This is a genomic window from Paenibacillus sp. FSL R5-0517 (assembly GCF_037974355.1).
Lineage (GTDB): Bacteria > Bacillota > Bacilli > Paenibacillales > Paenibacillaceae > Paenibacillus.
Window position 1 is genome coordinate 4,152,207 of record NZ_CP150235.1, and the last position, 230,686, is coordinate 4,382,892.

The following is a 230,686-nucleotide window of genomic DNA, read 5'->3' on the forward strand; positions in this document are numbered from 1 at the left end:
TTCCTGCATGACCTGCGTCATACTCTTGATGTTGGGCATTTCCTCGTTCAAAGCTGCATTGACAAAGTGAAGTGCCATAAAACCGGCTTCGTCCTCGGGCAGAATTACGCCAAACTGATCACAGATCATGTTGAGCGCTTCCATTCCTACTTCGTATTCCTCTTTGTATAACTGCTTCGTCTCCCAGATCAACCCGTTGCGTATAGGCAGATTCTTGCGATACCGCTCAATGGCAAAGTGAATATGGTCTGTGAGGTGCAAGTAAATGCTCTCATTCAGTTTCTTGCCAAGTTTTAATTTGGCATAAGCGATGATTTCCTCAGACACTTTCATGTATTCCAAAGGAATGCTTGAGATTAATGCCTTGAAGTTTTCCTGAATATCTTCATTCTGTAAAGTAAATATCTTATCGATATGCTGCTCGGAAACCATATCACCCGCCCGCTTCTGATAAGCAATCCCCCGGCCAATGATAATAACTTCCTGTTGTTCGTCATTCATGGCAACTACAGCATTATTGTTCAGCACCTTCTCGATTTTCACTTTATCACTCCAATATACAGAAAAAGACAAACCAGTCCCTTTTCTCAAGGTAAACGGCTTTGCCTGATTCAACAGTTACAACCCGATATGTTGTACGCGCTTCCCTCATAATATTACAAAGTTCTACACAGTGCAACAAAAAGATAATATCTTATTAAAATGACTCCCGATCTAGGTAAATATACTCACAAGCGTAAGCAAAACAAGAATCATTTTACAATAATTTACGATTTATTGTTTTTGCTTTCTTTCTCCAGTTCCGCTTCAATTCTTCGATTAATGATATCCATCTGTTCTGAATCCAAACGATCGACTTGCTTGTATTCTTTATTCATCTCGTACTCCTGCGCCTCGCCTTTGTTCATTAACCCCAGATGATTCTTGATGTCTCGGATATCATCACGCATATGCATCGTCTGGCGATATTGGTCCACAACAAGTGCAAAAATAATGCCACCTGCCACTATTGGACCTAATGGGAACAAGTAACATAAAACAAGTCCTATGAGCAAAAATATAACAAAATACATGTGTAATGCCCCTCTCTATAAACTATCTTTTCTGCTAAGGTAGCTGGGTCTCAGCTTACAAATTGAATCGTGTCTAAATAAGCTTTGCCACTTTTCACTTGGATATTAGCTTTATCATTTCATCCAAAATAAGCTTTTCTTCATACAGGCCATCTAATATCTGATCTCTGATCCTAAATAAAACATCCCGGTCCTTGGTTATGTTATATCTTAAAGACAAGTTTTTTATAATTTCGAATCTTCTTAGGATGTCTTTGTAACTTTCTGAGACATGTTCATATTTTAGTTCGTTTACATGGATTAAGTAATTAATTCGACTCAACATTAGTTTCTTGTGCTCCAAGAATAAATGAAACGCTCTTTTGTCTAGTAGTTTGTTTTCATCCTTTATCATTTTATCTACTGAAAATAATATTGCATTTTGACCAAACAGAGTTTTTTCTTTGAAAGAAACATCCAGTGTAATAACTGAATTGAGATAATTTTCAATGGACAATATAATTTGGGGAAGATTTAAAGTATATTCCTCCTCCTCTTTCTTACTTAATAAGTGAATGTTGAGAAAAAAATGATTACTTACTTCGATTGCGTTATGTCCCTGTGCAATTTCTTCAAATGTACATTCAGTCTGTACATATTTCCCATCAGATAAATTGTCGGCTATCAAAAACTTCTTACTTTCTGAATTGAACCCATAAATAAAGATCTCATGTACATGAGACCATTTTAGATAGGCCTTAGAAGCAGATATGAAATATCGATCAACATACAAGTAAACATAATGACCCAATTTTATTGAGTCCACTATGAAATCTACTATTGAATCCCACTTACTTTCGATAACGAAACGAGGAACTATATGATGATTTAACCAAGGACAATTATCCAATAATAAATGATGGTTATCAAAAAAAAACGTATCCCAATCATACACATATCGAATTTGAATAAAATTATTATAAAACCAGGGGAAGCACTTTTTATTGTTAGATATAATAGATGAAATACTACCATAAACATTAAATGTGTTGATAATAGTATCTTGAATGGGTAATTCAATTTTCACCATCATAACGTCTCTCCCTAGACATTGTTGTTAAACCTTAAGCATTCTTTTAAGCCAGATTATAAAGCAAAAGTTCACATGTTAATATATAAGAACGGGTAAACACTCCCGATCATTTGCATTGAATTTAGTGTGCCTTTCCACGCGACCCTCTCCGGCAAAAATAGCCAGAATACTAATTTTCATTTCCAAAAAAGTAGAAATCTAATGAAATATCGCTATTTTTACAATTTTGAATACCTATGACTATTTAAATATTTGAATTTTTAACAAATATATACTAAAATACAAATAAACAAGCAATAATCTCCCATAATTAAGGTACATGAGTAAAAAATTTATCTAGTGAAGGGAGCACCATTGATGAAAACATTGCCTCTTTGTGATCCTCTCATTTCAAACTATCCTCAACATGCCTTTTATCTTTCCATTATTTCTGACCTTCAGGAGTGCCAACCTTGGATTTACTCGAACTATATGAATCTATTTCTATCCGATTGGAAAAATGACGAGATTTTCCTGGACTTCTACGTACAGACACCGGAACATCACTTTAATCCCTGGTTCAAAGACTCACAGCGACTGCACCGCGATCTAATCCTGGGGTCTATTCCCGATTTCATCTCGTTTATTAAGGATCAGATCGATTCCGGGTATTACGTATGGACTCACGTGGATGAATATTATATTCCTGATACGCCTTCGTTTCGCAATTATCGTTTTGCACATGCGGTTATGATCTATGGATATGATGACACCGCGCGGGAGTTCCAGCTTGCTGGATTCTTCAAGTATCGGATTTATTCTCGAACAACCGTCTCTTATGATGATCTGAAGACGGCGTTCGAGCACTGTGATATCTATGATGATTATCTTAACTTCACCCATCTGTTAAAGATTAACCCGGAGTACCACAATGGCAAAATTTATGAGTTTTCTCTCTCCTACTTTGCCGAGTGTATGGAAAACTACTATACCTCTCGTAATGAAACGGAAAACTTCAAGAGCTTTTATACGCCAGCGCTTTATTCGGATCGAACCTTCGGTCTGGATATCTATCATAAACTAATCATGTTTTTTGAAATGATGCTTTCCAAGCAGCGAACCATTGATACACGTTTGTTGTATACGTTGAAAGAACACAAAAAATTTATGAATCTCAAAATTAAATATATAGAACAGGAAGGCCACTATGTTTTTCCCGTAAAGTTTAAAGATAACTATATTCGAGTTGAACAAGAAGCAACGATTATCCTGAATCAGTTTTTAAAATACGGCATGACCCAACGTGAGGATCATATCATCAGCTTGATGGGCAGATTAGGTGCTCTCTACCAACTGGAGAAAGAATCACTTGAGCTGTTATTAAATGATTTCAACAGTCGGGGTATTCGCAGTGGCAAACCGATATTAAGCCAAAGCTGACGGCCCACTTTGGTTCAAACTCTGGAGAAGGTCCGTTTGTTGTCCTTCTCCATTCAAGTCCTGTAGACTGACCATATCCCGGTACAATCCCTCTCGATTCAACAGTTGATCATGCGTCCCTGATTCAACCATCTCCCCTTTATGCATGACAAAAATCAGATCCGCATTTTGAATCGTTGATAGACGATGAGCAATAACGATGGTTGTTTTCCCTTTACGGTAACAGTCAATAGCTTGCTGCAGGCGTCTTTCTGTTGTCAAGTCCAGCGCCGAGGTTGCTTCATCCAATATCAGAATGTCTCTGTTTTGAATTAAGGCTCTGGCGATGGCAAGACGCTGACGCTGGCCTCCAGACAAGGTGATCCCCCGATCACCAATAAAAGTATCGTATCCCTCCGGCAGACTCACGATATAATCATTGATTTGTGCTGCCTCGCAAGCGGATCTCATCAAATTGGCAGACTGCTCATCTTCTGTTCCCATTAAAAGATTGTTTTGAATGGTATCCGGAAAAAGATAAGGTTCCTGAAATACAATGCCTATACGCTCTGTCCAGTCTGAACGGTACAATTGGTTGAGCGGCTTACCATTCACCAGTATACAACCGGCATCCGGATCGAAATAACGGATGAGGAGTTGGGCAATGGTTGACTTTCCGGAACCGCTGGTACCAACAATGGCAATTTTAAGTCCCATAGGAATGTCGAAGGTCAGATTATTCAATATAACATTTCGCCCTGGCTCGTAGCTAAAGTCAACATGGTTAAAAGATATGCTTTGCAACGGCAAAGGTACAGGAGAGTTGCCTTCCTCCATTTGCTCCCCTTCCATCACGTTGAGCAGTCTTTCCACGCTGGCACCGCCTGCGGACCAGTCCATGAATGAATTGAACAAATCCTGTAAGTATTGGATAAACTGGAATCCAAGCTGGAAAAGCACAACGAACATGCCAATGGATAGTTCGCCTTGTAGGACGAGCAAACCTCCATATCCAAGAATGAGCACTCTTACTCCCCAATTCAGGGGTTCGCTAGTGATCATTTTGAGATTCACTTGTTTGCCTTCCTGCATTACTTTCTCATAATACGTATTGTACAGCTTGTCATATCTCTCTTTCTCCCAGTCCAGCCTGTGATAAGCCAGCACTTCTCGGGTGGACGAGATCCCTTGCTCAATATGAACGAGCACATCGGATTTCGCCTTCTGAACATGGCCGGCTGCCTTCTTCAGTTTAACTGCGAAGAATCTGCCAAGAATCACGTATGCCGTACCCAGTACAAAACAGGCAATCAGCATGACTGGACTGACCATGCCAATCATGACAGCTACAAACAGAACAACAAATAGCTGCTGAATACCGCGAGGAATCTGATTTCCGATCATATCGGCAACCTTGTCCAGATCCTGGGTAATGTAATGCACATATGTGGCTATGCGTTCTTTTTGCAATTGACGTATTGGAATTCTGTATACATAGGACATAAAATCATCGGCCATATGGGATTGAATAACGGATTGATTTCGATGCATCATGTGCGGAGCATAGGTAAACAGCACGGCATAAAGAAGGAAAGCCAGCACAAAAAGACAGACGATCTCTGGCACAAGCTCATATTGGCCTTGTAATAAAATATTGTCAATGAGACGCTGCTGGAGGCCGATGATACTCAGGAAAGACAATGACTCCAGGGACATCAGAATGATGGAGATGAGCAGCAATGAGGGACGCGACATGATATATTTTTTCAGAAAGTGAATATGCTGTTTCAGCGACATGCTCACCCCTCCTCTCCCGAATTCAGCTGATAATACGCTCCCTGTCTTCTCATCAATTCCTCGTGGCTTCCCATTTCCCGAATTTGTCCATGTTCGAGTACAACAATTACATCATAATCCTTAATGGTAGATAACCGATGAGCAACGGCAATGGTCGTCCGGCCTAGCAGGAGACGTTCCAGGGCTTGCTGTACTTCTTGTTCAATCGCTGTATCAAGCGCGGACGTTGCCTCATCAAGCAATAGAATAGAAGGTTTCTTGATAAACATACGTGCAATGGATATACGCTGCTTTTGACCTCCGGACAAGTTAACGCCTCTTTCCCCAAGCAGCGTGTCATATCCATCCGGCTGAGCAGAGATGAAATCATGAGCATATGCGGCCTTGGCCGCCTGGATCATGTCTTCCTCTGTCGCATCCGGATGACCAAAAAGAATATTATTGCGAATGGTATCGCCAAAAAGATACGTTTCCTGAGACACATATCCTATACTTTCTCGTAATTGTGCAAATGAAAGTTTTCGTATAGGTACTCCGTCCAACAGAATTTCGCCCTGCTGTGGATCATAAAAACGAACCAGAAGCTGAAGCAGGGTAGATTTTCCGTGTCCACTCGGACCTACGATGGCCACTCGTTGACTGGTCTTAATCACCAGATTAAAATCCGCGAGCACTTCCGGACCCTTGTTGTATTGATATGTGACGTGTTCGAACCGAATCTCTCCTCTGATTTCCTTCAAGCAGATAGGTGCGGCCTCTTCGACAACCTGAGGTTCTGTTTGCATGAAGCGATGGATTTTGGAAGCTTGATGCATCAGAACTTTCTGCTCCGTAATAACCGTAATGACCAGAGTTACCGTTTGCATGACCTGAAAATAGTAAAGCAAATATGCAGACATCTCTCCTACGCTCAACGCCTGTTCCTTGACCAAGTGAATGCCGTACAGGATGACTGCCACCCCACCGACGTAATAGGATAATCGGCGTATCGTTCCCCTCCAAAAAGCCATCCATAACATGCGAACCCTTCCATCCAAAAAAGGCTGCATGTGTCCCTTGAACCGTTTCCAATCCCAGTCCTCGGCTCCGTGAGCACGCATTTCGGTCAGAGCTGACACACTCTCGTATACTTTTTGATTATAGGCTATGCGCTGTTCCGTATTCTGCTTGGCCAAGATGGTAGCCTTTCTTTCGATGGATGGTCCAACCAGATAATAGAGAAGCAGGCACGGCACCATGATCAGTGTTAAAGGAATGCTAATAGCACACATCACTGTGACAGATACAATAGAGACTACAATGTTTTGAATCGTATGCGGAAGAAGAAACCGATAGAAGTCCTGCAGAATACTCACTTCCGTGTTCATAAACGACAAGCTTTCACCAACAGGGCGTTGTTGAAAATAAGAATACCCCAGCTTCCTCATATGACTAAAAATATCGTATTGCAGATCTCGTGCCGCCTTCTCCTGAATGGACCTCTGCAACAGATTTTGCCATGCCATCAGACCAAACATCAGAAACATGCCGGCAACCAACAGTATAATGAGCCATCGGAATCGGATCACGTCTGCGGATGGAACGATGATATCGATGAAGTACTGAACACCCTTGGGAATGGAAACCTGAATGAACGTGACTCCAATACCGCAACATACCAGCAGCCAAAACATGCCATAATATTTTTGCACATAAGAAAGGACCCATCGATAAGTTTTAAATAGTGAGTCTTGGGGAGGTACCGATTGTTTAGATTGTATTGCTGCTGAGACATTATCCTTCATATGTCACCCTCAAACTTTGCGCCCTTTCAAGGCAGCAACCTGTGATCTATTAAATTCAGCTTTCCGTTCGCCAGTAACAGCCGATCATTGTGATACATCAGACTTGCAGAACGCAAATCCCGAAAAGCCCTTTCCAAGGGAAGCTGGTCATTAGCGGTATATCCGTAGGATAGTCCTGCAATGTCTATCATTTGATCCGTTGCCTGAAAAAGAGTCTCTGATGCCAAAATTTTAAGATTATTGATGTGAATATTGAACCGCGGTGCTTCAAGCAGCTTCAAATTCCCCTGATTGGAATGATCTTCATACTGTTGGATCATCTCGTTCAGGTATATGTTAACTGTGTCCAACTGCAGTCGAATCCTTGCAAGCCTTGCATAGAACAACTCGGACTGCAAATTGAAGCGGGAACGATTTTGCGGATTACGGATGAGTTGTATTAACCCTTCGTATACTCCTTTAGCGGCTCCAAGCCAACAGGCAGACCATAAAATATGTCCCATGGGAATCATCGTCTGTACAGCTAACGGTTTGAAGTCTATCGCTGCACCGATCAGCTGTTCTTCTTCAATTGAGCCACGAATGTGTATGCCCACACTACCGGTCCCTCTCATCCCCATGGCATGCCAATCGGAGACACTCTCCAGTTCCAGTTGATGTCGTTCGGCAAAAACCAGTTGAACGTCACTGTCGGGACTTTCATCAGAAGGTTTCATTGTGATGAGAAACCAATCAGCGTACTCACCGCCGGTTACGACTGGAGCATCTCGGTCAATATAGAGCGAGCTTCCATTGGTAACCATCGGACTTTGGGACGAGAGCAAGTGCCCCCCTTTTTCTTTTTCAGTTGTGACTGAGGCGATTAAGGGCTGTTCCTCCTGCAGTCTGGACAGAAGATGATCTGAAAAATCATTCTGTTCTTGACGGATTAATACCTCCACCTGCTGTATGTGCATGGCCCATATCATTCCCGTGGATAAGCACCCGCTTGCCAAAAGTTCTGCCATAGAGGACAAGGAACGGAGTGAAGGCCGTTCACCGCCTGACCGGCTAGGGATTGATGCTGACATCAGGCTTGCAGACTTCAAGTCAGCTATATTTTCTTTGGGGAAGGACCCATCCCGGTCGAGGTCACCGGCCCTTTCAGCAAATCGCTTTGCCGCCATTCTTACCTCGGACAATGTGTCCGTGACTTCGGATACTTCATACGAATATCGCATATCAAAATCCCTTTCACTCAAATGGATTTGGTCAGAAATGCTTCATCTTTTCCCTGGAACGATTGGATTGCTCTTCTGAAGTTTGAACGGTCGATTCGTATCAAATAAACGTTCCTCAAAGGAATTCTGCCAACGGATAGCAATATCTTCACTGTTGTACCGATACACCTGATCGAGGAATTCCCGATCTTCAATATTCAGCTTGTCCAGGAATCCTTCCGGTCCGGCCTCGCCATAAAGGATCTGCGTATAATGCAGGGCATAGAATACTTCCTTTTGGAAATTCAAATCCTGAGCCCGCTGCAGTACCTTATCCCAATCCACATTCACTTGAGGGCTGTCCAGGAATCGGTGAATGTCCATGAATTTATAGAGCAGGATATCCTTGTAGGCCATAACATCCAACTCACTTGTTGCTTCGCGGGTAAGATGGATAAGCATGAATAACAGCAGATCTTCCCACTCCAAAGTGCGAACAGGATGTCCTGCAACATCAATAATCTGGCTTCTCTCCAGCATTTGCTGCACTGCCGTATCTGTTCGGCGGCTGGTCATGAGATCAAGCGAAAATTGCAAATCCAGCGCATGATATTCGAGAAACGGACTATTTTCGATATATTTGATCAAAGGGATGACTTCATGGGACACCATCGATCGGATCATAATTTCCCTGCGAGGTAGCGGGGTAACCGAATTCGTTTTATAGTTAATCATCCCCTGCACGTATCCCATTTCCTTCATAATCGCTATCGCTTCATCAATTTGGCTTGAATGTATAAGCATATCATTATCTTTGAAATCCCGGCTTCCTAGATCCCCATAGGCGACTTGGGAAAGTACGATCCCTTTCAGCAAACTGTATTGAATACTTCGCTTGTCCAGCTCATGGCAAATATCAAGGGTGAATCTGCACTGTTGTTCGCCCCGCATTTTTTGCATATGATACATTTGCTTGACCGAACTAACGAATTTGCCGTAGACTGCCTTCTCCGTGCCTTTCACCAAAAAGTAACGCTCGATATTCTGCCATGCGGTTCCCATCACACCATGGGTATGCAGCATGCCGAATACTCGGCTCCAGTCCATGTGAGCAGCCATTAATTGACGAAAATCTTCAACCTCCGCATTCCGAAGAGCAGGTTTTGAACACAATAAAACCAATCTTTCTTCATCGGTTAGGGTAGAATCTGATGACATGGCAAACAGCTCCTTTCGCCTTGGAAGAGAATTACTTCTGCCCGACAATAAAAATATTGTTTCCACGCGATACAAGTTCTTCTACGTCAAGATACTGGGATTCAATCTCCAAAATGCTCTCGAACACAGCCGGATCAGACAAAATCTCGCTTAGGGTTTGGGTGTTACCCTCAATCTGTGTCTCTAGAAATCCAGGATAAATGAAGGCAGGGAAGCCTTTAAGATTTAATACCTTCAGCCCGCATTCAAGGTAATATTCTTGAAGCTGCTTGGGAGTAAACATATAAATATCGGGCATTTCTAGCGTGAAGCGCCCTTTGCCGCCCGTTAACTTCCGTGCCTCTTCAATTCTGCCTAGGGAAATATTAAAATACAGGGCATGGTACAGATTAGGTGTAAACGATACCAAGTATCCCTTGGGTTTAAGCAACTTTACGACTTCATGCAGCATTTTAAGCGGCTCTTCCACAAATCCCAATACGTTATGAAAGTTAAAGCAGACATCCACGGATGCCGGCTGTACGCCTTCAATAGCATGAAGGTCACCTTGCCGGATCGTCCATCTGTCCTGAAGATCATTCGCTTCGCGTTTGGCCTTCGCTTGTCTCAGCATGTCTTCCGACAGATCATACGTATATCCGGTGCTCTCCGGGTATTCTAGAAGGACTTTAAGCGACCAGCGACCAGTCCCTCCACCCGCGTCAAAAAACGTGAACCCGGCGGGTAATCGATCCAAGACCTCTTTTTTGAAAACGTTCCATAACAGCTGGTCGGAGAGCTGCCAATATGCCTGTTCCTCTACCAAGTCGTACTTGTCCGCTTTATTTTTGAAATACGCAATGGTGTCGTGTGTTGTTTTGCTCATCTTAAATCCCCCTTCTCCAATGGTTGAAATGATTTATTCTCTTCCGATTGCAGATACAACTGGATACCCACAGAATCAATCCAGCTGAAGGCTTCCAAATCCTGCTCTGCCATTTGCCTTAATTCTTTGACAGGTATCCAACGTCCGTCACGAGCCTGATCGCCAGACTGCAAGGCTATGCCTTCAGCTTCGCAGCGAAAATACACACCCATTGAATCGATAGGTCCCTCCAGTGTCTGGTAGACAGCAAAAGGTTGAATTCCCTCCAGTAAACCTGTGCCTGTCCTTACCTGCAAATACGTATCCTTACCTGCAATGCGAGTCAGTTCAAGGCCTGTTTCTTCCCTGACCTCCCGTTTCAGTCCATCGATCATGGACTCATACTCTTCGAGTTGCCCTCCAGGCAATTCCCATGCTTTGGGTTGATTGGGCTTGTCCCGAATCTGTAAATAAAGTTGAAGCTCACCGTTCACCACTCTTTCGATCATAGCGCGTACGTTAACGTACATGTTGCCCCTCCCCAGATAGGAATTCGCCCATCACGTCATCCAGCTTCAACTGCAGATTGAATTGGAGATGATAAGCCTTGTACTGCCTCGTAATTTTACGTGTATACCCCAGCAATCGTTTGGCAATGTCGCCACCTAGTCCGCCGCTGGAGAATGAGAAGATATGAGTGAGATACTGTGTTTCAAAAATTCGTTCCTGCAGAGATTGTACGAACGGTTGTCTGCTGGCCGGTATGACAGTATTAACAGCATCCTTCCCCAACAGAACAAACGCACCGACCGTCCAGAATCCAGGCTGTCCAATAAGACCAGATCGGGAAATATACGGCGTGGCATATACTCTCAATTCATCCTCGACAAACATCAGCAACGCCGTGTCATCAGTAATGACGGAGTACCCTGAATCGATTGCTTTCTGGGCAATCGTCGATTTACCGGCTCCGCTTGTTCCTAGGAAAATAATCGCTTTTCCGTCTTGACCTACAACACATACCGAGTGCAAGAGAAATGCGTTCATGTCCATCAATTTGGGAAAAAGAGAAATCCGTTGAGAGAATTCCCATGACCGATCTTCATATTCGTCATACCCCGTCCGCTGAACGAAATGCAGTCTGCTGTTCCAAGCAGAATCCCAGTCGATGTTATAATTGAACTGAAGGCTGGAACGAATTTCTACCCGGTCTTCGCCCCAAATTACTTCGTCTCGTTCCGGGTTGTTAATCCAAGGGCTTGTGTCCCAAGCTTCGATCCTGCAGTGATGATCCATCTTTTCCGGCTGATCATCTATCAAGACGTGTGAGTACCATTGTCTGGTTCGTTCCTCAAGCGCATGAAGACGAGATGCAAAATCTACCTGCACATGAAAGGGACCGTAACGATAAATATACAGAAGAGTTCCTCCTTCCTTAATCTCTTCGGATCTTTCCGGTAGCGGTTCTCGGAAGGGTTTGCACAATTTCCACCCTTTTAGGTACCTTGTAAGCGGATAACTTGGAACGGCAAAAACGCAAAATGTCTGTAGCTTCAACAAGTGTATCCGACTTGCGAGGAATGATGTAAGCCACCAGTGCTTCGCCGAGCCAGGGGTCGGCCTCTCCTTTGACAATGGCTTGCTCCAGTGGAAAGTGCTCCATGATCAGTCGCTCAATTTCCTCAGGATGTACTTGTTTTCCTCCTGTTTTGATCAACAGTTTGGTTCTTCCCAGTAGCCACAAATTATTTTGTTCGTCCAAGTAACCTCGATCTCCTGTACGAAGCCATCCGTTTTGCAGAACTTTATCCGTCTCTGCTGCATTGAGGTAATATCCCTTCATGATGCTGGGACTGTGAATCCATATATCACCAGGTTCATGAACGCCTAAGCGATTCCCTTCTTCATCTCTTATGGAGATTTCAACCCCGCGTATGGCTTGCCCTACATTAGATGGTTCGTATACTCCCGAAATGATCCTGGTTGTAATACGCGGACCAGCCTCCGTTTGGCCGTACGTTTGCACCATTTTCACATGGGAAGGCAGTTTCTTGCGAACAGATTCCAGTATGTTAGGCGTGACTTGTCCTCCCCCAAAGCAGATATAACGCAGATGGGGCAGCGCTTTATAATCGGATTTCAGCAGGCTCAACGCTTGCAGCATGGTGGGTACTGCAGTAACTACGGTAATGTCTTGCTCTTGCATCGTTTTCATGAATGAAGACGGTAGAAATAGACCAGTCATAATGACCAATTCTCCACCCAGGTACAGGTGGCTCAAGAACTGGGAGGTATTGCAATAGCCAAAAGGCATAGGAAGGGTAATCAACACGGTATCTTTCTCCGTCAGTGACAGAGATTCGCAATGAGCCTTCACATTGGTAATTAAGCTATGGTGAGTGTGCTGCACGATTTTGGGATTCCCGGTTGTTCCCGACGTTTGCAGCATTAAGGCAACCTCGTCTGCAAGACGAGGCCTGTATATGGGCTTGGTCTCCTCATCCGGTGCCTGCCAATCTTCCTGGCTCAGGACGGACAAGTTCTGAATACGTAGCTTGGATTTCATCTCGTGAGTAGTGATACAGAGAGCAGCGTCTACCGTGCGGCACGCCAGCCTGATTTCTGCCTCGGAACTGCCGGAATAGAGCGGCATGATTACCGCTCCCAGTAAGGTAACCGCGAAGTAAGCATGGATATAGGCAGGAGAGTTGGGCAAGCAGATCACCACCACTTCGCCTTCCCTAACACGGTCCTCAATCTTTAACTGCAAGGCCGCGGTTGTGGACAAAAGTTGCTTATACGTGCACTTCTCCTCGCCGAATGTTACGGCAATCCGATCCGGACTCCGTTCTGCCTGATGTAACAGTATTTCCCCGATACACCGAGGTTCCATATCCTTCATCCACTCGCCTCCTTCGCGTATATTTTGTCTAGCCCCTGCTGTCCATTTGAAAGATTTGCCCGCTGACGTTGGCAACGTGTTCGGACAACAGGTAGAGAATAAAATTCGCTGTCTCCTCCGGTGTGGAAATGCGGGACAAAAGACTCTCATCGAGAGCCTTTTGATATTTTCCAGCATGATGCCGGTTCAGATTGGTTCGCATAAATCCGGGACAGATTGCATTAACGGCAATGCCGAATGAACCCAACTCACGTGCCATTGATTTGGTCAGAGCATTAAGTCCGGCCTTGGAAGCTGCATAATTACTTTGCTGTGCGCTTCCTACAATACCGCGGTAAGAGGACACGTGAATGATTTTCCCCCTGCCTCGTTCCTTCATCACCTTGCTGACCTTCTGAGAGACGAGAAATGCGCCATCCAGGTTAACCTGCATAACATCGCGCCATTGAGCATAACTCATCTCCTCTAAAGACGCATCGTTGATAATTCCGGCATTATATATCAGCCCATCCACCCATTCCAGTCGATCCATCAGTACTTGCAATGATTCATCCAGTAGTTCCGTATTCGTGACATCCAGATGACCGACATGCAGACGATCCTGTATACCCATATGATAATCATTACTATGAATAGGGGTTTGGTTATAGGTGGCAGCAACAATCGCCCCTTCTTGCAGCATTTTTTCAAGAAGACACCCTCCAAGCGTTCCCGAACCCCCAACAAGAAGCAATCGAAGTCCTTGAAGAGAAATGTGCACGAATATTCATCCTTTACGCTGTCTTGGTATCAACGAAGGCCGTTAACACTTCAACATTCTCAAATAGTTGCGGTGTAAGTTCATCATCCTCAATCGTGATTTGAAACTCATCCTCCATCTTGATGATCAACTGAAGAATCATGATGGAGTCCAGTTGCAGATCAGAAACCAGATTTTCTTTTCCCGAAAAGACATAATTCTCTTCAATTCGATCCTCAAGCTCTTCTTTTACGAGCCTGCACACCGTTTCATAATGCGACATATGCTCACCCTCAGATATAGAATGATTTGGTAATATTGCTGACATCATGTATTCGCCTGGCGATAAGGAATAAAATAATCGAACTTGGGACCATCCATACTCAGTCTGTCCTGATGAACAATCGTCAGGTTAACATCGTCAGGCAGTTTGTGCAGCAGTTCTTGCTGCAATAGAAACTCGGATGCTTCCTGAAATCCCTTGCCAGGCACAAGGTAAAACATAAATTGCTTTTCCTGCACCTGCATTACACGAAATTGTCGAACGGCATCCGGGAAATTCCGGTTGACCTTGGTTACAGCATAATGAAACAGAATCGGATTGGCGATCCAATCACCTGATCGAATATATTGGGTTGCCCGCCCACCGGTCACTTCGATAACGGGATATCGCGATCCGCAATCACATTTCTGTTCAGACAGCCTGCCAATATCTCCCGTGTCATACCGGATCAAAGGCCAGATTCGATTGGTCAAGTCAGTAATCACTACGTTTCCATAGCCATCTTTGTCCGAATTCGCAATTTCCACATACAATTGATCACTAGATAAGTGCAGATTACCGCTTCTGCAGCTCATGCCAATACACCAAAATTCGCGGGAACCATAATGGTTATAAACAATGGGACCAAAGGCCTCTTCAATCGTCTTACGCTGATAGTCAAATAACATCTCTCCGTTAATTTCGATATATTTAAACGGAAGTTTGCTCCGATCCAGCTTTCGCTCCAGCAGATGATTCGCGAATAGATAGAGTGCGGTAGATACGGACAGCATCCACTGCGGACGATACTTCAGCAACGCTTCATAATAGTCATCCAGTCGTTCCGGGGACAGATCAAGCATGGAGAGATACATGACCTCATGGTAGATGGATATGGGATCCGTTGACAGATCATCTTCATTGAAGGCATAAAACATGGCATACGGATCTTTAGGTCCAATACCTCCATTAGTGTTTCGAAGGCCCCATAAGAGGCGTGCTTTTTTCCATTTTTCTTCAACTGATTTATAACATTTGAGCGGTTGTCCCGTGGAACCACTGGTATATTCGACATAGAGTTTGGCCTCATTGTCCGTCAGCAGCGATTCTTCTCTGCCGGTCAGCTCAGATTTCTCCAATATGGGTATCTGCTCAAAACGGGCTTGGCTCCAGCCGGCATCGGTAACGCCTTGTAACCTTTGTTTGTAGAATGAAGACTTTGCTGTTGCGTGTTCGATTAAACCTAGTAGCTTGTCCTGAACATGGTCCCACTTGGTTATCATCAATGGTTTCCCACCTTATGGTTTCAAAGTCACATTGGTTCTTGGGAACTGAACGGCACTCCATATATATGGCATCTCCAGCAAACCATGGATCAATCGCTCCCATCCGACGCCAAAACCCGATGTCTCCCTGTAGTTATCGAGCGTTCTGGACTGGAGATAACATGCGTAATCTTCTTCAGGCAGGTTAAACACTTCTGCTTTTTCTTTCAATTGCTCAAGGGTACCCACACGCTGACCGCTCCCGATCGTTTCCCGATACCCTGGCCAGATATAATCCGTGTTGTTTGCAACACGTCTGTCCCGGCCCTTCATTTCGGCGTGGTAGAACGGTACTTCAAGCAAAGGAAACTCACTAATTGCCAGGAATCCGCCATAAATCTCGGTGAGTCGGACTTCTTCCCAAGAACCGAAGTGTTCAAGTGTGAATTTGTTGTAGATTTCATCTTTTGTATCTTCGTAAAGTGCGGCTAAAGCTTCTTCAAAAGTTAATTCCGTTATTTTTTGACTGCGACTGACTTCGTCAAGTTGATTCAGACGATCCTGGGAAAGGAACACACTCAGATCCGCTTCATTATGTTTGAGCAAATCCTGAATGACTCTAAACAACAATTGACGGATTATCTCCTTATTTGCTACTTGATCAACCGCGCCTTCATATTCGATATGGTGAAACTCGGATAGATGGGATGCATCCACATTTTCCTTGCGGAATGAGTTATACACGGAGTATACATGATCTACCTGGTGCTGGAGCACCGACAATTCCAGATAAATTTGTGAGGACTCTGATAAAAATGCCTTGTTCGGCAGATCAAACCACTCCAAAGAAATAGGGCATACATCCGTTGTATAACTGATGGCCTCGCGACCGTATACGGCACCTGGGGAAGAAATCATTCGAGTAGTCAAGGGCAGCAGTGTAAACAGGGCATTCATTTCTCCAAAAAACAGATTGCTTGACATATTGATCTGATGATTAATTCTGGCGATAGCGCCCCAATACTTCTGTTCGCTGAAGCTCTTGACCCGATTTTCAGCTTCTGCCAGCGTGTATTGCCCTGCAAGTACGTTATCCAAGGCATCGTATATGTTGTTCCCGCGATATCCCAACTTCTTGTCTTTTTTTGTAAAATAAGGTCCTAACATAAGCTCATCTCTCCTCATATGGATATTATTTTGGGTTAAAATCAAACCTGGCCGGCGATATACTTTTCCCGTTCGTTCTTGCTTCTTACCTTGCGTAACAACTCCGATGGAGACAGGGGGTGAGATTCATCCCATAGGACAGAATTAATCATCAGTTGCTGAACCGTGGGGTGCATCTGATCCAGATATGCCTTTTCCTTCATCTCCGGATAGGAAGTATGTCCTCCATACGCTTCCTCTTTACCTTGAACGCTGTAATGCAACGTTCTCCTGTAGTCATGAGACGTACATGCTCCGCGATGAAGTGTATGCGCATTCATAAATAGAACGTCTCCGGGTTGACATGTGATTCGAACCTCGTTAGGTAACGGATTAGCCCCGTTATTGTTCACTTCCCATCTCTCCTGATCGGAAAGTGCACGTCGGTGCGAACCGGGAATCGCGATAAAACAAGAGTCTGGGTACAAGGGAATATTGAACTGCACATGGTTGGGAATACCTTCTGGGTGATATAACTCGTTATCCCCGTAATCCCGGTGCCAACGCAATCGATAATTGATCTTCTCCGGCGACCACAGCGCATGGGCTCCCCAAAATCGCAATTCTTCGCCCAATATCTCTTGAAGTACTTCCATCAGACGTTCGTTCCCAAAAACGTCTCCGAAGGCGGGCTCGTACAAGTCCAATTTGAAAATATTATTTACACCCCAAGTGTCGTAATCAGGCTCCTGTTTCAAGGTGTAACGCGTCGTATACCGGAGTGGTTCCTGCTTCACCTTGGTGATCAATTTTTCCATCGCAATCTTTAGCTGATTCACCTCATCCGATACAAAAATTCCTGTAACGACAGCATAACCATCATCTAGAAAACGCGATTTCAGACCCATGATCAAGCAACTCCTTTCTTGCTATTGGTGTTATGGAACCGCGAACCATTCCTTGTCCATCCGTTCCTTCCAGCGCTCTCGAATGGCCTTATATTGTTCCTCAGCAAGGTTCCCTTTGCTTGCCAATGCATAATTGTCCCGCCAACGATCTGGTTTCGTCGTGCCAATCATGACTGTGTGCACACCGGGAATCGACAGCGCAAACCTCAGTGCCAGTTCTGTCGTAAGCAAAGGATCCTCTTGAAAGGAATACCCCAGCTTGAGCAAACGCTCCTCATAGGTTACTTTTGCTGGCTTGACCATAGATTCCGGCGTCTTGCCCATTCTTTTCCACATAGCAAGCTGGCGTTCATAACGTTTCTTATGCTCCACTGAATTAACCCAAGCGGCGTTGGCAATCGGACGCTTCACAATGACCCCAAGCTGCTGCTGCTGTGCTAAGGGAATGATTTCGTCTAAGGCGATTTGATCAGCAATATTAACGGTCACCTGCAACGTATCAAAACATTGCATCTTGATCGCATATTTCGCTTGTTCCCCGTCCCCGCTGTAACCCAAATATCTCGCTTTTCCCGCTGCCTGAATCTTTTTTAGCGTCTGAATGACTTCACCACGTTGTAAAATCTCTTCAGAGCAGCCATGCAGTTGCAAAACATCAATATAATCTGTGCCCAATCGCTTAAGGCTCCGGTCTACACTCAGTTCCAGCCAGTCAGGGTCCCAATCGTGATACTTGTCCTCGTCCGAGTGGCCGCATTTGGTGAATAGATAGAATTCTGCACGCCTTCCCGAAACGGCCTGACCAATTCGTTCCTCGCTATTCGGGTAACACTCAGCAGTATCAATAGCATTAAGTCCATGATCCAGTGCAAGATTCAGTAGGTGGTTCACTGTTTCCTGGCTGGTTTGTTCATAACCGATCTGGGAGCTGCCGAACCCCATGACGCCTACATGCATATCTGTCTTTCCCAGCGTTCTCTTTTCCATGTCCAACCTCCCTCCCCTTGTGGGTTCAGTAATTTTCACTCAAATACGCTCGAGAGTTCTTCACGACATTCCGAATGTTATCGATGTGCATACTCGCCGAGGAAACAGGCCAATCCCCTCGAATGAGACCAAGACTTGCCAGCCTGATGCACGTTGTGCCCATTAACAGCGGAAGTACCGTAATTTCTTCGGCCAGCAGGGAATGATGTTCTTGATAGCCTTCAAGAAATTGCTGGAACGGCTGAGGTCCCAATTCATGAATGGCTTCAAAACGCGAGCTGCCGTACCGGTAAGTTATGCCGGAAAAAGTAAGCAATCCTTCAGCCAGATCCACAAGGGAATCGGATAAGCATGCATTGTCAAAATCAATCAGCGCCGACACCGAACCGTCGGATGAGAAAATGAAATTCATCGGATTCAAGTCTCCGTGCGCAATCGATGTCACCGCTTCTGCTCTGTCAGCATGCTGAACAGACCACTCGTCTACCAGTTTCTTGCAAACCTGGACAAAACGTTGCACATGCTCCTGATCCTCTTTGCTCATTTCATTGCGTTTCTGCATGTACTTTTTAAGCAAAAGAACAAGTACATCCTTTGTAGAAACATAAGGAGATTGCTCAGGCAACCTCAGTCTCTGTAGTGGATATGCGGACGCAGCCTTAGTCCGAAATTCACCCAATACCGCCCCGGCAGCACGTATCTGTTGAGGCTGGGCATTATACATCGAGCCGTTTGGTATATACGATTGTAGGTACAATGTACTTTGATTACCTGCATGTACAATCAGCTCCCTGGATGTAGTTAACTGAACGGCAGGGACACGAACCCCTTTCAGAGCCAGCTCATGCTGGAGCTTAATTATGCTCACGGCGTGCTCAATGGATCGGATATACCAAGGAATTTCTTTCAAAAAGTAGAGGTTTCCCTCCCGGTCTTCAACAAGGGCTTTTCTGGATGTCTCCGAAACCCGGTTGATCGGAACGACAGTACCATTCATATTGAGATACGGGTACGTTGTGTATTCCATGATGCCGTACTGCTCTAACGCTTGCGATAGCATATCTTCCGGGATAAGTCCTCTGCTCAGCTCTAACGGTTTTAGCAACGGCATCCTCCCCTTTACCAAAGTAAGACCCTTAATGTACACTCCATGTGTTGAACTTTTGTGTGAGTAAAATAACTAGTTGACGTCCAAGTCCGGCCATTCGCACACTAACAGGATGTTCCGGATTCGCAAGTACAAATGGAATGCCAGCGTTCCCCTTTGCACTAAGTTCAGGTATTATAGGAAACGTGTCGAGCACTTGCAGACCATTCGGAACAGCTAACATGCCTTGGGTATCCCCCGAAAAGATTGCAGTGGAATGCCCGCAGCATTCGCATTGGAATTGAGACATATTTTCGACGATACCAAGCAGCGGAACCTCCATCCGTCGCATCAAGTCGATCCCTTTCTGAGTATCTGCAAAACTTACCGTCTGAGGCGTTGTAATCAGAAGACATCGTCCTTTCAACAGACGAAGCAGCTGATGGTGAATCTCGGAAGTCCCTGGAGGCATATCGACGATTAATACATCTACATCCCAGCGGGCTTTTATGAGTAACTGATCCAGTGCACCTTCCAAATATTTGCCTGAAAGAGATCTGCTGAGGCCGTTGTTTTCAATCAGTCCAGAGGAAGAGATGCGGATGCCTGCGTAGGTTCCCGGGTGGATTCCCAGTCCTTCTGCTACCATAGACTCTTCTTCAACTCCGGATACCATGGTAGGTATACTCGGCCCTTCAAAATCTGCATCAAACAATCCTACTCTTAACCCTGGTAATGAATAGGCCAAATTTACAGCGAAAGTGGATTTTCCGACTCCACCCTTTCCGCTATAGATGAAAAGTACGTCCATGGCATCCTCCCTCGCCCCTAATAGAAAAGCTAAGCATTTTGCTTCAACGTATGGATCATGTTCACAATGTTGCTCATGGAAGCAAACGTATCATTAATCATGTACTCGTCGGGAATAGTCATTTCAAACTTCTCTTCCAGTTCTAGCAGCAAATCGATCGCTTTCATAGAATCGAGACCTGCACTTTTCAGATCGTCCGTCATCTCCAGATCCCGATGAATTTTCTGCTTTACCAGCGCCGTGACTTCATGTTCAATGTATTCCATGCTCATAAATAGTCCTCCCTTCATGCATTTCATTCACATGCGTTCTTCGTGTTAGAGCAAGCTGTGAAACATGCTTCACGTTACCGTCATCCACGACCAATTCAACGGGAATTTCCCTGCTCAAAAATCCCAATAAACTGGCCGTAATCCCATAAGCCCCAACATTCGGAATGTAGACCTGCTCTTCCAATTGTAAGGAAGGCATAGCTGCTTTTTTGTTGAAAAAATCAAGAGGGGTGCACAGCGGTCCTACAATGTGGGTCGACTCCGGATGAGGGTCGGTCTTCTCTGTGACGGGCTTGATGTCATACTGAACACGTGGAATGCGTCCGAGCCCCGCCATCCCGCCCAGATGGTGAATGCCGCTGTCCAGAACGATAAAGCGGCTGCCCTTACTTTCCTTGATATCCACAACCGAGCTAACGAGAACACCGCATGCGGCCGAAAGATATCGTCCGGACTCATATGCTATAGCAGGCTCTCCCATTCTCCATCCCGGCATATGCTCATCGAGAGCAGTCTCCAATTGGACCTTGATTTCACTAAAATCCGGAGGGGGGCCTGACACAGCATAAGGATGTCCAAATCCCCCTCCTAAATCCACGAATTGGAGTGGGATTCCAGTCTCCTTGGATATTCTAGCAATCACCTGAATGGAAGAGAGAAAAGATTCCGCAAGTCTCTCTGCATTCGCAGTATTGGTGCCATTGAAAATATGAAAACCGGCAATACGAATTTCGTCGCATTCCTGCATTTCCTTCAGCTCTCGCAAAAGCTTCTGCTCATCCGTTCCAAACTGAGAGGGTGTGCCCGTCATGGCCAGTCCAGCATCAGCCAAGCCCTGATCGGGATTGATTCGCATAATGACTTGAATTGGAGGTGTACCAGAAGACACTACAGACCTTAATCTTTCCAGCTCTTTCATTGATTCGACCGAGAACCATTGTACTCCCTGTGCAACAGCCACCTTCAATTCCGATTCGCTCTTTCCAGGACCCGTGTACAATACATCCCGGGGCAATCCTCCAGCTTCTAACACGGAATTCAGCTCACCTAGCGATGAAACTTCAGCCCTGCACCCCAAATCTAACAACTGCTTAACGATTGCCGGGTGAGGATTGGCCTTCAGAGAGTAATACAACATCGAAGGCTCGGGTAATGCATCTCTCAACCTGTGGCAGGATTGGCGAAGAATATTCAAGTCGTATATATATAACGGACTGCCGTATTTCGACCGCAACTCTCCATAGTCCAAACGCTTCACTCCTTTTCCAGGTCTGTTTTCAGCTTGTTTTTATCAATTTTACCGTTCGAAGTTAAAGGTAACTGGTCTGTAACATAGATGTGTGCTGGCATCTTGTAATCTTCCAGCCGCATTCGTAATTCGTCGAGAAGGCTATCCGCAGTCCGTGTAGAACTCACCGCAAGAATAGGCACAGCAGTGTCTCCGGTCAGTATCAGCGCGGCTTGTTCGACGCCATCGATGTCGACTGCTGCCAGTTCGATCTCCGTAGGACTTACACGAAAGCCGTTTTGCTTGTACATATCATCCTTGCGAGCGTAGAAATACAAGAAACCTTCATCGTCCATCCAGAAGTAGTCCCCTGTGTGCAAGCTCCGCTCAGGAGAAGCCATATTTCGAAAAACGTGCTGTGTTCGTTGCGGATCATTCCAGTAACCCATCATGACATGAGGACCATGCACAACCAATTCGCCAACCTTATTTGGTGGCAGTTGCAATCCTCTCTCATCGATTATGGTGCAACTTGTACCCGGAAGAGATGTTCCGACAGAACCCGGTTTATCAGCGAGAAATTCCGGCTGAAGGATGGAGACCCGTTTACACTCCGTCAGTCCGTACATCAGATGTAGCCGGGCATTCGGGAAAAATGTTTTGAATTCGTTTACATAAGTTTGAGGAAGTGCAGCTCCTGTATTGGTAATAAAACGAATCTCCGGTAATTGCGTCATCTGTCTGCGCATAAGTTTGATCAGCGCTTCTCCCATGCTAGGTACAATTGGTAACCCGGTAATCCCCCATTCCCTTATTTTATGAATGAGCGCCGGGCCCACATCAGATCGCTGACCCAAGGCTATCGTTGCATTTTGATTAAATGCTAAAAAAACCTGATACATCCCGTAATCAAAAGACAATGGAAGAAAATTGCCGATTACGTCGTCTGCTTCTATTTTCAGGCAAGACTGAATGCTCTCCAGTACAAATAGCATGCTAGAGTGGTGTGACACCACGGCCTTCGGCCGGCCTGTACTTCCCGATGTATACAACAGGCAGGCAACTTCATTACCTGAGCGATCTTCGTAATCGGGGTCACTTAATCTGCTATGCTCCACTGCATTTGTGGTCACGTCATTTTCTGATATGACCTTAATCCCTATATAGGATGACATCGCCAACTTTTCAACAAAAGCATCGGTCGTCAGCAGATAGGAAGCTTGCGAATCTTTAACAATGTAGTCCAACTGATACCTTGTTGTACTCTCATGCAAGAGGATATAAGTTGCTCCAAGCCTGGAGGCAGCAAAAATGGATGAGACGAGAAATTTGCCATGAGGCAAAAGCAGTATGATTCGCTCGCCAGTTTTTACACCGCAGGTTTGCAAATAAGTGGATATACGATCCCTCTCCTGAGTTAGTTGACTATAAGTAAAATGGCCTTCGTCTGTGATCAAAGCTGTTTTATGCGGATATCGTTGTTCTGAATGATCTAACAACTCACATAATCGTTTCAATTCAGACCCTCATTCCATGAATTCGCAGTGTTTATTTTGCACGATTTCTGTGATACATTCATCGCATAAATTGTCGTTAACATGTTGTTTGATGAATATAATTCAATTATAGAGCCTTGAACATAAGTCGCTGTCCATATTTTCCCCAGCTATTTCTTACGCAGAAGATACCATACCTGAGATTCTCCACTCTATCTGCTCCACTGTAGCAAAACATTCATACAACAGGTCCTCGTCGCGGAAAACAATCTCAAACTCCTCTTCTAGTGAAACAATTAGTGAAATATATTTTATTGAGTTAAACCCGAGATTCTCTAATCGCTCATCCAGAGGAATGTCCAAGTGATATCCAAGTATATTGTGAATAATCTGAATGATTTTTCCTTCAATCATCGAGTTAGATACTTGTTCCATCACTGATTCCCTCCCCTGTCTTATTGCACAGATGTTTACGATATTCACTTGGAGAGCGCCCGTAATATTTTTTATAGTACCCGGAGAACTGTGAACTAGAGATATAACCGACAGACTTCGTAATTTCATTGATCGTCAGATCGGTATGCTTAAGCAGTTCGCGTCCTTTTTGTACTCTAATTTTCTGAAGAGATTTAATGGGTGAACAACCGAACACTTTCTTGTATGTGTTACTTAAATAGACCGGATTACAGCTGATTCGTGCGGCCATGTCTTCAAGGGTAAGCGGCTCCGAATATTGACTTCGTATCATGCGATGAACGATAATTAATCGGTTGTCAATCTTACCTTTCAAATTATCGGTGCTCTGGTTCATCACCCGGTACATATTGAAAAATCGTGTGAATTCAAGGGATAGTTGTTTGCTGTACTCAGGTTTGAAAGTGCTCTGTCCGAACATCTCTAAAACGCGTTTTACAAACAACTTGACTCCGTCGTCTTGTCTGGATAATACCATTGGAAAACCAAAGCGCATTTTAGTCATGTTTTCCAAGGTCAGAACGCTGATTACGACAGGTACTGACAATCGGTTTAACAGGATGAGATCGTTGCCCACCAACAAGTCCCTGGAGGAAATATAGTACGAGGTGTCACGATACCTCGTTTCAAAAGACTGTTCGGTAAACGCTACCAAAATTCTATTTGGCTCCGTACATACTGTTTCAGAATAGCCGGGAGCCATGATCATTTTGGGCATCATACTGTACAAATTCCATGTCATCAAAAGTCGCCCCCATTTGAAGAAATTGGAATGTTTTATTAAATTTTAGTTGATTCCTAGACTTAAATCAACAATATTATACATAAATGTGAAATTGATCATAATCTGTAGAAATAAATAAGTGAGGTTGTCGAGGTAGGTTTACTACTAAAATATGCAAAAAAATTATGTAGGTAGACTCTAACTTTTGGACGTAAAGGTGACTGGCTAGCAATCTTTGGTCAAAATCTTCTTAAGGACGTTCCCATGGAATTCATACATATTACCACAAACAGCAACAGTGGATCCAATACGAACCAATTCATTCATTCCATCTGATAGAGCGCTCTCAATTAGTATGAGTCTGATTCCATAGAATTGTTCTAAATAAAGGTACCCATACACTAAACACTGCTTTTATACGTGTTCAGTGTATGGGTACCCGATTACAATGCTTGATGGCTTGAAAACTCTTTTCTTAGATGGCATGGATTTATTTTAACTTAACGTCCTATCAGGACCCATCCCCACTTCATCCGGCGCAATCCCATCGCGCAGATCCATGAGATCAGGAGAGCAACAACATAAGATAGGATGATACCCACGCTGAAGTGCCGAGCCAGGTCATCTGAGAATTCACGTCTCCAGAAGAGCAGTACGAGGGGATGCATTAAAAACACACCGAACGCAACTGTACCCAAGGAATCCAGAACATGCGTAGCTTTACGAACTTCAGTATGTTTTCCTGCGCCCAACCGTTCACTAAAGATCAGCAGGAGCAAGCAGGCTGACAACGTAAACAGATTGCGGAACAGGAACAACACGGTATAGGTTACCACCGGGTATGCAGGAAAAGCGGTTTTGATATAAGCATTACCATATATAAAAATGGCACCTCCGCTCAATAACGCAACTATAAGTGCATAACGGTGAGTATACAGTTTCTTCAATGCCCACTCAAAGTTGAGCCCAACCCATGCGCCAAAACCAATTACAATCAAATAACTGGGTAACAAACTTCCTGTTCGCTCGAAGTGAAACTGCAAATGCAGTGCATAGAAGATTGCTTGGCCCATAATAAAGAATAATGGCAAATACCGAGTAAAAAGAAGATGGCGTGTTAGCGACAGAAGCAATGGAAAAACGATATAGAATTGAAGAATAATCAGAAAAAAGTACAGATGGGTATGAGCGGTTCCCATCACTAATTGTTTGGCAAATTGCACACCATGGGTCAAAGGTTCTTTACCCGCAAGCAACTGTTTAACGGTAAAATAGATAAAGGACCATACCACATAGGGTACACATACATAGAATAAACGCTTTTTGTAAAAGGTGAGCATCCAACCCTTCTCATTCACCTTGGAGCTGTAGTTGTAGAACAGAACCAGGGAGGACAAGAACAGGAACGCTGGAACGGCAAATTGCAGGAACGTGTTCCAGAAGTAATACACATCATGATCTAACGTGTGCTTCGGGTAATGCGCAACTGCTGTTGAAGTCGCATGGATGGCTACCACTGCCATGATGGCCAATGCACGATAGAGATCCAGATACTCAATACGCCGGGGCCGATTAACCGGTTGATTCATAAAATAACCTCACTTGTGCCTGATATGGGATGATAGTTTCCGGCTGCAATCCAGATTCTATGCTTCATTTTAATCAGCACGCGAGGGTATTACAATCATAATCTATATTATTTTCGTTAAATTTCACCATCATTCTTCATTATTCGACATTCTCTATCCAGAATCGTTCAACAACATTGCCATTAGACTCCACATAGTTTTCATCCTGAATGCCACCATTTCGAAGAATAACTCTTCTGGATGGCTCATTATTTGCATCACATACGACCAATACTTTGGTGATTCCAAGCTCTCTCGTTTTCTCCAAAGAGAGCCTGAGAATTTCGGAACCATAGCCACTTTGCCGCTCTCCAGGACGAATGCCATATCCAATATGTCCTCCACTGTTGAACAATTTGTCGTTAAGCTCATGCCTTATATTTACAGCACCCACGATTTGTTGACTCTCGGTGAGTAGCCAGTATGTACTGTCTTTGACCCAACCTTCGGGAATATCGATACCTTGTTCATTGCGCTGCAAAAACGCCAACATCTCATCAAAAGCAGAAGGATCTTTGGAAATGACCCACGGTACCATCAACTCTCCACTTCTCACCCAGTCTTCATAAAATTCCAAATATGCATCCTTATACGCTCGCGATGGTTTAATTAATCTAACATGTTCTTTCCCCACAGTCATTACACCCTCCCAACAGATATTGAAACTGCCATGCTGCCGCTTCCAGGACACAACATTCTTGCTCTTCCATCAGACAAGTTCGAAAAAGGACCTGCGTGTGAGCAGATCCTTTTCAAAAGTACATCTTACCGTTTATTCTATTATTATACGGACTCTGTCAATGTAACATCCTGAACATCTCGGTCCTTCTTCATATCCGTGTCCTTGTAATTGAATTGGTAACTTCCTGATCCAAGTGTAACTTCAATATCGTCTCCAATACTTCGAATATCCTGAACTTCATTTACCTGATCCAACGGTTTCCCTTGCTCCAGAACGATCTGTGCACCTGCTCCAGGAAGACGTACCGTACCTCTCGTATTGACAGGAATGTGCACGCGTATCTCCATTTCTCCCTCCGCCAGCCGATGCCAACTTGAAGCAACTTGACCATACATCGTCTCCAAGCTCGCTTCCACCCAATCCAGTCCAGGTCCGGGTTGCGGCTCAATATGCACCATTCGGAATCCTGGCTGATGTTCATCGGACTTGATTCCGGCAACATAACGATACATCCATTCCCCAATCGCACCATACGCATAGTGGTTAAATGAGTTCATATCAGCACTCCAGAGACTGCCATCCTCTTTGATCCCATCCCAATGTTCCCAGACTGTCGTTGCGCCTTGAGTCACCTGATATAGCCAGGACGGATAATCCTCTTGAAAAAGTAATGTATAAGCCAGATCGTGAAGACTTGCATCACTCAGTACCGGATTTAGGTAAGGTGTACCCACAAAGCCTGTAGTAAGATGATTGCCCGCCTCTTTCACAAGTTTTGCCAATTGATCGACAGCGCGAGTTCGTGCAGTCGCGTCCAGCAGGTCAAATTGCAGCGCAAGAACATGCGCTGTTTGCGTTGGAACAGCAATTTTGCCGGCTGGAGTGACGAATTCTTTGTTAAACGCAAGAACAATGTTGGTATGCAACGTTCTATAATATTCAGCATCATCTGTCTTACCAAGTACCTCTGCCGCTTTTTGAGTTAACGAAACCGAATAGGCATAGAATGCAGTTGCTACATAGTCCGTGTCCGTTGCGCCAACATAACTATCCGGCTTGGAATCCAGTCCCAGCCAATCGCCAAAGTGGAATCCCGTGTTCCACAGATATGGGTTATCGCCCTGCCCGTGAATGTACTCGATCCACCGCTTCATACTCTCATATTGTTCAGCCAGTAATCTGGCATCCCCATACATCTCATAGATGGTCCAAGGACAGATGACTGCTGCATCACCCCAAGCGGCGGAGGAATGACTGGTGTCTCCCCATCCTTCCGACGTGGAACTTCTCAGATCCGGAACGAAGAATGGAATACCTCCATCTTCTCCCTGATCCGCTTCCAGATCCCGCAACCACTTGGTGAAAAAGGGCGCCGTATTCATGAGGTAGGAGGACGTGCGGACAAACATCTGTGCATCACCGGTCCACCCGAGCCGTTCATCCCTCTGTGGGCAGTCTGTCGGCACATCAAGGAAATTCCCCTTTTGCCCCCACAATATATTGTGATGCAGTTGGTTCACCAGGGGACTGGAGCACGAGAACTGACCTGTTTGCTCCATATTTGAGTGCAGCACTATGCCAGTGAAATTATCGAGATGAATGTGTTCAGAAAAGCCAACCAGCTTCACATATCGGAACCCCTGGAACGTAAAATGCGGTTCAAATGTTTCTACTTCATCCCCCTTGGATGTATAGCGAATACACTGCTTGGCAGCTCGAAGATTATCGGTGTAGAAGTTGCCCTCATGATCCAATATCTCAGCATGGTGCAGCTCAACCGTCTGACCGACCTCACCTTGAATGCTAAATCTCACCCATCCCACCATATTCTGCCCCATGTCTATTACACGATCTCCCTGTGGAGTTGTTAAGAAGGCGATTGGCTGTATTTGTTCGACTTGGGTAACGGGTACATTCTCCTGCGCAACGATGATATCCTTGGGATGTTCCAATATGTTCACAGGTGACCAATTCACTTCAGATGTATCCGACCAATCAGACTCCAATCGCGCATCATACGTCTCCCCCATATAGATGTCCGACATGCGAATGGCACTTGGAGCAGTCGTCCACTCACCATTGGATACAATACATTCCTCTGATCCATCTGCGTATTTCATATGCAGTTCCAGCAGCAATGCGGACGTTGAACCAAATATCTCCCGTTCTTTGTTCCAGCCAAGATATCCCCGATACCAGCCATCTCCAAGATATGCACCCAATATATTCTGTCCATTTTGAAGCAAGTGGGTAACATCATAGGTTTGATATTGTAATCGCTTACGATAAGAAGTCCAGCCAGGTGTAAAATAATCTTCTCCTACTCTTGAGTTGTTGATGTACAACTCGTATAATCCAAGTGCTGTGACATATATTCTGGCAGACGTAACAGGTTGTTTCACATTAAACTGCTTGCGCATACGCGGGCATGACGTATCTCCATCATCTGATGCTTGAGCTGTGATCCATTCTGCTTGCCACTTGTTATGACGATCCATAAGTCCCATCTCGAAATAAGCCGTTTCGGACCAACCCGAATCACTTCCTGTATCATCCCATGCCCGAACCCGGTAATAGTATCGTGTTTGCGGAGAAGGCTGAAAATGTTTTAGTTCCACATGTATGGATTGATCACTGCTTATCTCGCCAGAATCCCATGTAATCCCTTCAAAATCTTTCGTTAGGGAGAGTTGTACCTGGTAAGCGGATTGCATACAGTTCCGCCGATCAGACTGCAACTGCCAACTTAATCTCGGTGATTTTACATCGAGGCCTATCGGGTTGACTCTATATTCACAGCGAAGGTGACTAACGTTGAACATTAGCAGATCGTCCTTTCCATCTTGGCTTCCCATTCGGGGTTACGATATAATTATATCGATCCTGCTGTCGTAAATACCCGGTGATCCGGACTATTTCATCCGGTGATTCAGCCATCTATGCGAGGAGGTTGCCTGTGGATTCATCTGTACAACTTATGAAAAGCGAATACTTTCTGCATAATCATCTGCAACTTTTTGTCAATCGTTGCTCTGAAGATTTTATGCTCCCTTTTCACGCACATGATTTTATTGAGTATAGCTATGTTGCTGAAGGAAAGGGCTTTCATCATATCGGTGAAGATGTCATTCCCGTGAAGAAAGGCATGCTGTTTGTCATTCCTGTTGGCGTTCCTCATGTCTTTCGTCCTGCGAGTACAAACGTGACCGAGCATCCGCTAATTATCTATAATTGTCTGTTTAATGCTGAGTTGATCAACACGCTGACAGCCATCATTCAGGAGAAAGAAATCATTCAACATCTGATGGACTTGGCACAAAATCAGGTTCCTTATATATCCATTGTGGATCGCAACGATCAGATGGAAGAACTAATGGTGAAGCTGTATCGTGAATCCTCCGTTCCTGGAATCGGCTCGTCTACCATGTTATACACCTTGGTAAGCCAGTTGGTATTGATGACCTACAGACAACTGTATCAAAAGGATCAGGATGAAGAGAATCATTCCACTGGCTTTGATTACATCCTTCACTATATCAAGGAACACGTAAGCAATCGTATTCGGATGTCTGATCTGGTACGCATATCAGGCTGGAGCGAAAAGCAGATTGGGCGAATGTTTCTGCGGCATACCGGACAGTCCTTTAGCGGCCACCTGCAACATCTACGCATACAAAAAAGCTGCGAAATTCTAAAGAATTCACAGCACAAAGTCAGCCTGATTGCCGAGCTGGTCGGATATCGGGATATGGATTCATTCTATGCCGCATTCAAAAAAATAACAGGCGAAACACCTCTCGCCTATCGCAAAAAATCCAGAGCACTTCACTCTGGACGATAAGATTAACTACCTTTTAGACACCAACAACCTGTAACATTTCATCTATGTATGCCTTGGCTTCTTTCCATGAAGACATCAACGGAAAGTTGTATCGCTCACGCTCCTGTATATTCCACGGATGCGGGATACAGATAACCTTTTTGCCATCCTCATGCGCGGGAATCAGATTATGTGCTCCATCATCAATGAGCAGATCGAATCCGAGCAAGTTTTTTCGTTTGCATGTAATAAACTGTTCAGCGGTTATAAAAGGCATGTGCTGCTGAAGCCAGTTCCACTTCTCAACCACTGTTTTTGGCTCTGCTGCTGTCACGACAATGACATCATAGGCATCGTTCAGCTTGCGCATCTCATCTACAACATATTCGTCGTATAATTCCAATTCCTCGAACAGACCCGGCCGACCATAAAATACATCGTGCGTGCTCTCTGGATGACGCAAATGGGACGTATCCCAATGAATCATATCCTCATACCGCAACGGATGGGTCGGGAAGTTAAGGTTGTTGTGATATATAGCCCGCTTGACCAGATGACATATCGTGTCATCCATATCTACAGCAATAATAGGCTTCTTCATGGTTATCCCTCCCCCAATACGATCACAGTATACCATCCAGTATGTTATGAAGTCATCCCTTTTACCTTGAAGTGCCATTAGCGTGGATGAAAATCCTGCGAGATGATATTAAAAAGGCACCCCGATGGCGTAACACTAGCTATGCCTGGGGTGCCTTTTTAGATTAATTTATTCCAAGTTTTCGCCATTGGAGGCAATGACCTTTTGGTACCAACCAAAGCTCTTTTTCTTATACCGATTCAATGTGCCTTGTCCGTTGTCGTCCTGATCCACGTAGATCACGCCATAACGCTTGGACATTTCCGAAGTGGATGCGCTGATGATATCAATCGCTCCCCAGTTGGTATAGCCCATGAGGTCCACACCATCCATAATGGCTTCTTTCATTTGTGTAATGTGTTTTCTCAGATAATCAATCCGGTAATCATCGTTAATGGAACCATCTGCTTCAACGGTATCTTTCGCGCCAAGTCCATTCTCCACCACAAATAATGGCAATTGGTAACGATCATACAACTCTTTCAATGCTACACGCAGACCAATCGGATCCAACTGCCAGCCCCACTCCGTACGCTCCAGATTAGGGTTCTTAATCGTGCTGTACAGGTTGCCTCCAGTCACTCCATATTCTTCTGGATTTACTGCGGACACCAAGGATGTGTAATAACTGAATGAGATGAAGTCAACTGTGTGCTCACGCAGGATCTGCTCATCCCCCGGTTCCATGGCAATGGTAATCCCGTTCTCTGCCCAGTACCGAGCCATGAATGTTGGGTAACTACCACGAACTTGTACATCCGTATGCAGCAGGTTCAGCTGGTTATCGATCTGTGCTTGCAGCACATCCTCTGGCTTCGATGTCGCCGGGTAGTGAATCATGCGTGCAAGCATACATCCGATCTGGAAGTTCGGGTTAATCTGACGTGCTTTTTCCGTTACCAGGCTGCTGGCTACAAATTGATGATGAAGTGCCTGATAGGAAGCCTGCATCGTGTTCTCCACCCGGTCTTCAATAATACCTCCGCCTGTGAACGGTTCAATAATGGTCGTGTTAATCTCATTAAACGTCAACCAGTATTTTACCTTATCCTTATACCGATTCATCACGGTTTCTGCATATCTTACAAAATGTCCAATCACTTCGCGGCCTGCCCAGCCGTTATATTTCAGTACAAGTGCCATCGGCATCTCATAGTGCGAGAGTGTTACGAGAGGTTCGATATCGTATTTACGGAGTTCATCGAACACTTCGTCATAGAAGCGCAGTCCCTCTTCATTTGGCTCGGCATCATAACCATTCGGGAAAATGCGCGGCCAGTTGATGGACAGACGAAATGTTTTGAAGCCCAGCTCAGCGAACAGCGCAATATCCTCTTTGAAACGGTGGTAGAAATCAATCCCATAACGCTTCGGATAACCTTCCGCACTGTGATGTGCCATTGCTTTCTCAACCGTTGCACTCGTAACATGCATCAGTTCTCTAAGGTTCGTGTAGTCCTTTTTCTCAAAATAAGGAACCATGTCGGCCGTCGACCATCCTTTGCCGCCAGCGTCGAATCCACCTTCAGCCTGATTGGCGGCAATAGCGCCGCCCCACAGAAATCCTTCCGGAAACCCTTGTCGATGAATCATCCGTATCTCTCCTTCTTTTTTTGAATTTGTCTATTAGTCTTAAGACGGTTTAGATTTCAGCTTTCAAGACGTCTTCACCCATCGTGATATCGCCCAATTTCACCGGTAGAACCTGCTTGTAATCTGCCGTATTGGTAACCACCATAGCGGTTGTAATGTCGTATTCTTTGGCAATCTCGGCCAGTTCAAATGTGAGTAACTTGTCTCCGGCTTGTACACGTGCTCCTGTAGCCACATGTGCATCGAAGTACTGTCCACGCAGCTTCACCGTGTTGATTCCGACATGAATCAGCAATTCCATTCCGTTATCACTGCGGACAACGATCGCATGTTTCGTTTTGAACACATTCATGATCGTACCCGTCACTGGAGATAGCAATTCGCCCACCGTAGGAACAAATGCCACACCTTTACCCATCAATTCATCACCGAATGTTGGATCATTGACTTCTTTGAGCGGAATGGATTTACCTGTCATTGGTGCAACGGCTACCGCATTACTCGTTGGTGTTGGAGCGCCCATGTCGTCCACGTTCACACTTGCCGCATCGCTCGAAGGTGTTGTCGTTGCCGCAGAAGAAGCGCCTGGTGAGAATTGAGCCAATGCCTCAGCGTCTCCTTCTTCTTCCTTAATACCGAATATCGTAGACATAATCGTACCTACAACAAATGCAAGAATCATACCGCCAAAGGAATACCAGAACGTTTGACCGATCAGGGAAGGAAGTCCTGGGAGACCACCGTTACCTGCAAGTACGTATGCTTTGGCGCCAAAAGCAAGGGCGAAGCCGCCACCAACTGCGCTACCAATCATCGCTGCGGCAAATGGTTTTTTATACTTCATGTTAACCCCGTACATAGCCGGCTCCGTTACACCCATGAGTGCCGTGAAGCTCGTTGATAATGCCACGGTTTTGAGTTTTTTATCTTTTGCCCGGAAGAATACACCAAGAGTTGCACCAGCCTGACCCATATTGGAGATAAAGGTCAATGGCAAGAATTTATCGAAGCCCAGTGTAGCGATATTACTCAAGATGATCGGCACAAGTGCATAGTGCATTCCTGTCATAATAATGAGCGCCATTGCGCCGCCCAGTACGATACCTGCAATCAATCCGCCTTCATTCAGCAGCCAGTTGATGCCGCCAGACAATCCGCTACCTACAAATGTACCCAATGGACCGATTGCAATCAGTGTCACCGGAACCATCACAAGCAAGGTAATCAAAGGCACAAGCAATAGCTTGAGTGCAGCAGGGATAACACGGTCAACCCATTTCTCAACATAGGACATCAACCATACAGCGAGTAAAATTGGAATAACCGATGAAGCATAACTTACAGCCGTAACCGGAATTCCCAAGAATCCAACCGATTCACCGCTAGATAGCAATGCTGTCATGTCTGGGTACATTAATGCCGTACCTAGTGCAATGGCAACAAACGGATTACTGCCGAATTTGCGAGCCGCGCTGACTGCAATCAGTAAGGGCAGGTAGTGGAATACGCCGTCACCAATGGCTGAGAGAATACGGTACGTATCTGTTCCAGCGGACATCCAACCTATGGACACGAATAGTGCCAGTAACCCTTTGAGCATACCTGCCGCTGTAATCGCTGGAAGCATCGGGGCAAAGACACCTGCGATCGTTTCAAAAATTTTCAGCACGACATTTTGTTTTTTATCCGACTTAGGCTCTTTATTTTCCGTACTTTGTTGGATTGCAGGATGTTCCTTCACCATGGCGTCGAATACTTTCGACACATCATTACCGATAATGACCTGAAATTGATCACCAGAAATATTCGTACCCATGACTTTATCCAGTTTATTGAGTGAACCGTTATCGACTTTGTCGTTGTCTTTCAGATCAAAACGCAAACGTGTAACACAGTGATACACTGAATTGATATTTTTAGTTCCCCCAACGGCTTTGATGATTTCCTGCGCCGCTTCTTGATGTTTCATGATGTCTTCCTCCTCATTTTTCCAATAAAAAATACCCGAACGAATATAGCGCAAAAATGTGGCGCCATCTCATTCGGGTATTGCCTGATTGAACAGTAACAAGCCCATGGGATATCCAGTTGTAATTTCATTCTATTGCGTGGACTTTAAGCATCCCGCTTGGTTTTCATCAGACGTTCCAGATGGAGCGTGAGATATAACTGCTCCGAGTGAGTCATGTCATACTGATAATTCTTATGGATAAAAGTCTCGATCTTGCCAATACATTTGAAAGTCTCCGGATAGTTTTTCCGAACCACTTCATATAAATACTCCTCGGCATCATCATGTGAAGAATGGGTAATGACACGCTGACAAAAATATTTCAAATGGGTGATGAAGCGGAAATAATTGACGCTATCTTCATCCAATTCGATATTGAAGTGATATTTGATGATATTCATAATCTCCTGCAATAGCTGCATGAGATGAGTAACATCGTTCATGGAATCATTCACTTCCGCATTGATGAAATGCAAGGCAATATTGCAGATCTCGTCTTTGGGGAATTCAATATCCAGTCTTTCCTTCAGCAAGGTCAATGCTTCTCTGGCCACATCATACTCCGCCTTATAGAAGTGCTGAACTTCCCAAGAAAGTGGATTACGAGTGATCATTCCTTTTTCCAAGCGTTGAACAGCAAAGTGAATGTGATCCGACAGCGAGACATAGATCCCATCACTGATGGTTTTGTTCAATTGTGTTCGTGCCAGTGTCACAATATCATCTGTTGCCTGCAAAATCTCAATCGGCACTTCAGCTACGATGGATTTAAATTTCTCATAGATCGATGTATCCTGAAGACGGAATACCTTCTCAATCCGCTCTTCATCAATCTCATCGCCAGCTTTGAACTTGAATCCGATACCCCGGCCGAGGATCAGTAGTTCCTGATTTTTGTCATCCACGGTACTGACAATATTGTTATTAAATATCTGTTTAATAATCATTCTGGACCCACCTGGTTTTTTTTGAGGAATAAAAAAGGGCAAAACCAAAACAGAAATAATAAAATCATTTCCATAGTGGTTTTGCCCGCATTACCGGTAACAAGCCTCGGATCTAATTTATCATAAGCTGAAAACGGTGTCAATAGGAAACCGATGTTTGCGTTTATATGGTTAGGCAACATTTTACTTTTATGGTACATTGAAAGATATGTGCGTACTGACATTTAATAATATGACCTAAACTTAACAGGAGGATTCATTTTGAAAAAAATCGTTTCATTGACCGCATTTGTCGCTACCATGTCACTATTGTTGTCTGCCCCACTCACCTTGGCCGCAAATTCCAATAACCTCTCATTGATAGAGAGTCAAGAGTCTGCTGAGCACCTAGGTTCGGAGACAAAAAAACTTTTAAGTGAAGAACTAGTTAAACTCGTGGGAAAACAGAACATTCAATTCACCACAATAGATACATCATTTGATCCGTGGGTCATTAACGGAACTATTGATGGAAACGGGTTCGCCTATTTCACACAAACATACGATCCCGATACTAATCGTGTCGCGTCCACCCATATCATGTATGATAACGCTGATCTGGATAAAGTCATGGATAATGCGCTGCTCCTGAAGCTTGATGCCTTCCTAAAAACATTTGAAGATGAAGATATCTTCATTAAGAGTGGTTTCTGGCGTTTCAAAGCCAATGATCCAGAACATGGACATTTACTCCAAAACTACTGGGTCATCTTTGGACCTAGTCAACAACTTTACATCGATGTGGACAAAGGTAATCAAATGTCGGCAATTCTGCAATATAAAATCGATGATTCCTATGCCTGGATGACAAACATAGCACGAAATTCACTCAAAACACTTGGAATTCCCTCAGTAAAAGCTTTTGATTACACCTTATTTACCGTAGAAGGAAAAGATATGTTATGGCAGTATCGGGATGACGACAATCTAAATTATGTACATATCGGCAGCAAGACCGGAAAAGTATGGAAAGTCACTAACGAACTAGGTATTAATTGGAAAAATGATACTGATTTCAAAAAGTCTTTCGCCAAGCCCAAGCTCAGCAAAAACAAAGCACTATCCCTCGCTGCACCTACAGTCAGATCTATATTTGGTATTAAGCTAAACGGTTATTCCGTTCGTATCCAAAACAACGAATACACCTTCACGAAAAAAGGAGCCACAACGCTTATCGGTAAAATCAATACAAAAGGCGCATTTTATTCGTTTGAAGCCCTTCCTGACAACGGGGTAAGAAACTAAACTTACATAATAAAAAAACAGGCGGCTTGAACTCCGATTTCCGAGAGATCAAACCGTCTTATATTAGTAAAAACGCCTTAAATAATCAGCGCGCCCATCTAATTTCGCATAAGAAATACTCCGCTTTATCATGACAGTGATCTGAGCTTGTCATCATAAAGCGGAGCCGGTATCATCAATCTACGGTTGACGTGTTTATAAGCTATCCCTTTTCTCAACGGGCCTTCATCATTACTGGAACGTCACATGAATCTGCACAATCTCCGAACGACTGCTTGTACGAATTGGAGGTCCCCAGAAGCCAAATCCGGAGGTTACAATAGAATGCATAGAACCCTTTTGCAGATAACCCCAATCATTCTCGTAAATCGCTTGTGTGATGAACTGAGCCGGCGCAATCTGTCCACGGTGGGTGTGACCGGATACCACAAGGTCTACATTGTTCTGTTCCGCTATATCCAGATCATACGGCTGATGATCCATCATAAGTACCGGCTGGCTCAAGTCCGTATCTTGCATTAATGTGGCTACTTCTGCACGATCCTTCTCTGTCCGGTCTTTCCGCCCAATGAGGGTGATCTTGTCGTCCAGGACAATCTTGTCATCGTACAAAACTTGCATATTGCTCTTCTCCAGCGCAGCGATCAACTCTTCAATTGGACCATCAAACTTGTCGTGATTCCCGAGAGAAGCATAGACACCATATGGAGCCTGAATTTCACTGATAATATCAGCAATTCCGCTATTCAGATACATATCCAGATTGTCATCAATAATATCTCCCGGATATAGCACTAGGTCCGGCTTCAGTGCATTAATCTCCTCCACCATGCGTTTGGCATGTGCAGGGCCAGACAGTAATCCAAAGTGCATATCGGCAGCCATGACAATGTTAAGCTTGTCCACACCTTCTACTTTTTTATCAATCTGGATATTATACGTTCTCACTACCGGGCTGTAAGCATTGAAAATTCCATAACCCATTGTGGACACTAACAGCACCAGTGTAACGACACCCGCCCATTTCTGTGTGTGATGTCTAGGAATACGGGTTAATCTCAGCAACCACATCGTAAGATGAACGACGGGCAGGATCAGCAATAACAACGAAAAGATCGCCAGCCAGTAAGAACCGATAATACTGAGAAACGAAATACTTCCAAACACACGTGCCAAAATGAAGGAAACAGCAAGGAATACAAGCGCTATAATATAAAACCATCGAAATCTGGCGGACACTACTGGTTTCATCCAACTCCAACCGCTCCAGCCTATGTAGAACACTAATAATCCATATACGACCAAAAACAATATACCCGCTAATACAAACATGCCCGGTCTAACCTCCACGTCAATAAGTTGTATGCTGAATTTTCATCACGGATGTAGTTCCGTCTGAACAAGTATAACGTAGTTGACGGGCCAGATCATCTGTTTGCCCAACCCAGATTCGTACATTTTATTACAATTTGATGATATTCAAATTCGAACCATTAACGTGAAAAAGCACCCTTGCAGGTGCCATGAAGTTGAATTCATGACCGACTGCAAGAATGCTATATGTTTGAAACGAATATTACTCGGTGGTGTCCATCCATTGGAAGTGGAATGAACCTTCTTTGTCCACACGTTTGAACGTGTGAGCACCGAAGTAGTCACGTTGTGCTTGCAGCAAGTTTGCTGGCAAACGCTCTGTACGGTAGCTGTCGTAGTAAGAAAGAGCGCTGGAGAAGCCTGGTACCGGAATACCTTGTTTTACAGCAGCTGCTATAACTTCACGCCATGCACCTTGATAAGACTCAACGATGTTTTGGAAATATGGATCAAGCAGCAGGTTTTTCAGAGCTGCATCTTTGTCATATGCTTCTTTGATGTTTTGCAGGAATTGTGAACGGATGATACATCCGCCACGGAAGATCATGGCAATGTTGCCGTATTTCAGATCCCAGCCATACTCGTCGGAAGCTGCGCGCATTTGTGCAAATCCTTGTGCATAGGATACGATTTTACTTGCAAACAATGCTTTACGAACGTTCTCGATGAACGCTTTTTTATCGCCAGAGAATGCTTCAGTTGCTGGTCCACTGAGGATTTTGCTTGCTGCTACACGCTCGTCTTTCATCGCAGACAGGAAACGGGAGAATACGGATTCTGTGATCATGGACAATGGGACGCCGAGATCCAGCGCGCTTTGGCTCGTCCATTTACCAGTTCCTTTTTGTCCAGCAGCGTCAAGAATAACGTCAACCATCGGTTTGCCGGTTTCTGGATCGTATTTGGAGAAGATGTCTGCCGTGATTTCGATCAGGTAGCTGTCCAGCTCCCCTTGATTCCACTCCGTGAAGATCTCATGCAACTCTTCAACGGAAACGTTCAATACGGATTTGAGCAGGTGGTACGCTTCACCAATCAGCTGCATATCTCCGTACTCGATACCATTATGCACCATTTTTACATAGTGTCCGGCACCATCTGGTCCGATATATGTGCTACAAGCATCATCGCCCACTTTGGCGGAGATTGCTGTAAGGATCGGTTCTACCAATTGATAAGCACTTTCCTGACCGCCTGGCATGATTGCCGGGCCTTTCAGTGCGCCTTCTTCACCACCGGATACACCTGCTCCGATGAAGCGGAAACCTTTTTCTTCAAGCTCTTTACTGCGACGTTGTGTATCAGGGAAGTAAGCATTACCTCCATCAATAATAATGTCGCCTTGATCCAGATGAGGAAGCAGTTGTTCAATCGTTGCATCTGTTGCTTTACCTGCTTGTACCATAATCAAAATTTTACGCGGAGACTCCAGGGATTCCACGAATTCTTCAATAGTGAACGCACCAGTCAGGTTTTTACCTTCTGCTTCTTTCAGAAGATCATGGGTTTTCTCAGGGGAACGGTTAAATACCGATACCGAGAACCCTTTACTTTCAATATTCAAAGCCAGGTTTTTACCCATTACTGCCAATCCAATAACACCGATCTGTTGTTTACTCATTATGTCCTCCCAATGCTCCATGATTTATATAATTCTATTGTAAGTTGAAACGAATAAATGTTCAGTGATTATTGTACTGTTTTTTTCCAGTCCGCTGCAAATTTGTCCATACCTTGATCTGTAAGTGGGTGTTTGGAGATTTGTTCAATAACGGAGAATGGAACAGTCGCGATATGTGCTCCCGCCATTGCTACACGTGTAACATGATCCGGATGTCTTACGGAAGCCGCAATAATCTGTGCATCCAGGTTATGTGTACGGAACAATTCAGCAATTTTGGTAACCAATTGTACGCCATCCTCAGAGATATCATCAAGACGTCCCAGGAATGGAGATACATATGTCGCACCAGCACGAGCAGCCAGAAGCGCCTGGTTCACAGTGAAGATCAACGTTACGTTGGTTTTCACGCCTTTTTTGGTCAAGTAACGGCAAGCTTCAAGTCCTGCAAGTGTCATTGGCAATTTGATCGTAATATTTTTGTCGCTGTTGTTAATTTTGATCAATTCGTTTGCTTGTGCAATCATATCTTCAGCAGTAAGGGCATCTGGTGTCACTTCCGCAGATACGGACTCCACTTCAGGTACCAAACGCAAGATTTCTTCAATACGATCTTCGAATTTCACGCCTTCTTTGGCTACCAAAGATGGGTTTGTTGTTACACCAGACAATACACCGATTTTGTATGCTTTTTGGATGTCTTCCACGTTAGCTGTATCGATAAAAAATTTCATGATTTAATTACCTCCAGATATATTTTTTATTATGGTTTAGAGATTCGCATTAACCGCCAAGGGCATGCTATTTGTAACTACAGACTCCTGATCCGCCGGCTCATCAAACCACCAGTGGTGACCATCTTCTTCAAGCATAGCATCTGATTCAGCTGGTCCATAGCTTCCTGCAGGATACAGGTGAAGTGGCAGCAGATTTTCCTGGAATGCATCCAGAATGGGTTGCACCCATGCCCATGACAATTCTACTTCATCCCAGTGGGCAAAGAAAGTTGGATCTCCCAGCAAAGCATCACGAATCAGATTCTCGTAAGCTTCCGCAAGGTCACCTTTATCCGGAGAAAGATCGATATGAACCGGTTTGAATTCACCTTTATTCTCTGGATCACTTGCATTCAGTTGCAATGTCATGCTCTGATCTGGACTCATCTCAATGACGAGCAGGTTTGGCTTGGAGCCTTTGTTTTTCAGCACATTCGTCTGTCCTGAAGGTTCTTTGAATTCAATGACGATACGTGTTGATTTCTCCTTCATTCTTTTACCCGTACGAATGTAAAACGGAACACCGCGCCAGAAGAAATCATCGATTTGCAATTTGGCAGCAATGAATGTGTCATTCATCGTATTCTCCGCTACACCCGGTTCAGCAGCATAAGCATTGACTGGTTGGCCTTGAATGTTGCCTTCTGCATACTGCCCACGAATGATGCTTGCGCCCACGGTTTGCTTTTGTAACGGCTGGATCGATTCCATGATGTGCTTTTTCTTCAATCCAACTTTTTCGGAAGAACTGTTGTATGGAAGCTGAATCGCCATCATCATAAGCAATTGCAGCATATGATTCTGGAACATGTCTCGCACTGCACCTACATGATCATAATAGGATGCACGTTCTTCGACACCTACAGTCTCATTAGCCGTAATTTGCACATTGGAGATGTAACGGTTGTTCCATAACGCCTTCATGATTGGGTTACTCTGATGTAACGTCTCCAGGCGCTGTACCATCGGTTTGCCCAAATAGTGGTCAATCCGATAAATCTCTTCCTCCGTGAACGATTCGCTTAATTTGCGATTGAGGTCTCGGGCCGACGGCAGATCGTGACCAAATGGTTTCTCAATGACGAGACGCTTCCAGCCCTCTGTGGAACCCAGCCCACTTTGTTGAATGTTCTCGGCAATCGGTTCGAAGAATTCCGGACCAACCGAGAGATAAAACAAGCGATTGGACGGAATGCCAAGTTCAGCTTCTCTTTGTTCAACTAATCCCAACAGCTTTATATAATCTTCCTTATGGCTTATATTCAATACACTGTAGCGAAAAGCTTTCACAAATGACTTCACAACTTCAGGATCAGCCTGGCGTCTGGAAAATTCATTTAATGATTTTTCCACTTGTGCCTGAAAGAATTCATCAGACCACTCTCTACGCCCCAGACCAATCAATGAGAAGGTTTCAGGAAGCTTCTGCTCAAGATATAAGTTATATAAGGCAGGATATATTTTTCTTTTGGCTAAATCGCCAGTAGCACCAAATAAAACAATGGTAGTTGGTTCCATCTCACCGTTCTCCTTCCAAGTAACTCTGGTTTCTTTGTTGTAGTTACACTATAATACGTTTTATAGCCATACAAGTAATTAATATATTTCACAGGAGCTATAGACAACATCTATGACAACAAATTATGAACTATATAAAGTCTTTTATTGGGCGGCCAAAACGGGAAGTTTGACACAGGCTGCGAAAGCACTGTATATCACTCAACCCAGCGTCAGTCATGCCATCAAGCAATTGGAAGAGAGCTTTGGTCTTACCCTGTTTTATCGGAACTCCAAGGGTGTAGCCTTGACACAGGAAGGTGCCAGTCTGTACTCCTATATTGAACAATCCCAGATTCTGATCTCGCTTGCGGAAGAAAAAATGGCCGCCCTGAAGAATCTGGACAATGGTGAACTCCGGATTGGTGGCAGTGACTCCCTGTTCAAGCATTACATGCTGGCGTATCTGGAGGAATTCCACACCCTGTATCCTAACATCAAGCTACATCTGAGTCATGGAACCACGCCGGAAGTCATTACTTTTCTCAAAGAAGGCAAGATCGATCTCGGTGTTGTTCGGATGCCCATTGTTGATCCGCAGCTCGAAGTCAGAGAAAGCATTCAATTGAAAGACTGTTTTGTAGCCGGAGAACGCTATGCTCAGCTGAAGGGTAAAGTCATGACACTTGAGATGCTCCTAGAGCATCAACTGATCCTCTTCTCCCGGAACAGCCGGGTTCGGATGGCTATAACCGAGTTGTTTAACAGCTATAATTACACGTTGAAGCCTGAGATTGAGGTCGGTAGCGTTGATCTGTTGATTGAGTTTGCGCGTCGAGGACTGGGTATTTCCTATGTGACACGAGAATTCATCTCTAAAGAGCTGGAGGAAGGCTCCCTCTTCGAGATTCAGCTTGATGTTCCACTCCCCCCTTCCCATGTGGGGATTATGACCAAGCGCAATATGCCAATTTCTTTGGCTGCCAACCGGTTTATGGATCTCATTTTCAAATCCTGAGTAGCTACAATGTCAAAAGGTACAACCAAGAGCCCCACCATCGCGTTATGGATGATGAGGCTCTTTGACCTGCGTAATGTTTAGTTTATCTAACGATTAGTGACTGACCAGATAGGACGCGTCCAATATAAGGGCAACCTTACCATTTCCAAGGATCGTTGCGCCAGAAAGATGGTTCATCGCGCCCAGATACGTACCAAGTGTCTTAATAACGACTTCCTGATTTCCTATGATCTCATCTACTGCGTAAGCTGCAATTTTATCGACAGAGCGCACAATCACCAGAGGAATGGTTTTGGATTTGCGTTCCGTTCGTGGATAGTTCAATTTATCACACAGGCGGTGAAAGGGTACAATGCGTCCATGGTTCAGGATCGCTTGTTGCCCCTGGATCATCTGAATATCTTCAGGTGAAATCCGAACAATCTCGGACACGTTGTACATCGGCACGATCAGAACACGCCCCGATACTTTGACTAACAGACCTTTAATAATCGCCAAAGTGAGCGGTAGACGAATCGTAAACGTAGTACCAACACCAACCTCCGTATCAATATCAATGATGCCGTTCAGTCGCCCGATCTGGCTGCGCACAATGTCCATTCCAACCCCGCGACCTGATACTTCACTAACAGAAGAAGCTGTGGAGAAACCGGGCTCAAATATGAGATGTACAGCCTCCTGTGTTGATAGGCGTGCAGCTTGTTCCTCACTAATAATGCCTTTGCTCAAGGCGGAAGCCTTGATCTTATCCCCATCAATACCTTTGCCGTCATCCGAATACCGGATGACAACATGATTCTCTTCATGGAATGATGTTAAGGTAATACGTCCCTTGGACGGCTTGCCCGACTCTCCACGAACCTCTGCGCTTTCAATACCATGATCTGCACTATTGCGAATGAGATGGATCAGTGGGTCACTCAATTCTTCAATAATCATCCGGTCAAGCTCAGTCTCTCCACCTTGAATAACCAATTCCAGATCTTTACCCAGCTTCTGCGAAAGGTCCCGAACCAACCTCGGGAAGCGACTGAACAGTTGATCAATGGGTAACATCCGGGTCTTCATTACACCGTCTTGGAGCTCCTTGATAACGCTGCCCATATGATCGGATACACCACTAATACTCTGAATCAGTGAAGAAGACTCCTTACGCGCACCCGACGCACTCAGATCTGCAAGGGATGTCTGATCAATTAACAGTTCACCGACCAAATTCATCAAATGGTCCAGACGTTCAACACTCACACGAACTGTAGGTTGAGCAGCTTTCGCTTTCTCTTCCGGGCCAGATGTAGCCACGGTAGGCAAGCTTGGTTTTGTCTGCTCTGGTTCATTCATTAATTCAGGTTGTGCAGAAGCCGCTGCAACCTCATTGGATTCCAGCATATATGGATGAATCTCCAGCGTATGAATATCCGAGTCTGTAGACAATTCTGTCTCAAGCTGCTGAGAGTCCTTCGAAGTTGCCGTGATGATGATGAACTGACTGTAATGATCATCTTCATTCTGCGCGCCCGGCTGGATCTCCATGAGAGAAGTTGTAACAACCGTCCCACATATGTCTTCAATGCGTTGGCGCAAAATATGATATCTGGCCGCCTTCATCATACACTTATGCTCAAGCAAAATGTGAATGGATAACAGGTGCTTTCCTGACTCAACAGCAACCTGTGCAACATTTGCCTCCGCTGGTTGCAATTGAGGTGCTGCAAGTTTCCCAACTACTGCCGGGGTTTGAATTAGATCCTTAATTTCTCGTACGACCGTTCGAAAGTCTGCATAGGCTTCACCACGGATATACTGATCACGAAGCACCTTCATGGCGTCTAAAGAGCGGAATAACGTATCAATTAACTCGGAAGTCATCTCGGGTTTTTTCTCCCGAACCCATTCAAGGGCATACTCCACCTCATGAGTGAGGTCGCTTAATTCACGAAAATCCATTGTCGATGCCGATCCCTTGATGGTATGCGCTGCCCGGAACAGCGTTTGAACCAGTTCAACAGAAGGCGAAAGCTCCAACGCCAGCAAAGACTGATCCATCCGTTCCAGTTGATCATTCAGTTCTTCGATAAAGATGTCACGGTAGGCAGACAAATCCATCATTCGTATATACCTCCCTAACCGCCCAATATTTCGTCCAGTTTCAAAATGCCCACAAGCTTGTCTTCCTGTTGACCCACGCCATGGAAAAAGTCTTCACGGTTACGACCGTAACCCCCGGTTGGTGGATGTATTTCCGAATATGTGGTTACCTTGTTCACTCGATCCACAATCAGGCCAATATATTCATCCTGATACCGAACTACGATAATTCGTGTTGTTCTAGTATCCGGTTCATCCGTCATACCCAGCAGGTTGCGCAGACTCATCACACATACAACCTTGCCCCGCAGATTAACTACCCCTTTAATCTCCGGACGGCTAAATGGGATATCTGTAATGCTTAGCATTTTAATAATCTCGTGAATCTCTTCGATTCGAATGGCGCAAGTCTCTGAACCTACAGACAGCTCAATATATTGTTCTTTCTGAAGTGAAGACATCGATTCACCCTCAATTCAATTTGTTTTAATGGGTTTTGAAAGCAGCCGCAGATTTCGCCAGCTCTTCCGCCAGTTGTGCCAAAGACTGACAGGTTGCCGCAGTCTCTTCTGATGCAGCCGCGGATTCTTCACTGGAAGCCGAGATGGCTTCAACAGAACTCATTACTTCTGCCGCTTGCGCCGCCTCTTCCTCACATGCAGCTGCAATTTCGTTTACTTTCTGGGAGGAGTTATTGACCATATCAATGATCTGATCAAACGCCTGTCCAGTCATGGAAGACTGCTCAACACTGGCTGCTACTGCCTGCACACTCTGTCTCGTATTTTCCTGCATCGCTTTGATAATGGCTGTAATTTCTTTCGTCGCCTCGCCGCTTCGTTCTGCAAGCTTCCGGACTTCATCTGCTACTACGGCGAATCCTCGTCCTTGTTCTCCCGCACGTGCCGCTTCAATTGCTGCATTCAGCGCAAGCAGGTTGGTCTGCTCAGCAATATCGTCAATCACTTCAATGATGTCGCCAATCTTACGGGAATCATCTTCAAGCTTGGTCATTTTCGTATTAACAGCTTGCATGCCTTCCAGAGAAGTCTGTACAACAAGCCCACCTTCACGGGCAGTCTTCACAGTATCATTGGACAATTCAGCAGCTTCTTCCGCACTAGCAGCAACAGAGTTAATGGCAAGTGAGAGCTCCTTGAACAATTCGGAGATGTTTCCTGCCTCGCTGGATTGGCTTGTGCTGGTACTTGCTATTTCCTGTGTGCTGGCTGAGATCTGTTCCGAAGAAGCAGCAACACTTTGGGAGTTCAACACGATATTGTTGATTAACTCTTTCAGGTTGTCGACCATACGATTCAGTGCTGCTGCCAGTTGACCCACTTCATCTTTACTAGAGATGTCTGACTTAAGTGCCAGATTTCCCCCGGCGACTTCCTTAGCCAGAACCAACATGGACATGAGTGGTTTTGAAATCGAGCGAGAGATCATGTAACCAATGAGGATACTGAAGAGTACAGACAGAATCACAAGAATAATGGTTACTGCAAAAGAAGTTGTATAGGCTTCTTCGGACTTCGTGTTTGCCTGCTCTGCCAGGGTTACATTAAGGTTTACCAAATCAGAGAGTGTTTTTACCACCTCATCACCCGGAGGTTTCAATGTTGATTTGAGGAATGTAATGAAAGCTGCATCATCATTAGATAACGCCATAGTGACGCCTTGATCAAATAGTTTCATATAACTGTCATACTGGGTATCTAACTTACGAAGCAATTCCGTTTCTTCCGGGGTAGTAGCAAGAGGACGATACGTAGCAATTCGCTCCTCCATGGATTGACGAATTGTAGCCATATTTTCCGTAACTCTGGTCTGTTCTGCTGCTACAGTTTCAAAATTCAAATCTCGCACGTTAACTCGCAATCTCTGATAATCAACCTGAGCTGAGGACAGTTCTCTAACCGAAATCAGATTATTGTTATACATCTCTTGCATTCGTTCATTCGTACTTCTCAATGTTACTACCGAGTAGACGCCAAGTGACGCGAGGATTATCGACACAATTAAAAATGCCGAGATAATCTTTGTTGCTGTTTTCAAGTTTCCAAACCACTTCATGTAATCTCCTCCTAGGCATCGTAGTGTCCAGTTATGTATATAACGCTTGGCAAACCCTTCTCTTGGTCGCGCTCCAGACAACTTACGATTTATTTCGACATAAATATAATAAAACTGAATAGAAGATTTTTATTTATATGAATTTGCGTTATTATGAATTTTTATTTCAGATATAAAGAATCTACTTTTTTATGAGTTATATACTTTTTACCTATATAATTGTTTTTCAAAATTACATATCTACGCATAACAAAACAATTAGCATCAACTTGCATATACATCTACATACAAATTTTCATGTAATATGGTATTCTTAAATTTACATAAGAAACTATATAGTTCTTACGTCTAACACATTCATATTTCTTGTAAAAAAATATATGTATCAAAACATTCCAATTCCAAATTACAAGACTTAAGTCTATTAAATACTCACATATAATGAGTCCAATTTCCCACAAAAAAAACCAAACCCGAGTCAACAAAGTTTGGTTTGAAGCAAAAAAACACACCTTAATTTAACATATACCCCATTTAAAACTAATTTTCATGTGTTATATAATTGTTCCAGTTCCACTAAGCGGTCTTTAATCCTATACGGAATAATACCAAACAGGTTATCCCACGTCATGAACATCTCCGGTCTTAATATATATTCTTCAAACTCCATGGTAGGAACGAACGCTTTGGTCTTTAGATAACGCTCCACCTGAGCATCGATCTGTTCATTCGTTTCAAAATAACCTTGAAACAACTCATTCACAAGCAGCCCATCACATCCAGCATCTGAACCCGCTGCACTATACAGGTTAGGCAATAACTCAAATACAACCGGAAGCGGTGAGAAAGCATGTTTGCCGGGCTGCGAGTACAGACATACATGATGCTCAACCATATTAACCCGTTCCTTCAATAATCCGCGCAGAACCTTACCATGAAAACTCGCTTCACAGTCTACTACCTCTCCGTTATGACCCACATATATCCATACATGCTCCATTTCGTACAGATGTCCAATCTCATAATCCCACCAAATTGCATATTCAATCACGTATTGAACGACCTCGCTTGGAAACACAATTTCCCTGCTGAACGATGGTGAAGGCCCGGATTGAAGCAACACAGAAATACCAACAAAATCAGGATAAAAGGGCTCTGCTCTGTCAAACATCAAAATAGGTGCATAACTCATTGCAGTTTCAAGTGTTTCCATCTCTGACATGTTCATTAAGGAGTCCTCCGTTTTCATTGGATATTCATACTATACTAACAGAGAACGCAAGGCACTGACTCAGCTATTTTGAATTTTTTTCTAATATAATGCTACCCCCCTCCATGGACTTCATACGATAATGATTACATCGGCACATCAAAAAGCCTGCAACTGTTATTCCCCAGTTACAGGCTCTGTACTTATATAATGATAAATAAGGAATTTTGAATTAAGACTCCTGCTTATCGGATGGTGACACTGGCGTCTTGGAAGGTGAAGTCGATTGATCAGAAACCTCCGTATCACATCCTATTGGAGGGCCCAGAATGGCATCATTTTTAATGGACGCAACGGCTCTGGCATACGCCTCTTCATCCAAGCAGTACGCGCGGTGAGCCACCTCCGGTGGTGTAGCTGCCAAGAAATCCGCTCCAAACACAATATCAGGGGTTGGTTGATCAAAGATCGTTAATACATATACATCATCTGTCTCAGCGACAAACCAGTGAAACCAACCTTTCGGAAATACCACAACTTGACCTGGTTTCAGGCGATATGTCAATCGTTCACGCGTAAACGGATTGAAGACTGACGCTGTAATTTCACCGCTGATAACTACAACCATCTCCGTGACATTGGTGTGCCAGTGTGGCTGTACAATAATTCCTTTGCTTAAGTACACGTTGAAGAAACCATTGGCAATGGTCGGCAGCTGTTCTCCAAACAACTGGGTTACATAGTTGCGTGAATCCCTCTGATAATTGACAACCGCATTGGAATCGGCAGCTAGTGGAGCATTTGGGGCTTGCAAAATCGGATTCATCATACGATCATTTCACCTCCTTGAGCATACATCTCATTGTTGTACTGTATGCCGGAGATTAGGAAGATAATACCGTTGACTTGTTATACATTCTTTTCATCCGAAACTGCAGGTTTCATGAATCATGTCTTAAAGAGTTATACTTGGCCCGGGAATCTGCCTCCAGCTGCGATGCCTTGGGGTGATATGCGATCAATCTGCTTCATCTCATCATCCGTAAGCGAAACTTCTAACGCGCCTAAGTTTTCGTGAACTCTTTCCAGGTTGCGAGTCCCCGGGATCGGAACGATATGCTCTCCCTTTCCAAGTAACCAGGCCAGAGCAAGTTGAGAAACGGTGCATCCTTTTTGCTTAGCCATCTCTTGGATCAATCCAACAACCTCCAGATTTTTCTGAAAGTTCTCACCTTGGAAACGCGGATAGTGACGACGATAATCATCTTCCGCCAAATCGTCTATAGATCGGATCTGACCAGTCAGGAAGCCACGTCCCAATGGGCTATATGGAACCAAGCCGATGTTCAATTCATGCAGGACAGGCATAATCTCATCCTCAAGTTCCCGACTCCACAATGAATATTCCGTCTGCAACGCTGTAATCGGATGAACAGCATGTGCACGCCGAATGACCTCTACTGGCGCCTCGGACAAACCAATATATCGAATCTTGCCCTGTTGAACCAGATCGGCAAGTGTGCCTACCGTCTCTTCAATGGGGGTGTTCGGATCAGGACGATGTTGATAATATAGATCAATATAATCCATTCCCAGGTTGTAGAGACTCGCATCTACTGACTTTTTGATGTAGGCCGGATCTCCCTTGGGGCCCTGCGTGTGCGTAATACCGAATTTGGTGGCAACAACAACGTCGGATCTTCGACCTTGAAGCGCACGACCAAGCAGTTTTTCATTTCCTCCAAATCGCTGTTTTTCATACTCTCCGTACAGATCCGCCGTATCAAACATGGTGACTCCTGCATCCAGTGCACCCTGAATGGTATGTACCGATTCGTCATTATCTGGCATCATCATCACACCCAGGCCGAGCCCAGATATACGTAATTTGTCTTTACCTAACGTTCTTGTCTTGAGCATGAGGCTTCCTCTTTTCATCTTAAAATAGAAACGATAAATAGCTACGAGTGAGCTTAAGTTCATTCTATTTTAAAACCGAGACACCAACCACACTCCGTGTATGCTAGTAAAGAAATTACTAGTCTAGTCAACCTTCTACATAAGAACAGGGACGTAAATACAACAATGAATGCCTGATTGGCTGTTCAGATTATTCATGGAAAAGATATCGTACGCATGCACAACACCATCTGCCCGTTCCGTCGTTTCAAGCAGAACACGATTGACTTGTTTTAATTCGACTTGGTGCAGGTTCCAGATCGTTCGGAAGTCCACACTTTCTTCACTCAGTTGTTTCACGATGCTGCCAAATCCGGGGTCACTCGGATACTTATCATAATACGTACGAAAGACAGCTACCGAGTGCCGTGCGAATTCATCCCAATTGTGCATGCGCTCCTTCAGCGTTTCATCCAAGAATAAAATCCGCATCAATAGACGCTCATTCATATTCATCGACGAGAACTTAAAGAGGTTCGTATCCGCTGCTTCATTCCAAGCAAGCACCTCAGAGCGTTCATTGGTAATAAAGGAAGGATGAGTCAACTGACTAATAATACTCTGCCAACCTGGGTCCAGTTGTGAATACGATGCAAGGAATTCATGTTCCGCATTCGGGTCCCATAAGTCAAACAGATGAATCTTCTCTTCCGGGGTTAACCGGAGCGCGTTCGCTATGCTTTGTATTACTTCTCGTGAAGCTGCCAACTCCCTACCTTGTTCAAGCCACGTGTAGTACGTTGCGCTGACACCAGCCAATACCGCTACTTCTTCCCGCCTTAGTCCCGGTGTTCTTCGCTGTCCATAAGATCCTGACAATCCAACTTGTTCCGGTTGAATGCGGCTTCTACGTGATTTCAAAAACTCACCCAGTTTTTTGCTACGGCTCATACCTGCATCCATAGACATCGTTCCTTTTTATAAAAGTATTCAGGCCTATTCGACTCTATCCAAAAATGGTAGTCTCTGAATGACTTGGATATAATCCATTTATTGTTAGTTCTTCAGAATACCTGATTTACAAGTAGCTTAGCATCAAATGGTGCAGAACGAAAATACAAGCAGTGTTTGAAGGAAATTAGTCAATTAAGTCAACTAGAGCAGATGCAGCAGAATTAGGAACTGCGTCAAGATGATTCGGTAGAAGTTAATGACGAGGAATTATATGAGGTATTTGACGTTTGAAAGATTTCTAGGGATTTCACCATTAAACCGTTGTTTACGCAAAAAGGGCCCTGTTATCAAAAGTGCAGGACCCTTTTTTTGTATGAATACAATTTCTTTCACGATATGTCCGCCGGCCTCAAGTGTCATAACTAACCAGATAATGATGAAGTTCCGTGTTATAACACCCGATACTGTGCTCAATTAATCTGCCTTCTCCGTCGAAGGAGTTACGAAGGCGCTTTAGCACATGCGTTCCCAGGGAGATCTTCAGTAGTTGGCATACTTCAGGAGTTGCCGGCTCTACAAAGAAACGGTCTTTGAAGTTCTCCAGCAAAATGTCGTTCTCCTCCAGTGATTCATAGAGCGATTGGATGTCTCCATTGATTTCCTCCTTGCCTCCGCCGGGCAATGCAGCTGCTGCCAAGAAGTGTATCAGATGAATATAAGGTTGTCCGTTAAGAATGTAGAGTCTTTCAATCCGCTGACAATATGGCCCGTAGAGATCATACTCCTCCGTACCAGTATCATTGGTCAGTAACCGGGAATTCAGAACTTTCTTTTCCAGCTTATGACCCTCTTCTACGAGCAGTTCCGTAAACCGTTTGCCCTTTGAGAGCTTCTGATGAGAGGTATTGCGCATTACAATTGTACCGACTCCACTTTTCTTCTGCACATAGCCTTCCTGGGACAGCTCTTGGACCGCACCGCGGACTGTCATTTTACTGACCCCGAATTCCTTCTCCAGCTGTGGTTCGGAGGGAATGATGCTTCCGAGAGGATATACGCCATGTAGAATCCGATCTTTGAGAATTTTTTGGATTTGCTGATATAAAGGACCTTGCTTGCGCTTTAGGGACACTCACTGTTCACTACCTTTCAACATCTGAGGTACGGTCCGACAGCGCTCGGAGTACTTCATTCTCGGTAAAAAGCGCTGTATCACCTTGTGTGGTATGGGCCAGCATCGCTGCCGCCACCGCCATATTAACCGTATGTTCCTGTGGATATCGCTGCAATTCCCCATGGATGATGGCGCTGGCAAACACATCGCCGGCACCAATCCGGTCGTATACCGGGAACGTCAGCTTGCGGGAAAATACGAACGTACCTTGATGATAGATATATCCTGTCAAGGAATGCGTATGGTCCGCGTTGATCTCACGGTGGGTTCCTGCTACCGTTCCGATTCCGAAGCGCTGTGCAACTTCAGGAATCGCTTGCTTCATCCGTGTCATTCTATCATATTCTTCGGTACCGATGCCAAGAATGCCCTTCGCATCCATCTCATTCATCAGCACCAGATCTGCCAGCCCTAGCATTTCTTCATAATGCGGGCGGGCCTTGACATAGCCATCCGGCCCCCATAACGCAGGACGGTAATTACAATCAAAGACAACCTTGCCTCCAGCATTCTTCACTTCCTCCGCAAGCTGTTTCATCTGCTTGCGCACGCCATCATTCATAGCCAGCGTAATGCCACATAAATGAAGCACGTCGATCCGGGACGCAAGATCTCTCATATCATAATTGGCCGCACCCGCAGTATTGAAACTGCTGCCCAGCCGGTCTGTGTAAGTGACTCTGCCTGGGCGGGCTCCAAAGCCATTCTCCAGAAAATACATCCCAAGGTGTTTACCGCCCTGTCTAATAAGAGAGGTATCCACCCCAAGCTTGCGCAGATAAGCGATAGCCGCTTCGCCCACCGGAGTTTCCGGCAAAGTCGTAATAAGAGCACCGTTATGGCCGTATCTGGCTAGTGCTGCGGTTACATTCACCCCGCTGCCGGAAAAAGAATACTCCAGCCTGCTGCTCTGGACCAGCGTTTCGTATCCCGGAACCTGCAGCCGCATCATCACTTCGCCAAAAGCAGCAACCCTATGCATACTGGTCCACCAGCGATTTCATTATTTCGAGCAATCTGCGGACATCCTGTACGTTGGTATTCCCGGTCTGTGACTCAATAATTGAAGAATACACATGTGGTATAACTTGAGGTACACCCGCCTGTAGTGCAATCTCTAGAATGGGTCCAAAGTTGTCCAGATCAATTCCACCTGTGGGCTCCAGAGCAAAACTCGCTTCCCCACAAGCCTTGGCAACCGCACGGTACTCCTCCTCCAGCTTCAATCCCTGCATCGGATAATATTTGAGCGCGTTCCCTCCCATGTCACGAACCAGTGCAATGGCGGCATGAACTGGAACAATGGCCTGCGGAGTGGTTACTGAACTAACGGGGCCAGTCGATATATTCACATAGCCTGGTTGCCCGCACGGAGATACCAGGCAGTTAATCCAACTATCTTTAGGTCCCAGATTGGCACGGGTTGCCCCCACTGCCGGGAATACCTGATTGATATGGCTTCCCGGATAGCTCGCGGCAATCTCCGCCACAACTGCAGCCTGACGACTGTCTCCAGCTCCGAGTCCGATGGATACTGCATCTTGAATCGCTTGACCATATTCAGTCATGGCCACTACAGCTTCCTCCGACGTAGCATAGTTTTTGGAGAGCACACCAACAAGTACATAACCTTCCGCAGCCTCGTACACATCTCTAGCGTTCCCGATACTTCCTGCCAGTACATTTATTGCGGCTCTATTCTTATACAGACACTGCTGAATATGACTCATTCTGGTTTGCCTCCCACGATTTCATGTATTCTGCTGACGATGACCTGCAAATCATCCCCTTGCAGCGACCTTGGATCAATATCGAAATAACCCTGCTTGACGCCATAGTCTCGGGTATATACCGCAATAACACCTTCACGCAGCTGGTCATTCACTTTCTTTGCATCCACCCCAGCAAGAGAGGAATCAATCTGAACACGCCCTCGGAAAATCGATCTGCCGGCTTCATCCTGCACAATGCGGACCGAAACACCAGGAAGTTCACCAAGTGGCTGAAGAGCCTCCAGCTTCTGTTTCTCTCGTTCACTATGGTCCGCTTTGTCCTGGTATTCCTCCAAAGCTTGAAGTAACCCAAAGATGGTCTCTTTGCCAACCTTCATACTGCGGCCGATCCCGTGAAGTTGTACCTGTAACCACTCCATATATTTCTTTTTGCCGGCGACAATACCGGAAGTAGGGCCTTCAATAGCTTTTGACCCACTATAAATGGCCAGATCCGAAAATTGGACATATTTGCGCAGATCCTCTTCCGCTGCCGCATCCACAATCAGCGGCACCCCTCTACGCTGTGCCACCTCCCAGGCCTCTTCCACTGAAATCATGTTTTTCTGCACAGTGTGATGAGATTTAACATAAAGAATGGCTGCCGTGTTTTCACCGATCGCCTGATCGATATGCTCCTTGCGGCCTTCATTCGCATATCCAACTTCCACTACCCGGCCACCTCCAAGGAATACCATGGTTTCTACTGGCGCTCCATATTGCACATTATGGCCCTTTAGCATAATAATTTCATTTTTCAATACCGGCTCCTGATGCAAACGAAGGCTGATACGCGGATTTCCGGCGGTCACAATGGCCGCTACCGAAAGCGCAATACCGCTGGATGCAGAGTTCACCACAACTGCGCTTTCCGAGCCAAGAAACTGTGTAATATATTCTCCGGATTTGTTCACAAGATCGGCCATTTCCACGTACCGCTGTCCGCCCTGTTTCATCGCATCCATGACTGAATCCGTTGGTGCAGAAACGCCAAGGATGCTCATTCTTCCACTGGCATTAATAACACGCTTCAATCCATATTTAGCCTGTAGTGAGTGACCCATTAGCAAAGACTCCTTTAACCTCAATATAGTGTTGTGTGACCCGGACATCTCCTTCCGAGTCCTCAAGCTGCTTTTCGCCTGCTTCCAGGGAAAACAAAGTCAGGTTTGCCTGCTGTCCAACCCTGATCTTCCCGAGCTCCGGCTTACCGAGCCACTCCGCTGGACTTCTTGTAACCGCGCGAATGACCTCTTCCAGACTGTAGCCGAGGTACAGAAATTTTGTCAGTACATTCGACATACTGTATACCGGACCATTCATACGGTTGCCTCGGTAAATGTCCGTACTGATTGTATTCAGCGTAATGCCTGCAGCCTTGGCCTGTTCTGCAATTCGGAAGGAGAAGCTCGCTGTACCATGTCCCACATCCAGATGAACTCCCCGAGCAGCCGCGTCCAGTAATTCTTGCAGCGGTGTGCCGTCCGGATGAAACAGATTGTTGGACTTGCCGTTAAGGTAATGGGTGATTACATCGCCAGACTGTAATAACTCCAGCACATCCGAGATCGCGGGCGGAGCAGAACCGATGTGAACCATGAGCGGAAGTTTTGTTTCTTCCGAGAGTGTGCGTGCGAGCTTGAGCGGTTGTATCCCGCTGTCTTTGACGACACTTTCGCTGATGCGGGCTTTCAGACCAACAATGAAATCAGGATAAGCCGCTACCGCCTTCAAGACCTTGGCCCGGTCAATCCATTCCAGCTGTGACAGTTCATCCGTCCGTTCGAGTCCGATCCTTGAAATATTCAACAGAGCAAATACTTGTGTAACAGCCTGTAGTCTTGCGGTATAAAAAGCTCCTATTCGGTCTGCACCGCAGCTTCCGGCATCTACAAGCGTTGTTACCCCCTGCTTCACACCAATTTCGTCGATATTATCGCCATAGGGGTCAAGATCCTGGACGGCATGCACATGCAGATCAATCCACCCACTGGACGCATATAACCCTGAACAATCCAACACATTTTCTCCTTCAGCTTGGCCTGGCGGTGTTATGGCGGTGATGATCCCGTCCTGAATGGTGATATCCACGATCCGCCCGTCAACAAGCTGCAAATTGCGCAGCACATTCTCTGTGCCCACTCATCCCATCTCCTTTTTCAACCACGGTATACAGGCAAATTCCAAAAAAATGATTCATGACATGAGATCTGTATTTCCAAATCGTTAAAATAAGCCTGATGAGCTACTTCATTTCAAAGATTATAATGTTATAATGTTTATACTAGCACAAGTGTAATCCAGAAGAGAACAGCGATTTTCAATTCAAAATCCGAATATTTTAACACTGGAGGGACTGCTTCATGGCAAATTCCGCATTCAAGCCATCCTTGCTCGACAGATTCAGGCTCAGCTGGAATCATTTCAAATCAAGGCTTCTGCTGAAATATGCCTTTTCTTACATTCTCATATTTCTTATCCCTCTGACAGGTGTAACTATTTTTGTGTATGAAAACGCCGTCAAAGGATTACGTGTTGAGATTGAACAATCAAATGTCAATCAACTTAACCAGGTGAAGAGCACTATAGATAACCGGATGAATGAACTTCAGGAAATAGCGGGGAGAATCGCCTATGACAAACACCTGACCCCTTATATGGTAAAGCACCCCTATTACAGCTTGGAGGCGATTCAAGCGCTGGCCAATTACAAAGCTAGCAGCAGCATTGCAGAGGATCTGCTTCTCTATTTCCATAATGATTCCCACATCTATTCGCACCGCGGTTTGGCTAATCTTGATGTCACCTTTGCTAGCCTTTATCAGTTCGAACATTGGAATCTGCAAGAATTGCGGCAGGACTTAAATGAAACTAGACAGCCGCTGGTCCGTCCCGCTGAGAACGTGAAGGTTAATTCCCGAATGGAGCCGATGCTCGTCATGCTTGTGCCTGTTAAACCGAATGACCCCTTTCCATATGGGACCGTTGTATATTTAATGAAAGAATCCAACCTTACCGGGGTCATGGATTCGATTTTGAGTGATTTTTCAGGAAGCAGCTATATATTCAGTCCCTCCGGACAGGTGTTGACCGCGAACAGCCATGGCATCAGCCTTCCACAGAACGAAATTGAGAACTTAGCTACACTTGCGCCTGGTATCCATAATTTGAAGATGGACGGAGAACAATACTCCGTTGTTTCTGTTCAATCGGAAGAAAATGGCTGGACCTATGTAACCACCATGCCAAGCTTCCAATTCTTCAGCCGTGTCGCCCATGTCCAGACTCTGATCCTGATCGTCTTCTGCATTACTGTCATTACCGGTATAGCTGCTGCGCTGTTGCTAGCCAAACGGCAGTACCATCCAATCAGAGATTTGATGGACAAGATGAGAGGCAACGGCGATGATGCTTCCAAGCTCCACAATGAATGGGAATGGATACGACAGACCCTACACAATTACAGTGCGAAAATTGATTTTCAGGAGCCCTTCGTCCGTAATCAGTGCATGCTGCTGTTACTCAAGCACGGCAAGCCGGATGATCCTGAGATCGAACAAATGATTCTGAACGCCGGATTCCGGCATCCTCAGGGACAAGGCCACTATTTCTCGGCTATATTGTCTTGGGATGATACTTTGCTTGGCGACAAGTGCTGGCAGGAACGCCTTCTGTTGCAGGATATACTTAGCAATGTATGTCTACCAGGCACCGGTGCTCAGATCTTCGGCGTTGAATTCTCGGTCAAAGAGCAGTTTGCTCTGATAATTTCACTTCCCGGTGATATGGAGAAGCCGATTCAAAACCAATTGGAAGAGGTAATTGAAGCCATTCAATTGGTAATCCGCGAGCATTCGCAGCTATCTCTGAGTATCGGTGTCGGCACGGCATACGAGGACTTGGCCCGTCTTAACCAATCCTTCATTGAAGCTGCTACAGCTCTGGAGCACCGGATCATCCAACACAGCGGTCAGGTAACTTATTTCGAACAGCTTGCAGAGCTGAACCCTTCTGCTTCCGAGAGCTTCTGGATTCCACGCAAATCCATGCTGAAACTGGAGCAGAGCCTTAAGCAGGGCAACGAATCAGTAACCGTGCAACTGATTACCGAAACCATTCATATGATCAAAAATGAGCCATTACAGGTTCACCTGCTGCGCTGCATCTGTTTCGATCTGCTAAACGCTTTTCTACGCACCGCCTCCGAGCTTGGTATGAACGAGGTGTTCGCCAATATGTCAGAATTGACTGCCTTTGAAACACTCGAAGAGCTGGAGAGTCGTTTGCTCTGTCTGGCTGCTGACATTTGCGCGCAGGTGGAGCTGAATACAAAGACAAGCGAGTCAACATTAATGGATGATATTCTGGTTTACGTGGATCAACAGTTTGCAGACTACACACTCAGCCTAGAGCATGTGGCACTTAAGTTTGCCATTTCAACTTCATATTTAAGCCGGAGCTTCAAAGAGAAGACCGGCCGCAATTTCTCACAATATATCTGGCAGCGGCGTGTAGATGAAGTCATGCGGCTCCTGGAGAACACTAGCGCACCCCTCAAAGAAATTATCGAACAGGTCGGTTACATGGATGCGCCAAATTTCATCCGCAAGTTCAAAAAAGAAATCGGTTTGACACCAGGTCAGTATCGCAAGGAACATGCCCTGAGAGCAGCCACTATTAAAGGACCTGTTTAAGTTAGTGGAGCTTCCGCCTTTTCTGCACTACATTTTTATATTAAAAGATACGCTTCATCTAAGGTTTATTTTGCTTAGCTACTGCCCTTCCTGGAGGATGTGCTCTACCAGTTCGTCCAGCGGAACTGTTGCAAGAGCAATCGCCGTATCTGTTACCCCATAATAGATATAGAGCAGTCCATCTTTGACCACATTTCCAGTCGGAAAGATGACATTTGGGATCTGGAACCCAAATTTCTCATAATACATCTCTGGCTCCATAATAAAATGATGCGTTCGGGCAATGATTTTCTCCGGTTGCTCCAAATCCAGCAGCATGGCTCCCACACGGTAGACAATGTCCTCATCGACGCCATGATAGAGCACCAGCCAGCCCTTGTCCGTACGAATCGGAGGCGTTGAGCCGCCAATCTTCCTTGATTCCCAGGAGAAGTTCTGGGCGGTAGCAAGCAGCTTGGGCTCTTCCCAGTTCACGAGATCCTCGGAGTAGGTAATCCACATGGCCGCCTTATCCGTACCGTAGGCTTCTCCTACATACTCCTCAGGACGGCGCAACAGTACGAATTTGCCACCTATTTTCTCAGGGAACAGAATGTTGTCCCGGTCATTAATATCAAGAGGTGTCGTGTCCGCCACATACTCCCAATCCAGCAGATTATCTGATTTCAATATGGAGGACCGGGTTAGCCAATGTCCCGCCTCGTCCCCCCACCCGTCCGGATATTCCGGAATAGAGCGAAGGGGGACACCTGCCCCGGTAGGGTAATAACTCATGGCACAGGGACGAAGGGCGTAGTTTAGATAGAAGGTTCCGTCGATTTTGACAATCCGCGGATCCTGCACACTACCATAAGGGAATCCCAGCATGTCTGGCGTCACAATGGGCTCATCCTTCACGTGCGTAAAGTTCACCCCGTCTTCACTCTCTAGCAGACCCAAATAATTTTTGCATGGAGTTAGGGAACCCGCTGTACGCTCAATCATATAAAATTTGCCGTTATCGATGATAACCGCCGGGTTGAAAACCGTAACCTTACGCCATTCATAATCGCCCGGCACAACAATGGGATTATTCGGATGCCTCGTAATTTGCATGTCTATTCCTCCTGCATCTGCATGAATGTTCAGGGACGCGTTTTCGCATGGACCTGATTAGTTGGATTTCCAACGATCATAGGCAGCCTGATTGATTTCAACCATACGCTCTCCGCCCATTTTCTTGACTGTCGCCACATAACTGTCCCAGCCCGTAAGAGGCTCCGCTCCAGTGATGAATTTCGCCTCCATCTGATTCACATATGTCTTCAAATCAGAATTCAGGCCACTGATTTCGGTCTGCTCTTCCACGGTAAGGAACAGGGTCGGAAACGGAATCCGTGCGCCTTTATCGAGAAGCTTCTGCTTGGTCTCCTCTTCGACCCATAGGTCAAAGTCTGTCTTCAGCCCCTTATTAATATCATCCATGGACAGGGTTGGAGCGGGAATGCCGTAGTTAGGTGTCAGAGTTGCCCGATAATCTTCCATTTCCTTACCATCCGGTACTGGCAAGTAACGTTTGACCCGATTCTCTTTGTCTGTGTACTCCCAGAGAGTGCCCTCTGGACCTTTATTAAAGAACATGGCACCTTCATAGGAATAAAGATAATCCACCCAGCGCATAGAGGCTTCAGGCGCAGGATTACTCTGCGTAATAGCAAAGGCACCGCTTGTAATCCCCCTGTTCTTTGCAATCGCTGGGGCAGCAACTGATTCACTGTGGACAGGTGCAAACATGGGATCTGCCGTCGAAGGCTCTCCACCTTTGCTCATGTAGGCATGCCAGTCCGAAAAGAGGGCGATTTGATTGTTCTGTGCTTTGGCCTTTTTTTGCTCCGCTGTTTGTGAGAAGCTCTCATGATCCAGCAGGTCTTCAGACCACAGTCGGTTCATATAGGTCAAATATTCCTTGTAGCCTTCTTCAAGCGGTGTGTAATGCACCTTGTCCGCATCATCCACGTAAATTTCTTCTTCATAAATGCCGAAGGCACCCAGCAGCCATGTACGGATATCGCGGAGGTTCGCAGCGGGTGTAGTCACCGAGGAGATCGGAATTTCATCAGCTATGCCATTACCGTTGGGATCTTCCTCTTTCACACGTTTCAGATAGGTATACAGCTCCTCTGTCGTTTCGGGGAGTTTATCGATATTCAGCGCCTTGAGGAAGTCTCCGTTATACCACATCGGATTGCGGTACCAGTGCTGGCTAAGTTCTACTACTGGCAAGGAATAGATATGCCCGTCCGGTGCAGTTATCGATTTGCGGACATCCGGATTCTCCTCCAACAGCGCCTTGAAATTCGGAGCATACTCTTCAATCAGATCCTCCAGTGGAATGAGGATACCCTGCTCTCCGTAATTCATCTGCTCTGCAGTTGTCAAACCGGCAGCATAGAGGATATTCGGGTAATCTCCACTGGCGAGCACCAGATTTTTCTTCGTTTCGAAGCTATCCTTCGGTGCGTTCTTGTATTCCAGTTTAATACCGGTCTTCTCTTGCATCTGCTGAAGCACAGCCATGTTCTCCCAGTTCTGAATCCCTACATCTGGCGCCATAAGCGACAAAGTAACGGGTTCATTAACAATCGGGAAACCTTCATTGTTCACAGCGACTTTTCCGAGATTGTTGTTCGCTTCACCTTCGTTTGAACTGCTGCAGCCTGCCAGTAATGTAATAACTAAAGCCGAAGATAACAGAAGCTTCCATGACTTACGTGTGGTTGGCATTTATAATTCCTCCCTTGATTTCATCACAGTTTAGCTGTTTAACCTTTAACAGAGCCTATCATGACCCCTTGGACAAAGTAACGCTGCAGGAACGGATAAATTGCCACGATGGGCAGTGTGGAGACAACAATGACTCCATATTTAATCAGGGATGCCGTTTCTGCCTTATTATTCATGGCGGTCGCCACCTCGCCGTTGATGGAAGAGCCCGTCGTTTCCGCTGTCATTTCCTGAAGAACAAGGATCTGACGCAGAACCATCTGCAGCGGATACTTCGCTTCATCATTTAGATAGATCAGAGACGGGAAGTAGCTGTTCCAGTGGCTAACCCCATAGAACAAGGCCATAACGGCTACAATCGGTGCTGACAGCGGTAGAACAATGCGAATGAACAGCTTTAGATTCGTACAGCCGTCAATATGCGCTGCTTCCTGAAGTTCTTTCGGAATGGTCGTCTGGAAAAAGGTACGGGCTACGACGATATTCCAGACCGAAGCGGCCACTGGCAGGACCAATGCCCACATGCTGTTCATGAGTCCAAGATTCTTGACCAGCAGATACGTCGGCACGATTCCGCCGCTGAAGAACATCGTGAATAGAATGAGGCCCATGAACAATTGGCGCCCGACAAAATCAGATCTGCTGAGCGCATACGAGGCCGGAAGAGTGACGGCGAGATTGAGCAGAGTGCCCACCACTGTGTAGATAATGGTGTTCCAGTAACCACTCCATATCTTTGGGTTCTCAAACACAAGCTTGTATCCGTCCAGTGTTACATTTTTCGGAAACAACCACATCGCTCCCGAATTGACGTCCTGCGGCGAACTGATTGAAGCGCTGAGAATATAGATGAGCGGATAGAGAACAACCAACATTGCCAGACCCAGATAAATATAAGTGCTGATCAGGAAAAGCTTGTCCCCCCGAGATTCTTTCATCGCAGTAACCAAAGACTTCAACTCCTTTCTACCAGAGGCTGTTCTCACTGGTGCGTTTGGCGATCTGGTTGACCGTAACAAGCAAAATAACGTTGACAACCGAATTGAACAATCCGACAGCCGTTGAGAAGCTATACTGAGCGTTCACCAATCCGGCGCGATATACATAGGTGGAAATTACATCGGATGCTTCCATATTGAGTGAATTCTGCAGCAGCAGAATCTTCTCGAAACCAAGACCCAGTATATTACCCATATTCAAGATCAGCATGATCGTAATCGTGGGTAATATCGTCGGCAGATTGATATGCAGCACCCGTTTCATTCGGCTGGCTCCATCCATAATGGCTGCTTCATGAAGCTGGGGATCTACACCTGACAAGGCTGCGAGATAAATAATGGTTCCCCACCCGGTGCTCTGCCAGACGCCGGAGAATACATATACCGTCTTAAACCATGCGGGATCAGTCAGAAACTGTGCTGGTTCAAGACCAATGAATTCGATGAACCGGACAATCATTCCGCTTGAGGGTGATAAAAAGGTAATGATCATACCTGCCATGACAACTACAGAAATGAAATGGGGTGCATAGGTGACCGTCTGGACCGATTTCTTGAACGGGCCGTTGCGGACTTCATTGAAGGCCAGCGCCAATATGATCGGCAACGGAAATCCGATGGCAAGTTCATAGAAGCTGATACTGAATGTGTTCCAGAGCAGATCCCAGAAAAAATAAGAATTGAAGAACCGTTCAAAATGGTCAAAACCAACCCATTCGCTGCCTGTAATTCCTTTTGAAGGTACGAAATTCTTAAAAGCAATCTGAATGCCGTACATCGGGCCATAATGAAAAATAAGGAAATACAACAAAGCGGGAAGCATGAACAGATAAAGCTCCCAGTTTTTCCAAATTCTCTTGCCAAGGGAGTTCTTCTTCAATGAAGGATTTACGGATACTACTGTGTGACTCTCCTTCACTCTCTCACTCCTTTCTATGTCTTTCATTACCTACGGTTATGTTGCTGCTTTGCATTCTTGCTGACTCTCTTTTGGTAACGCTTACAATCCGAAGTATAGTGAAACGAAGATGACACGGTAAATATGTAGGTTCTGCATTGTCACGATAGGCTGTGTAAAACCGCGCTACTGCGGTACTTTTCGTTTAGACTTGATGTGGATGGTTGCAGATGGAGCAAGGCTGTAAATATGTGAGTTACGAACCTCCTCCTCGTTGCAAAAGAAACATATTGTGATCACCGAGCAAGAATTCAAACGTTTGTTATGAGTAGCTGATCATACTTTGATAAAAAAAGCTGTTGCGGAGGACGTTACGTCACAATCTACAATGAAAAAAATGTGATAAAGGAGTTTTCATTATGTCTCAGACCCGTGCAAAGGAACATTACAAAATACTGTTGATCGCATTACTAACGCAATCAGCTTTTCTATTTATTGGATTTATTTTTATTGGTTTATTTAAGTGGGGAGAAATGTTGCCATTTATAGCTTCCTTATTCATGCCGAACAAGATTAGTTTATTATCCGTAATCATCATTGGTCTTATTGCCAGTTTTTTTATTACTACGATTGTCCTAATTACATTTATCAGAACAAGAACAGAACTCCCTAAAACCGAAGGGTCAGATATGATTAAAAAAATAATGATCCAACCAAGTGGTATAGCTTTAACAGCGATAGGTGGTATATTTGAAGAATTCTTTTTTAGAGGGGTCCTGATCGGATTATTTATTGGATACTCTTTGTTCGTGGATTGGCTCGTCATTCTAATAAGCACTTTTCTATTCTGGATAATACACGTTCCTCAATATAGAGGAGCTACGGGTGTCCTTATCGTTGTGTTTGTAAATGGTTTGATTTTTGCACTGCTCTTTTATTTTACCGGGTCGTTAATTCCCCCAATTCTTGCACATGTCATTTATAATATTTCTATTGGAATTATTCTGGCACGAAAATACAAGAACTGATTATTTGAAAAGAGGGACGTTAGATGCAATTAACAGTGAGTAAATTTGCAAAGCTGGCGGGCACGACAGTTCGTACGTTAAGACATTATCGACAACTTGGCATATTGGTTCCCTCACAAAAGAACGAAAATGATCATCATGTATATATAAATGAGGATTTTAAAAGGCTGCATGAAATTCAATTGTTGCAAAGTCTAGGACTTTCATTAAACGAGATTAAAGCCGGTTTGGATAATCCGCAATATTCTTTTGATGAAATAATTAAAGTTCAAGAACAATCGCTTAAACATAGGAGAAAAGCTATTGATTGTTCTTTAGCATTAATTAAACGAATAAAACGGTTAAAGGAAAAAGATCAATTCAATGAATTAAACTCAGAATTGCTCATGCTACTTATGAACTCAATGCGTGTTGAGGAGGACCAAAAAAAGCTGCTTCAAAAGTATGTTTCTGCGGATATTATTGAAAAGGTGTTCCCAGAGGATATCTCTAAGCAAACTTACTTGGATGAACAATTATTCAATTTGGTATTGCTTGTCCATCGAGCTACCCTACACGATCTTAAACCAGATCATCCTTCCATACAGCAACAGTTGAAGGATATCATTACAAATACCCAATTAAATCAACTGATTCTCCATGACGAAGAAAAGAACGAAGAACTTTATATAAACGTAAAACCCTATGAGTCGTTGATCCCTAAGCATACCATGGATTTTTTGACAGAGGCATTTGAGGTATTAAATACGAAGAAAAATTCTTCTCTATAGGATCTTGATAACGACCAATACAACTCTAAGTCATTGCATCATTCATGAGAGAAACCACTCCTTTCACCCAGCCTAAACATCTCGAGTTTACCGGAAGGCTCTTGGCGGTTCTCGCTACGGATAGGAGGTTTGGAACTAAGAAACGGTTCGACAAACGCAAACGGAACGAAGCAGAAAACACTCTGCTTCGTTCCGTTCAAACAATCGGTATGGCAAGTTTTCCTCCCCTTCATTGAATAGAAAACACTTCTTTTTTCAACAATTCTTCTGGCGTCTGCCCTATCACATCACTGTGAAAATAATCGCGTATAGCACCGTCTTGAAGATAGTTAGCGATCGACACCATAATCATCCCTTGATCCAGTGCCAGATAAGCTTTTGCGAGTTCTCCCGTTTCAACATTGACTGAGTCATAGAACCCATACTTGCCAAACATTTTGAATTTTTTTAAAGCTTTAATATTCTTTCGAACAGCTTCAGGGGCATAATCGAGGGCAAGGAATGTTGCGTGTGCTGTAACCGTTGCTCCATCTTTATAACCTGAGGTCCCTAACGGCGTTGCTGCAAACTCACTGTAACCTGTCGGCGTTGCAGAAGGTGAAAAGCCCCATGCGGCATACCCTTTTTCTTTGGCATATTCGATCTGCAATTCAACATGACGCTGGTTGTTCAATCCCAAAGCTTGAGTACCTAGGTCTTTTTCCTTTATAACCATACCGGGCATAAGAGCTTCAAACATACTGCCTCCCCAGCTTGGCACGAACTTTTTATCCTTGTATACATAACTTCCTTCAAACACATCCACTCCATCGTACTTAACGGATTTGCCTTGAGGAATCTGAGCTTGCCAATCCCATTCTTGAGGTAATGTGCGATACATCTTCCACCAATGCTCTTGGGGAACATCACCTTTCCCAATGGCAATATAGCTGCCTACACGTGGTTCCGTGTAAAACATTCCATAATGGTGATCCGTCAGTGCACCTTTAGCCACATCATAGCCTCCGCGGAATTGACCGACTTCAGGATCATATAACGGAGTATAATTCATATTTTCGACCAACTCGCTTGTTGCCCCATGAAGTTCTTCATAAGCTTGCCCAACAACAATTAAACCAGCGGATAACCAGCCATTATCGACTTGGGATATAAATTGTCCCCAATCTTTCTTCACTGTACCGTCATCTGTGTTATACCAGTTATAAAATAGGCCGTTCCACTTTTCTAACTTTTCTAGGGAATTGATAGTCGTTTGCAGGCGATGTACTGCTTCTTTCTTCGAAATGATACCCAATTGTTGCGCTGAAACGGTGCTCATCATATACATGGCGATGTTCGTGGGCGAGGTACGTTTAGCTTCTTCTGTCCCTTTTTCAGTGAGCCGAACTTCATCGTAAGTCAAGCCAGTGTTCTGATCCGTATAATCCTCAAAATACGAATAGGTTTTATATGCAATCGCTTTCAATTCTGCTCGAAATCCAATTAAATTGCTTGATTCACCTGCTGAGGCCATCGGAGTTAAAGCTAGATTAGCGAACAGACAAAAAGTTAAAATGAAGCTGAATAGTTTTACTTTTTTCATGATGTTCTCCCTTCAAATGAATTCGAAACGTTTCGTGTATATGTTATCATAAATTTCCCATTTCCGTAAACAAGAAAATAAAACGCTTACAAATTCTACATATATTATGGATCAACGATAGATATTAACTCGAAACGTTTCATTATTGATGCAACACGAGAGTAGTACACGCAGGATAATATGACGTATTAGTCCATATGAAGGTCTGTTATATTCTAAATTGAAAAGAAAAAAGCCTGACTCCATAGGAATCAGGCCTGATCCTTTCTCGTACCCATTCTGAACCGTCCTATGTTGCTACAACCGTTGTTCCACAATACTCGCAGTCCGTTGATTGCTTGGGAAGCACTTTTACCTTCGCCCCACACCCCGAGCAACTTACTGAAATAGGCCTTTGTGGCTCTTCTACTTTTTCTTCGACCTTCTCTTCAGCGTTTTGCTTATCTGAAAAATTAATCTCTGTATAGTTAATGGTATTATGACTACTGTAACTCACGGTGTTGCTATTGTAGCTTGAATACGTATGCGGATTTGCATTCTCGCGATCAAGATGACCGCCATAATCTCCCCCATAAAACTTTCGTTCAGGGACATGCTTTTTCTTCACACGTTTTTTCCTAAGCAATTTAATACCCCAATATAAAAATAAAAATTCAACGATAATAACTCCAGCCATAGCAATGAGATTTTTAGTACCTCTGAAATTATTTGCATTAAACATGGCGATCGGGATCGCAATGGCATATAACATGAAAAAGAGTCCAAATAACTTCCTTAACAACACCATTCCTCCTATGCAGTTTACGAGATCCTCATCGTTGTTCCGCAATACTCACAATCCGCAGACGAAGTAGGATATACCCTTACCTTGGCCCCACACCCTGAACAATTCACGGCTACAGTTTCTTGAGGGGCCTCGTCATATCTCACACGATGCTGATCTTCCTGATCTTGCTTATCATTAGAATCGTAATGATCGTAATGCTGGTATGGATCAGTCTTAGACTGAGATTTAGGTCGACCACACATTTTTATGCCCGTAACAAGTACGATAACCCCAGGGATAAAAAGAATAATCGTACTGATAATGGCCGTTTCTGTTCCTTCGGATATTAATATTAAAGATAACAGGATCGTCACGGACGAAAGGATAATGAATAAAATGCCAAAAAATTTCTTCACCGCGTTTCCTCCTGCAATTTATGATTTACTTATCAAGATCTGTTGATTGCGTTCTTTCAGCCGGAACCTTAATTGGGATAGTTGCGAAGCAATACGTTCACTATTTACCAATTCCCCTGCTTCGTACTGATTTGCAAGTTCACTGTTCATCAATTCAATGTCCATCAAGATCTGGCGGTCATTTTTCTCAAGGGAATCCGGTGTGATCGGGTCACTATACTTCACCAGTTCAATTAATGATTGAACGGTTTTCCGCTCCTCTTCCACAGTTAGAACGGTATGTTGCATCATGGTGTGAAGCAATTGCTGTAACGCTTTTTCGATTAAATGTAAATCTTCGATTTTAGTATGTTCATTTGCTTCATGACTTCGCAGACTGTGAATGTAGATCATAATGATTCCACATAAAATAGTTGCGATCGCAAACGTTACTGTATGCAACAATACAAACCAGCGAAGCGCATGATCTGCTGAACCTGTCAACAACGTATAGATCATCACACAAATCAAATAACTAACCAACACTACACCTAACGCTGTGTAACCTGGAACAAACCGTTTAAACCGATCCATATTTTGCATGATGAACCGTGCGTAGATCCAAATAGCCGTAATGGCTACATAAGAAGCCACGAGGTTCATCCAAAAAGATAACGATAGTAGCGCATGATTAAACAAAGTAAAAGAAACGATTGTCGATACGAGCATGCATATTAAATAGATGACATCCAAAATCAGGAGATTGCTGCGTTTTACCATCACTATGCCTGTCCTCCTTCTTGCAGATTGTTTCCGCAATCAAGACAGAACTTCTGGCCGGGTTTTACTTCATGTTGGCACCGACTGCATTTCAAGCTTAAACTTGTGCCACAGTTGCCACAGAATTTGGTATGACCGGAATTCATGTGGTTACAGTTCGGGCATGGGCTAGGCATCGGTTGATGACATTGAATACATTCCAATGCGTCCTCAGCATTATCCGCTCCACAGGATGGACACGCATGGTATTTGTCACCACAGTTAGGACAGAATTTGGTTCCCTTTGGCAAAGCATGTCCACAATTATTACAATCTGTTGTTACTGCGGATTTTTCGGCTAATGAATTGCCGCATTTGCTGCAAAAAGAGCTGTTCTCCTGGTTCGGATGATTACACTGTTTACATATGCTTACCGCAGGCGTCTCCTTAGTCAACATCACTTTAGACATCTGGGACATCTCGCTACTGAAAGAACCACCCAGTCCAACCCCCATACCCATACCAAGTCCTGCGCCCATGATGTCTGACTGCATGCTTCCTTCATTTTTGGCTGCACCTTCCAGCGTATCAAACGAACGTTCTTGCTGATATGTGTACCCAATAATATCCATCTCAGCTTTGCGCGCCAACGCTTCTCTTAATCGAATAACGGAAGGATCTTCTTCGGGCAGATTGACGTTGTGAATATACAGGTTGATCAGCTCAATACCAAACTCTTCGAAAGTAGAAGCTATTGTGTCTGCGAAATGCCTTGAAATCTCGGCGATATAGGCATTGATCTCCAAAACACTAACTTTTCTATGTATTAGATAGGATGACAACATCGAGTTAATATTCATGATAATTAGCCCGCGGAAGTAATTAATCATATTAGCTTGGTTAAACTCAGGCAGTGTGCCCACAAGCTTGACCAAAAACTTTCGTGAATCCGAAATTTTAATTCCCATTTGTCCAAATGTTCTTACGGGAACTATAATATTATACTTGGGATCCTGGATATGAATCGGATTCGCTGTTCCCCATTTAACGTCTAATGCGCTAACCTGATTGACATACCAGACTTCTGCTGCAAAAGGTGACTTTCCTCCAAACGGAAGGTTAACGAGTCGGTTCAAGATCGGGATATTCGCAGTACTCAGCGTATGCCTTCCTGGTCCAAACATGTCAAGCGCTCTTCCATCCTTAAAAAGAATTGCTTGTTGAGATTGATTCACAATCAACTGGGTCCATGTTCCCAACTCAGTCTCGGGATGTTTCCAAGCAAACACATCAGGTGAGCCATCATACTTAATTACGTCAATAATCGCCATGTTCAATTCCTCAATTCAGTATTAGATTACTATAATTTGATAAAAACACTCTTGCTAAAACACTGATTCTACACTATTTCCTATATTAAAAAGCTATAATGATCTTTCATTAACTTGTTTTCATGTTTAGGCATTGATATTTTACCATTTCTAACCTTATTACGCACTAGCATAGTTCATTTTTCATACGAAAATTTTCCTATATTAACATGTTCATAATAGTAAAGAACCTCTCCCATTATGATCATAGGAAAGAGGTTCATGGAATTCTCGTGTATACTCCATCTAATTCAGGATATCCTCTATAGCTGTATCTGGATTTAACATGAACTCTTCAAAGGTAGCTATCGTTCCATGTTCTTGATGTTCAATATCCGCATATCCCATCATTTTTTTGCTCGGATTCCAGACAATCAGGATATGTGAGTATTGATCGATATCCGAGGAAATACGCAGTAGCTTCTGTCTGCCCATTTTCATCTCTACGGTATCGATCAGATGAAAGAATTCTATATATCGGATGCCTGATTCACTATCTGGCAAGTCTATTCTTCGGGGTCCACTAGTTAGAAAATCAATAAGTTGCTGGGGAAGTTTATAAGACTTTAATGCATGCAATTTGTTGCTCATATCATGAAATTCTTGAGGTTCATGCCCCTTTAGGTATTCAGCCATTTCTTCATTTTTCTGACTCACTGCGATCGTGTACGCTCGCTCTCCATCCTTCTCCTGAATGGTCACATCTGCTCCCTGGTCCACCAGATATCGAACCATCTTCATGTTATTAAGTCTTGCAGCTACCGTGAGAGGTGTCGCCTTATACGGGTATACCATATCCGGTTCATTGTAATTGACATCCACTCCTTGATCCAGCAAGTACTGAATTGTCTTCATATCGTGATCAGCTACCGCTTTCCGCAACGTTTTGCCTCCATATTTACGAATATCCAACCCCAGTTCATTCAGCACGGTTATATTCTTTTTGTTACCATAGTAGGCTTCATCATATGCACTGGATTTGACCCGATTAAGTCCATTTAACTTGGCACCTTGCTGGTACAGGTATCGCACCATTTCTTCTCCACAATATCTAACTGCCTTCAGGATCGCCGAATTATTTTTGACATTCAGATTAACTCCATGCTCGACCAACAACTTAACCACTTCCAGCTGATTGCAGATTAAGGCAAGGTCGAGTGGCGTTAATGCTATGTATTTGCTGAGTGTGATCTCTTCTTCAAGACCCATGCCCTGTTTAATGAATTGTTCTACAGCATCGGTGTCTCCATCATATATTGCCCTGGCATGATCAGGAAGCGTTTCGAACGATCCTTGATTTCCGATTTTGAACAAGAAAGATTCCCCCTATCACTTTTTACTAACTTCTTCTATATAATCACTTGTTGTGAAAAATCAAAAATATTAGCTTGAGTATCCACTCTCGATCATAATCAACGTCCCAATTTTGAAACCACTCGCAAAAGCCTCTTTTGAATGCATTAAGTGAACTTGATCCATCATTTCAAACAATATCTCCAACTGTTTAAAGTCATCCTCCGAAATTTTTCTCTGGAATTTTCCAATATAAGTTGAAATTTCCTTATTAATAGATCGATACTCCGCATCTTTAGGAACAATATTCTCTTCAGGTCTCAGATTACCGTAATACAACTCTTCTATTATATTTCCCACATCACAGCCCCCTTTCTCTTATAAATGTCTTGTGCTCTTCTCATGACAATTATATAAGATTGACAGACAATACTGGGGTTTTATGCAGTATTCGCATGTGATTCTTATCGCCTTCAACGAAAATCGTATTTTACATGCTTGCTTTGAAATAATAATGGAGTGCTTGTTGAGCCCTACCTCAGGAGTATGCTAAGATAATGGACACCTATTTCTACAAAATTCAAAATTCTATTACAAATCAACCGTACAGAAAGGACACTATGAATCCTTCATTACTGTCATCCAAGTTACAACAGATCATTCCACCGCTGGATCTGCGAAGCTGCCTCGTCAGTGTACGCGGTGAGCTTATGTACGAACACTACCGCAACCAAGAGGCTGCGACCGATATTGCAAAAATCAATTCCTGTACCAAGAGTGTGGTATCCGCACTCATCTGTATAGCGATGGATAAAGGCTTGTTGCCAGAGGCATCAGCCCCAATCTCTACCTTTTTCCCACAGTTGACATCCGATCCTGACCCGCGTAAGCCAGCAATCACACTGGAACAACTACTCACCATGACAGCTGGATTCAACTGGGATGAGTTCGGCGGGCAGAATTCATTTCCTCGCATGACCCGCACCGATCATTGGGTGGATTTTGCGTTGGAACAACGGTTAAGTCATGTACCGGGTACACATATGGAGTACAACTCAGGAGTATCACAGATCCTATCCGCTATTCTGTTGCAAAATGCAGGTATGAACGTTGCCGCGTTCGCAGAACGTTATCTTTTTGAGCCGCTGGGAATTAAGGATTATGAATGGGAAAGCGACCCCCAAGGTGTACACACCGGCGGATTCGGTCTTAAGATGTTACCCGTAGATCTGCTGAAATTTGGTCAGCTTTTTCTACAGCAAGGAATGTGGGAAGGGGAGTCTCTCATTTCTAGTCATCTCGTTACCCGTTCAACGCAGCCATTCATTACAGTCAGCCCACCTAATTACGGCAGTTATGCTTGGCATTGGTGGGTCGATGTCTATCCGAATGAAAGGTCTGTTGCCGAAGATATTGCTGCTGAGAACGACAGACCCAACCTCCATTATTATTACGCGCGAGGATTTGGTGGTCAGTATGTATATATTGTCCCTGAGCTGGAACTTGTTACGGTGTTAACCAATGACAAACGAAAGAAAGAGAAACCTCCGCTGGATGTTTTCCCTCGTTTAATCGCTCCTGAACTATGGAAAATGCTATAAATGCAGGCCGCTCTTGTATGTTGTTCGACCCATGGTCAGACCAATGAACCCCCAACCTATGAAGGCTTAACCAGCCCATAGGCTGAGGGTTTATTCGTCATACGAATGCCTCTTCGATGACAACCGTGATTGGATACGGACCAGACTCTTGATTCGAGAGCACAACCAGTTGTAGATCATAGTCTGGATACACGGAAGACATGAACGACACCCCTGGATCAAACCCCATGACATGAAATTTGAAAATCCCTTCCCCCTTGCGGTCAATCCAGATCCCCTGCCCATAATACACTTCATCCTCTTGATGAGCATGTGGAGTTAATAACTGCCGTGTTGTGTCAGCATTCAACAATTGGTGACCCAGCAAAGCATCCCAAAATCGAACCATATCCGGCGCTGTAACATAGGCTCCACCATCTGATCCACCTTTGACAGGAATGGAGAACATATTGGTGTTCCAGGAGCCATCTTCATGATCGATATACCCTAAAGCCGTGTTACGCGGAAGCTGATCTGTTACGAAATAACCGGAGTCCTTCATGCCACACGGTTTGAAAATGTGCTCTTCCACATAATCTGTAAACGACAGTCCTGAGTGTTGTTCCACAATAAGCCCCAGCACAATGAAACCCGCATTGTTGTAGTGAAAACATTCACCCGGAGCAGACTTCATCGGCAACTGCTGAAACATGGGCAGAAAGTCACTTAATCGCCGCATCGCGTAGACGGGTGTCTCTTTCCACAATTCCGAAAAGTCTTCCATCACTTCTTCATCAAAATAATCTGGAATACCCGACGTATGTGTTAACAATTGATGAATGGTAATTCCTTCGTCCCACTGCGGAAATTCCACATTCAACACATCCGTAAGCTTGGAATCAACAGATAACTTACCCGCTTCAATGAGCTGGCATATACTCACTGCCGTGAAGATCTTACATCCTGATGCAATACCGAACCGTGTATCCACCTGATTGGCAAGCTCTTCACTGCGATTCGCATAACCACGTTTCATATTCAAAAGGGTTTTCCCGCCTTGCTGGAGTAACACAACACCCGAAAAATTCACGCGTTCCATGACTTCTTCTATTTTCGTTGTCAGCTCTAATACATTCAACATTTTGTTATTCACCTACTTGTCTATGTATTCATTACATTCTCATTCTTAATTCTTCGTTATATCATCCTGCATACCTGCCAAATTTCCATAAAAAAGAAGAGTTACTCCCTTATAAAAGGAAATACCCCTTCTTCATACAAGGTAAGACTAAGTTGAACAAAGTATGCTTAAATGCTGTTCAATCACTTGTTCTACTCGTTTTACTGAAAGTCTATCTGGCTGCATTAGCATATGAATAGCGAGTCCATCCACAAGAGCATATAACTTCTCTATCTCCATCTCGACATCCAGATCAGGCGCTGTCATGCCTTGTTCCTCCAACTCCTGTATCACCCATTGAACCGATCGATACATCCCCTGATGCATCTCATCACTTAACTTTTTTAATTCGGGGTACACCAATAATTTGGCTGTAAACGAAAACCAGACCTCCATTTCCATCATTCTATCTTCGTCCAACGGGAGAAATTGCAAGAGCAGATTCTTCATATCCTGCAGTACAGATCCGCTCATCTGTAACGCCTCCACCCTTTTCTGTACCCTTTCTGCAAAAAGATTCATGCAAAAGGTGAACAATTCGGCCTGTGTGGCAAAATAATGACGCATGGAACCTACAGATAGTCCCGCTTCCTTTGCTATATTGCGAACTGTAGCATGCTCCAGTCCATGCTCTTGAATGACCCGGATTGCTGCATCAGCAACGACTTTCCTTTGAGCTTCATGATCTACGATTTTTGGCATGACAACATTATACACCAGACTTCTATTTTAGTAATACACTGTGCTATAATATATTTTAATACATTGTACTAAATAAAAACAGCTGTAGGAGAGGAATTTATAAGATCATGCTTACAACTATTCCGAGCAAAAAACGAAAGAGATTCAGAATTTTCACTATCATGGTGAAGCTACTCTGCACAGTGCTACTACTAATTGGTGCAGCATTCCTCTATGAGTGGTTTGCTTCGTCGCAGGCCAAAAAAGATTTTCCACCTCCGGGTACGTTAGTTCAAGTCGGCGGTTACCAACTGCACATTCATAAACAAGGCAATGGCTCGCCGACCATACTTATGGAGGCTGGAAGTGGTGAGACGAGTTTGTCGTGGAGAGACATTCCTGCGGCACTCGCCCAACATGCAACGGTGGTCACGTATGATCGTGCAGGATATGCCTGGAGTGAATCTGCCCCTACAGAACGTACAGGTGCGAATATCGTCAAAGAGTTACATGCAGCTCTCGAGAAGGAGAATATCCAGGGACCTTACATTATGGTAGGTCATTCCCTTGGTGGTATGTATGCCAGACTCTTTGCACAGACCTATACAAGTGAGGTTCAGAGCCTTGTCCTCATTGATGCGAGACCTGAGGATGATGAACAGAATACCAAGGCTTTGTTGGAACAGGCTCAGTTTCAGGGAAACCCGTCTGCCTCCTTCCTATCCTTACTAAAGTTATCAGGCTCTTTCAGAATATTTCCAGGCTTTTTGCTGGATGGTCTGGTTGCCAAGCAAGATCGAGATACTTTTGTTAATGTGATTGCCACCCCCTCCTATTTTCACGCCAAAGAAGATGAAGCCCTCCACGCTCATTCAACAGAAGATGCCATTCGTGGCCAAAATCTTGGATCAATGCCTGTACGTATCATTGCACGCGGACGTCCTCAAGACTATGCTCAAGCAGGGATTTCGGTTGAAATGGGGCAGAAGCTCGAATCCATGTGGCAATCGGGGCAGCGTAACATGTTGAATATATCGAAGGATAGTCAGCTCATCGTGGCCACCCGCAGTGGTCATATGGTTATCCACGATGAACCCGAACTAGTTGTGAAAACAATCCTAACGTTAATCTCTGGTAAGTAAAAAGTAAGGTGATTTTTCTCGGCAGATCCAGGGCTCGTTATAACGTTAAAGGGCTGTTCCAAAAGCCATATGTATGACTTGGAACAGCCCTTTCAACAATATATATTCAGCTTAGTTATATTTTGCTGCATGCCTCAAGGCAACATAATTTAGCGCAACGCTTGCAGGTCAACCTCAGGACTTCCTGCATTACTCTTCATATCACGGAGAGACCTCGTATTAATCAGATAATATAGTGTGGCATAGATTGTGATGATAAACGTGCCAAAGAACAGGCAAAATGCAAGAGACGGGCGGCTTACACTTTCGTGCATCAGCTCAATCAGCGTCTGGCGATTCGTCAGTGCATCCCAGCTATTCAGTCGATATACACGTCCAAGCAATACTCCATAACTTCCCAAAGCACAGCCTGCGAGTACAAAGATCCAAGATGCCCAGCGTCCGATTCGGTGATAGATCACTTCCTGAAGCTGATACATGGACAAGAAGCCAAGCAGGAGCCCCGTCCAGACAAACATTAAAACAACACTCAAGTCGTACCAATAGGTGTAGTCCACTCCATTTCCACCATAATACCGGGAACTTCTCGCTGTCAGATGAACCAAATCCGTAACAATGTAAGAAGAGTTGGGGAAAAATAATAACCACAGCAGCCCACTTGCGACTGCAAGCCATGCGGCACCTTTCCATTTCACATCAGATAGCAGATAGGATGCATAGGAGAACACAAAAGGAATCCAGCCCAAAAACAGATTCCAGATCAGGAAGCGGAAATAACGCTGATCCAGCCAATCTGCGGCTACATAGTACAAGCCCAGCGTTACGGCTGTGACCATACAAAGGAAAATAAATATGCGAATATAGTTCAGTTTTCTCAATGATTCTGACCTCACTTGATAAGATTTCATTTCATTGCCGAAAAGCGATGAATTCTTCCTTATTCTTTTCAACACGTAAATTCAATCCACAGTTATCCTACTACACCCCAATCGGTCTCCTTCAACTTAATCTCGATCAAACCTGTTCCTATTTGTGCTTACGCTTTTATCCATACGTATTACATAATTTCACTACTCTCCAAGCATACTAGAATCATACCATTTACCAAAGGAGAATCAAATTACCAATGAATCCAAATTCGATGAACCCTCAAAATGCAATGCAGCACAGCTTGAATACAAATCCAAATATCAGCCCTAACATGAATCATGGCGGTCATGAGATGTTCGATGTACACGAGATCCTGTCCTCCACCATTAACGTGCTGGATCAATATATGATCTTCCGTTCATTCGTGCAAAGCCAGGAACTGATTGGCATTCTGGACCGGCAGTATAACTTCATTTTATCCCAGTACAATCTGACAGCAGAGTGTTTTGCATCCGGACAGAAGCCTCATCAAGAGACGGCAACCTACATGATCCCCAACATCGTACCGCCAGTATATGGCCTTAAGCCATCAGCACCGAAAAAGCCAAACCAGAGCCTGGCTGATGTAAAGGATGCCGGGATTAGCGGTCATATGCTTGGACTCATTAAATCACATGCGAGTTTGCTCGGCATGTCCTGCAGCGAGATCACGAACGGAACGGTTCGCCGTGTCATCGCTTCACAGATCCAGCATTTTATCGAAATGGCTTATGAAATTTTCATGTTCCAGAATAAAAACGCCTATTATCAAGTGCCTCAACTCACTGCAAGTGATACACAACAGATGCTTCAGGCATATATCCCAGCAACCGGAGCACCTCAGATGCCTAACAGCAGTAAACCACTTCATTAAGTTAGAACATAAAGTCTGAAGACCCAGAACAGTCTCTTCAACCCATTTGGGTTTTAGGGGCTGTTTTTTGCTTATTTACAATCATTTTCCTACTGAGGACTCTTGATTCGGTTACCAGAAACTGGTTTAATCAATGACAAACCCGTACTTAGTCAACTTACGGATCATACATATAGAATACGGTGAAATGCCGTTATACGAGAATTCAAATGGCTTTTTCTTATTTATAGGGAGGTATACGAATGAGATGGAAGCAACCTGCTAAACTTGGTTTACTGGCTATGGCTCTCGGCTGTACTGCCATCGGCTCAACACTTGTGACCTCAACAACACTGGCTGCACCCGTTTCCGCTTCCAAAGCGGTGTATCATCAATTCCAAACGTATCGAACGGAAGCAGCGAAATCCACAGCAAGTGTGGCTAAAGCACGTAAATACCTGATGAATCATATCGACAAAGTCGGTCCTTGGCAGGCAACATTAATGACGCTGCAACTGGAGAATATGCAGAATATGAAGCTGGCGGATATGGATCACCAAATGTATACGGAACAGTTTCAACAAGCCCTATCTCAAGCCCATGAACAACTTGGTTACGAACAGAAGCTTACATATAGTCGTCTGCTGCAAGAAATTAAAGATCCGACAGTGAGGAAGGTTCTGCAAGAAGCATCTGATCTCGGATTCAAACTGGAAACCAGTGAAGGCTTGTATTACCCTATCATCAATTATGAGATCTACCAAAAGTTCAAACCGTTTGTTAAGGCTGATATCGCTGCATACATCGACATTATGGCTACCGAATCCAATCAAATGACGACTGCAGATGCTGGCATTATCATCTCTTGGAATGAATTAATTCAGCGTATATTGGAGAAAGAGGCCTTTCTGAACAACTTCCCGAATTCCAATCGCACCTCAACAGTGAAGCAGTGGTTATTTGTAGAATATCTGTTTTACGGAAGTGACAACACGCCTGTATATGATTGGTACACGGATGAAGAAATCCGCACCATGGACCCTGAGGTGAAAAAAGCTTACGAGAAAGCTTTGGCTAAGCGGGAGCCCAATACGGAGAGTGTTCTTCTCGATACCATGGAAAAGATTTTGCAGGTTCTGAATCAGAACAATGATGAGCTTACACCTGAAGTCCGAGCAATCATTGAACCTGTTCAACAACAATTTGCCCTTGATTAACCCGGATCGAGAAAAGCCAAATACAAATGCAGAAAAGCGGCACACCTTCTGAACGAGGTTGCCGCCTTTTTGCATTACATACCACACCTTACGTTTGGATCAAAGAGTTGAAGTGTCAATTGATGTAAGTTTGTTCGGATTAACGACGAGATAAATGCCCTCAATCCGCTCTCCTGAAGGGTCCAACCCCAAACAGAGCACCTCGGACAATTGTCCTTCTTTCATCAATGCAAGTTGAAGTTCACCATTCATCCACATCGGTACCCATTCTCTTTCACGCAATCGCGTAAGGACCCGCCGTGAGGTCAGAAGGGCAAGCACGCCTTTGTGAACGCTCATCGTTCTCATCACAGTATGCACAACGCCACCACCATCTGCTGTAAATACAGGCTGATCTGCCAGTAACTCGAGCATCGCAGCGACATCATAACGAAGGAAAGCCGTTGTAAAACGGCTGATTAATTCGCCCTTCGCTATCATATCGGCATCACTCTGCTCGATTGGTGGAAGTTTTTCAGGCAAGTTCCGTCTGGCGCGGCTAAAGATTTGACGGCAGTTACTCTCCGTTTTTCCCAGCCAATCCGCTATTTCAGAATAGTCATACCGGAAAGCTTCACGAAGTACAAAAACAGCCCGTTCAACAGGCGAGAGCCGCTCCAACATGACCAGATAGGCATAGGAAATCATCTCTTTCTTCTGCATCATTTCCTCAGGTATGTTTCCCGCCTTACTGTCTGCTATCGGTTCCGGAAGCCACTCTCCAACATAATTCTCCCTCTGGTTGCGGGCAGAATTGAGCAGGTTCAAACTTCGGTTCACCACGAGTCTGGCGATATAAGACTTCGGATTACGAATATCTTGATTAGCATTGCTCTGAATCCCCGCAAAACAATCTTGAACCATATCTTCAGCTTCTACCACACTGCCGAGCATGCGATAAGCGATTGAAAATGCATAATTTTTATACCGTATATACAGCTCACCAACATCCAGAGAAGACACTTCTGGTTCATTGGCGTGGAGATTGGAATTCATAAGAATGGCCTCCTCTGGCATGGTGCATGTATTTTAGTTAAAACAGCCCGGATACATCCCTGTTGTAATCGCAATCCGGTTCCAGTTGTTAATTGTGTTAATGGCCAGGATCAGATCCACCAGTTCGGCTTCACTGAAATGTTCACGAACCTTATTATACAACGCTAGGGGTACACCATGTTCCGAGATACGGGTCACTGCCTCAGCCAGCTCCAGCATAACACGTTCTTGATCCGTGAAGAAAGACACTTCACGCCACACACTCAGCAATAGAATATGATCCGCATAATCACCCAGTTTCATCAGATCTTTGGCATGCATATCTAGACAAAAGGCACAGCCATTGATCTGGGACACACGGATTTTTAACAACTCATACAATACTTTATTTTCGAATTGCCCGGATATATACTGCTCCATCGCCATCATCGCTTTAAAAGCGCCTGGACTCACTGCTCTGTAGTTGGTTCTTAAATTCATTTCATTCGCCTCCATCATTTGGTTTACATACTGTAGACAAACGATGGCCGGGATCTGTGACATACTTACGAAAATCTTTTTATTCCCACAAGCCTACAGATAACATATGATGTAAAGTAAACTCGAAAATTTCCGTGTTCATGTACGGTTTTTGCTGTACCGTTTGTGATTTCAACCAAAAATAGGTTGGATATATTGATACTTTGACTATAAGAGTAGTAACATACGGCTAATAAAGTTAACTTTTCTAACATAATAAAGAGAAATGTTTATTCATATTGGTAAGGAGTGTTTTTACTATGATAACTTCCAACGCAAACCCTAATACGTCCGAATTGCCTAGAGGTTGTACATTCACCGCTGAAGACTGGCATGTATTATCACAATATTGGTATCCGGTAGCACAAGCTAACGAAGTAACAGACAAACCACTTGCTGCTCAATTACTCGATGTGAAGCTGGTTCTCTATCGTAGTAATGATCAGGTTGTCGTAGCCAAGGATCTTTGTTTCCACCGCGGGGCCCCACTTAGCAAAGGCTGGGTAGAAAATGGTGAGATTGTCTGCCCTTATCACGGCTTCCGTTATAATTGTGAGGGTAAATGTACCGCAGTACCTGCACACCCAAGCTCCAAGATCTCGCCTAAGCTCAAACTTATTGTGTATCCCGCAGTTGAACGTTATGGTTTAATCTGGACCACTTTGGCGGGAACGGAAGAACAGATCCCCTCCTTCCCTGGATGGAATGATCCGGAATATATCAATATTTTGCCACCCAACTTTGATATTGCCGGTTCTTCTGGGCGACAAATGGAGGGATTCCTCGATGTATCCCATTTTGCCTATGTGCATACGGAAACGTTTGGTGACAAAAACAACACAGAAGTCCCTCAATACAAAGTGAAACGTGAAGGTAATGAGTTACTGGCCGAGTATTGGAGTACGGTGAGCAACTATGGCAAAGGGCAAGATCTTGTTGCTCCAGAAGGTTTCCAATGGTTGCGTGAGTTTCGGGTATTCCCGCCTTTTGCGGCTTCGCTGACGGTACATTTCCCAGGAGACGACAAGCTGAATATTCTGAATTGTGCTTCGCCGATCTCTGCTCGGTATACCCGTCTATTCTGTCCAATCACACGCAATTTTGACAAAGACGCTCCTATTGAAGACACAATCAAGTTTAATTTGCAGGTATTCGAAGAAGATCGCGAGATGGTCGAGTCACAGAAACCGGAGGATCTGCCCCTTGATCTGCATGCCGAGGCCCACATTCCCGCTGACCGTACTTCAATTGCTTATCGGCAATTATTAACGGAAATTGGTTTGGGACGAAATTACACATCGTAAGTAGATGTCTCAGATTCTTTAGATTTCTGGGCACGCTTTTAATCCTTGATTAAGACGCTACGATTCGTTAGCGCCTCATGCTTAGCTCTAAACACGGCTTTCCGCAAGTATGAAGACACCCTTTTTCAAGACAAAGAAACGTTCGCCAAGGAACGCTTCTTTGTCTATACCTTATTTAACTGAAGTACCTATGTGTACTATATAAACTTTGCTTAATAAACCGTCATCTTCCCTCTTGATTATTGGTATTCACAGGAAGCTCTCTATAATACGGACAACCCGGTTCGTGGATGATACGTGGATCGACCCAAGTACCCCAGTATGGAAGACGGTTTACGTAAGGTTGCATATTGGGCTGAGTATTTGGCGGCATGTTTGGTTGCATGTTGGGCTGTGCATTGGGTTGTGTGTTTGGTTGCATGTTGGGCTGAGCATTGGGCTGCATGTTTGGTTGTACATTAGGCATTACGTACGGCTGATGATTCACATTCGGAGCACTGTTAGAGATAGGGGCAGTGGACGTCATACAATCTGCCGGCGGGCCAATAATCACTGTTTTTTGAATGGGGGCCAGCGCTTCTTGAACTTTTTTCTCGTCCAGACAGTACGTATAAGCCAGAAGTTTGGCAGGTGTAAGTCGCAAGATGTCTGAACCAAATATCGCTTCAGGCACGGGTGCATCGAAGATCGCCAGTAAATGCGTATGATCTGCAGTAGCCACTTCATAATGCCACCAGCCTTGAGGTACATTCGCCACTTGCCCCGGAGTAATTGGGAAATGAAGCAACTCATTGGTGAACGGATTGATGAGGGACACAACGGCAGAACCGCTGATGCAATATACCAGTTCGGTCGCATTCTGATGAATATGTGGTTCAACCACATTGCCTGTGTTAAGGAAAATATCCAGTAAGGAAGTATTGCCCAGTGTGTTTAACTGGTTGATGGAGAGAGAGTTAATATAGTTGTCCTCATCCTTCTTGAATAACGGATTGTTGCTTAAATCGTAAGTAAATTGGGTGGTTGGTAAAGTATAATCCATGGTTGAGGTTGCCAAAATAAAACGCCTGCCCTTCGCTCTCGGTTTAGGTCATAACCTATATATCAGCTTATGCCCAGTGCCCAGAGACGTGAGCCCATTTCTGCCAAGTTTTTATCGCATAACAAATATCCCTGACTCAGATACACGGAGCAGGGATATTTGGCTATTATAATTCTTCTTTGTCGGAGATGTCCTCCCAACTGATCCCTAATGGAGTACTGTCCAGATTTACACTCTGAAGCCAGGTCATTCGCTTGACTATCTCCGGCATTCCTTCGATTAAACTATTCGTTATACTCAGATACCGCAGTTTCTTCAACTGCTCCAGCTCGGGTGGGATTTCACGAATGCCAGAGTAACTTATATCCAGACTCACAAGTTCACTCAATTCGCCAATCTCGGCTGGAATATGTTTCAGACCCAGATCCGACTTCTCCTTTGGCTTCCACCCGGTAGGAACATGATAAGAACTACCGCAATAAATTCTAAGCTCTCGAAGTTGTTTCAATTTTCCAATGTCTTGGTGAATGCCTTCCAAATCCGCTGTCATGATCTCCAATTCTTCCAATGATGTCAGTTCAAAAAGGGCTGGAGGAAGCGTATATACATCCTGCTCAAAAATCGTCAAACGTTTCAAATGCGTCAATTCCCGAATTCGTTCCGGAATCTCTTTCAAGAAATGTGAACTAATATTCAGCACATCAGCCTGATGCATGATGGCATCGTCCAACAGTCGATGAATATCACTCTGACGATCTAACTCGAAGAACAAGCCTGGAATACGCTCCATTAGCTCAATTGCTTCTTCTTGTGTAATGTGCATGCCATACATATGCTCATGAGCAACCGTGTAGAAGTAATCGCTCCCATCCTCTTTCAGAAAACAAAGATCATCCGGCAATGACGGATATAACCAGTCATGAAAGCGATGGGCTTCCTTCCTTAAGGACCTGCCCGGAATCAGGCGTGCACCGATATATGTAATAGATGCCCTCTGAGTACATCGCGCCGCTTAGCATCATCATTTCTTCCATCGTACTCTTTTCAATCAGATACGGCTCAAGTCTTTGTAACACTTTGGCAACCCTCTCAGGTGTATCTCCCTCAACATACTTTCGGTCAACCAGCATAAAACGATCTGTCTTCTCGATCAATTCGTCAATCAACAGTTCATAGGCAGTTCCACTTGGATCGGTGTGAAAAGCTACAACTACCATAGGTTCCTCCTCATGACTCTATATTGATTAATCTTCAATCTTCTGTATCACCTGCAACCATTGTGGCATAGGCTGATATCATCAATCCAGTTATTGGAGGCTTGTTACATGGCATACGGCCCTGGTTCAGTATCATCCCCGCAACCTGCGGGTTATCCTTACCCTTATTATCCACCACCACCGGCACCCTACCCTTACCCTTATCCCTATCCATACCCGCCCGTCGTTCCTGTTCCACTGCCATTTCCGATTGGTGGTCCTTGGTGGCATGGTGGCTATCCCGGCGGTGGTTACCCCGGTGGACACCCTGGTCATTTCCCAGGAGGTGGCTATCCCGGCGGACCTCACGGCGGTCCAGGTGGTCCAGGTGGACACGGAGGACCTCCAGGCGGAGGATTTCACGGACATCGTTTCTTTCAGTGGTAAACATGTGATTCATTCAAAGTCCAGGTTCAGATCAGATGAGAAGCTGCTTCAGCAGCTTCTTTATTCATCTAGAGCTATCCTCTAATCGTTTAGACTTAATATGTGATCTCATCCCTCACCTTCAGATTTCGGTTCGACATGCTGAGGAGATCTGTGAAGGTAGGGGTTAGATAATAGACAAAATCAGGATCATGCACGTACATAATAATCTGCCCATACGTCCCCTCTTCCGTTGGATCGAAATCGAGCATCAGATATAATGAACCTCCTGCGATCGTTGCAAATGGAATCCATGGTTTATGGAACAGGTATGGCTTGATCTCCGGGTCCAACTGACTGATCTCTTCCGCAGAATAATACTCTTCCAGCCTCTCATCCACTTCACAGAAATATTGTTTGGTCTCTCGAATCTCTTCCAATGACATCAGATAAAATGGCGTACAATGCCCAGCCTCAGCATCACCCGGGTACAGCACATGCAACCCGTAGCCACTGCCATCTTTGCCTTTGTAAAAAGCACGAAAATCAGCAGGCAATCTAATTCCATACTCCTTTTCGAACAAATCGAGACTTTCTTCGTATGCCCCATCCCGATGCTGATACTCTTCAAACAATTGGCGAATCTCTTGATCCTGTATTTTTTCATCAAGCAATCGATTCAGCTCGTCCATAAGTACGTTTAATGTTACATTCGACTCCGGTTTCACTAGGCCTCCCCTTTCTTAGCTACGCCATTCCCTTCTTGCACATATTGATGATATTCCCAGAATGCTTCTTCCTCTCCACCACCCTCGATCAGGATCATGACTGCGTAAGATAACAAATTAAGCCATTGTTCCATCAACACTACCTGCTCGTCCGAGATGAGATTGTTTCTGCGGAGCATGCCCTCGGGTTCAACAGCCCAGGCCCGTGCCATGTGAGTAATTCCCCATAGACAACCATGACTTCCCGATCCAGTGTAGGCCGCGCAAGTTCTGGTGCCAGAACCCGTAATATCTCCATCAATTCATGAAAATTCTCCTCAATCAAATGTCCGCGAAAGGGACGCAGACTGCCAGTAAAACCGTTCTGCATCTTGGGATGACTCAGATCATCATAGGAAAAAGCATGACATTTTAATAACATTACAGCCTCTTCACGTTCCATACATTCACCCCTAACCAGCTCATCATGCTACCTCACCAGCGCAGAGGTTCTTCTCCACGCCACAATACATACCGCTCTAACTCACGTAGTGTACCTGTGCCGATCCCATACTCGTCCATCTCGTTGGAATGAAGATTGAGCACATGCAACATGCCACCATAGGTACCTACTGCCAACTTGGACTGCTCAGGGGATACAGCCAGAGAATAGATCGTACTGCCCACAAAATGACGCCATACTTCCTCACCCTCGCCATTCACACAGTACAGGTAACCATATGCATCTCCAAGCACCATGCCCGCCTCTATTTCCACTGCCGCATACACACGTGCATTCTCATCCATGACTGGCCAGTCTTCCTTCGTTTCGTTACCTGGTATATCTTCCAGCGGAACCTGTATCGTGACCCCATTATAGAAATGACATGCGTTAAACCACACGCTCTGCTTAGCACTCATGAATGCGGCATAATGAGGGTAACTCGATTCCGGATAGAGGGAGTAAGTTTTGTTCACCTGACGGTCCATCACCATATGATTGCTCCCTTGGCTACCATAGGCAATCCATCGGCCATCCCGAGATACCGCTGCATGTCCCATATCTATCTGTGTATCCTCTAACTCATACTCTTCGATCTCTGCCAGATCGGGATGAAGCAAGGTCACCTCAGCTTGTGTGACCAGATATATCCCATATCGTGATTGTATGAGTAGTGCTCTGCCTGCATCCATAGGGATAAGTCCCTCAAGTGTCCGTTCGGGATGCTCACAGTCCGCAAGCGATTCGATCCGAGGAAAGGAAGACTGTATCCGGGCTTGAATATCCTCCCAACGATATGTTGCCAACTCCTGTCCTTCCAACCTGCGATCAGGCTGACGGATGACGCGAATCCCATCCGGTCCTGCAAGCGCATAGTCCAATCCGTCTGATGAACACCCTGCAAAAGTATACGAAGGAATCAACTGCCATCCGTGCTGATCCATCGTATAGACCTGACCCTTCTCCGTGAAGATACCCGTATTACATACACACGTTTCCTCATTCAGATAACCTACAACTTTGACCGCTTGCATGGAAGACTGAAAGGCCTCGCTCAATGGCCATGTTGCTGCGGGCAGCTCACGTCGGAGCACCTCCAAGTCACCGTGGAGATTGGCTTGTCTCACCATATGGAGCACTTTAGTACTCATTCCGCTTCTGGAGTCTCCCTCCAGCTCGGCTTCGTCTGGTTGCTCTCCCTCCATGCTTCTCCGTACAAATGCATTGACATCCCTTGCATAACGCTTGCCTTCATTGCGCCATTGTTCCGCGATGTCTTCCTTTAACCAACTCATCTGTTCCCCTCCACCCTAACCTATTCATATGCCGTGCAATGATGTGCTTGCAAAAACAGACTGATATCGTTATCTGTGGCCTCTTCAGTCCCGCTTTTTTCTTCATAAAATAAGGCAACTTCTCTCCCCGTTGCATAGTTAAAACGTACATATCCGCCCATTGACGCCATAAACAGCTTGCACATGTATTCATTCTCCAACACAGCGTCCCACTCGTATTCCGTTTTACACTTCTCCGCCAGAGCCATCATTGAAATTCCCTGTTCCAGACCTGTAAAGTGGTAAAACGTATGTTTCCGCAGCTCATTCCACGGTTCATAGTATCGAGGCGTTATCGGTGTATCCTGATGGTAATACCCACAATAGATCCGATCCAGCGTTTTGCCAAATTCAGTCTCCGAGCATGTCCATAAGGTGATATTCTCATCATGACGCGGTAGCCATAACAGCCCCTCAACTTCCGGATGAACAGCAAGGAAATCTCCATCTACAGAACTGCCGATGGTAATGCACTGCTCAAGTTGATGCTGACTTATAGGCGATTCATCCGTATGTATCCAAAAATCATATTCAACAAAAGGCTTCAACACTTCCGGGTCCGGTCTTTGCACATTCATCCAGCCCGTGTATGTGCCTTCCCCGTATTGTTCAATCCAGTTACAGTATGACAAAGGTAGTGAGATGGCATGCTGTTGTTCAAAGTGATCCAGTTCCTCTGCTGGAACCGGCTTAAGTGCACGGGATACGATATACATTGTTTTGGCATCTCCCATCTCAATTTGGTTCATTCGTTACAGATCTAAGCCAGTTCTTCCTGTATAATGTCAGTCCATACCCCTTTACGATTCAGAATACGAATAGCAAAGGCATCATATCCATCACGTTTGACCTGATCAAAATGCATGCGCTCTCCCGTAATCAGTTCATATGCACCATTTTCATCTACATCTTCGCCGAACTCTTCATCCCAAGGCACATTGTAGTAGGCCGTCAATTCCACCTCAAAGATGTCCTCTCCTTCAACATCCAGATAAGGGCGAAGAGGTCTGTCACGTAGTGTTTCTTCCGAATAGTTCTCACATAACATGGCATCATATCCGTGCTTAGCGGCATCAATGAGCAGGTAACGTTCACCTGTGACGGTATGCTCCGCATATACAAGAAGCGGTGTCGAATCATGCCAGGTAATCAGATCATCTTCCGTCAAGTCACCATAATAAAAAATATGGAATTTATCATGACCATCACTCGTTAGAAGCTTGCCTTTCCACTCCACTTCCTCGGACTTAACGTCCTCTTCTTTTCTTGTCAAACCTTCCAGATAAACAGGTCCGTGTTGTACACCATACTCATTCATCATCTCGCCTCCGATTTGTTCATTCGAATAGTAACTACTTTGTGCTCCTCATCCACCGTCAGTTTCACATCGATGTTTAACTTGTCACGGAATAGCGCCGTAATATTGATATAAGGATCGCGAGCAGCTTCGCTGCCACTCCCACTGGTACGGCTCATTCCCTGATGAATTATGGACTTCACCAATTCGTTATCCGCTTTGCCAGTATTATCGTAGGTATAGACGATCTGCCCATCCTGATCATACAGATTTAAGACCGTTGAGAAGTCATTGGCATTCTCGTACTTTCTCTCGGTCTGCACGTAGTTATGGTCCGTATGTTCATAGTTCACAGTACCATCCAGATATGGATTGTCCCCACCGGGCTTCACTTCATACTCCCGATAGGCCAGATTAAACAGGTATTGGATATGACTCATATCAATCCGGTAATAAAACTGACGGTTATCCTCTTGTTTATCCATCGCTGCAAAACTGTTAATCAGCGGCCAGGCTGCATAGGACTTGCCATTCACATCAACCGCGAGAGCATAGTCAGATAAAACTGTCTGTTTTTGAAATACACCATAAGTCTGTAAAATAAAATAAGCCGGAATCATCAACATACCCAGAATGATTGCAAAAATAGTTAATTTCAATCGTAGTTTCATGTTTTACTCTCCCTTGCAGCGTTAACGCTTCATCTTCGCTTTCAGTCTCATCCAGTCTTGTGCTGAAGCTTCGACAGTGTACGAACAACCACATCCCTGTTCTTCGCATCCTTAATATAAGCTGGGATACTGTGTGAAGCTGTTTTTAAAGGCATATTTCCAGGTTTTTCACGCAGATCTGCGGAAATATATGCGATGAGATAATTTAAGTGCTCCCGATTCACTGCCCATATTATTTTTCCTCTGAACTCATCCAGGAAGTATAACTCCAACCCGAATACAGGATCTTTCCCTGCACGAATCTCGGAAAAACACCTGCCGTACATCGGCTTCGCATGTAATTCAACCTGATTAACAGAACCACAATGTGGACATTCCACATGCGATGATCGGTGGGACGTCTTCTTCTCGTCTGTGACCTCCACGTTAAACCAACGTTCACATACAGCGCAATTCCCCTTGGCTCTATATTGATACACTGGTTCTTCAAGAGCTTGAGCGTAGCATTCAAAACACTTCCATCCCAGTTGATTGTTCCGTTGTTCTATAGATGCGTGCCCACCGCATTGGGGACATTTCACATCAACCTGCTCGCCCCGACGAAGTACCGCATAGAAACTGTACTTATACGCACCTTCATCTTCGAAACGTTTCATTCCGTATCCACCCTTCCTTCTGTAACTAAGATATACACAGCCTGAAAATACGTAACATTTACCAATCCATCTCTCTAAAATTATATGTAACTCCGTTCCTCAGCACAAGAATGGAAGCCAGATTGTTGAAAATGGCTCTAATAAGACATACCCAAGTGTGTGCCCCGTCACACCAGCTCCTGCCTCAATAACGTAATCTATAACTAAATAAATACTGGATTGAAAGTATACCTGCTTTTTATATTGTGAAAAAAATCACTTAGAAAAGGTTGTGCACCTATGTTTTCCTTCATAAATGTATATAAATGGTCACTCCTATTCGCCATATTCACTGCAACTCTCTCTCACTGTAGTTCCACCGATACGATTAAACCTGTTCACAACGATGAAGTGTCCTCCTCTGCGGCCAGTCAACCCCCGGTGGACCCAATCATCCGCAGAGAAGGAACTACGGTATATATTGAAATGACGGCTCAGGTTACAGACATCGAAATCTCCGAGGGTGTGATCTACAACGCCTGGACATTTAATGGTACTGTTCCGGGACCCGTCCTGCGAGTGACCGAGGGGGATACCTTGGTGTTCACACTAAAAAATAAAGATTCCAGCTTGCCTCACTCCATGGATTTTCACGCGGTACATGCCGCTCCCAGCAGCAAATTTATAGATGTTATGCCAGGTGAGAAAGGAACGTTCACCTATCCAACCTCCTCGCCCGGTGTATTCATGTATCACTGTGGAACCAAACCAGTGCTGGCCCATATTGCGAACGGCATGTATGGCATGATTATTGTGGAGCCAAAGGCTGGATACCCTTCCGATCACTTTGTTGATCGTGAGTATACCCTGGTTCAAAGTGAATGGTATAAAGAGCATGATTACGAAGCTTTTTTGAACGAAGAACCTGAATATGTCGTATTTAACGGCAATGATTATGGATTGACCAAGCACCCCCTGCTAGCCAAAGTTGGCGATACCGTGCGAATCTATGTCAGCAATGCCGGGCCCAATGAAGTCTCATCCTTCCACGTTGTAGGTACAATTATGGACCGTGTATATACCGATGGGAATCCACGCAATATCCAGTATGGAATACAGACGGTTATGCTTCCTGCAAGTGGTGGAGCTGTCGTGGAGTTTACCGTGACCGAAGAAGGCGATTATGCGATCGTAACCCACCAGTTCAATCATGTAGCCAAAGGAGCTGCTGCTGTTCTGCGTGTGACCAAGGATGGTAAAGATCATGGTGGATTCGCCATGTCTCACTAAAGACATAACAATAGGTAATGGCTGTACCCATCCTGAACATTTCGAGGTGATTATATGATGATCTGTGCGCACGAAGCGAAGGATACCTGTTTCTCCAAAGTATCTCTGTTCCAGCATCTGGATGAATCCGAAGCTGCATTGCTGAGCTCCCTTCTGCATACCCGCCGATATAACAAAGGTGAGATGGTTGTCCAGGAGGGCGAACGCTCAGATACGCTTTATGTGATTCATCAGGGATGTGTAAAGTTATCCAAATATAATGAAAATGGCAAAGAACATATTATCCGGTTTCTGTTTCCTGGAGATTTCTTCGGACAAGATTCCCTGTTACACCAAAAACCACATGCCGCGAACGCCGAAGTTCTGGAGCCTTCAGCCATCTGCTCCATCGGCAAGCATGATTTTGACCGGTTACTTGAACATGATCCAAAGCTTGTTTATCATTTCCTGCTTGCCATTTCCAACCTTCTGCGTGAAACCGATGAATGGAACTGCTCGCTTAGTGCCATGACAACGGAACAGAAGATTGCCAATCTGCTTCTGTTCTTCCACAACCGAAATCATGCAAGGCATGAGATCCGTTTGCCTGTCTTCAAAAAAGACATGGCTCTATTGCTTGGTATCACACCAGAGACGCTTAGTCGTAAACTCGCCATGATGCAAGCGCAGGGGCTTCTTCAGGTTACAGGGAACTGTATTCTTATTCTTCAATTGAAACAGCTCAGGGAAAGAATTGAACCGCCAGCGTTAAGCCAATGAACGTGGTAAGCAAGCTTGCAGGTGCGAGCAGTCTGTTTATGCCAAAAAGAGTATCCGTACAGAAGGGCTTCTGTTTGGATACTCTTTCGTATGGTCCAGTTATTCAGATATCCAACAACAGCGACACAAGCAGTCCCATGGATGCAATCAATCCCACTACTGGCCCGCCCTCTTCAAAGGCTTCCGGCATCATTGTTGAGCAGATCATGGCAATAATTCCGCCACCTGCAAATGCACCAATCGCTGCACCCATCTCTTTGGGAAGCTGCTCCAGAAACAGATAGCCCCCCAGTGCCGCAAGAGCAGAGATCAACAGGACACTCAGCCACATCAGCATGATTTTACCTCGACTGTACTTGCCCTGTAGCCCAACCGTACTGGACAGACCTTCAGGGATGTTGCTGACAAAGATCGATACCACCAGGACTACACTGACACCGTTGCCAGCTAGCAAGCTGGCTCCAAGCATGATGGATTCCGGGATCGCATCCATTACCGTTCCTGCAAAGATTCCAAGGCCGCTTTGATTGGAGTCTCCCGACTTTGCCGAACGTTTACGCCCTGCCCCTCCCTTTGCAGAGACGAGCAGGTCAAACAGCGTATACACAACAGCCCCCGCTGTAAATCCAATGGCTGTGGGTATAATACCTCCATCATTCAGCGCATCTCCGAGAAGTTCAAAGGTTGCAGCACCAATTAATGTTCCTGTTCCAAATGCCATGATCCAGCCAATGATTCGTTTGGGAATCTTCACAAACAATGCTGCGAGTGCGCCAATGACTACCGCTGAGGCAGAGATGCCGCCCCACATGAATGCAGTCCACATCCGGGTCGACCCCTCTCTTGTTCAATCATATTCTAGCTTCTATCATTCCATTAACCCTGGTTGAACAATCAAAAACAGTGATGTGGCTTTACGGTGATCTATATCACCTGATGTGTTTAAAAATCACGCTATGATAAAATGATGTCGTAGTTCAGAAATATGAGCACAGAGAGGAGAGATTCTCATGAGTAGGGTAAACAAAGATAACACAGCGGAGTTTCTGCAACAGTTCCCCATCTTCCAGGATCTTAGCCCCGAGGAATTAAAGCAAGTCGAAGACATCGCCATTTCCAGAAGCATTCAGAAGAAATCGGTTATTTTCAGCGAAGGAAGCGAAAAAGAAGCTGTTTTTTTCATACGTACCGGCATTGTAAAGGCCTACAAAACCGATGAGAACGGGCATGAACAGATCGTCTCTTTCCTCAAAACAGGAGATATGTTCCCACACACCGGTTTTTTTAACGCGCACCCCTACCCGGCTACTGCGGAAGCAATTACCCCTACCGAGCTACTTGCCATACCTGTGCGGCTTTTCGAACGATTAATGTTGAGTACACCCTCCATTGCGATCAAAATTATGCGTGTGCTCGGTGATAAAATACGAGAATTGCAGGATAAGTTACAGGTGCTCTCTGGTCAGGATGTGCGCAATCGTGTGCTTTCCTTCCTTCTCATGCTCGCAGAGCAGCACGGACACAAACATGAAGAACATATTGTCATCAATCTGCCCATGACCCATCAGGAGTTTGCCAATTCCATTGGTACAACCAGGGAAACAGCAAATCGGCTTTTGAACCAGCTTACAAAAGAGAATCTGCTCGAAGTAGATCGCAACCGGATTATCATTCATGATTTGCAAGCTTTGAAGCAGCAAAGGGATACTTGATCTCCCTGCACCCAGGCTACTTTATTTTTGGCCCACACTCTAACAATAAAACTGTGTTTACACAAAACGACCTTAGCGCCCGTAACCCACGTTAAGGTCTCTTTGTGTATGCAGAATTCAGTCATATTAAGGCGAGACAATGACATTACAAATATGTGAGCAGGCTCACACAGATCCCTCTTCACATTTCCTATAATCAAATTGCAACACCACACTAACCCTAATTGGAGGAATGACACATGAACACATACACAGCAACTATTAATGCCACGGAGTATGCACCGCATTTGAAACATAAAGTGATTTTCGAAACGTTTGATCAGTTGCGACCACAGGAATCCATGCTGCTCATTAACGATCACGATCCAAAGCCACTTCGATTCCAGTTCCAGTCCACACATCCGGATGGTTTCAACTGGGAATATATTGAGCAGGGCCCTACAACCTTCCAGGTCAAAATCAGCAAACTATAGATTGGAGCTAAACTGCGATGGCGCACGTTGAAATCATTGATGATACTACACTTCGCATCACGCTACGGCTGGAAGATGCCATAACCATGGTGCAGATGGCACAGCGTGAACAGGCCGAATATGCGCAAGAGATTATTACCATTTACGAAAAAATGCCAGTGTTCGAATATACTCATTTCTGTTTTTACGCCTATGACAGTGCAAGACTATTTGAACAGATGCTCGGCATGGACCCCAAATCTTATCTGTCCTTCTCCCTCGATGCGCCGGATTCATTCTTCTATGCACTGTACGGTGGGATGGCCGGCCTGTATGAATCATCTCTACAGTTAGTACAGCAGACGGCTGGAACTGGAGCTGGAGCAGGATTGGATGTGAACGCACATGTATCCATCTGATGTTCATGTTGTTGAATTGGATGTGCGTCCTCATCTGAGTAACAAGCTGGAGCCGTTTCAGCTGATTATGGACACGGTCAAAGGCCTTCAGCGTGACGATGTGTTTGTACTACACGCTCCATTCAAGCCAACACCTCTGCTCGGTATTCTCAAGCTGAAAGGATACTCCAGCACATCGGAACGAAAGGCTTCAGATCACTGGGTCACCACGTTTGTGCACAAAAAAAATAAAACCGGTGCAAAGGCAATTTCTGCAATGGTTTTATCTGGATCAGAAGTTAATTTAGAACCTGATTCAGATGAAGAATCAGCTTCATGCCATGGACATCCAGAGGAGCAACCTGCTGCATTTAAAAACCTTGAATCTCTACAGGCTCCCACCATTATACTGGACAATCGCGGATTGGAACCGCCACAACCCATGGTGAGAACACTCGCAGCTCTGGATCGTTGCAAGTCTGGGGAAGTCGTGCTGATCCACAATGACCGTGTACCTGTATTCCTGATTGAAGAGTTGAATAATCTCGGTTGCACCTACACGGTTGAAGATCAAACCGATGGCACAGCCAAAGTGAGAATTGAAAAAGGGTAAGGAGGCGAAAGCCATGTCCAGGTTGCCGTTTCTTTTTATCATCACGGGCATCTTTGGATTTGTAATGTATCATGCCTTCTCCCTGCTCTCGCTGACAGGCTGGCTTGGTGATGAACTCAGAGGACCCGAAGGCTGGTTTCATGCTCATTTGTTTGTGCTTGGATGGGCAACGATGCTGGCTATGGGTGCGATATATCAGTTGATACATGTTATTTTGCAATCCAATATCTATAGTCTGTTTCTCGGTTATTGTCATTATTTCTTGTTCAGTATCGGTATCGTGGGCATGTTATATGGCTTCATTCATGCTGATGTCATCTGGATTGCCGGTTCTGCTGCACTCGCGCTCTCTGGCATTCTGTTGTTCGGATGGAATATGGCTATTACCCTCTTCCGGGCTTCACAATGGAATCCGGTAACGATCAGCGCAGCTTGTTCCTGTCTTTATCTGGTTCTTACCGGGTTGTCCGGTATGCTGATGGGTCTGAATTTTGCCTTTGGTGATTGGATTGGGTTGCATGAACGCTTGTTCGGCGCACACATCTGGATGGGTACACTCGGCTGGTTTGGCATGTTAATTACCGGTTTCAGTTACAAAATGCTGCCCATGTTCTACCTGTCCCACAATTATTCCATTCGATTACAGAAAGTGGTTCTGGTTCTGTGGAACGCAGCTGTAATCGCAGGCGTTGTTGCATTTCTCACTGGGCTCAAGGGAGGTTGGCTCTGGTTCGCGCTACTTCTCCTTACTGCAGCCTTACTCATCTATGTGTATCACTTGGAGCAAATTCAGGAGAAACGACACAAAAGCAACCCAGGTCCAGGCATTCGCTGGTCTGTGTATGTAAGCCGTGCATTTGCCGCATATGCTGTCGCCCTACTGATCTATTCCGCACAAGGGACTGAACTGCTGCTCCATCCACGTGTTGTTCTGTTGTCTGGATGGATATATCTCGGGGGCTGGGTGTCTCTCACCATACTTGGCTATGCCTCCAAAATCGTGCCTTTTCTGTGGTGGACCCACAAATATGGCAAGCAGGCAGGCAGACCCGGAACACCGCTGATGGCAGGTATGCTGAGTGAACGGTATGTCAATTGGGGTATGCTCGCCATGGTGGCTGGAAGCCTGCTGCTTGTTAGTGGAATTCTGATTAATCTGGCGGAGGTCATGATGGTTGGTGGAACGATTTTGTCTCTTGTCTCCATCGTTTATATCGCAAATATTGCTTTGGTATTCAGACGTTAAAATTATGAAATCGATCGGAGCGTGGAAAAGGTGGAACAAACGACGCATTTACTCGAATGTCTCAAGGAAGTGTATGACCCTGAATTAGGTGTCAATATCGTTGACTTGGGTCTGGTGTATGAAGTAAGAGAAGAACCTGAACGAGTACATGTGCGGATGACACTGACTACACCAGGTTGTCCGCTGCACGATACCATCGTTGGTGCGGTGAAGTGGGTTTTGCAGGAAAATACGGGCAAGACTGATATTGATGTTCAAGTCGTGTGGGAGCCACAGTGGTCTCCACAGCGGATGTCGAATGAAGCCAAGGAAATGCTAGGATACTTCTAGGCCGAATGACGATAGACCGGATGAATGAACAAGTTGCTGACGGAATATGAAAAAGCATACCTGATATCTGATGTTCTCTCAGACCCAGGTATGCTTTTTGTTTTGTGAAGGATTGACTTGCACTGGATCGTCTCCTACGAAATGGCCTTGTCGGACACATGCAGTGATTTTTGGATAAAAAAATAAATAAGGAAACTCCAGAATAGAGTTCCCCCTTATATTCGTGGCGATCAGTGAATCATTGTATCTATTCCTTGATAATAACTCTTAGATGTCCTTTGCATACGATGCTGCTGGTACTTTATTTAACACCACGAACAAACGAACTTCCTGTTCTCCTGTATTACGGAATGCGAACTCTACCTCGCCGCCGCAATGGATTACATCCTCTTGATTCACCACTTGTTCTTCACCATCCAGAATAAGTGTGCCTGTGCCTTCGACCACCAGCAGAATAACGTCTGTGCCCGGATGTTGATGGACGGGAAGCTCTTGTCCTGGCAGAAAATGAAGGACAAAGGTCACTCCCCCACCCTGTTGGAATAATACCCGTTTCGTAAAACGATCCTCGCTGAATGTTTTGACTTCTTGCAATGACGTAATACTCATGATTAATCTTCCTCCTCGATAATATAATCTGTGAATACATTCATCTTATCGCAAGAAAGCCCGCATTTCCTTGATCTGAATCAAGGAATGCAGGCAATGAACAGATTATGGTCGGTCCTTACGACCCTTTGTTTTTAAGATGGTTACACCATCATTTTGCGCAGAGAAGCGATATATCTCGAACGTATAACGATGAAATAAAACGTCTGTGCAAGTACAAAGGCACCAAATACAGTCAACACCGGCATCGTATAATTGGTAATACCGAATTCAGTAAGAAATGGCTTAACCACGACCAACGTTTCAATGATAGCTACCCCGATCGGTAAAAAGAACAGAATAGCAATCTGAACGGTGGATGATCGTTTCATCTCCTGGAAACTGAGACCCATTTTCGAAAGAGAATGCACCATCTTTCCATCCGCTTCAAGATCGGTATGCAGTCTGAAATACAGAAAGCTTGCTGAAGAGATGGAGAAGATCAATCCGATAAATATGCCCAAGAAGGTAAATAGTGCTGTCCCCTGTCTGAATCTTTCAAAATCACCGTACCGTGTACTCAGATATCCGGAGTAATTCTCATCCGAAGCATTATCGCTTCGAATGGTATCTGCGGACGAAAGTAACTGATCGCTAACCATGGCTTCCGAGGAGTGCCGGTCAGGTACTGCATGACCCCAGGCAGGAATCTGATACAGAACTTTGCCAGATAACCTATTTTCATGGACCTGTTGTGTAATCTCTTCAAACTTCTCATCCGGGAGGACAACTACACCTGTTGAATAGATTAAGGTTGCAAACCTTGGCTCCACATCTGTAGCTGTAACTCTTGCTTGCATTGGGCCAGCTTCTAGATTCAAGGTCAATGTGTCTCCTTCCGAAAAATTGTGAAACCTGTTGCGATCGATCTGAGCCTGATCCTTCTCATTCCGGGAATCTACGAACAATGCTGAATTTGAATCCAATTGGAATGTCTCTTTTCCTAGAATTGTATTGAATCGGTTGTAGTGACTAAGTGGCATAACCGAGACAGCACTCTGATCCGCATCCGACCAGAAGTACTCTAGATACATTTGCTGATAATCCAAGCCTGCGGCTTCAAGTGCTGAATTAATAGCGCTCATATCCATTTGATCCGTAGGTGTGTACACATTGTACTGGATTGCAAAATCGTTATTGGTAAATTGCTCCCGGTTCTCTTGATCCAGTGACAAAATCACAACTGCACTCATCGAAGCAATCGCAATGACCACGGTCACCATAAAGAGCATGCGAGCATTATCCTTCATTTTGTAACTCATCTCTGAGATCCATAACAGACGAGTACCGTGCCATACCGTTTTACGATTACGCTTTAATACCCGTATAATGAGCACGGAAAGTTGTGAGTAGAAAAAATACGTCCCCGCGATGCCTGTTACTGCTGCGAGTAAGATCGTACCGCCGCTCAATTTACTGCGGAGTACTACAAATCCGATTGTAAGTAATGTCAGGCCCAGAAGTGAGAAAAACCACGAAGCTTTGGGTTCTTTTTTAGGTTTGTTGGTGCCTGTCAAAAGCTCTAACGTCCGTTTGTTTCCGATAAATATCAATGTGAAAAGTGAAATGCAGAAAAATAATAACAGAAATGCCCCGATCGTAATCAGAATCGCTTTCACCGGAAAATAGAAGGGCAGATCATCCATCCCGATAAAACGAGTGGTTAACATCAGGAACAGCTTCGACAACAACATGCCTCCGCCGATACCCGCAATAATGGAAAGACAGCCGATCAACATATTTTCCAATATAATTAATTTCCGAATCTGTCCAGGCTCCGCACCAAGTATGGTTAGAATGCCAAACTCCTTGTTCCGTGATTTGAGAAAAGCACTGATGGAATACATGACAAAGAAAAATGCAAACACATATACAATGATCGAAGCCACCTGCATCCCCATAGCAGTTGTGTCACCCATCGGCAACTCTGTCACATACGGATGATAGATGAACACTGCATAAGCGAAGAAAATCATGACCATAAACACACTGCTTAGAAAAAAAGCAATATACGCTCGCCCATTGCGGCGAATGTTATTAAACGCGAACTGAGGAAAGCTCATGTGAATTCCCTCCCCAGAAGGATAACGTATCAATGATCCGCTGGAAGAACGTCTGCCGATTATCTCCGCGGTGTACCTCCGCTGCCAGTTTCCCGTCCTTGATGAATACGATTCGATTGCAATAACTTGCTGCAAGGGGATCGTGTGTCACAAGCATAATGGTCGTTTTCTCCTGCTGATTAATCTGTTCAAGCGACTCCATGACAGCCTGAGATGAAGTGGAATCCAATGCGCCCGTAGGTTCATCCGCCAATACAATTGAAGGCATATTGATCATGGATCTCGCAATGGCTGTGCGCTGTCGCTGACCGCCCGAGATTTCGTACACCCGTTTATCCAGAATATGATCAATCCCAAGCTTGGTTGTAATGCGTTGTAGTCTACTCTCCATCTCCTTCAGTTTGACCTTGTCCAGTGTCAATGGAAGTACAATATTCTCGGCAACCGTCAGCGTGTCCAACAGATTGAAATCCTGAAAGACAAACCCGAGTTCCCGCCGCCGGAACATGGCAAGTTCTTTCTTTTTCATATCAAACGGGTTCATGCCATTAATCAGCACCTTGCCTGAGCTGGGTTCATCAATGGTAGAGACCATGTTTAACAATGTGGTTTTGCCACTGCCGGACGGGCCCATAATGCCCACAAACTCACCTTGCTTGATTGTCAGATGAATATCACTAAGGGCTTGAGTCTGCACTTTGCCCTGATATACTTTGCTTAGTGCTGATACTTGTAACATTTCCATGTGTATTCCCCTCCGAATTTATTACTCTTTATATGTTAATCCTATTCTTATCCTAACTGACCTTCCGTAACGGTGCTATCGAATTACCTTAAACTTTCCTTACAGTACGTTTAAGGTTCTGTTCCCCTGCCTCCATAACTTTTGGTATCTATAAAAAAAAACACCTCACCCACGGCTGTGGGCAAAGCGCTCTTTACTGCGGAACTTTCGTATGAACCCAGCTGAATCTAACCAATGTTCCCTTATTCAGCTCTGAAAACAACTCTACCCGGTTATCCAGGCGTGCACTAATCTCACGAACCAGATATAATCCCATTCCCGTAGATTCATGGTATTGCCTGCCCCGTTCACCTGTAAAATAGGGATTGAACACACGATGAATATCCTCGGACGAGATGCCGATTCCCTCATCCTGAATATCCAGGATGGTACGTTCTTCCTGCTGGTAGCCGGTAATGATCACTTTTTTGCCTGATTTGCTATCGGAATAGTTCACCGCATTGGTCAGGATCTGGGTGAACATGAACCGCAGCCACTTGGAATCACTATAGATCTTAAGATCTTCCTCCATGCGGATATCCGGCTTAATACCTCTGCGTATAAACAAACGTCGGTTCTCTGCAATGCTGCTCCGAAGTACCTCTTGCAGAGATAGCAGCTCCACACGAAAATCTCCTTCGAACTGTTCAAGCCGGGATGAATGTAAGACCATTTCAAGTCCTTTACGCATTTTATCCAGCTCATCCTGAATGCTGCCAGCTGTCTCATCTTCCACGTCTTCCAAGGTCAGTTGGATAATAGACAACGGTGTCTTCATCTGATGAACCCAGCGATTCATAAATACCACCTGCTGTTCCTTGCTAGTACGTAACTGACCAATCTCGTTCTGCCGATTACGCTCCAGTTCGTGTAACAATTCCTGGATAGCCTCAGCTACAACCGAATTTCCAAGGGTCTGAAAAGACTCGTTTACCCATTTACGTGGTTGTTGAAGTAGATGATAATACGCTCGTAGCTGGAAGTAACGTACGACCAGATAGACCAGTAACACAACGGTACTAATCAGCATGCCATAGAGGATAATTTTCATCGGACGATCTTCACCAGAGAGCCAATATACACACGGAACAAGCAGCATCTGCAGCACATAAAATCCAACTAACATCTGGTGGTCTTTCAGAAAAAGTTTCATTTCCCTTGTCCTTGTGCAGAAGCGCCCAGATCCAACACGCGATAACCCGCTCCGCGAACCGTCTCCAAAATCTCTTCTGCTCCCAGTTCCTTCAACTTCCGACGTACACGTGTAATATAGACATTCAACGTATTATCATCAATAAAATGCTGATCTTCCCACATCTGTTCTAGCAATTTTTCCCGGCTGACCACTCGACCTGCCTTCACCATCAGCGCTTGCACCAGTATCGCTTCCTTCTGAGTCAGTTCTGTTGAGCGTTCATCATATTCCAATACGAATCGCTCAGGATAGAGAATCATGGGACCGTTATTCACTTTCACTTCCTGCTGCACAGCAGCGTAAGAACCATAGGCTCTGCGCAGCTGACTGCGGACTTTGGCAAGCACAACTTCATATTGAAAAGGTTTTGTAATATAATCATCCGCTCCATGTTCCAATGCCATAATCTGATCCATGCCGCTATCCCGAGCAGATATGAATAAAATGGGACATATGGAATGTGTACGTATCTGTCTGCACCAATAGTAGCCATCAAATTGAGGCAAGTTCACATCCATCAGCACAAGATCCGGTTCCATCATCACGAACTCATCCAATACATGACGAAAATCACCGGTGACCTGTACCTGGAATCCATTTCGGTTCAGATAAGCCGCCAGCAATCCTGCAAGCTTGGCATCATCTTCAACCAACAATATCGATTGCATCGTTAACCCTCTTCCCGTTTCCTGACGTCAATGTATCACACCTAGTTACCCATTTTAGTTGGAAACGGCTTGGAAATAAAGGGTCAGACTACGAGACGCCCCCTTCTCTCTGCCAAACCAATGATAGCCTCCACCCCTGAGTTGAACTCAAGAAAGTCCTGCTCAACCCCATCGCTGAAAATAACTCCGTCCTCCGGCATCTGGGATACAATGTGCAATGGTTGCTTCGAATGGATCTGTCCAAACACCAGGTTGGCCGCAGTCGTTCGGCTTGGAAAAGGTTCACGTACTGAGAAATACAAGTACGGCGCATCCCAGTTAAAATGATTCAGCTCCTGCCTGCTTCCATGAATGGATGAGGATGCTACAGCAACCTCATCTTCCGAATTCATGTTCTGCCACGCCGCCGATCCTACAATTCCAGTGGCCCCGGCCAGCACACTTTTGAACCAACCTGTCGATCCCATGCCTGTGGATACAATGATACCGCTGGAGGATTGTTGTTCTACGGATGTACCCAAACGCACTTCATAACGTGCCGATACATGTGTCTTCCGACCAATGAACAGATCGTTGACACCATATAGATACTGTCCATCATTGAGTTCCACTTTGGCGAGAGTGACTTCTTTCAAAGTCCGTTGCTTTCGAATGACATCAGGAACAATGAAGCTTAGATCCTCCACAGTAAAAGGTAATAACACCCCGTCCCACCGCATCGGGTCCGGGTTCACGCCAATGAGCGGCTGCTCGGTTACGTATTTGAGGGTATTGGCTACAAGCCCATCCTGTCCAACCACAACCACGATATCCTGCTCTCCAAAAATAAAGTTCGGCACATGTTCCCGATCAATGGTCTGTACACGACCCAATTGCCCCAGTTGCTGCTGCGCCTGCTGCACAGATAACCGATAACGACGGTCTTCCTCCATATAATCACTGAAGTCGGCTCCCAGACGTTCGATATAAAACTGAGCTTGCTGCACCGTGTTATATCGAACCACCAACTCTTCCAGTCGGGTCCGACGCTTAACTAGAATGAGCTTGTGCTCGCTCATTCGATCTTCCGGCGCAGCCTGATGACGTACTGATTTCCCTGCTTGCTCTGTCTGCTCTCTTCTTCCTAATCTCATCGCCCTCTACCTCCCTGATCTCTGCCCGGCGCGGGAGACATCAACCCCTGCAACAGATCCGGCGAGATATTAAGCTGTCCGATCTTGCCTGCATTTTCAGCCAGCTCCTGGAATGCAAGTGCAATCAGCTTATCGGAATTCATGCCCATGTTTGCCATCGCTTGCAGTACATTTGGTTGTACATTTTGCAATGAGTTCATCACGGCAGCAATCTCATACGCTTTGGCATCTGCCTCGGCATTGTGATTGGCAATGGTCAATTCAATCAGTTGCTGCTTACGTTCCTCCATCGCTGTATTGAACTGAAGCTGCTCCTGCTCCATCTCGTTTTGTTTCTGTTTCACCGAGCGTTCTGCATGCAGTTGGGTCTCACGAATTTGCTGTTTCTTTGTCTCCACGGCAATTTCGGTGTTCAGTTCGTTCTCCTTCACTCGGCGTTCCTGTTCAATTGATGCATTGCGACGCACATACAGCGCTTCATCAGCCTGACGCAAAATCTCTTCCCGCGCTTGTGCTTCCAATGCACGCATCGTCTCTTTATTGGGCAAAATGGCCAGGATGGATAGACTCATCAGCTCAACGCCCAGTTTCTCCAACTCTTCACTCTGCACAACTTCACGTTTCATGCTGCTTGCCAGCCGTTCACTGGATTGAATGGCCTCCTTCAACGGCATTTTCTCCAGATATTTCTTAGTTAGTACTTTCGCTGTGGTGATTACCCGTTGATCCAGTTTGCCGGGGTCGTCGGAAATATACCGATTCTTGCGCAAATTGTACGTGTAATTCAGGCTCTGTGTTATTTTCAAATAATCTACAATGCGATAGCTCAGTTGTCCCTGCACTGTAACGGTCTGATAGTCCGCCGTAATCTCTTCGAACATGAATGGTACATCCACCGAGGACACGGGCAGCACCACTACCGATGTGGTCGGCTCATAATAATAGAAAGACAATCCCACACCTTGACGTTGTACCTTGCCATTTTTCACTTTCATTACATATTCACTGGGTTGGAACTTCGCAAATCGGAATCCAAACATGGCTCATTCCTCATTTCTTAATATTGTCGTTTTGATATTATCGAAATGATAACAAATGAATTTGATATTGTCAATACGACATTAACAAATGATTCATATGCCTATGTAGAGAAATGGATGAAGTCTGAACCTCTTCTTTCCACAAAACAAAGAGACCGAATCCGTTGATTCGATCTCCTTACCTGCTTTGTTATTTTCTAATACAGTCGTTCCATCAATCTGGCTACTGCAACAGCCCCTTGTGCACGGTTCGCCGTTTCTTTCGGAGCAAACGTGCCATCAGGCATGCCATTCAGCAGTCCAAGTTGTTGCATCGAGGCTACAGCCTCTTTGGCGTATGGCGCGATCTCATCGTTGTCTGCAAATACCATATTTCCTTGTACAGAATGGGTCGCATTCTCACGCTGCACAACCTGAAGAGCTCTATTCAGCATAACGGCCATATCTTCTCGTGAAATGCGTTCGTTGGCCCCGAAGCTTCCATCCGCTCGGCCTTGAATAATGTTCATTTCAATGCCAAGTCGTACTGAATCCGCATACCACTGCTCTTCCTTCACATCCGCTGGGAGCGAAATGGATGCATCGGACTGGCGTGCATCACCAATGCCTTTAATAATCATTTGCAAAAATTGTGCTCTGGTCAGTTCACCTTGTGGGGCAAAACGAGTTGCGCTCATCCCCATAATAATTCCTTTACCGTAGAGGTTCCGCACTTCTTGGAGAGCCCAATTGTAATTTTGCAAATCATGTAGTGGCACGTCAACTTCTGCTATGACAAAACTGCCGGATTCCAGCGGTTTGAACGCCATCGTCTTCGTTTTGTCATCGTACATGGAGTACGTAACAGGTGTCATCTCCCCAGTTGGAGATATAGAATGTACGATCATAACCACATCATTCAGCTTAGGCTGCTCTACACTGGATAGAGCAACTTCAATCGCTCTGTTTGTCCATGATATTGGCTTATTGTTCATTAATAAATTCACATCAACAATCGTATGATGACCGATTGCTGCTTTTTGAGATGTGGATAATGCATCTGTTGATCCTTTTGCCACTACAATGTCGAACGTTCCCGCAGTCTCCGCAATGGTTAGCGGCAGTGATTTTAGAGGAACACGAACGGTAGTGTGTCCTACGACTACATCCAGAGATTTTACTTCCTCGGAACGAACCCATGCTGCCAATTGACTTGCAGCCAATTGGAATGTAACTGTGTTGGCTGTATTAGGAACATCTGCAATCAACTTCAATGTACGATTTCCTGCATCCGTGGACTGCAGTGCCTGAGTTAATTGGGATGCATCCGGACGAATCGAATACTTGTCATCCCCGGTTGCTGTTCCTTTTATTGTTATTGAACCCTTCTCTGGTGCAGTGCCCGATCCAACGGGTGGGGTTACAACCGGATTACCCGTCGAAGGAGCTGTGCCCGGGTTGGAAGGTTGTGAAGGTACACTTGGTTGGGATGGCTGACCAGGGCCAGGTGTGCTATCTTGACGCACAAGCTTACTCACAGCATCTTGTAACGACCGATCCGCATTGCTTACATCTTGCGTTGAAGATTCAACATCCAGCATGAACGCCTTCGCTTCAGAAAGCGCCTTACTGAATACATTCCAGCTTGAAGTCGTGTAATCCGTTTGTTTTAATTTCTCAGCGTTATCTACAGTAACTTGCAGTGCAGATTTGTCCGCCGGGAACGTACCGTAGGCTTCAAATTCCATGAATCCTACCCATGTAGGACCTGCTGTAATCGTTACGCGAATATAACGTCCCTCCGTGCCTTCTGGAAGAACATGGCTAGGTGCGGTCGATACAACCACATCATTTGTGGTGTCCACTACTTTCACAAAATTTTGGTTATCATTGGACACTTCAATCTTGTATTTGATGCCGCCACTCCACATCGACATCTCGATCTTGCGAAGGTTAGCAACCTGTCCCAAATCCACTTGCCACCAGCGATCAATACTATTATCTGTTCCCCATGAAGTGTTCGGATTGTTGTCAATCGCACCTTCAGGTGAGTTGGCTTGATTGCCTCCTGTCCCTGCACTGCTTGAAGCCGTTGCCGTTTTGCCCGTTGTGAGAGCCTCCAGAGAGACCAGATTAGTAAAGGCCTGTTTCAACGTACTCAGTGCTGAATTCACTTCAGACTGGACAACAGCTTGGTTATCTCGGACCTGAATCGCCGCCTTCAAAGATTGTTGCAATACAGACCAGCTCCGACGTGTATATGAGGATTCATTCTGCTGCTGCATTTGTTGAATGTACTGGTGCAGTTGCGTTTTGTCGACATTGGATAGACCTTGAATGGCATCATGCAAACGTTTAACCGCTGTATTTGCATCCGTCTGTGTTGCTCTTGAATCATTCAAGACCTGATCAGCGCCTTCCAGTGCTTTGGTCAATACCGCCCAAGTGGCCGCAGACCAGTCAGCCTGCTGATACGTACGCCCTTCCGCTAGTTTGGCTCGAAGCTCGTCAAGCTGCGGGGTGATAACCTGCATTTGCTGCATCACATGTTCTAATGCTGTTGTTGCTGCATCTGTATCCGCTTGAGACACTCCACCTGGCGTGTATGCCTGTTCGTATATTGCATTCGCTGAGGTGATTGCCGGAGCCAGAGTACCCCAGCTTTCAGGAATAAAATCAGTCTCGACTAATGATTCGGCTCGTGCAAGCGCCGCAGCCAGTTGTTGGCGGTCTGCCGGCAGAAGATTTAATCCGCGTTTGTACACATCAAGGGACCATAATGCTCTGCCTTCATACGAATGGCCGCCGTTAGCCGGAAATTCATCGTAGTCAAACATCGCTTGGTTCTCCCATGCATTCCCTTCAGATGCAATCCAGCCTACACCGGCCGGAATCCATGCTGGCTCCCAGTAGAAGAAACCTGCACCATGATTATTCGGCACATTTGCAATCATGTCCATAATGCCGGCGATGGCATCATATTGACCTTGAACGGTTGCGGGGAAGTCTGCTCCCCCTACATGAAGCGCTTCGTCCGACCCGATGATGTTTCCATGCGCGTCCCCGTTTTTGTAGGAAAACGGATACGATGTCTCGGCGATAATCACGTCTTTTTGGAACTTGTTAGACACTTCATTCATGGTCTTCTGCACATCGGCAAATGTCCCATGCCAGAATGGATAATAGGAAAGTCCGATGATATCGTACTTGAGTTCGCGTTTCTCCAGCTCGCTGAAATACCAGTCGAACATATCCGCCTTGCCGCCTTCAGCCAGATGGATCATGATCTTCACCTTATCCGCGTTATTGGTGATCTCTCCTTCTACTGCACGTACAGCATCAATTCCACTTTTCAGCAATGCAACATTTTGCTCGAAATCCACGTCGCTGCTCAAGCCGTTCAGAACACCACTGTTGATCTCATTACCGATCTGCACCATATCTGGCATGGCGCCCTTTGCTTTCATCTCTCCCACAACTTCAACCGTATAATCGTATACGGCTTGCTTCAACTCTTCGTGGGAAAGACCTTCCCAAGCTTTGGGACGAAGCTGCTGACCCGGGTGCGCCCACTCATCCGAATAGTGGAAGTCCAACAGGATTTTCATACCTTTTTCCTTCACCCGCGTAGCCAAACGAATGACATCTTCCTTATCGTTGTAGCCCCCTGATTTCTGCGGATCATTCCACAGACGAAGACGCACGTAATTAACACCGCGATCCTTGAAAATATCGAGCAAATCACGCTCTGTTCCGTTGCTGTCAACGTATTTGCCACCTTTGTCCTCAATGGCAGTCAACGTGGAAATATCGACACCTCTAACATAGTCTTCACGATATCCCTCAACGATCACCTTAGCTTTAAGCTGAGGCTCTGGAGGCGCACCATATACAGTCCCTGTTACCGTAAAATCGCCTGCAGAGGCGTACTCCATAGGGTCGATATGGTCCCAAGTCACAGGTACCATCCCCGATTTTCCATTCTGGAACTGTGCTTTTACCTCGTTGGGCAGAATTGGCGCACTTCTGGTCACCGTTCTCACTTCGATCTCATCATATCCTTTAATATTGGCCGGTTCAGTGCCATCTGCTTCTCCCCACACCTTGAACTCCAATATTTCCGGCCAGACTCCCTCACCCTTGTAAAAAGATATATTCAGTCTGATGTATCGTACATCATTCTGCTGAAAGGTCAGATCGGCGATCTGTTTGGGATCGGCATTTTCACTTTGATCAGCAACGTTGGTCCATGCTTGCTGGTCAGCAGATGTTTCTACCATATATTTCACAACCGTGTTTTCTCTCCACGTGATTTCCGCTCCGGACAGATTGTAGTCTTCACCCAGATCAATCATGACCCACTGAGGTTGTTCTGTTGTCACTCCAGCCGTAGCTGCCCAATGCGTGTCACTTTTACCATCAACCAAATGGTCTTTCTTGCTTCCCCACTCCAAATATTCTGTGCTTACCGTAACTGCCTTGTTAAGTGCCACGTTCACTTTTGCATCTTCCGCAGCCGCTGGACGAACCATCAGTCCCAGATCACAGAACAGCATCAGTAAGACCAGACAACCACTTATGTACCTTTTATTCACTCTTGATCTCCCCCTTTTTGTGTTTGATTGTGCATGGATCAATGAATGTGATCAATCCTCCTCATTGTAAGCGCTTAATAGTGGTGGGTAACACGGCATTTTCCAAAGGAAACAGCAGTTATTTTAACAATATGATCGCGGATAAGTTACATTTGATCTATGTGTGGTTGTCATAATAGTGAAAAAATCAACAAAGAAGTTTATGTTTCAATACAAATTTTTCGTTATTTTAATCTTAATTATAAAGCAAAAAAACCATTATCTTGTAATAGATAACAGTCAGTTTACCTACTCTATTTTCTTCATTAAAATTATTTTGTCTTCTGCTCTTTTATAGAAACCACATAAAATATTGTCAAAATTAAAACTAGTAAATTCACTCGGTCCATTGAACATAAGCATCTTGAAGTTGGTACACAGGAACATACAGTCCACCTGACTCGATCCAATGAGGAACCGTATTATCCTAAAATATAGAACGTTTAAATCTCTTTAAATCTTTCTACATAATAAGTCTATCCAGAATCTACGCCACATCTGAACCACACGGGACTACCATCGTTAATCCACGAGGAATCACTTCAATATCCATTAGCCCAGTAGTATGCATTTCACCATCAATCCCAACTTTTGCTATGTCATCACCAAATTGAGTAATTCTTAAACGCTTTGTCTTAAAATACAACACATCTGAACGGCCAAGATGATTTCCATTTTTAATATCTAACAGAAGTTGCAAGGTATTGAACCATGATTTTTTTTGAATGACAAGCACATGAAGGTGACCGTCATCCATTTTAGCACCCGGAACGATGCCCTCAATTCCGCCAATAATCGCTGATTTTGAAACCAGATAGAGTAGTGCATCATGTTCTTGTTCTGTATGGTCACATTCAATCTTAATATGTGTTCCCGATAATATTTGGGGGAGTTTAGGTAGAGCAGACAAATAATAAGCCTTATCTCCTATCACGTTTTTCAGGGTCTGATTGGTTGTATAGCTAATGGAATTCATTGCACCACCTGCCACAACGTAATGAAAATATTCTTCTCCAGCCAACCCGATATCAATCTTCTTGGTCGCTCCTTTTTCTAGCATTCTCGTGAATCCTTCATAGGATCGTGGTAATTTCAACGCGTTTCCAAAATCATTAACTGTACCTGTCGGCAGGTATGCTAAGGGTATATCTAGACCCAGATTTTTAATCGTGTTTATTGCATAATGCAGGGTTCCATCTCCTCCCGCAACAACTAAAGAATCACATTCTTCAAAAAATGAAGCTCCTAAATTATGATTTTCTTTACTTGTGTAAAAGATATCACGATCATTTAAAGCGTATCTCTTCTTCATATACTCTATAACTGAAGCCTTTGTTTTATATGCTTTATGCTGCCCAGAAACGGGATTTACAATCATTTTTGGTTTCATCACTGGAATGCTCCCTCTCCATGAATTACTTCAATTTATGATTTAATTTTATATTCATTACGAACGGTCAACATCGTACATAAGGGCGGATCTGATCCAGCCCTTTCGGGTATCTGTGGATAGGAGGAGCATGAAGAATGACAAAGTTGGTCTCTCTTTGCTTTTCTTTGAGCTTCCACTCTGTTTCGTTTGCTTAACCACCAAGTTTTGTATAAAAATCTATCGTTAGTGTGAAATTTCATTTTTCTATTTCTTCAATTTTTATATGTAGTAAACAACAGTAAATAAATTTACTTCTTCGGATTTTTTCATTTTGATCTGAGCAAATGATGCAGAGTTCCCTAAAGGGCAGAAATGATCTGCCTCTTCGAACGATGTTACAATTTTTTTTCAATTGTAATATATGTGTAAGCTAATCATTTTAATTTGGTAGTTGGCATAGCGAAGCATGAAAGTAACTTAAGAATTGAGAGGAGAATAATGATGAAGAATACTACGATGAGAATGTTGACGGCGAGTTTGACAGCTTTGACCATTATGACCGTTGCTGTAGGTTGTGGAAATAATACAGATCCAACCCCTGCCCAAGTTGAGGAGAATGTGAGTTCAGACGAATCTGCGGTCAGTATTTCTGATTCCTATGACAATACTGAAGAACTTGCGGCTAAATTCCCAATTATTAACTCAACACCAATTGAGTCTGAGATGGAAAAGAATATACAAAATAGACTCCTAAATGGTTTTGAAAACTGGAATAGAGGATATGAGGCATGGGAAACCTGGGGGGACATTCTTTATACAGAGGGCTCTCTCTATAACGTCCACGGCGTGAAACTCACATTGAAGGAATATCAGGCTGCTATGGATGCACAGCTAAAGTCTACCGATATTCAGATGGGTAACTTCAACAATATGATCATTAACGATGATTGGGCAGCAATTCGATATGACATCTCGTCGACTGCCCGAGGCAGCCAGCAATCTTCCGATGGAAGTGTAATGGAGTTTGTCCATTTCAAAGATTATGGTAATCCGCTCGGAACTCGAGTTGTTGAAGGCTGGGCCGGTACAAAGGGAGCAGATTTTGACGCATTGACCCATTTTCAAACGGATGAAGCGAAGGCGGCACAACAAGCTGCATTAGATGAGATCGTTAACACCAAGATCCCCAACACTACAGATCTCGAAACCAAATATCCTGTTACTTATCCGACAACGGTTGATACCGATATGGGTAAAAAAATTCAAAGCGCCATTTATAGCGATTTTGATAGATGGAACCAAGGTTTTGATGCTTGGAGTGACTGGGCCGATACGTATTATAGTAGCGATCTGAAATATCACACTAATGCAGAGACTATGACTCTCGATGAGTACAAGGATTCCGTCAAGAATTATGCCGCAGCGACCGAGGTCAAACGTATTCGTTTTGATAATATGCTTATCAGCGGTGACTGGGCAGCCATTCACTATAGAATAACGAATGAGGACACGAAGACAGGGGAAAAGACTGCTGGGGACGTCATGCAGTTTTTACACTTTGCCGAAGAGAATAACAGCCTAAAAGTTGTTGAAACCTGGACGAAGTGACTCAGGTGGTTATGAGAGCACTAAACACAGACGAGGAGTATCCAGCAATGGGTGCTCCTATATGTATTTAAGAATGTAGCTGTGATCATCAGCTTACTTGTTTAATCCGATAATGATATGCGTTTATAGAAATACCTAAAGTAAATACATAGGATAAAATGTACATCCACATGATTAACACAATTACATTGGCAAAATCCCCGTATAAATCACTGTATTGGTTATTAAAATGATTAAGGTAATATGAGTAAGCAAATGTTGAAATCACCCATACAATGCTAGTAAAAAGTGCTCCGATATTGGAGTACTTTCCAGGGATTCGATATCTAGGTGTTACCATATACACAATTTTAATCGTGAGAAACAAAAACAGTAAAACGACAGGCCACCTCAAAATAGTGATCAACAGCTTTGTTATTTCATTCATGTCATGAAGTAAATCGAAATGCAAAATAATACTACTATAGCTATACACCAACAAGGTAAATATGATTATAATCACCAACATGATCGTCAGCAGAAGTGCTTTTAATCGACGAAGAAAATAGTTTCGATGTTTAAAACCAAATAAAGTGTCCGAACAGACAAGCACTGCATGCATTCCGTTAGAAGCCAAAATAAATGCAAAGACCATCCAGACGCCACTATGAAGCGTGAGCCCTTTCTCAGTATAAGGAACCAGCATTTCAAATACAGACGTTGGAAGTATTCCTTTTAACGATTCTAGAATATCAATGATCGGAAATTTCAAATAGGATGATGTGTAACTAATCAGAATTAAAATTGGAATTAGGGATAACACGAAAAAAAGTGTAAGATGCCCCGGGAGTAAACGCAACTCAGGGACGACGATCTGCTTGACTTTATTCCAGTATGGAGCGCATTTTTCTTGAATATGTATGTAGGTTTCTTTAATTGCAAATCATCTCCTTTATATACGATTATCATATATCAATATCCCAAGACTTGCATCAACGATAAAATAGGCGCTTTAAAATAAATACCTATAGCAAAATAGGTCATTGTCCAAAGCAGCGCACTTGTATAGGTAAAAAGAGCAAATTTCTTGAAATGAATCTCACTCATTCCAATCAGCAAAGGCATGACATAGCGCACCACCGGGATAAACATTCCAATGAACATTGCTTGATTACCCTTTCTCCTCAACAAAGACTCCGCCTTTAAAAAATAGCGATTGTTTAACCATCTTTTTTTAAATTTATGGCTAAAAAACCTTCCCATGATATAGGAAGTTGTGATTGCAGTCAATAAGCCTGTTAAAATGGCGCTGTACGTCGCCCAATAAATGACTACTCCCTTATGGCTTAAAATGGATCCAGATAAAATAATGACTTCATTAGGTATGGGAATCCCAAAAGGACCCAGTGAAAAAGCCAAGAAGAAAAATACATATCCGTATTGATTAACAAGTTCTAATAAAGTATCACTAATCATTATCGTGTAATACCTTCAATACGAATGTGGATCTGATCTGGAGAAATACCCGTCATATGATTCACCGCTTCAAATATGCTGGACTGTAATTCACGGCTGACATAGTGGATTTTCACTCCGTAAGTGACAACAATTCTAAGCTCAATAATTAACTTTGAGTTCGAGAAGGTAACCGATACTCCCTTATGCATTTTTTTTCCACTCACGTGTTTAATTAGGCTGTCTACGGCTCCTGTTGACAACAATATTATTCGAGATTCTAATCTTGCAACTCCTGAAACAATTGTTGTAATCGCCTGCTCCAAAACATTTATCTTCCCTATATCTGTCTGTATAATCAATTGTAATGTCTCCTTTAAAACAGTGTTGTATTGGTATACATTCATTTTATCTTGAATAAGAAATTAACGTAATGTACCTTGGGGCAAAGAGGTATTGTACTTTTGGGCACATGCTCTTCATATCTGAGGAGCAAACACAAAGGCAAAGGGAGACATCGATACTGATGTCTCCCTTTGCCTTTGTCCTGTATCATAAAATAGTTGTTTGCAATCACCCATTTTAACTCTCATTTCTCCTGATTGCTGTAGTCATCAGGTAACTGTAATAAGTAGCTATTCGAGAGGTCAAGTAAACGCTGGGCGGCCAAGAATTGAGATGCAGTAGATCCACCTTCAACGATCCTATTATTGCTTAGTTCATAATGTACTCCATCGGCATATTGATTACCTGGCATATATAATATTTTATCATTAATAAATGAACCATCAGGTAGAAAGTGTCTTAACGGAATCAAATTACGCTCTTGATTGAACAGATCTTCACCTAAAACCAGTTGATCTCCCAGAGGAATTCCCAACAGATTGGCTACCGTTGGTAGAATATCAATTTGTCCACCTATCGTATTAATTACAGGAGGAAGCTGCCCTGAAGGCGAATGCACAATGAAGGGGATGTTCATCATATCTGTGTATCCATAGTTATGACCTAACAAGGAGTTCATCAGTTCTTTTTCTTCTCCTGTAAGACCAGTCATTGGTATCCCCTGGTGATCTCCATAAAATACGACCACACTGTTATTCCATAGTCCAGACTCTATCAGCTCATCAAGAAACTGACCCAGCGCAACATCTGCATAATTTTGAGCCTGAATATAGTCACCAATCAATGTATCCTGGAAACGCTCAGGAAGCTTCATTTTAGCCTTTTCTTCAGGCAAGTGATAGGGATGATGTGCACTCATGGATATGACCATGGCATAGAAAGGTTGATCCTGCTTATCCAACATGGACAATTCAGCAGATGTTTTGGCGTACAAAACTTCATCCGATGCACCAAAAGCAATAGGATCATCTTCTCCGAAAAAAAATTGATCATAATAACGTTCAAAACCAATGGCACGATATAATCGATTACGATTCCAGAAATCCACACTATTGGTGTGGAACGTCGCTGTATCATAACCATTTTCCTTCAGTAAGTGCGGTAGACTTGGAAGCTGTTTATCCATATATTTGGATGAGGTTGCTGGTTCATCCTTAGGTACGTAAAAGGAGGTGTTTACGACGAACTCGGCATCCGAGGTTGTCCCCTGTCCAGCATTCGTATAGAAATAAGGGAAGTACGTATTATTCTTAATCAACTGATTTAGATGAGGTGTAATCTCTTGCCCATCCATTTTGAGGTCGATCAAAAAGTTTTGAAAGGATTCCATCTGTACGAGTATTAAATTCATTCCTTTATTAATTCCATGAAACTTTGGTTCGTCTTGAAGTGGAGGAATTCCCTTGGTTTCATTAATTGCTTCTTGGGAGATATCATCAGGAGCTATAAGCACGTCCTTCTCCATACGATCGGCAACAACCTTATATACTTCATAATTAAGAATCCCCATACTCTTCGCTTTATTGATCTCATTCAGACTAGCATGAACCGGCCAGATATTGAATACACATAAAACGATAGATGCGCTAATCGTACAAGTTAACACCTTATGACTCATACGTGAAGCACGATCCTTCCAGATTGAACCATACTTAGGTAAGATAATTAGAACTAGAAATAAGGCAATATCAACAAACAAAAATAAATAATAGGGTGTAAGTAGAGATAATGCGCTCTCTCCGACATGAGTAACCTTTTTGGCTTGTTTAAGTGAATGATATGTAGCGATAACACCGTAATATTTATAGTACATGATGACTGCAAAATATATTAAAGTCATGCAGAAATTTAAAAGCACATAGTATAAGATCTTCCTCTTGGCTGCAAACCATTCAATTAGGCTGAACACCAGGATAAAAAAAGGAAGCTCTGTTTGAACGATAGTCCAATTCGTTCCATCATGAAATACAACGGACCATGCGACTATACTTTTCAACAGGAGAATAAAACTAAACAAACACAAATTTTCATAGGATCGATGTTGTAAGCTAATGTCCGCGCCTTCATTTCGTTTGTACATACCATTCATCCTCTAAAATTATTAAAAAGGAGAAGGAGCAGCACCTCCCTCCCCTACAACGTAATCAATCTTTTAGAATAGAAAAACGAGATTAACCTCTCGACAAAACATTGGATGGCAGGTTTCATCATGAAACCTGCCATCTTTGATTTACACCTCTGCTCTATTTATAGGCTCTGGAAATAGATCATGCTGATTCGCACGTTTCTGATGACGTTCTTCAACGATTTCCATTACCTTTTCCCCCTCAACATCCAAGTTCGGAAGAAGACGATCTAACCATTTCGGCAAGTACCAAGCCGATTTACCCATAAGCATCATCACACCCGGGACAATAAATAGACGAACAATAAAGGCATCAAACAATACACCAAAGAGTAGGGCAAAACTCATAACCTTAATACTTGGATCATTTGTCATCATAAACCCTGCAAATACGGATATCATGATCAACCCAGCAGTTGTAACTACGCCCCCACTATGCTTAATTCCTGCGAGTACAGATTGTTTGGCATCACCATGCTTTTTGAAGTCCTCACGCATACGACTAACCAAAAACACTTCATAGTCCATAGCCAGTCCAAACAGGATTCCCACAACCATTATTGGTAAGAAGTTAAGCACAAGTGATTGTCCACTGAAACCAAAGAGATTTTGGAAATGTCCATCCTGAACAACGTAGGTAATAAATCCCATCGTAGCTCCGAGTGAGAGAACAAAACCGAGTACTGCTTTAATTGGAACCAAGATGGAGCGAAACACCATGACTAGCAGGATAAAGGCCAAACTAACGATTATGATACAGAACTTAGGTAAGGCTTCGTTCAGTTTTTGAGAGATATCAATATTAATTGCCGTACTGCCCGTTATTTGTAGTTCCACATGGTTCTGACGTTCAATCTCAGGAATATGACTGCGAATTGTTTTTACCAGTTCCACCGTTTCCACATCAGCGTGCCCCGTAGCTGGAATAATGTTAATCAAAGATACCTTTCCGGATGCGCCTGTAACCGGATCGGCAACCACCCCAATGTTCGGATAGGTTTTAAGTTGTTCCACTGTTTTTGCCACATTAGCCTCAGCTTCAGCACTTCCATCCGTTTTGACAAGAATCATCAGAGGATTGTGGTATCCTACGCCATATGCTTCAGATAACAAATCGTATGCTCGTCGTTCCGTCATACTGGTTGATTTTAATCCATCATCCATAGTCCCTGTTTCCATGTGTAGAAAGGGTACCGATATCGTGGAGAGAAGAACTAATCCTAGAATCACTGTGATCCAAGGTCGTCCTGTAACCAATCTACCCCATAGATTTCCTCGGGACTGATTTAATTTCTTAGAATCCTTTATCGGCTTAACTTTGATCTTTCCGCCCATTACGTCAAGAACGGCCGGCACTGTAATTACTGCAATTAGTACAGCTACAAAAATACAAAGTGCAGCAGCTACTCCCATGGCTGTGAGAAAAGGAATTCCAACAACTGCCATACCTGCAAGTCCAATAATTACGGTTACTCCTGCAAAAACAACTGCACTACCTGCTGTACCATTAGCTATAGCAATAGCCTCTCTTTTCTCAAAACCTTTTGCACGTTCTTGACGATATCTTGAAATAATAAATAGTGCATAATCAATACCCACTGCAAGTCCAATCATACTTGCCAATGACAATGCAAAGGAAGGTGTATCCAGGAAATTAGATCCCAGAATGATTAGCATTACACCCGTTCCAAGACCAATGACTGCGGTTAGAATCGGAATGATTCCAGTTAGGACAGATCCGAAAGCAATGGAAAGTATAACTAACGCAATTAGAATACCAATGCCTTCTGTAGCTCCACCAATCTCCATCTTTACATAACCTGAGCCCGTGAGCTCAGCTTGCAGTCCGGCATTCCGTAAATCATCTGCAGCATGAATTACATATTCTTTAGACGTCTCACTAACATCACCATCAGCCTTGTTATAAGAGACTGTCGCATAAGCGATCGTGCCATCGGTGTTCATTGATTCATTATCATATGGGCCAGACACTTCAGTTACAGCAGGATCTTTGGATATGCTCTGAAGTTGTTTTTCAATCAGTTGTTTCACCTTTTCAGATGATAATGTTTCGTTTGCGGGCGCCTTGAGCACCAGCTGAATTGCTTTACTACTATCTATCATTGAAGGAAACTCCTGATACATCTGTCCCATCGTTTCAATTGATTCTAACCCGGGTATCGTAGTTTCTTCAGTAAGCTTTGGCCCCATCCCCATTGCTACCATTGAGGTAATTAACATCACCATTATTGTTCCGATGATTACCTTAATACGGTTCTTGGCAGACCAAAATCCCAGTCTGTATAACATTTTTGCCATGTCACTATCGTCTCCTCTGCTCTATCTCTTAAATATAATCTTATTTTATAATTAGTTTGGATTAGCAACATCGTCCCAATGGGCATTCAATTCTGCCCTTTGGGGAAAGATGTAACACGCTCATATTTTCTTTTGTGGATACCATCTACATCATATGCAATAAATGTAACTAGATAGATGACAACGTAAAAAGCATGCAGGTAGGTACCCTGCATGCTTTTTACGTTGATTAACATTTATAGTTTCAGAATACCTCGATCCAGCGCAGTTGCTACTGCCTGTGATCGAGAATCTACCCCCAGTTTATTGTATATATTCGTTAGATGAGCTTTGACTGTTCGTTCTCCAATATTCATATCGAATGCGATTTCTTTGCTTTTATAGCCTTTAGCCACGCATTGCAAAATGTAGCTTTCTTTATCGCTCAACAGTTTGACATCTTCCTTGACCTCTTGTTGCGATTTTAATTTAGCGGCCATCACTCGCTCTAGCATCTCCTCAGATAAAAGCATTTCCCCTCGCATCGCAGAATCAATGCTTCTGAACAAGCTTTCTCTGCTTGTGTCTTTTAACAAATATCCTTTGGCTCCCAAAGCCAACCCGTTAATCATCATTTCATCCTCATTATACGTAGTCAGGATAATAATAGGGATCGTAAGACCTTTTTTCTTAAATTCCTTCATCGTTTCAAGTCCACTCAGAACAGGCATATTCAGATCCATTAAAATGATGTCTGGCTGAAGCTTCTCAACGTTCTCAAGGGCATCCTGGCCATTTACGGCTTCCCCTACGACTTGATATTTTTCGCTAGTCTCTAATATGAGCTTCAGTCCTTCACGCACTACAAAATGATCGTCCACCAACATAATTTTATAAGGGCTCATGCTGACCTCCTTCATGAATTGTCATTGACATCGTTATAGTTGTACCTTCTAGGCTGCTCTCGATCTCAATCTGTCCACCAATCAATCTTGCTCGCTCATGGATCCCAAGTAACCCATAGTGACCTGGTTCCTTTCCGATCGCATCCGGATTGAATCCTTTTCCATTATCTGATATTTCAATCTGAAGTTGATTGTTCGAGACGATAACACTGACTTTTACTACATTTGCTTTGGCATGGCGTGCAACATTCGTCAACACTTCTCTGATGATATGCAGACTATGTTCCATCACAACTCTGGATAGTAGCTGATTCAGTTGTACATGGCAGTCTACCTGAATGCCCGTGGAATGTCTGAAGTGTCTCACCTCATCTTCAATCGCTTCCTTAAAATCGATATCAGGTGCTGATTTAGTTCTAAGGTCATCTATTGCCCTACGTGCTTCAGCCAGTGTTCTACGTGCTTGCTGCATGGATTGAATTATAATGTTATGAGCCTTCTCTGTATTCCCCTGCATCATGTGTGCATTAGAAGCTTCTAATTGCATAATTAGACCCGCGACTCCTTGAGCAAGAGTATCATGTAAGTCCCTAGCCATTCGCTGCCGTTCATTGGACAATGTAAGTTCTTCGACTTTTTGATGAGCCACTTGCAATTCATTCAAAAACTTTTGCAATCTGACTCGTTCATGTACTTGACGAAAAAATAGGATTCCATAAGCGATTACGATAATTAACATCATCACAAACATTGGAATAAATACTATCAGTTCCTTGGTATCTCCCACGGTTAAGGCAGAATCAAAAAATATAATAACACTGATTAAAGCTATAAATATCACCCTGCTAATTCGAAAAGAAAAACCTAAACTTTGAGCAATGAGTACGGGGAGCAACCCAACTAACACTGCCTGATAACTTCCGGGGAAAAGGATAGCGCACAAGTAAATTAAAATCCCTTGTATTCCGAAATAAAACCAAAAATGTCTTTGGTTAACCCGATAAGAAAACCAATGCAACGCGGCGTGGAGAATAAATAGTCCCGTGAATACCAAACTGCTAATCACTCTAGGATCATCCAGAAACTGAAGCGTAACAGATCCTGCGTATACAAAGATTAACCAGATCAAGATGGGCTTTCTTGTTTCAAATAGTTCATGTATAGTCTCAAGTTTATTCTTATTAGTAACAACCATATAAGTTCACCTCAGTTCCAATATGTACAATGATTTTTGAAAATTTTTCAATAAAAGCTTATATTCCCTTTTTTGGGTATATGGTTAACGACTTATCCGATACTTATGCTAAAGATTTGTAAAAGCGCGAAAGAGAGTTAATTCAGTTATTACCTCATCTTAATGTTATCTACCCCTCCTTTGCATCGTACAAATGGGTATGTCTGATTGCCCTTTTGGGCAAAAATGCTCACTCGTATCTCACTAAATACAGTGAAGCACTCCAGATATTAGAGAACTTCACATACATTAGCTGACCTCTAGATGAATTCCCGTAACCCCTTCTGTTTTTTTGGCCTGATTCACAATAATCGGCCGCTTCTTGTTGTCATTATACACTAACGTTTCTACGTTAGTTTAATGTGCACTGGTCCAATGTCCCACAAAACTATACTTAGATGAGTGTTAGGTTCGTCATCAATAAAATCCAAATCTCGTAGTTTCACAGCATCTTAAATTTTCATTCATATGACAACCATATGACAACGCACACTATAAGAATCCACGATTTGTAAGAAACAAAAAAAATCTGTCCGTGCACCGGAATGCGGATGCAGAACAGATTTTTAGGTATATGATCGTTGCTATACTTATTTGGAGAGTTTTAATTCAAGCTGTACCTGAATATCATTTTCTGTCGAAAGCACAACCGAGTGCGGATTTTCCATTCCGAAATCTTCGAAGGTTACCATCGATGTCGCTGACAACAAAACTTCGTTATTCTCATAAGCCGCTTTTGCATCAAAAGTGACTTCTTTTTCAATACCTCTAACGGTTAAAGTACCCTTCATCTTGATATCAACCGTTTGACCGACAGGCCATTCTGCAGGTACCCCTTCAAATGAAGTCGCTGTAAATGTTGCTTGCGGATATGTAGCAATGTCGAAGAAATCCGCTTGCTTCACGTGACCATCACGCTGTCCATTCCCGGAATCAATTCCATCCATCTCGATCTGTCCTTCTGCTTTCATCTGAGCAGCATCGTCTACATTAATAGTCCAATTGCCTGTTACCTGCTCGTCCACAAAGTTAACGGTCTCCTGCGAAGTAGTTACAGAGAAGTATACTTTGGAACCTTCACTAATGCTCCAGTCTCCGTTCAATTGCTCTGCTCCCGCAGTTTCATTGGCTATAGCCGTTCCTGTGCTGTCTACCGTAGTTGTGGAAGTCGCTGTGCTCGCAGGAATCACCTGCTCAATCTCCACGTTGTTCCCCAAATAGCTATTGCTGAGATAGTATCCACCGCCACCGATTACGACAACAGCCGCTACACCTGTTATGAGCCATGCTTTTGCTTTCTTGTTCATCTCTATTTCCTCCAGTGCATCATTGTTTAAGTTGGTTGTTGAATGGATCATATCAATTGAATGTGTCAGGAAGAAGTCAAGAAAAGACAAGGCCCATATTTTTTTCGAATCCGTAATACAGGATTGGCTTTACGCTCTGGCTCATGTAAAATCAGTACAAGTTTATGAAATGAAAGGAGAACGCTTTTCTTGAAATCCATACTTATCGTCGAGGATGAACAAGCTATTGCACGAGTACTGGCTGCTTATCTGAGAAAAGCAGAATTCGAAGTTCATCATGCAGCAGATGGACCGACTGCACTTACCTTTTTTGATACCGTAACGCCTTCCCTTGTATTACTTGATGTGATGCTGCCAGGAATGGATGGATGGGATCTGCTGCGGATTATTCGTGAAAAAAGTGCTTGTCCCGTGATCATGCTAACCGCACTGGATGACATTTCAGATCGTCTCAACGGATTGAATGCCGGTGCTGACGATTATATGAGCAAACCTTTTGTACCGGAAGAAGTGGTCGCCAGAGTTAATGCGGTGTTGCGCCGTAATCCACATTGGACCTCAGGCGGCGAAGAGAAACGTTCCTTTGGAAATCTCGTCATTGATCTTGCTGCCAAGCAGGTGCTGCTGAACGGTGCAGAAGTTGCACTCACACCTCGTGACCTCTCATTACTGTTCTTCCTGTCCGATTATCCGAATCGTACGTTTACCAGGGATCACCTTATTGAACAGGTATGGGGGATGGACTATGATGGCAGTGACCGTGCTGTGGATCTATCGATTAAACGACTGCGTCAAGCCCTCTCCCACTGGTCGCCAGAGACAGGAGAAATTCGGACGTTGCGAGGAATGGGGTATCAATTTTGGATAGCCAACTGAAACAGAAGAAACCGAAACGAACGATATCCATTCTTTCACACTGGACACTGCGATATTTTCTGATTTTATGTATTGGTTTCACAATTATTGTGGCTGGGGCACTCTACTGGATTCGAACAACTTCCATTGAGAAAAGCCTCAAAACTGCAGAACTGCTGGGTCTGGAGATCGCAGATCATGTGACCAGTGAAAATAATATACTACGGGTTCCACCCGATCTGGACAGACTGGTAACCAAGCGAGAGAAACTATTTAATACAGATCATTATTTTTGTGTGATGATCTTGGACAACAACAATCAATTGATTTTTTCCCAGCCTAAAATGGAGCAAAAAGATGTACAATATCGACTATCAGACGACTATCTTGAACCGCGAAACAACAAATATGCAGGTGTAACGGTCAACATATCCGAGGGCGATCAAACCTTGGGTAAAGTGTGGGTCATGCAGTCCAAACAATCCATTACATTTGGTCCAGAGACCATATGGCTCGTGGCTCTAATCCTCGGAGGACTAATCCTCTGCGGATGGTTCACAATCTATCTCCTGTCCAATAAGTTATCCAGACCTATTCGTCAGGTAGCCTATGCAGCTGAACAGATTCGAGGTGGCAATTATGATGTGAGTCTTGACTTGAATACACGAGAGCGTGAGATCAATGAACTTGTTAATTCATTCCGCGATATGGCCTCTCGTCTCCAACAACTTGAAGAATGGCGCACACTTTCGCTGGCAGGGGTAAGTCATGAACTCAAGACACCGGTAACTTCCATCAAGGGGCTCGTAATGGCAGTACGTGACGATGTTGTGAGTCCACAGGAAGGAAAAGAATTTTTGGATATCGCTTTGAAGGAATCTGAACGCATGGAGCGTATGGTCGCAGATTTGCTGGATTATAACGCCATGGCAGCAGGAAGTGTTACGGTTCGCAAGGAACGGACGGATCTGAAGCTGTTGGTCGGTGAGATCATCTATCAGTGGAAGATTGCGTATGAGGATAAAATGCCAGAGGTTCAGCTGCACACCCCTCCAGTCAACTTCTTTACCATGGGGGATGCTCTCCGCATTCAGCAGATCATTGTTAATTTGCTCAATAATGCACTTCATGCCACAGCTCCTGAACAAAAGGCTGTCTTCCATATTTATCTACGCGCAGAAGAACAGATGTTATACGTTGATGTCAAGGACAACGGCACAGGCATCGCGTCTGAAGACCAACCCAAGATCTTCGAACGCTTCTATCGTGGAGAACTCAAGAAACGTCGTAACCGCGGCCTGGGTCTAGGCTTAACATATAGCCGGCTACTCGCTCAGGAACAAGGCGGTGAACTGACACTTCTCTCCAGTAGTCCGGAAGGCAGCACGTTCAGATTGAGCCTGCCACGCTGGACTGCAAGTCAAGAAGCCGTGAATACGGAAAAAGCATACGGAGCAGCCGTTAAAGTGTAACGCAACATGCTAACACTAACATGACAAATAGCCCAGGAATTCCATTCAGGAGACTGGGCTATTCCAGCGTTTTTCAGTCAACACTCTAATACACGTGGCCTATATTCATCGTACGCATCCGAGATCAGTTGCTTATGAAGTAAACTGCTGGCTATGATCGCTTTCCGCTTTGCTTTCAAAACGATCTGCTCTATATCCGCATAACTGCACCCTGCCAGGCGTTCACATATGTAATCTTCCAGCCGGGTCTCCTGTTCAAATGTCCCAACCAACTTGCTGATATACAATCTGCGACTTGAATCATCAGGCATACCATAGGTCATCTTCGTATCAAAACGCCGCCATATGGCATGATCCAGTTGGGTTTCCAGATTCGTTGCAGCCACCAGAATACTGTCCCCATCGAATTCGTCCAGACACTGCAACAACGTATTGACGACACGAGCCATCTCTTTTACTTCATCATTACTCTCACGCGTGCGACCTATGGCATCAAATTCATCTAGAAATAACACACAGGGATTCAATCGTGCATATTCGAATAACTTGCGAACATTACTGCCCGTCTCCCCAAGATGGCTATGAATAATTGCATCTAATCTCACGAGTACCAGTGGCAAATCAAGCCGTTCTGCCAGATGTGATGCCGTTAATGTTTTTCCTGTACCAGGTGGCCCGAACATGACCATTTTATTGGGGATGGACACATCATGCTCTCTGAATTTCTCTTTCATGCCCAGAATGGTGATGAATTCATTAATGATACGCTCATTTTCAGCGGAAAATACAATATGCTGGGCTTTGCGCCTACACTCTTTGGGTGTGTAAAAAGCAGCCATATCGATCCCTTTTGCTCGTGGAATCCGGTTCATATGGTTCATTTTGCTCATGTAACAAATGCTCCTTCATTTATAGTTTCAGTCCGTGATTCAAGTTATATAAGTTGAACTAATAAATATTTACACTGACCACTTCGATGACAGAACAACCTTCCGATCGCTGTTATCCCCAGATTTTTTGATTATTTCCCTAGAGGGGAAATCCGTGGATAAAGGCGAAGTATATGCTTCCGATGTAGCTTTTTTTCAAAAAGCTTTTAGCTCCGCTTCTTCAGGTTCTTTCTGTCCTCTCCCTTTTCATGTAAATGCTTAGTTCAATTTATATAGAATCCTCCAGATTATTTAATCGTAATTATTACCATTAAACAATAACATACTAATGCCTTTTTGCAAATCTAACCAAAGCACGTCCACTATTCTGCCACAGAAGGTAGTCATTGGTTGCAAGCTTCAATAAAATTTGCTATTCTAAATATGCATCGTTGGGTATAACGCAAAAAAGCCCTCCAATTTTCGTGAGAGCAAAAATTTTCCATATTCGCAAGCGGCAACTTGCTACATCTGGATTCTTTATACCAACGAATGTAATCCAATTAAAGTGAGGTTAACAATCATGGCAAAAGACGTATTGTGTGAAGTTAATTCCTGTCGTCACTGGGCTCAAGAGAACAAATGTAATGCTTCTTCAATCTACATCGTAAGCCACAGTTCCAAAGAAGCAAGTCAGTCTGCTGAAACAGACTGTAAGACTTTTGAAGTAAAATAAGTAATCTCTTGTAATTCCCTAAAGGAGCCCTTACCGGTTCCTTTTTTCTTTGTCTATTGTAACAAGAATGATAATTATTATCAAGCCCTAATCTGTAAAAATCCTTCTCACCTCTTAAATGCACATTGGACAGATCACCTACGTACACTACGTAAGAAGTCAATCTGCCCATGAACGATTAGAACCAAGAGGTGAATAACAATGCCTGTTAAAAGTGGCACACAGTATCGTGAACGAATTGATGCACAATCCGTCCCTTGCTGGTACAAAGGTAACCTTATTACTGGAAAACGCTCTGAACATGTAGCATTTGCTGGTTTAATGGAGACTCAGATGTACATGTATGATCTGCAATCTGACCCTAAATTTACGGAAACGATGACGTATGCCTCTCCGGCCGATGGAAAACCTGTGGGCATATCCTTCCTTCCCCCAACCAGTGCCGACGACCTCCGCAAACGACGGGAAGGGATGAATATCTGGGCAAATGTCCATCATGGCTTTCTTGGACGCTCACCCGATTACATGAATACAGCCATCATGTCCTTTTACACAGGTGCCGATCTTCTGAACGAATTGTCTCCCCAATATGCAGAAAATCTCAAGAATTATTATGCCTACTGCCGTGATCATGATATTACGCTATCTCATGCCTTCATTCAGCCTTATGCCAGCAAAATGTCAGGGCAATTGGATGCCACTGAGGATGCTATTGCCGCAAAAGTCGTAGATCGTACCGAAGAAGGTCTCATTATTAGCGGAGCATTTATGATGGCTACACAAGCGGCCACTTCGGATGAGATTTTTGTCTATCCGTCACCTTCTCCTGCCCCATTTGATGACGAAAATCCATTTGCTTTCTCTTTTGCTGTCCCCAATGATCTTCCAGGAATCAGTCTGGTATGCAGGGATACCTATGCAGCCGAATCTCACACCAACTATCCACTGAGTTCCAGATATGAAGAAATGGACAATATCGTTATCTTTGACCGGGTACTCGTTCCACATGAACGAATATTTTTTGCAGGAAGTGAGGAGATGTCCTCACGTCTCTTCAGTGGTAGTAACTTTCATATTCACGCAGGTCATCAGGTATTGTGTCGTTATATTGCCAAGACGGAATTTGTCCTCGGTACAATTCAGCTTCTCACGGATACTCTCGATCTGAATACGGAAGCACATGTTATTGAGAAAACTGCACGTCTGTTCGCAGGTCTTGAATCATTAAAAGCATTGGCTTTGGCTGCGGAGGCAGGTGCGATACCAGATGGAAGAGGATTTGTATTACCTGCACCCAAACCATTGATGGCAGCCAATCTTCTTTTCCCGAAACTTTATCCTGAGATGATTGAAACTCTGCAACTTTTGGGTTCGAGTGGGGTAATTATGATCCCTCAGGAAGAAGAGTTTCAATCCGATATCGCCCCTTCATTGAATATCTATCTGAAAGGGAACGATATGGCTTCTTATGAACGCAACGCTCTGTTCCGTCTGATCTGGGAACTTGGGGCTGGATCATTCGGAGGCAGACAGACTCAATTCGAACGATTCTTTTTTGGCAATGTCCTTACCGTATCCAATCGATTATACTCCGTATATAACAAAGATCAGACAAATCGTAAGCTCGTTCGTGATTTTCTAACCAATACCAGCAAATAAGAGAACCAAAGATTCATTTTATACCAGATGGTCATAGACCGTCATCAGTTCAGAGGCCGGTCTGCTTGCATCGACATCCCGCAATCCAGGCTGGTCTCCGTAACCGATATGGAATACACCTAACACCTTCTCTGCACTTGTCAAACCCATCAGATTCATAAATACAGGATGTTGTTGATAATCATTGATCTTCCAGACAGCATTCAACCCCTGTTCCGCAGCCAGAATACTGAAACGTTTGCTCCAGGCTTTAGCCGCCAGAAGATTATCCTCACGGGCATTCACAGGCGCTACCACAACCAGATGGGTAGGGATCGCTTCCGTGTACTGATATGTAGCCCAATCGCCGTAACGATCAGCCAGATGGGGTGGATAGCTCTGTCTGACCGCTTCCAAATATAGCTGTCGCCCTTCGCCTGCAAACAACATAAACCTCCAAGGTTCTGAACTCATCACATATAATGAAGGATCTGCTTCATCAAGCAACTTTCGTATAACCGATTGGGGTACTGGCAACGGACTGAATTCACAAGTTCCTGCACGTCTCTTGCTACTGCTTATATCTTGACTTAGACCAGTAGACATGGCAACTTTCCCTCCTCTATCTGCATGATATATCGTTATCCTTCAACCGCCTTCACATCAACCATGTTTTCTTCGGTTCAACGGCTTCCGTTCTCCAGCGATCTACCTCTTCGTGTATGCGCACTTTATCACGCGTTGTAAACTGTTCTGACTCCACCACTTCTGCTTGCGGCATGCTATCACGTATCAAGTGAATGTAGTCCATGGAACGAATCAGAGACTGGCGTCCAGGGATGTACCTAATTTTGCGTCCTTCCAACAAGCAGTGTATCTCGATCATCCCCGGTAATTTTCCGAAAGCTTCCCAGCAGAATGCACTGACCATATGCTGAAACGCCTCAACTACGTTCGGATCATGGACAACCATATATTTCTGAATAAGCAGCGAATCCCATCCTTCTGGTTGCCAGGCCGCCTGAAATATCATCGACAAATGCATGGATAATGAAGGTAACTCCGTTCTCCACTGTTCAAATAGAATGGCTGGATGCTTCAGATCATCGTTCATTGCAATGGCGAGTGACAATTCATCCGTGATCTTGCTCTTCACATCCCAGTAATGGAGTACCGATTCGAAACCATCTGTCTTTCTGGGCCACCACTTCTCAAGTAAATACTGTACGGGTACTTCTTTGCGAACATCGGGGTCCAAGCTATAAAAGGCATTAACCGCATGGCTCACCGCATATTGTACACGGTGCCTCCATTGCAGTGGAGGACGCTGCTCAGACACGGGTTCAGGGCGGATGAACCGGTCTGGGCTGCGCAGCATTTCTTCCAATCTGTAATCTTCAAGCAAGCGGACAGGAAGGTCATTCCTTCCGACCGGCATCGCCGCCTGAATATTATGTCTTAACATGATCTTTAGGACACCTGTAATCCGGCAGCAGCAAAGCGTTTGCCAAAGTCACGGCATGAATCCTTCTCCTGCTCAAGCGGACTGTATTCTATTTTTAACATCTCTGGAGAAACCTCCGCCCCACGCTCTTGCAGCTTGGCAGCAGCGAGATCAACTGCACCACAGAACTGCTCATACGAGGTATCACCACTTCCGAACACCGCGGCTCTCTTCCCGCTCAAGTCAAGCTCATCTAGCTCTTCATAGAAATCCAGGAATTCATCTGGCAACTCCCCGTCTCCCCAAGTGTAGACGCCAATCATGAATCCGTCATAGTCCAATACATCGGATGCATTACAATCCGTTACGGATTTCAGATCTGCCTCGTGTCCTCCCTGTGTAATTCCTTCCACAATCAGTTCTGCAATTTCTTCTGTATTTCCCGTCATGCTCGCATAAGCCACTAACAATTTAGCCATCTATTTTTCCCTCACTTTAATTGGATCATGTTAATATTCTCTCCGAAGAAAGAATGAATTTGAATTAACAAAATCATATGTGATAATGATTATCATTGTCAAATTAAATTTTGATTATCTCTGTTTTTCAATATATGGCGCACATTGGATTTCAACACAGCTAAACATCCTTCACCCTTTTAAGGTCCGATGTCATACCTTCCTCCAATGATCCCGTCCCCCAACTGGCGTACAAGCCCTTTTTTGTTGTACAATAGTATCCAAATGACTTTTGAAGGATGGATAAATCATTATGTACGTAGCTAAGAATTGGAAGGACTATGAAGTAATCGATACAGGAGGCGGCGAGAAACTGGAGCGTTGGGGAGATGTGATTTTACGCAGACCCGATCCACAGATTATTTGGCCCCTTGAGCAAGAAACCAATGAATGGCGTCAAGTGCATGGTCACTATCATCGCAGCTCTTCCGGTGGCGGTAACTGGGATATGAAAAAGCCCATTCCCGAGCGCTGGACGATCGGATACGAAAACCTGAAATTCCACATTAAACCTACCAGCTTCAAGCATACTGGCCTGTTCCCTGAACAAGCTGCCAACTGGAGCTGGATGATGGATAAAATCTCCAATGCAGGACGCCCTATTTCTGTCTTGAACCTGTTTGCCTATACAGGCGGTGCAACGGTAGCCGCAGCTTACGCAGGCGCTTCTGTCGTGCATGTGGATGCAGCTAAAGGCATGGTTCAATGGGCCAAGGAAAATGTTCAATTATCCGGACTGGCTGATCGCCCTGTTCGTTTTATTACAGATGATGTATTCAAATTCGTACAACGGGAGCAACGGCGTGGAAATCGTTATGACGCCATTATCATGGACCCTCCTTCTTATGGCCGTGGTCCGAATGGAGAGACATGGAAACTGGAAGAGAACCTTTATCCATTCTTGAAATCATGTATGACAATCCTGTCGGATAATCCATTATTCATGCTGGTTAACTCCTACACCACGGGTATCTCCTCCACGGTTCTGCGTAACATGTTAACCATGACAATGTCTGCTCAGTACGGTGGTGACATTACTGCAGGTGAAATCGGGCTGCCGATCACACGCAGTGGTCTTGATCTGCCTTGTGGTATTCTGGGCCGTTGGGAGTCCTAATCATGTCAGAACATCGGCATGATCATGATGCAATTCCGATTCTGTTTGAAGACAACCATCTATTAGGCATTACGAAGCCGGTCAATGTACCTACTCAGGAAGATGCATCAGGTGATCCGGATTTGCTTACATTGCTGAAACAGGATCTGAAAGAACGATATAACAAACCTGGCAATGTCTATCTCGGGTTGGTACACCGACTTGATCGTCCTGTTGGAGGGGCAATGATCTTTGCCAAGACATCCAAGGCAGCTTCGAGATTGTCCGAGACAGTGCGGGGACGTCATTTCCGTAAAATATATGCGGCAGTTGTACATGGCAAGCTGCCTGCACAACAGGGAACGTTAAAACATACGCTCCTGAAGGATGCACGCACGAATACTGTTACGGTTGTACCTAAGGGTACAGCTGGTGGTAAGGATGCCGTTCTCGATTACCGCGTTATTGGGGAGACAGACCTTTACAGCCTCGTCCATATCGAACTGCACACCGGCAGATCTCATCAGATTCGGGTGCAAATGAAAGAAGTCGGCTGCCCTCTGTACGGGGATCAGAAGTACGGTGCAAGCGTGAATAAACCCGGGCAACAGATTGCGCTATGGTCTGTGATTGCAGCCTTCCCCCATCCAGTTACCAAGGAAGAAGTTATTCTGCAATCCTTGCCTGCAAGAGAATTTCCTTGGGCGGAATGGCCTGCTGCAGTGTACCAAAAAGCTTTTGAACAACCTCTATAAGTACACAGGATCAGGTTAGATCTGTCCATACAACGTGTCGTTCAGATTCTGTATCTGACGACACGTTTTTTAATATTTCCAGCTATAAGTCTAAGATACAGAGAGGAGACATTTTGATGACCCCGTTTACCAAACAAGTCATTGCGATTATTGCGGCGATTCCAGAAGGTAAAGTGATGACTTACGGTCAGATTGCAGCCCATGCCGGTAGTCCAAGAGCCGCGAGACAAGTCGTACGAATCCTCCACTCGATGAGCCGCAAGGAACGTCTGCCCTGGCACCGTGTCGTCAACGCAAAAGGCGAAATCTCCATACCGGATGAACACTCGCGCATGATGCAGGAAACAGAACTGATTAGCGAAGGTGTGGAGTTCCAACTAAACGGAACCATTAATCTCAAACGGTTCGGACATGAGCCCGATCCTGTATTTCTTATCGATCCAACGATCCAGCCCGAATAAGATTCCTCTCTCCATATTTCAGCACACCAAAAAAGAGAACTCAGGCAGTTAGGGGCTACCCCTTTTCAACTGCTAGAGTTCTCTTTTTTTAGCTTTTATCTGATATTTGTTATGCGGTAGCCGTCGCTTTTTCCTGTTCTACAGTAACAGGTTCAACAGCTGGTTTCGTTTTACGAATAAAGAACGCCATAATTAAAGCAACCACGGTCATTCCGGTAGCCACGATGAATGCATAGTTAACACCATATATTGTTGCATCTGCTGTAGCAGCTATCATCGCTGTCTTATCAGTAGGATCAACCTGACCCGCAGCCACTGCATCGGCCAGATGTGTTTTGAGCTTGCTGCTCATGATGGTAACGAGAATGGCTGTACCGATCGCTCCGGCAACCGTACGCAATGTGTTGGACATCGCTGTACCATGCGCGTTCAGACGTTGAGGCAGTTGATTCAGACCTGCTGTCTGGATCGGCATCATCAGCATCGACATACCGAACATACGAGCCGTGTAGATAAACATCATGTAACCGTAAGTCGTGTCGATGGCCAGACGACTCAGTCCAAATGTTGTAATTGCCGTAATGGCAAGACCTGCAACTGAAAGCCAGCGAGCGCCTACCTTATCAAATATGCGACCCGTGATCGGAGACATGATCCCCATCAATATCGCACCAGGCATCATCAGAAGTCCTGATTCAATCGGTGAGAAACCACGAATGTTTTGCAGGAAAATTGGAAGCAGGATCATACCTGCAAACATCGCCATCGTCACAAGCATATTGATGATTGTCGTTAAAGAATACATATTGTACTTGAAAATACGGAATTCAAGGAGCGGATGATCTGTTGTCAATTGACGAATAACGAACAGAATCAGGGAAATCGCACCTACCACGAGACATCCAATGACAATTGCACTGCCCCATCCATCAGTACCCGCATCACTAAATCCGTAAAGCAAACTACCAAAACCAAGTGTAGATAAAATAACGCCTGGATAATCCAGTTTAGGTCTGGACTGGCGTGTTACGTTTTTGACAAAAGCAATACCAATTGCCGTTGCAATAATAGAGAATGGCAAGATGATGTAGAACAATAATCTCCAAGAATAGTGCTCAACTACATAACCTGAAAGTGTAGGCCCAATCGCAGGAGCCAGAATCATCGCGATCCCCATGGTTCCCATGGCCTGACCACGTTTCTCAATCGGGAAGATGGTCAGGAATACAACGGTCATCAGAGGCATCAGGATACCTGCACCCGCAGCCTGAATGACACGACCCACCATCAGAATCGTAAAGGTTGGACTAAGACCACAGACTAACGTCCCTATGGTAAAGAGAGTCATGGCTGTAATGAAAATTTGACGAGTTGAAAATTTCGCAATCAGATATGCCGTAACCGGAATCAGTACACCGTTGACGAGCATGTAACCCGTGGTTAACCATTGGGCTTTGTTTGCATTGATCGCGAGGTCTTCCATAATTTTAGGAAGAGCTACGTTCATCAGGGTTTGGTTCAGGAATGCCACGAAGGCACCAATTAACAATGCCGCTACAATCGGGCCTTTCTTGATGTTGTCCATCGCGGAGGATGGAGCTGCAGCAGTAGTCGTGCTCATATGTTGTTCATCTCTCTTCCTTGTAACTTTTCAATCATTTGACTATGAATTCTAAGTAGGTGCTCAAGGTCTTCCTTCGATATATCCAGAATGGGTGACACTCTCTCCATCCACAGATGGTGGGTTTCCTGTTGGGCCTGCTCCCCTTTATCCGTGATCTGAAGTTTAACGGATCGGCGGTCAGCATCAGAACGTGTCCGAACGATATACTCGCCCTTGACGAGCCGCTCCACAACAGCACTCATGGAACTGCTGCCCATATGGCATAGCTCAGCTACTTCGTTGATGCCGATGGAAGGACGCTCCCTCAGGATGGATAACACCATAAACTGAATCGAAGTCAACTCGATCTCCTTGTTTTCATTCCAGAATGCTCGAAAAAGCATTTGATTCACTTGGCGGAACGAATTGATAATATAGAATACTTCATACGTATCAGTCATTGTTTCACCCTTTTACTTATGGAATATAATATTTCGTACACGAAATATCAGGGGAACAATTATTTATTATAACAAAAATATTTACATAGTCAACTCTTTACATATGAAATCACAAAAATAATATTGGGGCATACTAAACTATGTGATTTCCTTGCCCCTTCCTCAACTAACCTGGACACAATGTGTATCATATGTAATTTGTAAATAAAATAACCATAGGGTTCCTGCGTGAAACGAGCAGGTACTCCTATGGTTACTCAGAAGAATCAGCATTGTATTATACCGAAGTGGATAATGCAGGCTCTTTCGTTTTAGGTGTTGTCATTTTGCCTAACAGATATACCAGCAATTGTTGATTGTGCATCGATATGTTACTGAGAACAGAGTTCATGAATTCATTGCGGATGGTAATCCCCCGCTCTGTTTCCATTCTTCCTTTATCGGAAAGAGAAACCCAGACAATGCGTCGATCCTGATTATCCCGATTCCTGCGAATCAGATCATTCTTTTCCATCCGATCGAGCAGCATGGTTACGGCAGCTGGCGTAGTCGCCAGATAAGGAATCAGATCCGAAGGTTTCATCTTCTGATGATCCTCAAGCACCTCCAGGACAGCTAGCTGAGCCTCCGTCAATGAGGGGGCCAGCTCTTGATCCATATGCAGTTTATAATCTTTGGTTAGTCTGGACCAGCACTTGGCAAAATCGGAATTATACATCTTGCATCGCTCCTCTCTGCAACCGGTTATCACTTCACCTGCTTAAGTTTTCGCCCTCCAAAGCCGCATTCCTGCTGCCTTTTTTCATTTTCCTAGCGATCGACCGTAATCGACGAAGGTTGTTAAACTTCGCATGGATGTGCTCTTCTAATCCGCCTTCGAACAACAAAAAAAGACTCTTCGCATGACAGGATTAGCTGCGCTGCGAAAAGTCTTTTATGCTTACTCTTTATCAAGTTGATGCTGGCTGATTCTCATTGAAGTCCCTCAGAAGTTCAACGATCTCGTCCTGTTTATCCACAGGAACGAGCAGTTTGCCAATATGTTTGCGTTCCGTAATCGGAACACCTTCCGAAGAGATCGGATGCACGTGGCCTTCCTTGGTCATGACAGTGATGTTGCGTTGCTCTTTGCAATAAAAAGCGCCAACAATACGACTGCCATTCGGTTTCACGCGTTTGCCTTCCTTGAACTCGAATGTGGCAAGTCCCTTGCCTCCACGACTCTGCACAGCATAATCCAGCAGTAATGAACGTTTACCATATCCCAAATCGGACAACACGGCAACTTCACCTTCATCTCCTGCAACCCATAGGGCGGATACAACTTCATCTGTATCTCTCAACTGAATGCCACGAACACCACCGGATACACGTCCCATTGGATTGACCTCATCCTCACGGAAACGAATCGCCATGGCTTCTTTTGTAATCAACATAATATCTTGGTCACCCGTACTCAGATGTACAGATAACACTTCATCGTCCTTACCCACTTTACAAGCTGCAACTGCGCCGGAACGTTTGGTAACGTAATCCTTCAGTTCCGTCCGCTTCACCTGTCCTCTTCGTGTAACGAAGACCAGACTGTGATTCGGCTCTTCAAAGGATTTTACAGCAAGCACACTTGCAATACGGTCGTCTTTCGCAAGAGGAATGACGTTCACAATGGCTGTGCCCGGGTCTTTCCACTTGAACTCAGGTACCTGATGAACAGGTAACAGGAAATACTGACCTTTCCTCGTAAAGACAAGCAGATTCTCAAGCGTATTTACTTCCAGAACCTGAGCGATATAATCGCCGTCTTTTACACCACTTCCGCTCCGTTCACCACCAGAACGTGTAAAGGACTGCATGCCTGTACGTTTCACGTATCCTTCTTTGGATAACGTAACAAATACATCTTCTGCATTCACAAGTACTTCGAGATTAACCTTGAGTTCTTCCACTTCACCCTGGATCGCAGAACGACGGTCTATACCGTATTTCTCACGAATCTCCATCAATTCCTTGCGGATGACTCCGATAAGCTTGCGGTCACTATCCAGAATGGATCGTAATTGCGCAATCTTTTTCATCAGATCACCGAGTTCCTTCTCGAGAGAATTAATCTCCAGATTCGTCAAACGATACAATTGCAAAGTAAGGATGGAATCCGCTTGACGTTCCGTGAATCCAAACATCCACATCAGGTTATTTTGAGCATCCTGCCGATTCTTGGACGCTTTGATTGCTGCAATGACCTCGTCAAGGATGTTAAGAGCTTTAACCAAGCCCTCCAGCACATGTGCACGGTCTTCCGCTTTCTCCAGCTCAAACCGGGTACGGAATGTGACTACTTCCCGCTGATGGGCAATGTAAGCCTCCAGAATTGATTTCAATCCCATTTGCTGTGGTGCTTTATTCACAATCGCAACCATATTGAAGTTATAAGTGACCTGAAGGTCGGTTTTCTTCAGCAAATAAGCCAAAATACCTTGTGCGTCAGCTTCTTTTTTCAGCTCAACCACGATCCGCAGCCCTTCACGTCCGCTCTCATCACGCACTTCGGCAATACCTTCGACCTTTTTCTCAAGTCTAATGTTCTCCATCGCTGTAACCAGACGCGACTTCACGACTTGATAAGGAATTTCGGTAATGACGATTTGCTGTTTGCCACCGCGCATGTTTTCAATCTCGGTTTTGGAGCGGATATAGATCCGTCCCTTACCTGTGCGATAAGCATCCAGAATGCCGTCACCGCCCATAATCAATCCGCCTGTTGGAAAGTCTGGACCCTTCATGAACATCATAATTTCGTCCAGCTCAATTGACGGTTTCTCCATCACAGCGATCGAAGCATCAATGACTTCACGCAAATTGTGTGGAGGAATCTCCGTTGCAAACCCTGAGGAGATACCGCTGACACCATTAACCAGCAAGTTCGGATAACGGGATGGCAATACAACCGGTTCTTTGGCCGTATTATCAAAATTATCCTTAAACAGAACCGTCCGTTTCTCGATATCGCGAAGCATCTCCATCGCGATGGGCGACAAACGGGCCTCCGTATACCGCATCGCCGCTGCCGGGTCATCATCCTGTGATCCCCAGTTACCATGACCGTCCACGAGCATATGGCCCATTTTCCATGGTTGAGCCATCCGCACCATGCCCTCATAGATGGAGGAGTCACCATGTGGATGATAATTACCCATTACGTCCCCAACGGTTTTGGCAGACTTGCGGTAAGTCTTGTCAGGCGTATTACCTGAATCGTACATGGCGTACAGAATACGCCGTTGTACTGGCTTCAATCCATCCCGGACGTCCGGAATGGCTCGATCTTGAATAATATATTTGGAGTAGCGACCGAAACGGTCCCCTACGACCTCTTCGAGAAAGGCCGGCATAAATTGTTCTGATGGACTCATTCCAAGCACCTTCTATTCTTCGTACTCTGTAAAGTCGACGTTCTCTACAATCCAGCGTTTCCGCGGATCAACCTTATCACCCATGAGCGTAGATACACGACGTTCTGCTTTTGCTGCATCAACAATCTGTACCTTCAGCATCGCACGAGTTTCCGGATTCATTGTTGTCTCCCACAGTTGATCCGGATTCATCTCACCAAGACCTTTATATCGTTGAAGCTCAACATTATTACCGAATTCCTTCATATAATTCGCCAGTTCTTCATCCGTCCATGCATATCGAACACTCGCGAGCTTACCAGACTTACGAGTAAGTTTGTACAATGGCGGCTGAGCAATATATACTTTGCCTGCATCAATTAAAGGCTTCATATAACGATAAAAGAAGGTCAGCAATAGCACTTGAATATGTGCGCCGTCCGTATCCGCATCTGTCATAATGATAATTTTGGAATAATTGCTGTCTTCAACTGCAAATTCGGTTCCTATGCCCGCCCCGATCGCCGCGGTTATGGCGCGGTACTCTTCATTTTTGAGAATGTCCGCCAGCTTCGATTTTTCCGGATTGAGCGGTTTTCCCTTGAGGGGCAGAATCGCCTGAATCTTCGAGTCGCGTCCCTGTTTGGCAGAACCACCCGCGGAATCACCTTCGACAATAAACAACTCATTTCGGGTAAAATCCTTGGATTGCGCCGGCGTTAACTTGCCGTTCAGGTTGGAACTTTCACTGCGTTTCTTGCCTGTACGCATATCATCACGTGCTTTGCGAGCTGCTTCTCTGGCTCTGGAGGCTTGAACCGCTTTGCGAATTAACGTTTGCGCTACCTGCGGGTTTTCTTCCAGGAACCGCTGAATATTCTCGGACACGACCGAATCCACAGCACTCCGCGCAGTTGCGCTCCCAAGCTGATCCTTCGTCTGACCTACGAACTCAACCTCTGACATTTTGACACTGATGACGGCCATCATGCCTTCACGCAGATCATTACCTTCGAGGTTTTTATCTTTTTCCTTGATCATGCTGGTACGCCGTGCGTAATCATTCATTACACGGGTATACGCAGCCCTGAATCCGGTCTCATGAGTACCGCCACCCCGAGTAGGGATCGAGTTCACGAACGAAGCCAGTGTCTCTGTATAACCCGCGTTATACTGAATTGCCACTTCGACTTCAATGTCATCCTTCTCCGCATAGAAGTGAATAACATCATGCAGCACATCTTTATTTTCGTTAAGAAAAGCAACAAACTGGCTTGCTCCGCCTTCATACATGTATTCATCCTGATTGCCCGAACGTTCGTCCTTGAGCACAATTTTCAAACCTGAATTCAGAAAAGCAATCTCCTGAAGGCGTTCTGCCAATGTATCATAATTAAATTGAATGCCATTCTGGAACACCCGAATATCCGGTTTGAATGTCACTTTCGTACCTGTCCGATTGGTATTGCCCAACACTTCGAGACCGGAGACCGGTTCACCGACATGTTCAATCCCTTTTTTGTCCTTCCAATACTCGAATCGCTGACGATGAATCTTGCCATCACGGAAAATCTCGACTTCAAGCCACTCGGACAATGCGTTTGTAACTGACGCACCTACACCGTGCAAACCGCCTGATTTTTTGTATCCTGATCCACCGAACTTTCCGCCTGCGTGCAAAATCGTAAACACGACCTGGGGAGTAGGAATCCCTGTTTTATGTATACCTGTCGGAATTCCCCTTCCGTTATCCTGAACCGTAATAGAACCGTCCTTATGCAGCGTGATATCGATTTTGGAGCAGAATTTGGCGAGATGTTCGTCGACAGCGTTGTCGACAATTTCCCATACCAAATGATGTAAACCCGAAGTGCTGGTGCTGCCGATGTACATCCCCGGCCGTTTCCGTACTGCTACCAACCCTTCAAGTACTTGAATGTCGTCCGCGTCGTAGCCTGAAGACCCCTGTCCTCCGCCTGTCGAACCTGCCGACATATCGATTTGCTCGACCATTCATGCTCCCCCTTCTTAACTTGCAACTAAAAAAATGCTTAAAATGCAAACAGATGTTTTCTTATCCTTGTCCATTTTAATTCAAGATATCCCGTTTCGTAAAGACAAGGAATGACACAATGAGTGAAGCAACGCCCCAAACACTAAGCACAATAAGAGAAAAACCTAAATTCATACCCTCGATTGGCGGTAATCCACCTGACAAATAATCAGGAAGTTCGAGGTTAACCATGAACAGATATTTCGCTGTTTGCCAAGATGCAGCCATACTTGTCAAGATAGTTCCTGCAATCAGAGCGGCCATCATAATAACGATACTCGCAGCTGTACTTCGCACAAGTACGGATACCATAAATGCTAGCATAGCCACGATTACACTCACAAACCAGATCAGTCCTGCCTGCATAAGCATATACAGCCACTGGTCTACAGCATGCACTGCCGACATATCTACATCGGTTCCCACAACTTTGAATCCTGTAAAGATTGGCATGTTGAAGCCTTTGTACCCAAAGACCGCACCCGATATGACGTAACATATAATGTAGGCTGATACCACGATGATCGAAACAAACATAATCAGAGTAATTAATTTACTCAGAAGCACTTTCCAGCGCCTAACCGGACGCGTTAAAAGCATTTTAATCGTACCTGTGGTACGTTCACCTGAAACAAGATCTGAAGCAATGGCCATGATTAACAGTGGAATAAACAATCCTACTGCATTGTTCATGAACTCCCGTGTAAAGGTAACACCACCCGGTTCTTTGGGATTGATGTCATTTTCGAGATAATACTGCATCTGCTGGATATACACGGTTCTATATTTCTTGTACTCTTCTGGCACGCGATCGCTCCCGAGCGAGTTTTGATTGTCTGTAATGGCCTGTTGCAGTTCAAGCCGCCAATCGCCTCCGAATTTGTCACGATTATTCTCCGCAGATTTCATCTGGGCATACGTAAACATCGGTACCAGGATCGCAAGTACAATAAATATAATATAAAGCCGTTTTTTCTTCACCATCTTAATCGTTTCATTGCGAATCAGCGGCATGATATTACTCAATGGATTCACCTTCTGTCATTTTTAAGAATAGTTGTTCGAGCGTAGGCTGAATCCGCTGTACCCCTTCAACCTGTACACCAGCTTGAACCATCTGCTGTACCATATCAGGAATTCGATCTTCATGCATCTCGGCAACCACAGCGTTGGGACCAAGACCCGCAACAATCGTATCATCCATTACATCCGCAGGTCGACTTACCAGAGCAATGCCTGCATCCATTAACATTTTTTGACCTTGCTCCAGTGGGGATACATGCCATATCGCCAACTTGGAATGATCTTCAATCAGTTCGCTTACGCCTCCAACGGCAAGCACACGTCCCGCACTGATAATTGCGACTCTGTCACAGAGAAGCTGGATCTCACTTAACAAGTGACTGCTGACAAATACAGCCATGCCTTCACTCGCAAGTTGTTTAATAAAGACACGAAGTTCCTTAATTCCTTTTGGATCAAGACCATTCGTCGGTTCATCCAGAATGAGCAGACGAGGCCGCCCAAGTAACGCTTGTGCAATACCGAGCCGCTGACGCATACCAAGCGAGTAGGTTCTGACTTTATCATGAATACGCTGATCCAATCGTACAATATCCACAACTTCCTGGATACGATCATTGTCCACTCCCGGTTGCATGCGAGCAAAATGTTCCAGGTTCTCCCATCCGGTCAGATAGGTATATACCTCAGGATTTTCAACAATGGAGCCTACATACTTCAAAGCGCGCTCAGGGTCCCGATTCACATCATACCCACAGACTTTAATTTTCCCTTCTGTCGGTTTGATCAGGTCCACGAGCATCCGTATTGTTGTTGTTTTCCCAGCACCGTTAGGACCGAGAAATCCAAAGATTTCACCGGGTTTCACGTCAAATGTAACGTCTTTAATGATCCACTTGCGCCCAATCCGCTTCTTCAGATGCTGTACAGACAGGACGGAATCATACTGCTGCTCTGCCATTTATTTTCCGCTCCCTTCTGTCGGTGTATCCGCCTGAAATTCCTGTGCAATCCGAACTGCAATTTGCTCATAACCTTGGCCGTTTGGATGAAAATGATCTGACGAGAGATACTCCCCCAGATGATTTTCAAATAAATCGAATGTAGGGACAAGTGTCATCTTATCCTCATTGTTTAAAATAGCCAGTGCAGCATCGTTCCAAGCGGCAACAACCGCATTCCCTGGCTTCTCCAATTCTTTCACATCACCAAATGGATTGTACAACCCTATGTACGCAATCTGTGCATCGGGATTGATTTCTTTGACTTTCTTCAAAATCTCTTGAAGGCGTTTTGACGTTTCCGGTAAAGCCGCTGCCAGCTGCTCTGCTGTTGGCGGATCTTCCCCCTGTAGAACTTGCCCTCCCTGGAACAGATCATTCGCGCCAATGGATAGCAAAATAAAATTGGACTGCTGTAGGACGTAACGCACCCCTTGCTCATCGAGTTTTTCCAATAAAGCATCCGTTCTCAACCCGTTTACACCCAGATTATTTAGAACCTGAACATCATATCCTTTATCTTTAAGCAAGTTCCCTGCACGTCTCACAAAACCAAGTCCCTCATCATCCCCCGTACCTCTTGCCAAGGAATCACCGATGACGGCCATCCGAATCTTGCCATCTTCCACTACGGCCGGTTCACCTTCCTTATCCTTAGATGGAGCAGTTGCCTCCTGGCCTGTAGTTAACGCTGAATCTCCCTCGGGGAAAATCACGTCTTTTATAGCGTATCCAAATCCAAATAACAACAGCAAGGTTGCCAAGATGGATACTGTACTGACGGTTCTCCAGATCCATGGTGCTGAATCAAGGCTTTTTTTCTTTTTCATCATCACATCTCCGCTCATGTACACCAGTCTGGGTGCTTAATAATTTATAATGACTTTACATCAAGGCGTGTCTGAAAATCCGCCTGCTTCGGAGTTTTCAAGACACGCCTTGATGATGCTATTCCTAAATAACATAAATGTTCTGTCGTTAATTTGCAAATTTTGCCGCTACATTCGCAGAATTCATTTTCTATATGTCATTTAACGGAAAAAAGGTTATGCCATACACAGATTTCAACTGTGCTGGCATAACCTTTTCATATACAAATTTTTATTTACTTCATTATAATTACTTATTTACCGATAAACTCTTGAGCCCAGTATCCGTTGTAGAACCCTACACCGATATGTGTAAAGTTTTTGCTCAGAATATTGGCACGGTGTCCTGCACTATTCATCCAGGCTGTTACAACTTCCTGAGGTGTTTTTTGTCCTTTGGCAATGTTTTCACCTGCATAGCTGTAAGTTACTCCGAATTGTTTCATCATATCAAACGGAGAACCATACGTCGGTGACTGGTGATCAAAATAGTTATTGTTGCTCATATCTTTTACTTTAGCTACAGCTACTTTGTCCAGAAGAGCATCTGAAGTCAGTGCGCTCAGACCTGCTTTGGCACGCTCAGCGTTCACAAGCTTTACAACTTGCGTAGCAAAGTCGGATTGTGTGCTTTCGCTGCCATTATTACTTGTATTGTTACCGGTATTACCTGTGTTTGAAGAATCTTTAGCTGGCGTGGTTGCCGGTTTTTCTTCTTGTGTTGGTTGTGCTGGTTTAGCCGGTTGCTCAGGCTTAGTTGTCGGCTGAGTTGGCTTTGTAGTCGGCTCAGCAGGTTTGGTCGTTTGATCAGGCTGCGTAGCAGGCTTCTCTACAATTTGTCCCTCGGATACAGTGTATCCGTTTTGTTTGAGCCACTGTTCGATATATGCTTTCAGGCTGTCTGTACTTGTAATTTTATACGTTGTGGTAGTCTTATATGTTGAATCTGCAGCAGACGCGGAAGCAGGGAGCATTACACCTACGGCCAGTACGGCTGTCAGACTACTCGTTACGACAGTTTTCATCCATTTCTTTTTCAAATTCATTCATCTCCTTAAAATTAGTTATTACAACTTTGTAATTAATACTCTAGCAGTATATCAATTCAACAAGAGATTGTGAACCTATAAAATATGGAAAAGTAACTTTTTTGTCATTTTTTAGCCATAAAAAAAAGACATTCAGACTAACAAAGCTAGTCGAATGTCGCTTCACCATTTATTTATCAGTCACTACATCAGAACATGCAGATCAGGATATCATGAGAATTTAATGTTGTAGGAAAGACCTTTTTATACTATAGAAGAACCTTACTGAACCGATAGCCTCTCTTCTGGAAACCAATGTGCTCATAAAAAGAGTACGTTGTTGAAGTCACTTCACGGTTCGCACCCGTGACAAACAGTTGTTTACCACCTTGCTGTCTGCCCCAATCTTCGGCACGAGCCATCAGACGACGGCCAATACCACCACCACGATGTTCTTGACCTACAATCAGGGAAGTAATTTGTGCGGCAGGTTCTGGATAGGCATGACTTTGCACACATTGCAAGCCAATCACACCAATAATTTGTTCATCCACTTCGGCAACAAGCATGCATGCGTTTGGATTAGTTTCCAAACATTCAATGCGTTCTTTCATGACATTAGCTGTTGTCGGATAGCTGACCTCTCGCATCAATCCTGTTACCGCTTCAGCATCTCGCAGTTCACACTCTCGGATCATCAGTACAGGGGCCTCAACATTATTGGACATGATTTACCTCCACTTTCAGCATATTAGCGGCTTGCACCGCTGTTTTACGAGCTTCTTCCACATCTTGGCCAGCACTTAGCGCTACAGCCATTCGGCGTCCTACCTTCGTCTCAGGTTTGCCAAATACACGAATCTGAGTACGAGGAAGAGCCAGTGCTTCTTCAATCCCGCCTACAGTAAAGTCAGATGTTTCATCATTAGCTTTCAGCGTTGCTGAAGCTCCCGGTGTCAACAGATGTACACCTGTGACCGGAAAACCAAGAATTGCACGTACATGCAGCGCAAACTCGGAACTGTCTTGCGTCACCATTGTAACCATACCTGTGTCGTGCGGACGAGGAGATACCTCGCTGAACACAACACCATCCGATGTTAGGAACAATTCCACTCCAAACAGTCCATAGCCGCCAAGTTCATCCGTAACGGATTTGGCAATATGACAAGCCTGTTTCCATTGCTCAGGCGTCATTGCATGAGGCTGCCACGATTCGACATAATCCCCATCCTTTTGAATATGGCCAATCGGAGGACAAAATACGGTGCCTGATACAGACCTGACGGTAAGTAATGTAATCTCACTATCAAATTGCACAAAGCTCTCCACGATGACACGAACGGATTTGCCACGAGCTCCCGAAAGAGCAATGTTCCAGCAATCCTCCACATCCCCCGGTGTACGGCATACACTCTGCCCTTTGCCGGAAGAACTCATCAATGGTTTAATGACACAAGGTGTGCCAAGCTCACGTACGGCTTCCTGAAGTTGTTCCAGGTTGTCCGCAAAAAGGTAATCAGCTGTCGGAAGTTTCAATTGTTCGGCTGCAAGACGACGGATGCCTTCGCGATCCATCGTTAGACGTGCAGCACGGGCAGTAGGTACTACACAAAATCCCTCTTCCTCAAGCTCCAGTAAAGCTTCTGTTGCAATAGCTTCAATCTCAGGTACGATGTAATGAGGTTTTTCTTTACGGATCAATTGTTTCAAAGCTTCGGCATCCAGCATGTCGATGCAATAAGACCGGTGCGCGACCTGCATTGCAGGTGCGTTCTCATAACGATCAACAGCGATCGTCTCTACTCCCAGTCGTTGGGCCTCAATAACGACCTCTTTTCCCAATTCTCCACTGCCTAATAGCAGCATTTTTTTGGCTTGAGCCGTAAAAGGAGCACCCCACATGTTCTTTCCAATCCTCCCAAAGAGAAATCTTCTATATATCTGTCTCTCTATTTTCGGGGTTTTGGTTAAAGATTGCAAGAGTGCTCCCTATTTTTCTTGTGAATTTTACAAGATTTTTTGTGTTTTTTCGATCAAATTTTACAATTACCGCTCACAGATTCGATACTCTTTCCATTCCTCCCAGAATTAAGGAAAAGTTAAAAGGGAAGATTTTAATATTTCAGAGAATCGGGGTGCACAAACAAATCCCAAATTTAAAATCTTGGGATTTGTCGATTTTTTTCTCTGAAAATTTCATTATGTGAGGAAACGTAAGCCATCTTGGGTGCGTCTGGAGTCATGTATTGCTTCGCACTATTGACTGCAACAATCGCATCATTAAAGGCTCCGGCAATGAGTCTGACTTTGCTCTCGTGGGTCGAACAGTCCCCTGCTGCAAAAACACCTGGAAGACTCGTCTGTGCATGGTGGCTCATTCGAACCATTCCATCGTCCATCTTCAGCCCACAACTGGCCAGATCACTTAGATTGCTTTTATATCCGTGACTAACAACGACTTCATCCACTTCCAACACGACATTGGCCTGACTTTCCATATGCGTAATCACAACCTGCTGGATTCGCTTACCATTATTATGAAGCTGCGTGATGCTGTATGGTGTTCTCACATCCGTTATATTGTTCATCTCACTGACATTTCGTTCCATTGCACGGAACTCATTATTCCGGTGAATTACAACTACACTGCGAGCAAGTTGAGCAAGTTCAATTGCCCAGTCTACTGCACTGTTGCCTCCACCCGAAATGAGTACACGCTTCCCGGAAAAATGTTCTGGATTTTGCACGGTGTAATGAAGATTCTCTTGCTCATATTCAATCGGCTCCTGAAGCTCCAGCTTCTGAATCTCTGCGATACCACGGCCTACTGCAACAATGATCGTACGAGTATAATGTATCTCTCCTCCAGTGGTATACATCCTCCATATTCCGTTATCCATTCGAGTGAACCTTTCGACTTTACAATTCAATTCTACCGTCGGGTTAAACGTATTGGCCTGCTGAACAAGCCACTCGATCAACTTCGAACATTTCATAGGCGGCAGACCGCCTACATCCCAAATTGTTTTTTCAGAATAGGTGTGCAGAAAACCACCAAGCTGGTCTTTACCTTCAATGATCTTTACTTTCATATCACGCATCCCTGCATAAAAAGCCGCATACATGCCGGCAGGTCCGCCTCCAATGATGGTTACATCGTAGATATCTTCTTCATTCATCTTGAACACACCCTGTTAATTTAGTTATGAATTAGAGAGATTCTGGTAACATACCGTTTGCCTTATTTATTTTTTTCTTCAAAAGCAGTTACAATATCATCAATGACATATTCGTCGGCAAGCGGGGACATTCCCAGATTGAACCATTCCTTGCCACCCACCATGTAAACATGGTTCTGCTTGACTGCTTTCAGATTTTTCCATAACGATGACGATAACATATCTTCAAATTTCTTTTTAATTTCCGGATTAGTCTCATCATCCAGCTGAACGATCAGATGGTCTGCGTCGTATTCAGGCAGTACTTCCAAGGATACGGACATGGCCGTTTGATCTTTCGGGAAATTAGGAAGTGGTTTCATTCCCAATCGCTTGTGGACAAAGTTTCCTCGGTCAAGATTCTCTCCATGCAGTACAATTTCTTTTTCCATCACTCTAATGTAGAGAACAGTCTCTTCACCGATCAGCTTATGCAATTTGTCAGCAGCTATCTTCTCCTTAGCGACCAAATCCTGAATAACCTTTTCTGCCTGCTCTTCTTTATCCAGAATTTTGGCCATATCCCGCAGTTCATCACGCCAATCATCACGCTGTGGTAAAAGTACGGTAGGTGCAATCAGCGTAAGCTGATCATAGTCCTTTTTGGACCACCAGTCAGGAGCGATAATTAAATCCGGAGCTGCCTCCATGAGGGCTTCAAAATTAGGTGTTCTTCCGATTCCCATTTTCATCGTGTTTGCGAACGGTTCCTGTAAGTAAGAAGGAAACTGCTCATGATAGTTCTGTACAGCAATGGGTACAATCCCAAGTGAATATAAAAATTCTGGATATACCACAGACAGACCCACTATTTTTTGTGGGTTTATCGGGATTTCAATCTCTCCCATTTCCGTGTTCACTTTCTTCACCTGACTTGCTTCTGCTGCTGAAGAATTGGCGGTACCCGCTTCTTGTCCTTCAATCGTGGACGCTTCTTTACCTGCTGCCCCGCAAGCCGAAATAACGAGCATTAACATCATTGCACATATGACGGTTAACCATCTGAATCTCATTCTGTATGTACCCCCTATAGGTCATTAATATATGACAATGTCTAATCAATAATAATTATCATTATCACTACGATATAGGAGTAGTATAATCAAATATGTTCAGGCATGATATTGACTATTCAGACTTTTTGCCATGGACGATCTTGCCATAACTTTAATATTTCATCCAACATAAGCTCGTGGGTAAACGCCGTGTAGTCCAACAGGACGCTCGACAAAAGGACATCTATTACGCCATTTTGTATCGCTAACAGCTCAAGCCACTCTTCAGACTTACGCACAACAGACCATGTCAGCCTGGATGTCTCATCATCACCCACAATCAGTAATATTCTTTCAATGTTAAGAACAGACAACTCCTTAATGCTCACTGTTCCCCGTTCCCAATAAGTTTCAATTCCTTCGGGACCATCCATTTGCATATCAATGTAAAAAACGGAAGCAATGCTCCTTGGGCCTAACACTTGCAACTCTTCGCCATAAAATTTGAGTACAACTAGCTTGTCTTTTCGTATGGAATCCGCAAGCTGATTCTTTATGACCGTTACTTTCTCCTCATATCTTTGAAGCCATACCCCTGCAATATCAGACCTGTCCAAAAAACTTGCAACAACTCTCAAATGCTCTCTCCAATCCCCTTTTTCCCACGGGAGGTCACACACAGGAGCAATGGATTGAAGCTGACTTTGCAAAACCTCAGACTCCGTCCCAATCGTAATAATATAGTCAGGCTTAACTAATCGAAGCTGTTCCAGCCAGGTGGTCTCACTCTCAGCAAGTGGCATAACTTTGTCCGTTTCATATTTACGTCTATAATAATATGTCCATGGATGACTTGCCGGCGCGGCACATGGAATGATCTGCAATGCAAGCAATATACCAATGCTCAGGGAATGAACCGCTGCAATTTTTTGTTTGCTATTACGTATAAACGCTGCCGGTGGAACGCCGGAGATTTGCTTGAATTTACGCCGGAAATACGTCTCATCCTGGTACCCCACGTACGATGCCACATCCTTGAGTCGATAACTGTGATCATTTCTCATTAAGATCTGGGCTTGTTTCATTCGATATAGCGTTAAATAGTCGACTGGACTGTAGCCATACCTTTTCTTGAATAAACGCATGAAGTGTCGAGGGCTCATTCGTGCCACATTTGCTAATTCCTCAATAGTTAATCTTTTCGAATAATTCTGCTCCATGTAGGATTTAACATGTTCAATCGGTGAAGCCAGATCCGTCTTTTCGGCACAGGCCACGTCGTAAAACAGGGTATACAACAGTTCCTGAAAACGAATCTGACCATAGTACCTTTGCAAGCCATCCTTCTTCATTGTGTGGTGGTAAATCATCTGACAGATCACGCCAACGGCAATGGGAGAAGATGAGCTGACCTCGCCATTCACTTCATTACGTAAAAGTTGCTTCATCATATCAAGGGCTGTCCCACCCTCCTGCTCCAGTGCGTACATGACATCAAAACTCATGTGATACACGCCTCGTTCATCCAACGAATGCACATTTGCCTCAATCAACTGCCCTGGAAAACCTATGTACAGTCCGCCTGCTTTCAATTCAATGAAAGTCCCATCTATCTTTAACCAACCTTGGCCACTCGCTACAAATAATAACATGTAAGTTTCAATAAAGTGTTTCCTCAGAAGCCACTCCGTCGCAGGATCAGTCGTATAATTCACCTGAATGAGCCTAAAATTCATATGATCCAGGTGATCAAAATGTTTTGAATCTATTTCGTTGTTGTCCATCTGCATTGATCTCCCTCCAGACTTAAACGATTATGCTGATTTGATTCTTTAAAACATAACATACCACACGAACTAAAGATAAAAAAAATACTCCGGCTATCCTCTAACCTGTCTTCAATAAATAAAATGCACTTATTATTGAGGATCAGGCTAAAGAACGCCAGAGTATTATACGTTCATATGCGCTCAGACACTTTAAAGGCGTCTGAAAGTCTTATTACAAAAATCTGTATTGAGCTTCTATTAATCCATTATAGACGCCTTGTTTTTGGATAAGCTGCTCATGGTTGCCCTCTTCTTTAATTTCACCATGATCCAGGACAATAATGTTATCTGCATTCCGGATGGTGGAGAGACGGTGAGCGACCATAAAGGACGTTCTTCCCTGCAACAATACCTTCAGTGCTTCCTGGATTTTAAGCTCTGTCTCGGTATCAATGCTGGCAGTAGCTTCATCCAGAATCAATATGCGAGGATCGGCAAGCAGCGCACGGGCAAAGGATAACAATTGCCGTTGTCCCATGGATAATACGTTTCCTCGTTCTTCCACTTCGGTATCATATCCGCCAGGCAGCTTCATAATGAACTCATGCGCATTGACTGCTTTGGCGGCCTCTTCCACTTCTTCATTCGTTGCATCCAATCGTCCAAATCGAATATTGTCACGAATCGTACCCGAGAAGATGAAGGTATCCTGCAAGACAATACTGATCTGGCTGCGCAAACTCTCTACCGTTACATCCCGCACATCCTGTCCGTCAATGGTGAGACGTCCACCGGATATATCATAGAAACGACTGATCAGGTTGATGATCGTACTTTTACCTGAACCGGTATGACCAACGAGTGCAATTGATTGTCCCGCAGCCGCCGAGAAGCTGATTCCTTTCAGCGCCTGTCTGCCCTTCTCGTATTCGAACACCACGTTTTCGAATGCGATATCTCCTTTAATAGAAGGAAGTGGCTTGGCACCTGGTTTATCCGCAATACTTGGTTTTTCATCCATGAATTCGAAGATACGCTCCGATGATGCCATCGCAACCAATAGCTGATTGTACATCTGTCCCAGACGGTTGATTGGATCCCAGAAGTTGCCGACATAGTTGGCAAAAGCGACAAGTAATCCTACGGTCAACTGACCATCCTGAATCAGATAGGCACCAAACCAGAAGAGGATTAATGTCCCGAATCCGCCGGTAATCTCGATCAGTGGTCCGAAGCCCTGGTTCATCGCTGATGCTTTATCCCATGACTTTTTGCTGGACAGGTTCATGTTGTCAAAGTATTTCATGTTCTCTTTTTCCTGTGTATAAGCCTGAGTCACTCGAATCCCCTGAATGGATTCATTCAAGTGGGAGTTAATACGAGAGTTCTTCATTCGCACATCCTGCCAGGCACGACGAATCAGCACCCGCAGTTTGGTCGAGATGATAAACATGATTGGCACCGTAATAATCACGGCAAGACCCAGTTTCCAGTTAATCAACAGCAAGATCACAATGATGCCGAGCAGCTGCACGCAGTCGATCATGACGTTAACTGCACCGTTCGTGAACAGATCCTGCAGGGAGTTAATATCATTCGTCACACGCACCAGTACGGAACCTGCCGGTCTTTTGTCAAAAAAGTTAAAGGACAGCTTCTGGATATGCTTGAACAGATCCGAGCGAAGATCATAAATAACGCGCTGTCCAATAATGTTCGTCAATTTGATCCGGTACGTATTGGCAGCCCACTGAATGAGATACAACACGAATATGGAGCCTGCGATCAGATAAAGCATCGTCATACTTGGCAGCCCTGTGGCCGGTGCGATGGCCCGGTCAATCGCCAGACTGATCAGAAAAGGTACGGATAATTTCGTAATGGTACCGAGAATCATCATTAGAATAACGAGTGGCAACAGTTGTTTCGCATAAGGTTTCATGTATGCAAATAAACGTCCGAATTCTTTCCAGTTAAACGGTTTTTCAATAATTTCATCATCCTGATACACAAATCGTTCATTCAGTTTCTTCTCGGAGGCCCCTTTGGCCTCGCGCCTGTCTGCTATCGTCTCGGCACTCATGAATTCACCTGCTCCCCAGCCTCCCGCTTACCGCGGGCAATATAATCTGCGTATTGAATTTTATAAACATCCTGGTATGGTCCAGGTACTTCAATAAGTTCGGTATGTTTGCCACGTTGTACCACGCGACCTTCATCCAGCACCAGAATCTCATCTGCATGTCGTAGTGAAGATATCCGGTGTGCAATAATAAATGTAGTTCTGCCGCGCATGACTTCCTGGAAACCGGATTGAATCTCATGTTCCGTCTCCATATCCACGGCGCTGGTTGCATCATCGAGTACCAGGATTTTCGGATTTTTCAGCAAAGCCCTTGCGATCGCAATCCGCTGTTTCTGTCCACCCGATAATCCCATGCCGCGTTCACCAACCACCGTGTCATATCCGTCCGGGAACTCCATAATGAAGTCATGAGCCTTGGCCAGCTTGGCTGCACGGATAATCTCATCCATGGTGACATTCTTAAGTCCGTAGGAAATATTATTGCGAATGCTGGATGAGAACAGGAATGTTTCCTGGAAAACAGAAGCGATCTGACTCCGCAAACTGCGAATGCCTATATCTTTGATGTTTTTGCCATCCAGCTTGATCGTACCCGAGTTGACGTTATATGCACGCATCAGAAGCTGAATGATCGTCGATTTACCTGACCCTGTGCCCCCGAGGAAACCGATTACAGAACCGGGTGCAGCATCAAAATTAATATCGGTTACCGCTGGCATTTTGTTGCCGTAGGCAAAGGTAACGGAATCAAATGTCACATGACCATTCACCTGGTCTGCTTCCACAATGACCGGATCTTGCGTTTCTTCCACATCCACTGGCGTATTAAGCAGTTCGAGCACCCGTTCACCTGAAGCTTTCGATTGCGTATAGTTGTTGATATGGAACCCCAGATTCCACATTGGACCGATTATGTACCAGATCAAACTGAAAAAGGCAACGAGTTCACCAAGTGTCAGCGTATTCTGTATAACCATTCTTCCACCGATTACCAGCAACAGCACGATGCTCACCGAAGCAAGAATCTCCATGATCGGAAAATAGTGACTCCACAATGTTGCGGCATGAATCTGATTCGTCTTGTAACGCTCATTGCGTGTGGAGAACTTCTCCACTTCATAAGGCTCACGTGCAAAGGATTTTACCGTACGCACGCCAGTAATATTCTCCTGTACCGCTGTCGTCAGTGAACTGAGCGCCAGCCGCATCTCCTGAAACGCAGGGTGAATTTTGGATTCGAATCTCAGCGCAACGAAGGCAAGTAATGGGATGCATATGAGCGTGAACAGTGTAAGCTGCCAACTCATGGTCATCATCATGATTGCGCCGAATACGACCATCAATACCATGTTGAGAATCTGGGCGAAACCAAATCCGATAAAGTTACGGATGGCTTCCAAATCTCCCGTGAGGCGGGACATCAGATCACCTGTCTTGGCCGTATCATAATAACGGAAGGATAAAAATTGAAGCTTTTCATAACATGCGTTACGAAGTCTGTACGCCAGGAAGTTACCCAAGCGTCCTCCAAAAAAGCCATGTAAAAACTGCATTCCTGCTTTTAAAATCACTACACCTAACACAGTCAAGGCAATTATGGGAACGTCTTCAAAAGTGCGCGGAACAATAACATCATCAATCAGTATCCTCAGCATGTACGGATACACTAACCCAAGTGCGGTCGCTAAGGCGAGGAACAAGATTGATACAAATAAATACGTTCGCTTTTCCCAAAAAAAGATTTGCAGTTGCCTAAGAACATCCATGTTTCTCCTCCTCTTATGTCGTTCAAAAATACTATGAACATTTATGAAGTTTATCACCGTACCCCATTCGCGGCAAAGCGAATAACAGACCATATTCTGCCTGCTTTCAGCTTATTGACGCATTAATGAAGGTAAATACCCACCTTTCAATCAAATGTTTGAATATTCTCTTTATTTCAGGTTGTTCGTACCAAAAAAAGGCTCCCTATATGCCTTTTCGGCAGGGGCCTTTTTAGGTTGATTTTCGCAACATTTTCAATGTGTTGCTGTATCATTCATTTTGTTTTACAAAGACTTCCAGAGAATACGCGTTATGCCGCGATTTTAACGGTGTTCAATCTGTTCCAGTTGGTTGGACAAGCTGGTCCATTGCTCCGCCGGAATTCCGCTCTCCAGTGTATCTTGAATTCCGCTCACCGCCTCGTCCAGACGTTCTTCCAACTGACGGGATTGGTGTTGCAATGATTGACATAGCTGGTTGTCATAAAACTGAATCAGTTTGTCTTGCGCAGCAGGAAGAACTTCAATGATCATCTGTTTGAGGACCGGATCAAGTGCTTCCTGTAACCGCTGACGCCCATCCCCTTCGAAGAACTGTTTCGGATTGCGGAAATAATTCAAATAGCTTTTCCATCCAGACGGTTCTTCCAGACGGACTTCTTCAAGCACAGGTGTACTCCAGCGTTCGGTCAGTGGCAGTGACACATCCACCCCACCTGATAACTGTCTGACGTCACCTATACAATCCGTAACTTGCTTCATCAGCCAAGTCTGACCTGCCTGTTCAAGTCTGAGGGTGGTCGCGAGCAGTTCCTGCTCCAGTTCTATCGCAATCATGCGCAACAGTTCACGTCCACAGGCTGCAAAAGCCGCCTTCAGATTGCCCCGATCCTCCCGAAGTACGGATGGATGGAATGCTTCTGCCATGAATAGGCCAAGACGGTAGGCAAGTCGCTGCCTCACATGGAAGAGCAGTTCTGCTGTTTCCTGTGACAGTTCTTCGGTCATGGATCGTGCTGCAAGTTGCTGGATGCGCTGGCGTGATTGTCCCTGGATCGTCTCCAGTTCATTCCGCCGCTGCTGCAAAGCTTCCTCTCCCTGAGCCGCATCCTCCGCGCGTTTCTTCAGCCGCTGAATGACACGTGCCATCTCTTCGGAAGCTCCGCCTACGGCAAGATCGGCTAATTCTCTGCCTGCAAATTGGTTGAACTCTTCCTCAAAACGAATAAATCCGGATTGCTCAAGCAGCTTTGAATCACCTGCCATCTTGCCTTCCATCGCCAATATGCTGGATACGGGGAAGAGTCGTGGTGCCCGAATTCCATTACTGCGCAATTGGGTGCTCACATGATCGAGAACCTGCTCCAGTTCTTCCTCGGAGGAAGACAAGTCACTAGCATTCACAACAAAGAACATCTGATCCATAGCAGAACTATCCTTAACACGTCCCAACTGATTCAGGAACTGCCGATCTCCTTGTGAGAAAGCATGGTTGTAATACGTCACAAAAATGAGTGCATCCGCATTTTTCATATAATTGAAGGTTACACCCGTATGACGAGCATTCACGGAGTCCGCTCCTGGTGTGTCTACCAATACAATGCCTTGTTCAGTCACATCGCAACTGTAGTACAGATCAATACTGTCTACAAAACAGGACTTCTTCTCGTTTGCGACAAAATTACGGTAACCCTCCAGATCCACCAGTACATCCTGGCCCAACTGGTCCGCTGTTTCTTCCCAGCCGGCTGCTGCCGCCTGCAAAAAGCTGTAATGCGGGCGCCCCGCCGGATGCACATCCTGTGGCGAGAGGGAACGTACTCGCTTCTGCCACTCGGTTCCAGGCTCACCCAGTCCAAGCAAACGGAAGGAATAGGCGAGGTCTTCCTGGAAGGCGTCCCGGGTCTTCATGCGGACCCGGGCTGTTCCATGCTCCGCGCCTCCGGCAGGAGCCATGATCCGGTTAATCGCCGCTGTTGTTGGATGCGGCGAGACGGGTAGTACAGCTTCGCCCAGCAACGCGTTGGCGAAGGAGGATTTGCCGGCGCTGAACGCTCCGAACAGCGCGAGTGTGAACGTGCCGCCCGCAAGCGAAGCCGCGCGTGCACGCAGATCCCGTACCGCCGACCCCATGGCGGGGTACGGCTCTACCAGCGCAGCAGCGGCTTCAAGCCGTGCAGCTGCTGCGTCCAGGCGTCGGCGGCGTTCAGCGCCAGCCGCTGCCGTTGGCCCTGGCACTGCCGCCGCGACTGCGCGCTGCGCTGGCGGTGCCTCTGGCGTCTGTGGCTGCGCAGCCACAGACGCTGACGTGCCCGCATGCGGACCGGGAGCTTCGCCCGGTCCAGGCACCGCGGGCACGTGCGGGCCCTTCACCTCCGGCAATAGCCCGGAGGGGAGGGGGCCCGCATCAGGCAGCAGGCTGCGCAGCCCTGCTGCCTCTGCGGCGGCGCTGCGCTGGAGCGCCGTGTAGCGCGCCGCCGCCGCGGATTGCGCCAGCAGCGCTGCGCGGCTGGCGTCCAGCGCCTGGAGCGCGGCTTCGCCTCGCGCGCCCAGCGCTTCAAGCATGCGGTCGGCCAGCATCATGGCCGACCTGCGATAGCGGGCCTCAATCTCGCCCCGCACATCTTTACTGAATTGAATCACATACTCGGGAGATACCTCTGCACTGGCACTGCGTTTCATCTCCAATAGTGCTTCATCCACAGCAGGAAGCTCCGTATTGAGCGCCTGCTCCCACTCCGCTCCCCATATCTGATGGGATTCACCCAGCTGCCTAAGCATCGTACGAATATGTACTTCCACTTGTCCGGAAGTCTGATCCTGTAATAAACGCACCAGTTCAGAAACACGGCGTTGTTTCTCCTGCTCGGTTTTGCCGCCTGAGAACAATAAGCCTACCCTGAAACCCGGTTTGCGGCTCTCCAAATAGGCAGCAGCCGACGCGCGAATATCCGCAGGAGTAAGATTTGCATTCGCCAGAAGAGGCTCAAGCTCTGCCCGGAATTTCTCACGCACTCGCGAAGGCCCGGTACGAATGTCTTCTGCTTGTTGATCGAGAAGCTCCAGCTCCCGTTCCAAGCGTTCAATTCCTTCCTTACCACCGATCTCATCCAGCAGAGATTGTTCTTCATCCTCACGTTTCTCCGCTTCTCTCGTCAGGTGCTGCTCCGTTACATGACTGGCCGAACTTGCCAAACTGTGCGTAATTAACGCTTCCTTTTCTTGCATCATGTGTCCAATGAGTTCCGGCAGCATATCCCACTGGTTATAGCGATGCTCCTTGTCGCGGAGGGAAGTAAACAACAGTCCGTCATATCTAACTTCCCAGGCTGCAAATATAGCTTCGACCCCTTCGGTATATTGTTCAAAAGAAAGCTCACGTTCCCGATGCTTGTCGATCTGGTTCACGATCAAAAACAAGGGTTTGCCCCAATCCGACAAACTTTTGGCAAATGAAAGGTTCGTCTCGGACTGGACATGATTATAGTCCATGACATAGAAGACCACATCCGCCAGATGGAGCGCGGAATGGGTCGCAAGACTGTGCCCACGATCTGTAGAGTCCACACCGGGTGTATCCAGCAGAACAGCATCATCTTTCAGCAAGGGAATATCATCCCATACCTCAATGGAGCTGTACGCTCCCCCATTTTTGCAATACGCCTCCAGTTCCTCTGGAGAAACTTCAAGTGTTCCTGCTCCATTGTCAGCGCTTACGTTTGGCGTAGTATAAATCAGCGCTCTCGGCTTACCATTACGTATGGATACCACATTCGCACTTGTTGGCACGGGACTTGAAGGCAGCACCCGCTTACCGCACAAACTGTTGATGAGACTCGATTTGCCTGCAGAGAAATGACCACAGAACGCAATCGTCAGATGTTTCGTTTCCGCCTTGCTGATTAAATCCGTTAAAGCCTGTACAGCCGTATGGTCCCCTGTCTGCTCCATCGCTTCACGCAGCGGAAGCAGAGGTTTGGCCATTTCTTTTGGGTAATCTGTTCTGGACATGACTGGCCTTCCCCCTGGCTCCTCTAATTTGACATCCGTTTCGATGTCTATCTCTTTTACAACATTTATTTTAACATTATCAAGTTTGAATTTGAACGATTGAATGGAATATACCTGAACTATCCTATATATACAAATGCAAATATAAGAAAAACGTTGATCAACGTATTTTCACAGAAGACAGAACGTGTTTAGTGATTGCTATTCTTGCAATTACCGAATTGTTCAGGTGCGCTGTGAACATATAAATCTATAAAAAAATAAAACCGAACAAGTCGGTTTTATCTGTCAGACGTTCTATACTCAGTATTTAGCATACTGCTAACTCTTTAATACAACAGAACCCAATTGTGTAATCACTACTTAGGAAACTGCGTTCTCCATGGAAGGAAGCAAGATTTCAAATACTTGTCCATGCTGAAGAATTGTAATGTCTCTGCCTTTGTCTCTCATAACCACAACTTCTGGTTTAACGGACATACGCTCCAGGTAATGTTCAGGCACGTCGCCAGAATGGCTTACTGTGATGCCTTCTACTTCTTTTTCTTCATTCTCCGCCATTTCCTGTTCAACGATTTGTTCAAAAATATCGGAGAAGGCCTCAAAATTGTCAGTGTACACGGAAATGCATTTCATGATTATTCATCCTTTTCTGCTCATTAATTTATTTTTCGTTTTCGGGTGGTGACACGTTCCTTATCTTTCCTGATTTGGGACGTTTTCATACGTTTTTTCCCTTCCCTGCATATGTCCAGCAATGGACAGATATGACACGCAGGGTTCTGTGCCTTGCAATGGTAGCGTCCAAAAAATATAAACCGGTGGTGAGTTAGTGTCCACTCATCCCGGGGTACGCGCTTCATTAGTTTCTTTTCGACTTCAAGTACGGAGTCATCCCAACCTGCAAGTGCCAACCGCTTGGATACACGTTCAACATGAGTATCTACCGCAATTGCCGGTACTCCAAACGCATTGGAAACAACTACATTCGCGGTTTTCCGCCCGACACCTGGTAGCGTCACAAGCTGATCATGTTCCTGCGGTACATCACCGCCATACTGCTCTATTAAAATTCGGCACATGTTCTGAATATGCTTGGCCTTGTTCCGATACAAACCGATTCGCCGAATATCCTGTTCCAACTCTTCGAGAGGAACCGCCAGATAATCTGCTGGGCTTTTGTACTTCTGGAACAAATCTGCGGTTACCTTGTTCACCGTTTCATCGGTGCACTGGGCAGACAAAAGGACAGCTACCGTCAATTCAAATGCATTGCTGTGATTTAATTCGCAATGTGCATCAGGAAACATTGCTTCCATCGTTTCGAGTATATGCCTAACCGTCGCTGCATTCATGAAGAGCTACCTCCCACAAAATGACTCCACTCTGCGGAGCCTTACTTCGAAGCTTCATCCGAATACTTTGCGGGGACCTCAAAAAGCTTGCAAAAAAAACGTCTTGATGCGGGAAAGATCCCGTATCAAGACGGTCATTCTTTTGATCCTCGAAAAGAAACGATTACTGTTTTTGTATCTCCAGAATCACATTGTTCAGGAGATACAATACAATATTATCATTATCTCTGAGAGATTGCACGCTTAAAGTATTGTCACCCTGGTGAACAAATACACTTGATCCGAGTGCAAAACGATAGTTTGTGTCTGCTGTCGTTTCCCGTTTAACCAAAATCTGGTTACCCACGCCATCATAAGACCAGAATTGTTTGCTCATGACAGTTAGTACTCTGAAGCGTGTTGAATTATCCGTATCTTTTGTCATTTCAACACGATCACCGACCGTAAGACTAGTCAGCGAAGTTAACGTAGAGCCAGATTTTACGACTTTAACCGAACCGCTAACAGGCACGGTTTCAGTCTGGCCGTTAAACTGCTTGAGTGTTACGGATGAAGCATCCACTGCTGTAACTTCAGCCAGCGTACGCTTCACGACTTGAACCGCTTTTGGCGTAACTCCTTCAAATGTTACATTAATCAGGTTGCCTGCTGTCAGCTGTGAAGGCGTGATCGTCTGACCACTCTCTCCTGTCAGTACCGCTTGATCCACGTAGAACTGACTTGTCAACATATCTGATTTTACTCGAATACGACTATTTGCTTCCAAGGCAACCACTTCGAATTGAGCCACAGTGTTCAGTGCAATCTTCTGCACTACATCCTGATTTGCTCCAAGTGTTATGGTAACTTTGTCACCAATCTTCAGATCTCCCAGACTTGCGCCGGATTTATTATACATCTCGACTGTAGGAACCGTAGAATAAGGCACTGTAATCGTCTGATTACCGGACAACAAACTGATTTTCTTGCCAGAAGTATCAATGTTGCTAATTGTACCTTCATACTTGTAAATTACTTTAACGGACAATGCACGTGTTCCCACATATGTCAGATCCAATTTTCGACCATCGTTTAAGAGTGACTCCAGACCAGCCAGTGTAGGTTTGGTCGTATTATAATCCAGCTTTGTTTTCTCATCCAATGTAAATACAAACGGTTTTTTGTTGTTGTCCAGCACGGTAAGTACCTTTGTTTTACTATTGTAAGACACAACTGTTACCCCGTTCATAGGTTCCATTTGGCGTCCAATGACCTGAATACGCGTTACCTGGTCATCAGCGTTTAATGTCAGCTCCACCTGATCCCCGTTCGTAGCATCCGTGATGAGATCATTCAGCGTTGCATCCTGAATGCCATTGATAATGACTTCCGGCTTTTCAGTCAGCAGTTTCGCCTCCAGTGAACCTCCTTCACGTTTGAACGTTAACGTGGATTGGTTACCACCGATCTCAACCAGTGTTCCGCGCACAGATTGCTCCACACCTTGAGTTAATACGATCGTTTGCAGAACACTGTCCTTAACGGTGTATTTTACAGCACTGCCGGCTTTCAGATCAGCCACTGACAGGATACGGTTCTGATATGTGATAAGCAGATTGTCATTGTAAGCAAACTGCTCGGTAGCACCCGCTGCATTGACAAGTTTAATGGTTTTGCCAGAAGTAGATACTTCAGCAACTACGCCATTGTCACTCTTGTTCACAATGCCGGATTTCACACGGATTGCGACTGTTTTTTTGTCAGCCGAGAACGTCTCACGCTGTACTTCGATGACACTATCTGCCGTAATATCGGACAGTCTGATTGCATTACCATTCTGATCGATGAATGCCGTTGCTTCATCATAACTGTACGTTTCGTAATTCTCGCCCACAAAAATACCAATCTTATTGCCAGACAATGAACGTGCAAATGTACCTTCAACGCTTTCCACCTGTGGTGTAGCATCAACGACTTCCACATAGGAAGCCCCGCCAGCCGAACCCACAACCATAACTTTCGTGTATAGTTTCACATCTGTGGATGAAGCACGCGTCTCACTGTCTTTCGTAAAGTAAGGCGTACTGCTGTTCACTGCGAAGTTAACGGCTTTGCCGTCCACAACCAGCGTGATCTGCCCATCTTTCAATCCAGTCACATAACCCGTGGAAGTGTTCGGATACTTCGTATCCGTTAACGATTCGCCACGACTGAAGAAGGTAGCAAGTTGAGCACGGGTTACGGAACCAGTTGGATTGAATTTGTTGCCTTCCACACCTTTGGCCAGATCCAGGCTAACAGCCAGATTGACATAACCTTTACCACTTTCAGAGATATCTGCATTATCAGCAAATCCGGTAGATTGATTGTTTTGTGCCTTTGCTTCCGCATCCTTGTCCAATGAGCGGATTAACAATTTCGTAATCCATTCCCGTGAAGCCGGCTTTTGCCCCCATGATGTCTTGGATACATCCACAGTTGATTCTTCCGTCTTGTCAATCAGTCCCAGTTGAAGTGCCAGCGCGACATATGGCTTGAAATAATTTCCCACTTCCATGTTTGTCGGTAATGCCGCAGCCGTGTCGGTACTCAACTGGCCCTCTTGATTCATAAAACGGATTGCCATTGTTACAGCTTCTTGCTGTGTTACCGCGTCTCCTGGACGGAACAGGCCGTTGTTACCGAGAAGAATGCCTTGATATGCCAGTTTGTACACATGTTTCTCAGCCCAGTATCCGACCTTGATGTCACTGAACAAACCAGTTGGTGCAGCCGTATTCGTTATTGCAGCTGTCTGACCCTGCCCCGTTTCTGTTGATTCTGCTGCCATGGCAGCTCCGCCGACGCTAAGGGCCATCATGCCTGCAAGCACGGCTGATACTACTTTTTTAGAGTGTGATGGATTGTTATATTTAAAAGTCACCTATGATTCCCCTCTCTCATGTAAAACGATCCATATTCCGTGGATTCACGGTACAACAACTGCTGTACAACCTATTCGGATCTTGTCATTGGATGTTCAAGATCCACATGGCCCATCAGACTCTCAGTCTGCTGACCATCCACCAGTAAATCAAGTGATTTTACTTCATCAAACTGAAAGAACGTTTGTTTCAGAGCATCCATCGCAAAGACTTCTCCGCCTGCTCCAAGACGTGCCGTATCTGGCATATGAATATCCAGGGTAAGAGCTCCATCCTTGAACTGAACAGATTTCAATTCAATTTCTTTAGACCACAGTGGAACAAGTTTATTGTCTTTGCTCTGTTGCAGTGATTCAAAGGCAGCCTTATATTTGGCATCATCCGATGCGTATGAAATCTCTGCCGAAGCTTTGTGCAACTCCAGTTCTTCTTCATCCGTATAGAATACAGTGATCGTTTTCTTTTCATTACTTTCGGAAGTTGTTGGCGTGTCCGTAGACGTTTCGCTTGGCGGAGTAGTTGTAGTCGTTCCCTCCGAACTGCCTTCCGTGGATTCTGTTGGTGTTGTGTTCTCTTCTGGTTCAGCAGTTACCGGTTCGGTAATTGTTTCGCCTTCAACCTCGGTCACATTGTTTTCCGTTCCCGCGCCTTGCGTCTGATTCGGAGCAGCTGTTGGCTTGCTTCCACATCCAGCAGCAACTGCCATAACCGTTACCAGCAAGGCTGCAATCCATATTTTCTTGTTCATTCTAACTCCGCCTCCTCAACATAAGGGCTTGTCCCTTACTTAATTCCCAGATACTCCTTGATTCCTGCAACAATCCCTTTGGCAACACTGTTCTGGAAACTTTCCGTGAAGAGGGCTGCTTCGTCGCTCTTATTGCTAAGGAATCCACCTTCCAGCAGAACTGCTGGCATTGTCGTTTCACGGGTAACATGGAGACTTGCCGTTTTCACTCCGCGATCTTTCAGTCCGGAAGACTGTAAGAGATACTTGTGCATCACTGTAGCAAGTGCTTTGCTGTTGGAGCGTGTATAGAATGTCTCTACACCGTTCGCAGCAGCAGGGCCACTGTTAGCATGAATGGAGATGAAGATGTCCGCTTTTATGTCTTGTGCAATCTTCACACGTTCTTTTAATGCCAAAAATGTATCATCGCTGCGCGTTAACACAACGTCAATTTTGGATTCTTTTTTCAACAAGGCTTCCACTTTCAGAGCCATTGCCAGATTGAAGTCTTTTTCACGTTTCCCCGTTACACCAATTGCCCCTGGATCCTGATCTCCGTGACCTGCATCGATAACGACAACTTTTTTGCCATTATTCCCAACGGGAGGAGCAGGTGTACCACTTTGATTGTCGAGATTAATCATGATCAGTCCGGAATCATTTTGCACACTGTACCCTTTCGAACTGGACAGATCGATCACAAAACGAACTGTGGATGGACTGTTGCTGTATAACGAGTAACGAATCTTAGACACATCCGGATAGCCGCTAACGACGAGTTGTCCATTCTGGTTGCTGTCTAGAGCCTGTCCTTCACTGAATGAATCAGCAAATGCGGTATTCGGCAAGTCTATAACGATTCGATCTGGTCCTGTCATCGTGAAGACGTTCGGCTTCGTACTCCCGCTTGTTGCTATCATGAGGCGGTTGTCGCTGAAGCTGATGCCGTTCACCAGTACAAGACCTTCCTGATCCGATCCTCCGCCTTCATTGCCAGAGTTCGGAGGTGTGGTTGTCCCGTTTCCGGAACCTGAATTCTGGGTAACTAATGTTACCGTCTTCGTGGTATTGTTCCAACCCACCTTAAGACCCATTTCCTCACCGATAAATCGGAGAGGTACGAGCGTAGTACCATTTTTAACGAGTGGCGGGGCATCCAGGTTTACGTTACTGCCGTTCACCGTTGCCGTCTTCTGTCCAACAATCATCTGCATGGCAGTGTTGTCTTTGCTGATAGTCACCGTTTGCGTTTGCTGCTTCCACTCCACGCTATATCCAAGATTTTCGGACACAACCCGGATCGGAACCATCACCTTGCTGTTGATAATTTCCGCTTTTGCATCCGATGGCTGTACGATTTCTTTTCCGTCTAGGATAATTTTCGTGTCTGTTGCTGCGTGACTATAGCCCGGGAATACGAGCCCAAAGACAAATAACAGTACCAAAAAACCGAACTTCTTCATCCTTCACCCCTACCATTCTCATATTTTTTTGCCGCATGTTGTCATTTTCCAACTCCGACTGACCGTTTGGGCATTACCAGACACCTATTAGACGCCCCTCGCTCTCAAAAGTTGCGAATATATTCCAACATAACAGAAAAAAAACGTTGTCAGATCAAGCTTTTTTTACATTTTAATGTCTTATTTTTTCCTTATTTATCAAATATACATCTCTAAACAACGTACTAGCCTAACCTGCATAATTACGCACAATTCATTTTAGAGTCCCAAAAATTCAACAATTCCGTCCACAATCGCCTGAGCACATTTCTCCTGGTATTCTTCTGTGAGCATGACTGCTTCATCTGAAGAATTACTTAAAAAACCTAATTCAAGCAACACAGCAGGCATGGTTGTTTCACGGGTCACATGTAGACTAGCCGTTTTAACCCCACGATCCTTGAGTCCGGTTACCGGCAACACATATTTGTGAAGAGTATCAGCCAAAGTCTTGCTTTCTTTGCGACTATATAGCGTTTCAATCCCGTTTGGCACGGGTGTGGTGAATTTGTTTCCATGAATGGACACAAAAACATCTGCCTGATTCAATTCAGCAATATCCACTCGCTGTTTGAGTGAAAGCTCTGTGTCATCCTGGCGTGTAATGACCGTTTGGATATTTGAGTACTTTTGAAGAATAGCCTGTACCTTCAGCCCTACAGCCAGATTGAAATCCTTCTCATAAGCTCCAGACAAACTTACTGCACCGGATTGACGACCACCATGTCCGGGATCAATGACCACAATGGTTTTGCCATCATTCGTAGGTAATGCCGGTTGGCTTGTGGGTTCTCCACTTGTAGCTGTCAGGTCAACAAGCAAGACATTGTTATCTCCAATAGACCATTTGGCAGTAGCCGACTGACTCAGATCCAGAACGACACGCACGGTGGAAGGCGATTTACTAAACATGGCATACCGGACTTTGGAAACGAATGATGAATCCGTAACGAGAAACTGTCCACTGCCATCCGCGTTAGAGGCTTGTCCCTGAATGAATTCCTGAGAAAATGTGGCTGAAGGCAGATCAACTATAATACGGTCTGGCCCGCCTATACTGGATACTTTGGGACTGATATTCCCGTTTGTTGCTACAATCAACCGATCTCCGCTGAAGGTGATCCCTTGAAGCTCTGTCAGACCATCCGGGACAGGAGCCTCGACGGGGTCACTGTCACCTTCCGTTCCGACTACGGGAGGAATACTAAATAGGCTTACTGTCTTGGTTCCATTGTCCCAACCAACACGCAGACCCATGCCTTCCCCGACAAAGCGTAACGGAACAAGCGTCGTTCCCTGTTTGATCAGTGGAGGCGAATCCAGATTCACCACGTTTCCATTCACTGTAGCTGCATCTTTGCCAGCCGTCATTTGAATTGTGCTGTTTCCTTTTTGAACCTGGACTGACTGAGTTGCCTTCTCCCACTTCACCTTATAACCCAGATTCTCCGATACAATTCGAATCGGAACCATGACCGTCTTTCCGATATTTTCGGCGGGTGCTCCCGTCTGCTGGTTAATGGTTACACCGTCGAGTACAATCGAGGGAGTGGTGTCTGCATGGGCCATGACTGGAAATAAACATAGGAACAGAAGAAAAACGACTGCTGCGGACCATTTTTTCATACCTCATCCACCATTCTTTTTGTCTTTTGAACATCCGACCTGATTCTCTGCACAGCATAACATCAATGAGTCTATGTAACCTTCCATAATCTACTAATCAGTTTATCAGATATTGTCCCTTCATCCGGTTACAACGTTGTCATATTCAGTCGGAAATAAGATAAAAAAAGCAGCTCACATTCAAAAACATCCTCTCTTTTACATGAATGTACATCGATTCCGTATCAATGATGTCATATATTGATGATATTACATGTTGAAGTATTCAATCGAGAAAGATCGGGAGTTCTATGTATAGATGATTCATTAAGATATTTTAGCTTCTGAAATTATAAAAAAAGCTTCTGTCTCATCCATAGGAAACAAGGTTCCTTTGGCGAGACAGAAGCTTTCTGCTGTACGCTAATCTAGCGATTAACCGAATAGTTTAGCCGCATGGCGTTGCTCATACGCAGCGATTTCGTCATCATGTTGAAGAGTGAGACCAATATCGTCCAGTCCTTGCAAAAGGAATTGACGACGATGCTCATCCAGATCAAAATCGATATGCAGTCCGTATGCATCGGTAATCGTTTTGTTTTCCAGATTTACATTCATCTCATAGCCTTCATGTGTCGCTGTACGTTGGAACAAGTCTTCCACTTGCTCTTCTGACAACTTGATTGGCAAGATCCCGTTCTTAAAGCAGTTATTATAGAAGATATCTGCAAAAGATGGAGCGATGACACAACGGAATCCATAGTCCATAATTGCCCATGGCGCATGCTCACGGGAAGATCCACAGCCAAAGTTGGCACGTGAGATCAGGATGGATGCTCCTTCATAACGAGGTTTGTTCATTTCGAAGGAGGCATTATTGTTACCCTCTTCATCAAAACGCCATTCGTAGAACAAAAATTGTCCAAATCCCGTACGTTCAATCCGTTTCAGGAACTGTTTCGGAATGATTGCGTCTGTATCTACATTGACCCGGTCTACCGGTGCAACAATGCCTTGTAATGTTTTGAATTCTTCCATATTAAACGTTCTCCCTTCTGTCTGTTATAGATTAGATCGCTGCTTCCGTTTTGAAATTCCAATCCCGTACGTCCACAAAGTGACCCTTAACCGCTGCTGCTGCTGCCATTGCTGGAGATACCAGATGTGTACGTCCTCCGCGTCCTTGACGTCCTTCAAAGTTACGGTTGGACGTTGAAGCACAACGTTGTCCTGGCTTCAATACATCCGGGTTCATCGCCAGACACATGCTGCATCCCGCATCACGCCATTCAAATCCGGCTTCCGTAAAGATTTTATCCAAACCTTCTTGTTCTGCTTGGATTTTAACTCGTCCTGAACCTGGTACAACAATTGCTGTAACCTGACTGGATACCGTGTGACCTTTAGCCACTTTTGCAGCTGCACGCAGATCTTCGATCCGACCATTGGTGCAAGAACCGATAAATACATAATCAATTGGAATCTCGGCAATTGGTGTTCCCGGCTCAAGTCCCATATATTCAAGCGCTTTTTCAGCCGCTTTGCGTTCGTTTTCTGTAGGCAATTCAGCCGGAACAGGAACTTTCGAAGAAATGTCGGTTCCCATGCCAGGGCTTGTTCCCCAAGTTACTTGCGGAATCAATGTCTCCACATCGATTTCAACCACATGGTCAAACTCTGCACCTTCATCGGTTACAAGCTGTTTCCAGCCTGCTACAGCCTCATCGAACTTCGCACCCGCTGGTACGTATTCACGTCCACGCAGATATTCAAATGTTGTTTCATCCGGAGCGATCAATCCTGCTCTTGCTCCACCTTCGATGGACATGTTGCAGACCGTCATACGCTCTTCCATGCTCAATTCACGGATGGATTCACCCGTGTACTCAATAACATAACCTGTTGCAAAGTCTGTACCGTATTTGGCAATGACTGCAAGGATCATATCCTTCGCGGTTACACCCGGGTTACGTTTGCCGACAAAACGAACTTCCATCGTTTTGGCTTTCGCTTGTTGCAAACATTGCGTTGCCATAACGTGCTCAACTTCACTTGTTCCGATTCCGAATGCCAGTGCGCCAAAAGCACCGTGTGTGGACGTATGACTGTCACCACATACAATCGTTTTACCTGGGTGAGTCAGACCAAGTTCAGGTCCCATAACGTGCACAACGCCTTGATCAACCGTGTCCAGATCATACAACTTCACGCCGAAATCACGACAGTTTTGCGAAAGGGTATCAATTTGTTGTTTGGAGATTGGATCTGTAATGTTGAAGCGGTCTTTGGTTGGAACGTTGTGGTCCATTGTTGCAAATGTCAGCTCAGGGCGACGAACTTTACGTCCACTCAGACGAAGTCCTTCAAATGCCTGCGGAGAAGTTACTTCGTGCACCAGATGCAGATCGATATACAGAATGCTCGGTTTGCCTTCTTCTTGATGAATTACGTGATTTTCCCAAATTTTCTCAAACATCGTTTTTTTACTCATCATTTTCACCTCATCATAAGTTCGGTCCTTGGAAGAGCCTCTGTTTTCCTTTAAAAAGTGAAGCTCTTGAATGACATAAATATATCACCCCGTCCTTCATTGTTCCAAGATATAATATCTATAGATGTAATAGGTTTAACCTATAATAAAAGAAAGGCAAATAAACCACTGCTCATCGCAGAGGTTTAAATTGATAACAATTATCATTATCATGTAAGTCTTATAGTACGTTCCCGCTTCGTCGCTGTCAATGTTTTTATACAAAATAAAGAAGCCACCTCTTAATAATTGAGTTTACCGGTAGTTCCGGTAATAAGAATGATTTCTTTATCTGTAGTGATATAATGGTGGCATAACGAAAGGAATGACCAATGACGATGGAATTCAGACAACTTCAATATACGCTGCAAATTGCGGCCGAACGCAATTTCTCCAGGGCAGCAGAAAAACTGCATATTGCTCAACCTTCATTAAGCCAGCAATTATCCAAATTGGAAAAAGAATTGGGCGTACTGCTGTTTCAGCGTAATACGAGTACAGTAGAGTTAACCCATGCCGGTGTTACGTTTGTGGAGCAAGCCCAAAAGATCGTAGATGCCATGGAGTTATTACGTCAGGAAATGTCAGACATCTCCCAGCTTCGCAAAGGTAAAGTCGTTGTGGGCAGCATGCCGATCACTGGCTCACACCTGCTCCCACACGTGCTTCCTGCATTCCAACAAGCGTACCCCGAGATTGAAGTCACCTTGTTGGAAGACTCCGGACTTACGCTTGAGAAATTGACAGCAAGCGGCAAAGCTGATCTTAGCCTCTTATCTCTTCCTTTACAAGAACCAAGCTTGTCTTATGTAACTATTGGCGAAGAACGGATTGATCTGGCGGTTCCCCCGAATCACCCTCTGGCACGCAGGGCAGATCCGGATAATCCGCTTCCTGTGCGCATTGAAGAGCTTCGGGATGAGCCATTTGTTGTATTGAAAAAAGGACAGGGTTTCCGCAAACTTACATTTGATCTCTGTGAGCAGGCTGGTTTTGATCCCCAGGTTGTGTTCGAGAGCACAAATATTGAAACCGTTCAGTCACTGGTCGCCACAGGGATGGGGATTACACTGGTTCCACGCTTTATTGCCCGTGCGCCGCGCAGTGAATTCGTACCCGTGTATGTGCCGCTTGCTGAGCCAACTCCCAGCAGAACACTTGTTGTGGCTTACCGGCAAGGCAGAGTACTGTCGAAGGCAGCCGAAGCATTCATCCATACGTTTCAACAAACGGTGGCCGAATTGTCCAAGGGAGACTAAGGAATTTCTCCTAGGGGTATGGGGACATATAACACAGATCAAAACAAAGGCTTGACCCTAATGGGCCAAGCCTTTGTCATATACTCGTTTCCCGCATAAGCAGGATAGAGTTCTTACAACGCAATCACAGTAACTGGTTAGAGTACAATGTTGCTTGTTAAGTTGTTTAGCTTTCATGCTAATTTATAATGTTAATGTAGAAACGTACATAAGAAAACTTCATGTGTGACGGTTTATTTTCGCAAATTACGATCGCTTGTCAGCCTGTTTTGCTGATTCATTACACGGCCTTCGTCCTGAACAGTTGAATCAGGCGGTGATAGCCCTCCTGCTCCATTCTCTAAGAATGCCCTTAAGTGATCTTCCCTTGTGTTATCCTGTTCCAGTCTCCTGAGCGTATCTTTCACATGGTTGTCCATTGATTGATCATCTCCTTGGTAACGGGATAGTTATCATTACCCGCACGCTGGAAGAATAATCACTTTTTCTGCAGAATTTATTTCATTTTTTTTATTTATCACCAAAATAAACGCCAGGTCGACGGTCTTCAAACACGGGAATACGTCCGCGAACCTCATCTACCAGGGAAGGGCGAATGATTCCGGTCACGATCTCTTCCCCTTCGCCACCTTCAGCCACAATCTCACCCCATGGATCAATGATGAGGGAATGTCCGAAAAACTCGGTGTCCCCCCCTTTTCCCACACGGTTACAGGCGATCACATACATCTGATTCTCAATCGCTCTTGCCGTAAGCAATGTACGCCAGTGATGCAGACGAGGATTCGGCCATTCGGCCGGTACAATCAAAGCCTTGGCACCATTTAAAGCAAGGGTGCGGGCGAGTTCCGGAAACCGGATGTCGTAACAGATCGAAGCACCCGCTGTAAGACCATTTTGTAATTCAAAAATTTCAGGTTCCGCACCAGGCTGTAAAAATTTCTCCTCGTCCATCAGGCGGAACAGATGTAATTTATCGTATCGCGTTACCTGTGTTCCTTCACGATCATACGCGTACATTGTATTGTATATTTGACCATCCCGTTTCTCGGCAATGGAACCGCCAACGATGGAAATTTGATGTTTTTGAGCAAAAGCAGACAGCCACTCCCGTGATTTCTGTCCTTCCGGGTCAGCGAGTTCATGAATTTGCGTCAACGCGTATCCGGTATTCCACATTTCAGGCAGCACAGCCAGCCCCAGATCCGGATATTGTTCTACCGCACGTTCAAGCAACGACTGCATATGTTTATGATTAGCCTCAGGGTCTCCGAGCTGAATATCCCCCTGAATCAGAGCTACACGCATTTCTCCCTGTTGTTGTTCTGTCATGACAAGCACTCCTCTGAACCGTAATACCTGCTATCATAGCTTGATCCTCTTGAAGACTGCAAGCCTGTTTTTGTTATGAACTTGCACACAATAACTCAGGCAGCAGGGTCAACAATCGATCGCTTGTGAGCGCATCACCCATGTTCCAGATCGACTCCTCCACAGTATACACCCGTCTATTCTGCACAGCCGGAAGGGCTTGCCAACTGGAACTTTTCATCAGCATCTCGGTAGCCTTTCTTGCCACGACTTCCTCAGGCAGCATAACAAATACATGATCCCCCGCATACTGTCGTACCGCTTCTGCTGAAATTTCCTTATAGGCCCTGCCTGCCGCAAGTGCTTCCTTAACTTTGGTAACCGGCCTGAACCCCATTGGATGGTATAACAATGGCGCCAGCCCGATATTGCCCATAACAAATAATCGTGCACCTCGATGGAATGTAAATACGGATGCTGTTTCCCCTTCTTCAATCGCTGTATGGATCTTCGCCCACATCTGCTCAGTACGCTCCGCATAGGAGGTTAGCCACTGTTCAGCCTGAGGTTGTTTGCCAAACCAGTTGCCTAAACCGCGCATTCGCTCGTCCAACATGGCATGTGAATTGTAAGCGAGTGTTGGTGCAATGTGGGAAAGTTGTTCATACTGCTGTTCATTGTTACTATCAAAAATTATCAGATCCGGCTTCATGACAACAGCTGCTTCCACTTTAACCGGAGCAACCGCGTCATAAGTCTGATCTCCCAGCACCGGAATACCCAGCATCAGCAGATCTCCCGCGGAATCTCCGTAATACATAATTCGCTCCGGATTTACAGGAATATTCACTTCATGACCCATCCAGTCCTGTACCAACGTCTGCTGCTGAATAGATCTGTCATATTGACGAGGAGATAATCCAGTCATTTGGCGAAAACGCCTGCTGAAATAATACTCATCCTTAAACCCCACGCGGCTTGCGATATCCCGAAGAGGCTCATCCGATTTGCGGAGCCATTCCTTGGCATGTTTAATGCGTACGTGGTTTACATAATCAAGTGGCTTGTGACCTGTAAGTTGTCTGAATAGAATCGTGTACTGCACAGGTCTGATCTCTGCAAGACGGGCCAGTTTCTGTACAGTGATTTCTTCAGTATAATGGTCGTCCACATACTGAATTGTACTGCGTAGCCTTGCTTCCATACTCTGCTCCTTCTTTGGAGAAGTGTACCGGGTAATAATTATCTCCATCCATTTTTGGAACTGTGCATTCAGATGACTGTACTCGGCGTCTGTTTTATAGTTCCGAATGACATACATCTGTTCCAACAGCCCACTTAACGGAGCATATGGATAGCCATTCAATTGGTTTCTGTGTGCAAATACAGGGCGGGTATAGAGCTCTGGATCGCTCGTCAACACATGAATAATATCAAAGCTCATCACGATATATTTCAATTCCGAATCCTTGCGATGTTCAATCTGGTAGCCTTCTCCCGGAGAAAGTGGATAAACAAATCCCGTAGTAAACGGATACTGTTCATCTCCAATATATAACCGTCCCTCTCCTTCTTCACAGATCAGGAACGCATGTTTCTCGCAATCAACTTCTAGCATCACCTGTTCAGGTGGCTCAATTCGTCGTACCAGATGATCCAGCCGAAACATGAATGCTGAAAAGAACAACGCTCCCCCATCGGCATCCAGAGCCTGCATGTCGGTTCACCTCGTCTTTCTAAAATGAGAATGATTATCAATCGTTCTGTATGGTCTGATTATAAGCGAGTGATGGTTAATAATCCAGCTATGACTTTAATCAGCAAAAAAGAGCGCTCAACGAAAAGTTGAAGGCTCCTTTTACTTTTTAATCAACATACTTAAAGGTATTACTGGTGCCTTACTGGCTCATCACCAATTATTGGATCATCTGTTTAGGCAGCTCTTGTAACAGCCACTCCCTGGAAAGGGCATCACTTGAAGCTTTTACGATATCAAAACGATATACTTTTCCTTCCTTCACCGCAGGCAGGTTCTTCCAGATTGAACTATCCAGCAATTCCTTGGTGGATTGCTTGGCATCATCGGTCACAGGGTCCAGAATAAATATCCGATCACCGGCAATTTCAGATAATTTTTCGGTCGAAATCTCTACGAATCCCATGTCTTGATCCAATACTTTCTGAATTTCCGCGGTTGGCTTCAGTCCGTCCTTACCATATAACAACTGTGGCAATCCTGCACCTGCCATGACAAACAGACGATTCCCGGGATACATGGTGAATACCGAAGCCGTCTCCCCTTCTTTCAAGCCGTTCTCATGCAGTTGCTTCCACATCGCATCTGTTGCTTGTTGATGCTTCGTAATCCAATCCTCCGCTTCTTGCTTCTTGTTCAACAAGTCGCCAAGGATACGCAACCGATCTTCTATTGACCCGAATGAGTCAAAAGTAACCGTGGGTGCAACTTTCGCAATCTGATCATATTGCGCCTCATCACTGTTGGAGAAGATGATCAAATCGGGATTCAAGGCTAACGCCTTTTCCACACTAATCGGAAATCCTACATCTTCTGCCTGAGCAACCTGATCATCGTATACGGTTCCCTCCTGATGCAGTATGCCTACTGGTACAACACCTAGCGCGAGCAGGTCCCCGGTAACTTCTCCATGATAGATGACTCGCTTCGGATTTACAGGAACCTCAACCTCATGGCCAGTCCAATCTTTGAATACCCGGGTCTCACCCTCATTCGTTGTCTCTTCCGTTGCAGTTTGTTCCTGATTGGTTGCCTTTCCTTCAGCCTGAGTTTCTGTGGCTGCTTTGGAATCCTCTGCGCCAGCAGCAGGTGTTGCAGCCTGATTTCCACAAGCCAGCATCAACACGGATAACCACGTAATCGTAAATAATACTGCCGTATTTCGTATGCCCTTTTTCATTGCTGTTTCTCCCCCTGTATCATGTGCATAGTGCAATATAATTTAATGATATTGATTATCATTATCAGATATTATCATAAAACATGGCTCCTCTCAGCTCAATGGACAAAACGAAATGAGCACTTTCAATTTTGTACAATCTCCCGCTCTTGGCACCTATGTACTGCATAATCAAGTGTATTTCCCTCTATACAGCTCGGGATTGGCGTGATAAATTAATGAGAACTATTTGCCATTTTTAATAACCGGAGTGATGAAGCTAATGACCCATTCAGAACATATAACTGCTCGTTCAGCATTTACGATACCGACTTCTGATGTAATGACACAGCTGCCAACGCAATTTTTTGCTACCCTTGTTCAAAATGTAAATCGTGAAATCGCAAGTGGACATGATGTGATTAATCTGGGTCAGGGGAACCCGGATACACCTACACCGCCCCATATTGTGAAATCACTGCAAGAGTCGGCTGACAATCCCCTCTACCACAAATACTCCCCTTTTAGAGGGTACTCTTTCCTGAAGGAAGCGGTCGCCAAACGTTATAAGGAAGATTACAATGTTGATCTGGACCCCGAGACTGAAGTAGCCATTCTGTTCGGAGGCAAAACAGGACTGGTTCAGTTACCTCAGGTTCTGCTTAACCCCGGTGACACTGTTCTCGTTCCCGATCCAGGCTATCCGGACTACTGGTCTGGTGTTGCACTCGCGAAAGCACACATGTCCTTTATGCCTTTGCTCGAGTCCAATGCATTCCTGCCGGATTATGAAGCAGTTACAGCCGAAGATCGGGAGAAGGCCAAGCTGATGTTCCTTAACTATCCCAACAATCCAACATCGGCAACGGCTCCACTGTCGTTCTACGAAGATACGGTTGAATTCGCCATTCAAAATCAAATCGTCGTTGCAAGCGACTTTGCTTACGGTGCGATTGGATTTGACGGACATCGTCCAGTAAGTTTCTTACAAGCCCCTGGTGCCAAAGAAGTGGGCATTGAGTTCTATACGTTATCCAAAACGTACAATATGGCTGGATGGCGCGTTGGATTCGCGCTGGGTAATGCGGAGATTGTCTCTAAAATCAATCTGCTTCAGGATCATATCTATGTCAGTCTTTTCGGTGGGATACAAGCTGCGGCAACAGAAGCACTTACTGGATCTCAGGAATGTGTCACTTCGCTGGTCTCATGTTACGAATCCCGTCGTAATGTCTTCTATGACGCTCTTTCTTCGATTGGCTGGCAAGCTTCGAAACCGGCAGGTTCATTCTTCAGCTGGTTACCTGTACCTGCAGGTTATACCTCTGCTTCATTTGCAGACTTGTTACTGCGGGAAGCCAAGGTGGCAGTCGCCCCAGGTGTCGGTTTTGGTTCACATGGTGAAGGCTATGTCCGCGCAGGACTGCTCAGTGATGAAAACCGATTACGCGAAGCTGTGGAACGGATTGGCAAGCTGAACTTATTCAAGTAATTTACAGGACGATAACCCCTTTGCATATGCCAAGTTTCCATGGTATGTTATAAGAAATATTGAACGAAACGTGATGACGGGACCAGTAAGAGAATATCAGTCGTGCCCAGAGAGTAAATTCCACCCTGCTGAAAGAATTTACCGCGGCTCTTCTCTGAAACCTACCCCTGAGCGGCCTGTTACGTACAGGACAGTGCCTTCTGTTACAGGGCATGAAGCCGGATGATTTAATCATCAATAAAGGTGGTACCGCGGAAGTAACGAACTTTCGTCCTTTTTAACTAAAGGGCGGGAGTTTTTTTTGTACCCGCTTAAGCCTCACACAAAATCACTTATTAATCATGTTTAAGGAAGTGAAATCATGACTTCACGTATTGTAGTTAAGATTGGAAGCAGCTCGCTTACCACGGAAGAAGGCGGTCTGGATCGCAGTTCGATCACCTTTTTTGCCGGAGAAATTGCAGCCTTGGCTGACCAGGGTCATGAGGTGCTCTTGGTTACCTCTGGAGCAGTGGCGGCAGGTTTCCGGGAGATTGGTTACCCTCAGCGGCCCAAACTGCTGCATGAGAAACAAGCTGCAGCAGCCGTTGGGCAAGCATTGCTGATGCAGGCATATCAACAGGCTTTTGCAGCGCACCGCGTTACTACGGCACAAATTCTGTTAACCCGCACAGACTTTCACAGTCGTAAACGTATGGGTAATGCGGGAATGACCGTAGAAGAGCTGCTCAAACAGCGAGTGATTCCGATATTCAATGAAAATGATACGGTATCCGTAGACGAATTGAAGTTTGGTGATAACGATCTATTGTCCGCGTTGGTGGCGAACCTGGTAAAAGCACAACATCTGATCATTCTAACGGATACCAACGGGCTGTACACCGCCGATCCACGTAAAGATCCATCAGCCATTCGTTACGACCGCATCCCTGAAATAACGGCTGAGATTTATGCGTTTGCCGGCGGTTCAGGATCATCGGTTGGTACAGGCGGAATGCGATCCAAAGTTGATGCAGCCAAGGTAGCAACCCGTGGTGGTGTCCCTGTATTTGTAGGAAGTGTGAAAGAACCTGGAGATATGCAACAGGCCGTGGACGGAACGGGCAAAGGAACCTATTTTGAGACACGACTCGCTTCGTTATCCCGTAAAAAGCAATGGCTTGGCTTCATGTCCACTCCGCTCGGTACAATTGTTGTGGATGCTGGTGCTGAAGAGGCTCTTGTGCATGGTGGGCATAGTCTGCTGCCTGTAGGGGTCAAAAAGGTGCTGGGAACATTCCACGCCGGAGACGTCGTAGAGGTCATTGGAATGGATGAAACCTTGCTTGGTCGCGGTATTGTCAATTATGATGATGACCAGCTTCGACTCATTGCCGGACTTCCCAGTGGCGAAGTGATGAAACAGCTTGCCAGTATCCACAGACTTGAAGTTATTCATAGAGACGAGTGGATTACGTTAAAATAGACTTGGAGCTATACATTGGTCGAAAAAAAAACTCAACTATATATGAGGAGGAATTACGATGAGTGAAGTGAGAGAAAAAGCCAGCAAAGCTCAGGCTACGGTTACACAGCTGAACCGATTGAATACAGATCAGAAAAATGCGGCCCTTCGTGTTATGGCCGATGCATTGATCACGGAGTCGGAATCAATCATCACAGCAAACGCTGAAGATCTCGAACGAGGCAGAGCACAAGGCACGCCGGAATCGATGCTGGATCGACTCGCACTTAATAAGGAACGGATCGCAGGCATTGCCGAAGGACTACGTCAGATTGCAGGTCTGCCTGATCCTGTCGGTGAGGTATTGGAGACATTCACGCGCCCCAACGGATTGCATGTTGAAAAGTTAAGAGTGCCTATTGGTCTAATCGGTATCATCTACGAAGCTCGTCCCAATGTCACTGTAGACGCAGCCGGATTATGTCTCAAAACAGGTAATGCAGTGCTTCTGCGCGGTGGCTCCTCTGCCCTGTCCTCCAATCGCAAAATTGTAGAGGTTCTGCATCATGCACTGGCAACGACAGCCATGCCTGCTGATGCTTTGCAACTGGTTGAAGATGCGGATCGTGCTTCCGTAGATGAAATGCTCAAGTTGAACGGACTGCTGGATGTCATCATTCCACGCGGCGGGGCCTCCCTCATCCGTAATGTGGTTGCCAATGCGACCGTACCTGTTATTGAGACCGGTGCAGGCATCTGTCATACCTATGTGGATGAATCAGCTGATCCCGTCATGGCAGCCGAAATTGCCATCAACGCCAAGGCACAACGCCCATCCGTGTGTAACTCCATGGAGACGTTATTGCTGCATGCCGCATACGCGGAAGAGCATCTTCCTGCTCTTGCCGAGCAATTCCGTGAGGCGAGTGTGGTCTTGAAAGGTTGCGACACGGTGCGCCGTCTTGTCCCTACCGCCCTTGAGGCAACCGAGGAAGACTATGCGACCGAGTACAACGATTATATTTTAAATATCCGTGTGGTTGAGAACCTGGACGAAGCCATGCAGCACATCGCACATTACGGAACCAAACATTCCGAGTGTATCGTAACCCGGGATACAGCCCATGCAGAACGCTTCATGCATGATGTGGATGCAGCAGCAGTCTATCACAATGCCTCCACTCGTTTCACGGACGGGTTCGAATTTGGTTATGGAGCCGAGATTGGCATCAGTACCCAAAAACTGCATGCACGTGGACCAATGGGGCTGCCAGCACTGACATCAACCAAATATCGTATTACAGGCAATGGACAGATTCGTCAATAATATCCAGCACCAGTTATATAGGAGGAACGATTAATATGAGTCAAGAGCAACAGACGTTACTACAACAGAAGATTACTTTCCACGGAGCAGGCGCGATGGCGGAAGCCATCGTGCGGGGACTCATCTCCCGCCTTGTCGTTCGTCCTCAGGATATTACGATGCTGAACCGCAGCAACCAGAAACGTCAGGAGGAGCTCAGCACCCGTTATGCTGTACATACCGGAACTGCCTCGCAATCCTTGGATCATCTCGCTTCCACTCCGGTCATTGTACTCTGTATGAAACCCAAAGATGCTGCCGCAGCGCTGCGCGAACTGGGTCCGCTGTTATCACCTGATCAATTGATCGTGTCTGTCATTGCCGGATTATCGATCCGCACGATGCAATCCTTGCTTGGACGTAAACAGCCTATTGCCAGAACCATGCCGAATACATCCAGTACGATCGGGCTTGGTGCAACCGGACTTGCCTTCTCTGCGGAAATTACGGATGAGCAGCGCAGCACGGTGATGACCATGTTTGAAGCGGTCGGAATCGTAACCATTGTACCTGAGGATAAACTCGAAGTACTCACTGGGATTTCCGGAAGCGGCCCTGCTTATGTATACTATTTAATGGAGGCCATGATTGCCGCGGGCATTCGTGGTGGCTTATCCAGTCAGCAATCTCGTGATCTCACTGTTCAGACGGTGCTCGGCGCGTCACGCATGGTACAGCAAACCGGTATGGAGCCGATGAAGCTTCGCAGTGATGTGACATCCCCGGGAGGGGCAACACAAGCAGCACTGAAGACGCTGGACGAAGGTGATTTCTTTGAAAATGTAATCGCAGCCGTCAACCGCTGTGCAGAGCGCTCACGGGAGATGGGAGCTGCTTTGGAAGGGGATTTAAAAAATGAATAACATGTGCACAGCCACATATCGTCTGCATGATGATCATGCAGACTTCCGCAAGAAGGCCGAGTCCATCGCGATCGGCATGACCGTGGGCAGCTGGACGGAGTTACCACAAGCTCAGCGTGAAGCGATGCAGAAGCATCTGGGTGAAGTCATAAGCGTAGAAGTACATGAAGCTGATGGAATGGCTGCGGGTGAGCGTTACGCTGACATTACCATCGGCTATCCTGATATCAACTTTAGCCGTGATATCCCTGCCCTGCTCGTAACGGTCTTTGGCAAAATCTCAATGGATGGCCGAATCAAATTGACAAAGCTTGGTTTCTCGGATGGCTTCCTCCGTGCATTCCCGGGACCCAAGTTTGGACTGAATGGTGTTCGTGATCTGCTTGGTGTACATGATCGTCCGCTGTTAATGAGTATCTTCAAATCCGTCATCGGGCTGAACGCTGATGAACTGCGTGAACAGTTTATCCGTCAGGCACTTGGTGGCGTGGATCTGATCAAAGACGATGAAATTCTGTTCGAGAACAAATTAACACCTATCGAAAAAAGAGTCGAGGTCTGCATCAAAGCTGCCGAACAGGCACGCCAAGAGACAGGCAAGAAGCTACTGTATGCAACCAATCTCACAGGACCTACATCTCGTCTGAAAGAGCAGGCTGAACGTGCCATCGGTGCTGGAGCCAATGCCTTGTTGTTCAACGTGTTGTCCTACGGGTATGATGTCCTGCATGAACTCAGCAGTGATCCTGATATTAATGTGCCGATTATGGCTCACCCTGCACTTGCAGGAGCATTGTATCCTTCACCACATTACGGCATCTCGGCTTCGGTTGTACTTGGCCAGTTGATGCGTCTTGCGGGTGCCGATCTGGTGCTCTTCCCTTCTCCTTATGGATCGGTAACGATGCCGAAGGAAGAAAATATGGCAATCACAGAACAATTACTGACAGCTGATCTGCCTGTAAGATCCAGTATGCCAGTACCATCAGCCGGTATCCATCCAGGCCTAGTACCGCTTATTTTGCGAGACTTTGGGACAGATGTTATCGTTAATGCTGGTGGTGGTATTCATGGGCATCCTATGGGAACTGAAGCAGGCGGACGTGCATTCCTGCAAGCGATTGAAGCGGCTCAGCGTTCCATTCCACTCGCTGAATATGCAATCGATCATCCAGAACTAAAAAGCGCACTGGACCTGTGGGGTGGCGAACGATGAGAAGTGATAAAAAAACCGTCATCTTCTGTGACTTTGACGGTACAATTACCCTCTCGGACAATATTGTCGCGATTATGAAACATTTCAAGCCTGAGGGCATTGAAGCAATTATGAAAGATACGATTGAGCAGAACATCTCGCTGCGTGAAGGGGTTGGAGCCATGTTCGCTCTGTTGCCTGCATCGCAAAAAGATGAAATTGTCGAATTCGTACTTGGACAAGCCGGCATCCGTGAAGGGTTCAGCGAATTTCTTGACTATGTTCGCGGCGAAGGGATTGAATTCAATGTGACCAGCGGTGGTATGGACTTCTTTATCGAACCCTTACTCGCGCCCTTCGATATCCCGCAGGATCATGTCTATTGTAACGGCGCTGACTTCTCTGGTGAGACCATCCGGATTGAATGGCCGCATCCCTGCCAGCCTCCTTGTGAGAACGGTTGCGGAATGTGTAAAACGACCGTGATTCGTACATTCCCGGCAGAACAATACAATCGAATCCTCATTGGAGACAGTCTGACAGATTTTGAGGGTGCAAAGATTGCCGATCTCGTCTACTCCCGCTCCATTTTGACGGATAAATGTATTGAACTTGGTGTGGACCATGTGCCATTCGCTACCTTTTACGATATCATCGAAGATATGAAACAGAAGCAAACACAAGGAGTGCTGTAAACGATGGGCTTTGAAAAGATTACATTGGAACACAAACGTCAGGTCCTTGAAGAACTGGCTGATATTAAAGCGTTGTTCGCCAGCCGTAACTGGTTCCCGGGTACAAGTGGTAACTTGTCGATGCGTGTAGGAGATTTTGACCCGGAGCAATTTTATTTTGCGGTTACCGCCTCTGGCAAAGACAAATCTCTTCGCACACCGGAAGACTTCCTTTTTGTGGACAAACATGGCAAAGCAATTGAGACAACAACGTTGAAACCAAGTGCCGAGACGTTGATTCACTGCGAAATCTATCGTTTGACCGGCTGCGGTGCTGTATTCCACGTGCATACCGTGTTTAACAATCTGATTAGTGAATTCTTTGGAGCAGAGGGTCAAGTGCCGATTCAGGGCATCGAACTGATTAAGGCTTTCAACATCTGGGAAGAAAATGCCGAGATTCGTGTCCCTGTCTTGCCTAACTTTGCCGACATCCCATCCATTGCTAAGTTGGTGCCGGATGTTCTGGATGCCAATGTACCAGGAATCTTGCTTCGTAATCATGGCATATATGCGTGGGGCAAAGATGCTTTTGAAGCAAAACGTCACCTGGAAGCTTTCGAATTCCTATTCGAAGTGATGTACCGTCAACTTCTGCTGAAGGGTGCTACGAAATAGCAATCATTCATCTTGAAATCTAAAATGTAAAACAAAAAACACGCCAAAGGCTGAATTTTCACAGTCCTTGGCGTGTTTCTATGTTGTGGGATGATATGGAATAGAAAATTCCTTTGTCATCGCAGCGTCAGTAAAATCATCTTTGATCCCCTTCGATTACAACTCACAGTCGGTCATCCCGATCCTTGAATAAAAAGAGGCTATCCACTTCTTCGTCATTCCGATGAACCGCATGATTGGTGCCTGTTCCCCGTTGCTTGCCGAACAGCAGCTTCAAGCCGCCAAAAATGAGCAACAAGGAAACAATAACGGTGTTCAAATAGGAACGAATCTCATACGTCATAAATGCATTAGGGAAGAGCTCATTCAGCTGTGGAATGACAAGACGGATCGTCAGGTAATATAGACCCAGCGCGGCAATCCCGAATCCAATCAGTCGCTGATGGCGGGCCCAATCCTTGAAGATCGGCTGATCGATCAATGGCTCGCGTCCATAACGGCTGGAACACTGTAGCCCGTCAAAGAAGCTGTAGAACCAGATTAACGGTATCATGAAAAGGAACACGGATAGGTGTAGCAGGTCCAGAACATAAATGCTGCCCAGGAATAGGAACATCAATTGCATGCCTCTTTTTTGCAACCCCAGATATAGATGACCCGCACCTGGAAAAGCAGATAAAAGGGTTGCCAGCACTTTACTGCGTCGTCCAGCTACTCTGCCCATCTCCAATTCTTCGAATAACGTCCGATCCTGCAGTACCTCTCCAGCCTGCTTACGGTGGACATGCTGCACCGCATCAAACATGCAGTATACCCATATTACAGGCAGAATGAGCAAGAACATTAAAAACACCGATTCATTGGTGATTGAAGCTACAAAGACCATCATGGCAAAGGAACCAAAAAACGCCATCAGGAAGGACAACCCGCGATGCAACAATCCCAGATGAAGATGTCCCAATCCAGGAACAAATGAAAGTAAAATGGTAAAGAAACGTTCACCCTCACTGCCTTTTTGATACATGGGCTGACCATATCCACCCTCATGGTGACTATATTCACTACCTGGATGCTGATGCTGCTCATCTTCAGGTTCCATAGGCCCTTGTTGACCCATGTATGCTCCCTGGTATGCTGCTCCTTGTTGTGGCCCATAGTGCGCCGCGTATCCCCTGTAGTGAGCATCCCGGGCAATAGGTGCACGGAGCAGAACAATAATCATGTCTAGCATACTGATCCCCCAGAAGAAAGCCGAAAAAATGGCACCAATAATCAATAAATCATGTTCAGCAAGCAGCATTGCCAGCATGAATGAACCAACAGCTGTTCCAAAAAAAAGCAATGGATAGATTACAGCTCTTGCCGGCCTACCCCAATACATAAAACCAAGACCGGGTATCAGGTTTAATAGAAATGCGAGTAATTTATTACGATCTGAGTGCACAGTCGTCATCCTTTCTTTTCAGGCAATGTGAAACCATTTATGGTTTAGGCTTGAGGTTATCCAGCCATGAAGTGGCTGCCTCCGTCCATTTCTCCGTAAAAGACCCTCTGTGGTCGCCATCCTGAAACTTGTGATAAGGTGCTACCTTGTCAAAAAGTCCAGACGAGAGGAAGATCAATGTCAAACAGGCCGCTACCGCGTAATGGAACACTTTATGTTCAAGCCAGCGCCGGTTTCGTCCAGCACGGGATTTGCGTTGTGCCTTGGAGGAGTGAATCCCCTCAATCCGATGCATGACTGAATCTGCAAACCCTGTCGGGTCAGGCAACGAGGGCAGTTCTCCATGGATGCCGAGTGCTTCCAGATAGCTGTCCATCGCATCCGGGTCTTCCATCAGAAGCTGCTCCATTCGACTCGCTTGAGTTTCACTCATATAGCCTTCAATATAATCCGTCCATTGCTCAGCGGTATACTTTTCCTGTTTACTCACGCCATTCATCCTCCTTCCAATGTTTTCGAATCCACTGCCGGGCACGGTACAAGCGGGATTCCACAGTTTTCACAGCCACCTGTGCATCGCTGGCAATCTGCTCATAATTTTTTTCGCTTAGATAATACGCAGTGATAATGTCACGGTGCTGAGCAGGCAACTGATTGATCCGTTCGCGAAGTTTGTCCTGACGTTCCTCACGAACGAGACGGGTAAGAACGTCTTCATCCCGTCCGGGCATGTTTATTATTTTTTCTTCTCCACCCAGATCCTCGGCCGTTCGTCTGCCCAGCTTACGTTTGGCATCAATCGCTTTGTGAAAGGCAATTCGGGTTAACCACGTTTTGAAACCTTCGGAACGGTAGTCGGGGAGAGACTTATACATCTGTATGAACGCCTCCTGAGCTGCATCCTGTGCTTCCTGATCGTTCCTGAGTACGGAATAGGCAACATGGTATACATGCTGGCTATACTTATCAATCAGAGTACGCATCTGCGATGTATCTCCTTGACGGATTTGTTCGATTACGCGCGCTTCATCAATAACTCTCCCCTCCTCTCCAATACAATAGACGACAGCTTGTGTGTTTACCCCTGCGTGATCTATCAAATTTTTGTATAACAAAGTGAAATCATTGCCTGAAAGGTCGATGTCGCTGATCACTCACCCAATTCATAATTCAAAAAAAGACAGGCACAGAATGACTTCTGGCCTGTCTCTTGTTCTTGCCCACACCTGAATTAACGTCCACCATTACGAAACCGCTGCGTGTATGCCTTCGCGTCTTGAACGGTCTTGACACGATTACGGCTCCACTCAAGCAGTATTCGATCGATATACCGGAAATGTACTTTACCTGCAAAAACCGCTTCCTTCAGAGCCATTAAAATCAATTCCTCTTGGTAACGGTCCTGATCCAACCAGCTGGATATCGTCTCACACTCCATTGGAGAGAGCGGACGTCCGAATTCTTTTTCAAAGATGGAGAACATGTTCCGTTCTTCCTCTTCTTTTTGAACACTGTTCGAATCTTGGCGTGCTGCACTGCTGCTCAGCTGCTCCGCACGCAATGCGGCTACTTCTTCCGCAGTGCACTTTGCAAGCTTGGCATAGAGTCCATGTAAGTCATATCTTTCGTACTGGATGTCATGTTCCTCGTCACGATGCTCGTCAATAGCGATATATCCATCCCTCATCAGACGTTGCAACATTCTGGCAATGCCATCAGGTGCAAGTCCCATACGCCCCGCAAGCTCTTCAAGCGTCGGAAACTCATTGAACTCCGCCTGACGGAACCCTAGGAGTTGAATCAGAAGAAGCACTTCTGCATCTGATAGGCCAAGCTGGTGATAATAACGTAACAAGGCATAAGGCAGATGGGCTGTACCCGAAGTCATGCCATAAGCTGCTCCATCCAACCAGGCTTTGGATGTGGTATCTTCCATAGACGGTCCTCGGTTAAGCATTAAGGGTACAGACGATAGAGCATACGTGGGAATGCGATTGTTTCACGCACATGATCCAATCCACAGATCCATGCTACCGTCCGCTCCAATCCCAGACCGAAACCGGAGTGAGGAACCGATCCGTATTTACGTAAATCCAGGTACCATTGGTAAGCTTCATCCGAGAGATTGTGCTCCTCAAAACGTTGTTGCATCAATTCCGGATCATCAATACGCTGAGAACCGCCAATAATCTCTCCGTAGCCTTCAGGTGCAATCATATCAGCACAAAGAACAACTTCTGGACGATTTGGATCTGGTTTCATATAGAAAGCTTTGATTCCTGCAGGGTAATGCGTGATAAAGACTGGTGTATTGTACTTCTCGGCAATGGCTGTTTCGTGCGGTGCACCGAAGTCTTCTCCCCAAGGAATATCAAAGCCTTGTCCATGCAGGAATTCAATCGCTTCATCATACGTAATTCGCGGGAATGGCGCTACGATGCCTTCGAGTTTGGATACATCACGACCGATGGATTCCAGTTCTGCACGGCAGTTTTTCACCACGGATTGAACAACATGAGCAATAAATTTCTCTTGTACGCGCAGACTTTCCTCGTGATCTACAAATGCCATTTCCGGCTCAATCATCCAGAATTCAATCAGATGGCGACGTGTTTTGGATTTCTCAGCACGGAATGTAGGACCAAAGGAATATACTTTGCCCAGCGCCATAGCTGCTGCTTCCATATACAATTGACCACTTTGCGTCAGATAAGCATCTTCATCAAAGTATTTGATGTGGAACAGGTTTGTCGTTCCTTCCGCAGACGACGGTGTCAAAATCGGAGGATCAACTTGTGTGAATCCGTTACCATCAAAGAACTGCTGAACAGCACGAATAATCTCTGCACGAATCACCATAACCGCACGTTGCTTCGTAGAACGGAGCCACAGATGACGATGGTCCATCAAGAAATCAACACCATGCTCTTTAGGCGTGATTGGATAGTTTTCAGTCAGATGTATAATTTCGACCCCAGTCACAGTCATCTCGTAACCGGACGCACTGCGAGGTTCTTCACGAATAATCCCTGTAACATACAAAGAACTTTCTTGAGTCAGGCTCTTCGCATTGTTCCAGATCTCTTCGCTAACTTCACTTTTTACAACAACCCCTTGAATATATCCGGTTCCATCACGCAACTGCAAAAACTGAATTTTGCCGCTGGAACGTTTGTTGTTAATCCAGGCACCGATCGTTACGGTCTCGCCCACATGCTCGTTCACATTACGAATTACACAATTCGTATTCATGCCATATCTCCCCTTGGTTCCTGAAATTTGAAAATGCAGCGGACAGGCTGTTGCCTGTCCTCTGCACTTCCTTGCCACTCTATATTTACTTTACAGTTAGATTACTTAGAATTCAATACGATTCGATGCGTATCGCGCGCAATGACCAATTCTTCATTTGTTGGAACAACGAGAACATCCACTTTCGAGTTCGCTGTTGTGATGCGACGCGGCTCACCAGAACGGACTGCGTTCAGGGCTTCGTCCAGCTCAACGCCAAGATACGTAAGTTGCTCACATACTTTTTGGCGAAGAACAACGGAGTTCTCACCTACACCAGCTGTGAAGACAATCACGTCTACACCGTTCATTGCAGCTGCATATGATCCGATGTATTTACGCAGACGGTATTCGTACATTTCAAAAGCGAGCGTGGAGTTCGCATCGCCATTCTCCATACCTTCTGTAATCTCACGCATGTCACTGCTGATTCCGGAGATTGCAAGCAATCCACTGTGTTTGTTCAACATGGAGTTCACTTCGCTTACGCTCAGTTCTTCCTTGTTCATGACATAAGGTACGATGGCTGGGTCAAGGTCACCCGAACGCGTTCCCATCATCAGTCCCTCTAGTGGAGTCATACCCATCGAAGTATCAACGGATACGCCACCTTTAACTGCTGTTACACTACCACCGTTACCGACGTGACAAGTGATGATTTTCAGATCTTCCACTGGACGATCCAGATATTCAGCAGCTGCCTTGCTTACGAAATCATGGGAAGTACCATGTGCGCCGTAGCGACGTACTTTATATTTTTTGTAAAGTACACGCGGAATAGCATACAGATATGCTTTTTCCGGCATCGTTTGATGGAACGCTGTATCGAAGACCATTACCTGAGGCACACCTGGCATATTTAATTCAGCCGCACGAATCCCCATCATTGCTGCAGGGTTATGAAGTGGAGCCAAGTCGAACAAACGACGAATTTCAGCTTTGGCAGCATCATCTACCAATGCAGATTCTTTAAATGCTTCACCACCGTGAACAACACGGTGTCCAACAGCTTGAATTTCATTTACAGAATCCAGTACACCATTTTCTTTATGAGTCAAAATATCAATGACTTTACGGATTGCTGTTGTATGCTCCAGAATCTCACTAACTTCTGTAACATCCTCACGGCCTGTCGGTTTGTGTGTCAGAATGGAGGAATCCATTCCGATCCGCTCTACTAGACCTTTAGCCAGGACAGATTCGTCCGTCATATTATACAGTTGATATTTGAGCGAGGAACTCCCCGCATTAATTACGAGTACTTTCACAGTCGGTCACCATCCTTGTCGTACTTGAAGAATCCTTCGCCTGTTTTGACACCCAGGTGTCCTGCACGCACCATTTTCTTCAGGACCGTGGAAGGACGATATTTCAATTCTCCGAATTCACGGAACATTCTTTCGAGTGCAGCTTCAACAGAGTCCAATCCGAAACGGTCAGCCATTTCGAGTGGTCCATGTTGGAAGTTGTATCCGATACGCATTGCATCATCGATATCTTCAGCAGATGCAACACCTTCCTGTAATACATGCAACGCTTCGTTAATCAACAGACAGATCAAGCGGGAAGTTACGAATCCAGGTGATTCATAGATCATGACTCCTTTTTTATCTGCCACTTCTTCAACAAAACGTCTGGTCTCTTCGAATGTTGAATCCGACGTTTTCAGTCCACGAATAATCTCTACAAGATCAACCCGGGATACCGGGTGAATAAAGTGCATACCAATAACACGCTCTGGGTATTTGGTCGAGCTTGCAAGCTCGGTCAAACTCAGCGTGGATGTATTACTTGCCAGAATGACATTGCTTGGGCAAACTTGGTCCAGTTGGCTGAATACTGCTTTTTTCGCATCCAGATCTTCTGAAATCGTCTCAATGACCATATCGCAAGTTCCAAGTTCAGCTAAATGAGCTACCTTGGTAATACGGGAAAGAATCAATTTCTTCTCCGCTTTTGTAATCGCCCATTTCTCCAGTTGTTTATCCAGGTTCGTTTCGATCATGTCATAGGCATGATCCAGTTTTTGTGTTGTATGCTCCACGAGAAGCACATCAAGTCCTTTGGCTGCGAGCATTTGGGAAATACCTTGCCCCATCGTACCGCCGCCGACAACTCCTATTTTTTTGAAAAACATGGTTCTGCTCCATCCTTTCGGTTCTCTATTTCTCTATTGTACCCTGTTCGCCGAAAATTACAAATTTCGACCCAACATATAATAATATCTTAGCACGAGTGAAATGTAAAAAAAAATAACCAGCATAAAGAAATTATGCTGGTAAACGGGCACTGTCACGAAATTGACAACGAAATTGTTCGCCGGACAAAACTTCCTCTCGAATCAGGATGTCGAGTGAATTGTCGAAAATTGTCCGTTGTTCTTCAAGTAAGCGCTTCGTCTGTTCCATGAGTTCTTGCAATATTAATTTATTCTCTCGCATGAGCTCCTCGGTGGTAACCATATCCATGTTCACAATCCCAAGAGAAGTCAATCCGGAAGCCATCATCGTTTGCACGACATTGGTTGCTTGATCAAAGTCATTGCGCGAACCCGTAGAACGTCCACCGTAATACATTTCCTCTGCAGCAGCTCCTCCAAGTGCAATCATGATCTGCTCTTCAAGAAAACGCTTCGTATAAAGGAACTGTTCCTGTTGCGGGTTATGACGCACATATCCCAGCGCCTGTCCACGCGGACTGAGTGCCACCTGGCTTACACTGCCCGGACGAACAAGTTCAGCCATAATGGCGTGTCCCAATTCATGAATGGCAACCCTTTTCTTCTCTTCCACACTGGACTCACGATCTGTTTTCTCGCCCATCATAACTTTATCAATAGCCAGAGACAAGTGCCGTTGTTCTATGTGTAACAGCCCATCCCGCATGGCATATATCGCTGCTTCGTTCATCACACTTTCAAGCTGCGCACCGGAGAAACCATACGATTCTTCCGCTGTCTTCTCCAGATTCACTTCCTTCATCAGAGGTTTATTCACCGCATGCAATTCCAGAATATGCTTTCTACCCTTCTTGTCAGGCAAGTCCACTTGAATGTGGCGGTCAAAACGTCCTGGACGTGTCAGGGCGCTATCCAGCATTTCCTTGCGGTTTGTTGCAGCAATAACCAGTATTCTTGGGGTATCGGAAGAATAAATTCCATCCATTTCCGTCAAGAGCTGGTTCAGCGTCTGATCATACTCCCGCTGTTGTCCACCTTCACGTTTCCCCCCGATGACATCGATCTCATCGATAAATATAATAGCATTTTCTTTATTTTCCTTGGTGGCACGGGTTCTTGCATCCTTGAACAAATCCCGAATTCTGCTGGCACCAACACCAACATACATTTCCACAAACTCACTGCCCGATGCAGCAACGAAAACAGAATCGGTGTAATGCGCAGCCGCTTTGGCCATCAACGTTTTCCCTGTCCCTGGAGGGCCTGTCAGCAAGATCCCTTTTAACGGGCGAATCCCGAACTTGCGAATTTCTTCATGTTTGATGAGAAAGTCCAGTGCTTCACGCAATTCTTGCTTGGCACTGTCCTGACCACCAATTTCTTCAAAAGTAAGCTTGGAAGGACCTTTTTTCTTCCGTTTACGCTCCTGTGCAGCGCCTACGGTAATCCCGCCACGCATTTGCATCATGAACAACAAAGCTCCAACAAACACCGCTGCAATTAGAATCGGAACAATATTAACACCAGTAAAAGCAAGAAAAATAATCAACACGGGGACAAATCCAATGGCAATTTCTTTGGTCCACTTAGGCATTAGGCCACACTCCTATCTGACCGGGCACACGCGGCAGAATAATAAACTTGCTGGCATCTCCGTCTCTAAGACTAACATATACATTGTTGTCATCCATCGCTGTATTTACCTTTATTCCATTCGTAGCCATCTTGGACAATGTTGGTGTGATCTCGGTGTACTGTTTGTTCTCCATCGCCTGAGCTACGGTAAACATCGCATCACCCCACCAGCTTTCGAGTGCTTCACTGGAATGATCTACAACATCCAACTTTAATGAGCGAGTTCCAATCAAGGTCTGTCCTTCTTTGTGAATATATTGTACCAGTCTGCCCAAATCAACATCAGGTTGCAGATCCAGTTTCAATTGTACGTCATTGCGGTTAATAGTTAATTGAACGTCATTGACTCCATCGTACTGGGTAACCATCTTTTCAATCGGATTCTGCAAAGCCACCTGACGATACACAAACCAACCTCCAAACAACACAACGGCTGAAATGACGGCAGTTAAAGCAATAGGCAATACTTTTAGCTTCAAGTGAATTACCCCTCCCAGATTTTGGCCTAACTTACTGGCCTATTGGTATATACGAATATGTGCACATTGATCCCTGCGAGAATTTCGACAGGTTTATTTGTTATGAATGTAACTTTGAGTACATAACTGAGTATATCACATCGTATATACAATTTCGAAGGCGAAAATATGAATAAATTATTAATTTTAACTATTTAAATCAAAACTGTTCACAGGCAACACAAAGAACCGGTTCAGTCGGATATCCGTCTGCCGGTTCTTTCACTTCTATGATTCTCTAGCTAAGTTACTCTATTTGTTCTAGCTGTTCGGGAGTGTGTAAACCAAGTCTACCTGTTCTCCATTGCTAAAACGATAAAACCGATAGTGGTTATGTGTACCGTCTTTATAATACACTTGCCACACATATATTCCATTCACAACTCCGGGCATGATTCGTTTAATCTCACCGGCTGGAACTTCGGAACTAAAGCGATTGCGTATCTGTGCTTCGGACATGCCATTCTGCAACAGTTCACTGTGTATAGCGTTAGCACCTGTAGCAGGTTGATTGTTTGCATCGAATTTAACCCAGACCATAACATCCTGGTTATCCTTGTTTTTGCCGAGCAGGGTCCAGTAGATGTTGTCAGAGCCTTCTTTATCACCCCAGATGTACTTACGCAATTCATCATAAGATGTAATGCCCAGTTGCTCCTGTGCTGCCTGTATGGCGAGCGCTTCTTCCTTACGCTGGTCCTGTGTGACATACACGTAATAACGCTGAAGTCCAAACAGAATCAGAACCAGTGCAAGCAGCGAAATCCATATCCACTTCTTTTTTTTCTTCAAAAGCCGAACTTCCTTTCCCTATGATGCTCCGCAATGCAATTAACGAGCAAGCAAACCATCAAATGCCAATTGAGACTCACGCAAAATGCGTTCTTCATCCAGCGTCAGACATTCGCCATGTTTAACCACTTGTTTCCCATCTACCCATACGTGCTCCACATCTTTGGCAGAGGCTGAATAAATCGTATGCGAGATCAGGTCTGTATGTGGGTAGAAGTGTGCCTGTTCAATGTCCAGGGCGATGAAATCAGCCTTCATGCCTACCTGAAGCGCACCGGTATTGTTCAGGAAGATGGATTTAGCACCATATGAAGTTCCGAGTAGTAACGCTTCGCCCGCTGGCACGGCAGTCGGATCACCAGACACACCTTTGTGGATCAATGCAGCCAGTCTCATTTCTTCAAACATATCCAGGTTGTTGTTGCTTGCCGGTCCGTCGGTTCCGAGTGACACGGTAACTCCTGCTTTCAGTAATGCAGGTACCCGCGCAACACCGGAAGCGAGTTTCAGGTTACTTCCCGGGTTATGGGATACAGCCACATCATGGCGGGCCAAAATTTCAATCTCTTCATCATTTAGATGCACCGCATGTGCTACCAGGGATGGACGGGAGAAAAAGCCCAGTTTCTCCAGATGTGCCACAGGACGCAGTCCATAGTCTGTAACGTTCTGCTCCACTTCACGAAGCGTTTCCGACATATGTGTATGCAGAGGAAGGTTAAGATCATTTGCGACCTGTACAAGCTTCTCTATGTAGTCAGGAGGGCATGTATATGGTGCGTGTGGCGAGATTACGGTTGTGATGCGACCATCTGCCTGTCCATTCCACTCACGCGCAAACGCTGCCGACTCCTCCAGCTTCCGCAATTGCTCTTCTTCCGAGCACAGCCCGATTACACCACGTGCAAGTGCTGCTCTAACGCCGGATTGTTCCACAACTTTGGCAACCTGATCCATGTGATCATACATGTCCAGGAAAGCTGTAGTTCCGCCTTTCAACATTTCAAGCACGGATAGCGAAGTTCCCCAATATACGTCTTGAGAAGTCATTTTTGCTTCCATCGGCCACATTTTTTCCTGCAACCATACTTGTAACGCAAGATCGTCCCCGTGTCCTCTAAGCAACGACATCGCTGCATGACCATGCGTATTGATCAGACCCGGCAGGAAGAACAATCCTTTTCCATCCACTTTGGTACAATTTTCGTCTCCATCCGGCAATGTCTCACCAATATGCACAATCTTGTCATTCTCGACAACCATGTATCCATGAACCACGTTCCATGTAGTGCCTTCATTAACGGCAAATTTGCCGTTGTGAATTACCCATCTATTTGTTGTCATCTTCCTCGTCGTCCTTTCCAGTCTCCAAGTAATAGGCCAAACTAAGCAGATCCGTTGTAAAGTCAGCATGGTGAATGCGGATATGTGGCGGTGTTTTTAGAATGGTTGGTGCAAAATTAAGAATCGCTTCGATTCCCGACTCAATAAGTTGATCGGCTACATTTTGAGCTTCCGTATCCGGAACGGTAATAATTCCGATGCGGATGTTATCTGTCTTAACCGCTTCCGTTAATTCATTCATTGGTTTTACCGTCAAACTGTTGATTTGACTACCAATCTTCGGTCCATATGCATCGAATACAGCAACAATCTTCATGTTGTCTTTCAGATATGCGTTGTAGTTGGACAAGGCCTGTCCCAGGTTACCCGCACCTACCAAAGCTACATTAATTTGCTGATCAATTTTGAGAATGTGACGAATTTTCTCGATCAAATAGGATACATCATACCCGATCCCTTTTCGACCAAAATCACCGAAGTAAGCCAGGTCTTTTCGAATTTGGGCCGGATTCAGATCCAGCCTCTGTCCAAGTTCTTGAGAAGAAACAGTAGCCACCTCACGCTGATGTAACTCGTTCAAATAGCGCAAGTATACAGGCAGACGTCGTACCACCGCTTCCGAAATTTTATCCGATTTCATTCTTGCTCCCCCTTACCAATGCCACGATAAAATAATAGATGAAAAGATGAGCATTCTGTATAAACTCAAAGATAGACGTGACATTTTATACAGAATGCTCTTTGTAATTTAGGTTATAAGTTCTTACGTGCAACTGCTTTAATCGGATACGGAAATATCTAATAAAGTTTAACGCCAAACGATAGTGTCATGCAATGATATAACAAACAAAATCAACCATTATTCTTGTTCATTAACTGGTTTTTCTAACCACTCGGTAATCCGTGGAACCATCTGCTCCGTGAGCATATGCTCCATTTTGGGACCAGGTAATGAATATAAAAAGAATTTGCCATAGTACGCTTCGATCACACGTGTATCATAAACAATGACAATACCTCTGTCCTTCGCTGTTCGCACCAATCGGCCAAATCCTTGCTTGAAACGAATGACCGCTTGCGGCACAGACAGTTTCATGAATGGATTTTTCTTTTGCTCCTGGAGCAATTCACTCTTGGCTTCAACCAACGGATGATTCGGCGGCTGGAAAGGCAGACGCACAATAGCGAGACAGGTCAGTGCTTCTCCCGGGATATCTACACCCTCCCAGAAGCTGCTTGTGCCCAAGAGTACCGTAGCTTTGGCATCCTGGAACCTGCGAGTTAACTTGGAGCGGCTTCCACTGTCCACACCTTGACCCAACAACGAGATGTCGTTACCAGACAGTGCCTCCTTCAGCGGATCATAGACCTGTCGAAGCATCTTGTATGAAGTAAACAGAACCATCATGCGTCCACGCGTGGCAATTGCGGTCTCTGCGAGTGATTGCACCAGCATATTGACAAAGTGCGCATCACCCACACTGCCTTTCACACTTGGGAAATCACGCGGAATCACTAGAAGTGCCTGATCACGATAATTAAAAGGTGATGGCAGCATCGACGTTAACAGCCGATTATTCTCAGAGGCTTCCTGTAAGCCAAGCTGCTCAATCATGAACTGGAATGACTTATCTACAGAGAGCGTAGCCGATGTAAGCACAACACTTTTCTTTTTATCAAAGAACAAATCCTTCAGTTGTGCACTGACATCGACAGGTACGGCGTACAGTTGAAGAGATTTACTGCGGAACTGACCGCTGGCTTCCATCCAGTACACCGTTTTGGCATCATCCATACGCATGAAGAATCGCAGATTCTCCTTCAATGTGGTCAGATCTTTCAGCAGTCCTGTAATGTCCGTAATCAGACTATCCGATTGATAATCATCCTGATCCTCTTTCACCTCAAGCAGCAATTTGTCCCCTTTGCGAACCAAATCGCCCAGAGTCACATAGATCTGGTTCTCCAGATCCTGCAACTCCTGCCATTTCGCAGGTTTCTGAGATGCCTTCAGGCGCAGGGAAAATTGCCCTGTCTCTCCCGGTGAAGCATCACTTCGTTCAGGCAAAAGACCGAACAGAGCATCGCTCATACGATCCCACAGTTCCTTAACCTCAACAGCTAGCGGGAACATCTGATCTACCATGGAGCCCCATTGCACCGAATTTTCATGCCCGGATAACTGCGAACGAAGCATAGGCAGTTGTCCATTACGACTGTCTTTAAACAGACGGGTCAGGGTATGAACCAACGTGAAATATTTCATATGCATTCCGAGATGTTTACCCGCTACATCTTCCAGATGATGGGCCTCATCGATCACAAGACTCTCATAGGCTGGCAACAACTGATGTGCTGCTTTGACATCCGTAAACAATTTGGAGTGATTGGTTATTACGATATCAGACAACCCGGCCTCATGTTTGGCGCGATGATAGAAACATTTGCGGAACCATGGGCAGGATCTTCCCAGACAGGACTCGGATTCGCTCTGTACAGTCTCCCAGAAGTCGCCTCCGCGTCCGCTAAGGTTAAGCTCCTCATCATCTCCAGTTTCAGTCTGTGTGAGCCACACAATCATCTGAGCGGCTGTGAAATAATCCTCTTTGGGCGTGGCGAATTCACGTTTATTGATTTTGTGTTCAAATTTGCGCAGGCACAGGTAATGTCCACGTCCTTTGAAGACAGCAGCCTTAAACGGAAACGGAACCACTTGGGTCAGCATCGGAATATCTCGCTCTCTCAATTGCTCCTGCAAATTGATCGTATGCGTGCTGACCATGACTTTCTGTTCTTGTTTCACACTTTCGTATATCGCTGGCAGCAGATAACCCAGAGATTTACCGGTACCTGTTCCAGCTTCGATCAAGAGATGTTTCTCTTCATCCAGGGCTTGCCTTACACTGCTGAACATCTGGGTCTGCGCTTCACGCTCTTCGTAATGATCCAGCGTATCCTTCAAGTTCTCCCGAACCTGGTCCATAAACTGTTCGAAGCTTACACCATCGAGGGGGTTACCTTCCCGCTCATCACGTGGTGCACCAATATCGGTCCAATCACTTACATTAAGAGCAAGCTGCCGATAATAGGTATGTCCGTCCAGATCCTGAATCGGCTCTGCTTCCTTCTCACTGCGCATCCCGTCCAAGAACCAACCCAAGTCACTGTCTTCTGGTGCGAACAGGTCACTGAGCCGTTGAATCGTTATGAGCGGTAATTCCTTTAACTCATCCAGACACTTGAGCAGCACATAGGCTGTCGCCAGTGCGTCACTGTCGGCCTGGTGAGGGCGATCATGTTGAAATCCAAATTCAGAAGACACATAACCTAGTTGATAAGAACCCAGTGATGGGAACGTAATCTTCAGAAAATCAATGGTATCCAGAATACGGCCAGTGAACGGCAGATAACCGCAACGGTCAAGAGCATTCTGCAAAAAGTGAAAATCAAAAGCGACGTTGTGTCCAACAAGCACCACATCGTTAAGCAGCGGAACCATCTCCATCATCATCTCTTCGAGTGATGGAGCGTCCGCCACATCTTCATCGGTAATACCCGTTAGCCCCGAGATAAACGGGGGAATCGGGACACCAGGGTTCACATAAGAACTATATATTTGAGTTATGCTGAAGTCATGATCTATGATGGCAAGTCCGGCTTGTATAATCTCACCGTCGGACTGCGTGCCGGTTGTTTCGAAATCCAATACGGCAAATTTCATTGCAATATACGGTCCCTTCCATTCCAGTCTATGTTACAGCATAGCAAAAAAAAGGGGATTTGAAAATTAACTGACAAAAAAGCGGTGTCCCCGCCGCTATGCCAAAGGAGGGAACACCGTTTTTTTGTCGCCGAATTCCCGCTTAATGAAGGGTCGTCAGCTGATTAGCATATTGCAATTTTCCCCTGTTCAACCTGCAAGCTTCCATGTTGTACAGCGGTTCGGTCAATGTCGGGTCATACTGAAGGGCCTGTGCAAAGAGTGAACATGCAGCCTCCGGGTTCGCAAGCTTGGCTTGAATACAGCCCAGAGCGTTACATACAAGCCCTTTCAAGCGAGGTGAGCCCTTAAGATACATGATCTGCTGCAAATGTGTCCCGGCTTCAGCGATTTGTTCCAGATTCAGATATGCGAGTGCCAAGTAAAAACGAGTTAATGCACTCTCCGGATGGTCGGTCACAACCCGGGAGAACTGCAAGATCGCCTGCGGATACATCTGTAATTTGAAATATCCTTGTCCTCGACTGAAACATTCCAGATGGAGTTCAGGCAGAGCGGTGACAGCTTCCTGTTCCGGTTCAAGGGACGCAGGCTTATCCATCTCCCGTTCCCTCACCTGGCTCATCTTTTCTTCAAACATCAGCCATTCATCCAACATTCCGTCACTCATCCGCTTAAGCAAGTTCCACTTTTGCAGCAATTCTTGTTTGTTCAGACCTTCAGCGGAAGGATAGCTCTTGATAATTTCATCTAACATGTCGTTCATTTCTGCGAAAACATGCTGGAACATCGTTGCATCCCCACCCTTGAAAAAATGGATTAGTGCAGTGACCTGTAATCATTTTTTGCTTCAAGGGCCGATTTCATTCTCCTTACCAGTCGATTACATAATTGTTGCGTGAACTTCCTGCTTCATGGTTTGTACAGGTTTATTCTGTCCATCTACAAACACAACGGTTGGTTTGTGAGTATTTGCCTCTTCTTGCGACATCATGGCATAAGAAATGATAATGACATTGTCTCCAGGCTGCACCAGACGAGCAGCTGCACCGTTTAGACAGATGACCCCGCTTCCGCGCGGTCCTGGAATCACATAAGTTTCCAGACGTGCACCATTGTTGTTGTTCACAATCTGCACTTTCTCGTTTTCCATCAAGTCGGATGTTTCCATCAAATCTTCGTCTATGGTAATGCTACCCACATAGTTCAAGTTGGCTTCCGTTACCGTAGCCCGGTGAATTTTGGATTTCATGAGTGTTCTAAACATGGGACAGCACCTCCGATTTTTGCAACCTTATATTGTCAATCAATCTTGTTTTTCCGAATTTCACCGCAAGTGCAATGAGCAGATCGTCACGTCCTTGAACTACTTCCTGATCTGCGAGCGGCTCCAGACTTGGAAAAGCCTGAATCTCGGCATAGTCAATCACTGCAAGCGGTGAGGTTGCGATCTGCTCACGCAAAATACGACGGATATCTGAAGCGTTCCTAGCTATCCCTGTATCTACAGCTTCCTGGGCTGTGCGCAGTGCTTTCGACAGAACTAATGCCTGTGTACGCTGCTCCGAGTTAAGATAGACATTACGTGAACTAAGAGCAAGACCATCCTCTTCGCGAACAATCGGACAGGGAACAATTTCTACAGGCATATTCAAATCATTCACCATCTGTTGAATAACCGCAACCTGCTGAGCGTCTTTCATACCAAAAAAAGCACGCTGTGGCTGCACGATGTTGAAAAGCTTCGATACTACCGTCGTTACTCCGTTAAAATGTCCTGGTCTGGAAGCGCCACATAAGCGCTCAGTCAATTTTGACACAGATACCGTTGTCTGCGTTGCCTGTGGATACATCTCTTCAACTGAGGGAATAAATACGATATCCACTCCTTGTGAGCGTGCTGTTTCCACATCTCTGGCTTCATCCCGCGGATAGCTGTCAAAATCTTCATTAGGACCAAATTGAATTGGATTAACGAATATGCTTAATACCACGATATCGCTCTGTTGTCTGGCTGCTTGCATCAAGCTTGCATGACCTTGATGTAGATACCCCATTGTCGGTACCAGACCTACAACGGACGCATTGGATCGAATCGCTTGACGCTTCAAGCTTAGCTCCTGTCTTAACTCTGCGATTGTCCGTAATACTTTCATGAGTTACTTCCCACCTTTTCCTTGCGTTGTCCATACAATTGATCCAGAACACCATCCGCAGCATTAAATACATGCTCTTCGGCCGGGAACGAACGATCTTTAACTTCTTTCACGTAAGCTTCGATGCTGGTTCTGATTAATGTACCCACATCTCCATAGGTTTTGACAAAACGTTTTGGCGTATACGGGGAGGCGTATTGAACCACATCGTGGAATACCAGTACCTGTCCGTCACAGCCCCGTCCTGCACCAATCCCAATGGTAGGGATCGACAGTTCCTCCGAGATCGCCCGTGCAACTTCTTCCGTAACCAGTTCAAGCACGATGCCAAATGCACCAGCAGCTTCCAAGGCTTTGGCTTCGTCCATCAAACGTTTCGCATCCGCTGCATCCTTGCCCTGAATGCGATATCCACCAATTTGATTGACCGATTGAGGTGTCAGCCCGATATGTCCAAGAACAGGCACACCTGCTTGCACAACGGCTCTGACGGTGTCCGCAATCTCCACCCCGCCTTCCATCTTAACCGCATGGGCATGCCCCTCTTGCATCAGTCGACGTACACCCTTAAGCGTCTCATCCACGCTACCATGATAAGTCATAAAAGGCATATCAGCCACGATAAACGTCTTCTCAGCCCCGCGTACGACGGAACGTGTATGGTACACCATATCGTCGATGGTCACCGGAAGTGTTGAGTTATAACCCAGCACTACATTGCCGAGTGAATCACCAACTAGAATCAGATCAATTCCTGCTTCCTCTGCGAGGAGCGCTGTAGGATAATCGTAAGCCGTGATCATCGTAAGCGGCACGCCATCCTGCTTATATTTTTTCATTTTCACAATATTCATCGCTTGTTTGTTTGCCATTTTCTCTCATGGCTCCTTTCTTCTTTTCAAATAAAACGCAACAAAAAAACCTTTTAGTTTTCCACTAAAAAGTCCCGAAAAGTCAAAAAAGAGTCACTTGCGATCGTCCCTTCTGTCTCGGTCCTCTTCGGCTCAGAGCAGAATCCAACAACTCACTTAAACGTATTTCATTCTTGCACTGCGATCTGCTTACATCAAACACATCAAAGCAGAACAAAGGTTACTGTTACGGGAGTGCAATTCGGTCTGCATTAGCCGATATCGCCTCACGAAGACAGTATACCAAAGTTCTGCTCAAACTTCACGTCTTATGTTCATTTTCCCAGTAAAATTCGACATATTGTTTACGATTTCCAGGAAATCTCACCAGAGATGACGTGTACTTGTTCTCCATCGTGTTTTTCCACAACGAGTGCTCCTGAAGGGGCCAGACCGATTGCTGTCCCTTCAATGACACCCTGAGGATTCGTCACTGTAATCTCTCGATTTATCGATACGGACAAGGCCTCCCATATAGCTGAGATCACACCGAATCCTTCTTTTTGATACAAAAAATATAACTGTTCCAGCTCGGTTAAAATGGCAGCCGTGAGCTTGGTACGATCAACAGATTGCCCCGTCTCCATCTTGAGTGAAGTAGCTATAGCTGTCAGATCTTCCGGATAATCCTCGGGATCAAAATTCACGTCAACGCCTATACCTGCAATACAGTATCTGACTTCATGATCTTCCACCGTGGATTCAAGCAATATGCCACATACCTTGCGTCCATCAATCATCAGATCATTGGGCCATTTGATGCCTGCATCAGTGCCTGTACAAGCTCGAACGGCACGACACACAGCCACTCCTGTTAATAAAGTAAGCTGTGGCGTATGCTGAAGTGGTAGATCAGGGCGCAACAGGATACTCATCCATATTCCTTTTCCCGGGGGAGAGAACCACTGGCGACCAAAACGTCCTCGTCCTCCTGTTTGTTCTTCCGCAATGACCACAGCACCTTCAGCTTGCCCCTGCTCAGCCAGCTTCAGAACATCCCCTTGTGTAGACAAGGTCGAGGTTAACAGAACAGCCTTACGGCCGAATACGGCCGTATCCAGCGCCAATTGGAGGGCAGTTGCGTCAATGCTGTCCGGCTTCGTGACCAGACGATATCCTTTGCGGGATACAGCTTCAAACTCATACCCCATGTCCCGCAACTTGTTCACATGTTTCCACACAGCAGTCCGACTGATGGACAGATGACGGCTAATCTCTTCACCCGATACAAACCGCCCTTCTGCATCTAATAACATGTGTAACAGATCTTCATGCTTGGTCATCTTCAACCACCCGCTTCACTTCTGCACTTAGTGCTTCATGCTGATTCGATATCGTTCCAATCGCCGTTTCTCTTAACAAATGTTTCATCAGTTGACCCAGCCAAGGCCCGCCTTTGCGCTGCAGCATTTGTAATACTTGTTCCCCTGTGATGTGCAATTCTTTCAAGTCATGCACAGGGATTGATTGACTCCATTCGACTGCCATTTCTTGAACCAAAACAACCTGCATTTCTGCCTGTTCGGTCTGATTCCGCCACCCTTTTGGCAGTAGAGACTGTATGCGAAGCCAATCATTAGTAGCCTGAACACCACAAGCCAGTACAGTAACAATCCAATCGGAACGGAGACTAACCGTATCCTTCTGCTCCTGAACGGAAGTATAAATCAACTGCTCCACCTGAAGGACCCCTGATATACGAGAACGATGTTCATTAGAGAATGTCCACTGACGTAATAATACGTCTGCTTCGTCCTTGCTATAACCGCCAGCAAGCAGAATGAGTGACCAACGGAGCAACACATGCTCACCTGACAGCTGTTCCAGATTAGATAACAACGTCTTGTTGAATCGGGCCGAGCTTACCGGCGCTTTGACATGTGCAAGCGCATTACTTCTGTATAACAGTTCCAACCCTCTTAATGGATGCGGCCCCGACATCATTTTTACCATCTCGGTCCGTACCCGTTCCATTGCAATATGTTGAAGCAGGTCCTTCTGCCTTACAAGACCCTTCCATGTATTATGAGCGATATTGAAATCGAATACCGAAGCAAAGCGCACACAACGAAGCATCCGCAGTGCATCTTCACCAAACCGTTCCATCGCAGAACCTACACATCTGACTCGCTCTTCCTTAATATCTGCCTGTCCACCAAACGGGTCAACGATTGTCCCAGTAACGTCCATCGCAAGAGCGTTCATTGTGAAGTCACGCCGCTGTAAATCTTCCTTGATATCCTGAACAAATTGAACTGCTGCAGGTCTGCGGTTATCCTGATAGTCGGATTCTGTTCGAAACGTGGTCACTTCAAAGTAATAAACGCCTGAACGCACAGTAACTGTCCCATGTTGCAAACCTGTAGGAATGCAATCGTCGAACAATTCCATGACTTGCTGGGGAGAAGCAGATGTCGTGATATCCATATCGTCTACAACACGTTCCAACAATTCATCACGAACACAACCACCTACCCAATATGCCTTGTAGCCATGTTTGTTTAAAGTTGTGAGTACATTCTCACTTTGAATTGCCATTTCACGATCAACCTGTGTCCATTGAACCACTACATATCACCTCTTCTCTTGCCTGTTGTGGTATGCACAGATCATCTCGTCAAACCTTTTGATTAACCGCAAACCGGCTTCAAGTTCGGAACTTCCCTTCCCAACACCCGGTAATAAATCTGCTCGTATTCATGCCGAATGGCATCATTGCAAAAGTCATGATGTGCGCGCTGAAGACACGCTTCTCTGAACTCCGCAGCCAAACGATCGTCTGTTAACAAACGGATGGTGTTCTCGGCCATGGATTGTGTATCCCCAATGGCGGATAAGAATCCCGTCTTGCCATGTAAGACCAGTTCCGGAATTCCTCCAGCCTGTGAACCGATCGTGGGTACGCCGCAAGCCATTGCTTCGAGCGCCACAAGTCCGAAACTTTCCTTCTCCGATGGAAGCATCAACACGTCAGCCATGGAGATCACTTGGGCAATATCATCCTGCTTACCAAGGAAATGAACCTTATCATTTAAGCCGAGATCATTAATCTTCCATTGCATCTTCGGCAAATCGGGCCCTTCTCCTACAAATAACAGTTTTGCCGGAACCTGCTCCTGTACCTGACGGAAGACCTCTACCACATCCTGAGTTCTCTTCACCGGTCGGAAGTTGGAAATGTGCATTAATATTTTTTCTTCAGGCGCAGCAAAGTCTCTTCGCAGACTGGCAGCATCCCGCGGATAATATATTCGTTTGTCAATAAAATTATAGGTTAAATCAATTGGACGTTGAATATCCAGCAATTCGACCGTTTCCCGAATCAAATCTTGTGATACAGCAGTAACCGCATCACTTTCATTGATGGCAAGTCGAATCAGATCCTTCAGAGATTCATCCTGAGCCAGAACCGTAATATCCGTTCCATGTAACGTGGTAACTACTTTCAAGCCGTCCCCTACCATCTGTTTCGCGAGAAAGGCGCATACGGCGTGTGGCACTGCATAATGAACATGCAGCAGATCCAGCTGCTGTGACTTAGCCACCTGGGCCATCTTCGTTGCCAGTGACAGATCATACGGAGGGTAACGGAAAACATAATAATCATTCACTTCAACTTCGTGATAAAAAATATTTTTCTGGAACGTACCCAGTCTGAACGGGATACTGTTGGCAATAAAATGAACCTGATGCCCCTGTTCGGCAAGCAATTTTCCCAGCTCCGTTGCGACAACGCCAGACCCTCCGAGGGACGGATAACAGGTGATGCCGATTTTTAGCTTTTGATCCATCCGGTGGACGCTCCTTTGATCTCCCGCTTCATGCAGGTTGATATAATGCAACGGAATAATGAAACAAATCGTCTCATTAATACGTAGAAAATGAAATCGTTTATTGGGCACTCGGGCCAAATTGATGAACCACGTAAGGCGTAATTGTAGCAAATCCTTCTGCAAACGGGATGAGACTTCGTTGTCCGAGCAACGAATCACGGGCTCTTACACGTTCAATGTACCCCTGATTCAATGGCGTCGAGACCGCTCCGTCTCCCAGTTCGAATTGGGAACGATAAGAGAGCAATGAAGTTTCTTTTTGCTCATAGTGTTCCGTAATATCTACAATCAAATCCGTAGGTCCAATGTCATTAATAAAGTAAAAATAAAGTTCCTTCACCTGCACGGCAGGCATATCTGGCATGTAGTTCCGAAGCTTGGCATTAAAAACAGCCTCCTGCACAAGCTTACTGCAATTGACATGATCCGGATGACGATCTTCCCAATAGGGAGCAAATACCATCCGAGGGGCATGACGGCGGATCTCAGCCGTTACTGCCTGTACATGTTCTGGAGTAAGATACAACCCACGATCAGGAAGCCCCAGATTCGTTCGACACGAAAGACCGAGGACGCGGGAGGCTTGCTCCGCTTCCTCGGTTCTGCGCTCTACTGTTCCGTTGGAGGACATCTCAGCACGAGTCAGATCACACACGCCTACTTTCAAGCCAGCAGCGGTATGTTTGGCAATCGTTCCACCCATACCAATCTCCGCATCATCCGCATGAGCTCCAAAGATGAGAATATCCAGACTCATTCGGAATCACCTGAATTCAATCCAGCCTCCGGCTTGTATTTATGTACCAGCTCTCTCCAGGCAAAATCGCCACGATCCAGTGCCTTAACCAGAATCTCAGCGGTTGCGATATTCGTGGCAAGTGGAATTCCCTGCACATCACAAAGACGTAACAATGCATTGATATCCGGCTCGTGAGGTTGTGCCATCAGTGGATCTCGCAGGAATATAATCAGATCCATCTCATTTTGCGCAACCAAAGCTCCAATCTGCTGATCTCCGCCCAATGGGCCTGATTCAAATCGATGAATCTTCAGAGAGGTTCCTTCCATAATACGAAGGCCTGTGGTTCCTGTAGAATACAATTGATGGTCCGTAAAAACAGGCTCATATGCTGTCACGAAATTAACCATCTCTTCTTTTTTACGATCATGGGCGATAAATGCTATTTTCAACATGACAATCTCCTTTTAGTCGATAAAGTGGTCAAATCCGTAGATCATTCCTGTATATTCCATAACCTTTTGCACACCAATCTTAACACCAGGCATATAACCTGCGCGCTCGTAGGAGTCATGCCGAATTTTGAGTGACTGTCCATAGTCTCCGAAAACAACTTCCTGCTGTGCGAATACGCCAGGCAGTCGTACACTGTGGATTCGGAAGCCGTTGTAATAACCGCCACGTGATCCTTCGATCGTTTCTTCCTCATTCGGGTTACCCTGGCGAAGTTCTTCCCGATTGGCAGCAATCAGTTCAGCCGTTTTGATCGCTGTTCCGGAAGGAGCATCCAGCTTCTGATCCCCGTGATATTCGATAATCTCCACATTCGGCATATGTTTGGCAGCCTGTGCTGCGAATCGCATCATCAGAATGGCACCGATCGAGAAGTTAGGGGCAATAAGCCCTCCAATTCCTTTGTCCTGGCATTGCTTGTCCAACTGTTCAATCTGCTCCGGCGTAAAGCCGGTAACACCCATGACAGGTCTAACCCCATGACGAATCGCGATCTCGGTATGTGCAAATGCATATTGCGGCACTGTAAAATCAACCATAACCTGAGGTTTTGTTTCGGCAAACGCCATTTCGATATCATCAGTCACCAGCACTCCACACTCCGGCAAACCAACAAGGGTTCCTGCATCCGTGCCTGCTCCGGAGCGGTTGACAGCCGCTGCAAGCTCCAATTCCGGGTCCTGAAGTACCAATTTCACAACTTCACGGCCCATTCGGCCAGCCGCTCCGATGACGGCAACTCTAATTACTTCACTCATATTGACTGCATCTCCTCGCTATGTTGGATCATATCGTTGAATCCATTTCAACTCAAAAGAATCTTTGCAAAATGAATTCTTATTGAATGGATTTCATACGTTGCTTGATTTCCTGTAACATCTGATGCAGCTGCCCATTCTGCGGGTCCAGCAAAATTGCCTCACGCAGCACCTTAATGGCATAGTCAAATTCATTCAAATCACTGTAAGCCAGCGCAAGCATAACATGAGCTTCCACGGAGAGCGGATCAAGTTTGACCGCTTCTTGCAGAAGCGTTGACGCTTCCACATAGCGCTCCTGTGTTGCAATACCCGCCTGCTCCAACAGCAACTTCGCTCTGGAGGTCAATTGTTTCGCTTCCAGCGTCTGCAGATGTAATATATACTCTTCTGTTCCTGGCGACAATTCAACCGCCTTACGCGCATATTCAAGCGCCGGAACCAGATGCTTGCTGCGGGCGTGGGTAATGGAACAGCGATAATATAACTCCGCATGTTTGGGATGAGCGTGAATGGCTGACTCGAACCAACGAATCGCCTGCTCAAAATCATTTTGCAATATACAGCGGTAAGCCTGCTGCATATATTCTTCCGGTTTCATCATTAAGCTGACCCTCCCCGATCGGGTGATGGTACAGCATATGTAATCTACGCCTAATCGGTGTTTTTGGGAGTCCACCGATTGGCATCGCGGGTGTTAAATTTATGCATGACTTTGTCGTGCGCCTCAGCCAGATCAATGCCGAGTGAGTTCGCAAAACAAATCGTGATAAATAAAATATCTCCAAGCTCAAGTTCAATGGAATTGGCTGCTTCGGAAGATTTCTTTGGCTTCTCGCCAAACTCATGATTCACTTCCCTGGCAAGCTCCCCAACCTCTTCAGACATCCGGGCCAGCATGGCCAGAGGACTGAAATACCCCTCCTTGAACTGGGAGATATACTGATCAACCTCACGCTGCATTTCTGCGATGCTTTTCTCCATGAGAACGGATTCTCCTTTTGAAATGATGTCGTATTTGTTCCTAATAATATCAGTTATTTAGATTCACTTCCACCATCATCAGCGACAAATCATTTTTAAAGAATCAATAAACAGGTATACTAGGATGGGAATGATTGCTTCTTCATTCTAATTTATATACAGCGAGGGATCTTATGAGCACTGCCAAAACCTGGGTTCAAGTTAAACTGGTACTCCCCATCCTGTTGGGTACAGCCTTATATGCCTTTGGGCTCCTCTATTTTATTATCCCTAACCAGCTTATGGAAGGTGGCCTCACCGGGGTTACCGTGCTGATCAATTATGCTTTCGGCATCTCACCTTCTCTAACGACCTTGATTCTTAATGTCCCCCTCTTTCTGATCGGGCTCAAAATTTTGGGCGGCAGACAGATGATCTATACGGGTATCGGAATCGGGGCTTTGACCGTTTTTCTATGGTTGTTTGAAAAGTTGATTCATCTGGGCTGGATTGAACCATTACATACCGAGAATGACCTCCTGTTAGCTGCATTATATGCAGGTGTTACCCTTGGAGCCGGTCTTGGCATCGTATTTCGTTGGGGTGGAACGACGGGCGGTTCAGACATCATTGCTCGCATTCTAAATCGCAAGTATGGGTGGAGTATGGGACGGGTATTGCTTGGCATCGATTTTGTTATTATCGGTCTCTCTCTCATCTACATCCCCAAAGAAAAAATCCTGTATACGCTCGTAGCTGTATTCATCGCTTCCAAAGTCATCGACTTTATTCAGGAAGGTGCATATTCTGCCCGGGCATTTATGATCATTAGTGACCATGCACCCGAGATTGCGGACCAGATCACACGGGATATGGATCGTGGCGTTACCCTCATTCCAGCCATTGGCGCATACTCTAAACAGGCCAAACACATGGCCTACTGTGTGATCTCCAGGCAAGAGTTCCGGCGTCTGCAGACTATTGTACGTTCCATAGACCCCAGAGCTTTTGTCATCATCAGCGATGTTCACGATGTACATGGAGAAGGTTTCAAAGAAAGCTGACATGCTGTAGAAACTACAAAAAGACCTCTTTTCACATGAAGAGCCGTTACCGTGGCTGTTTATGCGAAAGAGGTCTTTTTTTATAATAAATATACCACGATCACGTTTATATCCAATTAGCGCCGAAAAGGAAAAATCCCCTGCTGCTGTGCACGATATTTACGATATCCGGCGTAACTTAGCGTCGCCACAATGACCGAACTTATCAGCAGCCCGGCTGCCCTTCGATCAGGGCCTTGTACAAACGGTACAAAGGCACTCTCGTCCTTCTCGCGACCAAATAACTGGTTCACCAGTTCCTCACCGTGGCCCACCATGCTCTTTAACTGAGCCAGATCAGGCTGTTTTGCAGCGGTAAGCCCTTTGGTATGAGATAACCAAGCGTCCATCTGAGCAATTTCATACGGTTCACGTCGAATCAGAGCGGCAGGACGTATCGTCTCATAATGCTCCTCCAAAACGGTGTAGCGATTTGCCAGCACAGCCGCAGTTTGCCCTTGATCTGTAGCAGCGGACAAAGCATCCAGATCGTTTTTCACGATTTTATAATACTGAAGCCATAAAGGCTTGGTTGGATTCGCGAGACTATCTGCTGCAAGTCTGAGTTTGGCAGAGGACTGCTGAAGAGAAGCGTCGTCATTTTTCACCTTCACAACGGCTTGTTTCACTTCAACTATGGTTTCGGACAAGGCGTGAATGCCTTCGACTGTCGTTTGTCCCTCAAAGGAGATATGCTCCAGACTTTTACTGATACGCAGAATGCTTCCTCGCACTTCTTCAATATTGTTCTCCAGTGCCTGACGATACAAAATGGCTGCTTCTTCATTAAGTTGCGCAATTGAATTGCTAGTGGACACTTGCTGATCCGAAATCGAATTCAGTCCATCACTTTGCGCGGATACACGATATGCTAAGTTCGTCCAAAGCAGCAGAGCCATGAACGATACCACCAATAAGCCGGTTTTGATCCCGAACGTTCTCTTCATGGACATCCCTCCCACCACCAATGTATGGCGGGGGACAACTCGTTAGAACAAGCAGAAGAGGATTCCGTACCCTACTCGATTTGTGACATAGAAAAAGCCGCTAAAATAGCGACTCTTCATGAGACTGTTATCCACTCCCCAAAGTATGAGCTCAGGTACGTCTTGCCTGTCTTAAGGCTAGCCACGCGCACAGAATGCTCACCAGTGTCAGTCCGAATGTGAAATTACGCACACCATCAACATGATCATAGAGGGAGGCGGGTAACCAAGGGTAAATATCATATGTATAATCCATTGTATCGTTCAACAGCGTCCAGAGACCTGCAATGACAAGGGCAGCCCATCGGAAGCCGAAAAAGCGTACATATATAAGAGCTTCAATCGCCATTGCGCTATGGGAAGCAATCAACATCCAGTCTTGCCAGTGCTGTGTGCCACCTTGCATCCAGCCAGCGAAAATAATGGATACGGCCCACACGCCATATTTCACAGATGTGACCACAGCAAGCGCCTGAATCACATGTCCGATCCGTTTGATAACGATGGACCGTGGTGGGTACAAGATCCATAGCAACGCTAAAGTAAAAAACAAACTCGCTGTTGGACTATCTGGCACAAATACGATCTGCCACACCGGTTGCTCAGCCAGCGTCAATTTCATTTGCTCTCCGTACCAGATGTATCCGTATACCGTTCCTACCGCATTACACCAAAATAATAGCCACAGGAAATAACGATTGGTCAGAAACTCCCTGCTCCAGAAATACGATAAAGCCACATTCCCTGCCCCTTCCTTCATCATATATTGCGCACATACAGTGCTGTCCAAAAAACACTTCAAAAAAACCTGACCGCATAAACGATCAGGTTTCATTGGTTATTTCGATTTTACTGTTCTGCTTTCTGTTTCGCAAGCCATTCGGTCAGATGAGTAATCTCTTCATCCGTTACACCTTGAGCAATAGCATTATTGTACTGAGGAGGCATCTCGTTGTAGCCTTCTTTGATAATGGTCAGAATCTCTTCCTGGCTGTGCTTGTCACCTACACCCCGAAGTGAAGGTCCACTTGCACCCTTCATATCAGCCGCATGGCAGCCAATACACCCAGCCTTCTTGTACGTTTCCATTGCAGGATCATCCTGTTCCACGATCGCAACTTCTTCTTGCTGTCCAGGTGCATTGGAAACTGGAGGGAGCCCCTGTTCACGCCTCTCCAGTGCTTCTTCTTCACGTTGAATATGTTCAGGCTTCTGTCCACTTGCTTCCAACTCATGCTCGTAGTGTGTCCACGCTACATTCGTCAGATAGAATACAGAAATGACCGACAGAATCATCAGTGATGAAGCAATGGGGCGCTTATAGAAACGCCGCTCCTTACCTGTGTCCAGAAATGGTGCCAGCAGCAACGCTCCAAAAGCGACCCCGCTGACCCCCAGTACCCCGAGCAACACGTAATCGCCCGATGCGTATGGATACTTCAAGTACTGATACAGAAAAAGGAAGTACCAGTCCGGCATGGGTATAACGGATGCGCTTGGATTGGCCGGATACCCCAAAGGTGCAGGTTCTGAGATCGTTAGTACCAAAATCCCTACCAATACAACGACACCAACCATCCATTCTTTCAGCAGGAAGTTAGGAATAAAGGCTTCTGATTTGCCGGGATACGCCGTGTAATCAGGCGGGGTAATGAATCCCGCACCTTTACGAACCCGTGAATCACCGACAAAGATAACCTTTTCCTCATCATGCTTCTTATGTCCGTGAGCCATTGCGATTCCTCCCTTCTTTCGTTTATAGTGGTCCCGAAATGCCCTGTCTGCGGATCATGATAAAGTGTCCGACCAGAAGCACCAGAAGCACAGCGGGGAGGAAGAATACGTGCAGGGCAAAGAATCGGGTTAGTGTCTGTGCACCAACAATCGTACCGCCTTGCAGGAATTCTTTAATAATTGGTCCCAACCAAGGAACCGTATTGGCAATCTCCAGTGTTACTTTTGTTGCGAAATAGGCTTTGTTATCCCATGGCAACAAGTACCCTGTCAGACCCAGGCCCAACATGACGAAAAAGATCAGCATGCCGACAACCCAGTTCATTTCACGCGGTGCCTTGTAAGAGCCTGTAAAGAACACACGCATCGTATGTAAGAACATCATTACGATAACCAGACTGGCTCCCCAGTGGTGCATGCCGCGAACAATTTGGCCGAAGGCTACTTTGGTCTGCAAATACTCCACACTTGCGTAGGCATTGATAATATCAGGTACGTAATACATGGTCAGGAACATGCCTGACAGAATCTGAATAACAGTAATAAAGAACGTCAATCCACCAAAGCAGTACACGAATGCGGAAAAGTGATGAGCCGGATTTACATGCTCTGGAACTTCATGATCCGCAACGTCCCGCCATATTGGCGTGATATCGAGACGCTCGTCAATCCAGTTATAGACATTTTTAAACATCTGCGTTCACGCCTCCTAATTCACTCGGGTGTTCGGAACAATGTCGCCCAGATATACCCAACCCTGCTCTTCCTTCACTACGTACTCATCCAGCGGTTTGGGGGCTACGGCAAGATTCTTCCCTTCCTTGTCATAGTGCGCGCCATGGCAGGGGCAATGATACTCGTCAGGGTACTGTTTGTCACTATTCCAGCCTACTGTACATCCCAGATGTTTACAGATAGGTGAAAGTGCATAAATTTTACCCTGCTCGTCTTTGCGAATCCACGCCACTAACGATGCATTACTCAGATACCAACCATCCTGTTGTTTAAGTTCAAAGGTGAATTCTTGAGGCTCATTCGTAATTTTGCTGATTTCAGCTACTTTGACAGAGGTGCCTTCTCCCTTATGTTGCAAAATCGGGTCCACCGCAAAACGGACCATAGGAAGGATTGCACCGGCGGCCATGTAGGCTGTAGCTCCACCAAGCGTGTAGGTCAAAAACTGCCTGCGTGACATCTCCATGCGGCTTGGCAATTTCAATGAAGCTTCGTGGTGGTCATGCTCACTGCTCATACTGTCTCCAACCCCCTTTTTCAGCCAACTCTCTCAACCGTTTTCATTTTCATAAATTCCACGACTTACTAGAACATACATAATCATATAGTAGCCCTAGAACACCGTCAAGAATTTGTCACACATTTTTAAGGTTCACTTGTAAGCGTTATTAAAAAAATGTTGTAAAATTGTCACATTTGTCGCCAAAAACTATTTTTTCCACAACTCTCGTATCTTTTCCCCTACAAATCTCGCAATGCCCTCTTCTCCGACCTCATGAGTTAATACGGACCGACTCAAAACCAGATCAGCAGAAGGAATTTCCACCTCATTTAATTGACCATCTGATGACATAATAACCACATATTTGAATCCTGAAGACTTAAGCTGTGAAGACAAGGAATTTAATGTCATTGACAATTCCGGATTAGCATAGTGAAAGGCTGGATAAGTCATGATTCTCCCTTTGAAAGGAATTTCGACCAGATCCAGAAAATCTCTCAGCCGCTCCAATGCCTCGGTAACTTCAACCGGCGACTGCTCACCGCTAAGAGCTGTATATGGAATAAGGCATGTATCCAGATAGAGTTGCAGTTCAGCCCAGCTGTCTTGAGTCATCTCACTGAATTTCAATTCCCTATATCCCCTCTCTATCCATTTTATTCCCATATTATATATGACCATTTCTTATAAATCCAGACATTCATTTCGTAATTTCACATATCAAAAAAGGAAACACGCATATGCGCATTCCCTTTTATCTCAGAAAGGATATATTTTGCCCATCAGTTTATGGTCCTCAGTTCATCCGTCAGACTCCGGAAAGCTACTTCGTCTCCGGTAGCTAACGCTTTATCGATTTCCAAATAGAGCTTCTCGCTGCGCTGTTTGCGAAGCGCTTCGTCCCACACCATCTCAGCTGCTAGCCCCAACATGACTTCATACGTAACTTTCATTTTATCCAATAGGATGCACCTCCAAAACGGATTTAAGAGCTCCTATATTCTTTTCCTTTGGTGACATAACCCAGTGAAGTTCTGGACATCCGCTCCAGATCAGCATCAGTCAACTCACGTATCACTTTGGCAGGTGTCCCCAAAGCAAGAGTATAGGGCGGAATTTTACTATTCTCAGTAACAACAGAACCGGCTCCAATCAGCGTATATTCCCCAATGTCTGCTCCATTCAGCAGAATGGCTCCCATGCCGATTAATGATCCTGTTCCAATACGACAACCATGAATGATCGCTGTGTGTCCTACGGAAACATCATCTCCCACAATTAAAGGTTGATCCGTATTGACATGCCCAACAACATTATCTTGAATATTACAGCGCTTTCCAATGACAATAGGAGCCAAATCAGCCCGCAGGACCGCATTGAACCAGACGGAAGACTCTTCTCCCATTCTCAAATCACCAATTAGTTTCGCACCTTCAGCTATATATACCGAAGAGTGTAACTGAGGTTGTAGGCCTTTGTATGGAATTATCATTATTATCACTCCTTAATTTGGGAGTGATTTTAGCAACTTGTCCTTCACTTGTCAAACATAATAGGTGTAACGTCTCCTGAAATGGAGCGGCAGGATGCAGCAAGACGTGAACCCCAAGCTGTCATTTGTATCGTCCGACCTTCCTCATGTTCCCCAATTCGGACCATGCCAAGATGCAACATCATTTTAACAATTCTGTTATCATAGATGGCCTCCGCCGTATCATAATAGAACGGCTGAATGAATGGACCGATCTGACGAAACAGCGACTCGGCGGTCGACCATTCCAAGGCACATTCGCCTGTCCAATACACAATAGAGGACAGATTGGGAATAGCACCTTTATACAATCTTAACCAAAACCTAAATAGCTGTATCATTTCGGCCGTTTTCTCAGCCCCCAGCTTGTCTTCTCCGGTTGGTGACAGCTTCAGCATGCCTTGCTCCTCACGAACCAGCCGGTGGTGAAATGCATAGTCGTAGAGAAGTGCAAAACGATCCGGGTAATCCTTAAATGAACGACCATATCCGAATCTCCAGCCACCTTTGCCCACCAATTCCTCACTAATGTGTAGATGCTCTATAATCTGCTGTTGAGAGCGCCGGTACATCATGCCCTCAGCGTTAAGGGCAATTTCGTGCTGCTGGACAAACTGTAAGAACAACTTGAGATCATCCGCTAAGAGATGATACTCATCCCGATACATGGGCGGTTCCGTTGTTTTGGTGATCCCTGCTCGCAGATGTGTGGATAACACATCCCTGAATCTTAATTTCAGATCCTGTGGCACCTGATACAAATACCTGGTCTGCTGCGTTGTCCCATTGAACAACCATCCACTCTTATTGAAGCGAACGATGAGATCACGTGGACTGGCGCCTGCCTCACTCTCCTTTTTGTCCATCGATTGACGGGCTATGGCAATGAGTTCTTCCATACCATAATACTGGCGAGGATCAAACAACAAGTTGTTCAAAAAGCGCTGATCTGCTTGATTCAGTTGTCGTACCTGCTGCTCAAAAAAGGGTCTGCTGCCCAATGTAGTGAGAATACTCTGGATGAGTTCATGTTTGGAGTTGGGTTTGCATTCACATTGGTAATAGTCTGCAATTCGATTAAGCTGGCCAATATCGGCAAAAGTAAGCATATCCGCTAGATTCATGGGTCCATCGCCTCGCCCGTTAACTACTTCGGCTGCTGATTCGGAGCCTGAAATAGTTTGGTTTTGTAAACATCGTTGACGGAATTCCCATAATCTAAACCTCTTTTTGGAAATCTTTTATGTTTGAATTAATTTCATAATATCTTTAGTGAATTATGAAATTAATTGTTAATCATACTATGCCCCAAGTCGGCCAATCAGAAGAAAAATGAGAGGTTTGAAATCATATAAAGGCTATATTCCCCCTAAAATGCAAAAAAACAACCCAAGTTGGATTACTCAGGTTGTTTTGCTGTGTCCAAAGACAGATGTCGTGTGCAATTATATAACAGCGGACTCCAGTCATCACGTTCCTTTTCCAGGATCGTCAGTGACAGGTTTCCAATCCGCTGCGTATACCGATCTTTAAACAAGGCTGTTAACAGGTTGGCCAGAAAAGCTCCGTGAGTGACAATGAGTACGTTTTGGTCCGAATAGGCAGACCATAGATCTTCCAGAAACGCCATTGCACGAAGCTGGATATCCGCAATCTTCTCCTGTCCCAAGTCCAATGTCTCCCAGGATTGGCCCCAACGGGCAACCCGCTCTTCTGACGTCAGACCTTCAATCTGACCAAAAGCCCTTTCTTTCAACCGTGCGTCCGGCTCAAGCATAGGTACATTTAACAGTTTGGAGACAATCTCCCCTGTTTCCTGTGCCCGCGATAATCCACTTGTGATGATATGGTCCCACTGGTAATCTTCAGTCAACAGACGTCTTCCCAGTCGCTCAGCCTGTTCACGACCTTCCCCATTCAGAGGTATATCAGTCTGCCCCTGTATACGGCCTGCCGCATTCCAGTCTGTAAGACCGTGACGAATAAGCCCGATTCGCACTTACATCCCTCATTTCTCCACACGGCGAACGAAAGGTTATTACCTATGCACTCGCACTTTGTTTACGTTTATTCGTTGTTCGATGCATACGGCCAAGAGAAAATAACGCCATTCCAATTGCAAGTAAAGACAGGGCCATCCAATACTGCGGATAAGCAGGTCCCATACTCACTACAAAAGGTTCGATAATGCTTCCTCTATCCGCTCCAGTCATGTCGTACTGATATAATCCAGATGACGAAGGTGCGCTTCCGGCAACTCCTGTCTCCAGAATACCCGTAGCAACAACTTTGGTTTGCTCAGCTTCTGACACATCTGGCTTAAACATTGCCATGTACAGAAAGCTGCATAAAAAAATAGCCAGGAACGCGGCAATCCACAAAGACATATGCTTGCGGATCGCAGCAGAGAAACGATTAACCTTTGCCTCCTCCGGCAATAACCATGGAGACTCCGCATAAATCCGGTCCATAACGTTACGGTTCACTCTCTCTGCCTGTTGTTCTGTCACTGGAATCGGGATGCTGTGCAGCAAGATCTGGGCTTCTTCCCAAACCTCAAACTGCTCGGAGCAGTCTTCACAACCAGCGAGATGAGCATGAAATGCAATCCGCTGAGGATGATTCTCCGGCAAGTCCCAGACCAGTGCAAACAGTTCCTGGGCATCATTGCAATTCATCGGTTCTTCATCCCTTCATATGGCTCGTACACCGGTTCGAAGAAATAAGGTTCCAATTGAGTTTTTACGCTTGATCTTGCTCTGAATAATAGCGATTTCACAGAACTGACGCTCTGCCCAAGAATATTCGCAATCTCCTGGTAGTCTAGTTGATCATACTCGCGGAGTATAATCGCAGAACGTTGCTTCTCCGGCAAGTTGTTAATCGCATCTCTAACCAGCATCACCCGCTCGCTGCGCAGTACAGCATACTCCGGTGCATTCTCCGAAGGAGCAACGGGAACAATCCCGCTCTCTTCAAGTGGGACATTTCCGCTGCGCTGTTTGCGAAGCTCACTCAGTACCGTATTTCTCGCAATGGTATATAACCAGGTTGAGAATGAGGCATCCACCTCACGGAAAGAGTGCAGACTGCGGAACGCCTTATAGAAAGTCTCAGAACAGAGATCTTCCGCAAGCAGCTCCATATTGGAACTTTTCAACATATGATATACGAAAGCCAGTATTTTACGCTGATAACGACTCATCAGCTCGGAATATAACTCCAGGTTACCTTCCTTGATCTCTCGAATCAACTGGGAATCCGTCATTTGAGTGCGACCCCTCCTCGCCCATCCATGTGCTTCTCCCCGTTCGACTCTATCCATGTATTACCGAACAGGCACAAAAAAGTTGCGGTTTTCACCGCATATAAACAGCGTTCAGCGCCATAACTGGCCTTCCCGCCAAATTCCCCTATGTAATGGCAATTTCCCCAACGTTTCTACATTAACAGTATTTATTGTACAACGGTCTGCATCATCCTGGCAAATCCATTGCTGTCCACAGAACCCGACCTGTCATTCATATGCAGTCATTTTCACGTTCATGACTTCATTTAGAGCCTTTTTGGTAAGCCTTTCATATATAGACGCATGATATACTGAAAAGGTTACAAAAATGTGATATTTTTTTTGATTTCAGGCCCTCAAAAAAAGGAGTTATTATCCTGAATTACCGAAAGATATAATTAATTCAAACAATTTTATTTAAAGTGTTGACAGAATGAAAACGTATACATATAATAAGGGTACAGTATGGTTTCTCTCCACTCCTATCCAATAACTGTATTGCTCCACGTGAGCAATGGCCGCTTTTGTAAGCGGTCTTTTTTTTGTCTTCAAAAAGGAATTACCTCTAGTTTAGAGGTTAATATTTGCATTCATCTTTTATATATCACCCTCTTTGATTTCTGAGGAGATTCATATAACAACTCCAATACAACCCCACAAAAAAGAGGGCTTTCGCCCTCTTTCTCGTCTTATACCCGCACTTGATAGCCTAAGGAATCCAACAATGTCTTGGCTCGTTCCATATCCTCTTCCTGACGGAAAGACAGACGCATGATGCCCGGCACATCAACCCGGTTTTCGATAATCTCCAAGTTGCTCAGGTTAATGTCATTCGCCCCAAGCTCAGTTGCGATCTTACCAATCATACCCGGAGCATCCTGGACATCGGTGTACAGATCAAATAACGGTGAAATCATGCCTTTGCGTCGTTCGGGCAATACACTGCGGAACTTACGGGCCTGACGGAATGCTTCCTCTATGCCATCACCGTTCTTATGCTCCAGCATATCCGTAAAGGCCGTCATTTGGCTATTCCAGTCCTTAAGCAAGCCCAGTAGGACATCACGGTTGCTAAGCAAGATATCTCTCCATACAATTGCATCACTGGACGCAATCCGGGTAATATCCCGGAAACCACCTGCAGCCAGCATTTTATACAGCGGATTTGACTCATTATATTCACGCACCTGATTGACCAGCGCAACAGCAATAACATGTGGCAAATGACTAATCGCACCCACGATGTCATCGTGCAACAGAGGCTCCACACGCACGATCTGTGCGCGCGTATAGGCAAGCAGCTCTGACAACCTGCTGTAAGCTTCTTCAGGTACTTGCTCTGAAGGGGTTAAGACATAATATGCATTCTCAAACAACACGGCTGAGGCCGCATCCACGCCTGCACGCTCCGACCCTGCCATAGGATGACCACCAATGAAGTAAGCGTCAGTCAGCCGCACATGCTCGGCACAAGCGGCAATGGAAGCCTTGGTGCTTCCTACATCCGTGATGATACATCCTTTCTTCAATGGCAGCCTGGAAAGCTTCTCGAAATAGGACTCAAGCAAACCTACGGGAACGCACAAAAAAATAAAGTCGGCATCCTCTACCGCTTCTTCCAGTGAGAGCGTAGCATCATCCACTACACCGCTCGCTATGTACTTGTCCTTCAGTTCATCCAAGTGGGCATAGCCCATCACGGTTACACCTGGCTTGCCTTTGAAGCAGAGCGCAAGTGAACCGCCGATGAGTCCTACACCAATCATTGCAATTTTTAGTTTCATGGGTCCTCACTCTTTCATCGCCAGTATTAAGGGCTTGCTACCGCCTTCTCAGCCAGCGTGTTCTCCAGTGCCGTGACAAATGCACGGTTCTGTTCTGATGTTCCGACGGACACACGAATGTAAGTTGGGTATACGTGGAATCCTGGGCGAACGATAATGCCTTGTTTCAGCAAGGATTGGAACGCCGTAGCCGAAGGCATGTTCAGATCAACCATAATGAAATTACCCTGTGAAGGGAAATACGACAATCCGAGCCGTGTAAATTCATTTTGCAGGAAATCCCGATCCGTTGCATTCCGCTTCGAGCACTCTTGAACAAAATCCTGATCCAGTAATGCAGCGGTTGCCGCAACCTGTGCAAATCGCGAAGTGTTAAACGGCTCACGTACACGGTTAATCAAATCAATAATTTCGGGACGTGCGATGCCGTATCCGATCCGGAGCGAAGCCAAACCATAAATTTTGGAGAATGTCCGCAGAATGACCAAGTTCGGATACCGTTCGATCAATGGTATGCTTTGCGGATATGCATCATCGGTTACGAATTCATAATAAGCTTCGTCCAGTACAACCATCACATGTGCAGGTACACGGTCCATAAAGGCTGTAAGTTCCTGCTCAGAGATAATCGTACCTGTCGGATTATTTGGATTACACACCCAGACCGCTTTCGTTTTGTCGTTGATTTGCGCAAGCATCGCGCTCAGATCATGCGTTCCATCTTTAAGAGGCACTTCGATGGTAACGGCTCCTTCAATATCGGCATTGCTTTTGTATACGGAGAATGTCTGATCTGCCATGATGGTCTCGTCACCCGGCAAGAAGAAAGCTCTCGTGATCAAAGCAATAATCTCATCAGAACCACAACCAAATATTAAGTTGTTCCGTTCAACACCAAGATGCTTTGCAAGAACTCCAGTCAGCTCAACCGAGCTACCGTCTGGGTATATGCTTATGTTAGTCATTTCTCTCGTAATGGCTTCCAGGGCGGCAGGAGAACTGCCGTATGGGTTTTCGTTGGAGGCCAGTTTGATGACTTGTTCAAGCCCCAGTTCACGTTTCACTTCTTCAATCGGTTTGCCCGGTTGGTACACAGGCAGATTGACAATCTGGGATTTCGGTTTCAACCCGACCGCCTCCTGTTATTGAGATAATGTTAGACACGAATGAGCGTGCACCTCATGTGTCCAAGGGATGTACTTTCAAGACATCTCTATCCCTTCAATTGTGCCACAAAGTTGCGAATTTGCAACAGCCCCTCTGCACGCGTGTCCGGATTTCCAAGCAGAGGGATCGCGTCTTCCACCTGACGAACGATGGCACTACCTACAACAACACCATCGCAGATGCGGGAGAAATGTTCCACCTGCTCATGACTAGAAATACCGAAACCTACCGCTACAGGGACGTCTGTCAGACTTTTCACCGTCTCAATGAAGCTTTCTACACCATCAAAGAAAGAAGCTCTCTCTCCGGTTACTCCAAGGGAAGATACACAATAGATAAAGCCACTTGCTCCATTCACAATCCGCTCAATCCGTGCATTAGATGTAGGTGCAACAAGTGGCACCAGATGTACTCCCGCGCGATTAGCACGTTGTCGCATCTCTTCCGCTTCCTCAATTGGCAAGTCCGGAATGATCATGCCACTAATATCGTGTTTGACCAATTCTTCAAAGAATACATCCAACCCGGTCTGCAAGACCGGATTATAATAGGTGAACAGCACAAACGGCAGTTTCACACCTGCCTTACGAGCTTTTGCTGCGGTTTCCATAACCGTACGAATAGTAATCTGGCTTTTCAGCGCACGTTCGGAAGCACGCTGAATGACTGGGCCATCTGCAAGTGGATCGGAATAAGGAACACCCAGTTCCAAAATATCCGCTCCGGCCTGCTCAAGCTCCTTGATGATATCGATCGTTGTATCCACATCCGGGTCTCCCACGGTTAAGAATGGAATAAGTGCCGTGCGATTCTGTTGCTTCAATTGCTGGAAGGTCTGGTCCATCAGATTCATCCCAAGTCACCTCCCGTGTATTTCATGATTGATTCAACGTCCTTGTCTCCCCGTCCCGACAGACAAATGACTACAATATCATCTGCTGTGAGTTCAGGCGCCAGTTTGACAACTTGGGCAACCGCATGTGCAGACTCCAGAGCAGGAATAATTCCTTCTGTCCGACATAGAAGTTGCAGGGCATCCAGTGCTTCCTGATCCGTGATCGGTACATATTTTGCCCGTTCAATATCCTTGAGATAGGAATGCTCCGGACCAACACCCGGATAATCAAGTCCGGCCGAGATGGAATGTGCTGGCTGAACCTGTCCATACTCATCCTGCAACAGGTAACTCATAGATCCCTGGAACACACCATGCGTACCTTTGGTCATCGTCGCAGCGTGATACTCGGTATCGACCCCTTTGCCTGCGGCTTCAACGCCAACAAGCTTCACATCCTGGTCACCGATAAATGGATAGAACATGCCGATTGCATTACTTCCTCCACCGACAGCTGCTACAATTACATCCGGCAAACGTCCTTCGATCTCCTGAATCTGACGACGGGTCTCATCACCAATCACTCGTTGGAAATTCCGCACCATCATCGGATATGGATGAGGTCCAACCACTGATCCAAGCACATAGAACGTATCCTCCACATTGCTGACCCAGTAGCGAAGCGCTTCATTACCAGCATCCTTCAGTGTCCGTGTTCCGGACGTAACCGGAATTACTTCTGCTCCGAGCAGCTTCATCCGAAATACGTTTAACTGCTGACGCTCTGTATCTTCTTCGCCCATAAATACTTTGCATTCCAGTCCAAGCAATGCGGCTACAGTTGCCGTTGCAACGCCGTGTTGACCTGCACCCGTTTCGGCAATAACTTTCTTTTTGCCCATCCGTTTGGCAAGCAGACCTTGTCCAATGGCGTTATTAATTTTGTGCGCGCCTGTATGATTGAGATCTTCACGTTTCAGATAAATTTTCGGTCCGCCCAATCGGCGTGACAATTGCTCTGCATGATACAATGGGGTTTCACGTCCAGAATACTCGCTCAGCAGATAATTCAGTTCCTTGTTGAATTCCTCATCTTCAGAGAAGTGGCTGTATGCCTCCTCCAACTCAATAAGTGCGTTCATTAGTGTCTCAGGTACAAAGCGGCCTCCGAAGTGACCGAAACGCCCGTGTTGATCCGGCAATTGATGTGTCATGCCTGCTTCACCCTTTCTACGAATGCTGTAATTTTGGCAATATCCTTCACACCTTCAGTTTCAACGCCACTGGATACATCGACGCCGAAAGGTGCATATGTCTGTATTAATTGCTGTACATTGTCCGGCTGCAAACCTCCTGCAACGAACAGAGAGATTTCGCGACTTTTCGCCCATTCCGCATAGGCAGGAATTCGCTCCCAGGCAAATGTTTTCCCGGAGCCCCCTCCATATAGAGGATCATGGGTATCAAGCAATATCGCATCAACGAATTTATCGTAAGCATCAAGAGCCCTTACGGCTACATCATCAGCTTCCGGACCCGTTTCATCTTTGGGAAAAGAAAAAACCTTGAATACTTCGGCATTCCACCGCTGCTTGACCTGATGGCAGAATTCCGCAGACTCCTGTCCATGCAGTTGAATAACATCCAGGTGAGCAATCTCCATAATGTGTTCCAACTCTTCGAGCGTAGGATTCACAAATACACCTGCAAGCTTCGGGCGATCATAGATAGACCATTCGAACAACACGGTCCTTAATGCAGCAGCCTGCTCGGGTTCGATTCGGCGGCGTGATTTGGCAAAAACAACACCAATGTAATCCACAGGCAAGTTTATCATCGATTTTAGCACTTCAACGTCCTGAAGTCCACATATTTTTACGGCCGCTGGCAGCGGGTTTCTCCGTTCAGACATACTGTCACCTGTGCCATCGTGTATGGAAGTATTCATCATTTGGGTCCCATCAAATCATATACAGCCGCCTCGACATCATCCTTGCGCATGAGATGCTCACCTACGAGAATACCATGAACACCGGCCTGGATCAGAGGCACTGTTGATTCTGGTCCATCAATACCACTTTCGCTGATCAAGGTGACCCCACTTGGAATCAATTCCATCAAATCCAGTGTCGTGCTCAGACTGGTTTCGAATGTTTTCAAATTACGGTTATTAATGCCTACAAGTGTTGCCTGCGGAATCTCCAATACCTGCTCCAGTTCTGTTCGATCGTGAACTTCAATCAAGGCATCCAGTCCCAAACTTTTGGCAAATTCCAGATATTGACGAATCTGTTCAGGTGTCAGAATGCTGGCAATCAGCAGGATCGCATCCGCACCCAGTAATCTTGCCTCGGCAATCTGTCGCTCATCTATAATAAAATCCTTGCGTAATAACGGAATATTCACCGCTTGATGGATCGCATGCAAGTACTCGTTGCTCCCTTGAAAATACGACACATCCGTTAATACGGAGATGCAGTCTGCACCTGCTCGCTCATAAGCAGTAGCAATCTCTACCGGATGAAAATCCGGGCGAATTAACCCTTTGGATGGCGAAGCCTTCTTCACTTCAGCAATAAGGCCGAGTTTGCGATTGCGTTTGCTTGATAATGCTTGTTCAAATCCCCGGGTTGCCGGTAATTGTTCAATTTTTTGGATAGCCTCATCCATGCGAAATGTCTGTGCCAATACTTCTACTTCTTTATGTTTGGTTGCAACGATTCGATCAAGATACATGACTGTACGCCTCCGTTGTATGAATTAACTGTTCAAGCTTCCCGGCAGCTTTGCCTGAATCTACCGCTTCAGCGGCAAGTGTGACCCCTTCAGCAATGCTATCTGCAAGACCGGATACGTAGATGCATGCTCCAGCGTTCAACAGTACGACATCACGGTAGGCACTCTGCTCACCCTGGAAGATCCTCTTAATAATTTCGGCATTCTGTGCCGCATCTCCTCCAAGCACCGCTTCGAGTGGATGCAGAGACAAGCCCATATCACGTGGATCAATATCGTAGGTGTGCACTTCACCATTGCGAAGTTCAGATACCTGAGTTGGCGCCGAGATACTGATTTCATCCAGACCATCATGACTGGCCACGACCAACGCTCTTTTGAGACCAAGACGATTCAGCACTTCAGCGATCATCGGCGTCCGGGAACGATCATACAGGCCAAGCAATTGGCGATCTGCTCCCGCAGGATTGGTTAATGGTCCGAGCATATTGAAAATGGTACGCACACCCAGCTCTTTTCTCGGTCCTGCCGCATGTCGCATGGAAGGGTGATATACTTGGGCGAAACAGAAGCAAATTCCGATATCATCCAGACATTGTCTGGCCTGTTCCCCGTTCAGATGGATATTTACACCGAGTGCCTCTAATACATCTGCACTACCTGCTTTTCCTGAAGCTGAACGGTTGCCATGTTTGGCGACCCGAACCGAAACGGCGGAAGCAATAATGGCAGATGCCGTGGAAATATTGAATTTATGAATACCCGATCCGCCTGTTCCACAAGTGTCCAACAAGCCGCTGCCATCCGTGAGAATCCGTCCGCCTTGACCACGCATCGCTTCAGCAAAACCGGTGATCTCATCCACCGTTTCCCCCTTCATGCGCAGCGCCATTAACAAACCTCCGATTTGAGCCGGCGTTGCCTCACCTCTCATAATCGAGTACATCAAATCTCGTGCTTCGGCTTGCTCCAGATGGCTGCCCTCTAAAATCTTCGCTAATCCATTCTTCATGCCATCCTCGCGAGTCATCTCAGTAATCGGGGTTACAGAGTTTTCATTCATAATCGGGTTTATGTTCATCTCCGGTCTCTCCTCTCTTAGTTTTTAGCGGCAGCTGGTGTGACAAAGTAGTCTGCATTTGCCAATTTCAACGTGCTGTCCTTTTCTTTGGCAGGAAACATGGCTTCTGCTGTTCGAATCGCCTTGAGCAATGCTTTGGCTTTGTTAACCGTTTCTACATATTCATTCTCAGGTACAGAATCCCACACGATTCCCGCTCCGGCCTGTACATATGCTTTTCCTTTTTTGAAAATAATCGTACGAATCGTAATACAGGAGTCCATGTTACCAGAGAAACCGAGGTATCCAATCGCTCCGGCGTATGCACCGCGTGCCTCTTTCTCCAGTTCCGCTATGATCTCCATTGCACGAAGTTTCGGTGCACCAGATACGGTACCCGCTGGCAAGCATGAGAGGAACGCATCGAAGAAATCCTTATCATCTCTTAGCTCGCCCGTAACGTTGGATACCATGTGCATCACGTGAGAATACCGTTCAATCTCCATGAACATGTCACACTTCACACTGCCGAAGCTGGATACCCGACCCAGATCGTTACGGCCCAAATCAACCAGCATGAGATGCTCCGCACGTTCCTTCTCATCCTGGAGCAGGTCAGCAGCGAGTGCACGATCTTCCGCTTCGGTTGCCCCCCGTGGACGTGTTCCCGCAATCGGACGTGTCTCCACACGATTTCCGTCCACCTTGACCAGTGCTTCAGGCGAAGTGCCGACGATAATTTCATCATCCATTTTGAGGTAGTACATATAAGGTGATGGATTCAGGGTCCGAAGCACACGATACACGTGAAGCGGAGAAACCTCTGTATCAATGTGAAAACGCTGGGATAATACCACTTGAAAAATATCACCTGCGCGAATGTACTCTTTGGCTTGCTCTACATTACCTATGAACTGTTCCTTCGTAAGGTTGGAGCGAATATCTCCCAGTTCCACGTCTCCCGGAATGGAACGCGGATTCAGGTTTTCCCCTGGTCCTTGCTGCTGCAACCGTTCAGCGGCCTGCTCCAGCTTCTCCGAAGTCACCGCATACGCTTGCCGTATCTCATCATCCGTTGCACCATCCTTGACGTGTACATTACCGACGAGCAACATCTGCTGCTTCACATGGTCGAACACGATAATCTGGTCACAGAACATAAAACGGATGTCATCCATATTTAGATCATCCAGCGCGTGGGCTGGAAGCTTCTCATAATAGGACAGCAGATCATATCCGAAGAAACCAATTGCCCCGCCTGTGAATGGTGGCAGTTCATCATCTTTTGGGCTGCGGTACTTACGCAACAGTGCTTTCAGTTCTTCAATCGGTTTGCCTGGCAATTCACGAGTCTGTCCCGCTTCTTCCACTACAATCCGGCCCTTCTTGGCCGAAATCATCAGGAACGGATCTGTACCGATGAACGAGTATCTCGCCCATTGGATTCCCCCCTCTACACTTTCCAACAGGAATGCCCGGTCGTTGTCAGCAAAACGGCGGAATATTCGAATCGGAGTCTCCATATCTGCCAAAATCCGTTTGACTACCGGAATCAGATTATACTCATTTGACATTTTCAGTACTTGATTAACGTTTGGCGTTATCATCAAATCACGTCCTTTCAGATTTATATAAGTTCAACTAGTGAGGTTTACACTGAACACTCCGATGACAGAACAACCTTCCGATCGCTGTTATCCCCAGAATTTTTTGACTCCCTTTCTAAAGGGAAAATCCGGTGATAAAGGCAAACGCTCCGCTTCATCAGGTTATTTCTGTCCTTTCGGTTTGTGTAAAAAGCTTAGTTGAACCTATAAGGGTAGAAGAAAAAAAATATGTACAAAAAAACCTCTACCATCAGGTAGAGGTTTGGTTATAAGCTGTATTCAACAGGGTGATGCTTCATAAATAACAAGTCCCTATACTTCGCTCTCGGATTATTACAGGTCGCTGAATTGATGCATGTTACATCATCCAATGCGGGAAAATAAATCAGTTATAACAAATCAACTACTCATTCCAATATTTCGTAAAATATGGGAGAGTACATGTTTGTGTTGTACCGATATATATCTACACAAAAGGTGTCCTACGACACATTTGCTGCTTCCCTGTTCCTGTTACAACTTCCGTAGCACGACGTACCGTGAATCAGTTGACCGGTTTCTGTTGCCCCGGTTACCACCCACTGGACTCTGCTATATACTCCACTAGCTCAGCTGCTCTCAGCTCAATCTCTACTCTACTCAACTGGTTCTCACTATACATCATTATGATCGGTTTGACAACCTGCTTCTTTAAGATCCAGAAGGTGCTGCCAGATCCGGACGCAATGCCTGTGCACCGTTCAGATACACATGATGGATTTCGTTCTGAGCTTTGTTTGTATTGACATGTACCATGAATCGAATGCATTGTGCCAATGCACCTTTAACCGGAACTTCCAGCGCACACATCAGTGGTACGAGTTCCCAACCATCCAGTTGGCGTATAGCTTTTGCCGGAAAAGCAGCATCCAGATCCCCAGTTAACGTAATCCACACACTACAGATATCTTCCGGTTGGATCTCATTGCGATCCACGATCTCCTGCAGCAATACAGCCGTTTCTTTCAAAATCTGTTCTTCGTTGTTCTGCGTGACTGTTGTAGCCCCGCGAATTCCCCGTGTGACCATTGCTGTTACTCTCCCTTCCTGAGCATTTCAATGACGTCCCGAACTGTCGACACAGGTACGTCCTTCACAATTCTTGCAGCCCCAATCCGATCAGGAATGATGAACACCATATGACCTTCACGGAATTTTTTGTCATGCATCATCGCTTCCATTAATGCATCCGTGTCCAGATGAGCAGGCATCGTTGTTGGAAGGCGAAGTGAACGCAACATGCGGACCGTATCTTCATACAGCCCTGCTGGCGCACCAAGCTTCTCACCAAGCAATGCCGATCCAGCCATACCGATGGAAATTGCTTCTCCGTGCAGGAATTCTCCATAACCGGCAATCGCTTCAATGGCATGACCAATCGTATGTCCAAGGTTCAACAATGCACGTTCTCCATTTTCACGCTCGTCTCTGGATACGATCTCTGCCTTGATACCACACCCGCGCTCCAAGCCGTATCCCAGTGCTTCCGGATTAAGCGCAAGCAACTCTTCTGCATGCTCCTCACACCAGTGTGCAAAAGCCGCATCACGGATCAGCCCGTGCTTCAGCATCTCTGACAAACCTGCCGAAACATCTCGTGGCGGCAAGGATTGAAGTGTGTCCACATCGTAGAGTACCAGCTCAGGCTGGTGGAATGCACCGATCATATTTTTGGCCAGCGGATGATTGACAGCCACCTTGCCACCTACGCTGCTGTCATGCGCCAAAATCGTTGTAGGTACTTGAACAAACTTGATTCCACGCATATATGTAGCGGCAACAAAGCCAGCCAGGTCACCTACGACACCACCACCTAGGGCCAGAATCGCAGAACTCCGATCCAGTTTGCCTTCGATCGCGACAGTCATCATATCCTGATACACCGAAAGGGATTTCGATGTTTCACCAGAGGGTACAACCGCCGATACGACTGTATAACCAGCCGTACGCAGCGTTTGCTCCAAACCTGACAAGTATTTGGGAGCCACATTTTCATCTGTTATGATGAGTAACGGACTTTTTTTGGTTAGGCCATATTGCTCAAAATATTGAGGGGCTTGTGCCAATAGGCCGCTACCAATCAGAATCGGATATGAGCGTTCCTCCAACTGTACCGTCAGCTGACGCATATTAGTAATTCTCCAGTTGAGCGTTATAGTTAGCAACATTAGCACGGATCTCTTCCATGGAATCCCCACCGAATTTCTCCAGGAATGCCTTGGCAATTTCCCACGCTACAACATGCTCCATCACCACACTTGCTGCTGGTACAGCACAAGCGTCCGAGCGCTCAACCTGAGCCGTAAATGCTTCTTTCGTATCAATATCCACACTTTGCAGTGGCTTATACAACGTTGGGATTGGCTTCATCACACCGCGTACAACCACTGGCATACCGTTCGTCATCCCGCCTTCGAATCCGCCCAGACGGTTGGTTGCCCGGTGGTAGCCGCGTTCATCCGTATGCATGATTTCATCATGCACCTGTGAACCACGAATGACTCCGGCTTCGAATCCGATACCAATCTCTACACCTTTGAATGCATTAATGGACATTACGCCTTGAGCGATTCGCGCATCCAGCTTGCGATCGTATTGAACATAGCTACCCAGACCAATTGGCACCCCTTCAACGATACATTCCACGATTCCTCCGATGGAATCGCCTTCTTGTTTAATCTGGTCGATGTAGGCTTCCATCTTCTTCTCTGTCTCAGCATCCGTGACACGTACAGAGGAAGCTTCTGTCACTGCGATCAGTTCATCAATCGGAAGGTCCTGATATGGAGCTTCGATCTCTCCAATACGAAGTACACGTCCAGCTACCTTGATTCCAAATTCAGCCAGGAATTGACGTGCAATGGCACCACATGCCACACGTACTGTTGTTTCACGTGCACTGGAGCGCTCCAATACGTTACGCAAGTCTTTGAGATTATACTTGAGTCCACCGTTCAGATCAGCATGTCCGGGACGAGGACGATGAACGCGACGTTTCTCTTCGTCACTGCCTTCGATCGGCTCAATATTCATAATATTCTGCCAATGTTTCCAGTCATTATTTTGAACAACCAGCGCTACCGGAGCACCTGTTGTATATCCGTGACGGATACCACCAACGAAATTCGCCTGATCCTTCTCGATCTGCATCCGGCGTCCACGACCATACCCCTTTTGGCGGCGGTGAAGCTGGAAATTCAGTTCTTCAAAATCAATCGTCAAATTACTTGGCAATCCTTCAATAATAGCGGTCAATTGGGGTCCGTGCGTCTCCCCTGCGGTTAAATAGCGTAAACTCATAATACGTTCCCCCTTTAAACTGTTAAACTTCACATTGCTAAAATCCCATAATTTCTTTGCTTATTATAGTATAGCTGACCGGCTTTGACAAGAAAGTCGGCTCTTTCTTGTACTTGGTATACAAATAACCGCCTGAACACATGTACATGTGCTTCAGACGGCTGAACAACCATTATCATTATTTTTTCCGATAGAAAAATGTTTCTGCTGTCTCCAGACCATATTGTCCTGGGGAGAAGATCTGCTCCGTACTGCCCACAAATAAGATACCGCCTGGACGTAAACTTGCTGCAAATTTGTGATACAACAGGTTTTTGGCTTCCTCGGTAAAATAGATCATGACATTTCGGCACACAATCAGATCGTACCCATCGTCAAAACGGTCCACCAGCAAATTTTGTTTCATGAACTTGATCGAATTTTTGAGTTGCTCATCAATACGGTATACCAGGCCATCCTGCTTGAAGTAACGGTTCGCCGTTTCCTTTGGCACATCCTTAAGTGAGCGTTCCATATAACGCCCTTCTTTGGCTTTGGCCAATGCACCTTCATCCAGATCACTTGCCGTAATCGAGCTGTCCTTCAAAATGCCCATCGTGTCCAAAATCATGGCAAGTGTGTATGGTTCTTCACCTGTTGAACAGGCTGCACTCCAGACTTTGACACGACGCTTGGACCCTAGCAGTTCAGGCAGGATCTCGTCCCGCAGCACTTCCCAACGATTGGGATTACGCCAGAATTCAGACACGTTAATGGTCATGCGATCAAGGAACTCGTAAAACAATGATTTATCTTTCTGCATAGCATCAAAAAAGTTAGAAAATGTATGAAACCCGTTTTTGTTGCGAAGTGTGGTCAGCCTTCTTTTCATCTGGCCTTCCTTGTATTGAGCAAGATCAATGCCTGTGCTCTCTTTGATTTTACGAATGAATCCGGTGTAATCCGGGTCTAGTAGTTGTTCTTGCTCCAGCATCGTGTATCACCCTTTTGGCTAATAATTACAACCAGGCTGCGATGCTCTTGTCGTATACCACCAATTCATCTGAAGCAAAGAAATTGGCTGCTTCACGGGAAGCACTTTCCGGTGAATCTGCCCCATGAATCAGATTATGTGGTGTGTGGCTGGCGAAGTCTCCGCGAATGGTACCCGGAGCTGCTTCCTTCACATTGGTTTTTCCGATGACGATGCGCGCAAGCGCCACAATATCGTCCCCTTCCCACACCATGGCAAATACAGGCCCAGATGTGATAAAACGAACCAAATCATCGAAAAACGGTTTGCCCTCATGTTCAGCATAATGGCGTTTTGCCTGTTCCTCAGACATCTGCACCAATTTGCCTGCCACCAACTTAAATCCTTTGTCTTCCAGACGGCTAATAATTCGACCGATCAATCCACGCTGCACACCATCCGGCTTCACCATCAAAAATGTACGATCCATCAGCTCACTCCTCACTCACGGTTCAAAGTTAATCACTATGTAAACGCAATCCCTCTGATTGTAACATACATGTCCAAATCCTCCCAATGAGGAATATCACAAGTCTGTTCATCTTTGGGTATGAGCGATCTGAGAGTTGAAGGTCATACAAAGTTTAATGCGTACGTTTAACCACAAAATGAGCGATGTCACGCAGGTTTTTGGTCGTCTTGATGTTAGGTAGCTGATCGAGAGCATCGAGCGCTTTCTTCATATATCGGTCAGCAAGGGCTTCTGCTTTAGCGATTCCTTGACTTTGGCGAATCATTCCAATTGCATCCGATGCACTTGCCCGTCCTTCTTCATGCTGGACACGGGAAATCTCCTTAAGCAAAGGTTCCCGCAGATCGGATTCTTCTAGGGCATAAAGTACAGGAAGAGTAATATTTCCTTGCTTCATATCACTGCCTGGTGGCTTACCAAGTTGTTTCTCGGTACCTACCAGATCCAGTACATCATCTTGAATCTGGAAAGCCATCCCCACATTGTATCCGTATGTATACAGCAGGGAAGATACATGCTCAGGCGCGCGTGTGGCCAATGCTCCTAACTGACAGCTAACCGCAATCAGAAGTGCTGTTTTACGGCGAATCCGCAGCAGATAGTTACGAACACTTTGTCCCGTATTGAAAAAGTCGCGAATTTGCTCCATTTCACCAATGGACATCTGTACCATGGCTTTGGCAAGAATACGATGAATAGCTGGATCGGATAATCCGGCAGTCATCTCAAGTGCCTTACCGTAGATATAGTCTCCTGTGTACATGGCAATCCGATTATCCCATTTTGACTTCACCGTGGGTTTGCCTCGGCGTGTCTCCGCATTATCAATCACATCATCGTGAACGAGCGATGCGGAATGAATCAGTTCCAGCGGAACCGCGACCAGCTTCAGACGTTCAATGTCATATGTACCAAATTTCCCGCCAAGTAATACAAAAACGGGCCGCAACCGTTTTCCTCCTGCTTTGAGCAAATGAAGCGACGTTTCACTCAGCAGCTTCTGTTCTCCTCGAACACTGCGATACAGCTCTTTCTCAATGTAATCCATGTCCTTTTTTAACAACCCGAAAATATCCAATAGTTTCATTCGTTCACCCGTATCAGCGTATTGTCAGTCCACAAATC

Annotated in this window: 212 protein-coding genes and 1 other annotated feature (1 of these 213 running past the window's edge); of the genes, 38 read left to right on the plus strand and 174 right to left on the minus strand. The window is 45.3% G+C overall.

The window, feature by feature from the left end; all coding sequences use genetic code 11:
- The 3 genes from MKX40_RS18350 to MKX40_RS18360 all read right to left on the minus strand — a co-directional run.
- Positions 1–543, minus strand: the 5' portion of a protein-coding gene (locus MKX40_RS18350) for a PRD domain-containing protein (protein ID WP_253438078.1). It extends 300 nt beyond the left edge of the window; the window shows 543 of its 843 coding nt (coding positions 1–543); it begins with the start codon at positions 541–543; the stop codon falls past the left edge of the window.
- A 224-nt stretch (positions 544–767) separates the two neighbouring features.
- Positions 768–1,073: a hypothetical protein gene (locus MKX40_RS18355; RefSeq protein ID WP_339234761.1), complete on the minus strand. Its 306-nt coding sequence runs from the start codon at positions 1,071–1,073 to the stop codon at positions 768–770.
- 94 nt (positions 1,074–1,167) lie between these two features.
- Entirely contained in the window at positions 1,168–2,145 is a 978-nt protein-coding gene (locus MKX40_RS18360; RefSeq protein WP_339234764.1) for a hypothetical protein, read from the minus strand.
- Positions 2,146–2,502: 357 nt separating this feature from the next.
- Here MKX40_RS18360 and MKX40_RS18365 point away from each other — a divergent pair, with 357 nt between their 5' ends.
- Positions 2,503–3,564, plus strand: a complete 1,062-nt coding sequence (locus tag MKX40_RS18365) for a hypothetical protein (RefSeq protein WP_339234766.1) — start codon at positions 2,503–2,505, stop codon at positions 3,562–3,564.
- Here the strand turns inward: MKX40_RS18365 and MKX40_RS18370 are convergent.
- From MKX40_RS18370 to MKX40_RS18485, 24 genes are all read right to left on the minus strand, one after another.
- A complete protein-coding gene (locus MKX40_RS18370) occupies positions 3,550–5,340 on the minus strand; it encodes an ABC transporter ATP-binding protein (RefSeq protein ID WP_339234769.1) in 1,791 nt (596 codons plus the stop codon). The two genes, MKX40_RS18365 and MKX40_RS18370, sit on opposite strands and share 15 nt — an antisense overlap.
- 2 nt (positions 5,341–5,342) lie before the next feature.
- A complete protein-coding gene (locus MKX40_RS18375) occupies positions 5,343–7,031 on the minus strand; it encodes an ABC transporter ATP-binding protein (RefSeq protein WP_339234772.1) in 1,689 nt (562 codons plus the stop codon).
- Between the two features lie 119 nt (positions 7,032–7,150).
- On the minus strand, positions 7,151–8,344 hold the full coding sequence (locus MKX40_RS18380; RefSeq protein WP_339234774.1) for an acyl-CoA dehydrogenase family protein: 1,194 nt from the start codon (positions 8,342–8,344) through the stop codon (positions 7,151–7,153).
- Positions 8,345–8,386: 42 nt separating this feature from the next.
- Complete coding sequence (locus tag MKX40_RS18385; protein ID WP_339234777.1) at positions 8,387–9,541, minus strand: nucleotidyltransferase family protein; 1,155 nt, start codon at positions 9,539–9,541, stop codon at positions 8,387–8,389.
- Between the two features lie 31 nt (positions 9,542–9,572).
- Positions 9,573–10,406 (minus strand): methyltransferase domain-containing protein, encoded by an 834-nt coding sequence (locus MKX40_RS18390; RefSeq protein WP_339234779.1) that lies wholly within the window; start codon positions 10,404–10,406, stop codon positions 9,573–9,575.
- Entirely contained in the window at positions 10,403–10,915 is a 513-nt protein-coding gene (locus MKX40_RS18395; protein WP_339234781.1) for an NUDIX domain-containing protein, read from the minus strand. The genes MKX40_RS18390 and MKX40_RS18395 overlap by 4 nt, the downstream gene beginning before the upstream one ends.
- Positions 10,905–11,774 carry a hypothetical protein gene (locus MKX40_RS18400; RefSeq protein WP_339234784.1) on the minus strand — a complete coding sequence of 290 codons (870 nt, stop codon included), beginning with the start codon at positions 11,772–11,774 and terminating at the stop codon, positions 10,905–10,907. The genes MKX40_RS18395 and MKX40_RS18400 overlap by 11 nt, the downstream gene beginning before the upstream one ends.
- A 46-nt stretch (positions 11,775–11,820) precedes the next feature.
- Positions 11,821–13,287: a class I adenylate-forming enzyme family protein gene (locus tag MKX40_RS18405; RefSeq protein ID WP_339234787.1), complete on the minus strand. Its 1,467-nt coding sequence runs from the start codon at positions 13,285–13,287 to the stop codon at positions 11,821–11,823.
- Positions 13,288–13,315: 28 nt separating this feature from the next.
- Positions 13,316–14,047, minus strand: coding sequence for an SDR family oxidoreductase (locus MKX40_RS18410; protein WP_339234790.1), 732 nt, complete (start codon positions 14,045–14,047; stop codon positions 13,316–13,318).
- 13 nt (positions 14,048–14,060) lie between these two features.
- Complete coding sequence (locus MKX40_RS18415) at positions 14,061–14,309, minus strand: phosphopantetheine-binding protein (protein WP_253438113.1); 249 nt, start codon at positions 14,307–14,309, stop codon at positions 14,061–14,063.
- A gap of 44 nt (positions 14,310–14,353) precedes the next feature.
- Positions 14,354–15,571, minus strand: a complete 1,218-nt coding sequence (locus tag MKX40_RS18420) for a hypothetical protein (RefSeq protein WP_339234794.1) — start codon at positions 15,569–15,571, stop codon at positions 14,354–14,356.
- Between the two features lie 15 nt (positions 15,572–15,586).
- Positions 15,587–16,720 (minus strand): amino acid--tRNA ligase-related protein, encoded by a 1,134-nt coding sequence (locus MKX40_RS18425; RefSeq protein WP_339234796.1) that lies wholly within the window; start codon positions 16,718–16,720, stop codon positions 15,587–15,589.
- A 41-nt stretch (positions 16,721–16,761) separates the two neighbouring features.
- Complete coding sequence (locus MKX40_RS18430) at positions 16,762–17,607, minus strand: phytanoyl-CoA dioxygenase family protein (RefSeq protein ID WP_339234798.1); 846 nt, start codon at positions 17,605–17,607, stop codon at positions 16,762–16,764.
- Between the two features lie 30 nt (positions 17,608–17,637).
- Positions 17,638–18,594, minus strand: coding sequence for an aldo/keto reductase (locus tag MKX40_RS18435; protein ID WP_339234801.1), 957 nt, complete (start codon positions 18,592–18,594; stop codon positions 17,638–17,640).
- A gap of 25 nt (positions 18,595–18,619) precedes the next feature.
- Complete coding sequence (locus MKX40_RS18440; protein ID WP_339234803.1) at positions 18,620–19,699, minus strand: phosphotransferase; 1,080 nt, start codon at positions 19,697–19,699, stop codon at positions 18,620–18,622.
- A gap of 31 nt (positions 19,700–19,730) precedes the next feature.
- Positions 19,731–20,492 carry a P-loop NTPase gene (locus tag MKX40_RS18445; protein WP_339234806.1) on the minus strand — a complete coding sequence of 254 codons (762 nt, stop codon included), beginning with the start codon at positions 20,490–20,492 and terminating at the stop codon, positions 19,731–19,733.
- Between the two features lie 29 nt (positions 20,493–20,521).
- Positions 20,522–20,764, minus strand: a complete 243-nt coding sequence (locus tag MKX40_RS18450) for a phosphopantetheine-binding protein (RefSeq protein ID WP_339234808.1) — start codon at positions 20,762–20,764, stop codon at positions 20,522–20,524.
- Complete coding sequence (locus MKX40_RS18455) at positions 20,745–22,013, minus strand: decarboxylase (RefSeq protein WP_339234811.1); 1,269 nt, start codon at positions 22,011–22,013, stop codon at positions 20,745–20,747. The genes MKX40_RS18450 and MKX40_RS18455 overlap by 20 nt, the downstream gene beginning before the upstream one ends.
- Before the next feature lie 5 nt (positions 22,014–22,018).
- Positions 22,019–23,509 (minus strand): AMP-binding protein, encoded by a 1,491-nt coding sequence (locus tag MKX40_RS18460; RefSeq protein ID WP_339234813.1) that lies wholly within the window; start codon positions 23,507–23,509, stop codon positions 22,019–22,021.
- Positions 23,510–23,665: 156 nt separating this feature from the next.
- Entirely contained in the window at positions 23,666–23,923 is a 258-nt protein-coding gene (locus MKX40_RS18465; RefSeq protein ID WP_339234815.1) for an acyl carrier protein, read from the minus strand.
- Entirely contained in the window at positions 23,907–24,704 is a 798-nt protein-coding gene (locus MKX40_RS18470) for an AraC family transcriptional regulator (RefSeq protein ID WP_339234818.1), read from the minus strand. The genes MKX40_RS18465 and MKX40_RS18470 overlap by 17 nt, the downstream gene beginning before the upstream one ends.
- Positions 24,705–25,186: 482 nt before the next feature.
- The gene (locus MKX40_RS18475) at positions 25,187–26,275 is read right to left on the minus strand and encodes an acyltransferase (RefSeq protein WP_339234820.1); all 1,089 of its coding nucleotides are present in this window, start codon (positions 26,273–26,275) and stop codon (positions 25,187–25,189) included.
- Between the two features lie 139 nt (positions 26,276–26,414).
- Entirely contained in the window at positions 26,415–26,954 is a 540-nt protein-coding gene (locus MKX40_RS18480; protein WP_339234822.1) for a GNAT family N-acetyltransferase, read from the minus strand.
- A 143-nt stretch (positions 26,955–27,097) separates the two neighbouring features.
- The gene (locus MKX40_RS18485) at positions 27,098–29,710 is read right to left on the minus strand and encodes a family 78 glycoside hydrolase catalytic domain (protein ID WP_339234824.1); all 2,613 of its coding nucleotides are present in this window, start codon (positions 29,708–29,710) and stop codon (positions 27,098–27,100) included.
- Between the two features lie 242 nt (positions 29,711–29,952).
- Between MKX40_RS18485 and MKX40_RS18490 the strand changes: the two genes are divergently transcribed.
- A complete protein-coding gene (locus MKX40_RS18490; RefSeq protein WP_339234826.1) occupies positions 29,953–30,837 on the plus strand; it encodes an AraC family transcriptional regulator in 885 nt (294 codons plus the stop codon).
- 13 nt (positions 30,838–30,850) lie between these two features.
- Here the strand turns inward: MKX40_RS18490 and MKX40_RS18495 are convergent, their stop codons facing one another.
- The 4 genes from MKX40_RS18495 to MKX40_RS18510 form a co-directional block, all read right to left on the minus strand.
- Positions 30,851–31,417 carry a hypothetical protein gene (locus MKX40_RS18495; RefSeq protein ID WP_339234829.1) on the minus strand — a complete coding sequence of 189 codons (567 nt, stop codon included), beginning with the start codon at positions 31,415–31,417 and terminating at the stop codon, positions 30,851–30,853.
- A 168-nt stretch (positions 31,418–31,585) separates the two neighbouring features.
- A complete protein-coding gene (gene ascB, locus MKX40_RS18500; RefSeq protein WP_339234832.1) occupies positions 31,586–33,049 on the minus strand; it encodes a 6-phospho-beta-glucosidase in 1,464 nt (487 codons plus the stop codon).
- Positions 33,050–33,098: 49 nt separating this feature from the next.
- Complete coding sequence (locus MKX40_RS18505) at positions 33,099–35,018, minus strand: beta-glucoside-specific PTS transporter subunit IIABC (RefSeq protein ID WP_339234834.1); 1,920 nt, start codon at positions 35,016–35,018, stop codon at positions 33,099–33,101.
- A 146-nt stretch (positions 35,019–35,164) separates the two neighbouring features.
- Complete coding sequence (locus MKX40_RS18510) at positions 35,165–36,007, minus strand: PRD domain-containing protein (protein WP_339234836.1); 843 nt, start codon at positions 36,005–36,007, stop codon at positions 35,165–35,167.
- Positions 36,008–36,268: 261 nt separating this feature from the next.
- Here MKX40_RS18510 and MKX40_RS18515 point away from each other — a divergent pair, with 261 nt between their 5' ends.
- The gene (locus MKX40_RS18515; protein ID WP_339234839.1) at positions 36,269–37,291 is read left to right on the plus strand and encodes a hypothetical protein; all 1,023 of its coding nucleotides are present in this window, start codon (positions 36,269–36,271) and stop codon (positions 37,289–37,291) included.
- 231 nt (positions 37,292–37,522) lie between these two features.
- Here the strand turns inward: MKX40_RS18515 and MKX40_RS18520 are convergent, their stop codons facing one another.
- The 4 genes from MKX40_RS18520 to zwf all read right to left on the minus strand — a co-directional run bounded on the left by MKX40_RS18520 (position 37,523) and on the right by zwf (position 42,580).
- Positions 37,523–38,623: a metallophosphoesterase gene (locus MKX40_RS18520; protein ID WP_339234841.1), complete on the minus strand. Its 1,101-nt coding sequence runs from the start codon at positions 38,621–38,623 to the stop codon at positions 37,523–37,525.
- Positions 38,624–38,867: 244 nt separating this feature from the next.
- The gene (gene gndA / locus MKX40_RS18525; RefSeq protein WP_339234844.1) at positions 38,868–40,286 is read right to left on the minus strand and encodes an NADP-dependent phosphogluconate dehydrogenase; all 1,419 of its coding nucleotides are present in this window, start codon (positions 40,284–40,286) and stop codon (positions 38,868–38,870) included.
- Between the two features lie 68 nt (positions 40,287–40,354).
- Positions 40,355–41,020 (minus strand): fructose-6-phosphate aldolase, encoded by a 666-nt coding sequence (gene fsa, locus MKX40_RS18530; protein ID WP_091020607.1) that lies wholly within the window; start codon positions 41,018–41,020, stop codon positions 40,355–40,357.
- Positions 41,021–41,056: 36 nt separating this feature from the next.
- A complete protein-coding gene (gene zwf / locus MKX40_RS18535) occupies positions 41,057–42,580 on the minus strand; it encodes a glucose-6-phosphate dehydrogenase (protein ID WP_339234849.1) in 1,524 nt (507 codons plus the stop codon).
- A 112-nt stretch (positions 42,581–42,692) separates the two neighbouring features.
- Here zwf and MKX40_RS18540 point away from each other — a divergent pair, with 112 nt between their 5' ends.
- Positions 42,693–43,577: a LysR family transcriptional regulator gene (locus MKX40_RS18540; RefSeq protein WP_036672843.1), complete on the plus strand. Its 885-nt coding sequence runs from the start codon at positions 42,693–42,695 to the stop codon at positions 43,575–43,577.
- 96 nt (positions 43,578–43,673) lie between these two features.
- Here MKX40_RS18540 and MKX40_RS18545 read toward each other — a convergent pair whose 3' ends face one another.
- The 12 genes from MKX40_RS18545 to MKX40_RS18600 all read right to left on the minus strand — a co-directional run bounded on the left by MKX40_RS18545 (position 43,674) and on the right by MKX40_RS18600 (position 56,895).
- Positions 43,674–45,689 carry a chemotaxis protein CheA gene (locus MKX40_RS18545; RefSeq protein ID WP_339234852.1) on the minus strand — a complete coding sequence of 672 codons (2,016 nt, stop codon included), beginning with the start codon at positions 45,687–45,689 and terminating at the stop codon, positions 43,674–43,676.
- A 14-nt stretch (positions 45,690–45,703) separates the two neighbouring features.
- Complete coding sequence (locus MKX40_RS18550; protein WP_339234855.1) at positions 45,704–46,129, minus strand: chemotaxis protein CheW; 426 nt, start codon at positions 46,127–46,129, stop codon at positions 45,704–45,706.
- Between the two features lie 25 nt (positions 46,130–46,154).
- Positions 46,155–47,744 (minus strand): methyl-accepting chemotaxis protein, encoded by a 1,590-nt coding sequence (locus MKX40_RS18555; protein ID WP_339234858.1) that lies wholly within the window; start codon positions 47,742–47,744, stop codon positions 46,155–46,157.
- A 547-nt stretch (positions 47,745–48,291) separates the two neighbouring features.
- Entirely contained in the window at positions 48,292–48,972 is a 681-nt protein-coding gene (locus MKX40_RS18560) for a hypothetical protein (protein ID WP_339234860.1), read from the minus strand.
- 214 nt (positions 48,973–49,186) lie between these two features.
- On the minus strand, positions 49,187–49,783 hold the full coding sequence (locus tag MKX40_RS18565) for a cupin domain-containing protein (RefSeq protein ID WP_339234862.1): 597 nt from the start codon (positions 49,781–49,783) through the stop codon (positions 49,187–49,189).
- Between the two features lie 134 nt (positions 49,784–49,917).
- On the minus strand, positions 49,918–50,874 hold the full coding sequence (locus MKX40_RS18570) for an aldo/keto reductase (protein ID WP_339234864.1): 957 nt from the start codon (positions 50,872–50,874) through the stop codon (positions 49,918–49,920).
- 135 nt (positions 50,875–51,009) lie between these two features.
- Positions 51,010–51,804, minus strand: a complete 795-nt coding sequence (locus tag MKX40_RS18575; RefSeq protein WP_339234866.1) for a helix-turn-helix transcriptional regulator — start codon at positions 51,802–51,804, stop codon at positions 51,010–51,012.
- 412 nt (positions 51,805–52,216) lie between these two features.
- Positions 52,217–52,939, minus strand: coding sequence for a GntR family transcriptional regulator (locus tag MKX40_RS18580; RefSeq protein ID WP_339234869.1), 723 nt, complete (start codon positions 52,937–52,939; stop codon positions 52,217–52,219).
- Between the two features lie 10 nt (positions 52,940–52,949).
- Positions 52,950–53,963, minus strand: coding sequence for a sugar kinase (locus MKX40_RS18585; RefSeq protein WP_339234871.1), 1,014 nt, complete (start codon positions 53,961–53,963; stop codon positions 52,950–52,952).
- Entirely contained in the window at positions 53,956–54,711 is a 756-nt protein-coding gene (locus tag MKX40_RS18590) for a KDGP aldolase (protein WP_339234874.1), read from the minus strand. Before MKX40_RS18590 ends, MKX40_RS18585 begins: the two co-directional genes overlap by 8 nt.
- Complete coding sequence (locus MKX40_RS18595) at positions 54,708–55,817, minus strand: DgaE family pyridoxal phosphate-dependent ammonia lyase (RefSeq protein ID WP_339234877.1); 1,110 nt, start codon at positions 55,815–55,817, stop codon at positions 54,708–54,710. The genes MKX40_RS18590 and MKX40_RS18595 overlap by 4 nt, the downstream gene beginning before the upstream one ends.
- A complete protein-coding gene (locus MKX40_RS18600) occupies positions 55,795–56,895 on the minus strand; it encodes an amidohydrolase/deacetylase family metallohydrolase (RefSeq protein WP_339234879.1) in 1,101 nt (366 codons plus the stop codon). Before MKX40_RS18600 ends, MKX40_RS18595 begins: the two co-directional genes overlap by 23 nt.
- Before the next feature lie 221 nt (positions 56,896–57,116).
- Here MKX40_RS18600 and MKX40_RS18605 point away from each other — a divergent pair, with 221 nt between their 5' ends.
- Positions 57,117–59,447: a helix-turn-helix domain-containing protein gene (locus MKX40_RS18605; protein WP_339234881.1), complete on the plus strand. Its 2,331-nt coding sequence runs from the start codon at positions 57,117–57,119 to the stop codon at positions 59,445–59,447.
- 78 nt (positions 59,448–59,525) lie between these two features.
- Here the strand turns inward: MKX40_RS18605 and MKX40_RS18610 are convergent, their stop codons facing one another.
- Genes MKX40_RS18610 through MKX40_RS18625 form a run of 4 tightly spaced genes read right to left on the minus strand, consistent with a single transcriptional unit; the run spans position 59,526 to position 64,154 of the window.
- Positions 59,526–60,542, minus strand: coding sequence for a glycosidase (locus MKX40_RS18610; protein WP_339234884.1), 1,017 nt, complete (start codon positions 60,540–60,542; stop codon positions 59,526–59,528).
- A gap of 57 nt (positions 60,543–60,599) precedes the next feature.
- Complete coding sequence (locus MKX40_RS18615) at positions 60,600–62,210, minus strand: extracellular solute-binding protein (RefSeq protein WP_339234886.1); 1,611 nt, start codon at positions 62,208–62,210, stop codon at positions 60,600–60,602.
- Between the two features lie 38 nt (positions 62,211–62,248).
- Positions 62,249–63,160, minus strand: a complete 912-nt coding sequence (locus MKX40_RS18620) for a carbohydrate ABC transporter permease (protein WP_091017811.1) — start codon at positions 63,158–63,160, stop codon at positions 62,249–62,251.
- A gap of 16 nt (positions 63,161–63,176) precedes the next feature.
- Positions 63,177–64,154: an ABC transporter permease subunit gene (locus tag MKX40_RS18625; RefSeq protein ID WP_339234889.1), complete on the minus strand. Its 978-nt coding sequence runs from the start codon at positions 64,152–64,154 to the stop codon at positions 63,177–63,179.
- Positions 64,155–64,525: 371 nt separating this feature from the next.
- On the opposite strand from MKX40_RS18625, the gene MKX40_RS18630 reads away from it, so the two are divergent.
- Positions 64,526–65,134, plus strand: coding sequence for a type II CAAX endopeptidase family protein (locus MKX40_RS18630; protein ID WP_339234891.1), 609 nt, complete (start codon positions 64,526–64,528; stop codon positions 65,132–65,134).
- 23 nt (positions 65,135–65,157) lie between these two features.
- Positions 65,158–65,904 (plus strand): MerR family transcriptional regulator, encoded by a 747-nt coding sequence (locus MKX40_RS18635; RefSeq protein WP_339234893.1) that lies wholly within the window; start codon positions 65,158–65,160, stop codon positions 65,902–65,904.
- 229 nt (positions 65,905–66,133) lie between these two features.
- Here the strand turns inward: MKX40_RS18635 and MKX40_RS18640 are convergent, their stop codons facing one another.
- The 7 genes from MKX40_RS18640 to MKX40_RS18670 all read right to left on the minus strand — a co-directional run bounded on the left by MKX40_RS18640 (position 66,134) and on the right by MKX40_RS18670 (position 72,429).
- A complete protein-coding gene (locus MKX40_RS18640; protein WP_339234895.1) occupies positions 66,134–67,486 on the minus strand; it encodes a glucoamylase family protein in 1,353 nt (450 codons plus the stop codon).
- 289 nt (positions 67,487–67,775) lie between these two features.
- On the minus strand, positions 67,776–68,267 hold the full coding sequence (locus tag MKX40_RS18645; RefSeq protein ID WP_339234898.1) for a hypothetical protein: 492 nt from the start codon (positions 68,265–68,267) through the stop codon (positions 67,776–67,778).
- A gap of 20 nt (positions 68,268–68,287) precedes the next feature.
- Positions 68,288–68,668: a hypothetical protein gene (locus tag MKX40_RS18650; protein WP_339234901.1), complete on the minus strand. Its 381-nt coding sequence runs from the start codon at positions 68,666–68,668 to the stop codon at positions 68,288–68,290.
- An 18-nt stretch (positions 68,669–68,686) separates the two neighbouring features.
- On the minus strand, positions 68,687–69,430 hold the full coding sequence (locus tag MKX40_RS18655) for a hypothetical protein (RefSeq protein ID WP_339234903.1): 744 nt from the start codon (positions 69,428–69,430) through the stop codon (positions 68,687–68,689).
- Positions 69,430–70,737, minus strand: coding sequence for an SPFH domain-containing protein (locus tag MKX40_RS18660; RefSeq protein WP_339234905.1), 1,308 nt, complete (start codon positions 70,735–70,737; stop codon positions 69,430–69,432). The genes MKX40_RS18655 and MKX40_RS18660 overlap by 1 nt, the downstream gene beginning before the upstream one ends.
- Before the next feature lie 285 nt (positions 70,738–71,022).
- Positions 71,023–72,090, minus strand: coding sequence for an ankyrin repeat domain-containing protein (locus tag MKX40_RS18665; protein WP_339234908.1), 1,068 nt, complete (start codon positions 72,088–72,090; stop codon positions 71,023–71,025).
- A 69-nt stretch (positions 72,091–72,159) separates the two neighbouring features.
- The gene (locus tag MKX40_RS18670) at positions 72,160–72,429 is read right to left on the minus strand and encodes a DUF6809 family protein (protein ID WP_339234910.1); all 270 of its coding nucleotides are present in this window, start codon (positions 72,427–72,429) and stop codon (positions 72,160–72,162) included.
- Positions 72,430–72,689: 260 nt separating this feature from the next.
- Between MKX40_RS18670 and MKX40_RS18675 the strand changes: the two genes are divergently transcribed.
- Positions 72,690–73,670, plus strand: a complete 981-nt coding sequence (locus MKX40_RS18675; RefSeq protein WP_339234913.1) for a serine hydrolase — start codon at positions 72,690–72,692, stop codon at positions 73,668–73,670.
- Positions 73,671–73,767: 97 nt separating this feature from the next.
- Here the strand turns inward: MKX40_RS18675 and MKX40_RS18680 are convergent, their stop codons facing one another.
- The gene (locus MKX40_RS18680; RefSeq protein WP_339234916.1) at positions 73,768–74,790 is read right to left on the minus strand and encodes a serine hydrolase; all 1,023 of its coding nucleotides are present in this window, start codon (positions 74,788–74,790) and stop codon (positions 73,768–73,770) included.
- A 147-nt stretch (positions 74,791–74,937) separates the two neighbouring features.
- The gene (locus MKX40_RS18685; protein ID WP_339234919.1) at positions 74,938–75,531 is read right to left on the minus strand and encodes a TetR/AcrR family transcriptional regulator; all 594 of its coding nucleotides are present in this window, start codon (positions 75,529–75,531) and stop codon (positions 74,938–74,940) included.
- Between the two features lie 107 nt (positions 75,532–75,638).
- On the opposite strand from MKX40_RS18685, the gene MKX40_RS18690 reads away from it, so the two are divergent.
- Complete coding sequence (locus tag MKX40_RS18690) at positions 75,639–76,652, plus strand: alpha/beta hydrolase (RefSeq protein ID WP_339234921.1); 1,014 nt, start codon at positions 75,639–75,641, stop codon at positions 76,650–76,652.
- A 149-nt stretch (positions 76,653–76,801) separates the two neighbouring features.
- On the opposite strand, the gene MKX40_RS18695 is transcribed toward MKX40_RS18690, so the two are convergent.
- Positions 76,802–77,530, minus strand: a complete 729-nt coding sequence (locus tag MKX40_RS18695; protein WP_339234923.1) for a DUF1361 domain-containing protein — start codon at positions 77,528–77,530, stop codon at positions 76,802–76,804.
- Positions 77,531–77,811: 281 nt separating this feature from the next.
- Here MKX40_RS18695 and MKX40_RS18700 point away from each other — a divergent pair, with 281 nt between their 5' ends.
- Complete coding sequence (locus MKX40_RS18700; RefSeq protein ID WP_339243129.1) at positions 77,812–78,435, plus strand: spore coat protein; 624 nt, start codon at positions 77,812–77,814, stop codon at positions 78,433–78,435.
- 242 nt (positions 78,436–78,677) lie between these two features.
- Positions 78,678–79,631, plus strand: a complete 954-nt coding sequence (locus MKX40_RS18705; RefSeq protein WP_339234925.1) for a hypothetical protein — start codon at positions 78,678–78,680, stop codon at positions 79,629–79,631.
- A 99-nt stretch (positions 79,632–79,730) separates the two neighbouring features.
- On the opposite strand, the gene MKX40_RS18710 is transcribed toward MKX40_RS18705, so the two are convergent.
- Together MKX40_RS18710 and MKX40_RS18715 are read right to left on the minus strand one after the other, a co-directional pair.
- Entirely contained in the window at positions 79,731–80,666 is a 936-nt protein-coding gene (locus MKX40_RS18710; RefSeq protein WP_339234927.1) for a sigma-70 family RNA polymerase sigma factor, read from the minus strand.
- 33 nt (positions 80,667–80,699) lie between these two features.
- On the minus strand, positions 80,700–81,146 hold the full coding sequence (locus MKX40_RS18715; protein ID WP_339234929.1) for a carboxymuconolactone decarboxylase family protein: 447 nt from the start codon (positions 81,144–81,146) through the stop codon (positions 80,700–80,702).
- A 299-nt stretch (positions 81,147–81,445) separates the two neighbouring features.
- On the opposite strand from MKX40_RS18715, the gene MKX40_RS18720 reads away from it, so the two are divergent.
- Positions 81,446–82,489, plus strand: a complete 1,044-nt coding sequence (locus MKX40_RS18720; protein ID WP_339234931.1) for an aromatic ring-hydroxylating dioxygenase subunit alpha — start codon at positions 81,446–81,448, stop codon at positions 82,487–82,489.
- Between the two features lie 223 nt (positions 82,490–82,712).
- Here the strand turns inward: MKX40_RS18720 and MKX40_RS18725 are convergent, their stop codons facing one another.
- The 3 genes from MKX40_RS18725 to MKX40_RS18735 form a co-directional block, all read right to left on the minus strand.
- Positions 82,713–83,546, minus strand: a complete 834-nt coding sequence (locus MKX40_RS18725; RefSeq protein WP_339234934.1) for a cupin domain-containing protein — start codon at positions 83,544–83,546, stop codon at positions 82,713–82,715.
- Between the two features lie 151 nt (positions 83,547–83,697).
- A complete protein-coding gene (locus MKX40_RS18730) occupies positions 83,698–84,354 on the minus strand; it encodes a hypothetical protein (RefSeq protein ID WP_339234937.1) in 657 nt (218 codons plus the stop codon).
- Between the two features lie 94 nt (positions 84,355–84,448).
- Positions 84,449–84,748, minus strand: coding sequence for a hypothetical protein (locus MKX40_RS18735; protein WP_339234939.1), 300 nt, complete (start codon positions 84,746–84,748; stop codon positions 84,449–84,451).
- A 108-nt stretch (positions 84,749–84,856) separates the two neighbouring features.
- Here MKX40_RS18735 and MKX40_RS18740 point away from each other — a divergent pair, with 108 nt between their 5' ends.
- Positions 84,857–85,174, plus strand: coding sequence for a hypothetical protein (locus tag MKX40_RS18740; protein WP_339234942.1), 318 nt, complete (start codon positions 84,857–84,859; stop codon positions 85,172–85,174).
- A gap of 95 nt (positions 85,175–85,269) precedes the next feature.
- Here MKX40_RS18740 and MKX40_RS18745 read toward each other — a convergent pair whose 3' ends face one another.
- The 8 genes from MKX40_RS18745 to MKX40_RS18780 are packed head-to-tail and all read right to left on the minus strand — an operon-like array spanning position 85,270 to position 90,320.
- Complete coding sequence (locus tag MKX40_RS18745; RefSeq protein ID WP_339234945.1) at positions 85,270–85,881, minus strand: SMI1/KNR4 family protein; 612 nt, start codon at positions 85,879–85,881, stop codon at positions 85,270–85,272.
- A complete protein-coding gene (locus tag MKX40_RS18750) occupies positions 85,881–86,015 on the minus strand; it encodes a hypothetical protein (RefSeq protein WP_339234947.1) in 135 nt (44 codons plus the stop codon). Before MKX40_RS18750 ends, MKX40_RS18745 begins: the two co-directional genes overlap by 1 nt.
- Positions 86,016–86,020: 5 nt before the next feature.
- A complete protein-coding gene (locus tag MKX40_RS18755) occupies positions 86,021–86,323 on the minus strand; it encodes a hypothetical protein (protein ID WP_339234950.1) in 303 nt (100 codons plus the stop codon).
- Positions 86,324–86,355: 32 nt separating this feature from the next.
- A complete protein-coding gene (locus tag MKX40_RS18760) occupies positions 86,356–87,657 on the minus strand; it encodes a hypothetical protein (RefSeq protein ID WP_339234952.1) in 1,302 nt (433 codons plus the stop codon).
- Between the two features lie 20 nt (positions 87,658–87,677).
- Positions 87,678–88,412 (minus strand): hypothetical protein, encoded by a 735-nt coding sequence (locus tag MKX40_RS18765; RefSeq protein WP_339234955.1) that lies wholly within the window; start codon positions 88,410–88,412, stop codon positions 87,678–87,680.
- A 44-nt stretch (positions 88,413–88,456) separates the two neighbouring features.
- Positions 88,457–89,017, minus strand: a complete 561-nt coding sequence (locus MKX40_RS18770; RefSeq protein ID WP_339234957.1) for a hypothetical protein — start codon at positions 89,015–89,017, stop codon at positions 88,457–88,459.
- Entirely contained in the window at positions 89,014–89,664 is a 651-nt protein-coding gene (locus MKX40_RS18775; RefSeq protein WP_339234959.1) for a hypothetical protein, read from the minus strand. Before MKX40_RS18775 ends, MKX40_RS18770 begins: the two co-directional genes overlap by 4 nt.
- A gap of 47 nt (positions 89,665–89,711) precedes the next feature.
- On the minus strand, positions 89,712–90,320 hold the full coding sequence (locus MKX40_RS18780; RefSeq protein WP_339234961.1) for a hypothetical protein: 609 nt from the start codon (positions 90,318–90,320) through the stop codon (positions 89,712–89,714).
- Between the two features lie 279 nt (positions 90,321–90,599).
- Here MKX40_RS18780 and MKX40_RS18785 point away from each other — a divergent pair, with 279 nt between their 5' ends.
- Both MKX40_RS18785 and MKX40_RS18790 read left to right on the plus strand, forming a co-directional pair.
- Positions 90,600–91,589: a multicopper oxidase domain-containing protein gene (locus tag MKX40_RS18785; protein WP_339234963.1), complete on the plus strand. Its 990-nt coding sequence runs from the start codon at positions 90,600–90,602 to the stop codon at positions 91,587–91,589.
- A gap of 54 nt (positions 91,590–91,643) precedes the next feature.
- Positions 91,644–92,348: a Crp/Fnr family transcriptional regulator gene (locus MKX40_RS18790; protein ID WP_339234966.1), complete on the plus strand. Its 705-nt coding sequence runs from the start codon at positions 91,644–91,646 to the stop codon at positions 92,346–92,348.
- 103 nt (positions 92,349–92,451) lie between these two features.
- Here MKX40_RS18790 and MKX40_RS18795 read toward each other — a convergent pair whose 3' ends face one another.
- Positions 92,452–93,174 carry a ZIP family metal transporter gene (locus tag MKX40_RS18795; protein ID WP_339234968.1) on the minus strand — a complete coding sequence of 241 codons (723 nt, stop codon included), beginning with the start codon at positions 93,172–93,174 and terminating at the stop codon, positions 92,452–92,454.
- A gap of 184 nt (positions 93,175–93,358) precedes the next feature.
- On the opposite strand from MKX40_RS18795, the gene MKX40_RS18800 reads away from it, so the two are divergent.
- From MKX40_RS18800 to MKX40_RS18825, 6 genes are all read left to right on the plus strand, one after another.
- Positions 93,359–94,060 (plus strand): Crp/Fnr family transcriptional regulator, encoded by a 702-nt coding sequence (locus MKX40_RS18800; RefSeq protein WP_339234970.1) that lies wholly within the window; start codon positions 93,359–93,361, stop codon positions 94,058–94,060.
- 239 nt (positions 94,061–94,299) lie between these two features.
- On the plus strand, positions 94,300–94,533 hold the full coding sequence (locus MKX40_RS18805) for a DUF2249 domain-containing protein (protein ID WP_339234973.1): 234 nt from the start codon (positions 94,300–94,302) through the stop codon (positions 94,531–94,533).
- A 17-nt stretch (positions 94,534–94,550) separates the two neighbouring features.
- On the plus strand, positions 94,551–94,931 hold the full coding sequence (locus MKX40_RS18810) for a hypothetical protein (protein ID WP_339234975.1): 381 nt from the start codon (positions 94,551–94,553) through the stop codon (positions 94,929–94,931).
- Positions 94,918–95,523, plus strand: a complete 606-nt coding sequence (locus tag MKX40_RS18815; protein ID WP_339234978.1) for a DUF2249 domain-containing protein — start codon at positions 94,918–94,920, stop codon at positions 95,521–95,523. The genes MKX40_RS18810 and MKX40_RS18815 overlap by 14 nt, the downstream gene beginning before the upstream one ends.
- A gap of 13 nt (positions 95,524–95,536) precedes the next feature.
- Complete coding sequence (locus tag MKX40_RS18820; protein WP_339234981.1) at positions 95,537–96,769, plus strand: hypothetical protein; 1,233 nt, start codon at positions 95,537–95,539, stop codon at positions 96,767–96,769.
- A gap of 30 nt (positions 96,770–96,799) precedes the next feature.
- Positions 96,800–97,099 (plus strand): metal-sulfur cluster assembly factor, encoded by a 300-nt coding sequence (locus MKX40_RS18825; RefSeq protein ID WP_339234983.1) that lies wholly within the window; start codon positions 96,800–96,802, stop codon positions 97,097–97,099.
- A 267-nt stretch (positions 97,100–97,366) separates the two neighbouring features.
- On the opposite strand, the gene MKX40_RS18830 is transcribed toward MKX40_RS18825, so the two are convergent.
- The 9 genes from MKX40_RS18830 to MKX40_RS18870 all read right to left on the minus strand — a co-directional run bounded on the left by MKX40_RS18830 (position 97,367) and on the right by MKX40_RS18870 (position 110,633).
- On the minus strand, positions 97,367–97,708 hold the full coding sequence (locus tag MKX40_RS18830) for a cupin domain-containing protein (protein WP_339234985.1): 342 nt from the start codon (positions 97,706–97,708) through the stop codon (positions 97,367–97,369).
- Positions 97,709–97,851: 143 nt separating this feature from the next.
- Positions 97,852–99,810: an ABC transporter permease gene (locus tag MKX40_RS18835; protein ID WP_339234987.1), complete on the minus strand. Its 1,959-nt coding sequence runs from the start codon at positions 99,808–99,810 to the stop codon at positions 97,852–97,854.
- A complete protein-coding gene (locus MKX40_RS18840; protein WP_339234990.1) occupies positions 99,785–100,555 on the minus strand; it encodes an ABC transporter ATP-binding protein in 771 nt (256 codons plus the stop codon). Before MKX40_RS18840 ends, MKX40_RS18835 begins: the two co-directional genes overlap by 26 nt.
- Before the next feature lie 193 nt (positions 100,556–100,748).
- Complete coding sequence (locus MKX40_RS18845; RefSeq protein ID WP_339234992.1) at positions 100,749–101,747, minus strand: sensor histidine kinase; 999 nt, start codon at positions 101,745–101,747, stop codon at positions 100,749–100,751.
- Positions 101,744–102,457, minus strand: a complete 714-nt coding sequence (locus tag MKX40_RS18850; RefSeq protein ID WP_339234994.1) for a response regulator transcription factor — start codon at positions 102,455–102,457, stop codon at positions 101,744–101,746. Before MKX40_RS18850 ends, MKX40_RS18845 begins: the two co-directional genes overlap by 4 nt.
- Positions 102,458–102,540: 83 nt before the next feature.
- Complete coding sequence (locus MKX40_RS18855; protein ID WP_339243130.1) at positions 102,541–103,515, minus strand: sugar kinase; 975 nt, start codon at positions 103,513–103,515, stop codon at positions 102,541–102,543.
- Between the two features lie 71 nt (positions 103,516–103,586).
- Positions 103,587–104,630: an SPFH domain-containing protein gene (locus MKX40_RS18860; RefSeq protein ID WP_339234996.1), complete on the minus strand. Its 1,044-nt coding sequence runs from the start codon at positions 104,628–104,630 to the stop codon at positions 103,587–103,589.
- Positions 104,631–104,827: 197 nt separating this feature from the next.
- The gene (locus MKX40_RS18865) at positions 104,828–109,204 is read right to left on the minus strand and encodes a glycosyl hydrolase 53 family protein (protein ID WP_339234999.1); all 4,377 of its coding nucleotides are present in this window, start codon (positions 109,202–109,204) and stop codon (positions 104,828–104,830) included.
- Between the two features lie 526 nt (positions 109,205–109,730).
- On the minus strand, positions 109,731–110,633 hold the full coding sequence (locus tag MKX40_RS18870; protein WP_339235001.1) for a YegS/Rv2252/BmrU family lipid kinase: 903 nt from the start codon (positions 110,631–110,633) through the stop codon (positions 109,731–109,733).
- Positions 110,634–111,116: 483 nt separating this feature from the next.
- Here MKX40_RS18870 and MKX40_RS18875 point away from each other — a divergent pair, with 483 nt between their 5' ends.
- Positions 111,117–112,223, plus strand: coding sequence for a nuclear transport factor 2 family protein (locus MKX40_RS18875; protein ID WP_339235003.1), 1,107 nt, complete (start codon positions 111,117–111,119; stop codon positions 112,221–112,223).
- Between the two features lie 951 nt (positions 112,224–113,174).
- Here the strand turns inward: MKX40_RS18875 and MKX40_RS18880 are convergent.
- From MKX40_RS18880 to MKX40_RS18910, 7 genes are all read right to left on the minus strand, one after another.
- Complete coding sequence (locus tag MKX40_RS18880; RefSeq protein WP_339235005.1) at positions 113,175–113,678, minus strand: DedA family protein; 504 nt, start codon at positions 113,676–113,678, stop codon at positions 113,175–113,177.
- Positions 113,678–114,019, minus strand: a complete 342-nt coding sequence (locus tag MKX40_RS18885) for an Asp23/Gls24 family envelope stress response protein (protein WP_339235007.1) — start codon at positions 114,017–114,019, stop codon at positions 113,678–113,680. Before MKX40_RS18885 ends, MKX40_RS18880 begins: the two co-directional genes overlap by 1 nt.
- A 227-nt stretch (positions 114,020–114,246) precedes the next feature.
- Entirely contained in the window at positions 114,247–115,680 is a 1,434-nt protein-coding gene (locus MKX40_RS18890) for an LTA synthase family protein (protein ID WP_339235010.1), read from the minus strand.
- A gap of 612 nt (positions 115,681–116,292) precedes the next feature.
- Complete coding sequence (locus MKX40_RS18895; RefSeq protein WP_339235012.1) at positions 116,293–118,506, minus strand: MMPL family transporter; 2,214 nt, start codon at positions 118,504–118,506, stop codon at positions 116,293–116,295.
- 236 nt (positions 118,507–118,742) lie between these two features.
- Positions 118,743–119,390, minus strand: coding sequence for a response regulator transcription factor (locus MKX40_RS18900; protein WP_307534972.1), 648 nt, complete (start codon positions 119,388–119,390; stop codon positions 118,743–118,745).
- Positions 119,377–120,585: a sensor histidine kinase gene (locus MKX40_RS18905; RefSeq protein ID WP_339235018.1), complete on the minus strand. Its 1,209-nt coding sequence runs from the start codon at positions 120,583–120,585 to the stop codon at positions 119,377–119,379. The genes MKX40_RS18900 and MKX40_RS18905 overlap by 14 nt, the downstream gene beginning before the upstream one ends.
- A 629-nt stretch (positions 120,586–121,214) precedes the next feature.
- Positions 121,215–121,931 (minus strand): YceI family protein, encoded by a 717-nt coding sequence (locus MKX40_RS18910; protein ID WP_339235020.1) that lies wholly within the window; start codon positions 121,929–121,931, stop codon positions 121,215–121,217.
- A 189-nt stretch (positions 121,932–122,120) separates the two neighbouring features.
- Here MKX40_RS18910 and MKX40_RS18915 point away from each other — a divergent pair, with 189 nt between their 5' ends.
- Complete coding sequence (locus MKX40_RS18915) at positions 122,121–122,807, plus strand: response regulator transcription factor (RefSeq protein ID WP_339235023.1); 687 nt, start codon at positions 122,121–122,123, stop codon at positions 122,805–122,807.
- Positions 122,792–124,258, plus strand: coding sequence for a HAMP domain-containing sensor histidine kinase (locus tag MKX40_RS18920; RefSeq protein ID WP_339235026.1), 1,467 nt, complete (start codon positions 122,792–122,794; stop codon positions 124,256–124,258). The genes MKX40_RS18915 and MKX40_RS18920 overlap by 16 nt, the downstream gene beginning before the upstream one ends.
- A 77-nt stretch (positions 124,259–124,335) precedes the next feature.
- Here MKX40_RS18920 and MKX40_RS18925 read toward each other — a convergent pair whose 3' ends face one another.
- Positions 124,336–125,148, minus strand: coding sequence for an ATP-binding protein (locus MKX40_RS18925; protein ID WP_339235028.1), 813 nt, complete (start codon positions 125,146–125,148; stop codon positions 124,336–124,338).
- A gap of 562 nt (positions 125,149–125,710) precedes the next feature.
- Here MKX40_RS18925 and MKX40_RS18930 point away from each other — a divergent pair.
- Together MKX40_RS18930 and MKX40_RS18935 are read left to right on the plus strand one after the other, a co-directional pair.
- Positions 125,711–125,863: a DUF1540 domain-containing protein gene (locus MKX40_RS18930; RefSeq protein WP_074095586.1), complete on the plus strand. Its 153-nt coding sequence runs from the start codon at positions 125,711–125,713 to the stop codon at positions 125,861–125,863.
- A 201-nt stretch (positions 125,864–126,064) separates the two neighbouring features.
- The gene (locus MKX40_RS18935) at positions 126,065–127,522 is read left to right on the plus strand and encodes a 4-hydroxyphenylacetate 3-hydroxylase N-terminal domain-containing protein (RefSeq protein WP_339235030.1); all 1,458 of its coding nucleotides are present in this window, start codon (positions 126,065–126,067) and stop codon (positions 127,520–127,522) included.
- A gap of 18 nt (positions 127,523–127,540) precedes the next feature.
- On the opposite strand, the gene MKX40_RS18940 is transcribed toward MKX40_RS18935, so the two are convergent.
- From MKX40_RS18940 to MKX40_RS18950, 3 genes are read right to left on the minus strand one after another with little or no spacing between them, the layout of a single operon-like run.
- Positions 127,541–128,107: a nitroreductase family protein gene (locus tag MKX40_RS18940; protein ID WP_339235033.1), complete on the minus strand. Its 567-nt coding sequence runs from the start codon at positions 128,105–128,107 to the stop codon at positions 127,541–127,543.
- Positions 128,108–128,159: 52 nt separating this feature from the next.
- Entirely contained in the window at positions 128,160–128,966 is an 807-nt protein-coding gene (locus MKX40_RS18945; RefSeq protein WP_339235035.1) for a hypothetical protein, read from the minus strand.
- Positions 128,967–128,971: 5 nt separating this feature from the next.
- A complete protein-coding gene (locus tag MKX40_RS18950; RefSeq protein WP_339235037.1) occupies positions 128,972–129,424 on the minus strand; it encodes a flavodoxin in 453 nt (150 codons plus the stop codon).
- 292 nt (positions 129,425–129,716) lie between these two features.
- On the opposite strand from MKX40_RS18950, the gene MKX40_RS18955 reads away from it, so the two are divergent.
- The 3 genes from MKX40_RS18955 (at position 129,717) to MKX40_RS18965 (ending at position 131,775) form a co-directional block, all read left to right on the plus strand.
- Positions 129,717–130,580 (plus strand): class I SAM-dependent methyltransferase, encoded by an 864-nt coding sequence (locus tag MKX40_RS18955; RefSeq protein WP_017687801.1) that lies wholly within the window; start codon positions 129,717–129,719, stop codon positions 130,578–130,580.
- 2 nt (positions 130,581–130,582) lie between these two features.
- Positions 130,583–131,314: an RNA pseudouridine synthase gene (locus MKX40_RS18960; RefSeq protein ID WP_339235039.1), complete on the plus strand. Its 732-nt coding sequence runs from the start codon at positions 130,583–130,585 to the stop codon at positions 131,312–131,314.
- Positions 131,315–131,430: 116 nt separating this feature from the next.
- On the plus strand, positions 131,431–131,775 hold the full coding sequence (locus tag MKX40_RS18965; protein WP_253438335.1) for an MGMT family protein: 345 nt from the start codon (positions 131,431–131,433) through the stop codon (positions 131,773–131,775).
- 109 nt (positions 131,776–131,884) lie between these two features.
- Here the strand turns inward: MKX40_RS18965 and MKX40_RS18970 are convergent, their stop codons facing one another.
- The 25 genes from MKX40_RS18970 to leuC form a co-directional block, all read right to left on the minus strand.
- Complete coding sequence (locus MKX40_RS18970; RefSeq protein WP_124116268.1) at positions 131,885–133,396, minus strand: DHA2 family efflux MFS transporter permease subunit; 1,512 nt, start codon at positions 133,394–133,396, stop codon at positions 131,885–131,887.
- Entirely contained in the window at positions 133,393–133,839 is a 447-nt protein-coding gene (locus MKX40_RS18975; protein ID WP_062835118.1) for a MarR family transcriptional regulator, read from the minus strand. The genes MKX40_RS18970 and MKX40_RS18975 overlap by 4 nt, the downstream gene beginning before the upstream one ends.
- A gap of 277 nt (positions 133,840–134,116) precedes the next feature.
- Complete coding sequence (locus MKX40_RS18980; protein WP_253438342.1) at positions 134,117–134,557, minus strand: MarR family winged helix-turn-helix transcriptional regulator; 441 nt, start codon at positions 134,555–134,557, stop codon at positions 134,117–134,119.
- Positions 134,558–134,789: 232 nt separating this feature from the next.
- The gene (gyrA, locus tag MKX40_RS18985; RefSeq protein WP_339235046.1) at positions 134,790–137,249 is read right to left on the minus strand and encodes a DNA gyrase subunit A; all 2,460 of its coding nucleotides are present in this window, start codon (positions 137,247–137,249) and stop codon (positions 134,790–134,792) included.
- A gap of 12 nt (positions 137,250–137,261) precedes the next feature.
- The gene (gene parE, locus MKX40_RS18990) at positions 137,262–139,241 is read right to left on the minus strand and encodes a DNA topoisomerase IV subunit B (RefSeq protein WP_253438346.1); all 1,980 of its coding nucleotides are present in this window, start codon (positions 139,239–139,241) and stop codon (positions 137,262–137,264) included.
- 76 nt (positions 139,242–139,317) lie between these two features.
- Positions 139,318–140,307, minus strand: coding sequence for an ABC transporter permease (locus MKX40_RS18995; protein WP_253438348.1), 990 nt, complete (start codon positions 140,305–140,307; stop codon positions 139,318–139,320).
- Positions 140,300–141,265 (minus strand): ABC transporter ATP-binding protein, encoded by a 966-nt coding sequence (locus MKX40_RS19000; protein ID WP_339235050.1) that lies wholly within the window; start codon positions 141,263–141,265, stop codon positions 140,300–140,302. The genes MKX40_RS18995 and MKX40_RS19000 overlap by 8 nt, the downstream gene beginning before the upstream one ends.
- Positions 141,266–142,135 (minus strand): GDSL-type esterase/lipase family protein, encoded by an 870-nt coding sequence (locus MKX40_RS19005; RefSeq protein WP_339235052.1) that lies wholly within the window; start codon positions 142,133–142,135, stop codon positions 141,266–141,268. It abuts the gene before it with no gap.
- 293 nt (positions 142,136–142,428) lie between these two features.
- Positions 142,429–143,214, minus strand: a complete 786-nt coding sequence (locus MKX40_RS19010) for a CAP domain-containing protein (protein WP_339235054.1) — start codon at positions 143,212–143,214, stop codon at positions 142,429–142,431.
- Between the two features lie 257 nt (positions 143,215–143,471).
- Positions 143,472–143,930 (minus strand): GNAT family N-acetyltransferase, encoded by a 459-nt coding sequence (locus MKX40_RS19015; protein WP_253438357.1) that lies wholly within the window; start codon positions 143,928–143,930, stop codon positions 143,472–143,474.
- Positions 143,920–145,107 carry a formate-dependent phosphoribosylglycinamide formyltransferase gene (gene purT / locus MKX40_RS19020; protein WP_339235059.1) on the minus strand — a complete coding sequence of 396 codons (1,188 nt, stop codon included), beginning with the start codon at positions 145,105–145,107 and terminating at the stop codon, positions 143,920–143,922. The genes MKX40_RS19015 and purT overlap by 11 nt, the downstream gene beginning before the upstream one ends.
- A gap of 254 nt (positions 145,108–145,361) precedes the next feature.
- Positions 145,362–146,384: an NAD(P)/FAD-dependent oxidoreductase gene (locus tag MKX40_RS19025; RefSeq protein WP_339235061.1), complete on the minus strand. Its 1,023-nt coding sequence runs from the start codon at positions 146,382–146,384 to the stop codon at positions 145,362–145,364.
- Between the two features lie 62 nt (positions 146,385–146,446).
- Positions 146,447–147,436 carry an ABC transporter substrate-binding protein gene (locus tag MKX40_RS19030; protein WP_339235063.1) on the minus strand — a complete coding sequence of 330 codons (990 nt, stop codon included), beginning with the start codon at positions 147,434–147,436 and terminating at the stop codon, positions 146,447–146,449.
- A 119-nt stretch (positions 147,437–147,555) separates the two neighbouring features.
- A complete protein-coding gene (locus MKX40_RS19035) occupies positions 147,556–149,208 on the minus strand; it encodes an AraC family transcriptional regulator (protein ID WP_339235066.1) in 1,653 nt (550 codons plus the stop codon).
- 211 nt (positions 149,209–149,419) lie between these two features.
- Positions 149,420–151,270: an ABC transporter ATP-binding protein gene (locus MKX40_RS19040; protein WP_339235068.1), complete on the minus strand. Its 1,851-nt coding sequence runs from the start codon at positions 151,268–151,270 to the stop codon at positions 149,420–149,422.
- Positions 151,267–153,039, minus strand: a complete 1,773-nt coding sequence (locus MKX40_RS19045; RefSeq protein WP_339235070.1) for an ABC transporter ATP-binding protein — start codon at positions 153,037–153,039, stop codon at positions 151,267–151,269. Before MKX40_RS19045 ends, MKX40_RS19040 begins: the two co-directional genes overlap by 4 nt.
- A 324-nt stretch (positions 153,040–153,363) precedes the next feature.
- Positions 153,364–157,050 carry a dynamin family protein gene (locus tag MKX40_RS19050; protein ID WP_339235073.1) on the minus strand — a complete coding sequence of 1,229 codons (3,687 nt, stop codon included), beginning with the start codon at positions 157,048–157,050 and terminating at the stop codon, positions 153,364–153,366.
- 363 nt (positions 157,051–157,413) lie between these two features.
- On the minus strand, positions 157,414–157,686 hold the full coding sequence (locus MKX40_RS19055) for a hypothetical protein (RefSeq protein ID WP_017687779.1): 273 nt from the start codon (positions 157,684–157,686) through the stop codon (positions 157,414–157,416).
- Between the two features lie 23 nt (positions 157,687–157,709).
- Positions 157,710–158,405 carry an endonuclease III gene (nth, locus tag MKX40_RS19060; RefSeq protein WP_339235075.1) on the minus strand — a complete coding sequence of 232 codons (696 nt, stop codon included), beginning with the start codon at positions 158,403–158,405 and terminating at the stop codon, positions 157,710–157,712.
- A gap of 163 nt (positions 158,406–158,568) precedes the next feature.
- Entirely contained in the window at positions 158,569–161,307 is a 2,739-nt protein-coding gene (locus MKX40_RS19065) for an S-layer homology domain-containing protein (RefSeq protein ID WP_339235077.1), read from the minus strand.
- A 71-nt stretch (positions 161,308–161,378) separates the two neighbouring features.
- Complete coding sequence (locus tag MKX40_RS19070; protein WP_339235079.1) at positions 161,379–162,056, minus strand: GerMN domain-containing protein; 678 nt, start codon at positions 162,054–162,056, stop codon at positions 161,379–161,381.
- Between the two features lie 35 nt (positions 162,057–162,091).
- Positions 162,092–163,501, minus strand: a complete 1,410-nt coding sequence (locus MKX40_RS19075) for an N-acetylmuramoyl-L-alanine amidase family protein (RefSeq protein ID WP_339235081.1) — start codon at positions 163,499–163,501, stop codon at positions 162,092–162,094.
- Positions 163,502–163,759: 258 nt separating this feature from the next.
- Positions 163,760–165,166, minus strand: coding sequence for an N-acetylmuramoyl-L-alanine amidase family protein (locus MKX40_RS19080; protein ID WP_339235084.1), 1,407 nt, complete (start codon positions 165,164–165,166; stop codon positions 163,760–163,762).
- Positions 165,167–165,580: 414 nt separating this feature from the next.
- Positions 165,581–166,183 (minus strand): 3-isopropylmalate dehydratase small subunit, encoded by a 603-nt coding sequence (gene leuD / locus MKX40_RS19085; protein WP_091028995.1) that lies wholly within the window; start codon positions 166,181–166,183, stop codon positions 165,581–165,583.
- A gap of 31 nt (positions 166,184–166,214) precedes the next feature.
- A complete protein-coding gene (leuC, locus tag MKX40_RS19090; protein ID WP_253442662.1) occupies positions 166,215–167,636 on the minus strand; it encodes a 3-isopropylmalate dehydratase large subunit in 1,422 nt (473 codons plus the stop codon).
- A gap of 377 nt (positions 167,637–168,013) precedes the next feature.
- Between leuC and MKX40_RS19095 the strand changes: the two genes are divergently transcribed.
- On the plus strand, positions 168,014–168,934 hold the full coding sequence (locus MKX40_RS19095) for a LysR family transcriptional regulator (protein WP_339235087.1): 921 nt from the start codon (positions 168,014–168,016) through the stop codon (positions 168,932–168,934).
- 510 nt (positions 168,935–169,444) lie between these two features.
- On the opposite strand, the gene MKX40_RS19100 is transcribed toward MKX40_RS19095, so the two are convergent.
- The 3 genes from MKX40_RS19100 to MKX40_RS19110 all read right to left on the minus strand — a co-directional run bounded on the left by MKX40_RS19100 (position 169,445) and on the right by MKX40_RS19110 (position 173,181).
- Positions 169,445–170,266, minus strand: coding sequence for a carbon-nitrogen family hydrolase (locus MKX40_RS19100; RefSeq protein ID WP_339235090.1), 822 nt, complete (start codon positions 170,264–170,266; stop codon positions 169,445–169,447).
- A 73-nt stretch (positions 170,267–170,339) separates the two neighbouring features.
- The gene (locus MKX40_RS19105) at positions 170,340–171,962 is read right to left on the minus strand and encodes an AraC family transcriptional regulator (RefSeq protein ID WP_339235093.1); all 1,623 of its coding nucleotides are present in this window, start codon (positions 171,960–171,962) and stop codon (positions 170,340–170,342) included.
- A gap of 199 nt (positions 171,963–172,161) precedes the next feature.
- Positions 172,162–173,181: an ABC transporter substrate-binding protein gene (locus MKX40_RS19110; protein WP_339235096.1), complete on the minus strand. Its 1,020-nt coding sequence runs from the start codon at positions 173,179–173,181 to the stop codon at positions 172,162–172,164.
- 262 nt (positions 173,182–173,443) lie between these two features.
- Here MKX40_RS19110 and MKX40_RS19115 point away from each other — a divergent pair, with 262 nt between their 5' ends.
- The 7 genes from MKX40_RS19115 to MKX40_RS19145 all read left to right on the plus strand — a co-directional run bounded on the left by MKX40_RS19115 (position 173,444) and on the right by MKX40_RS19145 (position 180,872).
- Positions 173,444–174,652, plus strand: coding sequence for a pyridoxal phosphate-dependent aminotransferase (locus MKX40_RS19115; RefSeq protein WP_339235099.1), 1,209 nt, complete (start codon positions 173,444–173,446; stop codon positions 174,650–174,652).
- A 64-nt stretch (positions 174,653–174,716) separates the two neighbouring features.
- Positions 174,717–174,931 (plus strand) — a binding site (T-box leader).
- An 82-nt stretch (positions 174,932–175,013) separates the two neighbouring features.
- Positions 175,014–176,117, plus strand: a complete 1,104-nt coding sequence (gene proB, locus MKX40_RS19120; protein WP_339235101.1) for a glutamate 5-kinase — start codon at positions 175,014–175,016, stop codon at positions 176,115–176,117.
- 58 nt (positions 176,118–176,175) lie between these two features.
- Positions 176,176–177,423 carry a glutamate-5-semialdehyde dehydrogenase gene (locus MKX40_RS19125; protein ID WP_339235104.1) on the plus strand — a complete coding sequence of 416 codons (1,248 nt, stop codon included), beginning with the start codon at positions 176,176–176,178 and terminating at the stop codon, positions 177,421–177,423.
- 35 nt (positions 177,424–177,458) lie between these two features.
- Complete coding sequence (proC, locus tag MKX40_RS19130) at positions 177,459–178,325, plus strand: pyrroline-5-carboxylate reductase (RefSeq protein WP_339235107.1); 867 nt, start codon at positions 177,459–177,461, stop codon at positions 178,323–178,325.
- Complete coding sequence (locus MKX40_RS19135; RefSeq protein ID WP_339235110.1) at positions 178,318–179,541, plus strand: 2,3-diketo-5-methylthiopentyl-1-phosphate enolase; 1,224 nt, start codon at positions 178,318–178,320, stop codon at positions 179,539–179,541. Before proC ends, MKX40_RS19135 begins: the two co-directional genes overlap by 8 nt.
- Positions 179,538–180,215, plus strand: a complete 678-nt coding sequence (locus MKX40_RS19140) for a 2-hydroxy-3-keto-5-methylthiopentenyl-1-phosphate phosphatase (RefSeq protein WP_339235113.1) — start codon at positions 179,538–179,540, stop codon at positions 180,213–180,215. Before MKX40_RS19135 ends, MKX40_RS19140 begins: the two co-directional genes overlap by 4 nt.
- Before the next feature lie 3 nt (positions 180,216–180,218).
- A complete protein-coding gene (locus MKX40_RS19145; RefSeq protein WP_339235115.1) occupies positions 180,219–180,872 on the plus strand; it encodes a methylthioribulose 1-phosphate dehydratase in 654 nt (217 codons plus the stop codon).
- Positions 180,873–181,035: 163 nt separating this feature from the next.
- On the opposite strand, the gene MKX40_RS19150 is transcribed toward MKX40_RS19145, so the two are convergent.
- The 25 genes from MKX40_RS19150 to MKX40_RS19270 form a co-directional block, all read right to left on the minus strand.
- Positions 181,036–182,316, minus strand: a complete 1,281-nt coding sequence (locus tag MKX40_RS19150; protein ID WP_339235118.1) for a multi-tm2 domain protein — start codon at positions 182,314–182,316, stop codon at positions 181,036–181,038.
- Positions 182,317–182,353: 37 nt separating this feature from the next.
- Positions 182,354–182,806 carry a hypothetical protein gene (locus MKX40_RS19155; RefSeq protein WP_339235121.1) on the minus strand — a complete coding sequence of 151 codons (453 nt, stop codon included), beginning with the start codon at positions 182,804–182,806 and terminating at the stop codon, positions 182,354–182,356.
- Positions 182,799–183,299, minus strand: coding sequence for a sigma-70 family RNA polymerase sigma factor (locus MKX40_RS19160; RefSeq protein ID WP_152416945.1), 501 nt, complete (start codon positions 183,297–183,299; stop codon positions 182,799–182,801). Before MKX40_RS19160 ends, MKX40_RS19155 begins: the two co-directional genes overlap by 8 nt.
- A gap of 248 nt (positions 183,300–183,547) precedes the next feature.
- The gene (locus tag MKX40_RS19165) at positions 183,548–184,252 is read right to left on the minus strand and encodes a DnaD domain-containing protein (RefSeq protein ID WP_339235124.1); all 705 of its coding nucleotides are present in this window, start codon (positions 184,250–184,252) and stop codon (positions 183,548–183,550) included.
- Positions 184,253–184,272: 20 nt separating this feature from the next.
- Positions 184,273–185,568: an asparagine--tRNA ligase gene (gene asnS / locus MKX40_RS19170; RefSeq protein WP_017687752.1), complete on the minus strand. Its 1,296-nt coding sequence runs from the start codon at positions 185,566–185,568 to the stop codon at positions 184,273–184,275.
- A gap of 101 nt (positions 185,569–185,669) precedes the next feature.
- On the minus strand, positions 185,670–186,875 hold the full coding sequence (locus MKX40_RS19175; protein ID WP_339235126.1) for an acetate kinase: 1,206 nt from the start codon (positions 186,873–186,875) through the stop codon (positions 185,670–185,672).
- On the minus strand, positions 186,872–187,744 hold the full coding sequence (locus tag MKX40_RS19180; RefSeq protein ID WP_253438508.1) for a 3-hydroxyacyl-CoA dehydrogenase NAD-binding domain-containing protein: 873 nt from the start codon (positions 187,742–187,744) through the stop codon (positions 186,872–186,874). The genes MKX40_RS19175 and MKX40_RS19180 overlap by 4 nt, the downstream gene beginning before the upstream one ends.
- 133 nt (positions 187,745–187,877) lie before the next feature.
- Complete coding sequence (locus tag MKX40_RS19185) at positions 187,878–189,380, minus strand: AAA family ATPase (RefSeq protein WP_339235130.1); 1,503 nt, start codon at positions 189,378–189,380, stop codon at positions 187,878–187,880.
- Entirely contained in the window at positions 189,373–189,900 is a 528-nt protein-coding gene (locus MKX40_RS19190; RefSeq protein WP_253438514.1) for a hypothetical protein, read from the minus strand. Before MKX40_RS19190 ends, MKX40_RS19185 begins: the two co-directional genes overlap by 8 nt.
- A 300-nt stretch (positions 189,901–190,200) precedes the next feature.
- Positions 190,201–190,731, minus strand: coding sequence for a DUF5590 domain-containing protein (locus MKX40_RS19195; protein ID WP_339235134.1), 531 nt, complete (start codon positions 190,729–190,731; stop codon positions 190,201–190,203).
- 39 nt (positions 190,732–190,770) lie between these two features.
- Positions 190,771–192,075, minus strand: coding sequence for an amidohydrolase (locus tag MKX40_RS19200; protein WP_253438520.1), 1,305 nt, complete (start codon positions 192,073–192,075; stop codon positions 190,771–190,773).
- Positions 192,062–192,715: a redox-sensing transcriptional repressor Rex gene (locus MKX40_RS19205; RefSeq protein WP_253438523.1), complete on the minus strand. Its 654-nt coding sequence runs from the start codon at positions 192,713–192,715 to the stop codon at positions 192,062–192,064. Before MKX40_RS19205 ends, MKX40_RS19200 begins: the two co-directional genes overlap by 14 nt.
- A gap of 219 nt (positions 192,716–192,934) precedes the next feature.
- Positions 192,935–195,796 (minus strand): ATP-dependent DNA helicase DinG, encoded by a 2,862-nt coding sequence (dinG, locus tag MKX40_RS19210; protein ID WP_339235139.1) that lies wholly within the window; start codon positions 195,794–195,796, stop codon positions 192,935–192,937.
- Positions 195,797–195,938: 142 nt separating this feature from the next.
- Positions 195,939–196,586 (minus strand): hypothetical protein, encoded by a 648-nt coding sequence (locus tag MKX40_RS19215; RefSeq protein ID WP_339235142.1) that lies wholly within the window; start codon positions 196,584–196,586, stop codon positions 195,939–195,941.
- Between the two features lie 93 nt (positions 196,587–196,679).
- Complete coding sequence (gene panD, locus MKX40_RS19220) at positions 196,680–197,063, minus strand: aspartate 1-decarboxylase (RefSeq protein ID WP_017687742.1); 384 nt, start codon at positions 197,061–197,063, stop codon at positions 196,680–196,682.
- The gene (gene panC / locus MKX40_RS19225) at positions 197,056–197,952 is read right to left on the minus strand and encodes a pantoate--beta-alanine ligase (protein ID WP_339235146.1); all 897 of its coding nucleotides are present in this window, start codon (positions 197,950–197,952) and stop codon (positions 197,056–197,058) included. The genes panD and panC overlap by 8 nt, the downstream gene beginning before the upstream one ends.
- Positions 197,949–198,824 (minus strand): 3-methyl-2-oxobutanoate hydroxymethyltransferase, encoded by an 876-nt coding sequence (gene panB / locus MKX40_RS19230; protein ID WP_339235148.1) that lies wholly within the window; start codon positions 198,822–198,824, stop codon positions 197,949–197,951. The genes panC and panB overlap by 4 nt, the downstream gene beginning before the upstream one ends.
- A 344-nt stretch (positions 198,825–199,168) precedes the next feature.
- Positions 199,169–200,146: a biotin--[acetyl-CoA-carboxylase] ligase gene (locus tag MKX40_RS19235; protein WP_339235150.1), complete on the minus strand. Its 978-nt coding sequence runs from the start codon at positions 200,144–200,146 to the stop codon at positions 199,169–199,171.
- Positions 200,133–201,431 (minus strand): CCA tRNA nucleotidyltransferase, encoded by a 1,299-nt coding sequence (locus MKX40_RS19240; RefSeq protein WP_339235152.1) that lies wholly within the window; start codon positions 201,429–201,431, stop codon positions 200,133–200,135. Before MKX40_RS19240 ends, MKX40_RS19235 begins: the two co-directional genes overlap by 14 nt.
- 62 nt (positions 201,432–201,493) lie before the next feature.
- Positions 201,494–202,654, minus strand: a complete 1,161-nt coding sequence (gene bshA, locus MKX40_RS19245) for an N-acetyl-alpha-D-glucosaminyl L-malate synthase BshA (protein ID WP_339235154.1) — start codon at positions 202,652–202,654, stop codon at positions 201,494–201,496.
- A gap of 100 nt (positions 202,655–202,754) precedes the next feature.
- Positions 202,755–203,453 carry a bacillithiol biosynthesis deacetylase BshB1 gene (bshB1, locus tag MKX40_RS19250; protein ID WP_339235157.1) on the minus strand — a complete coding sequence of 233 codons (699 nt, stop codon included), beginning with the start codon at positions 203,451–203,453 and terminating at the stop codon, positions 202,755–202,757.
- Positions 203,450–203,890, minus strand: coding sequence for a methylglyoxal synthase (gene mgsA, locus MKX40_RS19255; RefSeq protein ID WP_017687735.1), 441 nt, complete (start codon positions 203,888–203,890; stop codon positions 203,450–203,452). Before mgsA ends, bshB1 begins: the two co-directional genes overlap by 4 nt.
- A 12-nt stretch (positions 203,891–203,902) precedes the next feature.
- Positions 203,903–204,706 (minus strand): 4-hydroxy-tetrahydrodipicolinate reductase, encoded by an 804-nt coding sequence (gene dapB / locus MKX40_RS19260; protein ID WP_339235159.1) that lies wholly within the window; start codon positions 204,704–204,706, stop codon positions 203,903–203,905.
- A 79-nt stretch (positions 204,707–204,785) separates the two neighbouring features.
- Entirely contained in the window at positions 204,786–205,310 is a 525-nt protein-coding gene (locus tag MKX40_RS19265) for a tetratricopeptide repeat protein (RefSeq protein ID WP_339235162.1), read from the minus strand.
- Between the two features lie 50 nt (positions 205,311–205,360).
- The gene (locus MKX40_RS19270; RefSeq protein WP_017687732.1) at positions 205,361–205,690 is read right to left on the minus strand and encodes a nucleotide pyrophosphohydrolase; all 330 of its coding nucleotides are present in this window, start codon (positions 205,688–205,690) and stop codon (positions 205,361–205,363) included.
- Positions 205,691–205,863: 173 nt separating this feature from the next.
- Here MKX40_RS19270 and MKX40_RS19275 point away from each other — a divergent pair, with 173 nt between their 5' ends.
- Entirely contained in the window at positions 205,864–206,733 is an 870-nt protein-coding gene (locus MKX40_RS19275; RefSeq protein ID WP_253438555.1) for a YitT family protein, read from the plus strand.
- A 116-nt stretch (positions 206,734–206,849) separates the two neighbouring features.
- Here MKX40_RS19275 and MKX40_RS19280 read toward each other — a convergent pair whose 3' ends face one another.
- The 26 genes from MKX40_RS19280 to MKX40_RS19405 all read right to left on the minus strand — a co-directional run bounded on the left by MKX40_RS19280 (position 206,850) and on the right by MKX40_RS19405 (position 230,648).
- Entirely contained in the window at positions 206,850–207,719 is an 870-nt protein-coding gene (locus MKX40_RS19280; RefSeq protein ID WP_339235165.1) for a sporulation protein YpjB, read from the minus strand.
- A gap of 151 nt (positions 207,720–207,870) precedes the next feature.
- Positions 207,871–208,497, minus strand: a complete 627-nt coding sequence (locus MKX40_RS19285) for a DUF1405 domain-containing protein (protein WP_339235168.1) — start codon at positions 208,495–208,497, stop codon at positions 207,871–207,873.
- Positions 208,498–208,607: 110 nt separating this feature from the next.
- Positions 208,608–209,492, minus strand: a complete 885-nt coding sequence (locus MKX40_RS19290; RefSeq protein WP_339235171.1) for a c-type cytochrome — start codon at positions 209,490–209,492, stop codon at positions 208,608–208,610.
- A 22-nt stretch (positions 209,493–209,514) separates the two neighbouring features.
- Positions 209,515–210,186, minus strand: a complete 672-nt coding sequence (locus tag MKX40_RS19295; RefSeq protein WP_339235174.1) for a cytochrome b6 — start codon at positions 210,184–210,186, stop codon at positions 209,515–209,517.
- A 15-nt stretch (positions 210,187–210,201) separates the two neighbouring features.
- Positions 210,202–210,744, minus strand: a complete 543-nt coding sequence (locus MKX40_RS19300) for a ubiquinol-cytochrome c reductase iron-sulfur subunit (RefSeq protein WP_017687725.1) — start codon at positions 210,742–210,744, stop codon at positions 210,202–210,204.
- 192 nt (positions 210,745–210,936) lie between these two features.
- Positions 210,937–211,359 (minus strand): DUF2487 family protein, encoded by a 423-nt coding sequence (locus MKX40_RS19305; protein WP_339235177.1) that lies wholly within the window; start codon positions 211,357–211,359, stop codon positions 210,937–210,939.
- Positions 211,360–211,511: 152 nt separating this feature from the next.
- Positions 211,512–211,691 carry an IDEAL domain-containing protein gene (locus MKX40_RS19310; RefSeq protein WP_017687723.1) on the minus strand — a complete coding sequence of 60 codons (180 nt, stop codon included), beginning with the start codon at positions 211,689–211,691 and terminating at the stop codon, positions 211,512–211,514.
- A 23-nt stretch (positions 211,692–211,714) separates the two neighbouring features.
- The gene (locus tag MKX40_RS19315; RefSeq protein WP_339235180.1) at positions 211,715–212,221 is read right to left on the minus strand and encodes a gamma carbonic anhydrase family protein; all 507 of its coding nucleotides are present in this window, start codon (positions 212,219–212,221) and stop codon (positions 211,715–211,717) included.
- 44 nt (positions 212,222–212,265) lie between these two features.
- Positions 212,266–213,384, minus strand: a complete 1,119-nt coding sequence (locus MKX40_RS19320; protein ID WP_339235183.1) for a hypothetical protein — start codon at positions 213,382–213,384, stop codon at positions 212,266–212,268.
- 275 nt (positions 213,385–213,659) lie between these two features.
- The gene (locus tag MKX40_RS19325) at positions 213,660–214,259 is read right to left on the minus strand and encodes a histidine phosphatase family protein (RefSeq protein WP_339235185.1); all 600 of its coding nucleotides are present in this window, start codon (positions 214,257–214,259) and stop codon (positions 213,660–213,662) included.
- A gap of 43 nt (positions 214,260–214,302) precedes the next feature.
- Entirely contained in the window at positions 214,303–214,938 is a 636-nt protein-coding gene (locus tag MKX40_RS19330; protein ID WP_339235188.1) for a hypothetical protein, read from the minus strand.
- A complete protein-coding gene (locus MKX40_RS19335; RefSeq protein WP_062835180.1) occupies positions 214,935–215,528 on the minus strand; it encodes a sigma-70 family RNA polymerase sigma factor in 594 nt (197 codons plus the stop codon). Before MKX40_RS19335 ends, MKX40_RS19330 begins: the two co-directional genes overlap by 4 nt.
- 710 nt (positions 215,529–216,238) lie before the next feature.
- A complete protein-coding gene (locus MKX40_RS19340) occupies positions 216,239–217,333 on the minus strand; it encodes a prephenate dehydrogenase (protein WP_339235191.1) in 1,095 nt (364 codons plus the stop codon).
- Positions 217,334–217,359: 26 nt separating this feature from the next.
- On the minus strand, positions 217,360–218,460 hold the full coding sequence (gene hisC / locus MKX40_RS19345; protein WP_339235194.1) for a histidinol-phosphate transaminase: 1,101 nt from the start codon (positions 218,458–218,460) through the stop codon (positions 217,360–217,362).
- Positions 218,461–218,546: 86 nt separating this feature from the next.
- Positions 218,547–219,353 carry a tryptophan synthase subunit alpha gene (gene trpA, locus MKX40_RS19350; protein WP_339235196.1) on the minus strand — a complete coding sequence of 269 codons (807 nt, stop codon included), beginning with the start codon at positions 219,351–219,353 and terminating at the stop codon, positions 218,547–218,549.
- On the minus strand, positions 219,350–220,549 hold the full coding sequence (gene trpB, locus MKX40_RS19355; RefSeq protein WP_215076005.1) for a tryptophan synthase subunit beta: 1,200 nt from the start codon (positions 220,547–220,549) through the stop codon (positions 219,350–219,352). The genes trpA and trpB overlap by 4 nt, the downstream gene beginning before the upstream one ends.
- Entirely contained in the window at positions 220,546–221,247 is a 702-nt protein-coding gene (locus MKX40_RS19360; protein ID WP_339235200.1) for a phosphoribosylanthranilate isomerase, read from the minus strand. The genes trpB and MKX40_RS19360 overlap by 4 nt, the downstream gene beginning before the upstream one ends.
- A gap of 35 nt (positions 221,248–221,282) precedes the next feature.
- Positions 221,283–222,071, minus strand: a complete 789-nt coding sequence (gene trpC, locus MKX40_RS19365; RefSeq protein WP_339235202.1) for an indole-3-glycerol phosphate synthase TrpC — start codon at positions 222,069–222,071, stop codon at positions 221,283–221,285.
- A complete protein-coding gene (gene trpD / locus MKX40_RS19370) occupies positions 222,061–223,101 on the minus strand; it encodes an anthranilate phosphoribosyltransferase (RefSeq protein WP_253442664.1) in 1,041 nt (346 codons plus the stop codon). The genes trpC and trpD overlap by 11 nt, the downstream gene beginning before the upstream one ends.
- A 68-nt stretch (positions 223,102–223,169) precedes the next feature.
- Positions 223,170–224,738 (minus strand): anthranilate synthase component I, encoded by a 1,569-nt coding sequence (trpE, locus tag MKX40_RS19375; RefSeq protein ID WP_339235205.1) that lies wholly within the window; start codon positions 224,736–224,738, stop codon positions 223,170–223,172.
- A 690-nt stretch (positions 224,739–225,428) separates the two neighbouring features.
- Positions 225,429–225,806 (minus strand): chorismate mutase, encoded by a 378-nt coding sequence (gene aroH / locus MKX40_RS19380; protein WP_253438600.1) that lies wholly within the window; start codon positions 225,804–225,806, stop codon positions 225,429–225,431.
- Positions 225,807–225,811: 5 nt separating this feature from the next.
- Complete coding sequence (gene aroB, locus MKX40_RS19385) at positions 225,812–226,906, minus strand: 3-dehydroquinate synthase (protein ID WP_339235209.1); 1,095 nt, start codon at positions 226,904–226,906, stop codon at positions 225,812–225,814.
- A gap of 1 nt (position 226,907) precedes the next feature.
- Complete coding sequence (gene aroC / locus MKX40_RS19390; RefSeq protein WP_105599406.1) at positions 226,908–228,077, minus strand: chorismate synthase; 1,170 nt, start codon at positions 228,075–228,077, stop codon at positions 226,908–226,910.
- Between the two features lie 178 nt (positions 228,078–228,255).
- Positions 228,256–229,050 (minus strand): protein-glutamate O-methyltransferase CheR, encoded by a 795-nt coding sequence (locus tag MKX40_RS19395; RefSeq protein ID WP_062835189.1) that lies wholly within the window; start codon positions 229,048–229,050, stop codon positions 228,256–228,258.
- 25 nt (positions 229,051–229,075) lie between these two features.
- Positions 229,076–229,519, minus strand: coding sequence for a nucleoside-diphosphate kinase (gene ndk, locus MKX40_RS19400; protein WP_339235211.1), 444 nt, complete (start codon positions 229,517–229,519; stop codon positions 229,076–229,078).
- Positions 229,520–229,673: 154 nt separating this feature from the next.
- Positions 229,674–230,648, minus strand: a complete 975-nt coding sequence (locus MKX40_RS19405) for a polyprenyl synthetase family protein (RefSeq protein ID WP_017687703.1) — start codon at positions 230,646–230,648, stop codon at positions 229,674–229,676.
- Positions 230,649–230,686: the final 38 nt, after the last annotated feature.

Excerpts from the sequence above, each read along its gene's own strand:
- MKX40_RS18355 (WP_339234761.1), bottom strand. The coding sequence starts at position 1,073 with ATGTATTTTGTTATATTTTTGCTCATAGGACTTGTTTTATGTTACTTG.
- MKX40_RS18360 (WP_339234764.1), bottom strand. The coding sequence starts at position 2,145 with ATGATGGTGAAAATTGAATTACCCATTCAAGATACTATTATCAACACA.
- MKX40_RS18365 (WP_339234766.1), top strand. The coding sequence starts at position 2,503 with ATGAAAACATTGCCTCTTTGTGATCCTCTCATTTCAAACTATCCTCAA.
- MKX40_RS18370 (WP_339234769.1), bottom strand. The coding sequence starts at position 5,340 with ATGTCGCTGAAACAGCATATTCACTTTCTGAAAAAATATATCATGTCG.
- MKX40_RS18380 (WP_339234774.1), bottom strand. The coding sequence starts at position 8,344 with ATGCGATATTCGTATGAAGTATCCGAAGTCACGGACACATTGTCCGAG.
- MKX40_RS18385 (WP_339234777.1), bottom strand. The coding sequence starts at position 9,541 with ATGTCATCAGATTCTACCCTAACCGATGAAGAAAGATTGGTTTTATTG.
- MKX40_RS18390 (WP_339234779.1), bottom strand. The coding sequence starts at position 10,406 with ATGAGCAAAACAACACACGACACCATTGCGTATTTCAAAAATAAAGCG.
- MKX40_RS18395 (WP_339234781.1), bottom strand. The coding sequence starts at position 10,915 with ATGTACGTTAACGTACGCGCTATGATCGAAAGAGTGGTGAACGGTGAG.
- MKX40_RS18405 (WP_339234787.1), bottom strand. The coding sequence starts at position 13,287 with ATGAAGGATATGGAACCTCGGTGTATCGGGGAAATACTGTTACATCAG.
- MKX40_RS18415 (WP_253438113.1), bottom strand. The coding sequence starts at position 14,309 with ATGTCGCATTATGAAACGGTGTGCAGGCTCGTAAAAGAAGAGCTTGAG.
- MKX40_RS18420 (WP_339234794.1), bottom strand. The coding sequence starts at position 15,571 with ATGATAACCAAGTGGGACCATGTTCAGGACAAGCTACTAGGTTTAATC.
- MKX40_RS18425 (WP_339234796.1), bottom strand. The coding sequence starts at position 16,720 with ATGTTAGGACCTTATTTTACAAAAAAAGACAAGAAGTTGGGATATCGC.
- MKX40_RS18430 (WP_339234798.1), bottom strand. The coding sequence starts at position 17,607 with ATGGGTCTGAAATCGCGTTTTCTAGATGATGGTTATGCTGTCGTTACA.
- MKX40_RS18435 (WP_339234801.1), bottom strand. The coding sequence starts at position 18,594 with ATGGAAAAGAGAACGCTGGGAAAGACAGATATGCATGTAGGCGTCATG.
- MKX40_RS18445 (WP_339234806.1), bottom strand. The coding sequence starts at position 20,492 with ATGGACGTACTTTTCATCTATAGCGGAAAGGGTGGAGTCGGAAAATCC.
- MKX40_RS18450 (WP_339234808.1), bottom strand. The coding sequence starts at position 20,764 with ATGAGCATGGAATACATTGAACATGAAGTCACGGCGCTGGTAAAGCAG.
- MKX40_RS18465 (WP_339234815.1), bottom strand. The coding sequence starts at position 23,923 with ATGGAACAAGTATCTAACTCGATGATTGAAGGAAAAATCATTCAGATT.
- MKX40_RS18470 (WP_339234818.1), bottom strand. The coding sequence starts at position 24,704 with ATGACATGGAATTTGTACAGTATGATGCCCAAAATGATCATGGCTCCC.
- MKX40_RS18475 (WP_339234820.1), bottom strand. The coding sequence starts at position 26,275 with ATGAATCAACCGGTTAATCGGCCCCGGCGTATTGAGTATCTGGATCTC.
- MKX40_RS18480 (WP_339234822.1), bottom strand. The coding sequence starts at position 26,954 with ATGACTGTGGGGAAAGAACATGTTAGATTAATTAAACCATCGCGAGCG.
- MKX40_RS18485 (WP_339234824.1), bottom strand. The coding sequence starts at position 29,710 with ATGCAATCCGCTTACCAGGTACAACTCTCCCTAACGAAAGATTTTGAA.
- MKX40_RS18495 (WP_339234829.1), bottom strand. The coding sequence starts at position 31,417 with ATGAAGAAGCCTATTATTGCTGTAGATATGGATGACACGATATGTCAT.
- ascB (WP_339234832.1), bottom strand. The coding sequence starts at position 33,049 with ATGATTCATCGACAAGGGTTTCCGGAAGGATTTCTGTGGGGCGGCGCT.
- MKX40_RS18505 (WP_339234834.1), bottom strand. The coding sequence starts at position 35,018 with ATGAAACATCAAGAAGCGGCGCAGGAAATCATCAAAGCCGTTGGGGGA.
- MKX40_RS18510 (WP_339234836.1), bottom strand. The coding sequence starts at position 36,007 with ATGATTATTAAACAGATATTTAATAACAATATTGTCAGTACCGTGGAT.
- MKX40_RS18520 (WP_339234841.1), bottom strand. The coding sequence starts at position 38,623 with ATGTTTGTATTAGCGGGTATATTGTTTTTGGTCGTATATGGATTATTA.
- gndA (WP_339234844.1), bottom strand. The coding sequence starts at position 40,286 with ATGAGTAAACAACAGATCGGTGTTATTGGATTGGCAGTAATGGGTAAA.
- fsa (WP_091020607.1), bottom strand. The coding sequence starts at position 41,020 with ATGAAATTTTTTATCGATACAGCTAACGTGGAAGACATCCAAAAAGCA.
- zwf (WP_339234849.1), bottom strand. The coding sequence starts at position 42,580 with ATGGAACCAACTACCATTGTTTTATTTGGTGCTACTGGCGATTTAGCC.
- MKX40_RS18540 (WP_036672843.1), top strand. The coding sequence starts at position 42,693 with ATGACAACAAATTATGAACTATATAAAGTCTTTTATTGGGCGGCCAAA.
- MKX40_RS18545 (WP_339234852.1), bottom strand. The coding sequence starts at position 45,689 with ATGATGGATTTGTCTGCCTACCGTGACATCTTTATCGAAGAACTGAAT.
- MKX40_RS18550 (WP_339234855.1), bottom strand. The coding sequence starts at position 46,129 with ATGTCTTCACTTCAGAAAGAACAATATATTGAGCTGTCTGTAGGTTCA.
- MKX40_RS18555 (WP_339234858.1), bottom strand. The coding sequence starts at position 47,744 with ATGAAGTGGTTTGGAAACTTGAAAACAGCAACAAAGATTATCTCGGCA.
- MKX40_RS18560 (WP_339234860.1), bottom strand. The coding sequence starts at position 48,972 with ATGAACATGTCAGAGATGGAAACACTTGAAACTGCAATGAGTTATGCA.
- MKX40_RS18565 (WP_339234862.1), bottom strand. The coding sequence starts at position 49,783 with ATGATGAATCCGATTTTGCAAGCCCCAAATGCTCCACTAGCTGCCGAT.
- MKX40_RS18570 (WP_339234864.1), bottom strand. The coding sequence starts at position 50,874 with ATGCTCAAGACAAGAACGTTAGGTAAAGACAAATTACGTATATCTGGG.
- MKX40_RS18575 (WP_339234866.1), bottom strand. The coding sequence starts at position 51,804 with ATGAGCCGTAGCAAAAAACTGGGTGAGTTTTTGAAATCACGTAGAAGC.
- MKX40_RS18585 (WP_339234871.1), bottom strand. The coding sequence starts at position 53,963 with ATGCATAGGGTTGCTGCTTTTGGCGAAGTGATGATGCGGCTGCAGGTT.
- MKX40_RS18590 (WP_339234874.1), bottom strand. The coding sequence starts at position 54,711 with ATGAGTCATATTCAGCAGTGTCTGTATAAGAATAGAGCCGCAATAAAT.
- MKX40_RS18595 (WP_339234877.1), bottom strand. The coding sequence starts at position 55,817 with ATGGGTCACTCACTACAGGCTAAATATGGATTGAAGCGTGTTATTAAT.
- MKX40_RS18605 (WP_339234881.1), top strand. The coding sequence starts at position 57,117 with ATGGCAAATTCCGCATTCAAGCCATCCTTGCTCGACAGATTCAGGCTC.
- MKX40_RS18610 (WP_339234884.1), bottom strand. The coding sequence starts at position 60,542 with ATGCAAATTACGAGGCATCCGAATAATCCCATTGTTGTGCCGGGCGAT.
- MKX40_RS18615 (WP_339234886.1), bottom strand. The coding sequence starts at position 62,210 with ATGCCAACCACACGTAAGTCATGGAAGCTTCTGTTATCTTCGGCTTTA.
- MKX40_RS18625 (WP_339234889.1), bottom strand. The coding sequence starts at position 64,154 with ATGAAAGACATAGAAAGGAGTGAGAGAGTGAAGGAGAGTCACACAGTA.
- MKX40_RS18630 (WP_339234891.1), top strand. The coding sequence starts at position 64,526 with ATGTCTCAGACCCGTGCAAAGGAACATTACAAAATACTGTTGATCGCA.
- MKX40_RS18635 (WP_339234893.1), top strand. The coding sequence starts at position 65,158 with ATGCAATTAACAGTGAGTAAATTTGCAAAGCTGGCGGGCACGACAGTT.
- MKX40_RS18640 (WP_339234895.1), bottom strand. The coding sequence starts at position 67,486 with ATGAAAAAAGTAAAACTATTCAGCTTCATTTTAACTTTTTGTCTGTTC.
- MKX40_RS18660 (WP_339234905.1), bottom strand. The coding sequence starts at position 70,737 with ATGGCGATTATTGACGTAATTAAGTATGATGGCTCACCTGATGTGTTT.
- MKX40_RS18675 (WP_339234913.1), top strand. The coding sequence starts at position 72,690 with ATGAATCCTTCATTACTGTCATCCAAGTTACAACAGATCATTCCACCG.
- MKX40_RS18680 (WP_339234916.1), bottom strand. The coding sequence starts at position 74,790 with ATGTTGAATGTATTAGAGCTGACAACGAAAATAGAAGAAGTCATGGAA.
- MKX40_RS18685 (WP_339234919.1), bottom strand. The coding sequence starts at position 75,531 with ATGCCAAAAATCGTAGATCATGAAGCTCAAAGGAAAGTCGTTGCTGAT.
- MKX40_RS18690 (WP_339234921.1), top strand. The coding sequence starts at position 75,639 with ATGCTTACAACTATTCCGAGCAAAAAACGAAAGAGATTCAGAATTTTC.
- MKX40_RS18700 (WP_339243129.1), top strand. The coding sequence starts at position 77,812 with ATGCAGCACAGCTTGAATACAAATCCAAATATCAGCCCTAACATGAAT.
- MKX40_RS18705 (WP_339234925.1), top strand. The coding sequence starts at position 78,678 with ATGAGATGGAAGCAACCTGCTAAACTTGGTTTACTGGCTATGGCTCTC.
- MKX40_RS18710 (WP_339234927.1), bottom strand. The coding sequence starts at position 80,666 with ATGAATTCCAATCTCCACGCCAATGAACCAGAAGTGTCTTCTCTGGAT.
- MKX40_RS18715 (WP_339234929.1), bottom strand. The coding sequence starts at position 81,146 with ATGAATTTAAGAACCAACTACAGAGCAGTGAGTCCAGGCGCTTTTAAA.
- MKX40_RS18720 (WP_339234931.1), top strand. The coding sequence starts at position 81,446 with ATGATAACTTCCAACGCAAACCCTAATACGTCCGAATTGCCTAGAGGT.
- MKX40_RS18730 (WP_339234937.1), bottom strand. The coding sequence starts at position 84,354 with ATGCACATTACACAAGAAGAAGCAATTGAGCTAATGGAGCGTATTCCA.
- MKX40_RS18735 (WP_339234939.1), bottom strand. The coding sequence starts at position 84,748 with ATGGTAGTTGTAGCTTTTCACACCGATCCAAGTGGAACTGCCTATGAA.
- MKX40_RS18740 (WP_339234942.1), top strand. The coding sequence starts at position 84,857 with ATGGCATACGGCCCTGGTTCAGTATCATCCCCGCAACCTGCGGGTTAT.
- MKX40_RS18750 (WP_339234947.1), bottom strand. The coding sequence starts at position 86,015 with ATGGAACAATGGCTTAATTTGTTATCTTACGCAGTCATGATCCTGATC.
- MKX40_RS18755 (WP_339234950.1), bottom strand. The coding sequence starts at position 86,323 with ATGGAACGTGAAGAGGCTGTAATGTTATTAAAATGTCATGCTTTTTCC.
- MKX40_RS18760 (WP_339234952.1), bottom strand. The coding sequence starts at position 87,657 with ATGAGTTGGTTAAAGGAAGACATCGCGGAACAATGGCGCAATGAAGGC.
- MKX40_RS18765 (WP_339234955.1), bottom strand. The coding sequence starts at position 88,412 with ATGTATATCGTATCCCGTGCACTTAAGCCGGTTCCAGCAGAGGAACTG.
- MKX40_RS18770 (WP_339234957.1), bottom strand. The coding sequence starts at position 89,017 with ATGATGAATGAGTATGGTGTACAACACGGACCTGTTTATCTGGAAGGT.
- MKX40_RS18775 (WP_339234959.1), bottom strand. The coding sequence starts at position 89,664 with ATGAAACTACGATTGAAATTAACTATTTTTGCAATCATTCTGGGTATG.
- MKX40_RS18780 (WP_339234961.1), bottom strand. The coding sequence starts at position 90,320 with ATGAAACGTTTCGAAGATGAAGGTGCGTATAAGTACAGTTTCTATGCG.
- MKX40_RS18785 (WP_339234963.1), top strand. The coding sequence starts at position 90,600 with ATGTTTTCCTTCATAAATGTATATAAATGGTCACTCCTATTCGCCATA.
- MKX40_RS18790 (WP_339234966.1), top strand. The coding sequence starts at position 91,644 with ATGATGATCTGTGCGCACGAAGCGAAGGATACCTGTTTCTCCAAAGTA.
- MKX40_RS18795 (WP_339234968.1), bottom strand. The coding sequence starts at position 93,174 with ATGTGGACTGCATTCATGTGGGGCGGCATCTCTGCCTCAGCGGTAGTC.
- MKX40_RS18800 (WP_339234970.1), top strand. The coding sequence starts at position 93,359 with ATGAGTAGGGTAAACAAAGATAACACAGCGGAGTTTCTGCAACAGTTC.
- MKX40_RS18805 (WP_339234973.1), top strand. The coding sequence starts at position 94,300 with ATGAACACATACACAGCAACTATTAATGCCACGGAGTATGCACCGCAT.
- MKX40_RS18810 (WP_339234975.1), top strand. The coding sequence starts at position 94,551 with ATGGCGCACGTTGAAATCATTGATGATACTACACTTCGCATCACGCTA.
- MKX40_RS18815 (WP_339234978.1), top strand. The coding sequence starts at position 94,918 with ATGTATCCATCTGATGTTCATGTTGTTGAATTGGATGTGCGTCCTCAT.
- MKX40_RS18820 (WP_339234981.1), top strand. The coding sequence starts at position 95,537 with ATGTCCAGGTTGCCGTTTCTTTTTATCATCACGGGCATCTTTGGATTT.
- MKX40_RS18830 (WP_339234985.1), bottom strand. The coding sequence starts at position 97,708 with ATGAGTATTACGTCATTGCAAGAAGTCAAAACATTCAGCGAGGATCGT.
- MKX40_RS18835 (WP_339234987.1), bottom strand. The coding sequence starts at position 99,810 with ATGAGCTTTCCTCAGTTCGCGTTTAATAACATTCGCCGCAATGGGCGA.
- MKX40_RS18840 (WP_339234990.1), bottom strand. The coding sequence starts at position 100,555 with ATGGAAATGTTACAAGTATCAGCACTAAGCAAAGTATATCAGGGCAAA.
- MKX40_RS18845 (WP_339234992.1), bottom strand. The coding sequence starts at position 101,747 with ATGAAACTTTTTCTGAAAGACCACCAGATGTTAGTTGGATTTTATGTG.
- MKX40_RS18850 (WP_339234994.1), bottom strand. The coding sequence starts at position 102,457 with ATGCAATCGATATTGTTGGTTGAAGATGATGCCAAGCTTGCAGGATTG.
- MKX40_RS18855 (WP_339243130.1), bottom strand. The coding sequence starts at position 103,515 with ATGAGCGAGCACAAGCTCATTCTAGTTAAGCGTCGGACCCGACTGGAA.
- MKX40_RS18860 (WP_339234996.1), bottom strand. The coding sequence starts at position 104,630 with ATGTTTGGATTCCGATTTGCGAAGTTCCAACCCAGTGAATATGTAATG.
- MKX40_RS18870 (WP_339235001.1), bottom strand. The coding sequence starts at position 110,633 with ATGAAACCAAAAATGATTGTAAATCCCGTTTCTGGGCAGCATAAAGCA.
- MKX40_RS18875 (WP_339235003.1), top strand. The coding sequence starts at position 111,117 with ATGAAGAATACTACGATGAGAATGTTGACGGCGAGTTTGACAGCTTTG.
- MKX40_RS18880 (WP_339235005.1), bottom strand. The coding sequence starts at position 113,678 with ATGATTAGTGATACTTTATTAGAACTTGTTAATCAATACGGATATGTA.
- MKX40_RS18890 (WP_339235010.1), bottom strand. The coding sequence starts at position 115,680 with ATGAGTCATAAGGTGTTAACTTGTACGATTAGCGCATCTATCGTTTTA.
- MKX40_RS18895 (WP_339235012.1), bottom strand. The coding sequence starts at position 118,506 with ATGGCAAAAATGTTATACAGACTGGGATTTTGGTCTGCCAAGAACCGT.
- MKX40_RS18900 (WP_307534972.1), bottom strand. The coding sequence starts at position 119,390 with ATGAGCCCTTATAAAATTATGTTGGTGGACGATCATTTTGTAGTGCGT.
- MKX40_RS18905 (WP_339235018.1), bottom strand. The coding sequence starts at position 120,585 with ATGGTTGTTACTAATAAGAATAAACTTGAGACTATACATGAACTATTT.
- MKX40_RS18910 (WP_339235020.1), bottom strand. The coding sequence starts at position 121,931 with ATGAACAAGAAAGCAAAAGCATGGCTCATAACAGGTGTAGCGGCTGTT.
- MKX40_RS18925 (WP_339235028.1), bottom strand. The coding sequence starts at position 125,148 with ATGAGCAAAATGAACCATATGAACCGGATTCCACGAGCAAAAGGGATC.
- MKX40_RS18930 (WP_074095586.1), top strand. The coding sequence starts at position 125,711 with ATGGCAAAAGACGTATTGTGTGAAGTTAATTCCTGTCGTCACTGGGCT.
- MKX40_RS18935 (WP_339235030.1), top strand. The coding sequence starts at position 126,065 with ATGCCTGTTAAAAGTGGCACACAGTATCGTGAACGAATTGATGCACAA.
- MKX40_RS18940 (WP_339235033.1), bottom strand. The coding sequence starts at position 128,107 with ATGTCTACTGGTCTAAGTCAAGATATAAGCAGTAGCAAGAGACGTGCA.
- MKX40_RS18945 (WP_339235035.1), bottom strand. The coding sequence starts at position 128,966 with ATGTTAAGACATAATATTCAGGCGGCGATGCCGGTCGGAAGGAATGAC.
- MKX40_RS18950 (WP_339235037.1), bottom strand. The coding sequence starts at position 129,424 with ATGGCTAAATTGTTAGTGGCTTATGCGAGCATGACGGGAAATACAGAA.
- MKX40_RS18955 (WP_017687801.1), top strand. The coding sequence starts at position 129,717 with ATGTACGTAGCTAAGAATTGGAAGGACTATGAAGTAATCGATACAGGA.
- MKX40_RS18960 (WP_339235039.1), top strand. The coding sequence starts at position 130,583 with ATGTCAGAACATCGGCATGATCATGATGCAATTCCGATTCTGTTTGAA.
- MKX40_RS18965 (WP_253438335.1), top strand. The coding sequence starts at position 131,431 with ATGACCCCGTTTACCAAACAAGTCATTGCGATTATTGCGGCGATTCCA.
- MKX40_RS18970 (WP_124116268.1), bottom strand. The coding sequence starts at position 133,396 with ATGAGCACGACTACTGCTGCAGCTCCATCCTCCGCGATGGACAACATC.
- MKX40_RS18975 (WP_062835118.1), bottom strand. The coding sequence starts at position 133,839 with ATGACTGATACGTATGAAGTATTCTATATTATCAATTCGTTCCGCCAA.
- MKX40_RS18980 (WP_253438342.1), bottom strand. The coding sequence starts at position 134,557 with ATGTATAATTCCGATTTTGCCAAGTGCTGGTCCAGACTAACCAAAGAT.
- gyrA (WP_339235046.1), bottom strand. The coding sequence starts at position 137,249 with ATGAGTCCATCAGAACAATTTATGCCGGCCTTTCTCGAAGAGGTCGTA.
- parE (WP_253438346.1), bottom strand. The coding sequence starts at position 139,241 with ATGGTCGAGCAAATCGATATGTCGGCAGGTTCGACAGGCGGAGGACAG.
- MKX40_RS19000 (WP_339235050.1), bottom strand. The coding sequence starts at position 141,265 with ATGGCAGAGCAGCAGTATGATTCCGTCCTGTCTGTACAGCATCTGAAG.
- MKX40_RS19005 (WP_339235052.1), bottom strand. The coding sequence starts at position 142,135 with ATGAAAAAGAAAAAAAGCCTTGATTCAGCACCATGGATCTGGAGAACC.
- MKX40_RS19015 (WP_253438357.1), bottom strand. The coding sequence starts at position 143,930 with ATGTCCAATAATGTTGAGGCCCCTGTACTGATGATCCGAGAGTGTGAA.
- purT (WP_339235059.1), bottom strand. The coding sequence starts at position 145,107 with ATGTGGGGTGCTCCTTTTACGGCTCAAGCCAAAAAAATGCTGCTATTA.
- MKX40_RS19025 (WP_339235061.1), bottom strand. The coding sequence starts at position 146,384 with ATGAATGAAGAAGATATCTACGATGTAACCATCATTGGAGGCGGACCT.
- MKX40_RS19030 (WP_339235063.1), bottom strand. The coding sequence starts at position 147,436 with ATGAGATTCAGATGGTTAACCGTCATATGTGCAATGATGTTAATGCTC.
- MKX40_RS19035 (WP_339235066.1), bottom strand. The coding sequence starts at position 149,208 with ATGCAGATGGACAACAACGAAATAGATTCAAAACATTTTGATCACCTG.
- MKX40_RS19040 (WP_339235068.1), bottom strand. The coding sequence starts at position 151,270 with ATGAGTGCCGAGACGATAGCAGACAGGCGCGAGGCCAAAGGGGCCTCC.
- MKX40_RS19045 (WP_339235070.1), bottom strand. The coding sequence starts at position 153,039 with ATGGATGTTCTTAGGCAACTGCAAATCTTTTTTTGGGAAAAGCGAACG.
- MKX40_RS19050 (WP_339235073.1), bottom strand. The coding sequence starts at position 157,050 with ATGTCCAGAACAGATTACCCAAAAGAAATGGCCAAACCTCTGCTTCCG.
- MKX40_RS19055 (WP_017687779.1), bottom strand. The coding sequence starts at position 157,686 with ATGAAATGCATTTCCGTGTACACTGACAATTTTGAGGCCTTCTCCGAT.
- nth (WP_339235075.1), bottom strand. The coding sequence starts at position 158,405 with ATGAATGCAGCGACGGTTAGGCATATACTCGAAACGATGGAAGCAATG.
- MKX40_RS19070 (WP_339235079.1), bottom strand. The coding sequence starts at position 162,056 with ATGAACAAGAAAATATGGATTGCAGCCTTGCTGGTAACGGTTATGGCA.
- MKX40_RS19075 (WP_339235081.1), bottom strand. The coding sequence starts at position 163,501 with ATGAAGAAGTTCGGTTTTTTGGTACTGTTATTTGTCTTTGGGCTCGTA.
- MKX40_RS19080 (WP_339235084.1), bottom strand. The coding sequence starts at position 165,166 with ATGAAAAAATGGTCCGCAGCAGTCGTTTTTCTTCTGTTCCTATGTTTA.
- leuD (WP_091028995.1), bottom strand. The coding sequence starts at position 166,183 with ATGGAAGAATTCAAAACATTACAAGGCATTGTTGCACCGGTAGACCGG.
- leuC (WP_253442662.1), bottom strand. The coding sequence starts at position 167,636 with ATGAGTAAAAAAACGATGTTTGAGAAAATTTGGGAAAATCACGTAATT.
- MKX40_RS19095 (WP_339235087.1), top strand. The coding sequence starts at position 168,014 with ATGGAATTCAGACAACTTCAATATACGCTGCAAATTGCGGCCGAACGC.
- MKX40_RS19100 (WP_339235090.1), bottom strand. The coding sequence starts at position 170,266 with ATGACAGAACAACAACAGGGAGAAATGCGTGTAGCTCTGATTCAGGGG.
- MKX40_RS19105 (WP_339235093.1), bottom strand. The coding sequence starts at position 171,962 with ATGCAGGCTCTGGATGCCGATGGGGGAGCGTTGTTCTTTTCAGCATTC.
- MKX40_RS19110 (WP_339235096.1), bottom strand. The coding sequence starts at position 173,181 with ATGAAAAAGGGCATACGAAATACGGCAGTATTATTTACGATTACGTGG.
- MKX40_RS19115 (WP_339235099.1), top strand. The coding sequence starts at position 173,444 with ATGACCCATTCAGAACATATAACTGCTCGTTCAGCATTTACGATACCG.
- proB (WP_339235101.1), top strand. The coding sequence starts at position 175,014 with ATGACTTCACGTATTGTAGTTAAGATTGGAAGCAGCTCGCTTACCACG.
- MKX40_RS19125 (WP_339235104.1), top strand. The coding sequence starts at position 176,176 with ATGAGTGAAGTGAGAGAAAAAGCCAGCAAAGCTCAGGCTACGGTTACA.
- proC (WP_339235107.1), top strand. The coding sequence starts at position 177,459 with ATGAGTCAAGAGCAACAGACGTTACTACAACAGAAGATTACTTTCCAC.
- MKX40_RS19135 (WP_339235110.1), top strand. The coding sequence starts at position 178,318 with ATGAATAACATGTGCACAGCCACATATCGTCTGCATGATGATCATGCA.
- MKX40_RS19140 (WP_339235113.1), top strand. The coding sequence starts at position 179,538 with ATGAGAAGTGATAAAAAAACCGTCATCTTCTGTGACTTTGACGGTACA.
- MKX40_RS19145 (WP_339235115.1), top strand. The coding sequence starts at position 180,219 with ATGGGCTTTGAAAAGATTACATTGGAACACAAACGTCAGGTCCTTGAA.
- MKX40_RS19160 (WP_152416945.1), bottom strand. The coding sequence starts at position 183,299 with ATGCGTACTCTGATTGATAAGTATAGCCAGCATGTATACCATGTTGCC.
- MKX40_RS19165 (WP_339235124.1), bottom strand. The coding sequence starts at position 184,252 with ATGGAAGATACCACATCCAAAGCCTGGTTGGATGGAGCAGCTTATGGC.
- asnS (WP_017687752.1), bottom strand. The coding sequence starts at position 185,568 with ATGAATACGAATTGTGTAATTCGTAATGTGAACGAGCATGTGGGCGAG.
- MKX40_RS19180 (WP_253438508.1), bottom strand. The coding sequence starts at position 187,744 with ATGTTTTTCAAAAAAATAGGAGTTGTCGGCGGCGGTACGATGGGGCAA.
- MKX40_RS19185 (WP_339235130.1), bottom strand. The coding sequence starts at position 189,380 with ATGCCTAAGTGGACCAAAGAAATTGCCATTGGATTTGTCCCCGTGTTG.
- MKX40_RS19200 (WP_253438520.1), bottom strand. The coding sequence starts at position 192,075 with ATGACAACAAATAGATGGGTAATTCACAACGGCAAATTTGCCGTTAAT.
- MKX40_RS19205 (WP_253438523.1), bottom strand. The coding sequence starts at position 192,715 with ATGAAATCGGATAAAATTTCGGAAGCGGTGGTACGACGTCTGCCTGTA.
- dinG (WP_339235139.1), bottom strand. The coding sequence starts at position 195,796 with ATGAAATTTGCCGTATTGGATTTCGAAACAACCGGCACGCAGTCCGAC.
- MKX40_RS19215 (WP_339235142.1), bottom strand. The coding sequence starts at position 196,586 with ATGTTCCAGCATGTTTTCGCAGAAATGAACGACATGTTAGATGAAATT.
- panD (WP_017687742.1), bottom strand. The coding sequence starts at position 197,063 with ATGTTTAGAACACTCATGAAATCCAAAATTCACCGGGCTACGGTAACG.
- panC (WP_339235146.1), bottom strand. The coding sequence starts at position 197,952 with ATGAAAGTATTACGGACAATCGCAGAGTTAAGACAGGAGCTAAGCTTG.
- panB (WP_339235148.1), bottom strand. The coding sequence starts at position 198,824 with ATGGCAAACAAACAAGCGATGAATATTGTGAAAATGAAAAAATATAAG.
- MKX40_RS19235 (WP_339235150.1), bottom strand. The coding sequence starts at position 200,146 with ATGACCAAGCATGAAGATCTGTTACACATGTTATTAGATGCAGAAGGG.
- bshA (WP_339235154.1), bottom strand. The coding sequence starts at position 202,654 with ATGGATCAAAAGCTAAAAATCGGCATCACCTGTTATCCGTCCCTCGGA.
- bshB1 (WP_339235157.1), bottom strand. The coding sequence starts at position 203,453 with ATGAGTCTGGATATTCTCATCTTTGGAGCTCATGCGGATGATGCGGAG.
- mgsA (WP_017687735.1), bottom strand. The coding sequence starts at position 203,890 with ATGTTGAAAATAGCATTTATCGCCCATGATCGTAAAAAAGAAGAGATG.
- dapB (WP_339235159.1), bottom strand. The coding sequence starts at position 204,706 with ATGAGTGAAGTAATTAGAGTTGCCGTCATCGGAGCGGCTGGCCGAATG.
- MKX40_RS19265 (WP_339235162.1), bottom strand. The coding sequence starts at position 205,310 with ATGATGAAACCGGAAGAATATATGCAGCAGGCTTACCGCTGTATATTG.
- MKX40_RS19270 (WP_017687732.1), bottom strand. The coding sequence starts at position 205,690 with ATGGAGAAAAGCATCGCAGAAATGCAGCGTGAGGTTGATCAGTATATC.
- MKX40_RS19275 (WP_253438555.1), top strand. The coding sequence starts at position 205,864 with ATGAGCACTGCCAAAACCTGGGTTCAAGTTAAACTGGTACTCCCCATC.
- MKX40_RS19280 (WP_339235165.1), bottom strand. The coding sequence starts at position 207,719 with ATGAAGAGAACGTTCGGGATCAAAACCGGCTTATTGGTGGTATCGTTC.
- MKX40_RS19290 (WP_339235171.1), bottom strand. The coding sequence starts at position 209,492 with ATGGCTCACGGACATAAGAAGCATGATGAGGAAAAGGTTATCTTTGTC.
- MKX40_RS19295 (WP_339235174.1), bottom strand. The coding sequence starts at position 210,186 with ATGTTTAAAAATGTCTATAACTGGATTGACGAGCGTCTCGATATCACG.
- MKX40_RS19300 (WP_017687725.1), bottom strand. The coding sequence starts at position 210,744 with ATGAGCAGTGAGCATGACCACCACGAAGCTTCATTGAAATTGCCAAGC.
- MKX40_RS19315 (WP_339235180.1), bottom strand. The coding sequence starts at position 212,221 with ATGATAATTCCATACAAAGGCCTACAACCTCAGTTACACTCTTCGGTA.
- MKX40_RS19320 (WP_339235183.1), bottom strand. The coding sequence starts at position 213,384 with ATGAATCTAGCGGATATGCTTACTTTTGCCGATATTGGCCAGCTTAAT.
- MKX40_RS19330 (WP_339235188.1), bottom strand. The coding sequence starts at position 214,938 with ATGAATTGCAATGATGCCCAGGAACTGTTTGCACTGGTCTGGGACTTG.
- MKX40_RS19335 (WP_062835180.1), bottom strand. The coding sequence starts at position 215,528 with ATGACGGATTCCCAGTTGATTCGAGAGATCAAGGAAGGTAACCTGGAG.
- MKX40_RS19340 (WP_339235191.1), bottom strand. The coding sequence starts at position 217,333 with ATGAAACTAAAAATTGCAATGATTGGTGTAGGACTCATCGGCGGTTCA.
- trpA (WP_339235196.1), bottom strand. The coding sequence starts at position 219,353 with ATGAATCTGATGGACCAGACCTTCCAGCAATTGAAGCAACAGAATCGC.
- trpB (WP_215076005.1), bottom strand. The coding sequence starts at position 220,549 with ATGACACATCAATTGCCGGATCAACACGGGCGTTTCGGTCACTTCGGA.
- MKX40_RS19360 (WP_339235200.1), bottom strand. The coding sequence starts at position 221,247 with ATGTCTGAACGGAGAAACCCGCTGCCAGCGGCCGTAAAAATATGTGGA.
- trpC (WP_339235202.1), bottom strand. The coding sequence starts at position 222,071 with ATGTATCTTGATCGAATCGTTGCAACCAAACATAAAGAAGTAGAAGTA.
- trpD (WP_253442664.1), bottom strand. The coding sequence starts at position 223,101 with ATGACTCGCGAGGATGGCATGAAGAATGGATTAGCGAAGATTTTAGAG.
- trpE (WP_339235205.1), bottom strand. The coding sequence starts at position 224,738 with ATGATAACGCCAAACGTTAATCAAGTACTGAAAATGTCAAATGAGTAT.
- aroH (WP_253438600.1), bottom strand. The coding sequence starts at position 225,806 with ATGGTCACACGGGGAATTCGCGGGGCTACAACAGTCACGCAGAACAAC.
- aroB (WP_339235209.1), bottom strand. The coding sequence starts at position 226,906 with ATGCGTCAGCTGACGGTACAGTTGGAGGAACGCTCATATCCGATTCTG.
- aroC (WP_105599406.1), bottom strand. The coding sequence starts at position 228,077 with ATGAGTTTACGCTATTTAACCGCAGGGGAGACGCACGGACCCCAATTG.
- MKX40_RS19395 (WP_062835189.1), bottom strand. The coding sequence starts at position 229,050 with ATGCTGGAGCAAGAACAACTACTAGACCCGGATTACACCGGATTCATT.
- ndk (WP_339235211.1), bottom strand. The coding sequence starts at position 229,519 with ATGGATCGTACATTTTTGATGGTGAAGCCGGATGGTGTGCAGCGTGGA.
- MKX40_RS19405 (WP_017687703.1), bottom strand. The coding sequence starts at position 230,648 with ATGAAACTATTGGATATTTTCGGGTTGTTAAAAAAGGACATGGATTAC.